The 230,686-nt window shown below is 45.9% G+C and carries 184 protein-coding genes, 6 tRNA genes and 1 riboswitch (2 of these 191 cut by a window edge); of the genes, 83 read left to right on the top strand and 107 right to left on the bottom strand.

The window, feature by feature from the left end; translation table 11 throughout:
- The 3 genes from purD to GJU87_RS17085 form a co-directional block, all read right to left on the bottom strand.
- Positions 1–14, bottom strand: the beginning of a protein-coding gene (gene purD, locus GJU87_RS17095) for a phosphoribosylamine--glycine ligase (RefSeq protein WP_153640595.1). The gene continues 1,255 nt to the left of window position 1, outside the view; only the first 14 of its 1,269 coding nucleotides appear in the window; the start codon lies at positions 12–14; its stop codon lies off the left edge, out of view.
- Between the two features lie 171 nt (positions 15–185).
- Complete coding sequence (locus GJU87_RS17090; RefSeq protein WP_153640594.1) at positions 186–899, bottom strand: polysaccharide deacetylase family protein; 714 nt, start codon at positions 897–899, stop codon at positions 186–188.
- 113 nt (positions 900–1,012) lie between these two features.
- Positions 1,013–4,078, bottom strand: a complete 3,066-nt coding sequence (locus GJU87_RS17085; protein WP_153640593.1) for a DUF2723 domain-containing protein — start codon at positions 4,076–4,078, stop codon at positions 1,013–1,015.
- Positions 4,079–4,349: 271 nt separating this feature from the next.
- Here GJU87_RS17085 and GJU87_RS17080 point away from each other — a divergent pair, with 271 nt between their 5' ends.
- Positions 4,350–5,237 carry a hypothetical protein gene (locus GJU87_RS17080; RefSeq protein ID WP_153640592.1) on the top strand — a complete coding sequence of 296 codons (888 nt, stop codon included), beginning with the start codon at positions 4,350–4,352 and terminating at the stop codon, positions 5,235–5,237.
- A 73-nt stretch (positions 5,238–5,310) separates the two neighbouring features.
- On the opposite strand, the gene GJU87_RS17075 is transcribed toward GJU87_RS17080, so the two are convergent.
- Positions 5,311–8,379 (bottom strand): DUF2723 domain-containing protein, encoded by a 3,069-nt coding sequence (locus GJU87_RS17075; protein WP_153640591.1) that lies wholly within the window; start codon positions 8,377–8,379, stop codon positions 5,311–5,313.
- A 123-nt stretch (positions 8,380–8,502) separates the two neighbouring features.
- Between GJU87_RS17075 and GJU87_RS17070 the strand changes: the two genes are divergently transcribed.
- Both GJU87_RS17070 and GJU87_RS17065 read left to right on the top strand, forming a co-directional pair.
- Positions 8,503–8,575, top strand: a tRNA-Gln gene (locus GJU87_RS17070).
- 9 nt (positions 8,576–8,584) lie between these two features.
- Positions 8,585–8,657, top strand: a tRNA-Gln gene (locus GJU87_RS17065).
- A gap of 121 nt (positions 8,658–8,778) precedes the next feature.
- Here GJU87_RS17065 and GJU87_RS17060 read toward each other — a convergent pair.
- Together GJU87_RS17060 and GJU87_RS17055 are read right to left on the bottom strand one after the other, a co-directional pair.
- Complete coding sequence (locus tag GJU87_RS17060) at positions 8,779–9,537, bottom strand: hypothetical protein (RefSeq protein WP_153640590.1); 759 nt, start codon at positions 9,535–9,537, stop codon at positions 8,779–8,781.
- A gap of 291 nt (positions 9,538–9,828) precedes the next feature.
- On the bottom strand, positions 9,829–11,022 hold the full coding sequence (locus GJU87_RS17055) for a carboxypeptidase-like regulatory domain-containing protein (RefSeq protein ID WP_194831569.1): 1,194 nt from the start codon (positions 11,020–11,022) through the stop codon (positions 9,829–9,831).
- Between the two features lie 182 nt (positions 11,023–11,204).
- Here GJU87_RS17055 and GJU87_RS17050 point away from each other — a divergent pair, with 182 nt between their 5' ends.
- The gene (locus GJU87_RS17050) at positions 11,205–11,867 is read left to right on the top strand and encodes a hypothetical protein (RefSeq protein WP_153640588.1); all 663 of its coding nucleotides are present in this window, start codon (positions 11,205–11,207) and stop codon (positions 11,865–11,867) included.
- Positions 11,868–11,952: 85 nt separating this feature from the next.
- Here GJU87_RS17050 and GJU87_RS17045 read toward each other — a convergent pair whose 3' ends face one another.
- From GJU87_RS17045 to GJU87_RS17030, 4 genes are all read right to left on the bottom strand, one after another.
- Complete coding sequence (locus GJU87_RS17045) at positions 11,953–12,582, bottom strand: hypothetical protein (RefSeq protein ID WP_153640587.1); 630 nt, start codon at positions 12,580–12,582, stop codon at positions 11,953–11,955.
- Between the two features lie 142 nt (positions 12,583–12,724).
- Positions 12,725–14,071 carry a deoxyguanosinetriphosphate triphosphohydrolase gene (locus tag GJU87_RS17040; protein ID WP_153640586.1) on the bottom strand — a complete coding sequence of 449 codons (1,347 nt, stop codon included), beginning with the start codon at positions 14,069–14,071 and terminating at the stop codon, positions 12,725–12,727.
- Positions 14,072–14,129: 58 nt separating this feature from the next.
- Positions 14,130–14,894: a M48 family metallopeptidase gene (locus GJU87_RS17035; protein ID WP_153640585.1), complete on the bottom strand. Its 765-nt coding sequence runs from the start codon at positions 14,892–14,894 to the stop codon at positions 14,130–14,132.
- A complete protein-coding gene (locus GJU87_RS17030; protein WP_153640584.1) occupies positions 14,869–15,978 on the bottom strand; it encodes a lysylphosphatidylglycerol synthase transmembrane domain-containing protein in 1,110 nt (369 codons plus the stop codon). Before GJU87_RS17030 ends, GJU87_RS17035 begins: the two co-directional genes overlap by 26 nt.
- Positions 15,979–16,125: 147 nt before the next feature.
- On the opposite strand from GJU87_RS17030, the gene GJU87_RS17025 reads away from it, so the two are divergent.
- Positions 16,126–16,830 (top strand): hypothetical protein, encoded by a 705-nt coding sequence (locus GJU87_RS17025; RefSeq protein WP_153640583.1) that lies wholly within the window; start codon positions 16,126–16,128, stop codon positions 16,828–16,830.
- Positions 16,831–16,885: 55 nt separating this feature from the next.
- Here GJU87_RS17025 and GJU87_RS17020 read toward each other — a convergent pair.
- Positions 16,886–16,962, bottom strand: a tRNA-Ala gene (locus GJU87_RS17020).
- A 235-nt stretch (positions 16,963–17,197) separates the two neighbouring features.
- On the opposite strand from GJU87_RS17020, the gene GJU87_RS17015 reads away from it, so the two are divergent.
- Together GJU87_RS17015 and hflX are read left to right on the top strand one after the other, a co-directional pair.
- Complete coding sequence (locus GJU87_RS17015; RefSeq protein WP_106540688.1) at positions 17,198–17,884, top strand: energy transducer TonB; 687 nt, start codon at positions 17,198–17,200, stop codon at positions 17,882–17,884.
- A 77-nt stretch (positions 17,885–17,961) separates the two neighbouring features.
- Complete coding sequence (hflX, locus tag GJU87_RS17010; protein WP_153640582.1) at positions 17,962–19,179, top strand: GTPase HflX; 1,218 nt, start codon at positions 17,962–17,964, stop codon at positions 19,177–19,179.
- Between the two features lie 155 nt (positions 19,180–19,334).
- Here hflX and GJU87_RS17005 read toward each other — a convergent pair whose 3' ends face one another.
- The 15 genes from GJU87_RS17005 to GJU87_RS16940 form a co-directional block, all read right to left on the bottom strand.
- A complete protein-coding gene (locus tag GJU87_RS17005) occupies positions 19,335–21,005 on the bottom strand; it encodes a glycoside hydrolase family 28 protein (RefSeq protein WP_153640581.1) in 1,671 nt (556 codons plus the stop codon).
- A gap of 74 nt (positions 21,006–21,079) precedes the next feature.
- Positions 21,080–22,528, bottom strand: coding sequence for a GDSL-type esterase/lipase family protein (locus tag GJU87_RS17000; protein ID WP_153640580.1), 1,449 nt, complete (start codon positions 22,526–22,528; stop codon positions 21,080–21,082).
- A gap of 27 nt (positions 22,529–22,555) precedes the next feature.
- The gene (locus GJU87_RS16995; protein ID WP_153640579.1) at positions 22,556–24,265 is read right to left on the bottom strand and encodes a glycoside hydrolase family 28 protein; all 1,710 of its coding nucleotides are present in this window, start codon (positions 24,263–24,265) and stop codon (positions 22,556–22,558) included.
- A 10-nt stretch (positions 24,266–24,275) separates the two neighbouring features.
- Complete coding sequence (locus GJU87_RS16990; protein ID WP_153640578.1) at positions 24,276–25,106, bottom strand: rhamnogalacturonan acetylesterase; 831 nt, start codon at positions 25,104–25,106, stop codon at positions 24,276–24,278.
- 1 nt (position 25,107) lies between these two features.
- The gene (locus GJU87_RS16985) at positions 25,108–26,760 is read right to left on the bottom strand and encodes a glycoside hydrolase 43 family protein (protein ID WP_153640577.1); all 1,653 of its coding nucleotides are present in this window, start codon (positions 26,758–26,760) and stop codon (positions 25,108–25,110) included.
- Between the two features lie 27 nt (positions 26,761–26,787).
- The gene (locus GJU87_RS16980) at positions 26,788–27,744 is read right to left on the bottom strand and encodes a pectinesterase family protein (protein ID WP_153640576.1); all 957 of its coding nucleotides are present in this window, start codon (positions 27,742–27,744) and stop codon (positions 26,788–26,790) included.
- 15 nt (positions 27,745–27,759) lie between these two features.
- Entirely contained in the window at positions 27,760–28,746 is a 987-nt protein-coding gene (locus GJU87_RS16975) for a pectinesterase family protein (RefSeq protein WP_153640575.1), read from the bottom strand.
- 16 nt (positions 28,747–28,762) lie between these two features.
- Positions 28,763–30,457: a T9SS type A sorting domain-containing protein gene (locus GJU87_RS16970; protein WP_194831568.1), complete on the bottom strand. Its 1,695-nt coding sequence runs from the start codon at positions 30,455–30,457 to the stop codon at positions 28,763–28,765.
- Between the two features lie 274 nt (positions 30,458–30,731).
- Positions 30,732–32,324, bottom strand: a complete 1,593-nt coding sequence (locus GJU87_RS16965; RefSeq protein ID WP_194831567.1) for a DUF5123 domain-containing protein — start codon at positions 32,322–32,324, stop codon at positions 30,732–30,734.
- A gap of 13 nt (positions 32,325–32,337) precedes the next feature.
- The gene (locus GJU87_RS16960) at positions 32,338–34,128 is read right to left on the bottom strand and encodes a RagB/SusD family nutrient uptake outer membrane protein (protein ID WP_153640572.1); all 1,791 of its coding nucleotides are present in this window, start codon (positions 34,126–34,128) and stop codon (positions 32,338–32,340) included.
- A 20-nt stretch (positions 34,129–34,148) separates the two neighbouring features.
- The gene (locus GJU87_RS16955; protein ID WP_153640571.1) at positions 34,149–37,406 is read right to left on the bottom strand and encodes a TonB-dependent receptor; all 3,258 of its coding nucleotides are present in this window, start codon (positions 37,404–37,406) and stop codon (positions 34,149–34,151) included.
- Between the two features lie 16 nt (positions 37,407–37,422).
- Positions 37,423–38,634 (bottom strand): glycoside hydrolase family 105 protein, encoded by a 1,212-nt coding sequence (locus GJU87_RS16950; RefSeq protein WP_228492032.1) that lies wholly within the window; start codon positions 38,632–38,634, stop codon positions 37,423–37,425.
- 39 nt (positions 38,635–38,673) lie between these two features.
- Positions 38,674–38,808, bottom strand: coding sequence for a hypothetical protein (locus tag GJU87_RS21625; protein ID WP_255454223.1), 135 nt, complete (start codon positions 38,806–38,808; stop codon positions 38,674–38,676).
- A 330-nt stretch (positions 38,809–39,138) separates the two neighbouring features.
- Positions 39,139–43,143 (bottom strand): two-component regulator propeller domain-containing protein, encoded by a 4,005-nt coding sequence (locus GJU87_RS16945; RefSeq protein WP_194831566.1) that lies wholly within the window; start codon positions 43,141–43,143, stop codon positions 39,139–39,141.
- Positions 43,144–43,768: 625 nt separating this feature from the next.
- Positions 43,769–44,779 (bottom strand): aspartate-semialdehyde dehydrogenase, encoded by a 1,011-nt coding sequence (locus GJU87_RS16940; RefSeq protein WP_153640569.1) that lies wholly within the window; start codon positions 44,777–44,779, stop codon positions 43,769–43,771.
- A 146-nt stretch (positions 44,780–44,925) separates the two neighbouring features.
- Between GJU87_RS16940 and GJU87_RS16935 the strand changes: the two genes are divergently transcribed.
- The 3 genes from GJU87_RS16935 (at position 44,926) to GJU87_RS21690 (ending at position 50,185) form a co-directional block, all read left to right on the top strand.
- Positions 44,926–47,478 (top strand): lamin tail domain-containing protein, encoded by a 2,553-nt coding sequence (locus GJU87_RS16935; RefSeq protein ID WP_194831565.1) that lies wholly within the window; start codon positions 44,926–44,928, stop codon positions 47,476–47,478.
- Positions 47,479–47,599: 121 nt separating this feature from the next.
- Positions 47,600–48,514: a DUF362 domain-containing protein gene (locus tag GJU87_RS16930; RefSeq protein WP_153640567.1), complete on the top strand. Its 915-nt coding sequence runs from the start codon at positions 47,600–47,602 to the stop codon at positions 48,512–48,514.
- 36 nt (positions 48,515–48,550) lie between these two features.
- Positions 48,551–50,185 carry a 4Fe-4S binding protein gene (locus GJU87_RS21690; protein ID WP_153640566.1) on the top strand — a complete coding sequence of 545 codons (1,635 nt, stop codon included), beginning with the start codon at positions 48,551–48,553 and terminating at the stop codon, positions 50,183–50,185.
- A gap of 60 nt (positions 50,186–50,245) precedes the next feature.
- On the opposite strand, the gene GJU87_RS16920 is transcribed toward GJU87_RS21690, so the two are convergent.
- On the bottom strand, positions 50,246–51,619 hold the full coding sequence (locus GJU87_RS16920) for a citrate synthase (RefSeq protein ID WP_153640565.1): 1,374 nt from the start codon (positions 51,617–51,619) through the stop codon (positions 50,246–50,248).
- Between the two features lie 327 nt (positions 51,620–51,946).
- On the opposite strand from GJU87_RS16920, the gene GJU87_RS16915 reads away from it, so the two are divergent.
- Positions 51,947–52,843 (top strand): EamA family transporter, encoded by an 897-nt coding sequence (locus tag GJU87_RS16915; protein ID WP_153640564.1) that lies wholly within the window; start codon positions 51,947–51,949, stop codon positions 52,841–52,843.
- 240 nt (positions 52,844–53,083) lie between these two features.
- Here the strand turns inward: GJU87_RS16915 and GJU87_RS16910 are convergent, their stop codons facing one another.
- The 3 genes from GJU87_RS16910 to sppA all read right to left on the bottom strand — a co-directional run bounded on the left by GJU87_RS16910 (position 53,084) and on the right by sppA (position 56,862).
- Positions 53,084–53,896 (bottom strand): purine-nucleoside phosphorylase, encoded by an 813-nt coding sequence (locus tag GJU87_RS16910; RefSeq protein ID WP_153640563.1) that lies wholly within the window; start codon positions 53,894–53,896, stop codon positions 53,084–53,086.
- Positions 53,841–54,935, bottom strand: coding sequence for a tetraacyldisaccharide 4'-kinase (gene lpxK, locus GJU87_RS16905; protein ID WP_228492031.1), 1,095 nt, complete (start codon positions 54,933–54,935; stop codon positions 53,841–53,843). Before lpxK ends, GJU87_RS16910 begins: the two co-directional genes overlap by 56 nt.
- Before the next feature lie 142 nt (positions 54,936–55,077).
- Positions 55,078–56,862: a signal peptide peptidase SppA gene (gene sppA, locus GJU87_RS16900; protein WP_153640561.1), complete on the bottom strand. Its 1,785-nt coding sequence runs from the start codon at positions 56,860–56,862 to the stop codon at positions 55,078–55,080.
- 172 nt (positions 56,863–57,034) lie between these two features.
- On the opposite strand from sppA, the gene folK reads away from it, so the two are divergent.
- Positions 57,035–57,514: a 2-amino-4-hydroxy-6-hydroxymethyldihydropteridine diphosphokinase gene (folK, locus tag GJU87_RS16895; protein WP_228492030.1), complete on the top strand. Its 480-nt coding sequence runs from the start codon at positions 57,035–57,037 to the stop codon at positions 57,512–57,514.
- Positions 57,515–57,593: 79 nt separating this feature from the next.
- On the opposite strand, the gene upp is transcribed toward folK, so the two are convergent.
- The 9 genes from upp to GJU87_RS16850 form a co-directional block, all read right to left on the bottom strand.
- On the bottom strand, positions 57,594–58,271 hold the full coding sequence (upp, locus tag GJU87_RS16890; protein WP_153640559.1) for a uracil phosphoribosyltransferase: 678 nt from the start codon (positions 58,269–58,271) through the stop codon (positions 57,594–57,596).
- A gap of 50 nt (positions 58,272–58,321) precedes the next feature.
- The gene (locus GJU87_RS16885; protein ID WP_153640558.1) at positions 58,322–59,257 is read right to left on the bottom strand and encodes a hypothetical protein; all 936 of its coding nucleotides are present in this window, start codon (positions 59,255–59,257) and stop codon (positions 58,322–58,324) included.
- Entirely contained in the window at positions 59,247–60,575 is a 1,329-nt protein-coding gene (locus GJU87_RS16880) for a polysaccharide deacetylase family protein (protein ID WP_373921491.1), read from the bottom strand. Before GJU87_RS16880 ends, GJU87_RS16885 begins: the two co-directional genes overlap by 11 nt.
- A 49-nt stretch (positions 60,576–60,624) precedes the next feature.
- Complete coding sequence (radC, locus tag GJU87_RS16875) at positions 60,625–61,320, bottom strand: DNA repair protein RadC (protein WP_153640556.1); 696 nt, start codon at positions 61,318–61,320, stop codon at positions 60,625–60,627.
- Between the two features lie 120 nt (positions 61,321–61,440).
- Positions 61,441–61,692 carry a 30S ribosomal protein S20 gene (gene rpsT / locus GJU87_RS16870; protein WP_153640555.1) on the bottom strand — a complete coding sequence of 84 codons (252 nt, stop codon included), beginning with the start codon at positions 61,690–61,692 and terminating at the stop codon, positions 61,441–61,443.
- Positions 61,693–61,721: 29 nt separating this feature from the next.
- A tRNA-Glu gene (locus GJU87_RS16865) sits at positions 61,722–61,793 on the bottom strand.
- 98 nt (positions 61,794–61,891) lie between these two features.
- Positions 61,892–61,963: transfer RNA gene (locus tag GJU87_RS16860), tRNA-Glu, on the bottom strand.
- Positions 61,964–62,143: 180 nt separating this feature from the next.
- Positions 62,144–63,085 carry a hydrogen peroxide-inducible genes activator gene (locus tag GJU87_RS16855; protein ID WP_153640554.1) on the bottom strand — a complete coding sequence of 314 codons (942 nt, stop codon included), beginning with the start codon at positions 63,083–63,085 and terminating at the stop codon, positions 62,144–62,146.
- 98 nt (positions 63,086–63,183) lie between these two features.
- Positions 63,184–63,939 carry a DUF3298 and DUF4163 domain-containing protein gene (locus GJU87_RS16850; RefSeq protein WP_153640553.1) on the bottom strand — a complete coding sequence of 252 codons (756 nt, stop codon included), beginning with the start codon at positions 63,937–63,939 and terminating at the stop codon, positions 63,184–63,186.
- 176 nt (positions 63,940–64,115) lie between these two features.
- Between GJU87_RS16850 and GJU87_RS16845 the strand changes: the two genes are divergently transcribed.
- On the top strand, positions 64,116–64,922 hold the full coding sequence (locus GJU87_RS16845; RefSeq protein ID WP_153640552.1) for a hypothetical protein: 807 nt from the start codon (positions 64,116–64,118) through the stop codon (positions 64,920–64,922).
- A 33-nt stretch (positions 64,923–64,955) separates the two neighbouring features.
- On the opposite strand, the gene murC is transcribed toward GJU87_RS16845, so the two are convergent.
- Positions 64,956–66,320: a UDP-N-acetylmuramate--L-alanine ligase gene (gene murC / locus GJU87_RS16840; protein ID WP_153640551.1), complete on the bottom strand. Its 1,365-nt coding sequence runs from the start codon at positions 66,318–66,320 to the stop codon at positions 64,956–64,958.
- 68 nt (positions 66,321–66,388) lie between these two features.
- Between murC and GJU87_RS16835 the strand changes: the two genes are divergently transcribed.
- On the top strand, positions 66,389–67,228 hold the full coding sequence (locus tag GJU87_RS16835) for an MBL fold metallo-hydrolase (protein ID WP_153640550.1): 840 nt from the start codon (positions 66,389–66,391) through the stop codon (positions 67,226–67,228).
- 57 nt (positions 67,229–67,285) lie between these two features.
- Here GJU87_RS16835 and GJU87_RS16830 read toward each other — a convergent pair whose 3' ends face one another.
- The 8 genes from GJU87_RS16830 to GJU87_RS16795 all read right to left on the bottom strand — a co-directional run bounded on the left by GJU87_RS16830 (position 67,286) and on the right by GJU87_RS16795 (position 76,932).
- Positions 67,286–68,293 carry a sugar phosphate isomerase/epimerase gene (locus GJU87_RS16830; protein ID WP_194831564.1) on the bottom strand — a complete coding sequence of 336 codons (1,008 nt, stop codon included), beginning with the start codon at positions 68,291–68,293 and terminating at the stop codon, positions 67,286–67,288.
- An 854-nt stretch (positions 68,294–69,147) separates the two neighbouring features.
- The gene (locus GJU87_RS16825) at positions 69,148–69,771 is read right to left on the bottom strand and encodes a lipopolysaccharide assembly protein LapB (protein WP_153640549.1); all 624 of its coding nucleotides are present in this window, start codon (positions 69,769–69,771) and stop codon (positions 69,148–69,150) included.
- Positions 69,759–71,096, bottom strand: a complete 1,338-nt coding sequence (locus tag GJU87_RS16820; protein ID WP_153640548.1) for a hypothetical protein — start codon at positions 71,094–71,096, stop codon at positions 69,759–69,761. Before GJU87_RS16820 ends, GJU87_RS16825 begins: the two co-directional genes overlap by 13 nt.
- The gene (locus GJU87_RS16815) at positions 71,078–73,288 is read right to left on the bottom strand and encodes an urea transporter (RefSeq protein WP_153640547.1); all 2,211 of its coding nucleotides are present in this window, start codon (positions 73,286–73,288) and stop codon (positions 71,078–71,080) included. The genes GJU87_RS16820 and GJU87_RS16815 overlap by 19 nt, the downstream gene beginning before the upstream one ends.
- Before the next feature lies 1 nt (position 73,289).
- A complete protein-coding gene (locus GJU87_RS16810) occupies positions 73,290–74,636 on the bottom strand; it encodes an alanine racemase (RefSeq protein WP_153640546.1) in 1,347 nt (448 codons plus the stop codon).
- A 31-nt stretch (positions 74,637–74,667) separates the two neighbouring features.
- A complete protein-coding gene (locus GJU87_RS16805; protein WP_153640545.1) occupies positions 74,668–75,714 on the bottom strand; it encodes an ATP-grasp domain-containing protein in 1,047 nt (348 codons plus the stop codon).
- Positions 75,715–75,747: 33 nt separating this feature from the next.
- Positions 75,748–75,990: a PqqD family protein gene (locus tag GJU87_RS16800; RefSeq protein WP_153640544.1), complete on the bottom strand. Its 243-nt coding sequence runs from the start codon at positions 75,988–75,990 to the stop codon at positions 75,748–75,750.
- Between the two features lie 258 nt (positions 75,991–76,248).
- Positions 76,249–76,932 carry a response regulator transcription factor gene (locus GJU87_RS16795; RefSeq protein WP_153640543.1) on the bottom strand — a complete coding sequence of 228 codons (684 nt, stop codon included), beginning with the start codon at positions 76,930–76,932 and terminating at the stop codon, positions 76,249–76,251.
- Positions 76,933–77,206: 274 nt separating this feature from the next.
- Between GJU87_RS16795 and GJU87_RS16790 the strand changes: the two genes are divergently transcribed.
- Together GJU87_RS16790 and GJU87_RS16785 are read left to right on the top strand one after the other, a co-directional pair.
- Complete coding sequence (locus tag GJU87_RS16790) at positions 77,207–78,643, top strand: hypothetical protein (protein ID WP_153640542.1); 1,437 nt, start codon at positions 77,207–77,209, stop codon at positions 78,641–78,643.
- A 184-nt stretch (positions 78,644–78,827) separates the two neighbouring features.
- Complete coding sequence (locus GJU87_RS16785; RefSeq protein WP_153640541.1) at positions 78,828–80,003, top strand: S8 family serine peptidase; 1,176 nt, start codon at positions 78,828–78,830, stop codon at positions 80,001–80,003.
- 68 nt (positions 80,004–80,071) lie between these two features.
- Here GJU87_RS16785 and GJU87_RS16780 read toward each other — a convergent pair whose 3' ends face one another.
- The 5 genes from GJU87_RS16780 to arsC form a co-directional block, all read right to left on the bottom strand.
- Positions 80,072–80,461, bottom strand: a complete 390-nt coding sequence (locus tag GJU87_RS16780; protein WP_153640540.1) for a DUF302 domain-containing protein — start codon at positions 80,459–80,461, stop codon at positions 80,072–80,074.
- 209 nt (positions 80,462–80,670) lie between these two features.
- Positions 80,671–81,957 carry a DUF2202 domain-containing protein gene (locus GJU87_RS16775; protein ID WP_194831563.1) on the bottom strand — a complete coding sequence of 429 codons (1,287 nt, stop codon included), beginning with the start codon at positions 81,955–81,957 and terminating at the stop codon, positions 80,671–80,673.
- 353 nt (positions 81,958–82,310) lie between these two features.
- A complete protein-coding gene (gene scpA / locus GJU87_RS16770) occupies positions 82,311–84,467 on the bottom strand; it encodes a methylmalonyl-CoA mutase (protein ID WP_153640538.1) in 2,157 nt (718 codons plus the stop codon).
- Positions 84,468–84,538: 71 nt separating this feature from the next.
- Positions 84,539–86,467 carry a methylmalonyl-CoA mutase family protein gene (locus GJU87_RS16765; protein ID WP_153640537.1) on the bottom strand — a complete coding sequence of 643 codons (1,929 nt, stop codon included), beginning with the start codon at positions 86,465–86,467 and terminating at the stop codon, positions 84,539–84,541.
- A gap of 535 nt (positions 86,468–87,002) precedes the next feature.
- Positions 87,003–87,344 (bottom strand): arsenate reductase (glutaredoxin), encoded by a 342-nt coding sequence (gene arsC / locus GJU87_RS16760; protein WP_153640536.1) that lies wholly within the window; start codon positions 87,342–87,344, stop codon positions 87,003–87,005.
- 125 nt (positions 87,345–87,469) lie between these two features.
- Between arsC and GJU87_RS16755 the strand changes: the two genes are divergently transcribed.
- Positions 87,470–88,114, top strand: coding sequence for an HAD-IA family hydrolase (locus GJU87_RS16755; protein ID WP_153640535.1), 645 nt, complete (start codon positions 87,470–87,472; stop codon positions 88,112–88,114).
- 34 nt (positions 88,115–88,148) lie between these two features.
- Here GJU87_RS16755 and prfB read toward each other — a convergent pair.
- A protein-coding gene (prfB, locus tag GJU87_RS16750; protein WP_153640534.1) for a peptide chain release factor 2 occupies positions 88,149–89,244 on the bottom strand; the annotation gives its coding sequence in 2 pieces (ribosomal slippage) (positions 88,149–89,180 and positions 89,182–89,244; 1,095 coding nt in all).
- A gap of 71 nt (positions 89,245–89,315) precedes the next feature.
- Positions 89,316–89,792: a regulatory protein RecX gene (locus GJU87_RS16745; protein ID WP_153640533.1), complete on the bottom strand. Its 477-nt coding sequence runs from the start codon at positions 89,790–89,792 to the stop codon at positions 89,316–89,318.
- Positions 89,793–89,904: 112 nt separating this feature from the next.
- Here GJU87_RS16745 and GJU87_RS16740 point away from each other — a divergent pair, with 112 nt between their 5' ends.
- The 12 genes from GJU87_RS16740 to GJU87_RS16685 all read left to right on the top strand — a co-directional run bounded on the left by GJU87_RS16740 (position 89,905) and on the right by GJU87_RS16685 (position 100,598).
- On the top strand, positions 89,905–90,477 hold the full coding sequence (locus GJU87_RS16740; protein WP_153640532.1) for a molybdenum cofactor guanylyltransferase: 573 nt from the start codon (positions 89,905–89,907) through the stop codon (positions 90,475–90,477).
- 357 nt (positions 90,478–90,834) lie between these two features.
- A complete protein-coding gene (locus GJU87_RS16735) occupies positions 90,835–93,075 on the top strand; it encodes a molybdopterin-dependent oxidoreductase (RefSeq protein ID WP_153640531.1) in 2,241 nt (746 codons plus the stop codon).
- Between the two features lie 2 nt (positions 93,076–93,077).
- Complete coding sequence (locus GJU87_RS16730) at positions 93,078–93,611, top strand: 4Fe-4S dicluster domain-containing protein (RefSeq protein WP_051538500.1); 534 nt, start codon at positions 93,078–93,080, stop codon at positions 93,609–93,611.
- 20 nt (positions 93,612–93,631) lie between these two features.
- On the top strand, positions 93,632–94,576 hold the full coding sequence (nrfD, locus tag GJU87_RS16725; RefSeq protein WP_153640530.1) for an NrfD/PsrC family molybdoenzyme membrane anchor subunit: 945 nt from the start codon (positions 93,632–93,634) through the stop codon (positions 94,574–94,576).
- A gap of 28 nt (positions 94,577–94,604) precedes the next feature.
- A complete protein-coding gene (locus tag GJU87_RS16720; RefSeq protein WP_228492029.1) occupies positions 94,605–95,132 on the top strand; it encodes a YeeE/YedE thiosulfate transporter family protein in 528 nt (175 codons plus the stop codon).
- Positions 95,133–95,143: 11 nt separating this feature from the next.
- Positions 95,144–95,734, top strand: a complete 591-nt coding sequence (locus GJU87_RS16715; protein ID WP_106540639.1) for a YeeE/YedE thiosulfate transporter family protein — start codon at positions 95,144–95,146, stop codon at positions 95,732–95,734.
- Positions 95,735–95,772: 38 nt separating this feature from the next.
- A complete protein-coding gene (locus tag GJU87_RS16710; RefSeq protein ID WP_194831562.1) occupies positions 95,773–96,393 on the top strand; it encodes a rhodanese-like domain-containing protein in 621 nt (206 codons plus the stop codon).
- Between the two features lie 43 nt (positions 96,394–96,436).
- Positions 96,437–96,572, top strand: a riboswitch (molybdenum cofactor riboswitch).
- A gap of 75 nt (positions 96,573–96,647) precedes the next feature.
- On the top strand, positions 96,648–97,175 hold the full coding sequence (locus GJU87_RS16705; RefSeq protein ID WP_153640528.1) for a hypothetical protein: 528 nt from the start codon (positions 96,648–96,650) through the stop codon (positions 97,173–97,175).
- Positions 97,172–98,347 (top strand): gephyrin-like molybdotransferase Glp, encoded by a 1,176-nt coding sequence (gene glp, locus GJU87_RS16700; protein ID WP_194831561.1) that lies wholly within the window; start codon positions 97,172–97,174, stop codon positions 98,345–98,347. The genes GJU87_RS16705 and glp overlap by 4 nt, the downstream gene beginning before the upstream one ends.
- The gene (locus GJU87_RS16695) at positions 98,331–99,131 is read left to right on the top strand and encodes a GTP 3',8-cyclase MoaA (protein ID WP_153640526.1); all 801 of its coding nucleotides are present in this window, start codon (positions 98,331–98,333) and stop codon (positions 99,129–99,131) included. Before glp ends, GJU87_RS16695 begins: the two co-directional genes overlap by 17 nt.
- Before the next feature lie 77 nt (positions 99,132–99,208).
- Positions 99,209–99,661, top strand: coding sequence for a cyclic pyranopterin monophosphate synthase MoaC (gene moaC / locus GJU87_RS16690; protein WP_153640525.1), 453 nt, complete (start codon positions 99,209–99,211; stop codon positions 99,659–99,661).
- Positions 99,662–99,665: 4 nt separating this feature from the next.
- The gene (locus GJU87_RS16685; protein ID WP_153640524.1) at positions 99,666–100,598 is read left to right on the top strand and encodes an MOSC domain-containing protein; all 933 of its coding nucleotides are present in this window, start codon (positions 99,666–99,668) and stop codon (positions 100,596–100,598) included.
- Here the strand turns inward: GJU87_RS16685 and prmC are convergent, their stop codons facing one another.
- Positions 100,599–101,441 carry a peptide chain release factor N(5)-glutamine methyltransferase gene (gene prmC, locus GJU87_RS16680; protein WP_153640523.1) on the bottom strand — a complete coding sequence of 281 codons (843 nt, stop codon included), beginning with the start codon at positions 101,439–101,441 and terminating at the stop codon, positions 100,599–100,601.
- A gap of 25 nt (positions 101,442–101,466) precedes the next feature.
- Here prmC and ribD point away from each other — a divergent pair, with 25 nt between their 5' ends.
- Positions 101,467–102,522, top strand: a complete 1,056-nt coding sequence (gene ribD / locus GJU87_RS16675; protein ID WP_228492028.1) for a bifunctional diaminohydroxyphosphoribosylaminopyrimidine deaminase/5-amino-6-(5-phosphoribosylamino)uracil reductase RibD — start codon at positions 101,467–101,469, stop codon at positions 102,520–102,522.
- Here the strand turns inward: ribD and GJU87_RS16670 are convergent.
- The gene (locus tag GJU87_RS16670; RefSeq protein ID WP_153640522.1) at positions 102,519–102,935 is read right to left on the bottom strand and encodes a DUF6146 family protein; all 417 of its coding nucleotides are present in this window, start codon (positions 102,933–102,935) and stop codon (positions 102,519–102,521) included. The two genes, ribD and GJU87_RS16670, sit on opposite strands and share 4 nt — an antisense overlap.
- A gap of 854 nt (positions 102,936–103,789) precedes the next feature.
- Between GJU87_RS16670 and GJU87_RS16665 the strand changes: the two genes are divergently transcribed.
- Both GJU87_RS16665 and GJU87_RS16660 read left to right on the top strand, forming a co-directional pair.
- Entirely contained in the window at positions 103,790–114,424 is a 10,635-nt protein-coding gene (locus GJU87_RS16665; RefSeq protein ID WP_153640521.1) for a PKD domain-containing protein, read from the top strand.
- A gap of 8 nt (positions 114,425–114,432) precedes the next feature.
- Positions 114,433–115,497, top strand: a complete 1,065-nt coding sequence (locus GJU87_RS16660; protein ID WP_106540629.1) for a PorP/SprF family type IX secretion system membrane protein — start codon at positions 114,433–114,435, stop codon at positions 115,495–115,497.
- Here GJU87_RS16660 and GJU87_RS16655 read toward each other — a convergent pair.
- Complete coding sequence (locus tag GJU87_RS16655) at positions 115,494–116,438, bottom strand: pyridoxal-phosphate dependent enzyme (RefSeq protein ID WP_153640520.1); 945 nt, start codon at positions 116,436–116,438, stop codon at positions 115,494–115,496. The genes GJU87_RS16660 and GJU87_RS16655 overlap by 4 nt on opposite strands.
- Positions 116,439–116,512: 74 nt before the next feature.
- Positions 116,513–117,331, bottom strand: coding sequence for a carboxypeptidase-like regulatory domain-containing protein (locus GJU87_RS16650; RefSeq protein ID WP_153640519.1), 819 nt, complete (start codon positions 117,329–117,331; stop codon positions 116,513–116,515).
- 199 nt (positions 117,332–117,530) lie between these two features.
- On the opposite strand from GJU87_RS16650, the gene GJU87_RS16645 reads away from it, so the two are divergent.
- Positions 117,531–118,349 (top strand): 2,3,4,5-tetrahydropyridine-2,6-dicarboxylate N-succinyltransferase, encoded by an 819-nt coding sequence (locus GJU87_RS16645; protein WP_153640518.1) that lies wholly within the window; start codon positions 117,531–117,533, stop codon positions 118,347–118,349.
- Between the two features lie 20 nt (positions 118,350–118,369).
- The gene (locus tag GJU87_RS16640; protein WP_153640517.1) at positions 118,370–118,945 is read left to right on the top strand and encodes an L-threonylcarbamoyladenylate synthase; all 576 of its coding nucleotides are present in this window, start codon (positions 118,370–118,372) and stop codon (positions 118,943–118,945) included.
- 357 nt (positions 118,946–119,302) lie between these two features.
- Here the strand turns inward: GJU87_RS16640 and GJU87_RS16635 are convergent, their stop codons facing one another.
- From GJU87_RS16635 to GJU87_RS16625, 3 genes are all read right to left on the bottom strand, one after another.
- Positions 119,303–120,013 (bottom strand): head GIN domain-containing protein, encoded by a 711-nt coding sequence (locus tag GJU87_RS16635; protein ID WP_153640516.1) that lies wholly within the window; start codon positions 120,011–120,013, stop codon positions 119,303–119,305.
- A gap of 72 nt (positions 120,014–120,085) precedes the next feature.
- Complete coding sequence (gene rimM, locus GJU87_RS16630) at positions 120,086–120,628, bottom strand: ribosome maturation factor RimM (RefSeq protein ID WP_153640515.1); 543 nt, start codon at positions 120,626–120,628, stop codon at positions 120,086–120,088.
- A 116-nt stretch (positions 120,629–120,744) separates the two neighbouring features.
- Positions 120,745–121,326 carry a 30S ribosomal protein S16 gene (locus tag GJU87_RS16625; RefSeq protein ID WP_106540622.1) on the bottom strand — a complete coding sequence of 194 codons (582 nt, stop codon included), beginning with the start codon at positions 121,324–121,326 and terminating at the stop codon, positions 120,745–120,747.
- Positions 121,327–121,559: 233 nt separating this feature from the next.
- On the opposite strand from GJU87_RS16625, the gene GJU87_RS16620 reads away from it, so the two are divergent.
- The 4 genes from GJU87_RS16620 to GJU87_RS16605 all read left to right on the top strand — a co-directional run bounded on the left by GJU87_RS16620 (position 121,560) and on the right by GJU87_RS16605 (position 127,499).
- Positions 121,560–122,249 carry a hypothetical protein gene (locus tag GJU87_RS16620; RefSeq protein WP_153640514.1) on the top strand — a complete coding sequence of 230 codons (690 nt, stop codon included), beginning with the start codon at positions 121,560–121,562 and terminating at the stop codon, positions 122,247–122,249.
- Positions 122,250–122,496: 247 nt separating this feature from the next.
- Positions 122,497–126,129: a DNA polymerase III subunit alpha gene (gene dnaE, locus GJU87_RS16615; RefSeq protein ID WP_153640513.1), complete on the top strand. Its 3,633-nt coding sequence runs from the start codon at positions 122,497–122,499 to the stop codon at positions 126,127–126,129.
- 54 nt (positions 126,130–126,183) lie between these two features.
- Positions 126,184–126,501 (top strand): thioredoxin, encoded by a 318-nt coding sequence (gene trxA, locus GJU87_RS16610; RefSeq protein ID WP_153632900.1) that lies wholly within the window; start codon positions 126,184–126,186, stop codon positions 126,499–126,501.
- 41 nt (positions 126,502–126,542) lie between these two features.
- Positions 126,543–127,499 (top strand): DUF58 domain-containing protein, encoded by a 957-nt coding sequence (locus GJU87_RS16605; RefSeq protein WP_153640512.1) that lies wholly within the window; start codon positions 126,543–126,545, stop codon positions 127,497–127,499.
- Here GJU87_RS16605 and GJU87_RS16600 read toward each other — a convergent pair.
- The 5 genes from GJU87_RS16600 to GJU87_RS16580 are packed head-to-tail and all read right to left on the bottom strand — an operon-like array spanning position 127,491 to position 132,554.
- Entirely contained in the window at positions 127,491–128,576 is a 1,086-nt protein-coding gene (locus GJU87_RS16600) for an endonuclease/exonuclease/phosphatase family protein (protein WP_153640511.1), read from the bottom strand. The two genes, GJU87_RS16605 and GJU87_RS16600, sit on opposite strands and share 9 nt — an antisense overlap.
- Before the next feature lie 12 nt (positions 128,577–128,588).
- Positions 128,589–129,467, bottom strand: coding sequence for a rhomboid family intramembrane serine protease (locus tag GJU87_RS16595; RefSeq protein WP_153640510.1), 879 nt, complete (start codon positions 129,465–129,467; stop codon positions 128,589–128,591).
- 6 nt (positions 129,468–129,473) lie between these two features.
- Positions 129,474–130,292, bottom strand: a complete 819-nt coding sequence (locus tag GJU87_RS16590; RefSeq protein WP_153640509.1) for a rhomboid family intramembrane serine protease — start codon at positions 130,290–130,292, stop codon at positions 129,474–129,476.
- 60 nt (positions 130,293–130,352) lie between these two features.
- Positions 130,353–132,236, bottom strand: a complete 1,884-nt coding sequence (mutL, locus tag GJU87_RS16585) for a DNA mismatch repair endonuclease MutL (RefSeq protein WP_153640508.1) — start codon at positions 132,234–132,236, stop codon at positions 130,353–130,355.
- A 15-nt stretch (positions 132,237–132,251) separates the two neighbouring features.
- Positions 132,252–132,554, bottom strand: coding sequence for a hypothetical protein (locus tag GJU87_RS16580; protein WP_153640507.1), 303 nt, complete (start codon positions 132,552–132,554; stop codon positions 132,252–132,254).
- A 208-nt stretch (positions 132,555–132,762) separates the two neighbouring features.
- On the opposite strand from GJU87_RS16580, the gene GJU87_RS16575 reads away from it, so the two are divergent.
- Entirely contained in the window at positions 132,763–134,298 is a 1,536-nt protein-coding gene (locus GJU87_RS16575; protein ID WP_153640506.1) for a YifB family Mg chelatase-like AAA ATPase, read from the top strand.
- A 118-nt stretch (positions 134,299–134,416) separates the two neighbouring features.
- Here GJU87_RS16575 and GJU87_RS16570 read toward each other — a convergent pair whose 3' ends face one another.
- A complete protein-coding gene (locus GJU87_RS16570; RefSeq protein WP_153640505.1) occupies positions 134,417–134,683 on the bottom strand; it encodes a hypothetical protein in 267 nt (88 codons plus the stop codon).
- Between the two features lie 113 nt (positions 134,684–134,796).
- Here GJU87_RS16570 and GJU87_RS16565 point away from each other — a divergent pair, with 113 nt between their 5' ends.
- From GJU87_RS16565 to GJU87_RS16550, 4 genes are all read left to right on the top strand, one after another.
- On the top strand, positions 134,797–140,352 hold the full coding sequence (locus GJU87_RS16565) for an alpha-2-macroglobulin (protein ID WP_153640504.1): 5,556 nt from the start codon (positions 134,797–134,799) through the stop codon (positions 140,350–140,352).
- A 20-nt stretch (positions 140,353–140,372) separates the two neighbouring features.
- Positions 140,373–142,745 carry a penicillin-binding protein 1C gene (gene pbpC / locus GJU87_RS16560; protein WP_153640503.1) on the top strand — a complete coding sequence of 791 codons (2,373 nt, stop codon included), beginning with the start codon at positions 140,373–140,375 and terminating at the stop codon, positions 142,743–142,745.
- A gap of 91 nt (positions 142,746–142,836) precedes the next feature.
- The gene (locus GJU87_RS16555) at positions 142,837–143,511 is read left to right on the top strand and encodes an inorganic pyrophosphatase (RefSeq protein ID WP_106540611.1); all 675 of its coding nucleotides are present in this window, start codon (positions 142,837–142,839) and stop codon (positions 143,509–143,511) included.
- A gap of 185 nt (positions 143,512–143,696) precedes the next feature.
- On the top strand, positions 143,697–144,494 hold the full coding sequence (locus GJU87_RS16550; RefSeq protein ID WP_153640502.1) for a CPBP family intramembrane glutamic endopeptidase: 798 nt from the start codon (positions 143,697–143,699) through the stop codon (positions 144,492–144,494).
- A gap of 27 nt (positions 144,495–144,521) precedes the next feature.
- Here the strand turns inward: GJU87_RS16550 and GJU87_RS16545 are convergent, their stop codons facing one another.
- From GJU87_RS16545 to GJU87_RS16530, 4 genes are read right to left on the bottom strand one after another with little or no spacing between them, the layout of a single operon-like run.
- Complete coding sequence (locus tag GJU87_RS16545) at positions 144,522–145,010, bottom strand: dihydrofolate reductase (protein WP_153640501.1); 489 nt, start codon at positions 145,008–145,010, stop codon at positions 144,522–144,524.
- Entirely contained in the window at positions 145,007–145,837 is an 831-nt protein-coding gene (locus tag GJU87_RS16540; protein WP_194831560.1) for a thymidylate synthase, read from the bottom strand. The genes GJU87_RS16545 and GJU87_RS16540 overlap by 4 nt, the downstream gene beginning before the upstream one ends.
- Positions 145,838–147,094 (bottom strand): MFS transporter, encoded by a 1,257-nt coding sequence (locus tag GJU87_RS16535; protein WP_228492101.1) that lies wholly within the window; start codon positions 147,092–147,094, stop codon positions 145,838–145,840.
- 33 nt (positions 147,095–147,127) lie between these two features.
- Positions 147,128–147,733: a bifunctional nuclease family protein gene (locus tag GJU87_RS16530; RefSeq protein WP_153640498.1), complete on the bottom strand. Its 606-nt coding sequence runs from the start codon at positions 147,731–147,733 to the stop codon at positions 147,128–147,130.
- Positions 147,734–147,989: 256 nt separating this feature from the next.
- Here GJU87_RS16530 and rplU point away from each other — a divergent pair, with 256 nt between their 5' ends.
- From rplU to serS, 3 genes are all read left to right on the top strand, one after another.
- Complete coding sequence (gene rplU, locus GJU87_RS16525; RefSeq protein ID WP_106540606.1) at positions 147,990–148,301, top strand: 50S ribosomal protein L21; 312 nt, start codon at positions 147,990–147,992, stop codon at positions 148,299–148,301.
- 19 nt (positions 148,302–148,320) lie between these two features.
- Entirely contained in the window at positions 148,321–148,587 is a 267-nt protein-coding gene (gene rpmA, locus GJU87_RS16520) for a 50S ribosomal protein L27 (RefSeq protein WP_106540605.1), read from the top strand.
- A 131-nt stretch (positions 148,588–148,718) separates the two neighbouring features.
- Positions 148,719–149,993: a serine--tRNA ligase gene (serS, locus tag GJU87_RS16515; RefSeq protein WP_153640497.1), complete on the top strand. Its 1,275-nt coding sequence runs from the start codon at positions 148,719–148,721 to the stop codon at positions 149,991–149,993.
- A gap of 710 nt (positions 149,994–150,703) precedes the next feature.
- On the opposite strand, the gene GJU87_RS16510 is transcribed toward serS, so the two are convergent.
- Genes GJU87_RS16510 through rlmH form a run of 3 tightly spaced genes read right to left on the bottom strand, consistent with a single transcriptional unit; the run spans position 150,704 to position 155,638 of the window.
- Positions 150,704–151,480: an MBL fold metallo-hydrolase gene (locus tag GJU87_RS16510; protein ID WP_153640496.1), complete on the bottom strand. Its 777-nt coding sequence runs from the start codon at positions 151,478–151,480 to the stop codon at positions 150,704–150,706.
- On the bottom strand, positions 151,458–155,159 hold the full coding sequence (locus GJU87_RS16505; protein WP_153640495.1) for an ATP-binding protein: 3,702 nt from the start codon (positions 155,157–155,159) through the stop codon (positions 151,458–151,460). Before GJU87_RS16505 ends, GJU87_RS16510 begins: the two co-directional genes overlap by 23 nt.
- A 5-nt stretch (positions 155,160–155,164) precedes the next feature.
- Positions 155,165–155,638 carry a 23S rRNA (pseudouridine(1915)-N(3))-methyltransferase RlmH gene (gene rlmH / locus GJU87_RS16500; RefSeq protein ID WP_153640494.1) on the bottom strand — a complete coding sequence of 158 codons (474 nt, stop codon included), beginning with the start codon at positions 155,636–155,638 and terminating at the stop codon, positions 155,165–155,167.
- Between the two features lie 153 nt (positions 155,639–155,791).
- Here rlmH and GJU87_RS16495 point away from each other — a divergent pair, with 153 nt between their 5' ends.
- Genes GJU87_RS16495 through GJU87_RS16485 form a run of 3 tightly spaced genes read left to right on the top strand, consistent with a single transcriptional unit; the run spans position 155,792 to position 159,024 of the window.
- Positions 155,792–156,184, top strand: coding sequence for a DUF4783 domain-containing protein (locus GJU87_RS16495; protein WP_194831559.1), 393 nt, complete (start codon positions 155,792–155,794; stop codon positions 156,182–156,184).
- Between the two features lie 24 nt (positions 156,185–156,208).
- Positions 156,209–157,180 (top strand): YihY/virulence factor BrkB family protein, encoded by a 972-nt coding sequence (locus GJU87_RS16490; protein ID WP_153640492.1) that lies wholly within the window; start codon positions 156,209–156,211, stop codon positions 157,178–157,180.
- Positions 157,177–159,024, top strand: coding sequence for a tetratricopeptide repeat protein (locus GJU87_RS16485; protein ID WP_153640491.1), 1,848 nt, complete (start codon positions 157,177–157,179; stop codon positions 159,022–159,024). The genes GJU87_RS16490 and GJU87_RS16485 overlap by 4 nt, the downstream gene beginning before the upstream one ends.
- Positions 159,025–159,027: 3 nt before the next feature.
- Here the strand turns inward: GJU87_RS16485 and GJU87_RS16480 are convergent, their stop codons facing one another.
- Positions 159,028–159,216, bottom strand: coding sequence for a hypothetical protein (locus GJU87_RS16480; RefSeq protein ID WP_153640490.1), 189 nt, complete (start codon positions 159,214–159,216; stop codon positions 159,028–159,030).
- Between the two features lie 212 nt (positions 159,217–159,428).
- On the opposite strand from GJU87_RS16480, the gene ruvC reads away from it, so the two are divergent.
- Positions 159,429–159,980, top strand: a complete 552-nt coding sequence (gene ruvC / locus GJU87_RS16475) for a crossover junction endodeoxyribonuclease RuvC (RefSeq protein WP_153640489.1) — start codon at positions 159,429–159,431, stop codon at positions 159,978–159,980.
- A gap of 52 nt (positions 159,981–160,032) precedes the next feature.
- Here ruvC and GJU87_RS16470 read toward each other — a convergent pair whose 3' ends face one another.
- The 3 genes from GJU87_RS16470 to GJU87_RS16460 form a co-directional block, all read right to left on the bottom strand.
- Positions 160,033–160,425, bottom strand: coding sequence for an HIT family protein (locus GJU87_RS16470; protein WP_153640488.1), 393 nt, complete (start codon positions 160,423–160,425; stop codon positions 160,033–160,035).
- 21 nt (positions 160,426–160,446) lie between these two features.
- Positions 160,447–160,926, bottom strand: coding sequence for a transcription elongation factor GreA (gene greA, locus GJU87_RS16465; protein ID WP_106540593.1), 480 nt, complete (start codon positions 160,924–160,926; stop codon positions 160,447–160,449).
- 162 nt (positions 160,927–161,088) lie between these two features.
- Positions 161,089–161,592, bottom strand: coding sequence for a hypothetical protein (locus tag GJU87_RS16460; RefSeq protein ID WP_153640487.1), 504 nt, complete (start codon positions 161,590–161,592; stop codon positions 161,089–161,091).
- 51 nt (positions 161,593–161,643) lie between these two features.
- On the opposite strand from GJU87_RS16460, the gene GJU87_RS16455 reads away from it, so the two are divergent.
- Positions 161,644–162,072, top strand: coding sequence for a hypothetical protein (locus GJU87_RS16455; protein ID WP_153640486.1), 429 nt, complete (start codon positions 161,644–161,646; stop codon positions 162,070–162,072).
- 68 nt (positions 162,073–162,140) lie between these two features.
- Here the strand turns inward: GJU87_RS16455 and ahcY are convergent, their stop codons facing one another.
- Both ahcY and GJU87_RS16445 read right to left on the bottom strand, forming a co-directional pair.
- Positions 162,141–163,562, bottom strand: a complete 1,422-nt coding sequence (gene ahcY, locus GJU87_RS16450; protein WP_373921490.1) for an adenosylhomocysteinase — start codon at positions 163,560–163,562, stop codon at positions 162,141–162,143.
- Positions 163,563–163,650: 88 nt separating this feature from the next.
- Positions 163,651–164,586, bottom strand: coding sequence for a bifunctional riboflavin kinase/FAD synthetase (locus GJU87_RS16445; RefSeq protein ID WP_153640484.1), 936 nt, complete (start codon positions 164,584–164,586; stop codon positions 163,651–163,653).
- A gap of 305 nt (positions 164,587–164,891) precedes the next feature.
- On the opposite strand from GJU87_RS16445, the gene GJU87_RS16440 reads away from it, so the two are divergent.
- The 4 genes from GJU87_RS16440 (at position 164,892) to rmuC (ending at position 169,531) form a co-directional block, all read left to right on the top strand.
- Complete coding sequence (locus GJU87_RS16440) at positions 164,892–166,037, top strand: TlpA disulfide reductase family protein (RefSeq protein ID WP_194831558.1); 1,146 nt, start codon at positions 164,892–164,894, stop codon at positions 166,035–166,037.
- A gap of 170 nt (positions 166,038–166,207) precedes the next feature.
- Entirely contained in the window at positions 166,208–166,984 is a 777-nt protein-coding gene (locus GJU87_RS16435) for a UDP-2,3-diacylglucosamine diphosphatase (RefSeq protein WP_153640482.1), read from the top strand.
- Between the two features lie 5 nt (positions 166,985–166,989).
- Entirely contained in the window at positions 166,990–168,075 is a 1,086-nt protein-coding gene (locus GJU87_RS16430; protein WP_153640481.1) for a 3-oxoacyl-ACP synthase III family protein, read from the top strand.
- Positions 168,076–168,169: 94 nt separating this feature from the next.
- Positions 168,170–169,531, top strand: coding sequence for a DNA recombination protein RmuC (rmuC, locus tag GJU87_RS16425; protein WP_153640480.1), 1,362 nt, complete (start codon positions 168,170–168,172; stop codon positions 169,529–169,531).
- 59 nt (positions 169,532–169,590) lie between these two features.
- On the opposite strand, the gene clpX is transcribed toward rmuC, so the two are convergent.
- From clpX to tatC, 6 genes are all read right to left on the bottom strand, one after another.
- On the bottom strand, positions 169,591–170,811 hold the full coding sequence (clpX, locus tag GJU87_RS16420; RefSeq protein ID WP_153640479.1) for an ATP-dependent Clp protease ATP-binding subunit ClpX: 1,221 nt from the start codon (positions 170,809–170,811) through the stop codon (positions 169,591–169,593).
- Positions 170,812–170,888: 77 nt separating this feature from the next.
- Complete coding sequence (clpP, locus tag GJU87_RS16415) at positions 170,889–171,575, bottom strand: ATP-dependent Clp endopeptidase proteolytic subunit ClpP (protein ID WP_153640478.1); 687 nt, start codon at positions 171,573–171,575, stop codon at positions 170,889–170,891.
- A 121-nt stretch (positions 171,576–171,696) separates the two neighbouring features.
- Positions 171,697–173,052, bottom strand: a complete 1,356-nt coding sequence (gene tig, locus GJU87_RS16410; protein ID WP_153640477.1) for a trigger factor — start codon at positions 173,050–173,052, stop codon at positions 171,697–171,699.
- A gap of 128 nt (positions 173,053–173,180) precedes the next feature.
- Positions 173,181–173,265 (bottom strand) — tRNA-Leu (locus GJU87_RS16405).
- Between the two features lie 92 nt (positions 173,266–173,357).
- Positions 173,358–174,107 (bottom strand): LPS export ABC transporter ATP-binding protein, encoded by a 750-nt coding sequence (gene lptB, locus GJU87_RS16400; RefSeq protein WP_153640476.1) that lies wholly within the window; start codon positions 174,105–174,107, stop codon positions 173,358–173,360.
- Between the two features lie 52 nt (positions 174,108–174,159).
- Complete coding sequence (gene tatC, locus GJU87_RS16395; RefSeq protein WP_153640475.1) at positions 174,160–175,023, bottom strand: twin-arginine translocase subunit TatC; 864 nt, start codon at positions 175,021–175,023, stop codon at positions 174,160–174,162.
- A 226-nt stretch (positions 175,024–175,249) separates the two neighbouring features.
- Here tatC and recQ point away from each other — a divergent pair, with 226 nt between their 5' ends.
- Complete coding sequence (recQ, locus tag GJU87_RS16390) at positions 175,250–177,427, top strand: DNA helicase RecQ (protein ID WP_153640474.1); 2,178 nt, start codon at positions 175,250–175,252, stop codon at positions 177,425–177,427.
- A gap of 112 nt (positions 177,428–177,539) precedes the next feature.
- A complete protein-coding gene (locus GJU87_RS16385) occupies positions 177,540–178,406 on the top strand; it encodes a CPBP family intramembrane glutamic endopeptidase (RefSeq protein WP_153640473.1) in 867 nt (288 codons plus the stop codon).
- A 4-nt stretch (positions 178,407–178,410) separates the two neighbouring features.
- Here GJU87_RS16385 and GJU87_RS16380 read toward each other — a convergent pair whose 3' ends face one another.
- Positions 178,411–179,622 carry a pyridoxal phosphate-dependent aminotransferase gene (locus tag GJU87_RS16380; RefSeq protein ID WP_153640472.1) on the bottom strand — a complete coding sequence of 404 codons (1,212 nt, stop codon included), beginning with the start codon at positions 179,620–179,622 and terminating at the stop codon, positions 178,411–178,413.
- A 254-nt stretch (positions 179,623–179,876) separates the two neighbouring features.
- Between GJU87_RS16380 and ald the strand changes: the two genes are divergently transcribed.
- The 8 genes from ald to GJU87_RS16340 all read left to right on the top strand — a co-directional run bounded on the left by ald (position 179,877) and on the right by GJU87_RS16340 (position 191,855).
- Positions 179,877–180,989, top strand: coding sequence for an alanine dehydrogenase (gene ald, locus GJU87_RS16375; RefSeq protein WP_153640471.1), 1,113 nt, complete (start codon positions 179,877–179,879; stop codon positions 180,987–180,989).
- 396 nt (positions 180,990–181,385) lie between these two features.
- Complete coding sequence (locus GJU87_RS16370) at positions 181,386–182,117, top strand: hypothetical protein (protein WP_153640470.1); 732 nt, start codon at positions 181,386–181,388, stop codon at positions 182,115–182,117.
- Positions 182,118–182,848: 731 nt separating this feature from the next.
- The gene (locus tag GJU87_RS16365; RefSeq protein ID WP_153640469.1) at positions 182,849–184,246 is read left to right on the top strand and encodes a CPBP family intramembrane glutamic endopeptidase; all 1,398 of its coding nucleotides are present in this window, start codon (positions 182,849–182,851) and stop codon (positions 184,244–184,246) included.
- 78 nt (positions 184,247–184,324) lie between these two features.
- A complete protein-coding gene (locus GJU87_RS16360) occupies positions 184,325–185,428 on the top strand; it encodes a hypothetical protein (RefSeq protein ID WP_153640468.1) in 1,104 nt (367 codons plus the stop codon).
- 316 nt (positions 185,429–185,744) lie between these two features.
- On the top strand, positions 185,745–188,021 hold the full coding sequence (bglX, locus tag GJU87_RS16355; RefSeq protein ID WP_153640467.1) for a beta-glucosidase BglX: 2,277 nt from the start codon (positions 185,745–185,747) through the stop codon (positions 188,019–188,021).
- 229 nt (positions 188,022–188,250) lie between these two features.
- Positions 188,251–189,765 carry an acetyl-CoA carboxylase biotin carboxylase subunit gene (gene accC, locus GJU87_RS16350; RefSeq protein ID WP_153640466.1) on the top strand — a complete coding sequence of 505 codons (1,515 nt, stop codon included), beginning with the start codon at positions 188,251–188,253 and terminating at the stop codon, positions 189,763–189,765.
- Positions 189,766–189,779: 14 nt separating this feature from the next.
- Positions 189,780–190,298 (top strand): biotin/lipoyl-containing protein, encoded by a 519-nt coding sequence (locus GJU87_RS16345; protein ID WP_153640465.1) that lies wholly within the window; start codon positions 189,780–189,782, stop codon positions 190,296–190,298.
- Between the two features lie 18 nt (positions 190,299–190,316).
- A complete protein-coding gene (locus tag GJU87_RS16340) occupies positions 190,317–191,855 on the top strand; it encodes an acyl-CoA carboxylase subunit beta (protein WP_153640464.1) in 1,539 nt (512 codons plus the stop codon).
- Between the two features lie 50 nt (positions 191,856–191,905).
- Here GJU87_RS16340 and GJU87_RS16335 read toward each other — a convergent pair whose 3' ends face one another.
- The 5 genes from GJU87_RS16335 to GJU87_RS16315 form a co-directional block, all read right to left on the bottom strand.
- Positions 191,906–192,430, bottom strand: coding sequence for a GNAT family N-acetyltransferase (locus GJU87_RS16335; protein WP_153640463.1), 525 nt, complete (start codon positions 192,428–192,430; stop codon positions 191,906–191,908).
- A gap of 149 nt (positions 192,431–192,579) precedes the next feature.
- On the bottom strand, positions 192,580–193,737 hold the full coding sequence (locus tag GJU87_RS16330) for an AraC family transcriptional regulator (RefSeq protein ID WP_153640462.1): 1,158 nt from the start codon (positions 193,735–193,737) through the stop codon (positions 192,580–192,582).
- 163 nt (positions 193,738–193,900) lie between these two features.
- On the bottom strand, positions 193,901–194,125 hold the full coding sequence (locus GJU87_RS16325) for a DUF2892 domain-containing protein (RefSeq protein WP_153640461.1): 225 nt from the start codon (positions 194,123–194,125) through the stop codon (positions 193,901–193,903).
- 85 nt (positions 194,126–194,210) lie between these two features.
- On the bottom strand, positions 194,211–194,768 hold the full coding sequence (locus tag GJU87_RS16320) for a lipocalin family protein (RefSeq protein ID WP_153640460.1): 558 nt from the start codon (positions 194,766–194,768) through the stop codon (positions 194,211–194,213).
- A 75-nt stretch (positions 194,769–194,843) separates the two neighbouring features.
- Positions 194,844–195,086, bottom strand: coding sequence for a hypothetical protein (locus tag GJU87_RS16315; protein WP_153640459.1), 243 nt, complete (start codon positions 195,084–195,086; stop codon positions 194,844–194,846).
- 419 nt (positions 195,087–195,505) lie between these two features.
- Here GJU87_RS16315 and GJU87_RS16310 point away from each other — a divergent pair, with 419 nt between their 5' ends.
- The gene (locus GJU87_RS16310; protein ID WP_153640458.1) at positions 195,506–198,136 is read left to right on the top strand and encodes a valine--tRNA ligase; all 2,631 of its coding nucleotides are present in this window, start codon (positions 195,506–195,508) and stop codon (positions 198,134–198,136) included.
- A gap of 306 nt (positions 198,137–198,442) precedes the next feature.
- Here GJU87_RS16310 and GJU87_RS16305 read toward each other — a convergent pair whose 3' ends face one another.
- The 5 genes from GJU87_RS16305 to GJU87_RS16285 form a co-directional block, all read right to left on the bottom strand.
- Positions 198,443–198,841 (bottom strand): endonuclease domain-containing protein, encoded by a 399-nt coding sequence (locus GJU87_RS16305; RefSeq protein WP_153640457.1) that lies wholly within the window; start codon positions 198,839–198,841, stop codon positions 198,443–198,445.
- 325 nt (positions 198,842–199,166) lie between these two features.
- A complete protein-coding gene (locus tag GJU87_RS16300; RefSeq protein ID WP_153640456.1) occupies positions 199,167–199,943 on the bottom strand; it encodes a 4Fe-4S binding protein in 777 nt (258 codons plus the stop codon).
- Between the two features lie 275 nt (positions 199,944–200,218).
- Entirely contained in the window at positions 200,219–200,368 is a 150-nt protein-coding gene (locus GJU87_RS16295; protein WP_153640455.1) for a hypothetical protein, read from the bottom strand.
- A 93-nt stretch (positions 200,369–200,461) separates the two neighbouring features.
- The gene (locus tag GJU87_RS16290; protein WP_153640454.1) at positions 200,462–200,722 is read right to left on the bottom strand and encodes a hypothetical protein; all 261 of its coding nucleotides are present in this window, start codon (positions 200,720–200,722) and stop codon (positions 200,462–200,464) included.
- A gap of 653 nt (positions 200,723–201,375) precedes the next feature.
- Complete coding sequence (locus tag GJU87_RS16285; protein ID WP_153640453.1) at positions 201,376–201,858, bottom strand: hypothetical protein; 483 nt, start codon at positions 201,856–201,858, stop codon at positions 201,376–201,378.
- 159 nt (positions 201,859–202,017) lie between these two features.
- On the opposite strand from GJU87_RS16285, the gene GJU87_RS16280 reads away from it, so the two are divergent.
- The 10 genes from GJU87_RS16280 (at position 202,018) to GJU87_RS16235 (ending at position 211,314) form a co-directional block, all read left to right on the top strand.
- Positions 202,018–202,215: a hypothetical protein gene (locus GJU87_RS16280; protein ID WP_153640452.1), complete on the top strand. Its 198-nt coding sequence runs from the start codon at positions 202,018–202,020 to the stop codon at positions 202,213–202,215.
- 1,194 nt (positions 202,216–203,409) lie between these two features.
- Positions 203,410–204,141 (top strand): hypothetical protein, encoded by a 732-nt coding sequence (locus tag GJU87_RS16275; protein ID WP_153640451.1) that lies wholly within the window; start codon positions 203,410–203,412, stop codon positions 204,139–204,141.
- A complete protein-coding gene (locus GJU87_RS16270) occupies positions 204,138–204,737 on the top strand; it encodes a response regulator transcription factor (RefSeq protein ID WP_153640450.1) in 600 nt (199 codons plus the stop codon). Before GJU87_RS16275 ends, GJU87_RS16270 begins: the two co-directional genes overlap by 4 nt.
- Before the next feature lie 108 nt (positions 204,738–204,845).
- Positions 204,846–205,997, top strand: a complete 1,152-nt coding sequence (locus tag GJU87_RS16265) for a carbohydrate porin (protein ID WP_153640449.1) — start codon at positions 204,846–204,848, stop codon at positions 205,995–205,997.
- Between the two features lie 14 nt (positions 205,998–206,011).
- Complete coding sequence (gene feoB, locus GJU87_RS16260; RefSeq protein WP_228492027.1) at positions 206,012–208,498, top strand: ferrous iron transport protein B; 2,487 nt, start codon at positions 206,012–206,014, stop codon at positions 208,496–208,498.
- 19 nt (positions 208,499–208,517) lie between these two features.
- Positions 208,518–208,730: a FeoB-associated Cys-rich membrane protein gene (locus GJU87_RS16255; RefSeq protein WP_153640448.1), complete on the top strand. Its 213-nt coding sequence runs from the start codon at positions 208,518–208,520 to the stop codon at positions 208,728–208,730.
- Positions 208,731–208,980: 250 nt separating this feature from the next.
- Positions 208,981–209,526, top strand: coding sequence for a DUF4252 domain-containing protein (locus GJU87_RS16250; RefSeq protein ID WP_153640447.1), 546 nt, complete (start codon positions 208,981–208,983; stop codon positions 209,524–209,526).
- Between the two features lie 66 nt (positions 209,527–209,592).
- Entirely contained in the window at positions 209,593–210,138 is a 546-nt protein-coding gene (locus GJU87_RS16245; RefSeq protein WP_194831557.1) for an RNA polymerase sigma factor, read from the top strand.
- Entirely contained in the window at positions 210,095–210,655 is a 561-nt protein-coding gene (locus tag GJU87_RS16240; protein WP_153640445.1) for a hypothetical protein, read from the top strand. The genes GJU87_RS16245 and GJU87_RS16240 overlap by 44 nt, the downstream gene beginning before the upstream one ends.
- A 92-nt stretch (positions 210,656–210,747) precedes the next feature.
- Positions 210,748–211,314, top strand: coding sequence for a DUF4252 domain-containing protein (locus GJU87_RS16235; protein WP_194831556.1), 567 nt, complete (start codon positions 210,748–210,750; stop codon positions 211,312–211,314).
- A 117-nt stretch (positions 211,315–211,431) separates the two neighbouring features.
- On the opposite strand, the gene GJU87_RS16230 is transcribed toward GJU87_RS16235, so the two are convergent.
- The 9 genes from GJU87_RS16230 to GJU87_RS16190 all read right to left on the bottom strand — a co-directional run bounded on the left by GJU87_RS16230 (position 211,432) and on the right by GJU87_RS16190 (position 222,321).
- Complete coding sequence (locus tag GJU87_RS16230; RefSeq protein WP_153640443.1) at positions 211,432–213,165, bottom strand: DEAD/DEAH box helicase; 1,734 nt, start codon at positions 213,163–213,165, stop codon at positions 211,432–211,434.
- Positions 213,166–213,432: 267 nt separating this feature from the next.
- On the bottom strand, positions 213,433–214,266 hold the full coding sequence (locus tag GJU87_RS16225) for an aldo/keto reductase (RefSeq protein WP_153640442.1): 834 nt from the start codon (positions 214,264–214,266) through the stop codon (positions 213,433–213,435).
- A 108-nt stretch (positions 214,267–214,374) separates the two neighbouring features.
- Positions 214,375–214,974: an HNH endonuclease gene (locus GJU87_RS16220; RefSeq protein ID WP_153640441.1), complete on the bottom strand. Its 600-nt coding sequence runs from the start codon at positions 214,972–214,974 to the stop codon at positions 214,375–214,377.
- 9 nt (positions 214,975–214,983) lie between these two features.
- Complete coding sequence (gene der, locus GJU87_RS16215; protein ID WP_153640440.1) at positions 214,984–216,291, bottom strand: ribosome biogenesis GTPase Der; 1,308 nt, start codon at positions 216,289–216,291, stop codon at positions 214,984–214,986.
- Positions 216,292–216,307: 16 nt separating this feature from the next.
- Positions 216,308–217,192: a GTPase Era gene (gene era / locus GJU87_RS16210; protein WP_153640439.1), complete on the bottom strand. Its 885-nt coding sequence runs from the start codon at positions 217,190–217,192 to the stop codon at positions 216,308–216,310.
- Between the two features lie 109 nt (positions 217,193–217,301).
- A complete protein-coding gene (locus GJU87_RS16205; protein WP_153640438.1) occupies positions 217,302–219,749 on the bottom strand; it encodes a DUF5686 and carboxypeptidase-like regulatory domain-containing protein in 2,448 nt (815 codons plus the stop codon).
- Positions 219,724–220,404 carry a hypothetical protein gene (locus tag GJU87_RS16200; RefSeq protein ID WP_153640437.1) on the bottom strand — a complete coding sequence of 227 codons (681 nt, stop codon included), beginning with the start codon at positions 220,402–220,404 and terminating at the stop codon, positions 219,724–219,726. The genes GJU87_RS16205 and GJU87_RS16200 overlap by 26 nt, the downstream gene beginning before the upstream one ends.
- On the bottom strand, positions 220,404–220,892 hold the full coding sequence (locus GJU87_RS16195; protein WP_153640436.1) for an RNA polymerase sigma factor: 489 nt from the start codon (positions 220,890–220,892) through the stop codon (positions 220,404–220,406). The genes GJU87_RS16200 and GJU87_RS16195 overlap by 1 nt, the downstream gene beginning before the upstream one ends.
- A gap of 70 nt (positions 220,893–220,962) precedes the next feature.
- Positions 220,963–222,321, bottom strand: coding sequence for a pseudouridine synthase (locus GJU87_RS16190; RefSeq protein ID WP_194831555.1), 1,359 nt, complete (start codon positions 222,319–222,321; stop codon positions 220,963–220,965).
- 286 nt (positions 222,322–222,607) lie between these two features.
- Between GJU87_RS16190 and glmM the strand changes: the two genes are divergently transcribed.
- The 7 genes from glmM to GJU87_RS16155 form a co-directional block, all read left to right on the top strand.
- Positions 222,608–223,999, top strand: coding sequence for a phosphoglucosamine mutase (gene glmM, locus GJU87_RS16185; RefSeq protein ID WP_153640434.1), 1,392 nt, complete (start codon positions 222,608–222,610; stop codon positions 223,997–223,999).
- 296 nt (positions 224,000–224,295) lie between these two features.
- Entirely contained in the window at positions 224,296–225,231 is a 936-nt protein-coding gene (mdh, locus tag GJU87_RS16180; protein ID WP_153640433.1) for a malate dehydrogenase, read from the top strand.
- Between the two features lie 61 nt (positions 225,232–225,292).
- Positions 225,293–225,733, top strand: coding sequence for a retropepsin-like aspartic protease (locus GJU87_RS16175; protein ID WP_153640432.1), 441 nt, complete (start codon positions 225,293–225,295; stop codon positions 225,731–225,733).
- A 151-nt stretch (positions 225,734–225,884) separates the two neighbouring features.
- Complete coding sequence (secDF, locus tag GJU87_RS16170; protein WP_153640431.1) at positions 225,885–228,899, top strand: protein translocase subunit SecDF; 3,015 nt, start codon at positions 225,885–225,887, stop codon at positions 228,897–228,899.
- A gap of 138 nt (positions 228,900–229,037) precedes the next feature.
- Positions 229,038–229,316, top strand: coding sequence for a twin-arginine translocase TatA/TatE family subunit (locus GJU87_RS16165; protein WP_106540541.1), 279 nt, complete (start codon positions 229,038–229,040; stop codon positions 229,314–229,316).
- Between the two features lie 129 nt (positions 229,317–229,445).
- Positions 229,446–230,432 carry a calcium/sodium antiporter gene (locus GJU87_RS16160; protein WP_153640430.1) on the top strand — a complete coding sequence of 329 codons (987 nt, stop codon included), beginning with the start codon at positions 229,446–229,448 and terminating at the stop codon, positions 230,430–230,432.
- 53 nt (positions 230,433–230,485) lie between these two features.
- A protein-coding gene (locus GJU87_RS16155) for an ABC transporter ATP-binding protein (RefSeq protein WP_228492026.1) crosses the window boundary here: on the top strand, positions 230,486–230,686 show its start. 471 nt of this gene lie beyond the right edge of the window; the window shows 201 of its 672 coding nt (coding positions 1–201); it begins with the start codon at positions 230,486–230,488; its stop codon lies off the right edge, out of view.

Below are 230,686 nucleotides of genomic sequence, written 5' to 3'. Positions count from 1 at the left end.
AGTAAAATCTTCATGTGATTGGTTCTTTTTTGTTCAGGATGATTGTGCTCTTTCAGTTGTCGGCAAATATACTCAATTATTGCACGGTAGCGAAACAAATCGACGGTGTGGGGCACAGTTATCCTGCGTCAGTCATGCGAAGACGTTGATAAAATAATATGTATGCAGATTGTGGAAAAAGGGGATTATGCCCAGCGCCGTACCTGGCGAATGGTTTGCCGCAATTTCTGCAAACGCTGGCGATGAACCGGGTTGAACAGACGGCGTTCTTTCGGGAATTCAATCTTGCGGAATTCGTATCCACGTGCTTTCAATTCAGCAATTGCTTTGGGCAAGGCATAACGCAGATGGCCTTCAGCTTTCAGTGAATCGTGGAACGTGATGATACTTCCGGGACGCGAATACTTCAGCACATTGTTCAGAACCTCTTCTTTGGGGATATTCCGGTTATAATCACACGAAATCACATCCCACATGATGATTCTGTATTTCTGCGAGATGAAGTGGTATTGCGAGCGTTTTAGCCAGCCGTGCGGTGGGCGGAAAAGATTCGAGCCGATGAGGTGATTGGCCTGTTCGATGTCTTTGAAATAGGAGACATTCTCGCTTTTCAATCCCTGAATGTGATGATAGGTGTGATTTCCAACGGCATGACCGTCTTCTACTATTTGTTCGAAAATTTCGGGATAACGGAACACATTTTCTCCAACACAGAAGAAGGTAGCCTTGATATCATTTTCCTTCAGGAGTTTCAAAACCCATGGAGTAACACCGGGAATCGGGCCGTCGTCAAAGGTCAGATAAACAACTTTTTTGTCCTCTTCCGGAATACGCCAGATGGCGGCCGGAAACCATTTTGTAATATGTCGAGGTAAGTGTACCTGAGGTTTCAGTCTCATTTTGTTGGATTAAAGGTAATGCGTCGCAACACCTCAATACGGCGCAAAGGTAAAATAATTTATGCCGTAAAAACAAATTTAGCATAAATTACTTTACCTGTAGCCGTTATTTATCAGTTAGTTGATGAATAGATCTGAACATAAGTAGTGAATTTATCACTCAGTGTTTTGGCCAGATCTTTCTCTCCGTACTTATCAGCCGTTTTGGCCATTTCCCGGATAATAAACAGTGGTCGTTGAATATCATCCTGGATGGTTTTCTGGAATTTTGGCTGCAGCGAGAAGAAATAATTCAATTCATCGTCGTAGTTGCTGAGCATGATGTTCAGTACGTTTTTCGCGTTATCGTTGGCTCCGGCTTTGAAATAGTCTTCAGCCATCAGCAAGTTAAAGTAGTTGTATTCAACTTTGCTGTTGGGGACAATCTCTTCGCATTTGTTGAGCACGGTGATGGCTGAATCTTTTCTGCCTTTGGCTATCAGCGCATCAGCCAGGCGGACAAAGTTGTTACGCACATTCATGGCCATGCGGGTATTGTTCTCGTCGAGGTAAACATTCGGGTCGTTCATGTTGCCCCACTTGAACTTGTGCATCATGTTGTTATACATGGTATCAGCGTCCACACCACCAATTTGTCCGTTTGCCGATTTGAAATCCATTGGAACAACGCGGTAAGCGAATCCTTCTGACATAAAATGGTTCTGCAGGTTGAGATACTTGTCACTTCCTACCGTGATGGCGAAGTACATTGGTCGCTTCCAGTTGTTGTTAGCAATCATGTCCAGGATCATCAATTCATCTTTCGTGATGTAATGACCTTTCAGTTTAATATTGAGTTGTTTCACCATGTGCCTGGCTTGCTCAGGCGTAATCACATGGTTTTTCATCACCTCGGCTGAATCAACCGGATAGAATAATTCATTTGTAGGAATATATGACGAATTATCCGCTTGCCGCAGTTTGGTCCGTGGGTCGTCCGAGCGCACAAAATCGATAGCCTCTTTCAGGTTGACCGGACGTTTCAATTGATTGATTACATAAATCAGATCTCTTGTTCCCTCCAAATATTGGTCGTGCGTAAAGTTGATTGGCAGCGGCTCGGACTTGTAAGCCTTCTGTCGCATTTGATCAATATACCAGTCGGTCTGTAGATAACTCAGGTTACATACACGCACATCGGTACGAATACCCTCTACCTCCTGGGCGTACCACAACGGGAAGGTGTCGTTATCACCGTTGGTGAAGAGAATGGCATTCGGAGCACATGACTCCAGGTAATCGGCGCCGAAGTCCCGCGCTGTGTATCGGTTCGAGCGGTCATGGTCGTCCCAGTTCTGACTGGCCATTAATACAGGCACTGCAAAGAGACTGATAACTGTAGCCAGAATAGAACCTAATACCGGCGGCGTCACTTTCTTCAATATGTCGATAAGCGCCAGTACTCCTAATCCTATCCAGATGGCAAACGCATAGAACGAACCAGCGTAAGCATAATCCCGCTCACGCGGTTGGTGTGGCGTCTGGTTCAGGTAGAGAACAATGGCTATACCTGTCATGAAAAAGAGCAGGAAGACCACCCAGAAGTCGCGCTTTCCTCGCTTCCCGGAATTTAGCTGGAAGAAAATTCCAAGTAACCCGAGAAGCAACGGCAACATGAAGTAGGTATTCCGACCTTTGTTATTGGCATAAACTTTCGGAATATTATTCTGATTCCCCAGACGTGCTGCATCGAGGAATTTAATTCCGGTAATCCAGTTACCACGAAGAATATCGCCGTGCCCCTGAATATCGTTTTGTCTTCCTGAGAAATTCCACATAAAATATCGCCAATACATCCAGCCTACCTGGTATCGGAAGAAGAAGGCGAGGTTATCGGCGAATGACGGTTTGACCAGAACCTTCGGGTTCCCGTTTCGGTCCGTCGTTCGGATTTTGGTCCCTGTTATGTGTACCCACGATTTGTAATCGGATATATGCTGCGGATCGGAACTGTACATCCGGGGGAAGAAAGTCTCAAAACGACTGTCAAAGTTCGGATGCTGTTTATAATTCGATATGATGTATTTACCGTGATCTTCTACATAATCGGGTTTGCCCTGTGTGTATGGATCCTGGCTATCAAGCGGTGCATCGTAGTACTGACCGTAAAGCAGAGGCCGGTCGCCGTATTGTTCGCGATTCAGGTAAGCCAGCAAACCGAAAACGTTGTCCGGGTTGTTCTGGTCCATGGGCGGGTTGGCCGACGAACGAATCACCACAATGGCATAAGAAGAGTACCCGATGACAATAACGGTAAAGGCCAGCAAAATGGTGTTGGCCAAAATCTTCTTCTTTTTGATGGTATACCGTAATCCCCAGATAACCGCAGTAATTAGCAAGGCGGCATAGATGACAACACCTGTGTTGTAGGGTGCTCCGAATGAATTAACAAAAAGCAATTCAAACCACGAAGCCACTTTCACAACTCCCGGAATAACGCCGTACATGATAAATGCCAAAAGAACGATGGCAGTAACAAGCGCTATAGCCAGACCCGGCTTGGTGACTTTGTATTTTCGGAAGTAGTATACAAATACAATGGCTGGAATGGCCAGCAGGTTCAGCAAGTGAACGCCGATGGACAAGCCGATCATATAGGCAATAAATATTAACCAACGCTTGGAGCCCGGCGAATCAGCTTCGTTTTCCCATTTTAATATAGCCCAGAAAACGAGCGCGGTAAACAACGAGGAGGTTGCATAAACCTCGGCTTCCACGGCCGAAAACCAGAAGGTATCGGAAAATGTATAAGCTAAAGCACCGACGGTACTGGCTCCCAGAATAGCAATCAGTTGCGCAGTCGTCGGTTCTTCACCATTCTTCAGTACAATTTTACGTGCCAGGTGCGAAATAGTCCAAAAGAGGAATAGAATCGTCAATCCACTGGCGATAGCCGACCATGAATTCATCATGATGGCTACATGGGAAGGAGAGCTGGCAAAAAGCGAAAAGAAACGCTGGATGAGCATAAAAAATGGCGCACCCGGTGGGTGTCCGATTTCCATCCGGTAGGCCGTTGTTATAAATTCAGGACAGTCCCAATAACTTGCAGTGGGCTCCATCGTCAACAGGTAAGTCGTGGCGGCCACGATGAATACCAGCCAACCGGTAATGTTGTTGTAAAGATTGTATTTTTTCATGTTTGTCACGTTGATTCGCTAACTGTCTTGTTCTTCACTGGAAGTGCGAAGATATAAAACCTTCCTTCACAGGACAACTCGAAACGTAATGCTTAATTTATCTGGTACAATGCTTTTTTTTTGATTAATCTAATTTAACAAAAATAAAAGTTGCAGCCGGATATGTATCAAATATTTACAATTTTTAAGAAAATCGTTTTTGGAATGCTTGTTTGGGTTGGTGAAACAAAATGACTTACCTTTGATGCTTTTAATTTCTAAAACTGTAGATGTGAGATTGAAGGGATATATTCTTATCGGACTTGTTGCCCTTTTGATGGCGTCTTGTTCCGTTTCAAAAAACTTCACTGCGTTAACCAATAACGCCGAATCGTATTACAACAAGGGTGAATATGCCAAAGCAACCGCTGCCTGGCAGCAAATTATTGCCAACTATGGAAAAGTTGGATCTGTTTTCACAGCGGATAATTATTTGAAAGCAGCCAAATCTGCTGCTAAGGCCGGTAATGATGAACTGGCTTTTCAATGGTATGATAAAGCGAGATTGAAAGGGCAGAGTTCTCCGGAAATGTGGTTGTACCTGGCACACCATTACCATAAAATCGATAACCTGTCGAAAGAGCTCGATGCACTGGGCTATTATTTTTCATTTGATGTGAAAGGTACAGAGGCATTGAAGGCACGGGAACGTTATTTCGAAGCGCTTGTAGAAAGTGAAAACTACGAGCAGGCTATTAAAGAATGGCCTTATATCGAAAGCGACGTGAAAAACAACAAGGACTACGTGGAAATGTACTTCGAGGTTTGTCAGTCGTTGAACCGAGAACCGGAATTGAATAAGGCACAGGAGATGTTGCTGAAATTGGATCCTACGAATGAAGATGCTCTTTTCCGGAAAGCCCGGTTGTTATACAGTTCGGTAGAAAAGCGGTATAAAAATCAGATGGCTGCTTACGAAAAGAATCACACCCGTAGTCAGTACAGCAAATTACTGAAGGCGCTGAAGGGAATTTCGGCAGATTATCGTACGGCCCGCGATTTATTTAAGAAGCTCTATGTGGCTCATCCCTCGAAACGATACGCGGCTTACCTGGCCAATATTTACGCACGGTTAGACAGCAAGTCAAAATCGGACTACTGGCGGCAAAAATCGGAGTAAGTTTTACTGAAAGAATTAAGAAAGAACCTTTTCCCGGGAAACAGCTCATACTGCCTACCGGGAAAAGGTTTTTTCATTTTGCGGAAAGACTGTAACGGTTGATCAGTTTGCTCAACCGGTCATCGAGTTCTTTGCTCAAATCGTCCTGTTTGTATTGCTTGGCAATATGCACACAGTTAGAGAGGATCGCCATTTGCCGCTGTCTTTCCCGGTCGAGTCCGTCGGAAAGGTAAGTGGGCAACTTGACGTAATAGTCCAGCCGCTCGATGGTCAGGTCGGCCAGTTTCCGGATGATGGCATTCGCTTTTTCCGGAGCATTGGCTTCGTAATACGTTGCGGCAATATCAAAATCTTCGTAGTCATACGGGATATTCCGGTTGGGGAATGTAGCCACACAACGGTCCAGAACATGAAGTGCCGAATCCCGTCTCCCTTCGTCCAGCAATGCTTGCGCTAACCGCGTGAAGGTGGGTTTGGCATCGATGATTCTCACTTCTTTCACGTTGTTGTCATCCACCCAGATTGTTGTATCACTGATGTTGCCCCAGGTAAATTTGTCCATCACGTTGTGATACAAAATGCGGCTGTTGACACGCCCAAGCGACATTCCGTTTGACGGCGTTTTAATAGGTACCAACCGGTAGGCCAAACCTTCCAGCTGTAAATAGTCCTTAAAGCCCAGGTGCAACGACTGTATTGCGCTAAGATCGAAATAAACGGGCCGGTTCCAGTTGTTGTTGGCAATCATGTCGAGTATGGCAAAATCACTTTTCGATAAGCTGTTGGCCCCGATATGAAAGGTAACCGTATCCGCAATATCGGAAGCATCTTCCGGAGCTACGGTTCCGTTTTTCAACACCTGTTGTTTATTAATGGGCATATAAAGTGTTGTCGCCGGAAGGAAATCGATTTTATCGCCACTCTGCATTTCAACTTTAGAACGGGGATCATCGCTGGCAACAATATCAACAGCGTCTTTCAGCGGAATGGGTTTTCTGAATTTCGGGATGACCGGAATGTAATCCCGTTTGCCCATGCGATAAGTATCCTCCTTCAGTTTTACAGGCAGTGGCGCGGACTTATAGTTCCTCGATTTCATTTGCGTGATGTACCAGTCCATTCCCAGTAAACTGAGGTTGCAAATGCGCACGTCTGTACGGATGCCCTCTACTTCCTGCACATACCACAGCGGGAATGTATCGTTATCGCCGTATGTAAACAGGATAGCGTTAGGAGCGCACGATTCCAGGTAGTCGCGGGCATAATCGCGGGCCATGTACCGGTCCGACCGATCGTGGTCATTGTAATTCTGTGCAATCAGAATCACCGGTACGACCATCGCTACAGCAGTCACCAACCACGGCAATGCTTTTTTCATCCGGATACGTTTGGCCAGCAACTCATACAAGCCCAGCACGCCCATTCCAATCCAAATCGCAAACGCATAGAACGAGCCCACATAGGCGTAGTCCCGCTCACGCGGCTGGAAAGGTGTCTGGTTAAGGTAGACCACAATCGCTAGCCCGGTAAAGATGAACAGCAGAAAAACAACCCACCAATCCTGCCGGCCACGCTTGCCGCGTGAATACTGGAAGACAAAACCGAGTAACCCAAGTATAAGCGGCAGGAAGTAATACCGGTTTCGGGCCTTGTTATTTTTTAAATCCGAAGGCAGGTCTTCCTGCGGCCCTAGGCGCATATCATCGAGGAAGTTAATACCACTAATCCAGTTTCCGTGGACAACTCCTCCGTAACCTTGAATATCGTTTTGTCGCCCTGCGAAATTCCACATGAAATACCGGAAATACATAAACCCGGTCTGGTAACTGAAAAAGAACCGCAGGTTGTCACCAAACGAAGGCTTTTTACGCATCTGTGTCTGCCCGCTACCATCATCTACAGGCAGAGAAGTTCCGTTGGTTCCGCCCCAACTTTTGTATGCCTGCACATGCTGGGGCATATTGCTGTACATCCGTGGGAACAAAGTCTTAAACCGACTATCATATTCGTAAGCGGGGAAGGGGATTTCCTTTTTGTATTTTCCGTTGTCCTGAACAACAACCGTGTTTCCCTTTTTTTGACCTACAACCGGTGCATCGTAGTAGCGGCCATAAACCAACGGGCGTTCGCCGTATTGTGTACGGTTCAGGTAACTTTCCAGTGAGAACACATTGTCGGGATTATTTTCGTCCATGGGCGGATTGGCACCCGAGCGGATGATGATGAGGGAGTACGACGAGTAACCGATGATGAGCATCAGGACGCTCAGCAGGATGGTGTTGCCCAGGTATTTCTTTTCCCGGTAGGTATAATAAATACCGTAAAACAGGGCGGCAATAATAATCGCCACAAAAATCAATAAACCGGAGTTGTACGGAAGATTCATACCATTCACGGCGACAAGTTCAAACCAGCCGGCAATTTTGGGTACGCCCGGAATAATTCCCCACATAATGGTTCCCAGGATAGCCATTGCCACGAGCAGTGTGATGATGAATCCCTTCCGGGAAGTTTGATATTTTTTGAAGTAGAAGATGAAGACCATTGCCGGAATTGCTAACAGGTTCAGCAAATGGACACCAATCGAAAGCCCCATCAGGTAAGCGATTAAAACAATCCAACGGTTGGCCCGTGGTTGATCCGCTTGTTCTTCCCATTTAAGAATAGCCCAGAAAACAACCGCCGTAAAGAATGACGAGAAGGCATATACCTCAGCTTCGACGGCAGAGAACCAGAACGTATCAGTGAATGCGTAAGCCAGTGCACCAACGAGACCTGAACCCAGTACCAAAATTTGCTCATGGTTTTTCAACTCTTTGGGGTTGGGCATCAACATGCGGGCCAGGTGAGTGATGGTCCAGAAGAGAAACATAATGGTAGCTCCGCTGATGAGTCCGGAAAAACTGTTGACAATGTGTGCTACTTTGGCCGGGTCGGAGGTTAGCAACGAAAAAATTCGTGCCACCATCAGGTAAAGCGGTGCTCCCGGCGGATGGCCGATTTGGAGTTTGTACGAGGCGGCTAAGAATTCGCCGCAGTCCCAAAAACTAACGGTGGGCTCTAATGTGAGAAGGTAAACTGTGGCGGACAAACCAAATACAATCCAGCCCAGTACAACGTTTTTTTTATGGAAATCGGACATGTTATCTATTTGCTTTGCAGCAAATATAAGCTTTTCGGGAGCAAAAATTTAAATGAAAAGATTTGCAGAAAGAAAAATCTTTATAATTTTGCACCCGTCCTAAGAGATAGGACACTGAATGATTGACCCGTGGTGTAATTGGCAACACGTCTGATTTTGGTTCAGAAGAGTCCAGGTTCGAGCCCTGGCGGGTCAACAATTTTATTGTCCTGTGGTGTAATTGGCAACACGTCTGATTCTGGATCAGAAGAGTCCAGGTTCGAGCCCTGGCAGGACAACAGGAAACAGGAGGGATGCTTTGAGGCAAGCCCTTTTTTTGTGTCCGGATTTTCCGTTTTAGTTCCTTTTCTCAGACTTTTCTTGTGAAGTTGACGCCCGTATCAGGAGCGAAACGTTCGCTTACATGTAAGAATAACGTGTCACTGTTGATTGTGGTTTTCCCGACAACAAACCATTTTGGTGTTCTACCAGTCGCAACTCACCGTCGGAGTTATAGTGAAAGAACTCCTGCTTGTAAACAGCACCGGTGTGGTCGAAATATTTCATTACCGACTTGAGATTATTACTGCCGTATTCGTATTCAATCCACGACATGATATATTCCGACGGAGTATACCGGGTGACATTATCCAGCTTGCCGTCTTTCTTGTAGTCGTAAGCATCGTAATACAACACTTCACCTGCCCGGTAAAATTCTTTTCTTTCCAACCGGTCGCGTCCGTAAATGTATTTTGCATCTAATGACCGTTGTCCTCCGGGAAGTACTACGTATTCAGCCTGCAGTTTGTTATCGGCATATTCGTATTCACGGGTTGAAATCAGCTGAACCTCGGACGTATTGATGGTGTCGTGCTGATAGTTGAGGGCTTTCAGTTTCCGTCCCTCACCATCTGTCTGAAAAATAGTTTCCCTGTCCAGTATGCCGGTTTTTGCATCGTAATACAATTTCTTACTGATGAACCCCTGGTTGTCGTATTCGTAAGCAATTACTTCGTTAGGAAGCAGGGCATCCATGTTGGGATATATTTCTTCCGATACAATGAGTGAGTTGTTAGGTGCCGGAGTCAGCAGGTCATTATCATTCATGGTACAACTTCCAATCGTCAACAGCAGAATGACGCCGGGAAGCAGCGATATATATGCAAGTATTTTTTTCATTTGATTAGCACACCTATTTCTTTTAGACGAATCTGTTTTACCAAAGGTTTACAAAACTCCCGAAGATATTCGGCCCCATTGAGTCAAGCCTTTTATTCTTAAACAGATACGAAACTAAAATTTACAGATGCCATTAAGGCTAACTGTTTGTTTACGTTATGATTAGTTTTAATTCTAAAAATCAGCCGCAAAGTAAACGCATAATTTCGATTTCTCAGTATTGAAACGAATAAAATTTGCTTAAAGTATCCTCCAGCTCAGCGAGATGGAGAACTTATGTACAATTGATTTTTATTGAACCATTGAGTTAAAAGAGTCCCAAAAAGCCTTGTTGTAGGGCTTGTTGACGAAATATTCCCGCTGGGTCAGCATATTCGGGTGAACTGTTTCGATTACCGATGGCAACAAATAAGTTTGATATACAATGGTTTGCTTGTTGCCGGTTTGGTTGTTCTGCCAAACATTCTGGCGGGTGGCCTTTGTAAATCCCAGCGTATACTTGTTTCCTTTTTTCCGGTAGGAGGTGGTGAAATTATAATGAATCTCGACTGGTTTTAAATTAGACTTTCCGGTGACGGCGAACGAGCGTCCCTGGCGGCTGTAATTGGAAGCTGTTACCCAGGTTTCGTTTTTCACCACCGCATAATTCTTCTTGCTGATGTAAATTTTTCCTTTGTAGGCGGTGACATAAAAGTCGCCGGTGTGACTAATGTCCGGATGATTCAGCGTGTAATTGATTACCCAGATGGAGTCGCCGTCAAGTTGAGTTACCTGGTCGAGCGTCAAATCGTAGTCATGAAGAAATTTGTTGTTCAGAATTCCCGAGCTGTTCCGGACAATGTCGTAGCTCAGCAATTCATCCATTTGAGTCATTCCGTCGGCCAGTGAAGAAACCGGGAAGTTCGTCCGGACTTCCATGAACCGGTAGTTGATGTCTTTTTGTTCCTGGGCCGGCGTTTCTTTTACATAGCCGGTTTTGTCGGAGATTTCCACTGCCGCTTCGCGGTGATGAATTAACTTTCCGTTTTCGGTGATGTCGTTCCGGTAGTATGCCTGCGAACTCAAAGGCCCCAGCAGGTAGTTGTCGCTGATTTTCTGGGAAGCTTCGCGCAGAATGCGATAGAGAACCAGCGACTGTGCGCTGATGTCGACATCCTCGATTTTGTATGATTGAGGTTCCATTTTCAGGACAATGGATTCGCCTGAATTGATGGAGCTGACAGCTTTCTTTACCGTTTCGTAGCCTACTGCCGAAGCGTACAGGTAACCGCTTTTCTCCGATGCCGGAACATTGAACTCGAACTGTCCGGAGGCATTACTGGCCGAACCAAGGAACGTTCCTTCAATTCCAATATTGGCATACTGAACCGGTTTGCCGGTGGCATTGTCAATCACAATACCTTTAATGGTCTCGGTTTTATTCTGTGCAAACAATATTCCCGGAAGGAAAAAGGCAATAACAAGGGCGGCTATTTTGTGTCTCATTCTGTCGGTATTTAAATATTCTGTTGGTGCAATCGTCTTTCTTTTTGTCATATTATGCTTCTCAGCCGGAGGCATCGTACCTCGTAAAGATAAACATTTCGGTATGCTTACGGTTTAATTTTGAAAAGGAAAGCATCTTTAATTTCCTATATTTGTTAGGTCATAAACATTAATGCTGAGACATGAAATACCGCCAACTTAGTCTTTTCACCGGTCTGGCAGTGGTAATGCTGCTGGGACATTCGTGTGTGTCGAAAAAGAAATACCTCGAAATGGAACAGGGCAAAATCAGGGCTGCCAACCGCGTAATTGCCTTAACGGCCACCGTCGATTCGCTCAATCATCTGACCAGCGATATTCGCGCCGAGTTCAATATCATGCAGAATAAGCTGCGAATGAGCAATGCCGTGAAAGATACCTACATCGATTCGCTGAATGTCGCCATTGACAAATTATCGTCGAATGTGGCGAAAACCAATGCCGATATGTCGGATAAAATCTATGCGTTTGAAACGGAGAAGCGGCAGTTGAAAGCAGCCGTCGCTCAACGCGATAAGCAGATTGATGAGTTGAACGATGAAATTAAGTCGGGAGAGGCGCGGATTAAAGAGTTGAACAAAGAATTGAGCGATTTACGGTTTGATTTGAGCAACCAGAAAGACGCTACTACGGCGAAGGCAAATCAGATGGAAGTGGTGCAGAATCAGTTAAATGAAGCAAAAGCTGAGCTGAAGAAGGCGCAGGAGAAAATTGCCTCAATGCAAAATGAGATGGATAAGAAAGATGCCGAATTACATAAGTTGCACAACAACGTGAAGTTGTTGAAAAGCGAACTGGCAAAATAATATTCCCGGTTACCCGGAAAAACAGAGCCCCTTTTGCGAGGGGCTTTTTTATTGCCTGATTGGTAGCGGCGAAGTGTTCGTCCGGCTACAGACCGAAATAATGGTCGGGCGAATAGCGGGTCCGGTCAGCTGAAGCGAAGAACAGATAAAGATTCAGGGGGGATGTTGATTCCCATTCAGACACATCGAAAAGGCAGTTTCCGTCCTTTCGTAAGCAACCTGTTTCGATGGGGCCAAATGACTGGAAATTGTTTCTAACGGCAATCAGAAGTTCATCGTCGGGTTGCTCAATCCGGGTAATAATTTCGGTATGCCAGCTTATCTCTACAGTAGCAGGACTTTCCACATCGCGCCATGCGGAAAGATACCGGGGAAGTGGCAACGGACCGGTAGAAAAATGCAACAAAGCCGGATCGATATGTCCTCCATCCGAATTAAAAGCCGGCAGGTTTGCTTTCATGAACAGGTTATACCCGGTCAGATTTTTCGTAGCGGACAAATTCCAGATGGGTTTAACAACGGTTTCGCGCAAAGACCGGTAAAACCCGGTGAAAGATTTAAAACGTGTCCGGTGCTGTTGTTGCTTTTGGCTCCAGCTGTCTTTCTTGCGGGTGGGAGCTCTTCGAACATAGGTTTGGTCGCCGACTTGTACAAAAACAAGTCCGCCAATATTCCCCGACAGTTTCATCCCGGGCATTCCTTTAAATTTCGCCATATCTATTCATTAGATTAGTGTCAGTAAGAAAGTTAGTTGCTCTATATAAATATACAAAAAGTATACAGAAACCTTACAGAAACGATTCTTAAAGAATAAGATTTGAGCGAAACGAAACTAATACATCTTAATAGATTGGGAACTACCCGATTTGCGGCAGGCTGATGCCGGTAATTTTCCGGTACAGGTCAAGAGCAAACGGGTCGGTCATGCCGGAAACGAAGTCGACTACCGATTGGATTTTCCCATAGGTCGAGTGCTCATCGTTGCGGTATTGTTCGGGAATGATGGAGAGTAATTTCTTCGACAGTGGATTCTTTTCGTGCATAATCGCCTGGGTGAATTCGTCCATCAATGTTCCGAGGATTTTGTAACCGGCAATCTCAATCTGTACGACCGAACGCTCACTGTAAATCCGGCTCACCGATACTTTTTTAATGTGGTCCATCGCTTTCGCGGAAGTGCCGGTCAGACGTTTGAAAAGCGAACCTTCAAAATTTCCGGCTAAAATCGTATCGTGGTTTTCCATGAAAATGGTGGCACATTCCCGAACCAATCGTCCGATGACGGTTGCCCGGAGATACGCTATACGTTCGTTGCGGTCGGTTACCGTTTTGAAGTTTCGCTGAATGGATTCCCGCGTCTTTTTATCTTCTTCGGAAGAAAAGAACGCCATCAACAAATCTTCCGTCTCTTCATACGTCAGAATTTTCAACTTGTGCGCATCTTCCACATCCATTACCTGGTAGCAAATATCATCGGCTGCTTCAACGAGGTACACCAACGGATGGCGTGCATATTTTCCCGGCGTATCCTGACTTTCGGGTAATCCTAATTCGCCAATGATTTTTTGGAAGGTCTCCTTCTCGCTCTGGAAAAAACCGAACTTCTGTTTTCCCCTGGCCATATGCGAAGGGTAGGGATATTTGATAATGGATGCCAGCGTGGTGTATGTGAGGGCGAAACCTCCGGCACGGCGGCCTTTAAACTGGTGACTCAGAATACGAAAAGCGTTGGCATTTCCTTCGAAAAGTGTCAGGTCGTTCCACTCTTCCGATGTCATCTCTTCACGGTAGTTGATGCCCTGTCCGTCGGTGAAATAGTTGGCAATGGCCGATTCGCCCGAATGCCCGAAAGGCGGATTACCCAAGTCGTGTGCCAGGCAGGCCGACGATACGATGGAACCAATCTCCGGGAGCAGCTCCTTATGGTCGATGTCCGGCCGTTTTTCCAATTCGGTGGCCACCATGTTTCCCAGCGAGCGGCCTACGCTGGCTACTTCCAGCGAGTGCGTCAGCCGGTTGTGCACAAAGATGCTTCCCGGTAGGGGAAAGACCTGTGTTTTATCCTGAAGACGGCGAAAAGGAGAGGAGAAGATAATGCGGTCGTAATCGCGCTGAAATTGTGAACGGGCATCGTGAATTTCGTTGGTATGTCTTTCTTCTAGTCCCAGGCGTTTCGCCGAAAGTAACTGGTTCCACTGCATCATTTGGCTGACTGTTTAAAATTAAGACGATAAAGTTCTCTGTTTTTTCGTAAACCCCCAATCAATTGTTAAAAAAACGGGGATGATACTTTTTCAGCTCCTTTTCCATGGCTTTTGCATCGGGGAAGAAGCGCTGCATCGCTGCTTTGAATTCCGGTCCGTGATTGGGAATGACAGTATGCACTAACTCATGCACAATTACTAAATCGATGAACGGATCGGGCAGGCGCATCAGGTGGAGGTTCAGATTGATGTTGCCTAAACTCGAGCAGCTGCCCCAGTTGCTTTTATTGTTTTTGATGAAAACCTGTTTGTAACGGAAGTTCAGTTGCTCAGCCAACTCTTTGGTTCGCATGGGCAGGTATTGTTTGGCTTCCTTGCGTAACTGCTCGGTCAGAACTCTGACAATGGTTTGCTGCAGCGCCGGCTTCTCAGGCGATCGGTTTTCCGGAAGTTCGAGAATACAACGGTTTCCCGGAAAGGAAATAATCAATCGGTCGTCGGTTCGTTTCGACACAGCCAGCTCGTAGGTCCGGTTTCGGGTTTGGAATAAAACACCCGGTTGAAACGAATTTTGTCGTGGAGGATTGTCCTGATAATGTGTCAGCGTATCGAGAATCCACTCTTTTCGGTTCAGTAAAAAGGAGATGCCTGATTCGTATGTTGTGTACCAGGGCATACTCACCTGCACTTCGCCGGAAGGTTTCACGGTAATGCGCATCTGCTTCGACCGTTTGTTCTTCACCAGTTTTACCTGTCCGATTCCTTCAACCGAAATCCATTTCTCTCTCATATTCGTCTTACGCTTCAGCTTTTTTCGGAGCATGCCGGCGTTTGAAACTGCGTCGAATCCATCCCGGTAAAATCACCGCTCCGATGAAAAGATACGGATAGTAGCTCACAAACCGCCAGATAATGGTCATGAGACTCGCGAACCCCTGTGGAATAAATACATCCATGTATTGCAGGAAAACCACTTCGGAGAAACCGGTTCCGCCGGGAGTTGGCATTACCATCATCATAATCCACATAATAAGCTGGCGGGCAAAGATGTGAATTTGCTCTCCGATGGAAACGATATCCTGGTTGAGCTGTCCTTTTAATCCGAAGAACAGAGCCAGAAAGAGGAAGTTGGCCACCCAATAACGTGATGTCCAGGAGAAGAAAGTAGCCGTGAAGCTTTTTACCCAAAATGAAAATGGCTTGGCTGTCAGCTCTTTTGAGGCCATGGCAATTTCATCACCCGAATCCATCGCATCTTGTTGCCAGCGTTTCAGGAAAGGCAAACGAAACACGACAGCAATCAGTTTTTTAATGGCTCTGGGGTTGATAAACAAACCGTAGCTGACTAATGAAATAATCGTCAGCTTAACACCGTAACCGGCGATGGCAAACCAGAAAAACTGGTTGTGAAAAATCGAAGATGGATCGCCGGGAGTTGTTTCAAAAAGCTGCTGCCATCCACCCAGCCAGATAACCAGCGGGAACATCAGAATAAAATAAAGCTCATCGAGGAAGAATGTTGCCAACACAATGGCCGAGCCTTTCCCAATGGAAAGTCCTTCTTTATATAAAAATAGCAGGGCGACTGAGGTTCCACCAATGGCTGATGGAGTAACAGCTGATGCAAATTCCCAAAGGAAAGTGATTCGTATGGATTGAATAATAGATAGTTGTTTGTCAGAGAGAATGCGTAGCCTGATGATGTATCCAATGTCCCGCATGAGCACCATGGCCAGAACTGCCAGCAGCCAACCTAACATCTGACGGTTGAAATGCAGATCAGATAAGGATGGAGGAGTTTCTTCCACCGCCACGATATAAATTCCCACCGCCACACTAATGATGAGTGGAATGATAACTCTCGATGGATGAACCTCTTTTAATATTTTATGCTGGTCTTTTCTCATGAAATGTCAGGCGAGGTTTTAGTTTTGGAAAGGTTTAAATGTTAAATAAAATATAGGTCTGCAGTAGGTTTTTACTAACAAAAGCTCTAAATTATTGTTTAGGAATACAGGATTATAATTTTATAACCTGCAAAAACCTTCTAAATTATGGGCAAAAATAAGAAAATTGAAGTTTTCGGAACGTTGTCGAAGAGCGAAACTTTATTTACGATCTCCGACAAAACGATTCCAGGAACGCTGGTTTTTGAGTCATTCCAACCTTTTCCCGGCTACTACAATGAAGTTCCTAACGAAGTCAAACCTGTGTATCTATACATTGGCTTGGAGAAAGATTACGAAGTCTTTGAAGTGTCAAGAGCATTTCAACATATTAAAAAGACGAAAGGCTGGAATTTTGAAGCTGCCTGCGCATCCGTAAAAATTTACAACAAAACGTTTCACACGCTGCGTTTACGTCACCTCGACAGCTACGACGATATTAAACCGATTCAGGAAGCGTTCGCCGAACTGGGAATTAAACCCAAAACAATCACCGGAAAGTGGAAACAGGAGGAGGGCATCATTACCCTGAAAAAAACCTTCTGTATTCAGAAAGTGGCTAAAGGAATTTTCATGGACTGCTCGGAAGACTACCATGCCTATATCCTTTTACCAAAGTATATGACATCTGAAGAGTTTAATGAATATAACCAGCAGGTGATCTACAATTGGTTTGGCAGCAAGTTTGACTCGGCCAAAGGAGCGTTTTACTACAAATTCAAACTGCGTGAGATGGTTCGGATTTATTCGAAGAAACTGGACTTAAACTACCTGGAGGATCTTCAGAAACTATATTTATCGAAGATCAAATAGGTAGTGAGTTGGGGGAAACAAAAAGCCTGGCTCACTGAACCAAGCTTTTTATGTTTGGTGGAGACGGCGGGGCTCGAACCCGCGACCTCTTGACTGCCAGTCAAACGCTCTAGCCAACTGAGCTACGCCCCCAAATGATGCGGAGCAAAAATACAATTTTTTTAAAAGAAACAAATATTAACGTGCAAAATTGGAACTTTTTTGTGTTTCTTTCGAAAAAATAGGTAGAAAGTCGAGTTTAAAGAGAAAAAGGAGGTGTTTGAAACATTTCAAAATTGAGATTAAAAAACTTTGAATTGTAGATTATTTTTTATCTTTAAACCCTCGAAAAAAGAAGAAAAATTTAACTCGGAAATAACTTAAAACTATGGAACCGAAGAAATCACCCAAAGCGGATCTTGAAAACAAGAGGGGTATCTTCGTTCAACTTGGGCTGGTAATTTCTCTGGGTTTGGTACTCCTGGCTTTCAATTGGAACAGCCAAATTAAGGAGGCTGACAATCTGGGACAGGTACAGGCTCAAGATGTAGAAGACGAAATGATCCCGATTACGCGGCCGGAAGAAGTTAAACCGCCGCCACCACCTCCACCACCACAGGTTGTAGAGGTACTTAATATCGTGGATAACAACACGGATATTGACGACGAGTTGCAGATTGAAGATACGGAAGCCGACGATAACACGGTGGTAAACGTAGCTCCGATTCAGCAGCAGGAAGAAGAAAAAACCGACGAACAGCAGGTATTCTTCATCGTGGAAGATATGCCGGAGTTCCCGGGCGGCGATTTGGCACTGCGTAAGTACATTGCCAACGCTATCAAATATCCGGTTATCGCACAGGAAAACGGTATTCAGGGTAAAGTGTATGTGAACTTTGTTGTTAACACGGATGGTTCAGTAACCGATGCAAAAATTGCACGTGGTGTTGACCCGTCACTTGACAAAGAAGCGTTACGCGTGATTAACTCACTTCCGAAATGGAAGCCGGGTAAACAGCGTGGTAAGCCGGTTCGCGTATCATTTACTGTACCGATTAACTTTGTATTGCAGTAAAAACTTTGCAAACGAAATAAAAAGATCCCGGCCGTTGCGCCGGGATTTTTTTTGTCTGAATTATTTACTTTTGCACCATGGCAGAACCCTATATTACAGCACAAGAGAAAGAAAAAGCAGTGCTCGTCGGGCTGATACACTCGAAGCAGGACGAAAGGCAGGCGAAAGAATATCTTGATGAATTGGATTTTCTGGCCGATACAGCCGGCGCGGAAGTTCTGGGACAATTTTTTCAACGTCTGGAGGTACCCAATCCGGCAACGTTTGTAGGACCTGGAAAATTGCAGGAGATTATCGACTTTGTGAAAGTTCACGATATCGATGTCGTCATTTTTGATGATGAATTGTCGCCAACCCAGCTGAGAAATATTGAGCGGGCGATCAACCGGAAGATTCTCGATCGCACGAACCTGATTCTGGACATTTTTGCCCGCAGAGCGCAGACAGCACACGCCAAAACGCAGGTGGAACTGGCGCAATATCAATATATGCTACCCCGGTTGACCCGGATGTGGACTCACCTTGAACGTCAGCGCGGTGGTATTGGGTTACGTGGTCCAGGTGAAACGCAGATTGAGACCGACCGTCGTATCATTCTGGACAAGATTGCCCGGCTGAAAGCACAGCTGGAGCGTATCGACAAGCAGAAAGCCACACAGCGGAAGAACCGTGGGAAAATGGTTCGTGTCGCGCTGGTTGGGTATACCAACGTAGGAAAATCGACCATCATGAATATGCTTAGCAAATCGGATGTGTTTGCCGAGAACAAACTGTTTGCCACCCTCGACACAACTGTGCGGAAAGTGGTAGTTGGCAATCTGCCGTTCCTGCTGGCCGACACGGTTGGCTTTATCCGGAAGTTACCGCACAATCTGGTCGAATCGTTTAAATCGACGTTAGACGAGACCCGTGAGGCGGATATTCTTTTGCATGTAGTCGACATTTCGCATCCCGGTTTTGAAGAGCAAATCGAAGTGGTGGACGAGACACTGGCGGAGATTGGCGCTGCCGATAAGACCAAATTTTATGTTTTCAATAAAATTGATGCCTTTTCTTACGTCGAGAAAGAAGAAGATGATTTGAGCCCGGTTACCCGCGAAAACCTGACATTAGAAGACTGGCAGCATTCGTGGATGGCGAAACACCAGGGAGGCTCTATTTTTATTTCCGCCAAGGAGCGGGAAAATGTGGAAGAGTTTAAGAAATTACTCTACGAAGAGGTGAGGAAAATTCACGTTACCCGCTTTCCGTACAACGATTTTCTTTACGATTACTACCCGGAAGAGGACGAATAGTAGTCAATTCAACAAAAGCATAAAAAAGAGGATAATCTCACCGGAACAGAATGGGTGAGTTATCCTCATTTTCATTAACTAAAACTAAGCTTAATGCCGTCAGAAACCCTGTAAAATACATGGTCCCTCCGGTCATAGCCGACTCGCTAACTAAACTATTTGAACTGAACTGCTTTTGAAGAAGCTCCGTCCGTCGTTTTCACCAGTTCTTTCAGGTTGGGAATCGATGTATTCACGACAGAAATATCTTTTGTGTCGCCTGAAGCTTCGATGAAAACCTTCGCTGCTTTGGGCATATATCCGTTGTCGATGGTGACATCTCTTCCATCGGTGATTTTGTAAACCGGGCCTTTCTGAATATCAGTTTTTACATTTTTTAGTGTAATCCGGTCCACATTGGTCATATCAGCACCATATTTTGCCTTGATCCAAACATTCTCGAGGTGAATATCCTGAAGTGGTGAATGAGGCAACGCTGAAACGTAAATGGACTGTTTTGCGTCAAGGCAATAAACATTCGAGATGTAATAATTCCGGAAAATAGGGATATCATGCTCAGCGAGATCATTACTGTCGTCACGCTTGGTTCCGGCCGGAACATTCTGGTAAAAGGTATTGAATGAGATGGCGGGACCTTTAATCCCGGTCATGTAAACATCTTTGATGTAGATATTTTCCACGATACCACCTTTACCTGCGGTGCTTTTCATCCGGATACCGATATCGGTTCCAACAAAGTTGCAGTCGTTGACAAACACGTTGCGTACGTTACCGTTGGTATTGCTTCCTACTACAAAACCTCCGTGAGCATGGTAAACATTACAGCCGGCAATTAGCACATTTTCGACATTGTAGGTTCCCGATTCGGGGCCGTCGCCACTGGATTTCATGCAAATACCATCGTCGCCCACGTTGACGTTACATTGGTAAATCACCACATTCTTGCTGGCGCTGATATCGATTCCGTCACCGTTTTGCGACCACCAGTCGTTGAAGACATTGGCGTGGCGGATGGTAACGTTTTCGCAATTGTTCGGGTAAAGCACAAATTTAGGAGAGTTCCTCAGGGTAATGTCCTCGATAAGTAGATTCTCGCAACCCACCAGGTAAACCATGTACGGACGCATGTAATCGCGTGCCGGCAGGTAATCCATTGGGCCGGGATTGTCGACTTTCTTTTTCATTTCTTTCAGGTACTTTTTCCCATCAATGGCTTCCTTGCTTGGCCACCATAGTTTTCCATCTTCGCTGACCACTCCGCCCGACTTAACCAGATCTTTCCACTGGTCATCTGTCATCTTGGCTCTTTTCACCGGACGCCAGGTTTCGCCGGCTCCGTCGATGATTCCTTTACCAGTGATGGCGATATTATTCAGCTTGTAGCCATAAATAGGCGAAGCGGTGACATACCGGCTGCTGCTGGCTGACGCTTTCACCATGGGGTATTGCGTATGGTCCGAAGTAAATTGTACCAGAGCTCCGCGTTCCACGTGCAGGTTCACGTTGCTTTTCATCTGAATGGGACCGGTAATCCAAAGTCCCGGAGGAACAACGACTTTTCCGCCACCGGCTGCATTACAGGCATTAATGGCAGCGGCAAAAGCTTGTGTGTTGAGGGTTTGTCCATCGCCAACAGCTCCAAATTCCGTGACATCGAAAATCTTGTTGGGAAACTTAGGAACTGTTACCTCGGGCATGATAAAAGGAGTCTTCTTCATGTAATAATCCAGTGATCGCTCCTGGGCCTGACTATTGACATGGGAAAACAGTACAATGATTACCAAAGTCAAAAACTTGGTGATGATATTGTTATGCATTTTTCTCATCGTTTTGATATTTTTAGGTTAATACTCTTCGTCTTGTTTAGCAAAGCTTGAAACATGCAACTCTCCGCTTTAATTTATTGATTTACTTCATCCAACAGGTAATTCACCAGGTTATGGGCTGCCTTCCTGTTTTCGAACGATTTGGGCAATCGGCTGTTCCCGATGTATTCGTTGTACAACCAGGGATCGCCAACAGCTAATACCTTTCCTTTTCCAAAGGTTGTTTTGGCCATTAAAATATCCTTTCCATCGGTTAAAACCGGATGGGCAGATTGACTCACACGAATACCGGCGACTTCTTTCATATAAATCTTCTTTACCCCCTTAAATAAAGGATGGTCCGGCAGGTTGGTCTCGGCGCCCATTTCCCATTTGTGGTTAATAACCGGATTGAGTGTTTCAGGAATGAAATGAATGCCAAATGCGCCAGCCAACTGGTCCATGTGTGTGAACTCACAGTTAGGACCATCGTTGGCCAGAAGAAGCAATACTCCTCCGTTTTTCACCCAATTGGTAATCGATTGAATGTCTTCTTTCGAGATATAATTGGGCTGCGGATTTTCGGATGTAGTATCCGGATCGACGATGATATACACATCCAGATAGCCAAGTTCAGCCGCGGTAGGGGCCTGACCAATCGTTCTCAGTTCAGCCCCTTTGGCTTTGAAGATATCGCCCAGTTGTGAATATCCACTATTCAGCGTGTCGTTCCATGTGTAGTGGTAAAGCTTGCCGGCTTTGTTGTGCTCGCGGTTGAACCAGTTGTCGAGTCCGACTACCGGACGCTGTGCAACCACGTGCTTAGACAATCCTAGCGGAAGTTTTTTCAATGCTTGTGCTGCCAGCGAAGCCACCGCCTGCGCACCTTTCACCTTCAGGTGTGTATCGTCGTGTCGCCCCTCGGGGTAACGTTTCGTCGGAGGTGTACACACATACAGTTCTTTGGCTTTTTCCGGGCCCATCGATTGAATCATCTTCCGCGTCAGCTTCTCCATGTCGATTAATGGAACATCCAGCTGTTTGGCCCCTTTTCGCACAGCAACAGGGTAGTCTTTGTGCGTATCGAGTAACTTTCCTTTCGCATCGAATTTTCGGCGAACGATGGGCGTCAGTAAAATAGGTGTCGCTCCTTTTTCTCGGCTTTCGGTAACGAATCTTTTCAGATTATCGGAATAGCTGCCAAATGGCACGGTATAACGGGTACTGTCCTTTATTTTTTCATCGTTGTGTCCAAACTGGATGAAGACGTAGTCACCCGGTTTCAGACTGTCGAGGACGACCTTCCATCGGCCTTCGTCGATGAAACTCTTGGTGCTTCTTCCGTTCCTTGCATGGTTATGGATTTTCACTCCGTCGTCGAAAAACTGGTGCAAAACTTGTCCCCATCCGGTTTCCGGAAATACTTCCGCTTTCTTGTTGGCCATAGTTGAATCGCCGATGGTCCAAAGCTGAATGGTGTCCTTTCGGGCAGAATTACCCATCCAAATCAGGGAGATTAATATCGCTATGATTTTAATGTTCATAACATTCGGATTTTTCTGTGCTGATGTTTACTCGGCAATTTTCACCTTGGCTGCATCCACTTTTTTACCAAGAACATACAAATTACTTGCCTTGGTTCCGTGAACCAGCTGAATATCTGTCTTTCCTGTTCTTTTGCCGTCGACAGTAATCAGCGGTTTATCAGACGAAGACAACTGCAGGCTGGAGACGGTAATATTTTTCGAGTTATAGAACGACGCAGCCGGGAAGCGGGTTGTTTTCAATTTCAGATTTTTGATCTTCACGTTATCGGCATCCATGCAGAATAAACCATTTTTGGCTTCCATGGTCAGGTTTTCCATCGTTACATTCTCCAGGTTCATTTCCGGAAGACCTTGCAGATAAATTGCCTGTTGTGCGCCACGGCAGTTGATATTTTTAATGCTGATATCCTTGAACTGCGGTGTTTCAACCGTCACTTTCGGAATCACCTCATCGATTTTGGAGGCGTCCTTTTTGTTCTTCATGATTTCAGAAACCGACATTCCGTTGTAGTAGAGGTTGAAAGAGATGGCGTTGCTAGGGATATCAATCATGTTGATGTTGGAGATGTAGATTTTTTCCACTACGCCGCCACGTCCGCGATTACTTTTGAAGCGCAGTCCGGCATCGGTACCAATGAAGGTACAGTCGGAAACATGCATATTCTTTACTCCACCCGACATTTCGCTACCAACGGTTACGCCACCGTGGCCGTGAAAAACGGTACAGTTCTTCACGATCAGGTTCTCGGTGGGCATGTTGCGTTTCCGTCCGTCGGCGCCTTTACCCGACTTGATGCAGATGGCATCGTCACCGACATCGAAAGTACAGTTGTATACTGCGCTGTTTTTGCAGGACTCGATATCGATACCGTCTCCGTTTTGTGAATACCAGGGATTGCGTACATCCACATTTCGAACGGTCAGATTTTCACACATCAGCGGGTGGAGACACCACGCAGGTGAATTCTGGAACACCGGACCGTCGAGCAATACGTTTTTGCAGCTGACCAGGCTCACCATTACCGGACGCAGGAAGTCCCGGATGGATTCGAATTGTGCCATGGTAGTGAAGTTCCGAGGAACGTTCATATCGCTCAACTCAGCGCCTTTTTCAAAGCTTTTGGATGGATACCAGGTTTCTCCGTCTTTGCTGACGATACCACCCGAAGCGACCAGTTTTTTCCATTGCGAGCTGGTAAGCTTGCTTTTTTTCACCTGGCGCCACGCATCGCCCGAGCCATCGAAAACGCCTTCGCCGGTGAAAGCGATGTTTTCCAGGTTTTTCCCATAAATGGGGGAGAGGCATCTGACGGTATTGAGGCCTTCGAAACTGGTTTTGATGAGCGGGTACAAGTCTTTGTTATCGCTGAAGATCACCAATGCACCAGCCTCGGCGTGAATGTTGATATTGCTTTTCAACCGAATGGGGCCTGTCAGCCAGATTCCTTCCGGGATAACCACCGTACCTCCTCCGTTTTTGGCTACATCCTTAATTGCATCGGCGAAAGCCTTCGTATTCAATTTCTGACCATCGCCAACGGCTCCAAAATCGGTTATCGAAACCTTGTAATCGGGAAATGTAGGAACCGTAATATGCGGCATCTGGAATTCCAGCCCATCATAAATGTTGTCTGACTCCACCTTAGGTGCTGGTTTTTCGCTACAGGCAAAAAGTCCTGCCAAAACCAGTAGTAAACTCGCTCTCATAAAACCAGCAATCATTCGCTTCTTCATCGTTTTTATCTTAGTTCAGTTTGTTACTATTCAATTGTTTCAGGCCTTCAAACACCATTCGGGCCACTTCTCGTGCTCCGGCCGGCTGAAAATGGGTGTTATCGTGTTGTCCGTCAGGATAAGCTTCATAAACCAAGGCCGGGAGATTCATGAAATAGTTTTCAGTCACATAATCCTTACCCTTCCGGGAAAAGAAATCCATGGAACGTTGATTCAGATCAATCAGGTCGACGTGAAGTTCTTTTGCCACCTCTTTCATCGCATCCGGATAACCACCATGCACGTTTTCCAAATGCCCGTCGACCCACGGATAATTCCGGGCCACCGGAGTAATCAGAATCGGTGTTCCTCCTTTTTCGCGGGTTTGATTTACGAAGAGGCGCAGGAATTCGGCATACCCCTGAAGGTTGACATATCGTGCGGGTTTGTTTTTCGAAGCATCGTTATGTCCGAACTGCATCAAAACCAGGTCGCCCGGTTGAATTTGGTTATAGACTTCGCGCCAGCGTCCTTCCTGGAAGAAAGTCCGTGTGCTGCGTCCGCCTTTGGCCCGGTCGTCAACGAGCACGCTATCGGCATCGATTAAATGGTCAACCATTTTCAGGCTGTCCTTTGCCAGGAAAGGTTGAAAGACCTGTCCCCAGCCGGTAATCGGAAATCGCTTACTCGGATAATCTTTTTCCAGAGCGTAATTGGCCACAGTGGAATCACCAATGATCCAGACCTTACAGACTTTCTGCTGCTTTTCCTCTTTCTTTTCCCCGGAACACGCATTGGTTACCGGTAGCAGCACAAGGAGCAGCAGAAGGATTTCAAATTTCAGTTTTCTTCTTCCTGACATATTATTTCTCAATTTTTTCAATTCGGAACCAGTCAATATCGGCGTTGCCGGCATCGTTTATTTTCCCGTTTCGTAAGGCGAAAAGGCCAACTTTGGCGCCAATCCATCTTCCGGGAACGGCATGGAACTTTTCCCCTGCCTCGGTGAATTTCTTTCCGTCGGCGCTAAAGCTGAAACTACAGACAGCCCCTTCGCGTACTTTTACCCTGAAGTACGCCGTTGGGCCGGTAAATTTCTGTTGGAAAATTTCCTTTTCGGGATTCCCTTTTCGTGCATCGTGGCAGGAGACCGTTTTCACCATCAGTTGCTTGTTTTCCTGCTCAAGTTTGATGTATTGGTAATCTTCACCCATGACAACGAGTCCCACCTCTTCACCATCGAAGCGGTTATGGAAAGTCAATTTGGTAGTGACCATAAATTCTTCAGCAGGAAATTTCTGTAACAGTAGATTGGGAACTGACCAGAGATTCACAAAGCCATCCGGTTTGGGAATACAGTTCAACCGATAGAAGCCCAGTCTTCCGGAAGGAAAGCCCCAGGTAACTTGTGGATTGGCATGCCATTGCCATTGCAATCCGAGTTTCGGTTTATTGAATTCGTCACTTTCCGGCGGCGTTACGATTGGATAAGCACGAACAACGTCCGGCTGTTTCCATGTCAGCACCGGTTCGCCAACTCCGTCTCCGTTTTTATCGACACCAATTACCGGCCAGTCGTTCTTCCAGATCATCGGTTCCAGCAACACATCACGGCCGTAAGCCTCTTTATCCTGAAAATGGAGGAACCAACTTTGCTCGTCCGGGGTGTCCACCCAGGCACCCTGATGTGGCCCGTTGATTGGCGTTGAACCTTGTGCCATAACCTTTTTTCGCTCGTAAGGGCCAAATACATTTTTCGAACGCAGAACAATCTGCCAGCCGGTGGGTACGCCTCCAGCCGGAGCGAAGATGTAATAATAACCATGGCGTTTATAGAATTTCGGCCCTTCAACCGTCGGATCGTTTTGGTGACCGTCATAAACCATCATTTCATTGCCAATCAATTCGGTTCCGTCAGGCTTCATCCGGCTGACCATCAATACACTTTTCACGCCGGCGCGACTTCCCGCGAAAGCGTGAACCAGGTAAGCGTTGCCATCGTTATCCCACAGAGGTGACGGATCGATCAGTCCTTTCCCGGCTTTGATTAGCAGCGGTTCCGACCAGGGCCCTTTCGGATTTTGGGCCTTGATCATATAAATTCCGTAGTCCGGATCGGGGTAGAAGATGTAGTATTCGCCATCGTGATAACGGATGCAGGGAGCCCACACGCCGTTGCCATGTTGCGGTTTATCGTAAACATCGAAAGGAGGTTGCTTAGGCAGCGCATAGCCAATCAAATTCCAGTTGACCAAATCCTTTGAATGGAGAATGGGCAGGCCGGGAATGCAATTGAACGACGAAGCCGTCATGTAGAAATCCGTTCCAACGCGAATCGCATCCGGGTCGGAATAATCGGCATGCAAGACCGGATTTTTGTATGTGCCGTCGCCATTATCGGCTACCCACACTTTAGACACATAAAGACTGTCGGTCTTTTGTTGAGCCACGGACCGATTGATGTTTCCGGCTATGAGTAACAACCCCAGGAGATATATTTTATTTCTTTTTTTCATGGTTGATGTCTGGTTCGTAGCCTCCTATCATTTCAGTTTCCAACTGTTCAATCCGAGGATGTTTTCCACGGTATACTTTTGAGCCTGTTCATCGGTTAACTGATGCGACCATGAAACGCGTTGCGTTGTATCCGCTCCTGCGCCGGTGTTGTGATGCTCGGCGTAGAAAGCCGTTTTGTAACGATCGGTGTCGTGCCAGTTGCTCCAGCCTTCGGGGCGAATAAAATCACCCAGTTGGCAATTCATGAAAACGACGTTGGCATAAGCCCTCCAGGGACGGCCCAGGTAAACCTGTCCGATACCGGGAGCTGCTTTTATTTTGCAATTCATGAAAACATAACCGAATGGCTGCCCTTGCGGAGTCCGGGCTGCTGTAATGAAAGACTGCTTTTTACACTGGATATCACAATCCTGAAATACAGCCGTGGACGAACCGAAGATGAAATCGGTAGTTCCTTCAATGTGGCAGTTTTTGAAATACTGACGGGCATTATCGCCTGCTGCGTATAGTGTATCCTGATTGCCAACAATCCGACAGTTTTTAAACACACACTGGTCACCTTCCACATCGAGGGCTACAGCTTGTCCACGCAAACCTTCGGAATTCTCGATAGTGAGATTTTCCATCAGGATATGGTTACCCATGATTTTCATGGTGTAGGAAGTGAATGTGTTGATATCGCCTTTCCCGGAATAATCGTCCCAGGTGATGATGGTATTTTTAGCGTCTTCACCGATGAAGTGAATATTTTGCTTGTTTGCGGGAACAACGACTTTCTCCTTATAAACTCCGGATTTGATATAGATAACCGTTGTTTCTTTCGAAGAAGAAGGCGCTGCATTGATGGCTTCCTGCACGGTGGTATAGTCACCCGAGCCGTCTGCAGCGACAATAATCCGCTTGTTGTTGTTTCTGGAGCACGACCAGGCGATTGTGCCAAGCATCAAGACAATAATTCCGAATAGTTGTATTTTCTTCTTCATGGTTGTCCCCTGTTTTTACCGGTGTTTTTCCTTGAATGGTTGCCCCGGAGTCCATCCCCGAAAAATATTCTCCAGCGTATATTTTTGTCTCTCTTTTGCCGTCAGCTGATGCGACCATGACACTCGTTTGTCCGGAGTTGCACCTGCTCCGGTGTTTTTGTATTCCACGTAAGTGACCGTTTTTTCAGCCTCTTTTTTATTCCAGTTGAACCAGCCTTCCGGTTTGATGACATCACTTAGTTTGCACTCGATGAAAGCGGTTTTTGCATAAGGTCTCCAGGGACGCCCGAGGTAGACGGAGTGAGCCGGAGCGCTTCCAGAAATATCGCAGTGCAGGAATACAAATCCGAACGGCGTATCTTTCATCGTACTGGCTGCCGTTACGTAACCCGGACTTTTGCAAAAAATGTGGCAGTGATCAAATACAGCGGTCGACCAGCCAAAAATGAAATCTACGGTTCCCTCAATGTAGCAGTTCTTATAGTACTGGCGACTGTTTTCCCCGTAAGGATAAAGTGTATCCTGAAATCCGAGAAAGCGGCAATTCTCGAAAAAGACGCGGTCGCCTAAAATGCGGACAGCAACCGCTTGTCCCACTGGACCAGCTGTGTTCCGGAAGGTGATATTCTTAGCGGTAAAATCGTTTCCGAAAATGTAGAAGCCGGATGACCCGGTCGTTCCCATCTCCTCACCAAAACGGTTTTTCTTCGATGCATAATCGTCGTACGTGATGATGGTGCTGTCTGCGCTTTCGCCGATAAACGTGACGTTGTTTTTGGACGCCGGAAGAACCAATTTTTCCTTGTATACACCATTCTCAATGTAGATGGTGGTGGTTTGCTTGCGAAAATCGGGTACCGCATTGATAGCGGCCTGTACCGTAGTGAAATCGCCGTCTCCTTTTTTCGAAACCACAAAATCATAGCTGTCATTTGTCCTGGCGAATGACCATTGACAAACAACGCTGAAGAAGATGAGTATGAGAAGGCTTTTCCGGTTCATGTGCAACGTTTTGCTTTCAGTAATTCAATATTTTCTGTGAATAAGCGCGATTTAGATCATCCCAAACCCGCACGATATAGACCCCTTTTGCCAGGTCCGGCAACTGAATGCTCAGTGTTTGTTGATCGGTATTGAATGTCTTGACTTGTATCCCGGTGACTGAATACAGCTGTACTTTGACAATCGTACGGGTGTGGCGGATATCAAGCTGTTTCGTCCGTTGGTTGTAAACTACCTTCAGCGGATCGATATTTTTTTTTAGCCCGTCTACAGCTGTCGCTACACTTCCTTCGTTTTGCATAATGCCGGCCACCAAACTGTTGAGGTAGACTTCCAGGTTCGGATACTGACCATCCACCGTAGTTTGTTGTGCATCATTCGGATTGTTGGGATCGAGATTGTTGGCCTTTTCCCACTCGTCGGGCATGCCATCGCCATCGGAATCGGCCGGTGCAGTGGTTGATTTTAGTTCAGGCCATCCGCCAACAGCTGTTTGCGTATCGATAATTCCTCCCGTGCTGCCGTTGCCTCCATCGTTGTAGGTGGGAGTTCCGGTTTGCGTGTCGTGAACAATGCGTTTGTCTACAGTATCACGAACCAGGGAAGCTCCGGCGTAATTCAAAACATCCTGGTAAGCCTCCTGTGCGGTGGTCGTTTTTACCGGTTCTACCGAGAATTCGTTTGCCGCTCTCACGTCACTGAGCGTAACATTGGGCGCATAAGTCGTAAATGAAGAATGCAGCGAAACGCCGGTCCAGTTGTTATTGGTTACGTTCGAGCTGTTTTCGACATAGTTGCCGGCGATATAAAAGTGTCCGTACGTACCGGATGGTTGCTGGTTGGAACCATCGTCAGCGTAGGGTTGCAGTATTCTGAACCGAACAGAAGAGGAAGTAGCTGGTCCCGATTTATAATAGTTGTTCACCATGTTGTAGCTGCCGCCTTCGCCCGCGTAGGCACTGTTATGTCCCCAGTTGTAAATAACGTTGTTGCGGTAGTCAACCAATTCCTCATCGGGTTGGTTGGTGTACCGGCTTCCGCAGAAACGGGGATTGCGGCTGTCGTGATCGGCCAGCAGGTTGTGGTGAAAGGTGGCTTTCTCTCCACCCCAGATACCTCCATAGCCGTGGGAGCCTTTTTCATGGATGGAATTGCGAAGGCTCTCGGAAATAATGCACCACTGAAGGGTGAAATTTTGGTTGTCGTAAAACGAAACACATTCGTCGGTCGACCAGCTTGCCGAGCAATGGTCGATGATAATATTTTTATGGTTGCGACCGCCCAGGGCATCATTCTGCTGTTTGGCAGCATCACCCATGCGGAAACGCATAAAACGGATAATGACGTTGTCGGCTTCAACGATTACGGGATAATCGCGCAGACAGATTCCATCACCTGGCGCTGTTTGTCCGGCAATGGTTACATTGGGTTGGGTAATCTTCAGGTCCGATTTTAGCTGGATGGTACCTGAAACTTTGAATTCGATGATTCTGGGGCCCGATTGGTACAGGGCATAGCGAAGTGTGCCGGGCGCGTAATCATCGCTGAGGCTGGTAACATAAATAACCTGACCACCGCGTCCTCCGGTGGTGTATTTCCCGTAGCCTTCAGCTCCCGGGAAGGCGGGCAGATCATTTCCCTGGGCAAATGCCGATATCGTCAGCAACGAAATCAGAGAAAATATAAATATGGATGGAATCCGCTTCTTCATTTGTATCATTTGCCTCATTTCAGTGGCAGAGCCTTCATGTTCCGAAATAAGAGCCACTGCAATGCATTGAAAAGAGATGGTTGAACATCTTATTCACCTGGAAGCCGGAGCATCTGTATTGCTCGAATTGGCTTTGTTTGTCAGGTGTGTGATGAGATTCCGAAGCCCTGTACATGGGACATGTACAGGAGCTTCGGTTTTATCTCATTACAGCATTTATCCTGGATTACTCAAAGAGAGGTAAATCCATGATTCGGATTGGAGTTCCGCAGGTCTAATACCAACGCGGATCGCCGACCTGATTATCAATCAATGCTGGATTACTGATGGTAAAGTCTCCGGTCGCCGGATTTTTAAAACCAGGATCTTCAGTAGTGTACGTGTTTGAGTTATCACTCAGGTTATCGCCTGAAATATATCCGTCGGCATTGAAATAGTTGTTATAGTCGCAAACAGGTTGTGTAGTCGCCGATTGATTGGAGTAAACTGAGTTACCCATATCCGACAGGATGTTATGGCTTGACGTGATTTCGTTCATCGACCAACGCACATAGAACATCCGTTTAGTTGAGGAGCTGCTGTTCATTACGTCGTATAATGTACAGTGGCTGACCACGATAACCGGAGTGTTCGTTCCGTCATCATAAGAATTGCCCTTGGTTCCTCCGTCCATACGGATGAAATCACGTGTATTCACCGTAGCACAGTTGTTGAATGTACTGTTGGTAACCGTCAGATTTTGGATAAACGATTTACGGGAATCGATGAAATCACCGCCGCTGTTGTATACATTACTGACCACGCAGTTGTCAACCAGGATGGAGGATGTTTCAAACTGAGAGCCTCCATCCGAAATGAACGATTTATTATAGGTGTCAACCGTTACATTTCTCAGGGTCAGTGTACCTAATGTGGCAAAATCGGTGGTGTTGTATTGAACCGGCTCATCGAGCGTAACAGGCATGTCAGTTGCATCGGTATACGCACCATTCATATCAAGTGCTTCCAGCACAACATCCTGTGCCCCGTCGGCGATAACAAACTGGTTGTGGAGAAGTGGCTTATTAAATGGGTAAACCCCTACAATGGTTATCGACTTATCGATGGTAATATTACCGGCAGAAGCTGAATAATCACCCGGATAGAGGGCCAGTACATCACCGGAACCGGCATTGGCAATAACGGTTGCCAGGTCGTCGCCTGGATGGACAGGTGTAGCGTTGGCTACATCGACATAAGTCGTAAATGAAGCTGTACCACGAACGATCGTATCCTTATAGAGTTTAACGGTGTAGGTGGTTCTTCCTGTCAGTCCTGAAATGGTAGCTGCACCATTGGCGATCTCCTGAGCGGTTAGCGAAACTTTTGTATCACCCGGATTTACCACCAGGTCAGTCACTTTGCTTTTGGCCGGCCACCTTAATGTAGCGCTGGTTGCATGAATATCTGTATCGGCTACTGCATAGAAGATATTCTCCGGCAGGGTTTTAAAAGTCACCCCATCGCTCCATTTGGAATTGGACAGACTGTCGCTGATACCCACCATCCTGACAGAGTAACGCAGGTTACCAATCAAATCGACACTGTAGGGATTATCGGAAGAGGTAATCGTATCCGTCTCCACAATATCGCTAAAATCCAGACTGTCCTGACTGACTTGAAGAATATAGGATGATGCGTCACCGCGCTCGTCCCAACTGATTTCAGCGGTTGTTTTATCCCGGACTTTTACCTGAAGATTAAGAGGAGTAAATACCCGCTCAAATGTCAACTGATCGATTACCGCCGGAATGTTATCCTGACACGACATGAAGATCGTGGACAACAATCCGAAGATAAGTGCTAATGTGATATACTTGTTTTTCATAAAGTTCAAATTATTAGTAAGCATACTCGTTTTTCAATTGTCCGTTGCTGGCATCGATAAATACCTGCCAGATGGGCCAGAATTGATATTGATCCGGATCCTGGGCATAGATGGAGTTTATCTTGGTATCGGTCAATTGGGTCGGGTCAGCCCAGGTGGTGCTGTAAGCATAATCAGATGATTTATCAGCCGTTTCACCTCGATTCAGACCGTACATTTTGAGCGTAACGCCGTCAGATTCGTAACCGTAATAGAGTTTCGAAGGAACATCAGCATATTCACCGGTCCGGTTGGCGAGCTCGTTCATTTTTATTTTTGCCGAATCCAACTCCGTTTTAAGCAGATTCCAGCGAATCAGTTGTTCTTTTCGCAGCATTTCACCACAGAACTCCAGTTTATTCTCTTTTACGATGGCATTAAACATGGTCTCCTTCGTCGTCAGGTTATTGATGTAATCATCCACCTCGGTTGACCAGTCACTTTCCGGAAATGCACGTTCACGAATCATTTTCAGGTAGGGTGCAGCAGCTGAAGGACCATCTAATTCGTTGGCGGCCTCAGCAGCCATCAGAACAACTTCAGCATAACGCATGTAGATTTTGTTGACCCCATCGTCGTTGGTTGAGGTGACGATTCGGTTCATCCACTCGTAGCGGTATTTTCCGAAGTACCAGGTGTCGATTCCTGAGGGCTCCTGCTGAGCAATACCCTCTTTGTTGGCTACTCCCCAGTAATAAGGAACACAGCTTACATCCCGACGGGTATCCTGGGAATTGTAATCATAGTACATGTATGGAAGGGGGCCGGCCTGTCCGCCTCGAGCCTGACTGGTAAACTGGTCAACACTCTTGTGTGGAACAGCAAAGGTGAAGAGCATGCGGCCACGACCGTCGGCAAACGGAATCTCCCACAACGATTCGCCACCCGCGTTGATATTATCCTGGCAATTCTTTTTGAAAACGGTTTCAAAAGAAGGCTCCAGTTGGCAGGTTCCGCTGTTGATCACATCCTGGCATTCCTGTAGGGCGATGGGATACATTTTATCGACCGATAAGTCCGGGTCGGAACTGCGACCAACCGAACCATCAGCATGTTCGTAATAACCTGCTGCTTCCATGCAGAGACGCGCCCGGAAACCTTTTACAAAGGCTTTGTTGATGTGCTCCACATCGCTGGTTGCACTAGTCGCATTCGGCCATGCCACCAGGGTTTCTGCTTCGCCCAGGTCGGCGATCAGATGCTTCAGGATGGAATCACGGCTGACTCTGGGTAAGTAGAGGGTTGCCGTGGTGATGGGTTCAAAACGTGCCGGAACATCACCCCAGGCTTTCACCAGGTCGGAATAGTAAACAGCCCGCAGGGTCAGTGCTTCACCCAGCAGTTGTCCCATATCGTTTCCGGGCTGTGGATTTCCATAAGCCCTGATCCCTTTGATACACATGTTGGCCCGTTCAATCCCTTCATACATTTTGGCCCAGGCATTTTTTGTATCATTCATCTGACTGTTGGTCGGAGTTGCTGCATAAACACACAGGTCGGCCTTTCCGTCAGGATATTTATCTGAGTTGTTGTACCATTCAATATCCGTATTCATGCCGTACCAGGGCAGGAACCGGCCACGGTAGGAGTTGGTTTCCCCAAAATCGATTTTGATTCCGTCTACCGCACTTTTTGCCAGGTCGACATTTGCGAAGATGACGGATTCATCCAGTGAGGATTTTGTAGGCGCATCGAGGTAGTCCTTGCTACAGGAGGTTACCGCGCCTGCAAAAAAGATGGCTATGATATATATTAAATTTTTCATATTCAATGTCATGAGTCGGATTAAAAATTAAGATTCAAACCAAATACGATTTGCCGGCTTCTCGGGTATGCAGAGTAATCGACACCGGGAGTGAGCGGAGTTTTACGACGGGTTGAAACTTCAGGGTCAAATCCTGAGTAATTGGTCAACAGGAAGACATTATAACCGGTTGCGTAAAATCTCAGGCTGTTGATTTTTAGTCTGTTTGTCAGGCTGGAAGGCAGCGTGTAACCCAAGGTCAGGGTGCTCAGACGAAGGAATGAACCATCTTCCACTGCCCAACTACTGAATACAAATTGCTTCATGTAGGGAGACCACATGGAGGTATTGGCATTCATACTTTCGAGGGTCGACGGGTCGGTTACCTGCTCTCCGGTCGACTTATCAATGTTGGTCCAGCGTTTGCCGTCCGCCATGATGTCAATCATATTGCGGTACTGGTAACGCTGCGTAGATGTGGTGTACTCAATTTTATTGGCATTGTAGATGTTATTCCCGTAACTCCAGTTGAATACGGCTGAAAGGTCGAAGTTGTAAAGACGTCCGTTCAGGGTAAAACCACCGGTGTGTTTCGGATTGGCATCCCCAATGATGGTACGGTCATTCGCGTTGACAACATTATCACCCTGGGTCAGATTTTTCAGTTTCATTACACCCGGAGCCAGTGTACCCACTACCTCGGAGTCATCAACCACACCATCTTTTAATGTCCAGGTTCCGGTTGTTGCATCATAGCCTGAGAAGTCAGACACCTGATAGCGACCGTCGGATACATAGCCATACATCTTCCCAACCGATCCACCTACGGCAATCCAGTAGTCGTCGCCAATGTCGGTAGAGGCCCATCCGGAAGAGGCACCAAAATCGTTCATAACGCCGAGTGATTTGATTTTACTCCGGTTGAAACTGATGTTGAAGTTGAAATTCAGACCATAGTTTTTCTTGTTCAGCGCCACCCAGTTCAGGGAGAGTTCCAAACCCTTGTTCTGCGTTTCACCCATATTCCGGTACTGATAATCATACCCGGTACCGGCTACCGGAAATTGAATCAACAGGTCTTTGGTTGTGTTCAGGTAAGTCTCGAACGATCCGTTCAAACGACTGTCAAACAGGGCAAAATCCAAACCAATATTCCGGGTATAGGTGGTTTCCCATTTCAGGTCGGGATTGGCCATGGTTTTCGAGGGTGACCAGTAGCTCAGCACGCCATCAATCCAGGAACTTTGATTTGAAGCATACGATTGTACCATTTGCCCCGAAGGAATGTTGTTGTTTCCGGCCGTACCATAGCTGAAACGCAGTTTCAGGTCATCGAGCCATGACTGGGTATTCTCCATGAAACCTTCCTGCGAAATTCTCCAGGCAACTGCGGCTGACGGGAAATAGCCCCACCGGTTGGCTTTGGAAAATTTACTGGAACCATCGGCCCGGAAGGTTGCCGATGCAATGTATTTGTTTTTGTAGGAGTAGTTCACACGACCAAAGAAGGAAAGCATCTTGTCATCGGGACTGTAATAATTATCGGTTGACAAGGGGATTCCCTGAGAAGTCAGTTTGAAAGCATCCGACGACGTAAACTGTTTCGGGAAGCCCTGGATGGTATTGGTCAAATCAACACTTTGGGTATTCAGGGTTTCTTCACCCACGAGGAGTTTCAGTGAATGATCGGCACCGATTAAATTCTTGAAATCGTAGTCCAGCGTGTTGGTATTACGGAAGCGCTGACGCTTCAGGTTCTCCAGGATGGCTGCCGGGTATCCCTGGTAGTCAGCTGCCGGAATGTTGGATACATAATAAGTCGTTAATCCGTAAAAACGATCGCGGCTGTAATCATAGATATCAAAACCAACAGCCGATTTAAAGGTGAGGTTATCGATTGGTTTCCAGGTAAAACTACCGGCCATATTATACTGTTTCCGGTATTTCTTCTGATCGTTATCGTTCGTAGCTGTGATTGGGTTAATCAGGTAACTGTAAACCGATTCATCGGTTGAGGCTGAAGCGAGTCCCTTCAAGGGAATCGGTGTATAGAGTACACTATGCTTCAAGCGGGAGTCTGCCGATGAAACTTCATTTTGTTCGTTGGTTCCGCTACCATCGATTTTGGTATCGGAATAACGGAATGAGTAGGAGAGTTCAACTTTTTTGTTGGGATTATGATTCAGTTTCAAGGCCAGGTAGTCGCGGTTGAAACCCGAATTCATCATAATCGCTTTCGTGTTAACATGAGCGTAGTTAAAGGCATAGTTGAATTTTTCGGAACCTCCGCGTATGCTCACGTCATGATGGAATGTCTGACCGATACGGCCGAAGATCTGCTTTTGCCAGTTGTTACCTACCTGGCCTTTGTATTGGTCGATATCCTTGTAAGCGCCGAAATACTTGGTGTACGAGTTCAAATCCTCTGCAGTGGTCCCACCGTATCGAAGGACAGCATATTCATACTGCCAGTTAACATAGTCTTCGGGACTAAGGGTTTTCAGTGTTTTTTCAATTTGACTGAATCCCATGTAAGCGTTATAGGAAACCGAAACTTTTCCAACTTTACCACTTTTGGTGGTGATGATGATTACACCGTTTGCACCACGGGAACCATAAATAGCGGTAGAAGAAGCATCTTTCAGTACATCGATTGACTGGATGTCGGAAGGAGCAATGTCGGAAATGCTGTTCACCGGAAATCCGTCAACGATGAAGAGAGGAGAGTTGTCCTGAGTGATCGAACCGCCTCCACGAACGCGGATATTAACTGTTGCATCAGGTGAGCCTTCTGTCGAGGTAACCTGAACACCTGCCAATTTACCGCTGATGGCCTCTGCTGCGCTGGCAACCGGAATGTTTTGGAGGTCTGATCCCTGAACAGAAGAGACGGAACCGGTAATATCTTTCTTTTTCACCGTACCGTAACCGATGGCAACGACCTCGTCTAACTCAGTTGAGCTGGTAATGAGTTTTACATCAATGACCTTTTTTCCGCTTACAGGAATTTCCTGCGTTTTGTAGCCAATGAAAGAGAATTGGAGTGTAGCATTAGCTGGAACACTCAGTGAGTACTTTCCATCCGGATCAGTGATGGTTCCATTTGCCGTTCCTTTTACTACAACATTAGCGCCAGGAATACTTTCATGGGATTTAGCATCGGTTACTTTACCAGTAACGGTAATATTCTGGGCGTATGCACCAGAAGCAACCAGTAAAAATAGACCTAACACAAGAATTCCTACGCGGGATATATGCCAGCGCAGGCTTTTCTGTTTTTCTTTTTTAAAGTCTGTCATACTAATAAGAATTGATTTAGTTTTTTATTTCAAGGCATGCAAGAATGAAGGGACCCACGCCTTTGGGATCATTGTCCCGTACAGGTTCCTTTATATAATATTCATAGGTTCCGTCACGATACGGATGGCCACCCAGACCGGCCACTGCACAAACATTGGTCAGTCTAATGGTGCCATCCTGGTTTTCCCTGATGAAATTTTTCAGTATTCCATCAAAGCCTTTCACCGCTACGGCTTTGTAATTTGAATCGATGTAATGCAACCGGGTAGCCTTGAGAAGGGTGTAAACAAACATGCAGGATGCCGATGCTTCGAGGTAGTTTCCTTCCCGGTTTCCCTGGTCAAGTACCTGGTACCAAACGCCCGATTTGGGATCTTGCCATTTGGCAATTCCTGCTGCTACCTGGTTTAAAATGTCGATGAGTTTATCCCGGTTCGGATAATCTTCCGGAATGAAATCGAGTGCATCGACGAGAGCCATCGAATACCATCCCATTGCCCGTCCCCAGAATTGAGAAGAACAGCCTGTTGTCGGGTTGGCCCAGCGTTGCTCTTTGCTCTCATCCCAGCCGTGGTAATTCAGACCGACTTCCGGGTTGTAGGTATGTTTATTGACGATGAGGAATTGATTGATGACGTCTTCGAAATCTTTTGGCTGGTTGAATACTTTTGCAAATTGAGCATAGAACGGGGCTCCCATGTAGAGTCCGTCGAGCCACATTTGATTGGTGTACCTCTTTTTATGCCAAAAACCACCCTCGGGAGTCCGGGGTTGGTCCTTCAATTGGTCACGAAGTATAAAGATGGCTTTCTTGTATTTTTTCTCATGGGTTTGTTCGTAAAGCGGGAATAAAAACTTGCCGGAATTCAGCCGGTCGAGGTTAAAGTCACTTCGTTTGTAGCCTTTAATGGTACCATCTTCCGCAATAAACTGGTCGGCATAGGATTTCGCATAGTTGAAATACTTTTGGTCGCCGGTCACCTTCCAAAGCTTCATCATCGACGAAGCAATCAATCCGCCGGTGTAGTCCCACTTCCCTTTAGGTTTGAAGTCAACCGAGGCTGCATTGGGGAAGTGTGCTATCTCCGAATCGGCCATGCGAACGGCCATTTTCAGCCCTCGATTGTCAGACGAACTGTCTTTCTTTTTCGAAGGCGCACATTGTGTAATGGTAAGTCCCAGTAAAAACAAGGTCAGAACTTTCCCCTTGAACATCGTCAGTTTCATAATGATTCGTTAGTTGATACGCTTATTACTCTCTTCTTTTCAGAAAAGAATATTCACCAGAATGGTTAATGCGATGAGCAGAACAACCAAAATGATGGTGATCCCCCAGGATGATTTTTTCAAATCATGTCGCATTTGATCCATAAAAGTGTTGCCCATTGTTAAGCGTGCCATTTTATCCGATTTCGAAATTAGAAGTAAGTATCTGCTTGATGTGGTTTATTATTCCCAAAGAGGAGGTTGTATATTCTCCCGGCGGGAAATTCTTCCCAAATCAGGGGGATTATTTTCCCACCGATAGCATGAAAAGTAACTGTTCGTATGGATAATTGTCTAATCCTATGCTTGTTATGGAAGCGTTGGGCTTTGCGAAAAAATCTTACGAAAAGTGAACATCAAAATGGTCTTTTGGATAACCTGCCAGAGAGGTTTTGACAGATTTTGTTCGTATACGAATGAGGTTACTTATCACTTTTTGTTCTTCTGTACTGGATATCGCCTCGGCTAATTGCTAACATCGGATTCATGTTTGTGCTTGAATTCGGTCGCATTCATACCGTATTGCTGTCGGAAGCATTTTCGGAAGTGCGACAAATCTTTAAAGCCGACTGCGTAAGCAATTTCACTAACGGTCATCCCATTCTGCAACAACAGTTGTGAAGCCCGTTTCAGGCGGATGCTGCGAATAAATTCTTTGACCGTCATATCGGTCAGAGCATGTAATTTTCGGTAGAGCTGCATACGACTAACGCCTACTTCCTGGGCAAACCGTTCGATATCGAGCTCCGCATCCGATATGTTGTTTTCAACCGCTTCCACTGCTCTCTGCAGGAATTTCTCATCGGGAGAAGAGATGACGATGTTCCTCGGCTGCAGCGTAATTTCACCCGAGTATTTTTCCTTCAGCGAATTCCTTATCGACAGCATGTTCTCCACTTTGGTTTGAAGAATACCCAAATCGAAAGGTTTGGTGATATAGTCATCTGCGCCTGCCGACAAGCCTTTCATTTCGTGCTCTTTGGAATGGAGAGCCGTTAGGAGCAGAACGGGGATATGCGAGGTTCGCTCATCGAATTTTACCTTTTTGCAGAACTCGAAACCGTCCGTGTCGGGCATCAGCACGTCACTAACAATGACGTCCGGAACCGTATCCAGTGTGATTCTCCAGCCTTCTTTGCCGTCCTTAGCCTGAATAACCCGGTATCTTTCGGCAAAATGGCTCGCGATGAGATTCCGCACATCGGGATTATCTTCGACCACGAGCATAATATTGGAATGAACCGGATCAGGGTTCTGTTCAGGAAGTCCTGCTGTTGATTTTATGGCTGTTTCTCCTTTCGGAGTAATTTCTTCGGTATGTTCAGTTGTCGGAAGTTCTTTTTCATAAGGTACGCGCACGGTAAATTTGCTGCCTTTGCCCGGCTTGCTTACCAGAAATATTTTTCCCTTGTGCAGTTGCACCAGCTCTTTCACGTAAGCCAGGCCAATGCCTGTTCCGGTTTGTTCGGCTTTGTCGTTGCTCGACTGAAAGAAGCGATCGAAAATCTTGGCCGCATTAGACTGAGAAATGCCTTGTCCTGTGTCGCGAACCGAAATTTCGATGTATTCCTTATCAGGAGTTTCGTTGGTCAAATCGTCTTCATTTGAGTCGAAGAGGAGCGAAAGATTGACCGTTATTTTGCCTCCTTTGTTCGTGAATTTGAAGGCGTTGGTAAGCAGGTTGTTCAGTATCTTTTCTATTTTGTCGGCATCGAAACGGGCAATTAGTCTTTTTTTCAGTGCATTGTAACGCAGGTGGATGTCTTTATCTTCTGCTAATCCGTCGAATGAATGGACAATGTCAGCAACAAACCGGACAATGTCTCCCTGCGAAAGTTCCAGCTTTAGATTTCCCGATTCCAGTTTCCTGAAGTCGAGCAATTGATTGATAAGCCGGTTCAGCTGATTGGTGTTCCGGTACATCACGTCCAGGTAGTTTCTCAATTCCTGTTGTGGAACCTTTTCGTTCTTCAACTTTTCCAGCGGGGCCATGATTAACGTTAAAGGCGTTCGGATTTCGTGGGAAATATTGGTGAAGAATTTCAGTTTCATGTTATCCAGTTCCCTGATTTTACGCGCCTTCATTCGCTCGATAACCAGCTCGTTCTTAATCTTTTCCCGATAGATAAAAAAGCGGATGAGGAAGTAGATCAACAAACCGATAACCACTAGAATCAAACTGCGGAACCAAACGGTTTTCCAATAGGGTGGAAGAACCGTTAATTGCAGGTTCAAGCGGCTTTCGTCGCTTTTCACTCCCGGCACCACGCGTTTGATGTGCAATGTATAATCACCCGGATCGAGGTTGGTATAAGTAGCGGTCCGGTTTGTACTCGGATCGCTCCAGTTTTTGTCGAATCCTTCGAGATAATAACTATAAAGATTGCTTTTGCTGTTGATGTAATTCAGGGCGGCAAACTCCAGCGTGAACACATTCTGGTTATAATGCAGTGTCAGGTGTTTGGTCTCCGAAATGCTTTTTTTCAGAATAGCCTTTTTACCGGTTTCTATTTTGACATTTTTATTGAAAACCTTCAGCGAAGTCAGCACCAGCGGAACATTTTTATCGTCAATTTTCACGTTAGACGGATTAAACATATTGAAACCGGAAATGCCTCCGAACAATAAGTTCCCGTTGGGTGCTTTATAGGCTGCTCCGTACGAAAACTGGTTGTTGATTAAGCCGTCTTTGCTCGTGTAGTTATGAAATACACCGGTCTCCGGGTTAAATTTGGAAAGGCCGTTTGATGTACTGATCCAGAGTTTGTGGTTGTTATCTTCCAGAATGCACAATGCCTGGTTGTTGGTTAGCCCGTCTTTCACTCCATAATACCGAATGGGTCCGCTCAGGCGGGAATATTGTGCAAGCCCGCGGTCGAGGGTTGCAAGCCAGCATCGGCCTTTCGAGTCTTCGAGAAAAGCCTGGGTGTTGTCACTGAAACGTTTTATCTTTTTACTTTCGGGATTATAAATCACCACTTCATCTTCGGTGCCCAGCCATATATTATTGGAAGAATCCATGCTGACCCAGCGAACGAATTTGTTGTACGCCAGCTGCGGATAATGGACAAAGACCTTTCTTTTCGGGTCGAACCGGTCGATGCCACTCATGGTTCCTACCCATATGTTCCCTTTGTTGTCGAGTAACAGGGAGAAGACTTTATTGTTCGTCAGACTTCGTGAATCGGATGGCTCATGCTGGTAATGCTGAATAACTTTTCCGGTTTTCTTATCGAGAACATCAATTCCGCCTAAGAAAGTACCAATCCATAAATGACCTTTCTCATCGTCCAGAAAAGCTTTTATACAATTCCGGGAAATGCTTTGCGGGTCTCCCGGCTTAGTCATCAAATAGCTGTACCGCCCGGTTTTCGGGTGGTAGATATTTACACCACCATCTTCTGTTCCAATCCAGATATTTTTCAAAGAGTCCATCCATAAAGCATACACAATTCCACTGTTCAGGAATTTATGGCTTTTGTCGGAAGGGTGCGCACTAAAATTCCGGAATACCTGTTTGCTTTTCGCCAGAAGGTTGAGACCGCCCCGTGTGCCAATCCAGGTCTCCCCCCGCTTGTCATTGAAAATGTCCAGAATAGAGTTGTTAATCAGACTAGTATACTCCCGGTCGTCGTGGCGGTAAAATGCTTTGGTTCCGTTTCTCTTGTTGTAGACATAAATTCCCCCCCGGGTTCCGATCCAGTAGTTGCCAAAAGCGTCGACAGAAATGGTCCGTACAGTTTCCGTCCGCTCGTACGCCGGCTTCAACTCCAACGGTTTGATGGCCCATGTTTTTGGATTGACAATGAAGGCACCGTTGGAGTAAGTTCCAATCCACATCGTTCCGTCTTTGTCGCGGAATATTTCCCAAATTTCGTCGGTGTTGCCTTTTGTCAGCGGCAACTTCAGCGGTGTAATGGTGTGGTTCTGCGGGTTGACGATAAACATGCCTTTATTGGTTCCCGCCCAAATGTTCCCTTCCTGATCGAACTGAACAATCCGGACATGCTCTCCGGTCAGGTTGTACGTTTTACCATTGGTTCGCCAGTTCAGGGCGTTCAGATGACCATCCTTATCAATGATGTAGATGTTATTGTTGGTTCCCAGCCAAATGTTTCCAGCTTTATCTTCCTGGATATCATTGATGGAAACGTCTCGTCCTTTGAAAAGCGGATTGTTCTCGTACGGATGATAGAAGCATTCCTTCTGCCGGTCGAAATAGTTTAAGCCGCCGTTTTCAGTTCCAACCCAGAGATTCCCCTTTTTATCCTCGAAAATGGCACGCACCAGGATGCCTTTCAGACTTAAACTATCGGAGTGCGCATGCTGATAGTTGGTAAACTCATAGCCGTCGAAACGACTTAGTCCCTGGCTGGTACCAAACCACATCCAACCTTCGTGGTCCTGGTAAATGATTTGAATATGATTATCGGGCAGACCATCCTCTTGCGAGAAATAATCAAAACTCATTTCATTTTGCACGGCAAATGCCGGGACGGTATGCCCAAAGAATATGAATCCTAAGGATAATAGTAAAAGTGCAAGCGATTTCATTTTCATCTTTCGAGAATAGGGGTCTCCTTCACCACTCAATCGTAACTGCTTACAAGGTTTATTTTGGTTTAATGAGGATGAAAATATCAATAATTATCAAGAATATAAAAATGGGTGACGGTACAATTGCTCTATTATCAAAGATGTTGTGTTGGCATGTATTGTTTTAAGAGGGATATTGGATGATAAATATACGGCGCTTTTCATTTTTAGTAAAATTATGAAGCCGGTTGCTTTCGAACAGTTGTCATTAAAAAAGCGACTATTTGGAAAAGGAAAAAATTAGCGGCCGGGACCTTTCATCGATAAAAACAAAAAAGAGACTGTCGCCGGGAAGTAAATGGCTCATGGACTTTTGATCACGGCTTCCCCGGGAAGTAAACGGCTCGTGTACTTTTGATCACGGCTTCCCCGGGAAGTAAACGGCTCATGGACTTTTGATCACGGCTTCCCCGGGAAGTAAATGGCTCGTGGACTTTTGATCATGGCGTCCCCGGGAGTTAGATAGCGTCTTTCGTATTTGATAATCGAATTTCGATTGTCATTTAACAATGCCTTCTTGAACCAAATATTCAGCAATTTGAACTGCATTCAGTGCTGCACCCTTTAGAATCTGGTCGGAAACCGTCCAGAAGGTAAGGCCTTTCGGGTTGCTGATATCCTTCCGGATACGGCCCACAAATACTTCGTCTTTTCCCGAAAGGTATAAAGGCATTGGGTATTTCTTCTCCGCCGGATTGTCGATAACAACAATTCCTTCAGCTTCTTCGAAAGCTCTGTGTGCGGCATCAACTGAAATTTCCTTTTCGGTTTCCACCCAGATCGCTTCGGAGTGAGAACGCATAACCGGCACACGGACAGCGGTGGCGCTAACCTGCACGTCGGAGTGCATAATCTTCCGCGTTTCGTTGTACATCTTCATCTCTTCCTTGGTGTAGTCATTGTCGAGGAAAACGTCGATGTGCGGAATCACGTTGTTGACCAGTTGGTACTGGAATTTCTCCACCGTTGGATCCTGGTTATTGGCCACCTCTTTGGTCTGCTCTTCCAGTTCGGCCATGCCCGATGCACCCGCACCACTGGCGCTCTGGTAAGTGGCAATGTGAACCCGGGTAATATGCGACAGTTTTTCAATCGCTTTCAGCGCTACCACCATCTGAATAGTCGTACAGTTCGGGTTGGCGATAATCCGGCGAGGCATATTTTTACAATCTTCCGGATTGACTTCCGGAACAACTAACGGTACGTCAATATCCATACGGAACGCGCTGGAGTTGTCAATCATCACCGTTCCGTGCTTGGTAATCGTTTCTTCGAAAGCCTTGGAAGTGCTGGCCCCGGCAGATGTAAGCGCAATATCGATGTCTTTAAAATCGTCGCCTTCTTTCAGTTCCTTTACCACCAGTTTCTTGCCCTTAAATTCATAGGTCCGGCCTGCACTCCGGGCAGAGCCAAATAACACCAGTTCATCCATCGGAAAATTCCGCTCGGCAAGTACTCGAAGGAACTCCTGTCCAACAGCACCACTAACACCAACAATTGCTACTTTCATAATACTACTGAATTTACTAACTTGAATATAACATTGTCTGATTTACTTGATCGAGACACAGCTACAACGCCAAAATTAATTTTTTTCCTAACGATAACCTTACCATGCGATCAACGTTTACGATTATTTTACTTACAATTTGTAAGTTGACCAATCTATTCTCTGCAACTTTATTTTTCGAAAACTTCGAAAGCGGGCAGCTTGATAGCTGGAGAACCTGTCAAAGCTGGGCACTGGATAGTCAGCAAGTGGTCGACGGAGACTACTCGTTGCGCCATTTTGTGTTTGGTCGGGGTGGAGAAAGTTATGTCAGTCATCCCCTTGAGCCGATCGATCTAAATGCCGGAAATTTCAGCTGGGAGGTAACGCTTTCGAATGGCGACTGGGCTCCTGCTGGCGATGAAGCTTTCGGCTTTTGGCTTTGCGCCGACACGACAGAACTGTCAGTGGCTTCAGGCTATATGGCTGGTGTTAACCTGATGACCAAAGACAACCGCCTGACGCTGGTTCGGTTTCAAAACGGGAAGCCGGTTGAGGAAATTCTAAAAACACGGATGGTCTGGGACGAGGGAAAGACGGTAACGCTGAAAATTTCTCATTCACCACAAGGTATCTGGCATTTATCCTACCGGGATAAAAGTCGCAGTAGCGGGTCGGCAGAATATGAAGAAGTGGAAGAAACTCCCTCGTTAACCATGCAGGCGACCGGTGCTTATTTCCGGTTCACCGCGGCACACAGCGGGCAATTCTGGCTGGACGATATCTCCATCGATTTTGAGAATACATCTCCGTATGTTCGGAGTGTCACGGCTGTCTCACCACAGGAAATCAAGGTACAGTTTTCCGAGAAGATGATGGATGAAGCGCTTTCTCTGCAAAAGTACACGTTAACTAGCAATCAGGGAAGCCTGATGAATATCCGGCACATCCGGTCGGAGCGGTTTTATCCGGCCTCCGTTTTTCTGGAAATGGAACTGCCGACGGATTGGAACCTGAAATTAGCGGTTGGTTCTCTTTCTGATGAGCAAGGTACGCTTACGAATGATACCACTATCGTTTTTCCGTTCGCCTTGCCAGCCCAGGTTGGTGCCGTCGTTTTCACGGAAGTAATGGCCGATCCGTCGCCGTCGCAGGGATTGCCGGAGGCAGAGTTTATTGAACTATTCAATAATAGTGGATTTCCTGCAAAAATGGAAGGTTGGAAGCTTCACATCGATGACTCGAAAAAAGAGTTGCCTCCATTCATCATGGCTCCCCAAAGCTATATTTTGTTGGTTGGAACCGGCGACAGCACGTTGTTGAGTGATTATGGAACGGTGTATGAAATTCCCGGCCTGTCGTTGCGAAATAGTGAATTCGGGTTATCTCTTGTATCGGATAAAGGAGTTCTGATGGATTCGATGTATTACGACCATAATTTTTTTGAGGCGGAAAAGCAGGATGGTGGTTGGTCGCTGGAAAGAATCGATCTCAACCGGTTGTGTGGTCCCTCCGGAAACTGGCTGGCTTCGTTGGCCGTGGCAGGCGGAACGCCGGGATTAGTTAATTCAATGCAGCAGGCCAACCCGGATGAAATTCCGCCTCAGGTGTTGGGCATTCGGGTAGAATCCGGTCAACAACTTTCGGTCTGGTTCAGTGAGTCGCTTTCGGCTTTGCCGAATATTTCTTTTCCCGGAAAGGATTTTCACGTTGACAGTTTGCAAGTTTCAAATAATAAACTCATAGAATTTTTCTTCCCGGAAGAAACATTTCAGGAGGGGAATTCCTATACACTTCATCTTTCTGCTTTCGCAGATGAATGCGGAAATCAAACGACGGGCGGTGATTATGATTTTGCCTACCGGTTTCTGCAGCCTGGAGAACTTATGTTGAGTGAAGTTTTATTCAATCCGTTCCCGGAAGAGGTTGATTTTGTAGAACTGTACAATCCCGGCCCGAACGTGGTCGATTTGGGAGGGCTCAGTTTAGCAACCCGGGATGATTCATTGGCTTTAAAGCAGGTTTCGTTGATCTCGGATGCACCACGAAATCTGGAGGCCGGGGAGTATGTTGCTCTTGCGATCAATGCGGATGTAGTAAAGAGCCAATACTTCACCGAGTGTCCGGATTGTTTTCTCACAATGAACGAGTTCCCTTCTCTTCCGGATGATGCCGGGAGAGTGGTGTTGCTGAACCGAAGAATGGAGATTCTGGAGGAATTCAGTTATGATCATGCGATGCATCATCCCCTGATTGCAGATGAATCGGGTGTTTCGCTGGAGCGGAAAAGTTTTTCACGGGACGTAAACGAAAGAGAGAACTGGCATTCAGCGGCGGCAACAGCCGGGTTCGCTACACCGGGATATGCCAATTCATCGATGGTAAAGGATGAGTCGGTTGCTGAATGGCTGAAGATTGAACCCAAAATCTTCTCCCCAAACGATGATGGATATAACGATCGGTTGATCATTCACCTTTCTCCGGGAGAATCGGGATGGCTGGCCAATATCCGGATATTTGATACCGCCGGTCGCGAAATCCGCCGACTAAGTAATAATGAACTACTGGCTTCTGCCAGTGAATTGGTTTGGGATGGGCGAAAGGATAACCAGCAACTGGCTGAACTGGGGATATACATCATTGCCATCGAAGCGTTCAATAATTCCGGGCAAACCAGATACTTCCGAAAAACCTGTGTACTAACCGATCGCATCGAATGATTTGCATGAAGGGTTATATATATTTAAACTAGTTCTAAATCAATGGCTAATAGAACTTAATGTATGATCGACATAATCTTTTTCGCTAGTTTTAAGTCTGATTTAAAAAAAGAGCCAAACTATGAAGCGCAGAGATTTCATTCGATCAAGTGTGGGCGCCGGCGTAGCAACCGGGGCGGCCCTGAGTTTAGGCGGAGCCAACAGCTTGCTGGCGGCTGAGGCTGAGACTGATGTTGACCTTGTGGCCATTCGTGGGGGAGAGCCTGACGTGATGTTCGACAAGGGAATTGCTGCACTGGGAGGAATGTCCCGTTTTGTAAAACCCGGACAACGTGTACTGGTGAAACCAAATATTGGCTGGGACCGGACACCGGAAAGAGCCGGAAACACCAACCCAAAACTGGTGAAGCGTATCATTGAACACTGTCTGGAAGCCGGTGCAAAGGAGGTATTGGTATTCGACCATACCTGTCACGAATGGTCTAAGTGTTATCAACACTCCGGAATTGAGCAGGCAGTAGCTGAAGCCGGAGGAAAAATGGTTCCCGGAAACAGCGAGAAATACTATAAGCAGGTAAATGTCAAAGGTGGGGTGAAGTTGAAGCAGACCGATGTTCACGAGTTGATGCTTGATACCGATGTGTTTATCAATGTTCCAATCTTGAAAAATCACAGTTCGTCCAGGGCGACAATCGCCATGAAGAACCTCATGGGATGCGTTTGGGATCGGGGGTATTACCACAAGAACGATCTGCACCAATGCATCGCTGACTTCCTGCATTTCCGTAAACCCGATTTGAATGTGGTGGATGCCTACCGCATGATGAAGCAGAATGGACCTGTAGGTGTTTCGCTGGATGATGTGGTGACATTGAAGAGTCAGTTAATTTCCACAGACATTGTAGCAGCCGATGCAGCTGCCGCGAAATTTCTGGGCATGGATCCGGCTAAAATTAATCACATTAAAATTGCTGCCGAAGCGGGTTTCGGAACCATGGACCTGAGTAAGCTGAATATTAAACGCATTGTCGTGTGACATTTTCTTGCTGATTTTCCTAACGAATAAGATTCGATGAAACTATCTATATTAAAAAAAATCAGGGTCGTGCTGGCCCTGTTCTTTTTTCTGTTACTCTCGGCTGTATTCATTGATTTCCGGGGCACTTTCGGTGAAACCTTTTATCAATGGGCAGTGTCGCTACAATTTGTGCCGGCTTTAATGAAGACGATTACCGTTGCCGGTGTGGTTGCCTGGGGATTGATTGCTGTGTTGGCTTTGACTCTCCTGTTCGGCCGGGTGTACTGTTCCGCGATTTGTCCCCTGGGAATTATGCAGGATGTGGTTTCCTGGTTTTCCCGGAAGGTAAAGAAAAAACACCGCTACAAATTTCGAAAGGCATGGACCATTACACGGTACTCCATCCTGGGAGTGTTGTTGTTGGTCGTTCTCTTCGGAGGAATCACCTTGCTGACGGTGCTCGATCCGTATAGTCTGTTCGGACGGATTGCATCCTACCTGTTCAAGCCCATTGTCGTTTGGCTGAATAACCTGGGCGCAGCCGCACTTTCGTCCGCCGATGTGTATTCGATTCTGTATCAGTACGACCTGGCGCCGGTACAGTTGACTGTCCTCGGAACTACCTTGCTGTTCTTCATCCTGGTGATTGTGATGTCATTTAACCGGGGGCGTCTTTATTGTAATAGCGTTTGTCCCGTGGGGACCGTGTTGGGTTTTCTGTCGAAATATTCCCTTTTCAAGATTGAGTTGGATCACGATACTTGTACGAAATGCGGCAAGTGCATGCGTGTTTGCAAAGCAGAATGCATCAGTATCAAAACGCAAACAATTGACTACAGTCGCTGTGTTGCCTGTTATAACTGTATCGATACCTGTCCGGAAGATGCAGCCGTTTACCGGATTTCCCGGAAGGGGAGAAAAGAAAAGCCGGTTGAATTGAAACCGGTGGATATGATGGTTGCCCAACCGAAAGGACCGCAAATGAGTAAGCGGAGTTTCCTCTTCACGGCCGGAGCCGGAATGGCTGCTGTAGCTGGGTTGGCTTCGGTGGAGAAGGTGCAGGCAGCAGCCGTCGCTCAGAAAGATTCAACTACCGTTCATACCAGCAACGGAGGGAAGATTCCGGAAAACAAGCAATTTGCTGTTTCACCTCCCGGCTCGGAAAGTATTGAACGTTTTAACGACATTTGTACCGGCTGCTCGCTTTGTGTAAGTGCTTGTCCCAGCAAGGTGTTGCAGCCATCGTTCTTGGAATATGGTCTGGCTGGTATGTTGCAGCCGCACATGGATTTCCAGGCCGGTTTGTGCAACTTCGATTGTACGACGTGTGGCGAGGTTTGCCCAACAGGTGCCATCAAGCCACTGACGGTGGAGCAAAAACACGTGACTCAAATCGGGAAAGCGCATTTCATCAAGGCGAATTGCATCGTAGAAACCGACGGAACTGACTGCGGTGCTTGTTCGGAGCATTGTCCTACCAAAGCGGTGCACATGGTTCCTTATGGCGATTTGGTTATTCCCGAAGTAACGGAAGATATTTGTGTGGGATGTGGTGCCTGCGAACATGCCTGTCCGGTTACCCCACATAAAGCCATTTATGTGGATGGAAATCCGGAGCATCTGGAGGCGAAGAAGCCGGAAACCGAAAAAGCAAAATCGGATTTGAAGGAGGACGAATTCCCCTTCTAAGGATATAATGATAGGTGACTAAAAAGAGAGCTAACCAGGCTCTCTTTTTGTTTTAGCAGGTTATTTCCGTTCCAGCAAAGGTTGATAGGTTCTGGGGTCCATGACATTTTTGTAAGCCGGGCGGATAATACGCCGCTGTTCGAAGTTCAGCTCCTCTATGCGATGAGCAGTCCAACCAGCCATACGCGACATGGCGAACAACGGAGTGTAGATTTCCTTTGGTAGTCCAATCATTGAGTAAACAAATCCCGAGTAAAAGTCTACATTGGCACATACGGTTTTGTTGACTTTGGCTCCTTTATACTCCATAAAAGTCTGAATTCCCAAGAGCTCTATACGTTCGTAGAAGTCAAACTCTTCAGTCAAACCTTTCTCTATAGCCAGCTCCCTGGCTTTTTCTTTAAGTAGTACGGCCCGGGGGTCCGAAACAGTATAAACAGCATGTCCGATACCATAAATCTTACCAGTGCCATTGTATGCTTCTTTTCTCAGGATACGCATCAGGTAACTCTTAATCTCTTCCTCGTCTTTCCAATCATGTATCTCCTTCTTTAAGTGATCCATCATTTTCATAACTTCGAGATTAGCACCTCCGTGTAAAGGGCCTTTTAAGGATGCAATTGCCGATGCAACTGATGAGTATGTATCTGTTCCCGAGGAACTGGTCACCCTTATGGTAAAGGTCGAGTTATTACCACCGCCGTGTTCGGCGTGCAGCACCAATGCCAGGTCAAGCACATCAGCATCGAGAGCGGTATAATTTCCGGAGCCTTTCAATAGGTATAGCAGATTCTCAGCTGTAGTCAATTCTCGCTTTGGGTGACGAATGGAAAGTGTGGCTCCTTTAAACTGGTGGACATAATTATGGTATGCATAAGCAATAACCGTCGGGAACTTGGCAATGAGACTGAGAGACTGTTTAATTAATTGTGGTGTAGTGGTATCTTCAGCATCATCATCGTAATTATAAAGGACTAGTACCGAACGAGCGAGAATGTTCATGATGTTTTTCCCGTGCAGGCTGAGTAGCGAATTTTTCAGTTTTTCAGGCAAGGTGCGTTTTGCCGCCATGTAGGCTGAGAACTCAGTCAATTCGGGTTTGTTAGGAAGGTCGCCAGTAAGCAACAGGTAAATAGTTTCGTCAAAACCATGCCTGCCTTCAGCCTGGAACCCTTTAACCAGGTCGTAAATGTTAATTCCCCGGTAAAACAGATGGCCATCAACCGCTACCAATGTTCCCTCATTGCTTTTCCGATAGCCCACAACATCGCCAATGCGGGTCAGTCCGACCAGTACGCCGGTATGGTCAGCATTCCGCAGGCCCCGTTTTACATTAAATTTCTCAAACAATTGAGTCTCGATATGACTGTTTTGCTCGATAGAGGACGAAAGTTTGTCGGTGAATCCTTTAAATTTTAAGTCATCAGTGTTCATATTATGATTTTTAGGTCTGTTTGCTTCATCCAAAGTAGCTTGTGCTAAGGTTTATTTATTGTTGAATGTGAATTTAGCAGATAAACTTCAAATGTATAAACGAATGTTCTCCTTTGATTGGTTTGTAATATCAAATTATTATAAAATATGTATGTTTAATTTCAGAAGATAATTTATACCGGTCTTTGTGCTGGAGTGATGTGGTTTGATTACGTTCGTCGGATCAGTATCCTGTAAGCGGATGTATTTATTAACTATTCCGTAAAACCCGGATGATACTCAACTAAGTGATACCCGCTACTTTTGTTGATTCGAATTGAAAAAGATATGTGGGCAATCTTTGGGGCGATATCGTCGCTTTTTCTGGGTACATACGATGTGTTTAAGAAGTGGTCGTTGAGAGACAATGCCGTTATTCCGGTGCTCTTCTTTTCGACCGTTACTTCGGCATTGCTGTTTGTCCCTTTGTTGCTGCTATCTCATTTCGCGCCCGAAGGTTTTAATGAATCGCTCTTTTTCATTCCGTCCATTCCGATTGAGCAGCATGGCTATATTTTTCTCAAAGCTGTGATTGTGACTTCGTCGTGGTTGTTTGCCTATTTTGCCATGAAGCATTTGCCCATTACCATTGTGACGCCTATCCGGGCAACCGGACCGGTTTGGACATTGATTGGTGCCATTCTGGTTTTCTCGGAACATCTTTCTCCTATGCAGTGGATTGGACTTTCGGTAACGCTGGTTTTCTTTTACCTGTTTTCCCTGGCGGGGAAAACGGAAGGAATTCACTTTCGAACCAATAAATGGGTACTGTTCATTATTGCCGGAACATTGCTCGGGGCGGTAAGTGGTTTGTACGATAAATTTCTCATTCGTCATTTCGACCGGATGGCCGTACAGGCGTGGTTCTCCATTTACCAGGTCGTGCTGTTATTGCCCATCCTGTTGTTCATTTGGTATCCGCGCCGGAAGAGGAATACGCCGTTTCAATGGCGTTGGAGCATTCCGTTCATCGGGTTGTTCCTGGTTACCGCCGATTTTCTCTATTTCTATGCGCTTTCGTTGGATGGCTCTCTGATTTCGGTCATTTCCGCTTTGCGAAGGGGAGGGGTAGTTATCACTTTTGCATTGGGAGCAGTTCTTTTCCGGGAGAAAAACATCCGCCGAAAATTTATGCTGCTGTTCGGTATACTGGCAGGTATCCTGCTTTTGTTACTGGGAAGCTGATGTTCTGCTGAAAACATCTGCACATCTTATGTTAGATGTACTTACCTTTCCTAATTCTAATCATGATTATTTTTAGTTTTAATCGGGATTAAAAAATAATTTAACCATGATTAAAACTTATTTTAATCAGCATTAGAATAACAAAAGGTGAGCAAAAAGATATCCGAAGGTGCTTACCCCCGGATAAGTTGGTGCGGTTGTTTGTATAATTTTCTCCGTTCCGGTTTCCCGGAAGGGTATTTACATCTGTCGTATCAGTTCACGGATGATGAGTGAAAGCTTCGGTTCGGCTTTCATGGCTACTTCCTGAACTTCTTCGTGCGATATCTCGACGATTTCGCCGGGTACGCCGCTGTCGGTCACAATGGAAATACCGAAAACGTCGATGTCCATATGGCGGGCCACAATTACTTCGGGCACGGTCGACATACCAACAGCATCGCCTCCCAACACCCGGAACATCTTGTATTCAGCTGGTGTTTCGAAAGTTGGGCCAGCTACGCCAACGTACACCCCTTCTTCAAGACTGATGTCATTCTTCAGCGCAATTTTCCGCGCCAGGTTGCGGAGGTGCAGATTGTAAGCCTCACTCATATCGGGAAAGCGCGGTCCCAGTTCTTCCAGGTTGGGGCCAATTAATGGGTTGCCCGGAAACATATTGATGTGGTCGGTGAGCATCATGATATCGCCCACTTTGTATTCGGGATTCAATCCGCCACTGGCATTGGAGACGATGAGTTTACGAACACCCAGTTGTCGTAATACACGGACAGGGAAAGTGACATCCTGCAATGAGTATCCTTCGTAGAAATGAAAACGTCCCTGCATGGCGATGATTTTCTTCCCGCCCAGGTGTCCGAAAATCAGCCTTCCGGCATGTCCTTCAACGGTCGAAACCGGAAAGTTGGGGATATCAGAATAATTCAGCGAATGCTCAATGTCGATTTCCTTCGCCAAGCCTCCCAATCCTGTGCCCAGGATGATTCCTACTTCCGCCTCATACCCGGTTTGCTCTTGAATATAGGTCGAAGTTGCTTTTATTTTCTCTAACATAGTTCAGTATTTTTCGGTCAAAATTCTTTTTGCCGTCATTCAGGAATTTAATTTCCAGTGGAATATAATGTAAACTCTCTTTGACAATATCAGGGACGTGGTTCAGGCCTTTTATCCGAATCATGTCCTTTTCTGTTGTAATGATGATCTTGTGTGATGACTGAATCTCAATGAAGCGTTCTTCCACGCGTTCCATGTCTTTTGGGGTAAAATTACGATGATCGCTAAAAGCAATCTCGTGGATTTCGACTGTCCGGTGCCGCAAATATTCCTTCAAAGGCTCGGGGTTGGCAATACCGGTGACCAATAAAACAGCCGAATCGATGTGGGAATAAGCTTCTCTTACCTTACCGGGGAAAACAGGGACTGGTGCACCATATTCCAGTGTTGTGAAATAAAGGTTTTGGAAAGGTTTTATATCCAGCTCTTTCGTAATAATACGCTCGTCGATGGGCTTGAGTTCGCCCGGGCATTTGGTTACAATAATCATATTCGCACGAATGCGGTTCGAGGCTTTTTCACGAAGTCTGCCGTAAGGCAACAGATGATCCTGTGTAACCAAACGACTGTATTCGGTCAGCAGGATATTCACACCCGGATTGATGTAGCGGTGCTGAAAGGCATCGTCGAGCAGGATGATTTCAGGTCGGTGATGCTTTTCCGATTTGAGTAATTCTTCTACGCCGTGCACTCTTTTTTCATCGACGGCGACGGTTATCTCCGGAAATTTCTGTTTGATTTGCAGGGGCTCATCACCCACCTCATTTACCGTTGAATCGACCCGGGCAATATGAAATCCTTTGGTTTTTCGTTTGTAACCGCGGCTGAGGGTGGCGACTTTGAACTCCTTATGAAGTAACCGGACCAGGTATTCGGTATGTGGTGTTTTTCCGGTTCCGCCAACTGCAATATTGCCGACCGAGATCGTGGGTATGGAAAACTCCTTCGAATGGAGGATGTCCATTTCGAAGAGTCGGTTCCGAATGGCGACAACAAGGCCATACAACCACGAAAGAGGTATGAATATCAATTTTTTCACAATCGTTTTTGTATCCGAAGCAACAGTGAAATCTTATCGCTTTTGTTGTTTCGCGAAGAAGACTAAGTTACTACTTTATCAAGACAGAAAAAAAGGAGAACAACCTGTGTTCTCCTTTTTATATGGCAAAATTAATTGAATTTTATCGGATTTCAAGTGTGTATGGCAACATTGTGTACAAACCATTCATGTGCGAAACACGGTTGATGTTTTCCCATGTTTGATACGAGTCACCCAACACATATTCAGACATTTTCACTTTGGCGGCTGTCGAGAAACTCTTCAGGATTTCCTCGAACGGGTCTTTTTCTTTCGGCAATTCCTTGATGCGGTAATTTTCAACACCAGCCTGGTTGGCTGCCAGCTTAATGGCATCGTTCAATCCACCGAACTTGTCGACCAAACCAATTTGTTTTCCATTCTCACCGGTCCAAACGCGTCCCTGGCCAATACCATCGATATACGTACTGGTTGTGTCACGTCCGGTAGCTACTCTTTTCAGGAACAGTTCGTAACCCTTTTCTACATAGTTCTGCATGAGGTCATGTTCGAAAGGAGTCATGGCCCTGCTGACAGTCGGCATATCGGAGTGGGTATTGGTATTTACCTCGTCAAAGGTGATACCGATTTTGTTGGACAAAAGATCGTGGAAGTTCGGAATCATTCCGAAAATACCTATCGAACCGGTAATGGTGGTAGGCTCGGCCAAAATAGTACCGGCTGCGCACGAGATGTAGTAACCTCCCGATGCTGCCAAATCACCCATGGAAACAACCACCGGCTTCACTTTTTGGGTTAATTCCACTTCGCGCCAGATAACTTCCGAACCATAGGCACTTCCTCCGGGGGAATTCACACGGAAGACAACTGCCTTGATGGTTGAATCTTGTCTTGCCTGGCGGATGGTTTGTGATATTTTCTTCGAATCGATGTAGTAGGAACCGTCACTTCCGGGGTCAATTTCACCCTGCGCGTAAATAACGGCGATTTTGTTTTTCGCCAAACCTTTGCCATCGAGCTTCTCTGGTACCTTGTCGTATTTACCCGGACCGATGCTTGGAATGTCTTTGTCTTTTCCAACGCCGGTCAGTTCGCGCAAATCATTTAACACCTGGTCTTTGTATTTCAGGTTATCGAAGAATCCTTCACCCAACGCTTTTTGAGGCATGCGGAAGGTTTGTACTTCGTTGGCAAATGCCTGAAGTGAATCAACCGGAATGTTTCTCGTTTCGGAGATTCCCTGAAGGAGATGGTCCCAGATGCTATTGAGGTAAACCTTCGTTTGTTCCCGGTTCGCTTCACTCATCTTTTCGTACATGAACGGTTCAACCGCCGACTTGAACTTGTTGTTCCGGCCGCGAATGATTTGCATATCGATGCCGAACTTGTCCATGGCTTTTTTGTAGAAAGTTCGTTGCGCGCTCAGTCCCCTGAAATCGAACATGCCGCGGGGATTCATGATAAGGCTGTCGGCTACCGTCGCCAGGTAGTAAGCTTTTTGCGAAATGTTGTCAGAGTAAGCGTAAATAAATTTGTCAGATGTTTTAAAATCCTTGAGCGCATCACGGATTTCTTCCACGGTAGCATAACCGGCACCAATGTCCGAAAGATTCAGGTAGATACCTTTGATGTGGTCATCAGTTTTCGCTTTCTTAATCGATCGCAAAATCTGATTGAGCCCGGTGGTCGGAGTTGAGCTGATACCAGGTACCGGAATGTCCATATCCTCAAACGGATTATTCGATTTCCGGTCAACAATGCGGTTATCCAACTTGAGGGTCAATACTGAGTTATTGGCAACCTGCACGGTGGGCTCGGCAAATGAAGCCAGCGATGACAGAAAGCCGATGGAAATGAAAAAGAAGAGGATAACTCCAATGAACATGGCCAGTAAAGTGGCCAAAAAAACTTTCCAAAAACTATTCATATTACTGAATTTAGGTGTACTGTAATTGCTTAAAAAAGAAATGTTTTCGATAACGGTGAAATGTTGGCTACCAGCATTTCCCTATGTACTATAACCGAAAACTGAAATTAAAATTAATCGTCTTAAAATAGGTATTATTGTACAGCTTTTTATTACAGAAAAAATGAACGGAATGCTTCAGGTTGATATTTTACTGGGAGGAAATGTGGGCGACACGCTGGAAATATTCAGCAAAGCCAAAGGCCAACTCATCGATAAAGCCGGGGCCATCGTGCGGGAGTCATCGCTTTACCGGACCGAGGCCTGGGGCTTTGATTCCGATCCGTTTTTGAACCAGGTTGTCACCCTGAAAACAAAACTGCTTCCGCATGAATTGTTGCAAATACTCCTTTCGGTAGAAGCATTTTTCGGTCGCGAACGCAAAGGGGAAGGGTATGCTGCCCGGACGCTTGATCTTGACATTCTTTTCGTGGAGGAACAAATCATTAACACATCGGATCTGGTGGTTCCGCATCCGCGAATGGGAGAGCGGCGTTTTGTTCTGGAACCATTGAGTGAGCTCTATCCTGACCTGATTCATCCGGTTACCGGAAAAACTATCAGCCGGATGCTTGCTGAATGTGACGATACTTCTTCGGTTGAAAAACTGTAGGGCACAAAAAAGCCGCTGAGCAGGAGCGTTAATTACTCTTGCACAACGGCATTATTAAATCTTTCCGGTGTAAAAATAATTACCGGTTATGTGTCTTTTTCTTCGAATCCATTTTCACTCCGTAGGCCAAATCGCCTGCATCACCTAATCCGGGTACGATATATGATTTGGGTGTCATTTCCTGGTCGATAGCTCCAATCCAAAGTGTATAATTATTTTCCGGCATGTGTTTCCTTAGGTAATCAACGCCTTCCTGGCTGGCAATTACTGAAACCATGTGCACGTGTTTGGGAGTACCTTTTTCAAGCAAAGCCCGGTAACCGATTTCCATCGAAGCACCGGTTGCCAGCATTGGGTCAGAGAGGATGACGATTTTGTCGTCGACCGATGGAGATGAAATATATTCAAACTCGATGTGGAATTCGCCGCTTTCGTCGTATTTGCGATAAGCTGAAATGAAACAGTTTTCGCCCTGGTCGAAATAGTTGAGCAATCCCTGGTGGAGCGGAAGTCCGGCACGTAGAATAGTTGCCAAAACCGGCTGTTGCGCTAATGTGGGAACTTTGGCCACTCCAAGGGGAGTTGTCACATCCGCTGTTTTAAATTCGAGCTGTTTGCTGATTTCGTAAGCAAAAATCTCTCCTACACGTTCTAAATTCCGGCGGAACCGGAGTGAATCTTTCTGTACAACTTCGTCCCTGATTTCAGCTATGAATTGATTAAAGAGGGAATTGTTTTCGCCAAGTATGTGAATCATGGAATTTTTATGCGAAAATAATAAAAAATGATTTTTCGGAAGAACCAGATTCACTGTTTAAACCATTTCAAAAAAAGAGGCAGGTTATTTCGACGAATAAACGAGTACTCTGTTGGAGTTGCACCAAAGCCCGCGTAAAAGCGAGCTACCGATTCAATGGTCGAGCCTTCGAAATCGAAGGTATACGGATTGCCCGAATATTTCTGAATAAACTGATCAATCATAAAGAACATGGCGCTTTGCCTTTTCCCTTCTTCCGAGCTGGCCGATACCAGCATGATTGGCTTATGGTGCGACCATACGAAGAAAGCAGTTGCCAACAGTTCGTTGTGATCGGAGTACACGGCGCTGATGCGTCCCCGTCCGTAGCGAACGCAGTAGCTGACCAGTTTTTGTAGACGGAGAAAGTCGGCATCTTTTAACTCCGGGACTTTTTTCTGCAGGTGTTCCTTTGTAAAACGCATAAAAAGCCCCGGGTCGATATTCTCGTCGATAAAAACGTTGTTTTTCTGCGCCTTCCGAATATTCCGGATGGTATTGATTTTATAGGCGGAGCACAGCTGTTGATACGGCTGGATTAAATCGAGCTGGTACGTCACGCGACGTTCGTTTTCGAAATGAGCGAGGCGGTTATGTGTATTGAACGCGTTGAGGGAGATTTCGATCAATTTGTATTTGGCCGGAATCGCATTGAGAAACTTGTCGACCACATCGGCATTCAGGAGGTTGGCTGAAAAAATACCGGATTGTTGCGTAAAATAGGGCTGGTACAGATACCATATCCCATATTTGCGCCGCGGAACCAACGGCATCACATACTCGTAGTCGCCCATCACCAGCGCATCCCATTTGCCCGCCATGATATCGAGATACCATGAATAGGCATATATGATCCCGTTCACGGCGTTGTCAATACACGTGTCCCATTTTTTGACATCCAGCTTGTCGTACGAAATATAGTCGATTGTCTGATTTTTATTCATCACGAAGTTCAGCCGCCTTTTTCAACATCGATTGGAAGACTTTCTTCCATCCTTTCCATTCGTCCAAATCGCTCAACGATTCGTTGTGGAATAATGAAACAAAGGTACCATTCACATTTTTCACCTCCATCATTAAGCGGTGAATTGTTTCTGCCGCTTGTTCGGGATTTTGTTCCTGGTACTGTTTCAACGATACCTCCATTACCGTTGTAGGAATTATCCTCAGGTTGGTTTCGCTTTCCGTCGACAAATCGTAAAAGCGGAACGGTGTGCAGGTTCCTGCCCTGAATCCGGGATGTGAATGATACGTGAGCGTATAATCCTCTTTAATTCCTGCGCCGATAAGCCACTGGTACGATTGTGGAAATTTAAGACGGAGGTAATGAAACCGGCTTCGGAACGGAGGTTCGCCAATGATTTTACTGAGCCTTTTGACTTCGGTTTCCAGTTTTTTCGGGGAACCGGAAGCTTTGTAGGACGGATGAATTCCAACCGGGACCTTCTTCGAGGTATCGCGAATAAGCACGCGGTAGTTGACATTCCGGTAAGAAAGATTTTTATCAAACTTTCCGTAATCACCTAACAGGAAGAAAAAAACGGCCTCGACGTTGTACGTTTCATGGAGCTTTTCCATCTCGGAATAAGTGTCGTATGGATCCGGTGTGCGCCCTTTCAAAACCTCCTTCCTAACCGGGAAGGGACTGTTTCTTTTTGGGTTCATCACCGAACGAAACGATGCAGTGACCCGGCGCAACATATTTTTGTGCAGGATTGCATACGCATTGTCCACATCGATTGTTGAGATGTAGCGAAAACGACGTGCCGGTTTTTCCCAATGAGACCATCGGGCTGCAATCGCATCGGCCAACAGTTGTGCCCACAAGTCAACAACGGGAAGTTGGAGAAAACTTTGCTGGAAAGCGAAAGATTCCTCCGCTCTGAACCGGCCGTGAATATCTGTTTTTCCTTTCGGGAAATATTCTTCATACCTGGAAATCATCCAAAACACGGCGGAGAATATGTCGAATGCGAGAATATCTTTGCTTCCGTTTGAAACCGGGAAAAGCAGTGGAATGTCACCGGATTTATCTACTTGCGGAACAAAATCAACGAGCTTTTCGGAAAAAAGCAAACCGTGGGGAAGAATATGCAAACCCGGCAATTCATTGTTATCAGAGTAATTGACAACGGGACCGTCAAAGCTTTTGATCGTATCCAAATCATCTGTCAGTTGAAATGTGGTTGGGAGCAGATCATTGAAGACATATCTGGCTGTATAAGTCAGACGAGGACTCAGATTATTGCAATAGATAATTATCACAGTCAAAGGCTGGGTTTATCACAAATGTAAAAAAATACTACTATGTTTTTCAGATGGCACCGTCATCGGCGAAGCTATAGTAACCGTTTTGAGTGATGATGAGGTGATCGAGCAGCGGGATTTCCATCAGTTTAGCGGCCTCTTTCATTTGTTTGGTTATTTTACGGTCGGACTCGCTGGCCAGCAGATTCCCTGATGGATGATTATGTGCGATAATAATGGATGTAGCCAGTTTTTCGAGCGCTTTTTTCAGAATGAGACGAACGTCGATGACGGTACCGGTCAGGCCTCCCTGGCTGATTCGTTCGTAGTGAATAATCTTGTTGTGGCGGTTGAGGAGAATAAGCCAAAACTCTTCGTGAGACAAATCGCCCATCACAGGTTGCAGGAATTCGGCAGCATCGCGACTGCTGGTTACTTGTTTCGCTTTTAGAGCTTCAGACTGGTTACGTCGCCGTCCCAGTTCTAATGCAGCGATTACTGTAATTGCTTTCGCTTCCCCGATACCTTTGAATTTCTTCAGGGCTTCCACATCAAGCTTGCCCAAAGCATTCAGGTTATTTTTAACAGTCCCCAAAATTCGGCGTGATAATTCGACGGCAGTTTCTTCGCTGTTACCCGATCCAATGAGGATGGCGATTAATTCGGCGTCGGAAAGGGAGGCAAGTCCCCGGTAGAGGAGTTTTTCGCGGGGGCGGTCTTCTACTGCCCAGTCCTTGATACTGAGTTTTCGGTATTCTTCCATTCAGGTTTAGCTTTTAACTAATTTACAAAATGTAATCCAAACCGGGAACGGAGAAATTGGTCAAAACAAAAAAAGCCCACCCTTTCTGAAGGATGAGCTGAAATATAGATTATAAATATCTTACAGGCTGTTCACGTGCAAAGACAGGCTTGACTTGAGGTTAGCCGCTTTGTTTTTGTGAATGACATTTTTCTTAGCCAGTTTGTCGAGCATAGCAGAAACCTTCGGGTACATCTCCGACGCGGCTTCTTTTTCGCTGGTATCACGCAGTTTACGAACTGCATTACGCATCGTTTTCGCGTAATAGCGGTTTTCCAAACGACGCTTTTCTGATTGTCTTGCTCTCTTTGCTGCTGATTTATGATTTGCCATTTCCCTAAATAATTAATGTCTTTAAAAAGTAGCCCGTAGGGGAATCGAACCCCTGTTACCAGGATGAAAACCTGGCGTCCTAACCCCTAGACGAACGGGCCTCCTTGTTCAATGTCCCTTCAATTGGGACTGTAAAATTAACGTTTTTTACTGATTTGGAAAGCATTCGACCGGTTTTTCCGAAGATGCATTCCTGTCGTAGCCCGTAGGGGAATCGAACCCCTGTTACCAGGATGAAAACCTGGCGTCCTAACCCCTAGACGAACGGGCCTCCTATTGCTTGCCTTTTATTTGGCGCTGCAAAAATAACGAGATTTTTTTAAGCTCCAAACGAAGGACTGTTAATCATTCAAAATTTTGAACGGCTCATCAGGGCTTGTTTGCCCTTTTGTTTTGAGCGATGCAAAGAAATAACATATTTCTTAAACAACAAATAAAAAGATTAAAAAAATTAGCGCCATTCTACAATGGTTCCGCGCTCCTTGTTCCTGAGAGATTTAGGAACTTGTTGAATGATTTCCTCGCGGAGAACGCTGATCAGTTTATGCTTGGCAAAGTTCCGGGCATAAATCAGGCTGACTTCCCGTAAAGGGGTCAAATCCGAGAAGTTCCGGACAATGACCGGTGCGGTTAAGGGTACAAACCCGGCAGCGAGCTCCGGAATTAACGTATACCCACCTTCCCGTTCCACAATTTTCATAATGGTTTCCAGCGAACCGCCGTCAAAATGAAAAGGAAGCTTGGATTGCACCTGGTTTTTCATCCGGCATAGATTGATAACCTGCGTCCGGAAGCAGTGACCATCGTCGAGCAGCCAAATGTCCGGTGATGCAATATCTTTAACCGAGATGGTCTGTTTTTTAGCGATGGGATGTCCGCGGTGCGAAAAGATTTTCATCTCCTCGTAAAAAAGCGGATCTTCATGAATGTTTCTATCCTTGAGTGGAGTGACAACAATTCCCACATCCAGTTGATCCTTCTTCAGTTTATCTTCGATGATGTGTGTATAATATTCTTCCACATAGATATCGATGTTGGGATATTTCTTCGAGAATTCGCCAATGAAAAGAGGCAGAAGGTAGGGCGTTAATGTTGGAATGATCCCGATTTTCAACGTTCCGCTCACTTCGCCACGAAAATCATCGATGATGGTGTTGATTTTACTTGCCTCGAATAAAATTTGTCGGGCCTGTTCAATAATTTTACGCCCCACATCGGTCGGAATAATGGGCTGTTTACTCCGGTCGAAAATGATGACACCCAGCTCATCCTCCATTTTCTTGATTTGCATACTCAGCGTAGGCTGGGTAATGAACTTTTTTTCGGCTGCAGTCGCAAAATGACGATACGTATCGACGGCTACGATGTATTCGAGTTGTGTAAGTGTCACCATGGATAGGAGAGAATTTTCCCTGAAAGGTAGTAAACCTTTATGATATGGGCGTTAAACGTTTGCTACCTGAATCAGATAAAAGTATGAAATCGGGTATCTTATTCGTCGGGCTGAAGCATTTTTAAAAATTCAGGCTGTATCAAATCCTTCTTTTTCAACACCTCAATTGGTATATGAACAATAGCCGTTCCACAGGCATACGGCCCAATCTGATAGTTGGCAAACGAAAAAATAATGTCATCATTGGTGAAGTTGACATTCTGAAAATCGTTGTCCAAATCATCGGCTGTTACCGCAAAGCAATCTTCCGGATTATCGAGATATTGGGAAATAATCTCTGCCAGTTCCTGCAATTTTTCTGGTGTCGAACGGTCAATGATGTCGTCGATGGTAAGAAAACGATTATCGGAAGCTGAAAAGTTGTAGCAAATAAACCATGTATTTCCGTGAGCTCCCAACGCGTATTCGTATTTCTTGAAACGAAGACTGAGCATCCCATTGTAGATATTGAACCACTGATGGGTGAGCGACATTTCGTAACGATATCCAGGGCGGGGATTCGGACTTTCTTTTAACGCCTGATCGACAACCTGTTTCTTTTCCGCCAGTTCTTTACCCTGAAATTCAGCCAAAGTACTGTCGGCGAAGCTGATCATTTCGCGGTTAAACGTGTCTTCGAACCGACAATTCGACCAGTAACTTTCGATTAACGGATAGGCAATGTGAACTTTATAGTAGTAATCCTGCTGATGAATGTCTTTTAGCTTGAAGGAGATTTGAGCATCTCTCTGACGACTGGGATGACATGAAAACAACGTTATTGCAAGCGTTGCCAGCACAATAATCTTTTTCATTTCGAGTCAATTAAATTCAGAACACATTGAGAACCGGAATATTATCCGATAATGAATCCCAATTCGTTCTTTGTGCTTTCAAATGTAGCCAGAATTATTTGAGCTTGTCACATCGGATTTTGAAAATTTCATTTTGAGTCGAACAGAAATTGTATTTTTAGGAAAAATTTCGAGGTATGAAACGAGTATATAGCAGTGCAGTATTTTTTCTTGGGTTGATGTCGGTGTTATTTGTTTCATGTGGACCGACTCAGTCGGAGAAAGCGGCTCAACAGATAAACAGGGCGGAAACATTGCTCTCGCAGGGCGATACGGTGAAGGCTGTTCAAAGCCTTGATTCCATAGCCAAATCGTATCCCGAAGCGGTTGCCCAGATAAAACAGGCCGGTGAAATGAAGAAGCGCATCTTCGTTGCCAAGTTGGTGTCACTCAGGGCTCAGCGCGATTCGTTGAATGAGCGGATTAGCGCGTTGTCAAAGAATTTCACAACAAAAAAAGGCGAGTTCGATCGATACATGCAATATGTTCCGAAAAGACAATCTGTTAATCGGAGCTGGGACCGGTCATTTATCCAGGTGCACCTTGATGCCAGTGGACGGATTTACCTGTCGAGTAATTACTACGGAGATAAATGGCTTAATCATGTGGCAATCCGGGTTTATGACGGTAAATTAAATGCCCGAACCGATACTGTTCCTTTGGACGATGTCAACAATCATCACAGTGAATTTCTGGATAAAAAGTGGGAGCAGGTTTCGTATAAGAATGGGAAAAGCGACGATGTGATTAAATTTATTGCCGAGCATACTGACCTGAAGCTGAAAGCTGTTTTTCTGGGGAAACGATATTATTATATCGTCCTGGAGACCTTTGATAAAGAAGCTGTCAAAAAAGCATACGATTTATCGCTGGTGCTGAAAGCGAAGAATAAGCTGGATGAGCAAATCAAATCGCTTGAAGCAAAAGTGAAAGAGACCAACTAAAAGCAGAGACGGGGAATGAAAGTTCCCCGTTTTTTATTCTTCAATTAGCGATTGAGCAAATCCGGGTAGATCTTTTCCCGAAAAGGTCCCGGAACTCATCAGCAGCAGGTTTTGGTTGCAGTGTGGCAAACTCTCCAACACTGAAAACAGTGCATCCGAATCCGTAAATACATGCAGATCTTCGCGCCCGAAAGCTTCTCTCACCTGGTCTGTCGTGATAGGTTCAAGTTTTTTATGCTCGATGGTATGCGGACTAAAATAGACGAACGCTGTGTCTGCTTTCTCCATGGAATCTTTGTAAAGCGGAAGAAACTCTTTCTTCAGACTACTGAAAGTGTGCAATTCCATGACAGCTGTTAATTTCCTGTCGGGAAATTGTTGCTTCACCGCTTCCACGGTTGCCTTCAGCTTCGATGGCGAGTGGGCAAAATCGCGGAAGATGGTCATGCTATTGGTTTCAGCCAGTTTCTCTAAACGGCGGGCAGCGCCGCTGAAAGTGGAAATGGTCCGGTAAAAATCTTCATCTGATATGCCCAATTGCTGGCAAATAATGTGCGCACCGCTGATATTTTGCAAATTGTGTCGTCCGAAAACAGTCAGCCCCACGTGTTTTCCTTCAGTCGTAATCAATCGTGTTTCTCCGTTTTTTACATCTGCTGTGTGTTCGTTGTAGCCAGTTACCTTCAGACGGGATGCGTTTTTGTCAGCAATTTCCCTCAGGTTTTCGTCGCCATCGAAATAAATCAGGTGACCGTTGTCCGGCATCAGCCGCGCAAACTCCCTGAATTGCTCTACATAGTTATCGAAGGAAGGGAAGACGTTGATATGGTCCCAGGCAATCCCCGAAAGAAGACCGATCTGTGGTTGATACAAATGAAATTTCGGGCGCCGGTCGATGGGCGATGATAAGTATTCATCACCTTCGAATACGGCAATTTTTGCCGACTCACTGAGCCGAACCATCGTATCGAAGCCTTCAATTTGTGCACCAACCATATAATCAAAATCGACGTTATTCTCTTTCAGCACGTGCATAATCATCGACGTAATGGTGGTTTTCCCGTGGCTTCCGCCAATGACGACCCTGGTTTTGTTCTTGGTCTGTTCGTAAAGAAATTCCGGGTACGAATAGATTTTTACGCCCAGCACTTTTGCTTTTGCCAACTCCGGATTGTCTTCGCGGGCGTGCATTCCCAGGATGACAGCATCTAAATCAGATGTGATCCTGTTAACATCCCACCCAAATGCATCGGGTAACAAACCGTGTAGTTCCAAGCGGCTTTTCGAGGGCTCAAATATTTCGTCGTCTGAGCCGGTTACCCGGTAACCTTTTTGTTTTAGGGTAATAGCCAGGTTATGCATGGCAGCTCCGCCAATGGCGATGAAATGAATATTCATGGTTTCGGTAACTTTTTGCCAATTTTGCGGTTAAAAGTAACAAAATCCGAATCACAAAATTTCAGTATATGAAGCTTTATCCAATTCATGCAGGTTATTTCATGGCTGATGGCGGCGCCCTGTTTGGTGTTGTTCCGAAGGTGTTGTGGAGTAAGCATTACCCATCGGACGAAAATAATCTTTGCAAGGGAGCGATGAAATGTTTGCTGGTGGTTGACGGCGCTCGGAAGATTCTGATTGACGCCGGAGCCGGAGATAAATATGATGAAAAGTACAAGAAAAACAACGGCCTTCATGGCGATGAAACTCTGGTCGGCTCACTGAAAGCAGCCGGTTTTCATCCGGATGAGATTACCGACATGTTTTTCACCCATCTGCATTGGGACCATTGTGGAGGGGCTGTTCAATTTGGTGAAGATGGTACAACGCCGGAGCTGGTGTTTAAAAATGCGACACATTGGGTTTCGGAAAGTCAGTGGGAGAAAGCCTGGAATCCGAATATCCGTGACGGGAATGCTTACTTTTCGGCTGATTTGGAGACTTTGCGAGACAGTGGCAAGTTACAGTTGATTAAGGAAGAAGGCGAGCTGATTCCAGAATTCCGATACATTGTTGCAGATGGCCACACGCCCGGACAATTGATTCCTGTAATTGAATACAAAGGACGTAAGGTGGTTTTTACTGCTGATTTGATTCCTGTTACCGCCAACATCCCGGTAGGTTGGCTGGCCGGTTACGATTTATTCCCGGTAACGACCATGGAAGAGAAAGCCGAATTCATGAAAACAGCCCTGGAAGAAGATTATGTGTTGTTTTTCGAACACGACGCCTACAACGAATGTGCTGAACTGGAAGCCGGGAAAAAGGGGGCGGCATTGAAGCGAACCTTTCAGTTGAGTGAATTATAAAACTCCCCGAAACATAAAAGAAAAGAGGCCGCTTTGTAAGTGACCTCTTTTTTTATATCAGGCTTTGAAATCTTTTGCCAGTTCGTCATGACATTTTTCAAGCAGTCGCTTGGTGGCCAATACACCCTCCTTGGGGCTCAGTTGTTCACCTTCATATTCAATCCCGACAAATCCACGATAGCCGGCTTCCATCACGATGCGCATGACCCGGTGAAAGTCGGAATGAATCTCTTCACCATTTTCGTCAAATTCCTGCGACTTGGCTGAGACCCCTTTGGCATAAGGCATTAGTTCTTTCATTCCCAGATAGCGGTCGTACCATTCCTCCGGTTCATAGCTGGTACGGAAATTACCGAAATCGGGTAGGGTACCGACTCGAGGATGGTCGACCATTTCCATCACTTTGCTCAGCCATTTACCGTTGCTGGAAAAACCGCCGTGATTTTCTACCAGAATATTGATGCCAGCCTTGTCGCCGTATTCACAAAGTAGATGAAGTCCGTCGGCTGCCAGTTTCTGTTGTTCTTCGTAAGAACCTTGTGAACCAGCGTTCACCCTGATAGAATGACATCCCATCTGAGCTGCTGCATCGATCCATTTTTTATGATTTTCGAGGGTTTGTAGTCGATCCTTTTTCTCGGGGGCACCTACCAATCCTTCGGCATCAACCATGATGAGTACGTTGGTAATTCCTTCTCCTCTGCAAACATTGTTGAGTTCATTCAAATACTTTGTGTTCTTTGCTTTATCGTACATGCAGGTATTGACGTACTCGGCGCCTTCGCCTCCAACTTCTCTGATGAACTTCGGGAAATCGATATTTTTCATCGGAGCGGCTTTCTCAATAGCGCCAAAATCGTTTTTGAGTAGTTGCATGAACTTCTCCCAGCCATCTTTGCGTGCATCGCCAAAGATGAGGGGATTAACGGACCATTCGGCAACTGATAGCTTGAAAAGTCGTTTGTTTTCCGGTGCAGAAGCCAGGGATGCTCCGGCAATAACGACTCCGGCAGAAGCCAAAGCGGTGTTTTTTAAGAATAGTCTTCTGGAAATGTGATTTTGCATAGTCTGGTTATTAGTATAATTTCGTTTCAAGATATAAAATTGTCCGACGGAAAGGAAATTTACGTACTGATATTCAGTAGTTACGGTTGATTTTGCTTGAAAAAAGGCAGGAGATATGGATAGAAAAGTGAGAAAACCGAAACAGAATTTTAATAATTTGGCGTAAAGCCTCATATTATGGGGCTTTTAAGCAATCACTTGAAGAATATATGCTAAAAAATGGCGTTCTTTAAAAAGTTATGTCAACTATGTTGTTGAATTGTTTAACACAGCTTTGTAAAATAATTTGGCTTGAAAGCCCTGAAAATGTTGTAAAACCTGAATTTTAAACATTTTGATAAAAAAGTTAAAATTTAATTGACATTAAGAGCGATTAGTTCGTAAATTTATAATCAACTTAACTGTTCGAATGATAAAACCCCTTAAAGTGTATGACTTTCCTAACGTCTCCCCCGATACAGTGGTTCATCATTTGAAAACGGCGGTATGTGGAAGCACAGATATAAGACAGTTATGCTGGAGGGATAAATGGATTGAAAACAGTTAATTATTCATTTTTTTGATTTTGAATTTTTTACTCTCGTTTTGAGAGAACATTTATAGTTTGTTTGGTAGAATTATTTTTTTGCTCTTGGATTCAGGAGTAAGGTTTTAGGATTATTGTAGGAGATTTTTGAGAAAAAAAAACTTAAGTCCCATCACACGGAACTTAAGTAAAAGGTACCTCTGGGGGGAGGTTAGAAAGCCCATTTCCTGTTACGTGCTTGTTGGGGTTAGGAGCATAGGGGAATGGGCTCCTTTATGGAATAAAAACGGGTTACGGTTGAAATTATTGTCGTAACCCGTTATTTTTTTCACGGAATTCGCGATAAGCCGTCGCTGGCGGATTGATCGCCGGGTTTGAAGAGCAGACACTTTTGAAAAAGGACTTTTGCTTCGCGGGTTTGGGCCAGACTGAAGTGTGTCCATGCCAGCATCAGGAGACCGTCGTAATCGAACGGGTAGAGGTCGACCACCGTTTTAAAGTAGGGAAAAGCTTTCTCAAACTGCTTCCTGTTATAGTATATCAAGCCAAGTCGGTAGTTGACTTTTGTGTTCTTCGGATTATTCTCCAGTATTTTGTTGTACAAATCGACTACCTCATCCCATTTCCCGGAAGCTGAAAGTGGGAGAACCAGCCCCATTCTGGCTTCTTCAGAATAAGGTTTCAGTTCGACCGCATGGCGGTAATGCGCAGCCGATTCCGTGAAATTACCTTGCAGGTAATTCAACCAGCCCAGCCTCAGGCTGATCTCGTAAGAATCATCCGAATAAACTTTCTTTAGTGCCTGTATCGCCTGATTGAAGTCATTCTGCTTCTCGTAGGTATAACTTTTTTCAAATGCAGTCATCACTGTATTGAAATCCTGTTGAGCTTTCGCTATTTGAAATGACAGCAGGAAAGCTACTGCAATTGTTGTTTTTACTAGAAATTCCATGTCAGTCCTCCTGAGAAATTCTGATTTGTGAAATTGTATTCTTCATATTGATAATTTTCTGTGTCCTGGTAAGACAACAGGTAACCCTTTTCTTTCATTGAGTAGTAGCGGAATACAAGTTGTAACCGGTTTTGGTGAATTGGGATGATCAGATTGGCCCCCCACTTGGAATCGATGACGTAAGGAGTGTTCCAGATGAGATAGTTGGCTGCTTCGGAAAGAAACTCCATGGAACCGCTGGTATAATACCCTTCCAACCAGAACGGTCCGGTTTTGAAGCCGATTTTCTGGTTGAATACTAAATTGTTATCAGAATAATTGGCTGAAGCCAGCTTTTGTTGCTTTAAAGAAAGAGTGGAAACCAGGTAAAAGTTGAGGTTTGCCAAGGGATAGATAGCCAATTGCCCATTAAGCTGGGTGCAATCGATGCCTAAAAGATTGGCATAGCTTCCGCTGAGCCCGGTACTGAAATATGTAAAATTTTTGAACAGCCCCAGATAAAGAGAATAATCACTGAAATTACCGTTCACAAGGTCGTAAGTTGCTACATTGTTTGCGTTGTAGGATAAGGCGTTGTAACTGTATTTTCCCCACAATAAGTTGAGAGAGGGGACGAGATGAAATCCCTCTCCCAGATTAAAATCTAACGCACCGTAGTACTGATTCTGAACCGTTGTATGCATTGATTCATTGGATGTATTCCCCATTTCACGGATGTGCTGTGTTTCATTAATCCCAATATAAGTATAAGCCTGTGTGTAACGCACTCCCGGTCCCAGGTCGTGAGAAAAGCCAGTTGTGATGTAATATTGGTTCTTGGGATAGTAGTTCGCATCATAAACACTGGAATTTCTGTTTCGCGACATGGTGGTGATGTTGGTGTAATCCATGTTATTACCGATACCAGATTCAACGAAAAAACTTCTAATGGCCTTGGGATGTGCGTCGAGCCTTGTCTTCAGCGATTCAGGGAACTTCCGTGTCAGGAAAACTGCATCCTGGCCTCTTCCTGAGAAGAGGTAGGCGTAGTACAGGTATTCCAATAGGATGGTGTCACCTTTTATTTCCTGTAGCGCATTTTCAAAAAGTGGAACAGATTTGCGATAGTGTCCCAGATTGTAATAAGCAATAGCTGTTCGGGTATTCAGATAGAAGAAATCAATTCCTTCTTCTTTTGCCTCTTTTGATAGTTGAATCAGCTTTCTCCATTCGCCGTTTAAGTAAAAGGCATAGGTTTCCTTATCCACCCCTGCCGGGGTTAATTTCTTCTGTGCCATGGAAACGAAAGGCACAAGTAGCAGGATGATTAAGATGACTCTCCGCATAAGGCAATCAGTATTTTGTCGTTTTCTTCGACCGCGATTTTTTTAATTCCGGTTGGACTAATTTCTGTTTTGAATGTCATTCGACTAAGCTGCCGCTTGAATATTTTCTTGTCCACGATGGAGGTCAGCTCAATGTGGCCCGGCATTGTGGGGTTATCGATGTAAGAATACTGCAACGAAAAGTCGGCGTGAAGAAACCGGAAGAAGGGGGCAGTAAAGTCGTGCAAAAACATCCAGCTTTTAGGAAAAACAAGGTTGGGCGGTATGCTGTCCTGAATTTTTAAATCAGCATAGAAACCTGATTGAACCTTGAACAATCCCAGGAAAAACAGGTAAAGCAACGACTTGTTTTTCCCTTGAAAATGACTGAAATAATGCACTTGCCCGTCGTTGTAAATCCAGGCAGTCGCTTGTTCTGTTTCAGAAATCAATCGTGATTCATTCCGGGACGTGGTGTCTACTATCCACTCGGCCTTTTCGGGAAGTCGACGAAAAGCGGGGATTTCGTTTTTCAGGACTCGGAAATGAAGATGTTCTCCCGGTATGAAATGCATGGCCTCTTCAATCAGTTGGGTTTTCCTGATGCTGGCGATTTTTTCATTTTTACGGGGAATAGCGAACGATTTCAATTCTTTCGCATGACCGTTATTCAGAATATATTGACCGAATGGATACGAAAGTGTCGGAGCTCCAATATTCGGCAACACCTGGAACTGCATATGCAGGTGTGGATAAGGTGAACGTCCCGAATTGCCCGCTTCACCGATGGTCTGTCCCTGTTTGACAAATTCCCCTTTCTTTACCTTAATGCTGTCTTCCTTCAGGTGCGATAACTTGGAATAGAGATAATCGCTGTGTTTGATAACGATCGTATTTCCCCAGTTTTGATGGGTATTAACATCGCCAATTTTATTATCAGGAACGCCATCGACCAATTCGGCAACCGTGCCATCGCCCGGAGAGGCTACTGCTTTACCAAAGCAGAAATAGTCGGTAACCCAATCGCCGACCCCTTTATACTGTTTTCCTTCTTCATCCGTAATAACGAAGTCCCAGGCGTGCTTCCATTCGTCTTTGTGCGTGTATTCGCCCGAATGTCCTTGAGAAACGGTCCATTCGCCAAAGAATGGAAGAGAAACAGGAAGATAAAATCGGTTGGCGAACCGTTGTTTAGTGCCGATGTGGTGATATAGATTGCGTTCCGGCGAGTTTTCCTGCAAAGTAACTTCTACCGGGCCTTTTTCCGGCTCAAGCCGAAGTTTTAAGACATACACAAATGTGATGACGACAATATTGAACGGCAGTGAATAAACCGAAAGCCCAAATGACAGAAAAACTTTTCCGAGACTCAACGTCAACATGACCACTACCGGAAGCAAAATAGCCGTCCAGAGGTAGCTTTTGAATGAGGGAACCAGGAAAATTCCTCCGATGGCAATGGCCGTCAGGATGTAGTTGAATCCTATGTATGTGTATGTCAATTCGTGAATGTTGGCACCAGTAAGCTGGTAGAACGCCCAGGCAATGCTGAATCCCAATACCGAAAGTGTAAATGCAATTCGGGAGAAAAGCAATAGTCCAATGGTTATCAGAACTCCTGCCAGCAAATTGGATTGAAAAAATATAGCTCCCAATGACAACAAATAAGTGCGAATTGCTGGAGGCCAGTCGATGTGCGCAATCGAATAATAGACGTCGACCAATGGTTTCCCGCCAAGGGTGAACAACTCGTTGGCTGTATAAATTCCTCGTTCGCTAAGGCCCAGCGATTGAAAATCCCGCGAAGCCAGCATCACCATCCACATCCCAAACATGAACGGAAGGCTGAGGTAGGGAAGATTGTACTTAAACAAGATTCCTTCCAGAGCCAATGTAAGAAACAGGGTAAATACAGCGGCAAAAATGGTAATCGAAAAGAGTTCCCAGCCAGGCTGGAACCCAAGTCCGGTTCCCAGGCCCACCAGCAAAGCGTTGAAGCCGTACATTCCCTGGTTAATCATCTCGGAAGAATAGCCTAAAAGCCAGGCGATGGCATTGGCCACCACAACGGCAATCAGGCCACAGGTCCCGGCTACCCAATCGATAAAACTGATTCCGAGTAACAGCCATCCCAGGAATGAGTAATTAGAGAAAAAAACCTGGGCATAGCTTCGTGGAATGGAAGCCAGAACGATGTGCTCGTTTTCGGTCATATTATTTTAGATATTGCGGAATACGTTCGGATGTTTGGAATGTGTTTTGGTTCTCCTGTTCGCGAATGACATGTACGCGTTGTTCCGTGTCAATCAGGACGATATTGGGCCGATAAGTGATGAACTGCAGCCACTGGGTCATATTGTAGGCACCAACACGTGGGATAACAATTCGTTCTCCGGGTCTCAGCAGCGGAAACATAACGGCATCGCGCAGTATGTCGATATTCATGCAAAGAGGTCCGTAAATAGTCGTATTCTCGGTGTGTTGTGACGAAATGACCGCCGGTACAACCTGGTGATCGTACCAGAAGGAGGTGAACAGGAGATTAACACCGGCATCGACTACCGTTGCTCTGCGCCCGTCAGGAAGTCTTTTGTTGGCAATCACTGTTCCCAACAGATATCCCGCGTCATCAATTAACGCTCTCCCTGTTTCCAGGAAAAGGGTTGGCATATGGTCTGGTTCAATTTCTGAATTGATCAGAGCACTGGTGATGGCATCGGCGTATTCATCGAATGTAGGGCAGGTGTCCGTACCCGGAAGATACGCTCCTTTCAGGGTGTTCTTCGATGCAAATCCGCCTCCCATATCAATGTAATGAACGTGGTGGTTGTATTTTCGGGCCAGGTTGATGGCCAGTTGAGCGAGTTTGTTGGCTGCCATTCCATAGGCAGAAGGCGCCAGGATGTATGTTCCGATGTGGGTATGAAGTCCAACCAGGTCGAGTTTCCCACTCAGCATGATTCGGTTGAGTGCGTCCCATGCTTCGCCGTTTTCGTAGTTAAACCCAAACCGTTCCCAACGGGGAAAAATTCCGGTGTCCATGTTCACCCGAATAGCCACTTTGGGTTTGGTTGCCGATTTCCCGGCAATTTCCAGCAGGGTGTACAGTTCGTCGAAGTGGTCGATGTGAATCAGCGAGTCATTTTCAATCGCAATCTCCAAATCGTCCCGGGTTTTGTGCGGTCCGTTGAAGATGATTTGATTTCCCGGCACACCGTTGGCCAGCGCTTTTTCGTACTCAAAACGGGAAACGACTTCGGCCCATGAACCCTCCTGGTGAAAGATCCGACATACGCTGTCGAGGTAGTTGGTTTTATACGACCATGCAAATTGTACGGACGGATAACGCGTCTCGAACGCTTTCAGTGCACTACGATATGTGTCCCGAATGGTTTTTTCGGAAAGTACAAATAATGGTGAGCCGTATTTCTTCATTAATTCTTCGACAGACAAGCCTTCGATTTGTGGGATGGGGCGAATGCGACTTTGCATGCCAAATTTATCGGGGATACCGGCACTGATCCGGTTGATGATGGGTCTTTCGTAGGCTAACTTTGCCATAGCTTTATTGTTTTTCAGAAGTTATTCAATTTTATAATTCGCCTTTTACGGTAATGCTTTCGAAGAGAGAGATGTCTCCAATTAAATCGTATGAGTAGCGGATGAACATTTTTCCGGTTTTGAATGTATGAAACGGTTCTACTTTTTCATCTAATGCCAGTCGAACCATTACTTCCGGAAGATTTTGCCCTGCAGCTACCGCGAGATAGAGCCAGGCAGGAAGCCTCGGATTGATTTCGATGATGTAGTATTCGTTGTCTCTTGTTCGGATCATCTCCAGCTCCATTCCACCCCGCCATTTGGTTTTCCTGATGATATCGTAGGTGAGTGAAAGCATTTTCTCATCGTCGATAGTAATGCCCCCCCACGCCTTTCCTTTGTCGGTGATGTAGGTCTTTCGCATGGGCACAGCGCCAATCGTGTCTCCTTTGCCATCGCCCAGGGCAATTACGTTAACCTCAGTGCCTTCCACGAATTCTTGCACCATAACCGGAAGCCCCCATTTGGCACTTATTTTATGGAATAGTGTATTCACTTCGTGTTTGTCCCAGGCTTTGTAAGCATCATAAAATTTTCCTTTCACGAATACCGGAAAATCCAGTTCCTCGAAAAGTTGGTCAACCTGGTGACCCCCGGTTAACGGTAAGCTTTTCGGTACCTTTAAATCGTACCTTTTCCCAAACGAGCTCAGGTTGTCTTTTGAGCGCTCCATGAAGCTCTCCATTCCTGGAAGGAAGGTTTTGATTCCCCTTTCCCGCAGCCAACTCTCATTCTTGATAAAAGTGAATAGTTCAGCATCGAAATTCGGAATCAGGACATCAATAGGATTCTTCCGGTGTATCTGTTCAATGCGTGCCAGCAATTGTTCCGAACCGGATGATGGGTAGGGGATCAGGTAGGTTTTGTCGGTAATACCATTCATATAGATGCCCGGCTCCAGGTTTTCGTATGCCAGTCCAATGACTGTCGCATCAAACCGGTCGGATTCTCGGATGGCGCGGATGAATGGCACTCCAGGTCCCGGATTATCGGTATTGTTCAATCCGGTAATGGCGATTGTTATTTTTTTCTTAGGCATAGAAGACGTTTCTGAGGGTTAATAATGCAGAGGTTATTCTTCCAGCAGATTGAATTGTCTGAGCATGGATTGAAAATCCATCAGGTTTTGTTCAAAAATGACTGGTTCAACTTCGTAACGCTCAATAATTTTTTTGGTAATATCCGATTGCTCTAAACCATTTTTCATCATCTCCACAATTTCCCGTCCTATGCCATTTAGGTTGAAAGAATCACCGGTTGAGCTGTCGAAAACAAATCCGTTTTCACTAACAGCGACACTTCTTTTTATTCGCATATCATTTTGTTTAATATGAGGTTTGGAATCAGGAGTAGCAGTGGTAAAATCTGCATGCTATAATAAAGTTACGCTGAATCAGTTGATTATGCCAACATGTTAAATCAGATTTCTCCGGAACTCCTGTTTCTGTTTACATGAATACCGTTTAAAACCGGATTTACCCTAACGTGAATAATCAATTTTGTCTGCCGAAGGACTCAGGAAAAGAATAAGACTCACGAAATGAGGATAGTCCTTCTGTCTTCTGTAAAAAAATCAGGCAAGTGCAGGTGCACAATGAATGCGACAGTTGGTACAAATTGGATGTTTACTATCGGGGAGCAAACGTTCCCGGCAAGCATAAGTTAAAATTTGAATTTGATTGGATGTCCCGAACTTATGGCGAATATTTTTGCGATGTGTTCTTACGGTAGATTCACTAATGTTTAGCTTTTCCGCAATTTGATGGTTGTTCTCCATCATCAACATTAATACGAGAATTTCGCGCTCGCGTTCGGTGAGTATGATTTCATCTGAGGATTGTTGTTCTTGTTTAAAAAGAGAAGTGGCCACCTTCGAGCAAAGATATTTTTCTGATGCAGAAACTTTACGGATGGCGAAAATGAATTCTTCAGCAGAGCATGATTTCAACATATAGCCATCAATCTCGGGAAGCCACTTCTCCAACAGACGCCGTGAAACGAGGTCTGATAAAATGAGGATTTTTAAGTTGTGGTTTAACAGGCGTATCTTTTTGATGTAATCCAAATTCAAAAACGACAGAGAGTTAAACTCAAGGACGAGAATATCGGCTTCGTACACTCTGATTTTATCCAATAGCTCATCACTAATCGGAACAACACCTGCGAGCGCAAAATCTTTAATATTATTAAATACTGCGCTCAAGGCATCGGCTAGAATTCGTTGATGATATCCTATGAGCAAAATCTGCGTTTTCATAAGCAAATATTCATAATCTAATTTACAGCGATTTAAACAGAAAGGCAATAGAACTCAACAATTGTTTAAATCAAATCCTTATATGTTGAGTCTATGTAAATGGACGTGCACGAGAAGCTACACATTCAGGCAATATAAAATGCACATTAAGGCGATTGTCTTCAACGGGTGATAATCTCTAAATTTAATATAAACAAACTAGCAGTTGTGTCTGCGGTTTGAAACATCCCCCACCTAAATCCTCCGCAGACATTAATTTCTTAAAAATCTTGCTATGAAAAACCTAAAACGAATGAAATCGATGCTATTGTTGTCTCTTGCAATCTGCTTTTTGTTTGCAGGATGCCAACAATCATTTCTTGACGAACCACAAGATGAGACTGGGTTGGTTCTGAAAAAAGGCAAAAAGATTACTGTTGATCCTGCCGATTTGTATGGTGACTTGTGGGTTATCCAACGTGATAACAGAGGCGTACCGGTACTCTACCCGTTGCCATATTCCGTGGAGTTTCAAGATGAACTAAAAGAAGGATTCATCGATGTAACAATTCCTTATCTGACTGCCAGTATTACTACTCCAGAAGGTGATGTAATTGTTCCGGAAGGAGGCGGTTTCCCGGAATGGGATGATGTGCCTCTGCTTTACGATTCCGAAGGTGGAGTTTATGAAGTTGTTGGCGAAAACGTTCAGGAAATTGAAATGGGACGTCTCAACCTGATTCGTTCGGGTCCCGAAGTGCTTGATCGTAGGTTGGAAGAAGTGATTAAGAATTTCGGCGACGGAACAGTGTCCGAGGTAATTCGGGACTATTGCGGTCGTTTGTTCATGGTTCGAACTGATGCCGCTCTTGCTCAGGAAATTGAAGACAAGCCCATTGATTCTCCCCTTGAAAACTTAGCCATTTATAAAGAACTACTTACCAACGGTTTCCAAGGCAGGCTGAGTTTTCTGGTGGACAACTTCAAAATGAAAGGCCGGCTGGATAACATTAGCGATTGGAGCCAGAGTGAAAAAGGAGTTGAATTCATGACACTGGAAGAAAAGCAACTGTTCATTGCTAATGTATGTGCCGCTTGTGTTGGTGCTGGCTCTGATAAAACCGGATTCCTGACAATCGACGAAATTTGCTATTTGAACGAGTTTATGGGTATTCCAGGTGATGAATGTTTCTATCCGGTTATAACGAAAACCGTTAGAACATTGAACCAAACGAACAAGAATCAGGAAACTGTTGTGAAGAAGTATATTGACTTGTCCGCGTTCATGTATACCCGGCAAAAATTCTGGAAAACGTTCGTCACCATTCGTACCATTGACGATTCAACAGACCCGTGGACCTACAGAGACCTGGGAACCTATACTATTCACAAGATTCTGAAAGGCAACGCACCCGAACTGGATGTTCTGTTGGGCACTTATCGTTATACCATCGACAGTCCGGTTAAGATAAGAATGGTAGGATTTACCAATCAGGCTGATGACTATGTACAAGCACTTGAACTTGTTCATGGAAATGAAGAGTTTATGGTTTGGCAGATGCCGAGTGTCGATCGTTCTGCATCTCCGTTCTCTTATACAGCTGAGGAAGAGTCTCATGGCAATCGTCCTCCCGGAAAGGGTGACGATGAGGAATTGAGTACAGATGATTCTGGGTCAGGATCGACGGGTTCAACAGGCTCGAGAGGCGGAGGTCGCCGCGGTCGCCGATAAATATATAACGACTTTAATCACTTCTGTAACGGAAGCAGACTTAGCTTGAACTGACCTAATACTAGCCCCAAAGCAGGTAGCGTTAAGCCGAAAACGCTGCCTGCTTTTTTAATATAAATTTATTATATTTATAAGTGACCAAGAATGACTCTGCTGGATTAATTAACATTTAAAACCTCTATTTATGAAAATGATGAAATTAATCGTATCAGCGTTGCTGGTATTGCTTTGGGTTAGTTGTGAGAAAAATGAGAGCTCACTATCTCCAGAAGACAATCAAACAATTCAAAGCGGACAAGTAATTTCGGGACAATATATTGTTGTCCTTAAGTCCGGAGTTGTTAACTTAAAAACCGTCTCTTTAACGTACGAAGGTCGCCAGGCTGCCGTTAAAGAAACGGCCAAAGCCTTTCTTCCGGAAAGAGATTTAAATCAAAGACCTTTTTTGCAGGTTTATGGAACAGCGGTCAAGGGATTTGCAGCCGATTTAAGTAACAGTGAGTTAAACCAATTGCGGAATAACGCCAATGTAGATCGAATTTTCCCTGATCGAATGTTTATTTTACGTGGCAAACCACCGGTTGTCGATCCCACTCCTCCTGCTCAAACGGTACCTTATGGGATTGCGAGAGTTGGGACTGGTGACGGTACCGGGAAAACAGCCTGGGTAATCGATACGGGAATCGATTATGACCATCCGGACTTGTTGGTTGACGTAAGTAGAGCCCAGACTTTTGTTACTCGTACAACTACCGCTGATGATGACAACGGGCACGGAAGTCACTGTGCGGGAATTATTGCTGCGTTGAACAACGATATTGGTGTTGTTGGTGTAGCAGCCGGTGCGACAGTTGTTCCCGTTAAAGTGCTTGACAGGAGAGGCTCGGGAGCTTATTCCCAGATTATTGCCGGAATCGATTATGTTACCAGCAATGCTTCACCCGGTGACGCAGCTAATTTGAGCCTGGGAGGTTCCATCTACGAACCGATTGATTTGGCTGTTGAGGCATTGGGCGCCAGTGGAGTCTATGTTGCATTGGCAGCTGGAAACGAATCTGATGATGCAGAAAATCATTCACCAGCACGTGCGGAGGGGGTCAACCTGTTTACAATTTCAGCATGCGATGACCAGGATGCTTGGGCTTATTTCTCCAACTATGGTACGCACGTGGATTATTGCGAGCCAGGTGTTAATGTATTTTCAACATACAAAGGCGGAGGTTACACGACAATGAGCGGAACCTCAATGGCGGCGCCGCACATGGCCGGGATTCTGCTAATGACGGGGGGAAAGCCAGTTGCAGATGGAGTTGTTTCTGGTGACCCGGATGGAAATCCAGATCCGATAGGAATTCAGTAACTGAAAATTAATAAAGGCCGCAATTTGCGGCCTTTATTAATAATGGAAAGACTAAAGTTATTTATAGATTACAATACGTCCAATACCGATTGAAGGTGTTGTGTCACTTCATCGGCGAATTTCTCCAGTTCCGGTGTTGCAACAGGTTTCATCGCTTCCATCGGATTTACCGTCGAGACTTCGATTTTTCCTTCGGGAGTTTCCTGCACAACGACGTTGCAGGGAAGCATAATTCCAATCTTGTCGTTACTCTCGAGTGCCTGATGCGCTAAAGCCGGGTTGCAGGCCCCCAGAATTTTGTACTTTCTGAAGTCCACATCGATTTTCTTTTTCAGCGTATCTTTCACATCAATTTCGGTAATAACACCAAAACCCTGGTCCTTCAAGGCCGATGTGACTTTGTCTAAAGCATTTTCAAATGAGGTATCAGTTAATGTTTTTGCCAGATAAAATTCCATAATATATCTCCTTTTTGTTGTTACTAACAAGTAATTTGAAAAACTGTTCAGTTCCTGTTCTTTTAAAACAGTACCAAATCAAAAATATTGAAAAATGTAGATATATAAAATAGTGGCTTATTTGAATTTATTTTAAAAGAAACGAGGCAATGCCCTATGCATCGCCCCGTTTGCCATGGAAAGTTAATGTGAACCTTAGATATCAACGTTTAGTTTGTGTGTTTTTCAAACGCCGTCAGATGAGCTCCATCAGCATTGATGAAATTATTGTAGATGGTTGTTAAATCGGGAAGAACCGTTCTTCCTAGCGCATTATTGAGCGAATCAAGTTCGAGTTGCTCAATAATGGCTCCGGTTTCCATTGCCTGAAGTAGGGAAACTCCACCATAAGTGATGGCTTCATCGTAAGCGTCAGACATATCGTCATCGTTATATAAGCCGATACCAAGATCAACTTCTCCGTCTTTTGTCGGGTCAGTTTCACTATACTTGACAAATAGGTTCTGAAGAACTTTCCAGTGACGATATTCAGCTTCGGAAATATTCCCCAGAATGGGCATCGTCGAATAGGTTTGGCCTAAAGTAGTGTATACTTCGTAGGCCATTTTCTCCAATTTCACCAGGTAGATTAAATCATTCAACTCGGCTTCAGACAGTGTTGCTGTGGTTGTTCCGTCAGTGGTGCCGCAGGGACCGAGTCCGCATGGACAATCGTTGGTATAAGGTCCCAAGCCACATCCCGGACAGGTTCCACCTCCACCATTTCCAGGAGCGGTTTGATCTTCCAGGATATCCGTTACAACGGGATCCAGAATTGTTAAATCTTCTTCTGAAAAGAAGTCTCCAAAATCGTCAGCTATCAGCTCCCAATTATATTCGACTCCTACTTTCAGGAGGTTCCAGTTGTACGCTTTCAGGTGATGTGGCTCGGCAGTCTCCAAACAGCTGTAAACAGCCAACGCCTCGGAAATAGCAGCGTCAGTAGCAGAAGTTGTGGCCTTGGAGACATTCAGGATTTCGAGACACTCGATGAGATACCCCACCTTGAATGCCTTGGTCACATCGTCGCCTGCAAAGTCAAGCATACTACTATAAACCGTTGTGAAGTCATCATTTTCATCATCGAAGACACCGGGGCCATAGGCAACGCCATCACCATCGCGGGTTGGGTCATCGAGGTTGTCGTAGGTTGCAATCAGATCGCTGATACGTGTCCAGTGTACCAGTTCGCTCGCTGCAGTATGTTCAAAAACCGGATTGTCGGGAAACAACGCGCTTAATTCGCTGTACAGATCGTGAGCGAGCTTTTCCGTTTTGGCCAACGTAAGCAGATCCACCTCCCAAACTTCCAGATCTTCGTTCAACTGTGCGGTCATCATCGCTCCTTCCTTTGACTTCTCCGGGCCATCCGTTATTGAGTTGTCCTGTGTACAGGAAGGAATGAATAAGCCAAGCAACAGCAGGTAGCTGATGAAAGACAATACATACTTTTTCATGGAAACAGACTTTTTAAAGGTTAATTTTTTGTTGAGGAACAAGGTTGGGTCTGAAACATAGCGTAGATAAACAGTCAGCCGAATTGTAAAGACCATTTATCTGCAAATAGGAATACACGATTCTTCTCTCTTTTATCGGGATAAAAAAGAAATGAGAATCACTTTAAATAGTTGAGGAAGATGGATGGTGATACTTTAGTCTGGTTGGGGAAGCAGTTGTTTGCCGAAAAATCGTATGGTCTGGTTTAGACAACTAAATTACAATTTCTTATCGTAAAAAGGAATATGCTTATTGCAAAAAAAGAAAACCCCGGCCGTAGCCAGGGTCTTCAGTTATCGTAAATGAATGAATTCTATTCCTGTGCAGCCAGCAGGATTTCCATGATTTTCTTACCAGCTGTGGTAACAGAAGTTCCGGGGCCAAAGATGGCCACGACACCAGCATCGTAAAGGTACTGGTAGTCCTGTGAAGGAATTACTCCACCGGCAATCACCATGATGTCCTCGCGACCCAGTTTCTTCAGTTCCTCGATGACGGCAGGCACCAGTGTTTTATGCCCGGCAGCCAATGAAGATACTCCCAGCACATGCACGTCGTTTTCGACGGCTTGCTTGGCAGCTTCTTCCGGAGTCTGGAACAGCGGTCCCATATCCACGTCAAAACCGAGGTCGGCATAACCGGTCGCTACCACTTTGGCACCGCGGTCGTGTCCGTCCTGTCCCATTTTAGCAATCATGATACGCGGCTGACGTCCTTCTTTCTCTGCAAATTTTTCGACGAGACTGCGAGCCTCACCGAACTCTTTATCGTTTTTCGCTTCTGATGAATACACTCCTGAAATGGTTCTGATTACTGCTTTGTAACGTCCGACAACTTTTTCACAAGCATAGGAAATTTCTCCCAAAGTTGCACGCTTTTTCGCTGCATCGATGGCGAGTTCCAGCAAGTTCCCTTTTCCGGTTTCCGCGCAACGGGTAATGGCTTCCAGCGAAGCTTTCACCTCAGCTTCGTTTCGTTCGGCACGCAGTTTTTCCAAACGGGCAAGTTGCGATTTCCGCACAGCGGTATTGTCAATTTCCAGAATGTCAATCGGATCCTGCTTGTCGAGTTTGTAACGGTTCACACCAACAATGGTCTGACTTCCCGAGTCAATGCGTCCCTGTGCACGGGCAGCAGCCTCTTCTATACGCATTTTCGGAACGCCGGTTTCGATGGCTTTCGCCATACCGCCAAGCTCTTCTACCTCTTCAATCAGCTTCCACGCTTTGTCGGCCAATTCTTTGGTCAACGATTCCACGTAGTAAGAACCTGCCCAAGGATCGAGTGAACGACAAATTTCGGTTTCCTGCTGAATATAAAGCTGCGTGTTACGAGCAATACGTGCAGAAAAATCGGTTGGCAGCGCGATTGCTTCATCGAGTGCGTTGGTGTGCAGCGACTGGGTGTGTCCCAGTGCGGCAGCCATGGCTTCGATTGCTGTACGTCCAACGTTGTTAAACGGATCCTGCTCGGTCAACGACCAGCCGGAAGTTTGTGAGTGGGTACGCAGTGCCATCGATTTCGGGTTCTTCGGACCGAATTTCTTCACGATTTTGGCCCAGAGCATACGGGCTGCACGCATCTTGGCAATTTCCATGAAGTGGTTCATTCCGATTGCCCAGAAGAATGAAAGGCGAGGCGCAAATGCATCCACATCCAGACCCGCTTTTATTCCGGTTCGGATATAATCCAGTCCGTCGGCCAAAGTGTATGCCATTTCGATGTCGGCTGTAGCACCGGCTTCCTGCATATGGTATCCCGAAATGGAGATAGAGTTGAATTTCGGCATATTCTTCGAGGTAAACTCGAAAATGTCGGCGATGATTTTCATCGAGAATTCCGGCGGATAGATGTAAGTATTCCGCACCATGAACTCCTTCAGAATATCGTTTTGGATGGTTCCGGAAAGTTGCTCCAGTGTAGCACCCTGTTCCAGCCCAGTCACAATGTAGAAGGCCATAATCGGGAGAACGGCTCCGTTCATGGTCATCGAAACAGACATTTTGTCGAGCGGAATTTCGTCGAACAGGATTTTCATATCCAGAATCGAGTCGATGGCTACACCGGCTTTACCAACGTCACCTACTACGCGAGGATGGTCGGAGTCATAGCCACGGTGCGTTGCCAGATCGAATGCTACCGACAAACCTTTTTGTCCGGCAGCCAGGTTGCGGCGATAGAACGCATTCGATTCCTCTGCAGTCGAGAATCCGGCGTACTGGCGAATGGTCCAGGGGCGCATGGCGTACATGGCTGAGTAGGGACCCCGCAAAAATGGCGGCAGACCAGCGGCGTAATTCAGGTGTTCCATGCCTTCCAAATCGGCCTTGGTGTACACCGGTTTCACCGGAATTTGCTCCGGTGTTACCCAATCTTTTGAGATGTGGTTCTTTTCGGTCCACTCTTTCTCACTGTCTGTGCAGGTGGCTTTAGAACCTTTTATATTGATGTCTTTAAAATTCGGTTTCATTGCTTGAGTATTTTTTAGTGATGAATCATCGTTGCCTTCCGGGAAACCGGAAATCATCTTTTGCTCATCCCTTAATTAATTCCCAGTTTTTTATTGTAATCCTTCAGTGCTTCCAGTAAGTTGGTTTTCACATGAACGAAATTTTCGATGCCTTTGGCCTTGAGGTCGTCGGCGCAAGCCGGTGCTCCGGCAATTACGAAAATCGCATCATCTTTAATCAACTCGAAAGCCTGAGGTCCGAATTCGATGTATTCATCATCCGATGAGCAAAGCACGATAATATCGGCGTTGGCTTCTTTAGCGGCGTTCACACCAGCTTCAACACTGGCAAAGCCGTTGTTGTCGACAACTTCGTAACCGGCAATGGCGAAGAAATTGGACGAGAACTGCGCGCGGGCCTTGCGCATCGCCAGGTTACCGATGGTGAGCATAAATGCTTTTGGACGTTTTTTCGCTTTGGCGAAAACATCAGTTGCGTAACGCAGTTTTTCAAACTCGTCGGCACCACGGAACAGGCAAATAGGCTCTGCTTCTGCGCCGTCAATCTTTTGGCAAACAGGCTCGAAAAAGTGAGCGTTGAATTCAATCTTCGCTTGCTCGCTGAAGTTCGGGAATTGGTTAACACCCAACAGGCTTTCTTTCCGAATAGCAACTGCTTTGCGGCGTTTGTCTGCCATCTCGTTGACACGTTCCTGTACGAAGCCGGCACGGAAAGCAGCGAGGAAGCCACCTTTTTCCTGAACTTCCAGGAAGAGTTTCCAGGCCTCTTCAGCAATGGAATCGGTGAGTGACTCAATATAATAAGAACCAGCACCCGGGTCAACAATCTTATCGAGGTGTGATTCTTCTTTTAACAGAATCTGTTGGTTGCGGGCAATTCGTTCAGAAAACTCGCTGGTTTCTTCGAAAAACGAATTGAACGGAAGAACAGTCATTGAATCGGTTCCGCCCAGTGCAGCCGACATGGCTTCAGTCTGTGTCCGCAACATATTGACGTAGGCGTCATAAACGGTTTTGTTCCAGACAGAAGTTTCGGAGTGAACCTTCATCTTACCGGCACAACGGCAAATACCATCTTTGCATTCTCCTTCGCAATCACAGGTTTCGTCACATTGGCATTCGGGTTTGTAAGCCGAAACAATCTGAGCCCAAAGCAGGCGACCGGCACGCAGTTTGGCCAGCTCCATGAAATAGTTTCCGCCAATACCGAGATTGAAACGAATTTTCGGTGCTGCCACTCCTGCGTTCATTCCCAACTCAGTCAGCTGGCTCAGGTATTCAGCACCCATAGCCAGTGAGAAAGCCAGTTCCTGAACGCAGGAAGAACCTGCGTTGTTGAAGTTCTTTCCGTCGATTGCAATGACTTGCAGATTGGGCATTTCAGCCGCCGCGTCCACCGCTTTCTTCACGGTAGTGAAAGTATCAGTGTCCGATGCCGGCATTTTGCCTTTCAGCACCAGTTCGCTTAGCGCATCATAGTTGATAGAAGCATTGACCGTCTTCGGGTCATAACCTCTTTTTTTCGTATGAGCGATAAAAGCTTCAGCTAACTGTGGCACATGGCCCGAAACAACAAAGTTGATTTCAGCTGCTTCGAGACAAATATCTTTCAGTAAAACATCCAGATCGGAATCAGAGATGACCTTGCCATCAGCAATAACGAATCCGAGCGAATTCACTCCCTTATTCAGAATCGTCAATGCTTTAGCGTTGGCTGCAGCCAGGTCGGTTACCTGAATATCCTGTCGAATGAACCAGTCGTTATTTTGCTTTCTGTTTCCACGCACGTAAGGATAACTGCCGGGAAGCGCGTTGAGATATCCTTTGTCCTCCAGGTTTTCCTGGCGGTAGAACGGTTGAACGTTAAACCCTTCGTTGGTGCGCCAAACAAGGGCTCTCTCATAATCCTTCCCCTTCAGGTCGGTATTGATTTTCTCAACCCATTCTTTGGTTGATACAGGTGGAAAATCTTTAAACAGGTTTATATCTTTCTCTGCCATAACAATGTAACTGTTTAGAAAAATCGTGGCCAAAGTTAAAGGTTTTATACTAGTTGTTTCTAAAAAATCTACGCTTTTTTACTGAATTTGATAATAATCATGAGTTTGGATTTGGAAGAGGGAGAGGTTACTGAAGAGAAAATTATTTATGACACTGTAACCATCTTCTCCCGGCTCCGTATCAACTAATAACTTTGCGTATTTTTTAGTTTGTTTTTGGGGTTTATTTTGATCAAATGCAAAGTTAAATGGTTTTGGTTGTCAGTCGTATAGACTGACATATTAGGGTAATATTAGTTGTTTGATTAAAAGGTGACAGAAGCCATTCTGCCACCTTTTATTTTTTTGGGATGGTTCGATCAATGATCTTCAAAAAAGGATATTTCTATCTGAAAACAATAGCCTTTAGGGGAAGTGTGATAGAGTATAATTATAAAAATGATAATATGTGAATATTATAATATGTTATCACAGGATTACTCTTCCACGTGAAATTTCAGTTGTTCTCTCGATAAAAACTTATCAGCAGCTGGCCCTATTTTAGTTCATCAATTTTTTCCGGCGGTTGGGCTAGTACAGCTTTTTGCCCTTTCTGTACAATGGGGCGCTGCAACAACCTCGGGTTCTCTATCAGAATCTGAAGCCACTCTTCGGTTGAAAATTCTTTCCCTTTCAGCTCTTTTTTGTAATAATCTTCCTGTTTGCGAACGAGATCTTCAGCTTTTAAGCCGGTTTGTTTCAGCAGTGTGGTGAGCTCGTTAACCGAGAGATTATCCTTCAAATAGAGACGTACTTCGTGTTCGATGTTGTTTTCTTCGAGGTACTTAAGACCGGCACGCGATTTGGCACAGCGTGGATTGTGGTAAATGGTCATCATAGTTCAGCGAATTAAATTACTGTTATCAGTCATGAACAGTTTGCCGGGCATTCAGTTTAAGAGAAACAAAAAAGTATCTTACAGACCGTGTATTCACGGCAAACACCAACAAATACTGAGGACGCATGGACGCGGATGTTATCATATTTGATTTTGACGGAACACTGGCCGATTCGGCGCCGGTGATGGCTGATTGTGCCAATGAGCTGGCGGAGAAATATCGTTACCCAAAGACAGATGACTGGCGGAAAAACCGGAACAAAAGTACCAAAGAACTTCTGCGCGAATCGGGAATTTCATGGTACCGGCTTCCTTTTTTCATGCGTGACATGAAGCGAATGTTCCGAAGTAAGATGACATCGGTGAAGCCGTTCGAGGGAATTAAAGAAATGCTGGATGCCTTAAGTCGTGACAAGCGGCTGCTGGTGTTAACGAGTAACAAATTCGAAGTAGTAACCGAATTCCTGAAACGAAATGGCCTTGAATATTTTGATCGGATGGAATGCAATATTCCCCTTTTCGGGAAGAGTAAAGCGCTGGAGCGTTTGTTGAAAAGCGAATCGCTGTCGGCTGACGATGTGGTTTATGTGGGTGATGAAGTGCGCGACATTGAAGCATGTCATGAGGTTGCAGTACCAGTGGTTGCCGTTACCTGGGGAATGAATACCCGGCAGCGTTTGACGGAGCTAAATCCCGGCTGGCTGGCCGACTCGCCCAACGAGTTGGTTGGCATTCTTCAAAACAACAAAAGCCCGAACCATTCGGGATGAATGTCTCCAGGCTTTAATTGTATGTTTGAAGTTGTCAGGCTTCTTCCGATGAAAATTCCATCAGGTAAGCTTTGATAAAGCCATCCAGGTCGCCGTCCATTACTCCTTGAACATTGGAAGTCTCAAAGTTGGTACGCGTATCCTTCACCATTTTATACGGCTGCATAACGTAGGAACGAATTTGGGAACCCCATTCAATTTTTTTCTTGGTGGCTTCCAGCTTCATCTCTTCCTCGCGGCGTTTCCGAATCTCAATCTCATACAACTGAGATTTCAGCAGGCGCATGGCATTTTCTTTATTCTGCAATTGCGAACGTGACTCAGTGTTATCGATAACAATTCCACTCGGACCGTGTCGCAAACGAACTCCGGTTTCCACCTTGTTTACGTTCTGACCACCGGCTCCTCCCGAACGGAAAGTTTCCCAGGTAATGTCGCCTGGGTTGACTTCAATCTCAATGGTATCGTCAACCAGCGGCGAAACGAATACCGATGTGAATGAAGTCTGTCTTTTTCCTTGTGCGTTGAACGGAGAAATACGGACCAAACGGTGCACGCCATTTTCACTTTTCAGGTAACCGTAAGCATAGTCACCTTCAATCTCCAGCGTTACGTTCTTTATTCCGGCATCTTCACCAGGTACCAGGATCGATTCTCGAACCTTATAACCGTGCTGTTCTGCCCAGCGGATGTACATTCGCATCAGCATTTCAGCCCAGTCGTTGGCCTCAGTTCCGCCGGCACCGGCATTAATTTTCAACACAGCACCCAGTTTATCCTCTTCACGCCGCAGCATGTTTTTCGTCTCGAGGTTTTCGACCAGCTCCAGCGAATTAGCAAACTGTTCATCTACTTCTTCTTCAGAGGCTTCTCCGGCTTCCTGAAACTCGAAGAGTACCAGCAAGTCTTCAATCGACTGGTTCACTTCCTGGAAAGCATCGGTCCATTGTTTCAATCCACGGATGACTTTCATTTGCTGTTCAGCCTCCTTCGGATTGTCCCAAAAGCCCGGGTCCTGCGTCTTTAATTCTTCTTCTTCAATTTGGATCAATTTCTGATCCACGTCAAAGATACCTCCTCAGCGCATCCCGGCGCTCAGCAAGATCTCTGATCTGCTCCTTTTGTATCATGTTGTTTGTTTTTATTTCGTCGCGCAAAGGTAGAAAAATAAACATCTTGAGAGAAGCTTCGGTTCAATGCCTCACTCTTCCCTGGCCAGCACGTCATCAACTGCATTGAAAATGAGTTCGGGTTCAAAACCTCTTCCCTGAGCATACCGAACCAACTTACCCTTCTTTTCGTAATTCGATTCAGCTTTTATTTTTCCGGCTTTCGCCTGAATTAATTCTTTCAGGAAGTGACGGTAATCGTTTTCATCGATAGCTGCTACAGCCTTGTCAATGATGGAGGAAGCTACGTCCTTCTGCCGCAGGGTGTAACGGATTTTAATTCTTCCCCATCCATTGAATCGAAATTTGTCGCGGGCAAAAAAGTTGGCAAACCGCTCATCATCCAGGAACTTTTGGTCTTGAAGCCAAGCGATGGCTTTGTTGGCATCCTCGAGAGAAAGACTCCAGTCTAGTAATTTCTTCCGGATATCGCCGCTGCACTTTTCTGACTTACTGCAGAGAGCGGCTGCTTTGTTCAACGCGTCCTTGTAATTCAGGATTGGGTTCATAAACTGATTTTTTCAGAGATTAAAGGTAATGAAAAATGACGCTGTCGAAATAAGCGATCGGCAAGGGAAATGAGCTTTTGACGCTACAATAATTCTCTCTACTTTTAGCCCTATGAATCAGGAAAAAGCATTGGATTTGGGCGGAATTGTTCTCTCCGGAGGGAAAAGTATGCGAATGGGGCAGGACAAAGGTTTTGTTCTGTTCGATGGCAAGCCGCTGGTTCAATACGCAATTGATTTGCTGGGAAAGTTTACTTCCGATATCATTATCAGTGCGAATCATGAGGAATACCGGAAGCTAGGCTACCCGGTTGTGGAAGACGAATTTACAGATTGTGGTCCGGCGGCAGGTTTGTATTCTTCTCTGAAAGCTTCGTCCCATGATTGGAACCTGATTTTGAGCTGCGATGTTCCGTTGGTCAACGAAGAGGCCTTAACTCTGTTGCTGGATCAACGGAGAGGGAAAGGTGCTGTACCGGTTCATGAGGGAAAACTGGAACCTCTCGTAGCCCTTTATCATCGCGACCTATATAAGGTTTTTGAAAAGAGCATCATAAATGGGAATTTTCAGCTTCGAGGTATCATAAAACAGGCTGAAATACACCTCGTTTCTTTCGACGATTTAATGGCTCAAAATCCATCTCTGTTCGATAATTTCAATACTCCCGGCGATTTGAAAAGATAGCTTCTGGCAGACTATTATATTTATCCTATCTAAGTAAGAATAATTTTCACAATCTCGTTATTTTCGAGTTGTTTTTCCTACCTAAAAACGGTTTGAAATCGCATTTAATCTACAGTATTATAGTTGGTTATGCTTGTGTTGGTGAAGGCTTTGTTTTTCTGGATTAAAACTACTTCATAATCAATGAGAAAACCGCCTATTTAGATTAAAACCAAATATAACTTCACTATTCTGCTGAAAAATATACATCAGTAAATCAGCTGTTTAAGTTGAATTTTGATTGAGGGTGACTTTTTCATGTGCTAGCATGTTAATAAATGTATATTTTCGTATATAAATGTTTAAAAGTCTAAATTAATGGTTAAGAGCAGAAGGGATTTTATCAAAATCTCCGCGTTAAGTTCTGCTGGATTGTTTGTCGGTAATCAGGTAGTTAAAGCTGCCGCATCGGTTGCCGACTCCGAAAAGCAGAATAGCGATTATAAGCTGCCCTCTGATTTAAAACGTACTCCCACGTATTGCGAAGTTTGTTTTTGGAAATGCGCGGGTTGGGTTCATAAAGATGAGGACGGTCAGATAAAGAAAATTACCGGTAACGATCTGGACCCGAACAGCAATGGACGATTTTGTCCGCGTGGTACCGGAGGAGTCGGCATGTATTACGACGAGGATCGGTTGAAGTACCCCCTTATCAGAACCGAAGAGCGGGGTAAGCAAACCTTCCGTCGTGCCTCATGGGACGAAGCCTTTCAGTACATCGCTGACAAGATGGCCAAAATTAAAGAGGAGCATGGCCCCGAAGCCACAGCACTGTTTACCCACGGTTCAGGAGGTAAGTATTTCACCAATTTGCTAAAAGGATTTGGTTCGGCCAATATAGCTGCACCATCCTATGCTCAGTGTCGTGGTCCGCGCGAAGTAGGCTTTATCGCCACTTTTGGTCAGGGAATCAACTCTCCCGAGAATACCGACATCCGCGATACCCGTTGCATGGTGCTGATTGGTTCGCACATCGGTGAAAATATGCACAACGGCCATGTGCAGGAAATGTCGGATGCCATCGACAAAGGCGCTACCATAATTACGGTAGATCCTCGTTTCTCAACGGCTGCCAGTAAGTCTAAATATTGGTTGCCTATTAAGCCGGCAACTGACATTGCTTTGCTTTTGGCGTGGATTCATGTAATTATAAACGAAGATCTTTACGACAAAAAATATATTGAGCAGTATGCCTATGGTTTCGACCAGCTGAAGGCGCATGTTCAGAATATGACTCCGGAATGGGCGTATGGAATTACCACCATTAAGCCTGACGTTATTCGGAAAACGGCTCGCGAAATGGCGAAAGCAGCTCCGGCTACGATCGTTCATCCCGGTAGGCATGTGACCTGGTATGGTGACGATACGCAACGCTTGCGTGCAGTTGCTATTCTGAATGCACTGCTTGGTTCCTGGGGACGTCGTGGCGGATTCTACATGCCTGACAAGAAAAGCGTTCCGCATGCTAAACTTCCTCCGTTCCCAAAACCGGAGTTTACCTGGCGTGACGCCATGGACGGCAAATATCAGCTGGCTGACCTGGCTTTAGCCAACGGAATGTGTGATGCGACCATCCCAACTTCGGCTATGAGCCGTTCCATTAAAGGATGGATTGTCAATGGAACCAACCTGATTGAAACCCTTCCCAACCGGAAGAGAACGCTGGAAGCCATCCAGAACCTGGATCTGATGGTGGTAGTTGACACCATGCCGATGGAAATTACCGGCTGGGCAGATGTGGTCCTTCCGGAATGTACCTATCTCGAACGGTACGATTCCATTCGTGATTCGCAGCACCGCGAGCCAACGATTGCCTTGCGTATGCCAGCTGCCAAACCGAAATACGAAAGTCGCAGTGCCTGGTGGATGGCCAAAAATCTGAGCCGCTATATGGGGCTGGAACAGTACTTCCCGTTCGATACGCTGGAAGAAGAATTGGATCATGAGTTGAAGCAGATGGGCACTTCCCTCGCCGAAATGCAACAGGTCGGTGTGAAAAAATGGAAGCGTGCTTACGATGATATCTATTTCAAGGATGGTGAAGCAGTTGAATTCTTTACCAATACCGGAAAAGTCGAACTGTATTCAACTTCATTGGCTGAAGGAGGTTTCGATCCGATGCCGACTTACACAGCACATCCCGAGCCACCGCAGGGCTATTACCGCCTGATTTACGGACGGGCTCCGATGCACACCTTCACGCGTACAGCGAATAATCCGAACCTGACTGACCTCATGTCGGAAAACGCCGTTTGGGTAAACCCGAAAGTGGCCGGCGAATGGGGTCTGAAGAATGGTCAGGAAGTGTATCTGCAAAATCAGGACAGCGTAGTTTCCAGTTTTCCTGTGAAAGTCAGGGTGACTGAACGCATTCGCTGGGATTCGGTTTACATCGTTCACGGTTTTGGACATGCCAATAGGAAATTGTCCAGAGCTTTTGGTCGTGGTGCCAGCGATGCCGAATTGATTACCAACGTAATGGTTGACCCGATTATGGGGGGAACCGGAATGCGTGGAAACTTTGTAACCTTTAGATTTACGAAAGGAGAGGAGGCCTGATTATGAGATATGCAATGGCTGTTGACAGCAAAAAATGCGTGGGATGTAGCGACTGCGTGGTAGCTTGTCAGACTGAAAATAATGTGCCCATCGGCTATGCCCGTGATTGGGTGCGCGAAATCAACCATGGTATTTATCCGGAGTTACATACCGAATTGCGTTCGGAGCGTTGTAACCACTGTGATAATGCGCCATGTGTACGAAGTTGTCCGACCGGGGCAAGTCATTATGCCGAAGGTGGTATTGTGAAGGTAGCCGAAGAGAAATGTATTGGCTGTAGTGCCTGCATCATTTCGTGTCCTTACGACGCCCGGTATATTCACCCGAAAGGGTATGTCGACAAATGTACTTTCTGTGATCACCGCGTAAAAGACGGTGAAGATCCGGCTTGTGTGGCGGTTTGTCCTACCAAGTGTCTCTATTTCGGTGACCTCGATGATCCAAATTCCGAGATGTCGACACTTCTTCGTGTACGAAAGTATAAAACATTGATTCCGGAAGCGGGAACCGATCCGCAGCTTTATATCTTAGTCTAAACCTAAAAAATCATATAACAATGAACGAAGATCTCATTGTCAGTGGACGGATGAATCCGCTAATCGATCCGCATCTTGGTGTTTGGGAATGGCAAATTCCCAGTTACCTTTTTCTGGGTGGTTTGGCTGCCGGCATTTTATTCTTCGCCGGTCTGTTCACTGTGTGGAATAAAGAGGAGCAATATCCGACTGCCGTCAGAAAAGCGCCCATTTTGGTTCCGTTTATTTTGGCGTTAGGACTGTTATTTCTGTTCCTCGACCTGAAACACAAACTCTATTTCTGGAGATTGTATACAACCATCAAACTGGAATCACCCATGAGCTGGGGAGCCTGGACACTGATGGCCATCACTCCGCTGTCGATTATCTGGGCAGCACTGAATATCCGGGAATTTTTCCCCAACTGGGACTGGAAATTCGACTGGGTTAAGCAGTTGGAAAGCTGGTTCAGGAAATACAAAAAAGAAATGGCCTGGGCTATGATGACTCTCGCGTTAATACTGGGAGTTTATACTGGTATTCTGTTCTCCGCTTTCAATGCCCGCCCATTGTGGAATACCTCCATCCTGGGGCCGTTGTTCCTTATTTCCGGGTTATCAACAGGAGCAGCTTCAATCGTTCTGCTTTCGAAAGTGAAAACAGAAAGGCACATGTTCGCCAAAATTGATTTGGGACTGATTGCGATTGAGCTGTTTTTGATCATTCATATGTTCATGGGCTTCAATGCTGGTACACAAACCAAAATCAATGCCGCCGATCTCTTTATGGGAGGTGATTTCACCGCTTCATTCTGGGTGCTGGTGGTCGGAATGGGACTTGTTGTGCCTGCGGTGCTGGAAGTACTGGAAATGCGCGATAAGAAAGTTCCCTACCGGGCAGCTCCGGTGCTGGTATTGGTTGGTGGCCTCATTCTGCGTTTTATTCTGGCGCATGCCGGACAGATGAGCCATTGGGTAATGAATTAACTAATCAGAGAATATCTTAAACCAAAAAATGATGAATCTGGATAAAAGTAAAAAGTATTGGAATCCATACTTCGGAGGCGTGATGCTTGGTTTGGTTCTGCTGGCTGCTATCTATACAGCCGGGCGTGGACTTGGAGCCAGCGGCGCGGTAAAAAGTGTGCTCTTAACCGGAATGGAAGCGGTTGCTCCGTCACATGTCGAAAACACTCCGTTCTATAAGGAATATTTTGCGTCTCACTCGGGCAATCCGATGAAATCGTGGCTGGTATTTGAAATGCTGGGCCTCGTAGTCGGAGGTTTTGTTTCCGGAGCGATGGCGGGACGACTGAAGTTCAAAGTGGAACATAGTCCGAAAATTACCAGCCGTAAGCGTATCATCTTCGCCGTATTGGGCGGAATATTCTTCGGTCTGGGCTCGCAGCTCGGTCGCGGATGTACGAGTGGTGCTGCATTGAGCGGTATGGCGGTATTAAGCCTAGGTGGCTTCATTACCATGATATTCATTTTCGGAACAGCTTTCGCGCTGGCCTATTTTGTACGTAAACTCTGGATTTAAAACACGAAACTATGGGACCATTAACGGTATATGAAATTATATCAGCCAATACCAATCTGGTGTTAGCATTTGTCATCGGCATTGGTTTTGGCTTTGTACTCGAAAACAGTGGATTTTCTTCATCACGGAAACTGGCTGGTATGTTCTACGGCTACGACACCACTGTATTGAAAGTATTCTTTACAGCTGCCATCACAGCGATGGTGGGCACACTTATTTTCGCTCTTCTCGGCTGGCTCGATTTGAGCGTAATCTACATCAACCCTACTTACTTGTGGTCGGCCATTCTTGGTGGCGCGGTGATGGGAGCCGGATTTATTCTGGGCGGCTTTTGCCCTGGGACCGCTTTCTGCGCCCTGTCGATTGGTAAGCTGGATGCACTGGCCTTCATTGGCGGACTCTTCATTGGTGTGTTTCTTTTCACGGAAGCTTATCCCGTTTTCGAAGGAATATACAAGGCCGAGTTTATGGGAGCGCCGTTTGTTTACGATGCGCTCGGAATGTCACGTGGCGTATTTGCCGCTATCCTGATCATCGCTGCATTTGGAATGTTCTGGCTGGGAGAATGGTCGGAGCGGAAATTCCCGCGCGATGAGTATTGATCTGAGGATTTGAGTGAAAAACTGAAAAACAGATGAAAATGAACATGAGATTAAAACTGGCGATGGTGTTCATTCCGTTAGGACTGTTCATTGCTGCCATTCCCGAATCGAAAACCAAGGCTGTAAAATCCAGCCCGGATAAAATACTGAGTGAGGTGCGAACCAATTCTCATCTCATCACTACCGATGCGGTAGCAGATATGCTGATTCAAAAAGATCCGAGCATGGTTCTGATTGATGTACGCAGCAAAGGTGAGTTTGACGCTTATCACATTCCCGGCGCTATCAATATTCCGATTGACAATATTCTGGCTGATGAGTGGTCTGGCTATTTCGATCAATCGGCCAAAATGAATGTGCTGTATTCCAATGGCAACAGCAAAGCTACCGAAGCGTGGATGTTGTTGCGTCAAAAAGGGTACAAAAGCAACTATGTGATGCAGGGTGGAATGAACTACTGGGCCGAAACCATCATGAATCCCGAGAAGCCTGCATCAACCAGTCCGGATGATGAAATTGCCAAATACGATTTCCGGAAGGCTGCCGGCGGTGTATTAGGTGGTGGAGCGATTGCTCCTGCCAAAACACAAGCAGCTGCACCGGCTCCGGCACCGGTTCCCAAGCGTCCAAAGAAAAAGCGGGCTGCTGGTGGATGTTAACTGAACAGTGAGCACGTCCCGGTGACGTAAAACATATAATTGGTTTGATTTTGAACTCCGAGCCTGTTCTCCTAAAGCGAAAGCCATGGAGAACAGGACGCGGGTCAATCCGGAAACGGTTTGGCCTCCCGACGGAATCAGAGATTCCCGACTTGGAAAGGAGATATCGCATAGCCCTTTGAAAGGTGCTATGCGATATTTGCCTGATTTCCATGTGGGAGGTCAGGCAAATTTTTTTACAGAAGGTTCCAACGATGAAGGAGTTGACTACAATGAATAATGCTTTGCTAATTGCCGGTTGTGGAAGGAATGTCGGTAAAACCTCAGCCGGTTGTGCTTTGGTTAAAGAGCTTTCGCTGAAGACTCCCGTTTATGTTGTCAAAATTTCATCGCATTTTCATGTGCTGACAGATTCTCTGAACGTACTGACTTCTGAGGACAAACTAATGATTGCGGAAGAAACCGATGCCTTATCAGGAAAAGACAGTTCGCGTTACCTGGCGGCTGGAGCAACGCGCGTTTGGTACGTGCAGGCTCGTGAGGAAAGCCTCCCGGTTCTGGTCGAGTGGTTGAAACAAAATATTTCATCAAAACAACCCGTGGTTATTGAGTCGAGCGGTTTGGGGAGATACATCCATCCCGGAGCCGCAGTGTTGGTTTGCAATGGCAAGTATGATAAAAAAACAGATTGGTCTTTTGAGTATTACTGGATTGAGGAAAACGAACCTTCCAACGTTCGTTTACCGTTTAACTGGAATAAGAACGAATGGCAGAGAATATGATTTCAATTGAAGAAGCGCTGCAAATCGTGCAGGATAATGCGGTAGTGCTGGGCATTGAAAGTGTGGAGATGCCGGAAGCTACCGGTCGTGTTTTGGCCGAAGATGTTTTTTCGGATGTAAACATGCCACCCTTCAACAAGTCGGCGATGGATGGTTATGCTTGTCGTAAAGAAGACCTTCCGCGACCATTGAAAGTGCTGGGCGAAATCCCTGCCGGTAGTTTTCAGACTTTTACTATCGGTCAGGGAGAGTGCGTCAAAATCATGACCGGTGCGCCGGTTCCCGAAAGTGCAGACGTGGTAATTATGAAGGAGTTTGTGGAGATTTTGGACAATGACCACATTCGTTACACCAAAGAAGGCAGTGCAAGCAATATTTGTCTTCTGGGCGAAGATGTCCAAAAAGGTGACAGGGTATTGAGTGCCGGCACATTGATCCGTCCGGAACATATCGCTGTTTTGGCAGGCGTCGGGAAAACAACAGTTGAGGTGTATTGCAGACCGAAGGTAGCCGTGATGACGACTGGAAGCGAATTGGTTGAGCCAACAGAAAAGCCATCTGCCGGGCAAATCCGGAATAGTAACGGACCTCAAATGGTCGCTCAGCTTCGTTCGATGAATTTTCCGGTTGAATACTCCGGAATCGTTGAGGATACACCTGAGGCAACCCAATTGGCCATCCAAAATGCTTTGCTGGAAAACGATGTAATTCTTCTTTCCGGAGGAGTTTCGGTTGGCGATTACGATTTTGTTCCGCAAGTGTTGAAAGAACTTGGGTTTACCATTTTAACTACCGTGATGGCAGCCAAACCCGGCAAGCATACGTTATTCGCCCGAAAGGGGAAAAAGTATGTGCTCGGTTTGCCCGGAAATCCGGTTTCTTCGTATGTCCAGTTAGAGGTGATTGGAAAAGAGTTACTCTATAATCTGATGGGAACTTCTTTTACACCATTTCGAATCAAAGCTCAGCTCACGGTCGATTTCAGGAGGAAGAAAAGCAATCGCTACGAATTTTTGCCGGTGATTATTTCTCCTTCCGGGGAAGTGGAGCTGCTTCCGTATCACGGTTCAGCACACATACATGCACTTACTGGTGCCAATGCTTTGATGGAAATCCCGGTAGGAACAAGCGAAATCAATAAAGGAGAAAGCGTTTATGTTCGACCGTTATAACCGCGAAATAACGTATCTGCGCATTTCGGTCACTGACCGGTGTAACCTGCGATGCCGCTACTGCATGCCCGAAGAAGGTGTGGAGTCGATGCGACATGAGGATGTGCTCTCTTCCGAGGAAATTGCTGAATTCGTTAGAAGAGGAGCAGCACAGGGAATTACGAAAGTGCGTCTGACAGGTGGTGAGCCGTTGGTTCGCAAGGGAATTGTTGGCCTGGTGCATATGCTGGCACAGATTGACGGCATTGAAGAGGTGGCAATGACCACCAACGGAATTCTGCTGGAACAATTTGCTCCGAAGCTGAAAGAGGCCGGATTGAGCCGGGTGAACATCAGTCTTGATACGACCGATCCGGAAAAATACAGTTACATCACACGAGGCGGAGATATCGATGCGGTTTTTCGCGGTATAGATGCGGCTCTGAAATATGGATTGACACCGGTGAAAATCAACTGTGTGATTCGTCATTCTGAAGATGAAGAGGATGCACAATTGGTCACCGAATTTGCCAAAACGAAAGGACTGAAAGTGCAATACATCCATCAGATGGATTTGGAAACCGGAAGTTTTTCGAAGGTAAAAAACGGAGAAGGTGGGAACTGTCGCTCGTGTAATCGGATCCGATTGATGGCCAACGGCTGTGTAAAACCTTGTTTATTCAATCCGAAAGGATTCAATGTGCGGCAATACGGATTTGACGAGGCTTTGCAACTGGCGGTAGAGCAGAAACCCAAATCCGGAAGCAGGAACCAAACAGGTGCATTTTACAAAATTGGAGGTTAGATATAGAATGGATATAGGATAGATATAGGAGTGATATAGGAAAAGAGAAGGAATAACTCAGCTTAATCGGAGAAAAAATGGAAAAGGGAAAATTGTCACATACCGATGAACAGGGACGTGCCCGTATGGTCGATGTATCGGATAAGCCGGTTCAAAAAAGGAGAGCGGTTGCCTCGGGTAAAATTTTGCTACAGCCCGAAACGGTCCGGTTGGTAAAAGAAAACCAGATGAGGAAAGGAGATGTGATTACCGTTGCTGAAATTGCTGGCATCCAGGCGGCCAAACGAACGCATGAGCTCATTCCGCTTTGTCATCCATTGCAGCTTAGCAAAGTGAAAGTGACTTGTACACTCACCGAAGGAGGCGTGGAAGCCGTCGGCGAAGTGATTTGTAGTGGACAAACAGGTGTGGAGATGGAAGCGTTGACGGCCGTTCAGGTTGCGTTACTCACGGTTTATGATATGTGTAAAGCAGTTGACAAAAAAATGGTCATGCAGGATATCCGGTTGAACGAAAAGACAAAAGAGTAAAGAAATGGAACAGATTGTCGTAAAATCAGTCAATATTTCTGAAAAGAAGGGAACTATTAAACTTCCGGCCGACCGGATTAAGTTGGATTTTCATGGTGTACAGGGCGATGCTCATGCCGGAAGCTGGCACCGCCAGGTAAGTCTGCTCGGAACGGAGAGCATCGATAAGTTTTCGGAAGAAGCCGGAAGGAAGATTACTTTTGGCGAGTTTGCGGAAAATATTACCACGGAAGGAGCCTTGCTGTACGAGATGCGCCCATTCGATCGGTTGGTGGGAGAGCACGTTGAATTGGAGGTAACTCAGATTGGGAAAAAATGCCACGGCGATAATTGTTCCATCTTCCGCGAGGTTGGTAATTGCGTGATGCCCAAGGAAGGTATATTCGCCCGTGTATTGAAAAGTGGGCACGTACAGGAAGGTGACGTGCTGACATATCAACCACGCATTTTCAAGGCGTTGGTTATTACCCTCAGCGATAGGGCTTCGAAAGGAGAGTATGAAGACAAAAGCGGTCCGCTACTGGCAAAATTACTGACAGATTTTTTTACAGGCGAAAAGCGAATGGTGGAAGTGGAAATCATCGTCATTCCCGATGAAGCTCCGGTGTTGCAATATCGTTTACAAGAGGCACGGGAAACCGGTGTCGATATGGTTTTTACGACCGGTGGTACAGGAATCGGCCCACGCGATATGACACCAGACGTGGTTGCAGAGATGTTGGATAAAGAGCTGCCGGGCATTATGGAGATGATACGCATGAAATACGGAGCTGAAAAACCTAATGCATTGTTGAGCCGCGGTGTAGCTGGTGTGATGGGAAGAACACTGGTTTTTACCTTGCCGGGAAGTCCTAAAGCGGTGCATGAATACTGTACGGAGATCTTCCGGATTCTCAATCATGCGTTTTTAATGTTGGCCGGAATTGATGGGCATTGATTACCGGGTGGCGCAAATCATCCGGTCTTTCCCGTTGATGTCTTTTCTTAATGTCACTTTCGGAAATCCCTTTTCTCTTAATAGCAATGCGGTCTGTTTTCCTAATGCTTCATTGATTTCAAAATAAAGCTTCCCTTCCTGGGAAAGATGTTGTTGTGCAAATTCAGCAATACGGCTGTAAAAAATCAGCGGGTCATTATCGGAAACGAAAAGTGCCAAATGAGGCTCGTGGCTCAGCACATGCTCCAGCATTAGGGATTTTTCCTCATCTTTTACATAGGGTGGATTGCTTACGATGATGTCAAAAGTTTTGTCAACAGAAGCCGCTTCCCAGTAAAGTATGTCGACCTTTTGTGCGCGAATGTCTACATGATTATTATCTGCATTTTGATTCGCAACCTTTAAAGCTTCCGCAGAAATATCATAAGCAAAAACTTCAGCATCAGGAAGATTTTTAGCCAGGGCGACTGGAATGCAGCCGCTTCCGGTTCCAATGTCCAGAATCGTTGGTTCCGGGAGTTTGTTGTCATTGATGATCCAATCCACTAACTCTTCGGTTTCCTGCCGTGGAATCAACACATGAGGATTGACCGTGAACGTCAGGCCATAGAAATCAGCTTTTCCTAAAATGTACTGGATGGGCTCCCCGTCAACAAGGCGGTTCAGAATTTCTTCAATTTCCGTTACCTTAGCATCCGGAATGGTATCATCTTTTTTCAGGTGAACCTGAAGACGACTATATCCGAGAACATGCTCAAAAATCAGAAAAGAAATACTTTCACATTCGGTCGGTTCATAACGGCCGGAAAGCTTTTCCCGGATATGATCGAATAATCGTTTCATCGTGCAAAGATAAAGAAAGCCGGAAATGAATCAGTCATTCAGTTACGATAAGAAATATATGGAACGGGCCCTTGAACTGGCTCGTTTAGGCATGAGCAATGTAGCACCGAATCCGATGGTCGGTTGCGTGATTGTTCACGAAGACAAAATTATAGGTGAAGGTTTTCATCAAAAATATGGCGGACCGCATGCCGAAGTGAACGCCACTAATTCGGTGAAAAGAAAAGAGTTGTTAAAAGATTCGACACTTTATGTGACACTGGAGCCCTGCGCCCACCATGGGAAAACACCACCGTGTTCCGATTTAATCGTATCGAAAAAAATTCCCAGAGTGGTTATCGGCACGGTCGACCCATTTGCTCAGGTTGCCGGCAAAGGCATTGAAAAATTAAAGTCTGCCGGTTGTCGTGTTGTGCTGGGCGTTATGAGGGATGAATGTCAGGAACAAAACAGGCGATTCTTCACCTTTCATGAAAAGAAACGACCCTACATCATTTTGAAATGGGCGCAAACGCTGGACGGATTTATCGACATCGACCGCTCGCCGGAACATTACGGACAATCTACCTGGATTACCAATCAATTGTCGAAAACTGCGGTGCATAAAATGCGGACCGACGAGGCGGCGATCATGGTGGGTACAAACACAGCCGAAAAAGACAATCCATCATTAACCGTCAGAGAATGGCATGGCTGTCATCCGCTACGCATTATTCTCGATCGTACCCGGCGCCTGAGTAGCGATTTAGCTCTGTTTGATCAATCGACACCTACGCTGATATTCACAGAAAGTCCTGAGAACGATGAAAAGAACCTCGAATTTGTGAAGCTGGATCCCTTGCGGGATGCCGTGCAACAAATGCTGGATGAATTGTACCGGAGAGATATACAATCGTTGATTGTAGAAGGAGGTCGCAAATTGCTTGATAGTTTTGTGGAACGAAATCAATGGGATGAGGCGCGCGTATTTGTAGGTAACCGGTTATTTCGAAGTGGTGTTCCTGCTCCGAAAATACCGGGTAAACTGATAAAAGAAGATGAGCTGGACGGAAGCCGGCTGTTACTTTTCAGAAATATCTAAAAAACCGGCTGCGGTCGGGCTCCATCGGTTAAAATCGGAATCCCCAACTTGTGTTCTACAAACTGAAAGTACATGAATAATTTGTGCTCGACTTCGAGCGGATAATCTTCCGAGAAATCATAATTAATCTGTCCGTTAAACAGTTGAGCATGGGGATAAGTCGATGCTTTCAGGTTCCATTCCCTTACATAACGCACATTCCAATTGTGGTAGTATTGTTTACTTCTGTAGTTGGCTTTGTTGTCGTGCATGGCATACCAGCTTTCGAATCCGGGATCCAAAGCGACGACTTCAGTGGTGTCCTTTTGTGTCGAGTCATTTTCGGTTTTCAGCACCACACTCTTTGTACTGTTTTTGGGAGCGGCACATGATGCTGCAATAACGACCAGTACTAAAAACATCAAATGTTTCATGGGTTCATCATTTTAGTTTTAAATCGCCATCGTAACTTATTTATAACCATTCATCTACATGTATCAGATCTTTGCCATGGCTCGTTTCGTGATTGCCGACTGTCTTTTTCACATATAAATTCTGCCAAAATCATGCCAAAAAACAAGAAGAATGCTGTCTATCGCCCAGATAATGAGCTGATAAAGAGGGTTTGATTGTTAAAAAAGCATAAAAAGGGGAATGTGTTTGTTAAACGGGCGAGAATATGTTAAATATGAAAAATGAAGTAAATAATGGATAATTAGTTGATTCTGTGGTTGAAATGTTTACACTTTACCAGCTCTCCGAAAGGAAAAAATGTAAAAATTATAGACTAAAAGGGTTACCTTTTGCGTTCTTAAAGTATAAATAACTGCAAAGGTTGGAGCGGTTTTTCAATAATCAGCCATCTATTGTTCCGGCACAGAGGAGGTTAATAACAGGTAAGCATTTCAAACATTTCTTCTGACTTGAAACGTGTCGTGTTCATGTTAATTATTTAAACAGCTGACATGAAAAACCGGATTCCCCGAATTAAAGCAAATTTTATTGAGGGGATGATTAAGGCATAGAGCCCTTATTTTTCCGCCAGGCAACCAGGATAATGAGGATAGGAGCAGAATTCACTCCTACAAGTAATCTTCTGAATCTCACATTGAGAAAGAAGAAAAATGGAGCATTCGAAGTGATGTTGACTTTGCCGGTCGCAGTCCGCTGAAAGATGCCGGGTGACAACTTTGTCTGGTACGGTTTGCGATAGGCAAAGTCATTACTTCGTTTAGAAGCAGTAGGAGCAATTAGTTCAAAAGGAGTAATTAAAGTCGGGGCAAAATTAATGGGAGCGAGACAAATTAAATCTCACAAGGGCAAGTACACCTTTTTTTTACTGCTTATATCGTTGGTGCTTTTCGGACGAAACAGCGCAAACGCTCAGGTTTGTGATCTGATTTTCCAGAAGGGTAGTAATATTAAAGTTGACGGAATTTGCGCGCCGGTTGATGTTTACTCCTTCGATGCTCAATACACGCTTTTTAGTATTAGTGGCGCCTCTTCTTTCCAGGTCGAATTCGACTGGGGAGATGGAACGGTTGATTTAGTCAATGCAACAATTGATAAATCAGGTCCTTTCCCGGTCATTAGTGCAACCGACAACCACAACTATCCTTCCCAGGTAAATGGCAGTTGTACCTACAATGCCAGTTCAACATTAATTGTTGATGGAGTTCGTTGTACCGACTCTAAGGTGCCGCAGATTGTTACGGTCTGGGACAAGGACGATTCCAATGGCGGTAACATAAGTATTTATCCTTATGAGGTACAGGTTTGTGTAGGTGAGGATACAACCATTATGTTTCATGATCAGAGTACATGGAACTGTACCGCTCCCGCTGTTGACAAGCCAAACTATCAGGATCGGATCACACAATTTACCTATGGTATCGACGATCCGGCTAACCGTATTCCAGGAATTGAGCTGAACAGACCTGATGGCTCTATTATACATATCGGAAATGGTATGGTTGCCGGAGACACCACTCATTACGGTTATATTGCTGATGGACCATACGATCCGAAAAACCGCAGTTGGTCCATTTATGTACCAAAAACAGATTCGACGGATGTTGGAAAGGTGTTTGAGATTCGCCTTGACAACTGGAACTTCTGTAATCCATATCCTGATAATGCTCCGGTTTCAGGTACTGCCCGAATTATAATTATCGATAAACCCTGGCCCAAAATCACACCCGTAAGTCCGGTTTGTAGTGCTGATGCTCCCTTCAACCTGGTTGTAACAGGTCGAAATGTAACAGGAGCGGGTACCTGGTCGGGCCCAGGAGTGAGTAACACAGGACTTTTTGATCCTTCTAAAGCCAATATCGGAAACAACCAGATTATTTATACTGAAGTCAATAATGGCGGTTGTGAGGGAATTGATACTACCTATATCACGGTAAAGCAGTCACCCAATTTGAATTTCTCGTTGTCGGATACGGAAGGATGTGAACCTTTGGTAGTTTATATGACCAATAACTCGACCAATACTGATAATTATGAATGGAACTTTGGAGACGGAACGACCTACAATACAACGACCAATGAAACTGTAAGTAACATTTATACAGTCGGTAACGGTGATGAGACTTTTACCATCACATTGAATGGTGTGAATAATAATGGATGTATCTCAACTCAAAGCAAGCAGGTTCTTGTCCACGACACACAACAAATAGGTATTGCAGCTTCGGATAGTACCATTTGTGCTCCGCAGAAAATCAAATTTTGGGCCGTTGGAGGTGGAAGCGGTTCAGTAAGTACACATAAGCGCTATTGGGATTTTAATGAGGATGGCGTAACCGATGCTACTCAGACTAATCCGATGTGGCTGTTTGATAACGTTACCGGTGAAAACGATACAGTTACGGTCCGTTTGGTTACCGAATCTCAGTATGGATGTCGGGACACCAGTTATTTGAATATCATTGTTTTCCCGAACCTGGGTGCACACAGTACGCTTGGCGATCCAATCAATATGTGTTTGGGCTCAACTGTTGAACTGAACGGAAATCCGAATACATTGATCAGTGGATTGAAGCACGATTGGAGTGGAGATACAAAATACCTGCAGGAGAGTAATCCGAATGGTCCGATTGTTCATTTCGACGGGACCGACCCGGGACTCTTCAGTGTTCGTTACATTGTTAGCACGAAAGTGTGTGCGGACACGGTTGATTTTCATTTAGATGTAGCCGACCTCAATGTCACACTTCCGGATACGGTATTTGGATGTACCGGCGAACCGTTGCAAATGGTTCCAACCATAACCGGTGGTTCGGGGAATTATGTAAATCATTCGTGGACAGGACCTGATGCTGGCTATCTGGATGATCCCAATGTGCAAAATCCGAATTTTATAGCTGGAACTCCGGGAATCTACCATCTTGATTACTCCGTTTCGGATGATGCGGGTTGCAGCGATAATGCGTCAACAGTGGTAAAGATTTTAGAGATGCCCACATCTAACGCCGGAGCGGATCAGGATACCTGTGGATTGGTAGCAGATCTGCGCGCCAATCAATCTCCGATTTATCCAGCTCATTGGGTACAGATTTCAGGTCCGGGTACATCAACTTTTACCAATACCTCAGACCCGGCAGCCGGAGTAACGGTTTCTGCATACGGGTCATACGAATTTGGATGGACCGTTGTAAATAAAACCTGTGAAGCAGTCGATACAGCTATTGTTAATTTCATTCAGATTCCTACACCAAATGCCGGACCCGATGATTCTGTATGCGGATTGCAATATAACCTTTCAGGAAGTGCGGCACTGGGTAATGGATTCTGGACCCAGGTTTCAGGTCCCGGAACTGCAACTTTCGAATTTTCAGACAGAAATAATACGCTCGTTGATGTTAGTCAGCAGGGAAGCTATGTCTTCCGTTGGACAGACGACAATGGAAACGGTTGTTCGTCATATGATGATGTGACGATTGACTTTGTCGCTTATCCAGATCCGGTCATCTCAGTACCTGATACATCTGGCTGTTCACCATACACATTGCAAATGTCCGACGGAGGAACAATCGGTGGATCCACTTATATCTGGGATTATGGTGATGGAACGCGTGATACGGTTTATACGGCCGATCCTGTGACACATACGTACCACAACACTTCGTCAGGATTGATGAATTTTGTTATTACGCTGACCATTCAGAATGGAACTTGTGAAACGGCAACACAACAGGAAATTACAGTAAAGCCTGATTTCCTAGTCGGTTCGCCTGTGCACTTTGAAGGCTGTAATCCATCAACATTCGGATTTGTAAATGCAAATCCGGGAGCGACCTGGTGGAACTGGGACTTCGGAGATGGATCAGCCAACAGTAGTCTGCAAAGTCCGTCCCATACTTTTACCAGTCCTACCGGAAATGACACGACATTCGTGGTTCGGCTTACGGGTGAATCTTCATTTGGTTGTATCGATACCGTCGACAATACGGTAACCGTGTATCAGCGTGCAGTAGCTGCGTTCTCTGCTTCCGATACAGTGGGTTGTAATCCGTTGGCTGTTGATTTTACAAACCAATCTCAACATGCCGATCAGTATCTGTGGACTTTCGACGATGGTATGAGCAGTTTGGACACAGATCCATCACATACTTTTTCGAATGGAACGGATACAAATGCTTCTTTCAGAGTCCGTTTGATTGCAACGAACAGTAGTAGTTGTTCAGATACAGCTTTTCAGAACATTCTGGTACATCCGATTCCGGTGACCAGCTTTGATATGGATTACCTGCCGGGATGTAGTCCGGTTACGGCAACCTTTACAAACAAAACTACCGGAGCCATCAAGTATTTATGGGATTTTGACGATGGTCAGACGAGTACTGATTTTAACACGACACATGATTTCATCAACGATTCTACATACATTAGGTATTTCCGGGTACGCTTGATTGCAACCAATACGTATGGTTGTATTAATAGTCTGATGAGGGAAGTAACGGTTTACCCGACGCAACATTTCGATTTCAGTATCTTACCGGATACAGTCTGTTCACCTGCCAATGTAATAATGGTAGCCGATCCGGGAGCTTACACCTATACCTGGGACTTTGGTGACGGAACGGTGAATCCAAGCAATAAATACCTGGCATCCCATACGTATACGAATTCAACGGGAGCAGATGCAGTTTATACTGTTAAATTGAACAGCTCTTCCTTCTATGGTTGTAAGGACTCGACAACTCACCAGATGCTCGTAAAGCCGGAAGTGAAAGCGGATATCACATTGTCAGACAACTATGGATGCGATCCGTTAGTTGTTAATATTCAGAACAATTCACTGAATGGTGACTATTTCTATTGGGACTATGGTGATGGCAGAAAAGATACAACGGGTTATGCAGCCAACTACAGTGTCACGTATACGAATCCGAATTTAACTCCGGTAGTATATAACCTGAAACTTGTAGTTGAGTCAGCAGAAGGATGCCGTGACTCAGTGAGTTACCCAATTCAGGTGTTGCCAGGTGTAACCGCAGGTTTTTCTGTCGATACCGTTGGTTGTTCTCCATTGGTGGCTGACTTCATCAATACAGCCACCGGTGCTTACACGATGCACTGGGATTTTGGGGATGGGACAGTTGATGATACCAATTTCAATCCGCAGCATATTTACAACGCCACCGGTAATGCAGAAAGTCAGTTTACTGTCATGCAGGTTGCCCGCTCATCAGGCGGATGTCTCGATACCGCTTACGCTACCATGCATGTATATCCAGTTGACAAAGTGTACTTTAATATTAGCGATACAACTGGCTGTACCCCGTTGAATACGACATTACACAATACTTCGCCGGATGGTGTTTCGTATGAAGTGGACTACGGAGATGGAACGACAGAAACATTGACAACGACCACCGATCTAACGCACCAATATCTTAACACAGGGACATCGCCGCAGACCTATAACCTGGTGGTAAAATCGACCAACTCATTTGGTTGCCAGGATTCTGTGGTGAAGAGTATTGTGGTTTACCCGAATGTTACTGCTTCGTTTACCGCGGATACAGCTGGGTGTGCTCCGTTTGTGGTTGACTTTACCAATACATCAACTGGTGCATTCTCGTATGAATGGGATTTCGGTGACGGAGGATCAAAAGAATATGTGAAAGATCCTGTTAGGATATTTAACAATTATGGTCTCAGCGATACAATATATAATGTTTCGTTGGCAGCTACTTCATTGTATGGTTGTTCGGACACGGCGCACCAGGCATTCCTGGTAGCTCCGGCACCGGTTGCCGATCTGAATGCTCCAAATTATACGGGATGTTCGCCGTTTACTTTCGAAGGAACAAACGCATCGACAGGAGCGACCACTTATTACTGGGATTTTGGTGATGGAGCAACGCAAACAACCAACAGTTTGGGTAATATATCACATTTATATACGAACAATACAACGACACCGGTTACTTACAACCTGAAGTTGAAGGCAGTTAATTCGCTGGGCTGTAGTGATTCTCTTACGGTGTCGATTAGGGTACTTCCCAAAGTAACTGCAGATTTTGCACCGGATACAACCGGATGTTCCATTCTTGACGTACAGTTCAGGAACTTGTCAACAAATGCGCAGCAGTTCGAATGGGATTTCGGAGATGGTTCGGGGATAAACTACACAGCGGATCCATCGCATCGTTATGAAACTGCACCAGGAGTGGATGCGGTGAACCCTGTTCAGTTGGTTTCCAAGTCCTACTACGGTTGTTCCGATACAATCACAAAAAATGTAACTGTACTGGGAAGTCCGCAAGCCAACTTTTCGATGGCGGTAACCAATGTTTCTGGCAGTACTACTACAGTAGACTTTACCAATATGTCTGCTGGTGCAATTAGTTATGTTCTGGATTACGGGGATGGCAACACAGTAACGCTGGGAAGCGGCTGGACGACTGCTACACACGATTTTGTCTCACCGAATGCCACGACGAGCTATAATATTACTTTGACAGCAACCTCAGCCTCTGGTTGTACCGATGCTGTTACGCAGATATTGGATACGGATAGTCCGCCAATCATTGCCTTCGATCCTGATACGGCTGATTGTAGTCCGGTTGTAGTTCAGTTTAGAAATAGTTCAACTTACGCAACTTCTTACACCTGGAAGTTTGGAGACGGTACACCCGAAGTGCACCTGACCAATCCCAAGCATACGTTTGAAAATAACGGAACAACCGACCAAACGTATACTGTGTGGTTAATAGGAACTACGCCTTACGGAAGAACTGATTCTGTGTCACATACAGTTACAGTTTATGCGAATCCACAAGCCAGTTTTAATACGCCGATTGTTTCGGGGTGTTCTCCATTCGATGCCGTATTTGAGAACAATTCGACAGGAGCAGCTACATACGATTGGGACTTTGGAGATGGAAGTACCTCAAACGACGCTTCAGCAACAGTATCCCACACTTACGTGAATGGAACAACATATCCGGAAAGTTATCAGGTGACTTTGACTGTTACCAGCGCAAATGGCTGTACAAGTACAGCGAATGACAATGTACTGGCAACGCCGGGAGTGCAGGCTGCTTTTACATCTGCGACAGATGGTTGTGCCCCGTTGAATGTTCAGTTTGAGAATAATTCTGTGGGAGCATATTATTATTTGTGGGATTTTGGTGATGGCAGTTCACCATCTTCACAAATGAATCCAAGTCACACCTTCTATAACCTGACAGACAGGGATACGGTTTACACCGTTAAGATGGTGGCCTACACAGCAGGCGGTTGTAAAGATAGTCTGACGGAAAATATCACAGTTTACGGAACTCCGAATATCGATCTGACCTATTCAGCAACTAACGGATGTGCTCCTTTTAATGTCGAGATTACGGATAATTCGACTCCGGGAACTACCATGACCTGGGACTGGGGTGATGGTTCTCCTTTGCAGGTAACAACCGCTCCTACGAATATTACTCATACCTATGCGAATACCACGTTGCAATCAATAAGTCGGCGAATGAAGGTGACAGCCACTTCGCCATACGGTTGCGAATCAATCAGTGAGCACGTCTTTGTCGTTTATCCGCAGGTGACGGCTGGTTTTAATATGAATCCGACCGTAGGCTGTTCACCGTTGAGCGTTCAGTTTACCAATACTGCTTTGGCTGAATCATATCTCGATTGGGACTTTGGCGACGGGAGTAATGCTACCTCTGCCAATCCGCAGCATGTATTTGTGAATACCAGCAATCTGCTCGATCAGGTTTTCAATGTAAGACAGATTGCTACGTCGGTGAATGGTTGCGCGGACACATTGCAACAGGCTGTAACGGTTCACCCTGCTCCGGAAATTAAAGTAAGTGTGAGTGATACCGTGGGTTGTGCGCCATTGACGGTGCGTGTGGATAATCTGTCATTGTCCGGTCAGGCCTATACCGTGAAATATGGTGACGGAGTAACTGAGACTATTAACAGTGGAGGTTATGCTACTCATACCTATACCGCTTCACATGCGGCTGAGCAGTTCTATAAAATGGTTATTAAGGGAGATAATCCTTTCGGATGTACTGATTCTATTGTTAAAAATATTCATCTCTATCCGACGGTTACAGCTGATTTCGTTAGTGATACTCAAGGCTGTTCTCCGCTGCCTGTCCGGTTCCAGAACACATCACAAGGAGCTTTCAGTTATGAGTGGCGTTTTGATGATGGAAGCACTGATTATACAGAGAATCCGGTCCGGGTTTTTGAAAACACAACTCCAAATGATTCAATCAATACGGTACAGTTAGTAGCTTATAATAATTATGGCTGTTCCGATACGACTTCGCAAAACATAACAGTATCTCCATCGCCCGTTGCGGATATCACCGTTTCCTCTGCTGAAGGTTGTGCGCCTTTTACTGTGAACGTTACCAATAATTCGTATTTGGGATATACCTTCCACTGGGTTTACGGTGATGGTACCGATGAATACAAATCAGCCGGCGAATCGGCTACCCATACCTATGAGAACACAGGTGTAACGCCGGTATACTACGACCTGAAGCTTGTAGTGGAAACGCTGAATGGTTGCCGCGACTCGGTTATTCGGAAAATAACTGTTCTTCCGGAAGTGAAGACTGCCATGGTACTCGATACAATTGGATGTTCACCACTGTTTACTACTCTCCAGAACCTGACAACCGGTGCACAACAGTTTGTTTGGGATTATGGTGATGGCACACCAATTTCAACGGCATATAATCCTTCACATACATTTGTGAATATGTCAACGACCAATGATACCATCTATACCGTAAAACTGGTGGCCAAATCATTCTACGGATGTGAGGATTCCACTTACCAGGATGTTGCGGTTCTCGCTTCGCCGCATGCTGATTTCACTGTTGACAAGACGACCGGTTGCGGTCCGTTGGATATTCAGTTGGAAAACCAATCAGTTGGTGGTGTTACCTACACCGTTAAGTACGGCGATGGAACTGAGGAAAACATAGCAGAGGGCGCCATCGTAAATCATACCTATCACAATACGACCAGTCAGGCAATCAGTTACTCGTTGCGGGTGCTTGTTGAAAGTGCCACCGGATGTGTGGACTCAATGGCAACACGCATCGAGGTATTGCCCGAGCTCAACGCAGCTTTTAGCAGTGACTCGATCGGTTGTGCTCCTTTGGGAATCAGGTTTAACAATGAGTCCAGTGGTGCTACTGCTTATCAATGGGATTTTGATGATGGTTCGGCGGTAGAAAACTTTACCAGCCCGTATCACCTCTTTGATAATTCTTCTCTGGCAGATACAATATATAATGTAAAACTTCTGGCCTATTCACCCTACGGATGTGTGGATTCGACCATGAAAGACATTACAGTGCATCCAACACCTAACGCAGATATTTCGGCGATTGATGTTGAGGGTTGTACGCCGTTTGATGCGATGTTCTCGAACCATACAACCGGAGCAGACAGCTACGCGTGGGACTTTGGCGATGGAACAACCTCCACTACTTCAGATACATTGGTTAACCACACCTATGTGAATGCGAATCCAATGGTTCAGAGCTACCACATCTGGGTAAAAGCTTCCAATAACTTTGGTTGTTCGGATGATGCATATGAAAGCGTTCAGGTAAATCCATTTGTGAAGGCAGCATTCTCTGCCGATACTGTCGGTTGTTCGCCATTGACACTGGATTTTAAGAATTTGTCGGAAGGCGCTTACTCTTATGAGTGGTACTTTGGCGACGGTTCAGGCGTATACCGTTCTACCAACCCAAGTCACACGTTTGTTAATAGTTCGCAGGAAGATACCATCTTCCATGTGATGCTGATTTCTATGTCGAGGTATGGCTGTTCTGATACCGCCAGGATGGATATCCGGGTATATCCGACACCAGTAGCAAGTTTTAGCGTCAATTCATTGGGAGGTTGTGCCCCTTATACGTTGGAAATAACCAATCAGTCGGTTGGTGCTGAAAATTATCTCTGGAAATTCGGTGATGGTACAACTTCGACAGATGATGAAGAAAACTTCACACACGACTATCTTAATAGCGGACAGACAACCGTATCATATCCATTAACACTTCAGGTGGAAAATGAGATTGGTTGTAAATCTTCATATACCGCCGACATCGAGGTACACCCGATGGTTGCAGCCGACTTCCAGCCGGGTAAAAATGAAGGTTGTAGCCCGGTAACTGTAAGTTTCTCGAATTTGTCGACGGGTGGTGCAACGTATTACTGGGATTTCGCAGATGCTAGTTATTCAAGTGAATTCCAGCCAAGACATACTTTCGTGAATACGACATCGAAAGATTCCGTATTCATGGTGCAGTTGGTGGCAACTTCGGTGAATGGTTGTACTGATACCATTAGTAAATCGATACTTGTACACCCGACTCCACAAACGGCTTTCTCTGTCGATCCACAGGTGCAGACCTTCCCGGATAAAACGGTTCAAATAACAAACGAAACGCCAGGAGGTCCCTGGGATTATGTCTGGAACTTTGGGGATATGACCGAAGAAGTAGAAGGTGATGTAACATCTCACGATTTTGAAGAGCCAGGAAACTATGATATTACGCTTACCGCCAGCAGCGATTTCTGTTCGCAAAAAGTTGTTCAGCGCGTAACAGTATTGGCTGGACCACCATCAGCAGTGTTTGAACCTGATACAGCAGGATGTCCACCGCTGCGCGTGCAATTTAGAAACCGATCGGAAAATGGTTTCCGGTATGTCTGGGACTTTGGAGATGGAAACTACTCGACGCAAAAAACTCCCGATCATACATTCTTTGCTGAAGGTACTTATAATGTGCACCTGCAGGTATTTAATCAGGTTGGCGATGTTGCCGAATCAGAGAAGCAGATTGTTGTTTATCCTGCAGTAAGAGCCTATTTTAACTTGTATCCAAGCAGGGTGAAAATCCCGGGAGAGAAAGTAAGTTTTTCCAACTTCTCGGAGAATGCCGACAACTATTTATGGGATTTTGGTGATGGTGATACATCGACGGTGTACGAACCGGAGCATGAATATCAGAAAGAGGGAGTATTCCCGGTTACCTTGATTGCTACTTCTAAATTCGGTTGTGTCGACACGTTTACGGTATCACAGGGAGTTGAGACTTATAGTGACGCAAAGGTTTCGGTACCCAATGCCTTTATGCCAAGTAAAGATGGTCCAAACGGAGGTAAGTACACTCCGGGTGATCGATATAATCATGTGTTCTATCCTGTTGTTGCAAAGGGAGATATAGAACAGTACCAGATGCAGATTTTTAATCGTTGGGGTAACCTGATGTTCCTGTCTAATGATATCGATATTGGCTGGGATGGATACTACAACGGAGAGCTTGCTTCTCCCGGAGTTTACATCTGGCGTATAAAATGTACATTTAAAGATGGATCGCAAATAATTAAAGCGGGGGATGTTACGTTATTGCAGTAGTATATGGTATGCCAGGGATGATAAAACGCATTGTATTCATATTGCTACTGCAGGTGTTTCTGCTTGGAACAAAATCTTATGCACAGGATCCGCACTTTTCCCAATTCTATGCAGCGCCTACTTTTATGAGTCCGTCACTGGCGGGCTCGACAGGTGGAGTGCGTTTAGTCAGCAATTATCGAAACCAATGGCCGGGTATCAAACAGGCATACCACTCGTATGCCGTTTCAGCCGACATGTATGTAAATAAATACCGGAGTGGTTTTGGAGCTATTATGGTAACCGATCAGGCTGGATCTGCTGATTATAATACGACCTACCTTGGCTTGCAATATTCATATCGGATTCAGTTAGGAGAAAATCTACAGTTCATTCCGGGACTCCAATTCACGTTAGGACAGATGAGTTTGAACAGGAATAAACTGATTTTTCCTGATGGATTGGTAAATGGAGGACAGTCGAGTGGCGATGCTTATTTAGCTGCGACCAAGGCAAATTACCTCGACTTTAATACTTCACTTTTCCTCTATTCAAGAAAATACTGGATAGGAACAACGGTGGAACATATGATGCAACCCAGCTATTCCTTTTTGGATGATCAGGCCAGGACGCCGATGAAGATGGTGGTATTTGGAGGAATGAATGTCTGGAGGGAACGAGTCAGTCGTATTGAAGAACCACGGAGGGCTGCATTTTGCTATCGCTATGAGCGCCAACACAATTTTAATCAGCTTGATTTTGGTGCTTATTGGTATAGCCGTTCATTGGAGTTCGGTGCCTGGTGGCGGGGAATTCCGGTTTTTAAGAACGAAAATCTGGGAACACACTATCTCGATAACGATGCCATTGTGTTAAGTGCAGCACTGGTGACCGGCTCATTCCGATTTGGCTACAGTTACGATATCCAAACTTCTGACCTGGCCGGCTTTGGTGGTGGCGCCCATGAAATCTCCATCATCATCGAGTTTGGCGATATTTTTGGCTGTGGGGCAAAGTACCTCGATTGCTTTACCAAGCGTGCCGGCCTGCATTTCAACAAGGAGCAACCCCGTAACCTGAAGATTTATTACTAAAAAGGAAGTTTGCCTAAATCGACATTGCCTCCCGAAAGGATGATACCAATTTTTTGTCCGTCAGGTTGAATTTTCTTTTCCAGCAAGGCTGCTACCGGAACGGCGGAAGAGGGTTCGATGATAATCTTCATCCGTTCCCAAATCATGCGCATGGCTTCCACGATGGCTTCTTCCGAGACCGTGACAATGTCGTCGACGGATTGCTGAATAATAGCGAAATTCATCTCGCCCAGTGACGTCAGAAGTCCATCAGCAATAGTGTTTGGATTGGTCGAGGGAATGATGTGTCCCGCACGAAATGAGCGGTAAGCATCGTCGGCACCGGCCGGCTCAGCTGCAACAACACGGCAACCGGGCAATAAAGCTTTCGCGGAAAGTGCAGTTCCGGATAACAATCCGCCACCACCCACCGGCGTCATAATGATATCCAACTCCTCTACATCTTCAATTAACTCTTTGGCAGCTGTTCCCTGTCCTGAAATCACCCGGAAGTTATTGTACGGATGAATTTCAGTAATGCCATGTTCGTCAATGAGCTTCTGGAGGGTTGTTTCCCGTGCTTCAAGGGTGGGAGCGCAGTAAGTAATTTCGGCTCCGTAGCCCGCCACCGCTTTTTTCTTGATGTCGGGAGCAGTGACCGGCATGACAATCCGCGCTTTGATTCCACGTAAGCGTGATGCCAGAGCCACCGCTGCCGCGTGGTTCCCTGATGAATGCGTTCCAACGCCTTTTGATGCTTCTTCTTCCGTAAGGGAAAAAACAGCATTGCAGGCACCGCGAAATTTGAAGGCACCTACTTTCTGGAAGTTTTCACATTTGAAAAACAGTTCTGCCCCCAGCAAGCGATTAACACTCTCGCTAGTGAGAACTGGCGTGCGGTGAATGTATGGCTGAATGCGCTCGTGCGCTTCTTTTATGTCCTCAAAAGTTGGAAGAATCATAGCTGAACGGATTTTTCAATAAAAATAGGAATCCATTCCGGTTCTCAAAACGACATTACCGCTACTCTCTCAAATTAATTGCTAATGGAATCGTTGGACATTTTTTCGGTCTTGAATTGCTTGAACAGTTCCCGGATGCGTTGGTCTACTTCCAGGCTGGTGGCACTATAATACAAGTTCATGTTAACATTGCAGTAAACCATGAAATCGTCAAGCGTATCTCCCTCTAGACCGGTAATGTTGTGCACGATGTCGCGGTTGTAAACCAGCTTGAATTTATCCCACTGCTGCTCGGTAATAATGGCCGCCATGGCTTTTCGCTTGCTCTTTTCGCGTTTATTCAGCTTATAGTGAAGAAAAGAGAGTGGCGAAAAAATCGCAGAAGTCCAATGGGGCTTCTTGTTAAAATCATCACTGCGCAATTCTATCGGCACTTTCGATTTGTTTCCCTGGGGAACACCGTACAAGTCCAGTTTCTGGTTTTTACCGGTTACTTCCACTTCGCCGACGAGGTACCTGATAGGATTCATTTTATAAATGACCACCTGTTTGTTTTTCTTGAGATAATCGGCCACGATGATTTTCATGGTTTTAAAACCCATGGCGTTCACCGTAAGGGTATCGGACGGATCGGCCTGAAGGGAGAAAATACCGTTCTTATCGGAAATCGTTCCTCCATGCACACGCTGATTGATAATATGGGCATAAGGAACAATGTCTCCCGATTCTGCATCAATCAGTTTACCGGACACCTGTTTCATGTCTTCCGGAAAGTAGACTTGCGCCTTGACTTGTGATACCGAAATGAGTAATAATGCAAAGAACAAAACGAGTCGTTGCAACGTTCGGATGTATGGATTTTCAGTATGATATATAAATCTTGCCTTGTGCATAATTGCTTCCTGATAGCTTCCCAATCCTGCTTTCCTACTGCGAAGGGAACGTGTTATTTCAAATTGGACATTAACCAATAGATGCAGGCAAGATACAAAACGTTGGTTACGATTTGAAAGTTGCCGAAATCAAATAGGCAGGGAGGTTGGTTTTTTTCCGGAACCGGAATATGTATTTTTGTGATTTAAAACGAATATTATGTGGGATAAGTACATCGAAACGATTGAAGCAGCCTGGGAAGATCGCTCTTTGCTGCAGAAAGAAGATACGCAAAACTGCATCCGTGAGGTAATTGAGATGCTCGACAAGGGCAAGGTGCGGGTTGCCGAGAAAAATGGTGACGAGTGGGTTGTCAACCAGTGGGTGAAAAAAGCGGTGATTCTCTATTTCCCGATTCAGGGGATGGAAACCATCGAAGTGGGTTCGCTGGAGTTTCATGATAAAATTGCCACCAAGAAAAATTACAAGGAACTCGGCGTTCGCGTGGTTCCTCATGCGGTAGCCCGTTATGGTTCATTCCTGTCGAAAGGAGCGATCCTGATGCCATCATACGTGAATATTGGTGCTTGGGTAGGCGAGAACACGATGGTCGATACCTGGGCCACGGTAGGTAGTTGCGCGCAGATTGGTTCGAATGTCCATCTTTCCGGAGGTGTAGGCATCGGCGGCGTGTTGGAGCCGGTAGGTGCTACTCCTGTTATCATCGAGGACAATTGCTTCGTCGGTTCGCGTTGTATTGTGGTCGAAGGTGTTCGAGTGGAAGAAGGAGCGGTACTCGGAGCGAACGTGGTGCTGACTAAATCAACCAAAATTTACGACGTAACCGGTGAGGAGGAAGTGGAATATAAAGGTTACATTCCGGCAAATTCGGTAGTTATTCCGGGTACCCGGATGAAAAAATTCCCTGCCGGGGAATATGGAGTTCCCTGTGCACTGATCATCGGTAAACGCAAGCCATCTACCGATTTGAAAACATCGCTCAATGACGCACTCCGTGAGTATGGAGTTTCGGTTTAATATTGAAAATAGGACATTACATGGAATCTGATTTTCGGGAAGATATCCGGCAGGCCCTCGAGGTATTGAAAAAAGGTGGCATCATTCTTTACCCCACCGATACCATCTGGGGAATCGGTTGCGATGCGACCAACGCTGAAGCGGTTGCCCGGGTTAGCGAGTTGAAAAAACGGGAAAGTTCCAGAAGTATGTTGGTGCTGATGGAAAATCCCAATTTGCTGAATTCGTACATTGAGGAAGTGCCGGAAGTTGCCTGGGATTTGATTGACGTAGCGGACAAACCGTTGACGATTGTATATCCGGGAGCCAAAAATCTGGCGAAGAATCTGATTGCCGAAGACGGAAGCATTGGCATCCGAATAACAGAGGAGCCATTTACACAGCAACTGATTCAGCGCTTCCACAAGCCGCTTGTCTCAACCTCGGCAAATATCAGTGGCGAGCCGTCGCCGGCATTCTTCGATGAGGTGGCTCCGGAGATAATAGAAGGAGTTGATTACGTTGTGCAGTACCGGCAGGATGAGCGGATGCCCTCTTCTCCTTCCAGTGTCATCAAGCTGGGAGTCGGCGGAGAAGTTCAGATTCTTCGAAAATAGAATATTGATTGAGTGGGAAAAACAGGACATATAAGCCGGAACACTGAAGCATTTTCACCGAAAGGTTTTAATGTTTTTGAGAGGATATAGAGACGTAATTTTAGGCGGTCGGTATTTTTTTAAATAAAGTCCGGACTTTTTTAAAAAAGATAAGGACCCTCTTTCAATCAGATCGGGACCTTCTTTCAACAAAGTCCCGATCTCGTTGGAAAAAGATCGGGACCTCATTGCAAAAATATACGGACCTGTTTTAAACGAGGTCCGTATGTTATAAAAGAACAAGTGGTGATTCCGGGAAAAAACAAAGGCCGCCTCGTTTGAGACAGCCTCTTTTCTTTCGGTATTGTAGTGGTTTTATTAACGTCCTTTCTTGAATCCACCGGAACCGCTAACGTTAGAATCGATCTGCGGATTTCCATCGTAACGGACAGTTCCGGAACCAATCACTCTCACCTTGAGTTGGTCGGTAGCATACACATCGCAATCGCCCGAGCCGGAAATTTTCACATCCACATTCTTTGCCTTCAGTTCGGATGCTTTGATGTCGCCTGAACCGGAGATAGCTGCTTCGAATGAATCGGATGTATCGCTGCCTTCCAGGTAAATATCGCCAGAACCGGAAACAGCGGCCGATACTTTTTCAGCGCTTAAATCTGTCAGTTTGATATCGCCGCTACCGCTGACCACTAAATCCAGAATACGCGAAGTAATTTCATCATCCGATAGAATTGAACCAGAACCGGAAACCGAGAGTGCATCGATTTGGGGAATCGTAATGTAAATATCTATTTTACCGGGATTCCAGCTTTTGAACCAAGAGTCAGTGGTACTGAATCGAATCACCAGTTTGCGATCTTTTACTTCGGTTATGAGTTTATTGATGGTGGAAGCCTTGGCTTTTATTTCCACCGACTGGTTATCACCCTGCATGAGATGAACATCGCCGCTTACTCTTAGAGAAATTTCTGTAAATGGCGGGAGTGTACGTTTATCAGTTTCCTGGGCTTTGGCACTTATGTTCCAGGCGAAAGCCAGAACAACCATAAGCGAAAAAATCTTTGCTGTCATTGGATCTTTCTTTTTTGGTTATATAAGTATTGACGCGTAAGTTGGCCTAAAGTTGCACTTCTTCCGAAAAAATTATTCCAGGTAAAGCTCAATCAAACCTTCCGGGCAAATCAATTTGAGCTGACGGCTGGCTTCATCCATTTCGGTCAGCACATCATCAGAGAGCGGAATTAATACTTCGTTTTCACGGAAAATAACCGTAATAACCAGGTTTCCGGAATAATCGTCGACGTGTACAACTTTTCCCAACAAGCCATGTTTCTGATCGATTACTTCGTAACCCATCAGCATGGAAGGAGAAGCTTCCTCTTCGGGTTCAATAATTTCATCGGTAAATACAAAAACAGCACATCCGGTAAATTCACGTGCCTGTTCCTGCGAAGCAATTTCGTCGAAATGGATGATGGCGCTGTCGTTACCACGATAACGAAAGCCATCTTCACTGATAAAGAAAGGAACCAATCCTCCGTCGATTTCCAGGAAAAGATATTCCGCTTCTTCCAGGGTCAGGTCGAATTGTTCCTCGAAATGCATGGTAAAGCTACCATCCAATCCGTGTGTTTTCTGTAAATAACCAATCGATGTACAATCTTCTTTAACGATAGCCCTCATCATTTATTAAAAGTCGTTAGATGTCCGGATAAGTTACATAAAAAAAGCGACGGCCTAAAAGACCCTCGCTTTGTATTTCTTTTTCCCAACGTCGAAGTCGGAGCAAAGAAATGAAAACCTTATTCTTCGGTTTTCTCTTCGGCGCTGTCATCAGCGGCAGGCTCTTCCGGAGCAGCTTCTGCTTCTTCCGATGCTTCCTCTGCAGCTTCTTCAGCGTTGGCGGCTTCAGCTTCGGCAGCCATTTCTGCGTTGCGCTTGGCAATCTCTGCAGCGCGGGCTTCGCTAACTTTAGCTTCAGCTTCCAGCCTTGTTTTGTATGCTTCGTCAGATTCAGCAGCTAACCGATCAACTTTAGCCTGGATTTTGGCTTCTTTTTCCTTCATCCATGCTTCAAAACGTTTTTCAGCTTCTGCTTCGTCGAAAGCACCCTTTTTCACACCATCCAACAGGTGTTTCTTCATCAGTACACCGCGGTACGAAAGAATCGCACGAGCAGTATCGGTTGGTTGGGCGCCTTTTTGTAGCCAGTCAAGAGCTTTGTCAAAATCAAGCTCTACTGTAGCAGGATTTGTGTTCGGATTGTAAGAACCAATCCTTTCGATGTATCGACCATCCCGTGGCGCCCTGCTATTTGCTACCACAATGTGGTAGTAAGCATGTCTCTTACGACCATGCCTTGCTAAACGAATCTTTACTGGCATAAGAAATTACAATTAGTATTTGAAAATTTTAAATGCTCGGCAAAGTTACAACAATATTTTAATTCTGAAATACCCGTTCTGTGGTTTTCAAATGATTAGGAGAGAACAAATATCAATCGAGGTTCGACGAACGTTTTGAGAGAATTTCTGATAAAAAACGTAATTTTATTGCAACGTTTTCTCCCGAACATCATCTTATTCAATAGTACAATAGTAAAATCAAATACATATTTATGAAAAGATTGCATGTGTTATTAAGTGTTGGATTGATACTGATGGGATTAGCATCGTGTAATAAAAAGTCCAAGCCGGATTATACAACTACAGTAGATGTATTCTCACAGACAAAAGTATACAATAACGATACCGTCCACGGGATTGTCTATTCTGCGATAACCCTGGCATCGGCAGCCAGTGTTGAGGTGCAGACACCCGACGGGCAGACGGTTCCGCTTGACAGTTATGATGGCAGTGGTTATTCTTACTACCTGCAAACTCCCGATTCGGAAATGACTTCGACCGTTCCGGTTCCGGGAACTTACACCTTTTCGGTTAATTTCAGCGATGGGATGACGGCCACGGAAACCAATGATTTGACAAGTGAGTTCCTCTATCCTCCGCATATTACCATAGCCGAATATCAGGCAGATGCAAGCAGTGTACATCTGAAGTGGGATAAAGTGGCCAATGCCGATGGTTACCAGGTAAAGGTTTTTAGCGGTGATACGCAGGTATATAATATTGCACCTTTTGCAGGGGGAGCAGGACAGGATACCGTTGAGTTAAGTATCCCGACATCTTATTTATCGGGCTATGTACCGGGTACACTGAAATTCGAAGTTATTGCCCTGAAATTTGAAACATCGGCCTATACGAGTATTCAAACCATTTCGACCACCGACAGGGAAATTACGATTAACTAATAATTGTTTAACAGGATATATGAAGGGAGGCCGGTGGGTTCTCCCTTTTTTTATGCGTTGCTTTTTCCAAAGTAGAATTGTTGATATAATTTTGCGGCCCGGTTAAACCATATTTTTGAAAAGGTGTTGAAAAGTAAAATTCATCGGCGGGTAGCAATTTTCTATCTTTAGTCGTGAAAAAACAAGAAGCCGGAAACCTCTTCCGGAAGGAGAACGTATTGAGCAGAGGAATAATAAAAATTACCGTATGATCCCATTTACCCATTTGCACGTCCACAGTCAGTATTCCATATTGGATGGAGCTGCGAGTGTTCCCGATTTAGTTACAAAAGCAAAGAACGATGGTATGAAGGCAGTCGCGCTGACTGACCATGGTTCGATGTTCGGAATGAAAGAATTTCATGCCACGTGTAAAGCAAATGGGGTGAAGCCGATTTTAGGTTGTGAGACTTATGTAGCAGCCCGAAGCCTCGATGACAAATCGGATAAGGTGGATCGCTCGGGAAATCACCTGATCTTGTTAGCCAAGAATGAAAAAGGCTACAGAAACCTGCTGAAGCTGGTATCGATAGCTAATACGCGGGGAATGTACTATAAGCCACGTATCGACAAGACGATGCTGGAAAGGTACCACGAAGGGATTATTGTTTCTTCGGCTTGTTTGGGTGGAGAGATACCACAGCTGGTTATGCGTGGTGATATTCCCGGAGCCGAAAAAGCCATCGAGTGGTACAAAAGTGTATTCGGCGATGACTATTACCTGGAGCTTCAGCGGCATCGGACCGACGATCCAAGGATGAAAATGGATGTGTACGACAAGCAGGTAATGGTGAACGAAGTGCTGGTGGGATTAGCCCAAAAGCACAATGTAAAAATCATAGCTGCCAATGATGTGCACTTTACGAACGAGGAAGATGCCGAAGCACACGACTTGTTGATTTGCCTGAATACCGGAAAAGACATTGATGATCCGAACCGAATGCGTTACACCCGGCAAGAGTGGTTTAAGACCACTGCTGAGATGAACGAATTGTTTTCCGATGTTCCGGAAGCGTTAGCCAACACGCAGGAAATTGTCGATAAGGTTGAGTTTTTCGAGCTTGACTCCAGTCCGATTATGCCGGAATTCCCCATACCTGAATCTTTTGGCACGCTCGAAGAGTTTAGGGCCAATTTCAGCGAAGAAGAACTGAAAGAGGAATTTGGCGAAGCGTACGACCGGATGGGGGGGTACGACAAGGTGATTAGGGTGAAGTTTGAAGCCGATTATCTCAAGCACCTCGTTTACAAAGGAGCCGAATGGCGTTATGGCGAAGCGTTCTCCGGCGATAATAAGGAACGTATCGACTTTGAGCTGGAGACCATTAAAACCATGGGGTTCCCCGGATACTTCCTGATTGTTCAGGACTTTATCAACGCTGCCCGCGAAATGGGCGTGATTGTTGGCCCGGGACGTGGTTCAGCAGCGGGTTCTGCCGTTGCATACTGCACCGGAATTACCAACGTCGACCCAATCAAGTATGATTTGCTGTTCGAGCGTTTCCTGAATCCAGACCGTGTGTCGATGCCCGATATCGATATTGACTTCGATGATGACGGCCGCCAGCTCGTTTTGGATTGGGTGACGGCGAAGTATGGTCACGATAAGGTGGCACACATCTGTACATTTGGAACCATGGCGGCCAAGCTGGCCTTGCGGGATGTGGCCCGGGTGTTGAAGTTGCCGTTGCCCGAAGCCGATCGGTTGGCAAAGATGGTACCGGAAGCACCGAAAATGACATTGCAGAAGGCCTATAAGGAAAATCCGCAACTGGAGATGGAAAAGCAATCAGAAAACTTGCTGGTTGCCAAAACACTCCGGTTGGCAGAAACGCTGGAAGGTTCGGTCCGGCAAACGGGGGTACATGCCTGTGGTGTCCTTATCGGGAAGAATCCGTTGGATGAACACCTTCCGGTAATGCCTACCAAGGAAGAGGAGTTGCTCACCACCCAGTATGACGGACGGTTCGTGGAAGATATCGGCTTGCTGAAGATGGACTTCCTCGGGCTGAAAACACTGTCGATTATAAAAGAGTGTCTCGATAATATCAAACTTTCCCGGGGAATTGATATCGATATCGACGCGCTGCCGCCGGATGACCAGGAAACATTTGAATTGTTCGGTCGCGGTGATACGACTGCCATTTTCCAGTTCGAGTCGCCCGGAATGAAAAAATGGCTGCGCAAACTGAAGCCCAACCGGTTTGAAGACCTGGTGGCGATGAATGCCTTGTACCGTCCGGGACCGATGGAGTACATTCCCAATTTCGTTAACCGGAAACATGGTTATGAAGAAATTGTATACGATCATCCGATGATGGAACCTTTCCTGAATGACACGTACGGAATTACGGTCTTCCAGGAGCAGGTGATGTTGCAGTCGCGCGCGTTGGGACAGTTTACCCGGGGTGAATCCGATACCTTGCGAAAAGCCATGGGTAAGAAGAAGTTTGACCTCATGGCCAAACTGAAGGTGAAGTTCCACGATGGCTGTCTAAGCAACGAAAAGTTTGTTGAGGGATGTAAAGAGGTAGGCCAAAAGCCGGAAAAACTGATCGATAAAATCTGGAAGGACTGGGAAGCTTTTGCATCTTACGCTTTCAATAAGTCGCACTCGGTTTGCTACGCTTATATTGCCTATCAAACAGGATATCTCAAAGCGCATTACCCGGCCGAGTTTATGGCCGCAGTGTTGAGTCGTAACCTGTCCAATTCTGATAAGATTTCCATTTTCATGGACGAGTCGAACCACATGGGGCTGCCGGTTCTCGGACCCGATGTGAACGAGTCACGGGCCAAATTCTTCGTGAATAAGAAAGGTGACCTGCGTTTCGGAATGGCTGCTATAAAAGGCGTCGGAAATGCTGCCGTCGATGAAATTATCCGCGAACGCGAAGAAAACGGTGAATTCAAAGATCTATACGATTTCGTGGAACGTGTGAACTTGCAAACGGTTAATAAGAAGAACATTGAGTCGCTGGCGATGGCCGGTGCTTTTGATAGTTTCGGTGACATGAAGCGGGCCCAGTTTTTTGCCGAAAACAACGAGGGCGTTTCATTTATCGAGTCGCTTGTTCGCTATGGTGGGCGCATGCAAAGTGAAAAACAGAACGCGATGGCTTCGTTATTCGGCGGAGCAAACGCTGTTGAGGTCAAAAAACCGGACATTCCGAATGTTCCTGAATGGCCGCGTATTGTTTTGCTTGACAAGGAGAAGAACTTAATCGGAATTTATCTGTCGGCCCATCCGCTCGACGATTATAAACTGGAGATCGAAAGTTTCTGTACGAAAGGTGTCAACCTGGCCCAGTTAAAAGAGAACATCGACGCTTACCGCAACCGCGATATAACGTTTGCCGGAATGGTGACCGAAGCGCATGAAGGTATTTCGAAAAACGGAAAGCCGTTCTCAACACTGACGTTGACGGATTACAGCGAGTCGCATAAGATATATTTCTTCGGCAACGATTACGTTAATTTCGGGAAATACTGCCGGCAGGGATTGTTCCTGTTGGTGAAAGGAAAGGTTCAGCCTAGGTGGCGCGATAGCAACGACTGGGAATTCAAGGTAAATAAAATTGATTTGCTGAGTGAATTGCGTGGTCAGGTAAAAAGTGTCATGCTCGAAATTCCGGTTGAAACAGTAACCAATGAATTCCTAAAAGATTTGGGTGAGCGTTTGAATGGAAATAAGGGCAGCACTCTTTTGAAGTTTGCCGTTTTCGATGCCAAGAACAATCTTCGGGTTCAGATGTTTTCCCGGAACAAACGCATCGAACTGACTGATGAGTTGGTGGAGTATTTTCAAAATAATCCGGATATTGCGTTTACAATTAATTAATTTGTAACTTTGGGCTTTCCAAAGAAAATTCTAATAACTATAAAAAATATTGACATGGCAATTGAAGTTACTGATGCTAATTTCGAGGAGGTTGTATTGCAATCGGATAAACCTGTATTAGTTGATTTCTGGGCTGAATGGTGTGGCCCGTGCCGTATGGTTGGTCCACTGGTGGAAGAGCTGGCCCATGATTATGAAGGGAAAGTGGTAGTTACCAAAATGGATGTGGATAGCAATCCTGGAACAGCGGCTAAATTTGGTATTCGCAATATTCCTACCATCCTTTTCTTTAAAGGTGGTGATGTTGCAGATAAGCAGGTTGGAGCAGTACCGAAGACGATTCTTTCTTCGAAATTAGATGCTCTCTTGTAAGAAAATATTGAGTATACTTACAAGGCATAAGATTTTCTCTTATGCCTTTTTTTATTGCATTTCCGTTGAAAAATCTGTTCGACATAGAAGCCTTTCAGCAGTTCGATAATCTGGAACTGATTGCCCGCGAAGTTGTGGAGGGATTCATTACCGGTTTGCACCGGAGTCCGTTTCATGGTTTCTCGGTAGAGTTTGCCGAGCACCGGTTATACAATACGGGCGAATCGACCAAACACATCGATTGGAAGCTGTATGCGCGGACGGAGCGTTTATTCGTTAAGCAATACGAAGAAGAGACGAACCTGCGTTGCCAGTTGGTGGTCGATACCAGTTCGTCGATGTTGTTTCCCTACCGGAGAAGAGGAAAAGAACTGCTAAAAAGCAAGTTGGCTTTTTCGGTGTACAGCGCGGCTGCCCTAACCTACCTCATGCGAAGACAGCGCGACGCAGTGGGCTTGTCGATGTTCGACGAAGATTTGCACTTTCACAGCGAAGCGCGTTTATCATCCGTCCATTCCGATATGATTTACGGTAAGCTGGCGGAGTTAATCCATACCGGTTCCCCGGAAACAAATCGCGGGACACAGGCGGCCGATGTGTTACACCGGTTGGCTGAGAGCATGCCCAAACGTTCGCTGGTCGTCATTTTCAGTGATATGATTTCGGGTTCTGCACCCGATGATCTTTTTCAGGCATTGCAGCATTTGCGCTATAACAAACACGAGGTCATTCTTTTTCACGTGACCGATCACCAGCTGGAGAAAGAGTTGGGTTATAGCAATCGCCCTCATCGCTTTATTGATATTGAAACGGGGGAGCGTATTCACATGAATCCGGCCGAATACCGGAAAATGTACCAGGAAGAGCAGGAAAAGGTTTTCACCGAGCTAAAACTAAGGTGCGGACAATTTAATATCGATTTGGTTGAAGCAGACATTCGCGAAGATTTTCACGACGTTTTGTGGTCGTACCTGGTCAAGCGAAAAAAGCTATTCTGATTCAGAATTATTATCCCGGATGGTCAAAGTTGTCGTAACCGGGTAGTGATCGGAGTACCCAACTTTTATGCGTTTAAAGTTATGCGCTTCAAAAAGGCTGCTGTGCAGGATGTAATCAATCCGGAACGAAGGCAGCTGGCCGTTATACGAATTTCCGGTTCCAAATCCCGATTCGACAAAGGCATCTTTCAAATTGCCCCTCACTTTCCGGTAAGCATAAGAAACGGGCGTATCGTTAAAATCCCCGCAAACAATAACCGGGTAAGGAGATTTTGCAATGTGAGCCGATAAAATCCGTGCCTGGTTAGCCCTGATAACAAATGCTCTTTTCAGTTTTGCTAACACCAGGCGCGTTTCTTTCAGTTTTGGGTCGTTCCCCATGGTCAACGAATCTACAACTCCATATTCATTCGGAAGAATACGGTTGGACTGCAAGTGACAGTTATACACCCGGACCGTGTCATTTCCCGGTAGGACAATATCCGAGAAAAGCACCATATTATACGATTTCCTGAAACGGATTTCTCCCAGGTTGACAATCGGGTAACGCGAAAATGTAAGCGGTCCGGCATACGTGGTGGTATGCGCCAACTGGTAATAATGAATGGAAGGAATGAGATCGCGGATAGAGGAAGGGCTCAATTTCCCTTTTTTCAGCAGGCGGGTCTCCTGTAAACAGATAATATCCGGTGCTTCTTTTTTTAAGAATTCCACCAGTTCCGGTGAGTTACTCTTCTTCTTACTCAGATCGTACGTGAAGTGATGGACATTATAGCTGAGTATCTTGTAACCGTTTCCTTTAAAATCCTTTGTAGGAAGAAGCTGATAATAATCGTTGAAATGGTTGATTCCAAGAATGAAGACAAGAAGGGAAAGCCATATACGGCGTGGTTTGAACCAGAGCCAGAAGAAGATGAAAATGATGTTGACAAGGAGCAGGTACGGATAAGCCATTCCCAGAAAGGCCGGATACCAAAATCTGTCGGGCGGAATATGCACCGATAGATAAGATATGCCTAATGCCAGGGCAAAAAAGATGTTGACAAAGAATGCTATTTTGAGGATAAAGCTCTTCAAGGTAGCTTTTGGTTATTTTTTATTTCCCATTCGGAACAGTGTTTCCTTTTCTTCTTTGGTCAGACTGTCGTATCCCGATTTACCGATTTTTTCCAGTATTTGATTGATGTACTCCTGTTGCTCTTTCTTTTTGTTGTTGTACTCGTAGTCGATATTGACGGCTTCGCCGCGATGTTCTACCCGCAGCTTTTTTCGTGGTTTGAACCAGGTGAAGAATTTATCCAGAACCCGCTCGAACCCTCGTGAAACATTGCGACCTTTTACAAGCTGCGACATATAAAGCCAGCCCCACAGTGCTCCGCCGAGGTGGGCAAAATCGCCGCCGGCGTTGTTACCGCCCAATCCGATAATGTACATGATGATGGAAACGACAGCAATCCATTTGATTTTTACCGGCCCGATGAACATCAAATGAATAACATGGTTGGGCACATATACCGAGATGGCTATCACGATAGCAATAACGGCTGCCGATGCGCCCAGTAATTCAGACGGTTTTCCCTGGAAAGGGGGAAGGAAATTGTAAGCAAGCATGTAAACCAAACCACCGGCAACACCACCAATCAAATAGAGGCTAAGTAGTTTGCGCTGATCGTGGTACTCAAGAAAAATACGTCCGAACCAGTAGAGCCAGAGAATATTAAAGAGAATATGAAAGAACTGGAAATGGAGGAACATATAGGTAATAATCGTCCACGGACGGGTCAAAAAGACGTCGAATGACGAAGGCAGTGAAAGCCAACTCAACACCGGTGTGTCTTGTGCTCCGGAAAGAAAAAGGATCACATAAATGAGCCGGATGATGACCCAAACACCAATGTTCAGGTAAATCAACCGCGTCAGATATGAGCCGTTCTTAAACGATAATTTTATTTCCTCTAAAATTCCCATCGCTAATCAATAAAAACTGTTGGAGTTCCGGTTCCAGAACTTAATCAGAATAAAACCAAAAATCATACCACCCAGATGCGCAAAATGTGCCACGTCGCTTCCCGGATTCCGTACACCTAAAAATAACTCAATTACGCCATAACCAATCACAAAATACTTGGCTTTAATCGGAATCGGCGGAAATAATAACATCAGTTGGGTGTTGGGGAATAACATTCCGAAGGCCAGCAAAACCCCGAAAATGGCTCCCGAAGCACCCACCACCGGTATATTCATTTTCATTTCGAGTACGCGCTGTACCAGTTCGGTTCCTTGCTGAATATACGCCGGATTATTGGGTTTATCCATCCAGTTGTTGATCAGGTCATATACCCAGGGGCTCGCATGCTTCAAATGTTCTTTCACAAATGTGGAGAGAAGTTCGGGCGAAGGCGTATTGATAAACGCTGCGACAGAATCCCTCAGCGATGAAATCTCGATGTAGTTAACCAGTGTATAAAATGCGGCAGCGCCCAGTCCGGTAATGAAGTAAAAAATAAGAAAACGCTTCGGTCCCCAAACCATTTCCAGCACCCGCCCGAACATGTATAAAGCGAACATATTAAAGAACAGGTGCATAAATCCACCATGCATAAACATATGCGTTACAAACTGGTAGGGCCTGAAATGCGGCGAAGCCGGGTAATAAAGAGCCAGCTTCTGGGTCAGATCAATGCCGAAACTTTTCAACGCCCAGGTGGCAACCAACATCAACACGTTCAGCATGATGAGGTTTTTCACGACCGGGGGAATTGCGTTATATGAAGGCGGTCTGAATTGTGTCATAAATTATGCTTTGAAATGTTAAAATTAAAAATAACCATTCCTTCGCGGCAAACTGTTATTCTATTTTAACAATTTTTCAAATTCTTCAAGCGAAATGATGGTAATGATCTTCTTTCCCGTTGGGGAGTAATTCGGCGTTTTGCAGGCAAACAGGCTGTCAAACAACTCTCCGATTTCCTCGTATTTCAAAACCGAGCCGTAATTGATGGCTGAAGCGCGTGCCAACGATTGTGCCAGATTTGTTTTAATCTCTTCTTTCACATCAACTGGCCGGTTCTTTACATCTTCCAGCAATTTTTCAACCAGCTCCCTTGCATCCAGGTGACTGAGCATACTGGGAACTCCTTCTACGAAGAAAGCCTGCTCATCCGCTTTGCGAATTTCAAATCCCAGTGTTTTCAGTTCATCAAGAATACTGTCGAGCACTTCGGCATCGGCAGCGTGAAGTTCTAACCTTGGCGGGAAAAGCTGACGTTGACTGGTTCCCAGGTTTTTCTCCAGCACAGCCATGAAATGCTCAAACAATACCCGTTCGTGCGCTCTTCGCTGATCAATAACCATCAGTCCCGACTTAACAGGTGAAATGATGTATTTGTTTTTTACCTGCAGGAAGTTGTGGTTACGCATCCCGTTTTCCGTCTCGTCATGCAGGTTTTGCTGTGACGGTTGTTGAATGACCTCGTCCGTTTCATCGGAAAATATTTCTTCATCCGTTTCCGGGAAATCGTTGGAGCGTTCAAATCCCTGGTACAGTTTATCCCAGCTTTTTAGATTTGGGTCCTTGGTCCAGTTGGGACTTTGCTGAAACGGGTTGACCGGCGTTTTCTTTTCTTCCTCAAACGGATTATATGTGGGATTTACCTGAATTTCCGGTTCAGGCACAACGGCGCCGGGTTGTGGTGCAACGGGAATATCAATGGCCCCTGCCTGATCGAATTCGATGGACGGCATCACATTGAATTTTCCCAAAGCTTCCCGGATACAGGCGTGAATGATGTGCCAGGCCGAGCGTTCATCTTCAAATTTCACTTCCGTTTTTGTCGGGTGAATATTGATGTCGATGGTGCCTGGTTCAACTTCGAAATAGAGAAAATAGGCCGGAATGGTTTCGGGTGGAAGAATTTTCTCATACGCCCGCATCACCGCTTTGTGAAAATAGGGATGACGCATGAAGCGTCCATTCACGAAAAAGAACTGTTCCCCCATGGTTTTCCGGGCAAACCGGGGCTGTCCGATATAACCGGAAACCCGGATAATGGTGGTGTCAGTCTGAACGGGAACCAGACTTTGGTTAATATTCTTGCCGAAAATATTGACAATTCGCTTGCGCTGATTTTCGGAAGGTAAATCGTAAATAACCGAGTCGTTATGGATAAGCGAAAAACTCAGTTCCGGGTTGGCCAAAGCAACCCGCTGTATCTCCGTAATGATATGTTTTAACTCTGTGCTGTTGGCCTTCAGAAATTTCCGGCGGGCCGGCACGTTGAAGAAAAGGTTTTTGATAGAGAAATTGGAACCTTCGGGACAATTGTCCGGCTCCTGCGATTTGACTTCCGAACCAACAATGTGCAGCCGCGTTCCCAGCTCATCGCCTTCCTGTTTGGTACGCAACTCCACATCGGCAACAGCGGCAATCGAGGCCAGTGCTTCCCCGCGGAATCCCATCGTCCGGATGGAAAACAGATCGGCCGCCGCTTTAATTTTCGATGTAGCATGGCGCTCGAAGGCAAGCCGGGCATCACTCGGAGACATACCTTTCCCATTGTCGGTGACCTGAATAAGGGTACGACCGGCATCTTTCAGATTTATTTTTATTTGATTGGCTCCGGCATCAATCGCATTTTCCACCAATTCCTTAACAACCGATGCAGGACGCTGGATAACCTCTCCGGCTGCTATTTGATTGGCAACCGAGTCGGGTAAGAGCTGGATAATGTCTGACACTAAATAATCAGTTTGTTATTTCAACATATAAAAGGCCAGTAAGGCCAGAAGGACTAGAATAACGATTACCCGGATATTGGATTTCCGTCGCTGTTGTTCGGCAAACCGGCCTCGGCTTAGGCCTTGCCGGAATGAACCTTTTATCGACGTTTTGTAATTCTCCGGTGTAACTTTGTTTTTACCCCCTTCTTCCTTAATGCCTAATTCTGCCTTGATACGAGCTTCCCTTTCTGCCATTTCCTCCTTACGCGGATCGTAGAAACGGTAAGGCATGCGAAAATCTTTACTCCGGGGCACATGGAAGAACTTCATTCCCATAACCACAATTTTTGGTTCGAAATACAAAGATAACGGTAATTTTCGTTTCGTCATGAGATGGTGGAACGGTTTGTCCAATAACCAATAAAATAGCTTAATATGAGAAGCGTAGTTGGTTTGGTTTAAGAAAGAAAATTGGCACAGGGTGACAAAATAGTTAACAAAAAGTAGTAACTTAAGTAGAACAAGACCTAAAAATAACCTAACCATGCTCGTGAAAACCTATGGCAGCGCCGTTCACGGAATCGATGCCACCATTATTACTATAGAAACTGATGTCACTATTGGCCTTCGTTTTTTTCTGGTCGGCCTTCCCGACAACGCTGTGAAAGAGAGTCAGCAACGGATAGAGTCCGCTTTACGGATGAACGGATTTCAAATTCCCGGCAAAAAAATCGTTATCAACATGGCACCGGCCGATATCCGGAAGGAAGGCTCAGCTTACGATTTGCCCATTGCCATGGGAATACTGGCCGCTTCCAACCAAATTAACGATGCTGAGCTGGAACAGTACGTGATGATTGGTGAGCTTTCGCTTGATGGAGGACTGCAGCCGGCCAAGGGAATTCTGCCCATCGCTATCAAGGCGCGTGAAGAAGGATTTAAAGGATTCATCGTTCCGAAAGAAAATGCCCGCGAGGCAGCGGTTGTCGATAATCTGAAAATCTACGGTGTCGAAAACATTAGCGAGGTGATCGCCTTTTTCAATGGGAACGGAACGTTGGAAGAGACAGTGGTGAATACCCGTGAGGAATTTTTCACCAATATCAACCACAGCGATTTCGATTTCTCGGATGTAAAAGGACAGGAGAATGTGAAGCGCGCATTGGAGATAGCGGCCGCCGGTTCGCATAATATCCTGATGATAGGTCCTCCCGGTGCAGGGAAGACGATGTTGGCGAAAAGAATACCAACGGTACTTCCCCCGTTTACCCTGAAAGAAGCGCTCGAAACAACCAAAATACATTCTGTTGTCGGAAAAATAGACAAAGAAACCTCGCTAATGACGATGCGACCTTTCCGATCGCCTCACCACACAATATCGGATGTTGCACTAGTCGGTGGCGGTACTTTTCCACAGCCCGGTGAGATATCGCTGGCGCATAATGGCGTTCTTTTCCTTGATGAATTGCCGGAATTTAAACGTACTGTGCTGGAGGTGATGCGGCAACCGCTGGAGGATCGGGTTATCAGTATTTCGCGGGCACGTTTCGCGGTAGAATATCCAGCCAGTTTTATGCTGGTCGCTTCTATGAATCCGTGTCCGTGCGGTTATTATAATCATCCCACCAAGCCATGTGTCTGCGCACCTGGTATGGTGCAAAAATACCTGAACCGGATTTCGGGCCCGTTACTCGATCGCATCGATATTCATTTGGAAGTAGTTCCTGTTCCCTTTAATAAATTGTCGGAATTGCGGACAGGTGAGCCCAGCGAAAAGATTCGGGAACGCGTGATACAGGCACGGAATATTCAGGCGGAACGTTTCCGGGGAACCGAAATATATGCCAACGCACAGATGAGTTCCCGCATGCTCCGGAAATATTGCAATCCGGATGCAGCCGGCAACCAATTGCTGAAAAATGCCATGGAAAAAAGGGGGCTTTCAGCCCGCGCCTATGACCGGATTCTCAAGGTGGCTCGCACCATTGCCGATTTGGAAGGTTCGGACAATATTTCAGCTGAACATTTGGGGGAAGCCATCCAATACAGAAGTCTGGACAGTGAAAGCTGGGGGGAATGAGAGTGCAACAAATCAATCAGGGGACGGGTTTGAGCATAGCCATATAAAACGCTCCCCTTTCCGGGAGAATATGAACTCACTTGTCGACAAGATATCGCAGCCCCGGGAAGGGGTGAGTTCACTTGTTGACAGAATATCCCACGTTTGGGAAACCGTGAATCCGTTTGTCGGCATCATTTCCCGGCTTAGGGAAATCATGAATCCGGTTGTTGGCAACGTTTCCCCGCTTCGGGAAAACATAAATCCGGTCGTGGGCAGTGTTTCCCCATTTTAGAAAAGCAGGAATTCGCTTGCTATCATGGTTTTCCGGCGGTAAACCGGTAGTTTCGCGTTCGGATGAACCACTTCTTTCTCGATATTTTGGGATGGCAACTTGAGGAAGCATAAGATAATTTATCAAAAAAGTGACGCGAACTTATTCGCTACACTCCTTAAAGATGTTTATCTTGAGTCGATATTCCATTTCAAACAAAAGTTTATTCAAAACAGACCTGACAAATGAGACTTGCCTTTCGATTGGCAACAATTCTTGTTGCCTTATCCATTCTTGTATCATGTAATGATAAAGGGAAAAAACAATCATCGACACCGGATAGCGGATTCGGACAATATGTTAGTCGCTACACCAGCGGCGTTATCTCGGTAAAAGCACCGGTTATTGTCGAGCTGAATAAAGAACCGAAAAATCCGAAACAGCCCGGAACGGAGGCCGATGGCAGTTTGATAACACTATCTCCTGCCGTGAAGGGAACTGTTCAGTGGCTGGATGCTCATACGCTCTCGTTTACACCGTCGGAGCCGATGGAGTCGGATACCAAATACGAGGTGAAAGTGGCGTTGGGTAAAGTGCTCGATGTTCCTGCTCAGTTTAAGGTGATGAAGTTTCCGGTGACGACCATCCGGCAGTCGTTTACAGTGAATGACCTCGCCGTAAAGGCATTCGACGATCAGGATCTGAAGTGGCAGTACCTGTCGGGAATAGTCCGTACCGCGGATGTGGCGTCGGATGAAAAGGTGGAGCAGCTGATAAAGGTGACCCTGAATAATCAATCCGTTTCGCTGAAGTGGGAGCATAACGGCGATGGACGGAATCATCGCTTTACGACCGATAGCCTGCAGCGAACCAATTCGACCCAGGAATTGGATGTTAGCTGGAATGGTAAGCCACTGAGCGTGGATAAAGAAGGTTCGGAAAAGGTGGAGCTGCCCGCCCTCGATGAATTTAAGGTGACCGATGTTCGTGTGGTGCAACAGCCGCAGCAATATCTCTCGCTTCGGTTTTCCGATCCGTTGGATAAGGATCAGAATCTGGAAGGCCTGGTCACCATCGATAAGAGCAGCAATCTCCGGTTTGTGGTCGATAACAATGAGCTGCAAGTGTTCCCGCCGGAGCAATTGACCGGTGAGCATCAGGTTTATATCTCGGAAGGAATACGGAATGCGCTGGGTTATAAGCTCGGGCAAAGTTCCGATATAACCGTTCGTTTTCAGGATTTGAAGCCGGCGGTGAAGTTCCTCGGGAAAGGAACGATTATGCCGTCATCCGAAGGATTGATTTTGCCATTCGAAGCAGTCAACCTGCGGGCAATTGATTTGCGGGTCATAAAAATCTATACCAACAACATTCACCAGTTTTTCCAGGATAATCAATACGACGGAAATTCAGATATTAAACGAGTGGGGCGTCTTGTGTTGCAAAAGCAAATCAACCTGAATGTTTCCTCGTTTTCGAAGCTGAAGAACTGGAATACTTACAAAATCGATTTAGCTAAGCTGATAAAGATTGAGCCGGGAGCGATTTACCGCGTTCAGATTCGGTTTCATAAAGATTTTTCGGTGTATGGAATGAGCCAACTGCCCGACAATCAAACGTCGTCCATTGATGAACTGGAAGCATCCCGCAAACGCGAAAAGGAGATGGAGCAATGGGACGAACCGGGCTGGTACAGCGACTATTATTATCCGTCCGGATACGACTGGTCGCAGCGCGATAACCCGGAAAATGTCTCCTATTACAACTCTAATCGTTTTGTTGCTAAAAATCTGTTCGCGACCAATCTGGGCATCATTGCCAAAGGCGGCAACGACAAATCGATGAACTTTGCCGTGACCAATTTGAAGACAACCGAGCCGGAATCGGGCGTTCAGTTGAAGATATACAACTATCAGGACCAATTGATGGAAACATTGACCACTGATGCGGATGGTTTTGCGACGGTTCAGTTGAAAAACAAGCCGTTCTTGCTCGTAGCCGAGAAGGATGGTCAATATGCTTATCTGCGGTTGGATGACGGTTCATCCCTGTCGCTGAGCAATTTTGATATATCGGGCGGTGTGGTACAGAAAGGAATCAAAGGCTACATCTATGGTGAGCGGGGTGTTTGGCGACCCGGCGACCGCATTTACCTGACGTTTGTACTGGAAGATAAGAACCACCAGTTGCCGGAACAGCATCCAGTCATTTTCGAGTTTATCAATCCGAAAGGGCAGACGGTGAGTCGTCAGGTAAAAACGGCCGGAGAAAACGGATTTTACTGCTTCACAACGAAGACCGATGCTGATGCACCTACCGGGAATTGGCGCGCGGTGCTGAAAGTAGGAGGGCAAACCTTTACGAAACGTATTAAAGTAGAGACCGTGAAGCCGAACCGGCTGAAGATTAATCTCGACTTTCATACGAAGCAGCTGGTTTATTCTTCAGAGCCATTGCACGGTACATTGAAGGCGACCTGGTTGCATGGCGGCATTGCCAAAAACCTCAAGGCGCGAATCGCTGTCAATTTCTCAGCTATAAAAACGGCATTTCCGAAATATGCTAATTACCATTTCGACGATCCTTCGAAGGATTTGGTCTCGGAAGAACAAAATATTTTCGATGGCAGGCTCAACGAAAGAGGCGAGACGGGTGTCGATTTCAAACTGCCCAAACTGACGTCCGCTCCGGGAATGCTGAATGCCTTCTTTACGACGCGTGTTTTCGAAGAAACCGGTGATTTCAGCATCGACGTACAGAAAATCAAATATGCACCATATAGTTCCTTTGTGGGAATCAAGCTGCCGGCTTCTGAATCGGGCTGGTACAAAACCGAAACGACTTATCCGTTGGATATCGTCACGGTTGCTCCGGAAGGAAAACCGATTTCCCGGAAGGGATTAAAAATTAGTGTGTACAAAGTGGATTGGCGCTGGTGGTGGGATTCCGGCGAAGATCACCTGGCACGTTATGTGACGGGCCATTACCGTCGGCCGGTTCTGCAAGGGACAGTCAATACCGTGGACGGGAAAGGAAAAGTTTCGCTGAAGATTCCGTACAAAAACTGGGACGACAACGGCCGCTACCTGATTTATGTGAAAGATCCGGTGAGTGGGCATAGCACGGGAATTACAGCCTATTTCTCGAAATGGGGAGGCTGGGCCACCGAGGGAATGCAGGGCATGGCTACCATGCTGGCATTCAAAGCCGACAAGGATAAGTATCAGGTTGGCGACAAGGTGACGGTGACCATTCCTTCCGGGAAGAACGGCCGGGCACTGGTGAGTTTGGAGAACGGCTCAAAAGTGTTGAAAATGTTCTGGGTGAAAACGAAAGAGCAGAATACAACTTTCCAGTTTGATGTAACACCCGGCATGGCACCTAACATCTTTATCCACATCTCGCTGATTCAGCCGCACGCGCAAACCGAAAATGATGCGCCGATACGACTATATGGCGTTATTCCCATCATGGTGGAAGATCCAACAACGCACCTGAATCCGCAGATTGAGATGCCGGATGAACTGGCTCCTGAAAAACCGTACGAGGTAAAAGTATCGGAAAAGAACGGTCGCAAAATGACTTACACGCTGGCTGTGGTGGATGAAGGTCTGCTTGATCTGACCCGCTTCCAGACTCCCGATCCCTGGCCGGTATTTTATGCCCGGGAAGCATTGGGTGTGAAAACATGGGATTATTACGATGATGTGATTGGCGCTTACGGAGCCCGACTGGAAAAAGCATTTGCAGTAGGAGGCGACCAGAATCTGGCGGCTTCCAAACGGAAAAAGGTCAATCGCTTTGAACCGGTAGCGCAGTTCATTGGTCCGTTCACGTTAGGAAAAAATCAAACACAGACACATACGCTGAAAATGCCGAACTACATCGGCGCAGTCCGTGTAATGGTTGTTGCCGGCAATGACGGCGCTTACGGAAATGCCGATAAGTCGGTTAAAGTCATTAAGCCGCTGATGCTGCTGGGAACCTTACCGCGTGTCCTTGGTCCGGGCGAAGAAGTAAAACTTCCGGTTAACGTATTCGCCATGAAACCGGAGGTGAAGGATGTAACGGTGAAAGTTGAGACGAACAATCTCTTCACCACGGTTGGCAGTAATACGCAGGAAATCCATTTCGATGAAGTGGGCGATCAACTGGCTGGTTTCAATCTGAAAGTGGCTGATAAAACCGGTATCGGAGAGGTGAAAATTACCGCGCAAAGCGGAAAATATACCGCCAGTTATCAAATCAAGCTGAACGTCCGGCCGTCCAATCCGCGTGTGACCAATGTTTCAGACCAGCTCATCCAGCCCGGGAAAATATGGAAAACGCCGGTCAAAGCACCAGGAATGGAGGGAACCAACACCGCTAGTCTGGAACTTTCAGGAATTCCGCCGCTCGATTTGAGTCGACGGTTGGATTACCTGATTCATTATCCGCATGGCTGCATCGAGCAGGTAACATCCGCCGTTTTCCCGCAACTGATGCTGGATCGTTTGATTGAGATTCCGTCGGACAAAGAGCAGGAAATTGAGGATAACATCCGTGCTGCGCTGAATAAGTTGACCACCTTCCAGTTGAGTAACGGCGGGTTTGGTTACTGGCCGGGCTCGGCGTACGCTTCGCCATGGGGAAGCAATTATGCCGGGCACTTCATGCTCAAGGCAGAAGAAGCCGGTTATACGCTGCCTTACGGAATGAAGAGCAAATGGCTGAATTATCAGCAGAATATGGCCCGCAACTGGGAAAATGGTTCGAATCGGTACAGACAGTCGGCACTCATTCAGGCGTATCGGTTGTATACCCTGGCATTGGCGCAACATCCCGATATGGGGGCAATGAACCGCTTACGCGAAGAAAAAGATGTCAGCACCATAGCGAAATGGCGTTTGGCAGCCGCCTATGCGGTGGCCGGTCAGCCGGAAGTGGCGTCGCAAATTATCAGCGGGCTCAGCCGGGAGATAAAACCCTACCGGGAATTGTACGGAACGTATGGTTCGAACTGGCGCGATGAGGCGATGATCCTGGAAACCCTTTCGTTGATGAACCGGAAAACGGAGGCGTTCCCGCTGGTAACCGAACTGGCACATCAGCTCTCGACCGATGATTGGATGAGCACACAGACCACTGCGTATTCGTTGATTGCGATCGCCGAATTTGCCGGCAAACAAAAGCTGACAGACAAATTATTGAAGGCAAGTGTTGCTGTAAATCAATCTTCCGCGAAATCGGTGGAAACCAACAAACCGTTGTGGCAGCAATCCATTGCCCTGAAAAATAATCAATCGGCGGAGTTGAGTGTCAAGAACGAAACCGCTGATGTGATGTATGCCCGTGTTACAACCGAAGGTATTCCGTTAACGGGCGACACCACATCGGTTCAAAGTAATCTGTTCATGAACGTCCGGTACACCGATATGCAGGACAACAAGATCGATCCATCGAGGCTGGAACAGGGAACTGATTTTGTAGCCGTTGTTACGGTTCAAAACCCGGGACAACGTGGCATTTATCGTGAGATGGCATTGACAACCATTTTCCCGTCAGGATGGGAAATTATTAACCAACGGTTGAACGATGTGCCGAGCTCTTTAAAGAACGATGCATTCGATTACCAGGATATCCGTGACGACCGGGTGAATACCTATTTTGAGTTGAAACCGAATGAGCGAAAAACGTTCCGCGTGATGCTGAATGCGGCATATGAAGGAAAATTCTATCTGCCGTCAGTCCTCTGCCAGGCCATGTACGATAACCGTATTACGGCGCGGCGGCCGGGTGAATGGGTGGAAGTCGTAAAATAATGATTTCGGAAAGCGGACGAATGAGCATGAGGAAGTTGAGGGTTCGGATAAAGTGGAAAGTGTATGTCGGGGCAGGATTGCTGGCACTTATGGTGTTTTGGTGGTTCAGTTTGCCCAATCCGCTTTTTTCGGATCCTTGCTCTACCGTCATCGAAAGTCAAAACGGGGCATTGCTCGGTGCTCACATTGCCGATGACGGGCAGTGGCGTTTTCCCGAAATTAGACACGTTCCCGATAAATACAAGACGGCAGTTCTCACGTTCGAGGATGAGCATTTCTATCAACATCCCGGAATCAATCCGTTTGCCCTGGGCCGCGCCGTGATTCAGGATATTCGGAACGGGCGAATCGTGAGTGGTGGAAGTACCATCACCATGCAGCTTATTCGTCTTTCCCGGAAGGGGAAACCACGCAACCTTTGGCAAAAGTTGGTGGAGATGGCGCTGGCCGTTCGTGCCGAGGTGCGTTATTCCAAAGATGAGATTTTGCGTTTGTATGTTTCTCATGCCCCTTTCGGAGGAAATGTCGTCGGGCTGGATGCTGCGGCCTGGCGTTATTACGGTCGCAGTCCCGACCAGTTATCGTGGAGCGAAGCGGCGACGCTGGCTGTTTTGCCCAACGCTCCTTCGTTGATGTATCCCGGTAGGCAGAACAGATTATTATTGGCCAAACGGAACCGGTTGCTCGATCGGCTTCAGCAGCAGGGAAAGATCGACTCGATGACTTGCCGGCTGGCCAAGCTGGAAGAGCTTCCGCAGAAAATTTATGCTATTCCGCGAATTGCTCCGCAGTTGCTGAACCGGGTTTTGAAAGAGCATCCCGGAGAAAGAACTAAGACGACCGTAGAGAGGAATCTGCAGCAGCATGTAAATGATGTGGTCCGGCAACACTTGGTAGCATTGAAAGCCAATGGCGTTTTCAACGCGGCGGCGCTGGTGTTGAATGTGGAAAAAGGCGAGGTGCTTGCTTACGTAGGAAACGATCCGGATCGGGGGAACGGCGAACATGGCGAAGATGTGGATGTAGTTACTGCTCCCAGAAGTTCGGGAAGTATCCTGAAGCCCTTTCTTTATGCAGCCATGCAGGACGATGGTTTGATTCTTCCCAACACGTTAATTCCTGATATTCCGACCAACATAGGTGGTTTTAGTCCGCAGAATTTCGATCTGAAATTTGAAGGAGCTGTTCCCGCTTCCATGGCCTTATCGAAATCGCTGAATATACCGGCTGTGCGTATGTTGCGCGACTTCAGTGTCGATCGGTTCTACGGCTTAATGAAACGGCTGCATTTCTCTACATTGAATCATCCCGCTAATCACTACGGGCTTTCACTGATCCTGGGCGGTGGAGAAGTTGATTTGTGGGATTTGGCCGGCGCCTATTCGTCGCTTGGACGCATCCTGATACACTATGAAACGATAGACGGGAAAGCCCTGGCGAATGATTTCAGGGAACCGTCTTACCAGAAAAAAAACTATTCGAAACGGGAAGCGAAAGATATTCCGATTTCGGCCGGAGCCGTCTGGTTGACTTTTAAAGCCCTGCTAAAAGTGCATCGTCCGTCGGAAGAGGCCGGTTGGGAATCCTTTGCCTCTTCCCGGAAGGTTGCCTGGAAAACCGGAACCAGCTTTGGCTTCCGCGATGGCTGGGCCGTTGGACTCGACCGGAATTACCTCGTAGCTGTTTGGTGCGGAAATGCTGATGGCGAAGGTCGTCCGGGATTGGCCGGAACGACAGCAGCAGCGCCCATCATGTTCGATATTTTTCATTTGCTACCTGCCGGAAAGTGGTTTACGCAGCCGGTGGATGAGATGGTGAGAGTTCCCTTATGTCGCGAAAGCGGATACCGGATGGGACCCTATTGCACCGATGCCGATACGACGTGGATTATGCCGAAAGGCCTGCATACAAAAGCTTGTCCCTTTCATCGACTGGTACACCTTGATCCGACTGGGAAGTGGCAGGTGACAAGTCAGTGTGTACCGGTGGACAAGATGATTCACAAATCGTGGTTTGTGCTGCCGCCTGTGATGGAATGGTATTACAAACGAAGGAATCCGCTGTATAAACCACTGCCGCCTTTCCGGCCCGACTGTGCTGAAACACCTGCCTCGAAAGTGATGGAGATGATTTACCCGCGGGAAAACAACCAGGTGTTTGTACCGATACAATTAGATGGTTCGCCGGGCAAGGTCATTTTGGAGGCAGCCCATTCCAATCCGGATGCTGTGATTTACTGGCACCTCGATGATAAATATCTTGGTGAAACTACCGGGAAGCATCAGATGCCGGTGAGTCCGTCGGTAGGAAAACATGTCATTACACTGATCGACGATCAGGGAAATGAACTGCAAAAAACCATTGTGGTGGTGGCAGGAAAGAAGCTTGGATAGTGAATAATATGTTGTTCAACTGAATAACATAAGAGGTTTGAACCAGTCCTTCAATCTTTTGTTTAGTTTTGTGTCTTAAAATAAATGAGCTATGGCAGATAAGTTTTCGGATCCGATAGGCCGGCTGATGGGATTGAGGTACAAATCGCATCCCTGGCATGGAGTGCATATCGGTAGTGATGCTCCGGAAAAAGTGACCGCTTTTATCGAGGTGGTTCCAACAGATACCGTTAAATATGAAGTAGATAAAGATACGGGCTACCTGAAAATCGACCGCCCCCAGCGGTATTCCAACGTGGTTCCCGCACTGTATGGTTTTATCCCGCAGACTTATTGTGGCAAGTTGGTTGGTGACTATTGTAGTGAAAAAACCGGCCGAAACGGAATCAAGGGTGACGGTGATCCAATTGATATTGTGGTGCTGACCGAGAAAGCTATTCATCACGGCGATATCCTGGTAACGGCGCGTCCTATCGGTGGTTTCCGAATGATTGATAAGAGCGAGGCCGATGACAAAATCATTGCCGTGTTGGACAATGACTTTGTTTATGGTGGCTATGAATCGCTAAAAGATGTTCCGGAAAATATCATCATTCGCTTGAAGCACTATTTCCTTACCTACAAGGATATTCCGGACGAAGTCCGTAATTCTGAAATTACTCACATTTATGAGCACGATGAAGCCATTGAGGTGATTAAACGATCGATTTCGGATTACACACAACGGTTCGAAAATTTAGGCAAACTTCTATCGCTTGACGACTAGACAAGATACTTCCCCGGACCAAAAATCCGGGGATTTTTTTGCTTTCAAAATTCCGTTCGTCAGAAAGTTTACGGCGTTCACCATATAAAATCAGCTGTTCACGGAAAAAAGTTGATTGTTTCAATTTATGATCATAATTTCATCTTTACATCTTCTTAATTGATAGATGTGTAGAATTTAGGATCATGAGAAAAACATTTGGTTTTAATTCCGATTACCGACAATATCTGCCTCAGCTCAGATGGCTGTTTTCCGTCGGCTTCATTCTTGTTTTAGCCATTTGGATTCCGTTGAGCATATCTAAGCTTGTTCATTGGGAAGGCAATAATTTCTTTTTTCACGGAGGAATCTGGGCGGTAACCATCCTGATTTTAAATGCGGGGGTGAAATTTTGTGGAGCTCAAACAACCGATTTGGGAATTAGGCCGCTACCTACACTTGTTATCCCACTGATTCTGATTTTGACGGCTGTTTTTGCTTTTGGAATTGGGCCTTTGTATTTTCTTCAGCCTATCTCTCTCCGCGGAGTCAACCTTCATGCGTTTGGTTTAGAGCCCAGTCCGGTGACGTTCGTTTTGTTTGTCGTCCTGTTGCCGCTGATTGAGGAAATCTTTTTCAGGGGAATTTTACTGGGGCACATGTTGAATAAGCTGAGTGTTACCAAGGCGATTATCATCTCGTCGTTTCTTTACGCGCTGGCACAATGGGGGAATGAACACTTGCTTACAGCATTGTTGCTGGGGGCCGTATCGGGCTTATTATATGTTGTTACCCGCTCACTTCTTTCCAGCATTATTTTTCACATTGTCTGGAACTTTATCATCTTCTTTTCCTGGCTGGATGGTTCCCTGTTTTTATCGGTTGTGAAAGATGAGTTGCCCGATTTTAACGGTCGGATGCTGATGGAGGAATTGGGACTGGTTGTTCTTACAATTGGCATCTTCTACCTGATGCGACGCATGGTCTTCCGGCAGATGAGATAATCCTGAATGAAATGCGAATTGAGCGGGTTAACGCCGTAAGGTGAGGTACGTGTAATCGAAGTCGTTTTTCTTGTCGTGATGCTCTTCTCGTTCCAGCTCTTCCCATTCAGTATAATCTATTTCAGGAAAAAAGGTGTCAGCTTCGAATTTCTCATGAACCAGCGTGAGATATAACTTTCCCGCCACAGGGTAAAACTGTTCGTAAATCATTCCACCGCCGATAACAAATGCTTCTTCTTCGTTTTTCACCTTTTCAACAGCTTCTTCGATGCTCCGGACGATCTCAACGCCTTCGAATGATTCGAGTGATTTAGAAACCACGATATTTCTCCGGTTGGGAAGCGGACCGTTGGGCAGTGAGAGCAGTGTATTCTTTCCCATGATAATGGGATGGCCCGTCGTAATCTTCTTAAAACGTTTCAGATCGTCGGGAAGATAGAAGAGCAGATTGTTATTGCTGCCAATTGCATAGTTTTTGGCAATGGCCACGATGATGGAAATATTCTGATGAATCATACCGACACTTTTCCTTTAATATGGGGATGAGCCTGGTAGTTCACCAACTCGAAATCTTCGTATTTGAAATCGAAAATGCTTTTCACATCCGGGTTGATTTTCATCTGCGGAAGCGGATACGGTTCACGGGTCAACTGCAGTTTTACCTGCTCCATGTGGTTATTATAAATATGCGCATCACCCAACGTGTGCACAAAATCACCCGGTTTTAATCCCGTAACCTGTGCCATCATCATCGTTAGCAAAGCGTAAGAGGCAATATTAAAGGGCACCCCCAGGAAAATATCGGCACTTCGTTGATATAGTTGACACGACAATTTTCCGTCATTCACATAAAACTGAAAGAGAATATGGCATGGCGGTAGGTTCATTTCATCGAGCTGCCCAACATTCCAGGCACTCACAATAATCCGGCGCGAAAGCGGATTGTTTTTTATCTGGTCGATGGCCCTGGAAATTTGGTCGACATGTTCCCCTTTTGGTGTGGGCCACGAACGCCATTGATAACCGTAAATGGGGCCGAGTTCTCCCTTGTCATCTGCCCACTCATTCCAGATACGTACCCCGTTTTCCTGTAAATACTTCACGTTGGTTTCGCCCTGGAGGAACCAAAGCAGTTCATGGATAATGGACTTCAGGTGCAGCTTTTTGGTTGTTAATGCCGGAAAGCCTTCCGACAAATCGAAACGCATCTGGTGACCAAAAACACTTAATGTACCGGTTCCGGTGCGATCTTCGCGCGGAGCACCATTATCGAGAACATGTTGGAGTAAATCGAGGTATTGTTTCACGGGTGTAAATTTTAATGAGCTCAGCTCATTGTTCATTCATGATAGTTCCAATTTCTTTTTAGGAGTGTGTTTGTATTTAAACAAAACCATAAATAAAACAGCAACAATCAATGCATATATTGCGAATGTGTACCAGATAGATGGCCAATCCAGCGAACCATTGCTGCCGGTAAAGAATATTTTTATAGCATATCCTGCAGCAACATTCCCAAGTACAGCACCTACTCCGTTGGTCATCATCATAAACACTCCCTGGGCTGAATTCCTAATTTTCTCACCTGTCGATTCTTCAACAAACAGTGCTCCTGAAATGTTGAAGAAATCGAAAGCCATACCATACACAATACACGAAGCAAAAATTGCTACAATGCCCCACGCGGTTGGCCCCGCAATACCGAATAAGCCAAAACGCAACATCCATGCGAACATGCTCATTAACATTACTTTTTTAATGCCAAACCGGCTTAAAAAGAATGGAATGGTAAGAATGAACAGTGTTTCTGATACCTGGGAGACAGATAGAATGATGGTACTATATTCTTTGGTGAACGGATGATTTACACTACTAATGAATGCATCGCCATACGCATTGGTGAGTTGAAGTGCGGCTCCCAGCAAAATGCTAAATATAAAAAACACAGCCATTTTAGAATCTTTGAACAGGCTAAAAGCCTGCAATCCTAATTTATCGACCAGTTTCGTAGCTCCTTTTATTTTGTTTTCGGGCTTAATGGAAGGAATTTGAGTAAATGTAAAAATTGACAAAATAACCGCTCCGGCAGTTCCAATTAAAAAGCTGTAACCTGCAAAATATCCTCGTGTAAAAATATCCGGGATGGTCAGTTTAACGATATTGGTAATCCACATGGCGGCAATAAAACCAATCGTTCCCCAAACCCTGATAGGAGGAAACGCTATTTGCGGATCTTTTCCTTCACGGACAAGTAACTCAAATCCAATTGAATTATTGAGTGCAATGGTCGGCATATAAAAGCACATGGCTAACAGCATGACTGCGAAGAACACCCACGGATTATTTATCATCGGCAATATGGCAAGCGTAAGTCCAAACAGCAGATGCAGCAAGCCAAACAAAACATTTGATTTTATCCACTTGTCGGCGATAATACCAAATAGCGCTGGTGTAAACAGCGACGCAATTCCCATTGTAGAGAAGATAATACCAAATTCAGCACTATCCCAATGTTTCACGCCAAAAGCATAGGTGCCTAAGGTCATCATCCAAGCGCCCCATACGAAGAACTCTAAAAAGTTCATCATTATCAAGCGCATTTTAGTATTGCTCATAAATGCCTGTTAAAATGCTTACTTATTTTTTGTTCTTTTCTGGATTTCGTCCCTGATTTCGGAGGCTTTTTCGTAATCCTCTTCCGAGACGGCTTTGTCGAGCATGGTGTTGAGCTCTTCGGTAGAATAGACAGAGTAGTCTGAATCTTCGTCCTCTTCCGGGCCGACCATCTCTTTGTCTGAGCTTTCTTCATCCTCGTTTTCCTCTTCCTCGAAATCGAGAATGATGCCAGCTTTATCCAGAATCTCTTCGGTGGTATAAATAGGGCATTCAAACCGGAGGGCTAGGGCAACGGCATCCGAAGTCCGGGAATCGACAGTTATCTGATTGCTGTCTTGTTCGCAAACGAGCTCGGCGTAGAAAATTCCCTCTTCCAGTTTATGGATAAAAACTTCGACGACATTGATATTAAAAGCCAGCGCCGTGTTTAAAAACAGATCGTGGGTTAATGGTCGGGGAGGTTTTAAACCTTCAAGTTGTATCGCAATAGCTTGTGCTTCTACAGCACCGATTATGATTGGAATTCTCCTGTTACCATCATCTTCAGACAGCACGAGAGCGTAAGCTCCCGACTGGGTTTGGCTGTAGGATAATCCAAGAATATTAAGTTTAATTTTTCTCATCAGGTCTTAATGGTATCATAAAGACTATGTATGAGAACAAATATAAAAATAGTTTAGGGATTTTAAGGGCTAAAGCGATCAAACCGCATATCGGATTGATTTATAGCGTTGGTAAAATCAAAAATATTTTAGTTAATACTTTGGTAATCAAAACCAGAATGCATACTTTTGCAATCCAAATAAATCCGAGTTGGCTCTTCAAGTGGTATATTATTAATGTATCCGCCTTCCGGACATAACAGTTAAAAGAACAGAAATGTACGCTATTGTAGAAATTGCCGGACAGCAGTTCAAGGTTGAAAAAGACCAGAAGGTTTTTGTCCATCGTCTGCCTAATGAAGAAGGTGCAGATGTAGAGTTCGACAAAGTATTGCTGGTAGACAACGAAGGCGAAGTAAAAATTGGAACTCCCGTAGTGGAAGGGGCTAAGGTTACTGCCAAGGTGCTTGCACACGTAAAAGGTGACAAAGTAATTGTTTTCAAGAAGAAGCGCCGGAAAGGTTACCGGGTAAAAAACGGACACCGTCAGTCTTTTACTCAAATTCAAATTGCTGAAGTAGTTGCGTAAACGTTAAAAACATTTTACCATGGCACATAAAAAAGGAGTAGGTAGTTCCAAGAACGGTCGCGAATCGGAAAGTAAACGACTGGGAGTGAAAATTTATGGCGGCCAGGTTGCCAAAGCAGGTAACATTTTGGTACGTCAGCGTGGTACCGCTCATCATCCGGGTGCTAACGTAGGTATGGGTAAAGACCACACCTTGTTTGCCCTGATCGACGGAACCGTAAAATTCCAGAAAAGAAGGAACGATAGATCCTACGTATCGGTAGAACCGTATACAGAAGCTGAATAAACGACCGTATTCAGTTTAACGATATTTATCTCCTGTTTTGTTACCGCGGTAATGAGGCAGGAGATTTTTTTATGCTTAAATTTGTCAACTATTTACGATTAACCGTTAATTATTGAAATAACATACCGACCATGTTAAGTCTGAAATTTATCCAGGAAAACCCTGATTGGGTAGTCGAACGTTTAGCCGTAAAGGAGTTCGACGCGCGTGAGATTGTTGACCAGGTTCTAGAACTGTACAGGAAGCGAAACGAAACCCAGAATGAGGTGGATTCGCGCAAAGCGGAAATGAATAAACTCTCGAAGGAGATCGGCATGTTATTTAAATCGGGAAAAACCGATGAAGCTAATACCGCTAAAGCCCGTACCGCAGAACTGAAAGAGTCGATCAAGGAGATGGATCAGGAGTTCGACCGGATAGATGAAGAGTTGATGGAATTGCAGGTTCAGTTGCCGAATATTCCTTCGGAACTGGTTCCGGCCGGTAAAACAGCTGAAGATAATTTAGTCGTTGACGAAGGTGGTGTAAAACCGGAGCTTGGCGAAAATGCCAAACCACACTGGGAGTTGGCCGAACAATACGACCTCATCAACTTCGAGTTGGGTGTGAAAATTACCGGGGCCGGTTTCCCTGTATACAAAGGATGGGGAGCCCGTTTGCAGCGTGCGCTTATCAACTTTTTCCTCGATCAGGCCCGCGAAAACGGTTTTACCGAAGTGCAACCTCCTTATGTAGTGAACGAAGCCTCAGGATTTGGCACCGGCCAACTTCCCGATAAGGAAGGACAAATGTATCACGCGACGGTTGACAATCTTTATCTGATTCCGACGGCTGAGGTTCCGGTAACCAACATCTTTAGAGATGTGATTGTGGATGCGAAGGAGCTGCCTATTAAATATACAGCCTATTCGGCTTGTTTCCGTCGCGAGGCCGGTTCGTACGGAAAAGATGTTCGCGGACTGAACCGTTTGCACCAGTTCGACAAAGTAGAAATAGTACAAGTGGCCCATCCCGATAAATCGTACGAAGTGCTCGACGGAATGGTTAGCTACGTGAAATCGCTGGTCGAAAAGCTCGAGCTGCCGTTCCGCATTGTGCGTCTTTGCGGTGGCGATATGAGTTTCACTTCGGCGTTAACCTACGACTTTGAAGTATGGTCGGCAGCCCAGGAGCGCTGGCTCGAAGTTTCGTCGGTATCCAACTTCGAGGCTTTCCAGGCCAACCGGTTGAAATTGCGCTTCCGCGAAGAAGGACAAAAGAAACCGCAGATTGCGCATACGCTGAATGGTAGTGCCCTGGCATTGCCGCGTATTGTTGCCGCTCTGCTGGAAAACAACCAGACGCCCGAAGGTATTCGCGTACCGAAAGTGCTGGTGCCCTACATGGGAACTGAGATTATTAAGTAGTAAAAATATACCCCGAAAAGCCGGTTTTTTCCATGCATGATATGGAATTGACCGGCTTTTTTGTGTCTTTTCGTTAGCCCTGTCCCGAATTTTCGAGAGCATCCGAGCCTGTAGGGCTGGAAGTTGTTATTCTCTGGTTGGGATGATTGTTGAAGCCCTTCAGGCTTCCCTCATTTCTGTTGTCCATTTACCGGGGGTGTTGCCCCCGGCTCAGGAATCTCAGACTTTCAGTCTGTTTTGTTGTTCCTGTCGGGCAGGAATAACGTCCGGCGCGGGTTTTGGCTCTTCCGGTTCAACGGGGCATGCCTAAAATGCAACAGGACGAACAGTTATGTGAACAGGGGCATCAAAAAGGTAACAGGACGGCCCATATACCGGAATGGATTGACAAATAGTACAACAGGACGGTAATTATATTAACAGGAGGCGTAATATTTCAAATGGACTGACGGTTTGTATAACAGGGGCTGATTTTCATATCAGAGTGATATATTATTCCTTGCAGGGACGATACAAATCTCTGGAAAGACTGTTTCAATGCCTGGAAGAACCGGCCCCGAATCTGGAATGATACTCAATTTAGTTGGAATGACACTCGTTTTAGCTTGAAAAACGGGTTCCGGAGCTGGAAAGAGTGTGATTTCCCCTGGAAAGGTTTACAATTTGTCAGGAAATAGATTGTTTGATGGACAAATGGATAACGGAATAGTCTACAACTCGATGATATTTCCTGTCCGGACCTGCATGAACCCAAACTCCTGGTAAAAACGGGCCAATGCCGGCAATCCCGTACAATGCGAGGGAATCACGCGGGTAACCTTGCGCGCTTTCATAAATTCGATGGTTTTCTCAACGCGTTCCGTTTCATTGGTGAGATGAAAGCCGCCGATAACGGCATAAACCGGAAAGCCGGGAATCACTTTCTGCGCATGCAGTACCATGTTGCAGATGCCGGCATGAGCGCATCCCGAAATTACAATGAGCCCGTGATCGGTCAGTGCAACCATTCCCGAGTCGTCAGGAACAAAATCATCGCTTCCATCTTCCAGTTCAAACGGTGTTTCCTTCGCCTCAAAATCGGTGACGCGTGGAATTTCTCCTAAAAACCAAAGTTCATCTGAAATCGGGTAAGGCTCACGACTTTCGATAATCTCGAACCTGTTTGCTAGTTCATCACGACTTGCCGGCATACCCAGGGGGGAATGGTCTGCTTTCCGGTAACGGGAAAGAAAAGCATCGGGATGCAGAATGAGTGGCTTGTGCCCGAGGTGCATCAGGCCGTTGGCGTGGTCCCAGTGACCATGACTCAAAGCGATGGCATCAATTGTTTTCAGGTCGATCCCGAGAATGCGTGCATTGCGAACGATGATATCCGACGGGCCGGTATCGAACAAAATGGTTTGGTCGGCTTCAACCAAAAAGGAGAGACCGTGCTCTGCACCGCAAACCTTGCCGGCTGTATTGTCATTCAGAATCGTGATTTTCATGGAGCTCTTTACTGTAAAGTGGTAAACGGATAAAGAAACAGGTACCCTGATTGGGCGACGTTTCGAACCATATTTTTCCACTCAGGTTTTCAATGATGCTCTTGGTAATGGCCAGTCCCAGTCCCATACCGCTGGTTTTGGTTGTAAAGTTGGGCTCGAACAGTTTACTCCGAAGCTCTTCGGCAACCCCCATTCCATTGTCGGAAATCTCCACTTGGGCAAATTCCTTCTCGGTATTCAGCTTAATTTCAATGGTTCCTTTTCTGGTTTTAGGAATGGCCTGCATGCCGTTTTTCACCAGGTTAATAAAAGCGCGACTGAGTTGTTCCTTGTCAGCTAAAACAAATACGGGGCAAACGGCCGGTCGCTCAAAATAAACCGATGCACCCGGATTGTTATCGAATAAGTGGGTCACTTCCTGAAGGCGGTCGCAAAGGTCCAGTTTTTCGTAATGTGCTTTCGGCATCCGGGCAAAGTTGGAAAAAGCCGAAGCAATGGCTGATAATGTTTCAATCTGCTCGATGAGTGTTTTGGTCACTTGCCTGAAATACTCGTCGAAGTTTTCTTTTTCCTGTTTCCGCGCCCGTTGCAGGTACTGAATACTCAGCTTCATCGGGGTAAGCGGATTTTTTATCTCGTGGGCAATCTGCCGCGCCATTTCGCGCCAGGCGCTTTCACGTTCCGATCGGGCCAGCAGGTCGGCACTTTCGGCCAGTTCGTCCACCTTCAGGTTATATTCTTTCACCAACCTTCCGATTTCGTCATTCGCACGATATTCGATTTTGGCGTTGGCTTTTCCTAACTGAATACCGCGCAGGTTCTCCTCGATGGTGCGTAGTGGCGATGTGATGCGGCTGCTGATAAAAACCGCCACCATCACGCTGATGAGCGTAAGGAAAATGTAGACGTTGAGGAAAGCCACGATGAAGCCGGAAATCTGCTGCATCAGTTCGTTCTGTTTACTCAGGTACGGTATGTTGAGGTACCCCAGCAATTCATTGTTGTTATTGAAGACCGGCACATATGACGAGTAGAAAGTCATGTTTCCAAGTTTCTCGCGATGGAGATAGTTGGTCCGGTGTTCTACCGACATGGCGTAGAAAGCGCGTGGATTCATTTTCGGAGCGGTGAGGCCACGCTCATAAATCTCATCCCGCGAAGTAGCAATCAATGTTCCGATGGCATCGAAAAGGTTAACATCGACCCAGGAAATATCTGATAGTTGAATCAGTTCATAATCGAGATAATTCTCCATGTCAGGCGAAATCTGATCTTCCCGTCCCAACCGCATTTCCAGTTCGGCTGACACGGTCCTGATTTTTTCGTTCAGGTTTTCCTGAATGGAAGCCTTGAACTGTGTGTAGTTGTAGGCAATAATACCAAATCCGATGATCAGCAGTGTCCCCAATAGGATTGAAATAAGAGAGAACTGAATCTTTCGACGGAAGTCCCAGTGTCGTCGGAAGAAATACCAGCCTTTCGGATTATTCAGACCGATCACCAGAAGTCCTGCAATGTAAGTCAGCAGGAACAGGTAAGGAAATGATGCCAGTCGCTTGACAAAAGACATCTTCGGATAACTGACGACTGTATAGTTGTCACCACTAATGTGGTATGCACAATGCGAATAACCGTCGAGATCGTAGAAATGAAATTCACCTTTTCCGTGAAGGTATTCTTTGATAGACAGTGTATAAGCAAATTTTCCGCTTCGGTCGACCAGCTGGTCGTTGTAGTATTTTGCGTAACAGAAGCCGTCACGACGATTCTTGCGGGCTGCTCGTTCATCCAGCAACAATTCGGGGTAACCTTGTCCTTCCGGGATGAGCCGCGAATTCAGTTCTACAAAAACGGTCAGAGGTCGCCCGTCGACTGCACTCTTGAACGCCATTTGCCCGAAGTAGGAGATACGTCCGTTTAGTTTATCCATGAAATAGAAATCGCTGCCCGGGATTTCGACGCCGCTTTGCGAAACCATGTTTTCGAAAAAAGCATGACAAGGATGCAGGTCGTTGTCGGGTTTCACCAGCACGCTGTCCTGGTCACCACAAACGGTCACCTGCAAATCGTAATCACGCCAAAAGCCGGTGAAATAATTTTTTCTCAGATACTGCTCCAACACATCGTACGGAGGAACCATTAGCGTTTGCAATAGGGTATCTCGATGCAGACGAGGTTCCAAATCGGAGAGGAAAAGCTCTGCGGCCGGATCACGTTCTGAAGCCAGGTTGACAGCCAGTACTTTCTGAATGTTGGTATTGCGCGTTTTGACATGTACAAACAGCATGTGGTCGAAAAGCAAAGCCGCCAGCAGCGAATAAACCACCAGGAAGGTCGTACGGTATTTCAGCAGGGAATCGTAACGGATAAAATAAAGTGCGGTGATGACAATGATGTAGAAAGTAAACGGAAACCAGTTGACTGCATGTCCGCCGAGGATGAAAACTCCAAGGGCCAGAAGGGCAGAAATAACGGCGGTAACCAGGTATTGGTTCAGACTTAATATGTTTCTGGCGATGAACCGAAGACGAAGAGCAATGAGGAGGAATCCCAGGCACTGGAGTACCAGTGATATGAATCCCAAAACGTTGGGAAGAGAGATTCTCATTTCCTGGTAAAACTCAAAGTTGATAGAGGAGTTCAGGATAAGAATCTGGAATAGAAAAATGCTGAAAGTGAAGTAAAAGGCAGCAAAAAGAAAAGGAAGCAATAGCGAAATTTTTCCCCATTTGGGATGTTGAAAATCTTTGACGTCCAACGATCGGAAAAATACCAGCGCGACGTAAAGCAATAAGATGGAAAGCAGGAAAAACTCCCCCAGCGAAGGTAACCACGAACCGGCGGCGAAATAAACCGGCGAAAAGAGTCGCAGGTATTCGAAAATAGCGGGTCGGTCGAGTTGATTGACGAGGTAGTAAATCCCAAAAGCGATGACGATACTGAGCAGTATTTTTGCAGGCCCCCGGATGGGAAGGCGCAGGTTTAGAATTTGTACAGTGTAGATGAGGAAGAAAAGCAGCGCAATGAAATACAACCCAGAGGGAAAAAACAGGTCATGTTCCGGCGTGACCAATTCGCCGGTAGGCTCCAGCGAGAACAGGAACCGGTTGTTGCTGTCCTTAACATCGTAAACCGGATTAGAGGCCGGTTGAGGGTGGACCAGAAAATCGGGAGGCAGTTTGAAATCATTCGGAAAATGGTCGCGCAAATATTTATTATGGTACGGATAAACCTGTTTTATTAGTATATAACCTACCAGTGTAAGGCTATCGGTGTTCATCTGTTTAATCATATACCAGCCGGTAGGGAGCTTTTTAATCAGATTGTTGTCTGCCGAGACCTTGGGGAGTGAGTCATTGAAAGCAGTTTCCGAAGAGGTCCAGTAAATTAGCGAATCACCCTGAAAAATATTAAATGTAATTCCTTGTTTCGCAAGTTGGTCCCAGCGGTTGGCTGCGTCAATCGAATAGCGTTCCGAAGCGATTTTAGTTGGGGTACTGGCAATATTATTTAAAACTTGATCGAGGGATGCTTCCTTTTTTTCCATCACGTGGCTAACGCGATCTACTTCATGATGAAGCATCGCGTTGTCAAGAATGAGGTGTTCCCAAAACCAGGCAATGCCTAGAAAGACAATCGAGAAAAGCAGTAACCGGTGTTGATGCCAGAGTTTTCGCATAGGGATTATTCGTGATGATAGGGTTCGCCATTTAAGATGCTCATAGCGCGATATAGTTGTTCAATAAAAATCATTCGGACCATTTGATGTGAAAAAGTCATTTTCGAGAGCGACAACTTTCCATTCGCGCGTGCTTTAACCGCCGGCGAAAAACCGTAAGGCCCACCGATGGCAAAAACCAGATGTTTTGTTCCGGCCACCATTCGTTTTTCCATCCATTTTGAAAAATCGATCGAACTCATCTCTTCCCCTTTCTCGTCCAGTAAGATAAGCTGGTCCATGGCGGTTACCTGATTTAAAATAAGGACACCCTCTTTTTCTTTCTGTTGTTCAGTGTTCAGGTTTTTACTGTTCTTGATATCGGGGATAGTTTTTATCTCAAATGGCAGATAATGAAACAGTCGTTTACTGTAAATATCGATTCCCTTCTTCAAATAATCCTTGTCCGTTTTACCGATGACTACCAGTGTTACTTTCATGTTTCAATTTTGCTGAGTTGTTTTGTAAAGGTTAAATTTAATGATTTAAAAGGAGAGCCGTTGTTCGACCCTTTCTAATTACAATATTTTTGTATCTTGCTTGATGTTTTGCATGATTGTTGCATGACTGTTTCGGTAACTAAATATAGCGATATGAAGAAAAAGGCAGGAAAAATTTTGATCGCCTTGTTCCTGTTTATCCTTCCGGCCACCGCACTATATGCACAAATGCCGGACCAAATTATTATCGGGTTAAGCTCGGGAAACGCCAAAAAGTTGGCAGCTTACTTTAACGATAATGTTGAGCTTGTTATTTTAAACAGGGAAAACGTATGTTCGCAGGCTCAGGCAGAACAGATTCTGAAGGATTTCTTTGCAAAAAATAAACCCAATCAGTTCCGGGTCATTCACCAGGGCGGCAAGGAAGATGCCCGCTATGCCATTGGAAGTCTGGAAACTGATAAGGAAACATTCCGGGTATATTTCTTACTAAAGAATAAGGACAACAAACCGTTGATCCATCAGCTTCGCATCGAGAAAGAGTAACCAAAATTAAGCAATTGCCTGCTTATGCCTGTGACAGAACTCAAGGAATATGTCCGCAAGCGGCTGGAACACATTCGGGAGCGGGCAAAGAAGATTTCATTACCAATTTTTGAAGACGTCCCCCTTTACGATGTCGGTCTGTTTTTCTGGAAGGGAATTGAAAACGGATCCATCACGACGAGGGCGTCGGCGATTGCTTTCAACATTATACTGGCCATTTTCCCGGCCATTATTTTCATCTTTACCCTAATTCCGTATGTCCCGATTGAGAATTTCCAGTCGGAATTGCTGGGCTTGATCGAGAGCATCGTACCGCAAAATGCTTTCGAAGCCATTAACAGTACGGTGGAGGATATCATTACGCAACCACATGGTGGCTTGTTGTCCTTTGGTTTCTTTTTCGCTCTCATTTTTGCTACCAACGGAGTTGATTCCCTGATTTCGGCATTTAATGCCACTGTGCATGAGATGGATGCCCGCTCGTGGTGGAATCAACGTGTGGTTTCGCTGGCTTTGGTCATCATTCTTACGTTGCTGATGACGGTTGGGATCACTTTGATGACTCTCGGGCAACTAGCGCTTAACTTTCTGGTCGATAAACATATCCTGGTAAAGGACTTTACGTACTATTTGCTGTTGGTCGGTAAATGGGTAGTTATTTGCGCCCTCTTCTTTTTCACTTACGCGTTTTTGTTTTATTACGCACCTGCGAAGAAATCCAAGTTTCGTTTCATTTCTGCCGGTGTGAGTCTGGCAGCTATACTTTCGTTGATTACATCACTGGGATTTTCGTTCTACATCAATAATTTTGGGCGCTACAACAAATTGTATGGTTCAATTGGAACGCTGCTGGTGGTAATGATTTGGATTTACTTTAACGCGGTCATTTTGCTGGTCGGATTCGAGCTAAACGTGAGTATTGCCAATGCCCGGAAGAATAATAAAAAATTCTCAGCCGACGAAATCGACGAATTTTCTAACCTCGATTTAAAATGAAAAAAGGACCTAATTCCTTTACGATATATTTTTTCTTTTTTACGCTCATCTTCTTCTCTGCTGGTATTTCACAGAGCTTTGCCCAGAAGAAGAGTGAGAAAGTGATGATTCGCGATCAGGCCAACCGTTATTTTCAGGAGCAGAAGTACGACAAAGCGGCCGAACTTTTCAAATCGCTTTACGATGATTCCGGGGCTGACGCCTATTTCGAGTATTACCTGCGTTGTTTGATCGAATCGGGTGATTATAAGACAGCTTTGAAAACCATTCGGCAAAAGGTCAAGCAGAGCAAACAGTCAAAATACCTGGTATGGCAGGGGTATGTGTACAGTCGGGAGGGCGACACGAAACGTGCTGAGGAATATTATCAACAGGCGTTGGATGGTCTTCAGCCCGAGCGTTCGCGTATTATAGAGCTTGGAAATGCGTTTTATACGCTGGGCGAAATGGACTGGGCAGCGAAAGTATACCAGGAAGCACAGAAGAAGTTTCCATCCCAGGAATTTCATTATGAACTGGCCCAAATTTATTTCCGTACCCGGAATTACCCGTTGATGCTCGATGCTTACCTTGACTTGCTGAAATCGCAGCCAAAAGCTTTGACTACTGTGGAGGGCCGGTTGATGACGGCATTCTATTACGATATTGACGGAGAGTTGAAGGACCAGATGCAAAAAACAATCCTGACCCGCATACAGTCCGATCCGGGGAATGTGGTCTACAACAAATTATTTGTTTGGTTTCTCATTCAGCAAAAAAACTATTCAGCAGCATTAAGTCAGGCACTGGCGCTCGATCGAAGAACCGGCGATGAAGCTTCAACGCTTTTAAATCTGGCACAACTGGCTGCTAAAGGCGGTGCCTATTCCGAAGCACTTCGGACTTACGATTACCTGAAAAGCCGAAAAGGTGACAATCCCTACCGGGAAGAGGCTCAACTGCGGCAAACGCAGGTCGCTTATCAGCATTTTCTGGCCGATCAAACGTTAAGAAAAACAGCTATTGACAGCCTTGATCAGTTGTTTCAGGCTACATTTCATCATCTGGGCGAAAGTCGTCACACATTGTTTTTGATAGAAGACTACGCACAGTTTTTAGCATTTTACAATCATCAACCGGCCAAAGCCATCGAATTGCTTGAGAGAGCAGGAAAGATACAGGGATTGAACCCGACACAAAGAGGGAAGCTGAAAGTAGAGTTGGCCGATTGCAACGTTTGTACAGGCGACTATTGGGAAGCCGTTTTGTTGTACGCACAGGTTAGCAAAGAGATGAGGGAAACCAATTGGGCTGATGAGGCAAAGTTTAAGCGGGCCAGGTTGGCATATTACATGGGAGATTTCAATTGGGTGAAAGCCCAAATGGATATTTTGAAGGGGAGCACAGCTAAACTCACTGCCAACGACGCACTGGCGCTTTCGTTGTTGATTGAAAATCACGAGGCGCCCGATTCACTCAACAGCGATTTGCAGATGCTGGCCCGTGCCGATTTGGATCAGTTTTGTAACCGACCTCGGCAGGCACTTCTGCGACTCGATTCTCTGCAACAGAAATATCCTTACAGCGATTTAAATGAGGAGGTTTTTTCCCGCAAGGCAAAAATATTGGTCAAACTCCACAACTACCAGGAAGCGGCGAGCGCGTATAATGACTTATTGAAAAAATATCCTGATGGAAAAAACAGTGATGAGGCTCGTTTCAGGTTGGGAGAGTTGTATGAAAAAGAGCTAAATCTTCCCGATAAAGCAGAAGAGATTTACAAAGACATCGTTCTGCATCATCCCGGGAGTGTTTACATCGAAGATGCACGAAAAAATTACCGGGCGCTTAGGGATAAGAAGTAAAAGTCAGGATTCTTCGGTGCGTACCATAAAATGGACGACAGAGAAGAGAACAAAAACCAATACTACAAAATCGAATTTCTTCATGTACCAGAAAATGGAAATGATCGTTAGATAGACCATGGCAATGATGGCCACCAGTTTCCATGTTTTCAAAAATCGGGAATCATTTTTCCCGGGGATTAATTCTTTCATTTTGGCAAGACAATAAGATAAGACGTCTTAATCTTTATGCCGTTTTTGGTCGTAGGGTAACCCCGATTTTCCGTTTTTTTGATGAATGTATCGATCTGAGTGGTGAACGTACAGATCTGAGTGGTGAATGAACAACCGCGATTTTGAGTTTTTTCAAAATTATACCCCATTTCGCTAATAAACCGGTAAATTCGGAACGAAATTCAACTGTATTGGAAAAGGAAAAAACCATATTAGGAATTGACCCGGGCTCGAATGTGATGGGCTATGGCGTAGTAAAAGTCATCGGAACGAAAGCTCAAATCGTTACGTTGGGGGTCGTGAAAACGTCCGGATTTGGCGATCACTACCAGAAACTTCGTCATATTTTTGAGCGGACCCTTTATTTGGTCGATGCCTTCCAGCCGGACGAAGCCGCGTTGGAGGCACCGTTTTACGGAAAGAACGTGCAGTCGATGCTGAAGTTGGGGCGGGCGCAGGGAGTTGCTATGGCAGCAGCGCTTTATCGGGGGGTTCCGATATTCGAATATGCTCCCTTAAAGATCAAACAAGCCATTACCGGTACGGGCTCGGCATCGAAAGAGCAGGTAGCCTATTTTTTGAAACAGATGTTCAATATGGAGATTCGCCCGAAAGAGCTGGATGCGACAGACGGACTGGCGGCGGCAGTATGTCATTACCTGCAGGGAAGAAATCCTGCCAAAGGGAAATCGTACAATAGTTGGGAAGACTTTATCCGGAAAAATCCGGACCGGATCAAATAAAAAAAGGGACTGCCATCGCAATCCCTTCTTTTTTCAAAGCCAGTTGGCTGTATTATAATTCCTTTTTAATCTTTTCCGTAATTTCCTTGAACTCCTCTTCCGACAGTTTCAATTTCGGATTGGAGAAGTTGATGTCTTTCTCACTCTGCATAGGTACCAGGTGAATATGGGCATGCGGAACCTCGAGGCCCAGAACGGCAACTCCGACTTTTTTACACGGAATGGCTTTTTTCAGGGCGACAGCTACTCGCTTGGCAAACAGCTGCAAACCGGTGTACAACTCATCGTCCAAATCGAAAAGATAATCTACTTCTTTCTTCGGAATGACCAGTACATGCCCTTTTGCCAATGGGAAAATATCGAGGAACGCAAGATAGTTTTCGTCTTCCGCCACTTTGTATGCAGGAATTTCGCCTTCGACTATTTTCGTGAAAATACTTGCCATAAACTTTCGTTTTTACCGGTATTAAACACCCATTTCAATATTGACCACTTCGAAAGGAATCACACCTGACGGAACCTGAATTTCTACTTCGTCGCCAACTTTCTTGCCTAGCAAACCCTGTGCGATTGGTGTATTCACACTGATTTTACCAGCTTTTAGGTCAGCTTCGTGTTCCGAAACAATAGTGTAAGCCATGACGGCATTATTCTTTTTATTCTTGATAGTCACCTTGTTCAGAATCTGAACGGATGAACAGTCAATTTTCGATTGGTCGATAATACGGGCGTTGGCTACCTGTTCCTGAAGTTTGGCAATTTTTGCTTCGAGCATACCCTGGGCATCTTTGGCCGCATCGTACTCCGCATTTTCCGAAATATCGCCTTTTTCAATGGCTTCACCTATCTGCTTTGAAATTGCCGGACGTTCAACCGTCATCAGGCGTTCCAGATCAGCTTTCAATTTTTTTAGACCTTCAGCAGTTATATATGTAACCTTTGCCATTTAACTTAGATTTTTCGTTAACACATAAAAAAACAAGAAGAATCCCGAAAAAAACGGAACTCTTCCTTCGATGTAAAACACAAATTTAAGGTTTTTCCCGAATATCCCACGAAGGATGTTGTAAAAAATGTTTTTTCTGCGCGAAACGTAACTATTCCATTTTCAATACTTGCGGTTGATTATTTCGGAATAGATAACGGCTTTTCGCGGGTCAAAATCCCGTCGGATGCTTTTCTTGAGTGGTTCCTTTTTCCCTTTATGATAGACCGATGTAGCGGTAATGTCACCCGGCATTTTCGTCTGCCGACTTTTCGTTATAATCTCTTCAACTTTTTTATTGCTGATTTCCGGTTGCCCTACTTTATTGGTAGTTTCCATTTGTGGTTCGGGCTCGGGCGAAGGATACTGTACCGGATCGAACATCTCTTCCATGCGATCGAATAACGTTCCGAATGGATCTTCACGCTTTTCATCCATCGGATTGTACGGTTCTCTTTGCCGCTTTGGTTGTTCCCAACCGTTATTCCCGCCGTTGTCCTGCATCTGTTTCATCCGTTCCTTTTTGCGCTGCTTGTTAATTGCCTGCACAATGGAAATAACAATTATCAGAATGATAAAGACATAATCGCCAACGCCGGCTGTATTTATTTGTGTAAGTAAAACCATGTTGCTTAGCATTTTCCTAAATTTGCTGCTGTGTTGCTAAATATACTAAAAATGTTGAAGGGATTATCGAAGCCATGGCTGCAAATTAGTTTGGTCGTACTGTTTCTTCTGTCGGCCAACAGCTGTCAAAAGGATCAGCAATCCTTTTTCCCCGAGGTTCGAGTGGATTTTTATATCAATCTTGCCACGAACAATACGTTAACTGCTCCCGGTAATTACAAAGAGTTTCCGGCCGGGTATACAGGCGTCATTGTCATCAACAATGGCAATGGGTTTTATGCTTTCGACACTTGCTGTCCGTACGAAGCCAAGGCAAGTTGTACGGTAACACCTGATGCCGGCGGTATCGCTACCTGCTCCTGTTGTGGCTCACAATACACTTTGATGGGAGGTGGCTATCCGCTGAAGGGACCTTCGACTCAGAATTTACATTATTATAAAGTTGAAAATTTAGGCGGTCGACTTTGGGTACATGACTAAGATACTTCCCATAAAGAAAGGGATGATTGGACGCCAATCATCCCTTTCTTTATGTTTTGGGCTGCTGATTAATAGCGGTAATGTTCGGGTTTGAACGGTCCGTTTTCCGGAACACCGAGATATTCAGCCTGCTCTTTCGTCAATTTTGTCATCTTCACACCCAACTGTTCCAGGTGAAGGCGTGCTACTTCTTCGTCAAGATGTTTGGGCAAACGGTAAACATCAACTTTATAATCATTTTTCCAGAGATCGAGCTGAGCCAGTGTCTGGTTGGTAAATGAGTTACTCATTACGAACGATGGGTGGCCGGTGGCACATCCCAGGTTCACCAAACGGCCTTCCGCCAACAAGAAGATAGAGTGGCCATCAGGATACTCATACTTGTCAACCTGCGGTTTGATATTCTTTTTGCTGATTCCAGGCCATTTTTCCAGTTGAGCTACCTGAATTTCATTATCGAAGTGACCAATGTTGCAGACAATGGCCTGATCTTTCATGTTGGCCATGTGTTCAGCGGTGATAATATCTTTGTTTCCGGTAGTGGTCACGTAGATATTACCTTCGCTCAGCGCATCTTCCACTGTTTTCACTTCAAAACCTTCCATGGCAGCCTGAAGAGCGCAAATCGGGTCAATTTCGGTAACGACCACACGGGCACCATAACCACGCATCGAGCGGGCACAGCCTTTACCAACGTCGCCATAACCACAAACTACAACCACTTTACCGGCAATCATCACGTCGGTTGCACGTTTGATACCGTCGGCCAGCGATTCGCGGCAGCCATATGTATTATCGAATTTCGATTTGGTAACCGAATCGTTTACGTTGATGGCCGGGAACAGCAATTCGCCACGCTCCATCATTTGGTACAGGCGGTGAACTCCGGTTGTTGTTTCTTCCGAAACACCTTTCAGTTCCTTAACTGCATTTCCCCAACGATTGGGAGTTTCAGCCAGGATGCGTTTCAATGTCTTCTGCAGTTCAACTTCATCTTCACCTTCTGCTTCTTTCTCCAGAACGGAAGCATCTTTTTCGGCTTTGTAACCCAGATGAACCATCAGTGTTGCGTCGCCACCATCATCAACAATCAGGTGCGGGCCTTTTCCTTCACCGAAATCCAGGGCGCGCTCAGTGCACCACCAGTATTCTGCCAGTGTTTCACCTTTCCAGGCGAATACCGGAACATTGGCAGCGGCAATAGCAGCGGCAGCATGATCCTGCGTGGAAAAAATATTACACGAAGCCCAACGAACGTCGGCTCCCAGTTCTACCAATGTTTCAATCAACACGGCAGTTTGGATGGTCATATGGAGAGAACCCATAATGCGGGCACCCGCTAGCGGCTTTTCCTTTCCGTATTTTTCACGGATGGACATCAGTCCAGGCATTTCTTTTTCAGCAATCTCAATCTCTTTTCTTCCGAAATCGGCCAGCGAAATATCCCTGACTTTATAATCTGTTTTGGTATCAGTTACAACACTCATAATTTATTTAACTGTATTAATAATCTCACAAAATTAACAAAAATAGAACGAAACTGAAGACTGATAATCACCCATGTTTGAGGATGAAAGCCTATTGTCCCGAAAGTATTTCAAGTGCGCTCTCTTTGTCCTTTTTCAATTGATCCTGCAAAGCATCGATCGATTCGAATTTATGCTCATCGCGGATTTTGCCAACAAAATAGAGCGTTAGTTCATGCATGTAAATATCCTGATTGAAGTCGAAAATGTGGACTTCGATACTCCGATGATCGGCATTATGACTGATGGTCGGGCGAGTTCCGATATTGAGCATTCCCTCGTAATCGGAATTGTCAATTTTTACTCTGACAGCATAAACACCGTCATGAGGAATGAGTTTATGCTCATCCAACGTTTCGATGTTGGCGGTGGGAAAACCCAGTTTACGCCCCAGTTGGTTGCCGGCAATCACTTTTCCTGTTAGCGTATAATCGTACCCCAGATATCGGTTAGCCCTGGCTACATTTCCTGTTTCCAGCGACTGACGTATTTTCGTTGAGCTGATGTTGACATCTTCCATCAATAAAACGTCCAGTTGTTCAATGGTAAAATTGAGTTCCTTGGAAAGTGCTTTCAGAACAGTGTAATTTCCTTCCCGGTTTCGTCCCAGTTTATGGTCGTAGCCAACCACCAGGTGACTGATGTTCATTTTCCCAACCAAAATGGTTCTCACAAAATCTTCATAGGAGAGTTTGGAAAATTCCGCTGTAAACGGAAAAATCACCAAATGATCGATGCCAATTTCCCGAAACAGATCAATCTTTTCGTCACGGGTTGTTAACAAACGCAACGTATTCTCTTCAGGACTGACAATGAGACGGGGGTGTGGGTAGAAAGTAAAAATCACTGATTCACCATTAACGGAATCGGCGATTTCCTTTAGCCGGGAAATAACCTGTCGGTGCCCCAGATGGACACCGTCGAACGTTCCTATGGTAATTACCGGTTTATTGGCATTAAAATGTTCAAGTCCGTTATGAATCTCCACTTGTGGTAAAATTTTATTCGCGACAAAAGTAAAGAAAAATAAGCATGTCGACGGTTCAGAGAAACAGCTAATCGGCAGGGAATGTTTTACAAACCTTGCGGAAGATGCCAAGTTATCGGTGGAATTTATATTTTTGCTCCCTGCATAGCTCTTCTATTTTCAGAATACGGCCATGCAAACCGAAGCGCAAAACCGGGGTGTGAATATTCAGGATGTTGCGTGAGACTAAAACCACAGGTGAGACAAACCTTTTCGGTTTTTACAGGCGAAAAGACACCTTAACCTTTGAAGAAAAGAAACAGCACATGAAAAAATTGTTTTTTGCAGTAGCCATTCTTTTTCTGCTTTATTCATGCGGAGAGAAAACCAATTTTTCTGTTTCGGGAACCATCAATGGTGCCGGCGGAAAGATGGTGTATCTGAATGAGTTGAAAGTGAGTTCCCAGATTCCGGTCGATTCGGTACGAGTTAACAACAAAGGACAATTCGAGCTCAAAGGAAACGCTACTGAGCCGACATTTTACCTGTTGAAATTCAACGACCACAACTTCGTGACCTTGTTGCTCGATTCGACAGAACAAGCGACGGTTAACGGCAGTTACAAGAATTTGCCATCAGATTATACGGTGAAAGGTTCGCTCGGCTCGAAGTTGGTGAAGGAGTTGAATACTCATTACACCGATGTAAAGCAGCAACTTGATTCACTGAAGAGCCTGTTTAATACCCACAAAGGTGATGCTAATTACGAAAGTGAGCGTAAGCAGTGGAACGATGAGTATGTCGCACTGAAAAACAAGCATGCAGCATACCTCAAGAAATTTGTGATGGCTCACCCGTTCTCTCTGTCAAGTGTAATGGCGCTTTACCAGAAATGGGACGACGGCAATTTCATTGTACAGGATTTGCATACTATGAAAGTGGCAGCTTCGGCGCTATCGGCCATGTACCCCAACAGTAGCCAGGTAAAGGCACTGCACTCCAACACGCTGGATATAATGCGTCAGCAGAATAACCAAAAAATGACGCAACTGATTAAGCAGGCCGGACAAAACAGCCCCGATATTACCTTACCCAATCCGGAAGGCAAAGACATTTCCCTTTCGTCGATGCGTGGCAAATATGTGCTGGTTCAGTTCTGGGCTGGTCAGGATCGCGATTCGCGTGTAATGAACCCGGTTTTGGTGGCGAACTACAAGAAGTACCATCCGAAGGGATTTGATATTTACCAGGTAAGTATCGATACAAGTCGTACCGCATGGCTCAATGCAATTCAGCAGGACCATCTTAGCTGGACCAATGTTGGCGATATGAAAGGAAGTGTACAGGCTGTTCGGAATTACAATATCCAGACCATTCCGTACAATTACCTGTTGGGCAAGGATGGTTCGATTCTGGCGAAAAACCTGATGGGACCGGCTCTGAATAATACGTTGCAAAAATATTTGAAGTGATATTTCAACTTAAATAATCCGGAAAAAGACGAGCTTTTGGCTGGTCTTTTTTCTTTTTATACCCGATGAAAACAGTGCTGCGAAGCATTTTTACTCTTGAATTCTTCGTTTTTACATCTATCTTTGCAGAGATTTTGAAATGAGAAATAGATTCGTATACAGGTAGTAGGGTGACGTCTCGTAATAAAATATATTTTGTATCGGATGTGCACCTTGGGGCTCCGGCTTTGAATGACAATCCCGAAAGGGAAAAGCTGTTTGTCTCATGGCTTGAGGAGATAAGTCACGACGCCGAGATGATTTTCCTGATGGGGGATATTTTCGACTTTTGGTTTGAATACAAAAGAGTCGCTCCCCGTGGATTCGTCAGGGTACTGGGAAAAATAGCAGAAATAACCGATAAAGGCATTCCCGTGCATTTCTTTACAGGAAATCACGATGTATGGGTATTTGATTATTTACCGTCCGAAACCGGAGTTATTGTCCACCGGGAACCGTTTGAAACCGAAATAAAGGGGAAACGTTTTTTCCTGGCGCATGGCGATGGACTGAATCCTTCCGATAAAGGCTACCTGTTTATCAAAGCTCTTTTTCATAATCGCGCAGCTCAGTGGTTATTTTCCAGACTTCACCCCAATTTTGCTTTTGGCCTGGCGCATCGCTGGTCGAAACACAGCCGGTTGTCCAACGGCGTTGATGGGGCAAGATTTATGGGTGAAGAAAACGAGGAGCAAATTTCGTTTGCCCGGAGAATGATTAATGAAGGAAAGCACTTTGATTATTTTGTTTTTGGACACCGTCACCTGGCGCTCGAATACGACCTGAATCAGGAGAGCAAATTGTTTTTACTGGGAGAGTGGATTAAGTCGTATTCTTACGGAGTATTTGACGGTGCTGATTTTCGACTGGAAAGAATTCATAATACTCCCCCGAGTGGGAAAAATTAAATTGTATGGATAAAAAGCTTTATACCGTTATTGTCGGTAGTGGTTCGTATATTCCTCCAGTAGTAATACCGAACGACCATTTCCTCGATTGGGAATTTCATGACCCGGCAACCGGAGAGAAGTTTGAGCGGGCTAATGCCGAGATCATTCAAAAATTCAACGAAATCACCAATATCGAAGAGCGCCGTTATGCCAATCCGGAGCATAAAACAAGCGATCTGGCTGCTTTCGCTGCGAAAGATGCTATCGAATCATCCGGTTACGATGCCGAATCATTTGATTTCCTGATTGTGGCCAACAACTTTGGCGACATGGATATCAATAATCCGCGTACCGACATCATGCCACCCATTTCTACGCGCGTGAAAAGGATACTGAACATCAAGAATCCGTCGTGTATGTGTCATGATGTAGTAGCTGGTTGTCCGGGATGGACAACTGCTATGATTGTTGCGAATGCATATATTAAGAGTGGCACTTTCAAGCGCGGCCTCGTTATCGGTTCGGATGTGAATTCCCGCGTACGCGATCCGCATGATAGGGATTCGATGATTTTTTCGGATGGTGCCGGAGCGGTGATTGTTGAAGCCCGCGAAAGCGATGTCCCGGTAGGCATTATTTCACACGCCAGTCGCGCCGATGCAATTGATGGCGGAGAGTGGCTGAAGATGGCCGAATCGGTTAATCCGGCTTTCGAAGGCAACGAACTGTACATCCGGATGATGGGAAACAAAGTGTATGTTTATGCTTTATCCGTTGTTCCTGGTGTGGTAAAACAAAGTTTGGAAGATGCGGGTCTTGGTTTGGAAGATGTGAGCAAAGTGCTGATTCATCAGGCCAACGAAAAAATGGACGATGCCATTCTCGGACGTTTGTTTAAGCTCTATGGCAAGCGCAGTTTTCCGAAAGATTTGATGCCGATGACCATCCGGAAATTCGGTAACTCATCGTCGGCAACGGTTCCCACGCTGTACGATTTAATCAGCAAGGGAAAAATGGAAGATCATGCTTTCAATTCAGGTGACAACATCGTGCTCACCTCGGTTGGAGCCGGTATGATTATCAATTCCATTATTTACCGGATGCCCTAAAAATAAGTGAAACGAAATACACAGCGCACCATCGGTTGAAACGATGCGTGCGCTTTTTTTATACCTTTAAGCAAACCTGAAATCTCAACGCAAGATGGAAATTGTTTTTTTAGTTATCGGAGTTGCTGTCGGTGTGGCCATTGGCTGGCTTATTCAACGTGGCATGTCGAAAGCTGCCGAAGTAACCGGTGCACAAAATCTGGCCAAAGCCGAGCAAGAGTTTATGACCCAACTGGCTTTCGCTGATAAGGAAAAATCGCTCGCGGAACAGCAAACCAATTCACTGAAGCTCGATTTGGAAGAATCGAAAAAGGTATTGAATGCAGAAAGAGACAAAAACGAAATATTGAACCGGAACCTGGCGGAAGCACAAACCGATTTGCGGAACATGCAGGAGCGGTTGGAAAATCAGGCCAAGGAACTGGAGCAACTGCAAAAGAAATTCACCACCGAATTTGAAAATATTGCCGGCAAGATTCTGAAAGAGAACTCGAAGGAATTTACGACGGTTAACCAGAAGAATATCTCGGACATTCTCAATCCGTTGAAAGAGAAAATTCAGCTATTCGAGAAGAAAGTGGAAGACACTTACGAGAAAGGATTGAAAGACCAGACCGACCTGAAAGCCGAATTGAAAAAGCTGCAGGATTTGAACCTAAAGATTTCCACGGATGCACAAAACCTAACTCAGGCGCTGAAAGGCGATGTGAAGAAACAGGGAAACTGGGGCGAGATTGTGTTGGAGCGTGTTCTTGAAAGATCGGGCCTGACGGAGGGACAGGAGTTCGAGCGTGAAGTAGTCGACACGAACATGGAAGGGAAAACCATCCGTCCCGACGTGATTGTCCATCTTCCTGATAAGAAGCACTTGATTATCGACTCGAAGGTTTCGCTCGTTGCCTACGAACGGCTCGTCAATGCGACAACTGATGAGGAACGCGAAAAAGCGATGAAAGAGCATTTGCTGTCGTTGCGCTCGCATGTAAAAACGCTGAGTGAAAAGCATTATCCTTCAGCGAAGAATCTGAATGCACCGGATTTTGTACTGCTCTTTTTGCCGATCGAATCATCATTTAGTATTGCTGTTCAGCAGGATCAGGATTTGTTTGGCTATGCCTGGGACAACAAAGTCGTGATAGTAAGTCCGTCAACGTTACTTGCTTCATTGCGGACCATTGCTTCCATCTGGCGGCAGGAGAACCAAACGCGGAATGCATTGGAAATTGCCCAGCAGAGTGGAGCCTTGTACGATAAGTTCGTCAACTTCATTGCTGATTTGGAAAAAATAGGTAAGGGACTTGACAGTGCCCGCGACAATTACGACAAGGCCATGAACAAACTACATACAGGGCGCGGAAACCTGGTTCGTACAGCAGAAAAAATCAGGGTGCTTGGCGCGAAAGCACAAAAGGAAATTCCGGATAAATTCATCACGGATGATGCACTACCCGAATAGTAAAAGAAAAGGGTGTCCGGAGAACGGGCACCCTTTCTTTATGATGTTTTCAAAAATTGTCAGCTTGCTTTGAGACGGCTGGCACCCAGTCGCTCAATTTTTTCACTGGCGTATTCTTTGCCAATCAACACTTCGGTTTCACCTTCGTCAGTCGATGGCATGTCAAACATGGCATCAATCATGATTGTCTCGCAGATGGAACGCAAACCGCGGGCACCCAATTTAAACTCGATGGCTTTGTCGACGATGAAATCGAGCGTTTCGTCAGCAAATTCGAGTTTGATATTATCCATCTCAAACAATTTAACGTATTGCTTAATGATAGAATTTTTGGGCTCGATAAGAATACGGCGCAACGCATCGCGATCCAATGGATTCAGATAAGTAAGTACGGGCAGACGGCCGATGATTTCCGGAATCAGTCCGTACGAACGTAAATCCTGCGGCGATACATATTGCAGCAGGTTCTCGCGGTCGATTTGGGCTGTATCCTTGCTGGCATTATAACCCACCACTTTGGTATTCAGTCGCTGACCGATTTTCCGATCGATGCCTTCGAATGCTCCTCCGCAGATGAACAGAATATTCTTGGTGTCCACCGGAATCATCTTTTGCTCGGGGTGTTTACGGCCACCTTGCGGCGGAACGTTTACTACCGAACCTTCGAGCAATTTCAGTAGACCTTGCTGAACTCCTTCACCCGAAACGTCACGGGTAATCGAAGGGTTATCGCCTTTGCGGGCAATCTTGTCAATCTCGTCAACGAAAACGATGCCACGCTCAGCCGCTTCGATGTTATAATCGGCAGCCTGAAGCAAACGGGTGAGAAGACTTTCGATGTCTTCGCCTACATAGCCGGCTTCGGTCAATACCGTTGCATCCACTATCGTGAACGGAACATGCAGCATCCGCGCAATGGTTTTGGCCAGCAATGTTTTACCCGTCCCGGTAGGACCCACCAGGATGATGTTCGATTTTTCAATTTCGGTTCCGTCATCCTCTACCTTCTGGTTCAACCGTTTATAGTGGTTGTAAACAGCTACCGAAAGTATTTTCTTGGCATCGTCCTGCCCGATGACGTACTGGTCGAGAAATTCCTTGATCTCCTTGGGCTTTTTCAACTCAATACCGGTCAGGTCGAATCCGTCGCTCTTTTTGAATTCTTCTTCAATAATGGCATGAGCCTGCTCGATACAGTTGTCACAGATGTGACCTTCCATACCGGCAATCAAAAGATTGACATCTTTCTTCTCTCTACCACAAAATGAACATCTATCCATATGCTGTTTTATCGAAAAAAGAGCTGAAAAGCCATTGGCTCTTCACCCCTTTATCTTATTCAAGAAATCTTTTTACGTTACTTCTTCTCTTTTCCTCTTATCAGGATGTCGTCAATCATGCCATAATCTTTGGCTTCCTGAGCGGTCATCCAGTAGTCGCGATCTGAATCCTGTTCAACTTTATCAAAAGGTTGATTACTGTGTTTGGCAATGATCTCGTACAGCTCTTTCTTCAGTTTCATGATTTCACGAGCCGTGATTTCAATATCAGAAGCCTGTCCCTGAGCACCACCCATGGGTTGGTGAATCATGATTCGGGAGTGGGGTAGTGCTGAACGTTTTCCATCAGCTCCGGCAGTCATTAACACAGCTGCCATCGATGCTGCCATACCGGTACAGATCGTTGCTACATCACATCCGATGTATTGCATCGTATCGTAAATTCCCAAACCGGCGTGAACCGAACCTCCAGGAGAATTGAAATAAATCTGGATGTCTTTTCCCGGATCGGATGATTCGAGGAACAGCAACTGCGCCTGGATGATATTGGCTACATAATCATCAATCGGAACGCCGAGGAAGATAATGCGGTCCATCATGAGACGGGAGAACACGTCCATCGAGGCAACGTTCATCTGACGTTCCTCAATAATGGTCGGGGAAATATAATTGGCGTAAACAGAATTATAGCGATCGAGGGTCAGACTGCTGATCCCCATGTGTTTGGTCGCATATTTACGAAACTCGTCACTATTTGAATTCATACTTGGTTGATTTAAATAAAAAAACTTTGTGATACCGGACAATCGTCTGTGCATTAACCGCACGGAAGATAGTCCGCTCCACAAAGTTATAAAAATATGGTATTAAAGGCGGTTGCCCTGTTTATTTTTCAAAGAGCTTGTCGAACTCTTCCTGGGTCACCTCTTTTTCTTCGATGTTTACTTTCTCTTTGATGACTTCCAGAATTTTGTCTTCCAGCTTTTTCTCTACCATTCTGCGACGCTCTTCTTCGTTCTGAAGAATCGAGTTGGCAAACTGGTCGAGGTGCTCATCCGGTACGTTCATCATACCATACTGACGGAACTGCATGAGTGCCATTTCGCGGGCCATGTCAAGAATTTCAGCTTCTTCCACTTTCAGTTCGCTCTCTTTGCCAAGCTTGTTTTTTATCAACTGCCATTCGAGATCGGTACGGAAATTTTCGAAATCAGTATCAATCTGATCGGCCGTCAGATTTTCGTTGGTAGCTACCAACCAGCGCTTCAGGAAAGCTTCCGGCAACTCGATTTTGGCACCTTTGGTCAGTGTTTCCTTGGCATCAACCAGGAAGCGGTAGTCGCTTGAGTACTTCAGGTTTTCCTTCAAGTCTTTAGCGATATTGTTGCGCATATCTTCAACGGTCTTCACTTCAGAATCTTCACCAAAGATTTTGGTGACCAGTTCTTCATTCACTTCAGCCGGAATGAAAGTGTTAATCACGTTGATGGTATAGTTGAATTCAGCATCCAGTTCGTGCGAAGCATCGTGATCGAGGTTCAGCATGTGACCTACTTCGTGGTCGTTCTGGAAAGCTGCTTTCGGATCGAAACGAATCACGTCGCCTACTTTGGCACCCAGGAATTTTTTCTTGATATCCTCGTCTTTGATGAGGTCGATAGAAACCAAAACATCGTTGGCTTCGATACCACCTTCTTTTACGTTTCCGTCAGCGTCCAGCTCAGCGAAATCACCGCGTACGGTTTCTTTTTCGCCTACCTCCTCAGCCGGCTCGTTGGTTCCGAAACGGTTGGTGTAACTTTCTACCTGTTTGTCAATCAAATCTTCATCAACCTTGATGACATAGTAAGGGAGTTTACGACGCTTATCGAGGGTAACGTTGATTTCCGGTGACATAGCGATATCGAAAACAAATTCGAAATTTTCGTCATTATCCCAGTCAATCGCCGGCTGCTTTTCTTCGTTCGGAAGCGGTTCGCCCAAAATATCCAGTTTTTCTTCGCTGATATATTTCATGAGCTCGCGGCTGAGAATCTTGTTTACTTCCTCGGCCAGCAGCGACTTTCCGTACATTTTTTTAATCAGCCCAGCAGGAACCTTCCCTTTCCGGAAGCCAGGCATATTAGCTTTCTTACGGTAATCTTTCAGTGTTTCGTTCACCGTTGCCTCATAATCGTTTTTTTCAACGGTCAGCCTGACAACGGCATTCAAATCATCGATGTTCTCTCTGGTGATGTTCATAACGTTTTTCTTGAGTGATTTAAAATGCCTGAGGGAAGAGTTCGTCGAGCGTCCCTTCCTGCTAAAAACATCCATTTAAAAAACCGCCTCGGCAATCCGGCACCCGGAAGCGAAGGCGGTTAAGGTAATGGTGCGGACGGAGGGACTCGAACCCACACGCCTTACGGCACCAGATCCTAAGTCTGGCGCGGCTACCAATTACGCCACGTCCGCTTTTTTTTGGCGGTGCAAATATAGTGTTATTTTTTAAAACAACTAAATTGTGAGCAATTAATTAAGCACTTTGGAATGACGGGAATGAGCATCTACTCTGGCGTATTTTCCCGTTTGCCTTTCCGCAGTTCGAAGTTTTTTCCGAGATAAACCCTTCGCACATCTTCGTCGGCTGCCAGTTCTTCTGCTGTTCCGCTTTTCAGAATGTTTCCGTCGAACAACAGGTACGATCGGTCGGTGATGGAGAGGGTTTCGTGTACGTTGTGGTCGGTAATAAGGATACCGATATTTTTGTCTTTCAGTCGGTAAACAATTTGCTGAATATCTTCTACCGCGATGGGGTCGACTCCCGCAAACGGTTCATCCAACAGGATGAATGCAGGATTGATAGCCAGTGCCCGGGCAATTTCGGTCCGACGACGTTCGCCTCCTGAGAGCTGAATACCTTTACTTTTCCGGATACGTTGCAAACCAAATTCATCCAGCAGCGATTCCAGCTTTTCTTTTTGGTACTCTGTCGAAAACTTGGTCATTTCCAGTACCGCCTTGATATTGTCTTCCACGCTTAGCTGACGGAAAACAGAAGCTTCCTGGGCCAGGTAACCAATGCCCAACTGGGCTCTTCGGTACACCGGATACGAAGTAATGTCTTTTTCATCGAGGAAGATACGGCCGCCATTGGCACGAATCAGTCCGACAATCATGTAAAATGAAGTGGTTTTTCCGGCACCGTTTGGTCCCAGCAGTCCAACAATTTCTCCCTGCTTCACATCAATCGACACCCCTTTTACTACGGTGCGTTTCCGGTATTTTTTTATAATATTTTCAGCCCTAAGCTTCATAATTCAATGGATTGAATTGCAAAGATAAAAATAATGAACAGACGGGGACACCTTACGCCTCGAGCAAATCTTCTTCGCGTTTCTTCGCCACACGTTTCGAAATAACAATTCCGATTTCATACAGGAAAACCAGTGGAAAACAAACCATTATCTGGCTGAATACGTCCGGCGGTGTGATGATGGCCGAAAGAAGCAAGAGCACAACGTATGCATGCCTCCGGTATCTCCTCATGAAAGCGGGTGTAACCAGACCTACTTTACTTAAGAAGTAGATAGCTACGGGGAGCTCAAAAACAATCCCTCCGGCCAGCACGATGGAACTGACCGTGCTGATGTAGCTGCTCAGGTTAATTTGGTTGGTAATTTGGTCACTAATATCGTATGAGCCAAGAAAGTTGACCGAAAGCGGTACAATCAGGTAATAACCAAACAGGATACCCAGAATAAAAAGAAGCGAACTATAGACCACGGCTCCGGTGGCATATTTTTGTTCTTTCTCGTACAGGGCCGGTTTGATAAAGCGCCAGAATTCCCAGAACAAATAAGGAAATCCAAGGATAACACCACCCAACAACGAAATCTTGATGTGTGTGGCAAACTGTCCGGCCATATTAATATTGATAATCTGTAGCGGCTTGTCATTAATGGCCAAAGCCGGAATGTTCAGCACCTGCGAAATCCAGTTGAAAAACTGGTTGGTAGCGAATTCCGGTGTCTTGGGCTTCAATATCAACGTATCGAAAATGAAGTGGTAATTGGCGAAAGCCAGGATAGCAAAAATCACCACGGCAACCACCGCACGAACCAAATGCCACCTTAAAACTTCCAGATGTTCAAGGAAAGACATCTCCTCATCCTTTTTTTTCCTATTTTCGTTCGTTGATTTTCCGCCAGGTAATTTTTCCTGTTCAGCCATCAGATTCAAATTAGCATGTTTGGGTTTAATTTGGAGAATGTTGCTCCATAAAATTCCAGACAAATATACAATCTTTGGCCTTTTTTTTAAGGTTTGGGTGCTGAAATCGAAAACCGTTTTTGCCTGAACTTCTGCTGGCTGGAGCGAATTTGTACTACTAATATTATTTAGATATCTTAGTGGAGGCCATGTCGGAGCGGCCTCAAGAGATAAAGGAGATTAGATTATGAATAAAGGTGTTTCTCTTTCTGCCCAATTACAGAAATTTTTCGGTTTCGACCGGTTTAAAGGGCAGCAGGAGGAGATTATTGAGAGTGTGCTGGATGGTAACGACACGTTTGTATTGATGCCCACCGGCGGTGGAAAGTCGTTGTGTTACCAGTTACCAGCCTTGTTGCAGGAAGGAACAGCCATTGTCATATCCCCCCTAATCGCATTAATGAAAAACCAGGTGGATGCCATCCGCAGTTTTAGTACGGAAGAAGGATCGGCCCACTTTCTCAACTCATCCCTGACTAAAACTGCTATTCAAAAGGTAAAGGACGATGTGTTGGCACAGCGGACCAAACTACTGTATGTAGCCCCTGAATCGCTGACCAAAGAGGAAAACATTGAGTTTCTGAAAAACGTCAATATTTCGTTTTACGCCATTGATGAAGCGCACTGTATTTCGGAGTGGGGACATGATTTCCGTCCGGAGTATCGTCGGATACGGCCCATCGTTAACGAGATTGGGCATGCACCGATTATTGCGCTTACTGCGACGGCTACCCCGAAGGTGCAGCACGATATTCAGAAGAATTTAGGGATGCTCGATGCGAAGGTCTTCAAGTCGTCGTTTAACCGGGCGAATCTTTTTTACGAAGTCCGGTCGAAAACGAAGCCTGTTGAGCAAATCATTAAGTATATCAAGGGAAATCCCGGCAAATCGGGTATTATATATTGTCTCAGCCGGAAAAAGGTAGAGGAGCTGGCTGCCACACTTCAGGTGAATGGCATCAGGGCACTTCCTTACCATGCTGGTATGGATTCGGCTACCCGTTCGGGAAATCAGGATAAGTTCCTGATGGAAGAGGCAGATGTCATTGTGGCAACCATCGCTTTTGGAATGGGAATCGACAAGCCGGATGTACGGTTTGTCATTCATTTCGATATTCCTAAATCTTTGGAAGGTTACTACCAGGAAACCGGTCGTGCCGGACGCGATGGTGGTGAAGGGCATTGCATTACGTTCTACAGTTACAAGGATATCCAGAAGCTGGAGAAGTTTATGCAGGGTAAACCCGTCGCCGAACAGGAAATTGGTCAACAGCTGTTACTCGACACTGTGGCTTACGCCGAAAGTGCTTTGTGCCGCCGGACCATCCTGTTGCATTATTTCGGCGAACATTATGAAACCGAAAACTGTGGTGCCTGCGACAACTGCATGAATCCGAAAGAGCAGATTGAAGGAAAAGAAATGGTGGTTCTGGCCTTGAATGCGGTTGAGGAGGTGAAAGAACAGTTCAAGGGCGAACACATTGTTAATATTCTGATTGGGAACGATACCGCAGCTGTAAAATCTTTTCGTCACCACGAAATGTCAATTTTCGGTTCGGGGAAAGAATACGACGTGCGATTGTGGAATGCCGTATTCCGTCAGTGTATTATAGCTGGTTTTCTCCGGAAGGATATTGAGAATTACGGTGTCCTGAAACTGACAGATGAGGGCCGTGATTTTGTGAAAAATCCGCAATCGTTTTTGGTGGTCAAGAATCACGATTACGAAGCAGCGGATGAGGAACCCGCACCACCACAGGGTGCATCGGCCGGCGATCCGGAACTGTTCAAAATGTTGAAAGAGCTACGTAAGAAAATGGCGCAGAAACTCAATTTGCCGCCGTTTGTGCTCTTCCAGGATCCGTCACTTTCCGATATGTCCATTCAGTATCCGACAAAATTGGATGAACTTCAGGGAATTGCCGGCGTTGGGCAGGGAAAAGCAAAGCGCTACGGGAAGGAATTTGTGGAGTTGATTGCCAAATATGTGGAAGAAAAAGGCATTGAGCGGGCGCAGGATATGGTGTACCGGTCGGTAGCCAATAAATCGAAGAATAAGGTATTCATTATCCAGAGTATCGACCGGAAGATTCCATTTGACGAAATAGCTTCCTCGAAAGATCAGGATATGGACGCGTTGCTGAGCGAGATAGAAGCCATCGTGAATTCGGGTACGAAGTTGAACATCGACTACTATTTACACGACGTACTCGATGATGACCAGGTAGATGATATTTTTGCGTACTTCAGGGAAGATGCCGAAAGTGATTCATTGGAAGAAGCGATGGCTGAACTGGGCGAGGAGTATAGCGAAGAAGAAGTCCGGCTGGTTCGGATAAAATTCATGAGTGAGATGGCAAATTAAATTTTAGACAAACAACTATAACCGAAATATAAAGAGAGCCTGAAGGCAGGTTCTCTTTTTTTACACTAACCGGAAAACCGGCCGTTAAATCGGCAAACTAACTAACCAACCGATGAAAAAAGTCTTACTTGTTCTCCTCAGGACTGTCCTGTTGCATGTAGTATTTGTAGCAGTGCTCCTGGGACTTACCGGATTGTATTACTTCCTGCGCGGAGAAATTGAAGGTACCGGATTTTCGCCGCGTTCGTACGCCGAAGTTCCCCACAACCAGATGATAATGGCCATCATAACTTTTCTGGCCGCTTTTCTGACCATTTTATTGCTAGTCCGCTTTATCGATAAGCGCCCGATGGTAGAGATGCTGAAAAGTCGTTTCAACTTAAAGCAATTCGGCTACGGTAGTTTGCTGGGCGCCGGAGTAATTGTTGTTGTCACCTTCATCCTTATGTCGATGAACCAGGTAGGGTTGGGGAAAGGCAATTTCCACGTGCAGAGCCTGTCATATCTGTTGTTGTACTACCTTTTTGTGGCACTGTATCAGGAATTCTTGTATCGTGGGTATCTGCTCGGTTATTACACGAAGCAGATGCCTGTCTATCTGGCAGTGATTTTATCGGCAGTGGTGTTTGCGCTGATGCACATGGCCAACCGAAATTTTAACGTCATCGCGTTGGTTAATGTTAGCCTTTTAGGTATTGTTCTGGGTTTGCTTCGCATTCGCGGAAGAAATCTTTGGGCACCAATTGGACTCCACTTCCTTTGGAACTTCGTTCAGGGACCGGTTTTCGGATTTTCCGTCAGCGGAAGTCCACGTTCTCACGGAATCTTCCTGATTTGGCTTCGCGGTAGTGAAAATATGACCGGAGGCTCTTTCGGACCGAATGCTTCTGTGGTGACATTGGTTATACTTCTCGCACTAGGCGGTTGGTTGAGTTACCGTCAGTTTTACCAACATCCGGTTACCGAATCAGCCGAATAGAACATCAGCCTTCTGCTTGCGGTGTACGCTGCGGATAAACTTTCAGCGCCTCACGAATGCACGCAACGGCCTCTTTCAGGTCTTCCACGTTGAGGACATAAGCTACGCGCACTTCGTTTTTCCCGCTGTCGTCGCTGCTGTAAAAGCCTGATGCCGGAGCCAGCATTACGGTGGAGCCGTTGTACTCGAAATCTTCCAGCAACCAGCGGCAGAAATGGTCACTATCCTTAACCGGCAGCTTTACCATGGAGTAAAAAGCTCCGCGGGGCATGGGTGAATAAACACCGGGAATTTCATTCAGGGCATTGATGAAGTAATTTCGTCGGCGAAGATATTCGTTGTACACCTCTTCCATATATTCGGGAGGGCTATCGACAGCGGCTTCGGCCACTTCCTGCCCAAGGATAGGCGGACAAAGCCGGGCCATTCCCAACTTCAGTATCGATGCGATGAGCTCTTTGTTACGCGAAACAACCGAACCTATCCGGATACCGCAGGCGCTGAATCGTTTCGATACGGAGTCAATCATGATAACGTGATCCTCGATATCAGGCAATTCCATGACCGAGTGATGTTGAAATCCGTCGTATACAAACTCTTTGTAAACCTCGTCGGAGATCAGGTAAAGGTCGTGCTTGAGCACCAACTCGCGCAATTGTTCCAACTCCTCCCGGGAATAGAGATAACCGGTGGGGTTGTTGGGATTGCAAATGAAGATGCCTTTTGTTTTGGGAGTGATGACCTTTTCAAATTCCGAAATGGAAGGTAACTGGTAACCGTCTTCGATGTGTGATGTGATGGGTTTGATAACCACATCGGTACCCACCGCATATGAGCGGTAGTTGGCATAAAAGGGTTCGGGAATAATGATCTCGTCGCCGGGGTTGAAACATATCATGAAGGTGAATGAAATGGCTTCCGAACCGCCGGTGGTAATCAGAATATCAGTGTATTCAACATCGATTTTCCGGTTACGGTAATATTGGGCCAGTTTTTTCCGGTACGAATCGTTTCCGTACGACTGCCCGTAAGGAATCAGTTCGAAATTAAAATTCCGGATACGCTCAATGGCATGTGGCGGGGTTTTGATATCGGGCTGACCAATATTTAATTGTATAACCTTCTTCCCCTGCTCCCTGGCCTTCTCTGCGTAAGGTACCAGCTTCCGTATCGATGATTCGGGTAATAAATCCCCGCGTTGTGAAATTTTAGGCATCCTGCAATCTTAAGCTTTCATGTTGGAAGAGGCAAAGTTAATATTATAAACTGTTAGTCAAATGGGCTGAATGTTTAATTATTGTAATATTAATATTGGAAAAACTATCAAACAATCATAAAAAATTGAGTTTTAAATTGGTCATACGAGTGATATGTTAATTTAAGCTGAATAGTTGAAAATTATGGGGGTTCGTCATATTAGAGTGTGATTATTTCCTCTATTTTTGGAACATACCCAAAAAATAATTAGTCATGATAATAGGAGTTCCAAAGGAAATTAAAAACAACGAAAACCGGGTTGCGTTAACGCCTGCCGGTGCTGCAGAGTTGACTAAGCGTGGTCACGAAGTATATATTCAGGCTACAGCAGGTATGGGAAGTGGTTTCACCGACGAGGAATATGTTTCGGCCGGTGCACAAATGCTCCCAACCATTGAGGATGTTTACGGCAAGGCCGAAATGATTATCAAGGTAAAAGAGCCGATTGAGCCTGAGTACGAATTGATTCGCGAAGGTCAGTTGCTTTACACTTACTTCCACTTTGCTTCTTCTGAAGCGTTGACCAACGCCATGCTTCGCAACAAGTCGGTATGTTTGGCTTACGAAACTGTTGAGTTGCCCGACCGTTCACTGCCGTTGCTGGTTCCGATGTCGGAAGTAGCCGGACGTATGTCGGTTCAGGAAGGTGCCAAGTACCTCGAAAAAACCTACGGTGGACGCGGAATGCTGTTGGGTGGTGTTCCCGGAGTACATCCTGCCAAAGTGTTGATCATTGGTGGTGGTATTGTAGGTACCGAAGCTGCTAAGATGGCTGCTGGCCTGGGTGCCGACGTAACCATTATGGACGTAAGCCTGAAGCGCATGCGTTACCTCGACGATATCATGCCAGCTAACGTGAAGACAATGATGTCGAACGAATTCAACATCCGTAAGATGGTTGAAGATCACGACCTGATTGTTGGTGCGGTATTGATTCCGGGTGCAAAAGCTCCGAACCTGATTACCCGCGACATGCTGAAAACCATGAAGCCGGGCACGGTGTTGGTTGACGTAGCTATCGACCAGGGTGGTTGTATCGAGACAACCCGTCCGACAACACACGATGATCCGACTTTCGTGATCGACGATGTGATTCACTATTCAGTAGCCAACATGCCGGGTGCTGTACCGCGTACTTCTACGCTGGCATTGACCAACGCTACGTTGCCTCACGCCATCGATTTGGCAGAGAAGGGATGGAAGCAAGCTTGCCGCGAAGACAATTCTTTGAAGAAAGGTCTGAACGTAGTAGACGGAAAAGTAGTATACAAAGGTGTTGCCGAAGCATTCGGACTTACTTATTACGATGTAGACAGCGTACTGTAAGCAGTCGCTTTCCGATAATAAACCGGGAGGTCGTCAATATTTATTGGCGGCCTCTTTTTTTTATGGCGATTTTCCAAACTTTATCAACATAAGAAAGTGTTTGATATTGAAAAAACTACTAGCAAAAACGAGGGTTTGTCAACAATGAGAATCTGAAGTTCATTTATTTTTTTCAATAAGGAGGGGTAACCTTTTTCAAAATCCGGGTATTAACCAACGAAGACCAAGACAGATATTGAGGGGTTCTCCACTCCACTTTTTGCTCCGAATAGCAAGTGTATTTTGAGGGAAAAAGAATTTAAAGACACAAGAACGACTGACACGCATCAATATTAAGATGGCGGTGTCGGTCGGGTTCTTTTTCAAAAAAAAGTATCAAACCTTAAAATGCACAACATGAGACGAAAATTCAATTACCGTGATTTATCGATGTTGGTAGCCGCCCTAACGCTGACCGACCATTTTGAACAGGAAAAAGAAGTCTTCACAGCAGAACAACCATCGTGGGCCGATCCATTTATCACCTCCTTCCGTGAAAATATTCAGCAGATACTCACTACAGTTCACGGTATCAACACCAGGAAGAATTTGCGAAGTGCCACCACGCAAGTGAACCAGTTGCTGGTTGATGCCCGTGATGATTTGGTGATGGTTAAAACCCAGGTTGGAAGAGGCTATCGAACCGATCCCAGTGGTCGCGATGATTTGCTGAAGTGGCTAGGTTATACCGATTTGTGGGCAAAAGCCGAAAGCAGTCAATCTCCGGCCATCGATTTAGTCATCACCTTCCGCAACAACCTCACCGAAGAGCTGCGCACCGATATGGAAGCCCACGGTGTGAATGCCGATCGCTTAACCCGGATTGTGGGGTATGCCGATACCCTTAGCCAGGCCAACATTACCCAGGAAGGCCTGAAGGGAAGTACCAAACTGGATACGGTGCAGCTGGTTACCGAACTGAATGCTGTTTACGCGCAGGCCATGGATATTTGTGCCATAGGCAAGCAACTGTTTAAGCACAATAAAACCAAGCGCGACCTCTTCGTTTTCAGCAAGCTGGTAAAAATGCAGGGCAGCAAAGGCGGCAGCAGTTCCGAAACAGGCGAAAGCGATACCCCGGAGGCCTGATTGGTGAGTGTAACAATCATTAGGTTTACTCCGCAGGAAGTACCGGGCATTTAGTTACCCGTTCCGACTAGTTCGCAGCCCATGCCGGCGACGTAGTTATTCATTCCGGCGAGTTAGAAGGAAATCTCACGAACGTAGTTACGTATTCCAATAAATTAGAATGACGTACCGACGAGTTAGTAGCCAGTACTTGCGAGTTAGTTACTCATTCCGACAAGTTGGAAGCCAATATATCAAACGTAGTTAAACATTCTGATGACTTAGAAGTGAATATCTTAAACGTAGTTACTAATTCTGTATAGTTAGAAGGTAGTATTCGACACATAGTCACTTATTCTGTCGGGTTAGAAGCGAATATTCGGAACATAGTTACTCATATGGTCGGTATAGAAGGGAATTCTGCGTACTTAGATGCTCATCCTGTTAAGCTGGAAACGAAAATTTGTGACGTAGTTACTTGTTCCGGCAAGCCGGAAGAGCGCGCCGGGGACTTGGTTGCTCATTGGGGTGAGTTTACCTGTTTTTATCGCCCACACCCGGCTCCGTCCCGAAGCGGATTGGGGAACTTGGTCAGACTGGCGGACTGAAGTTCTCTCCTGGAATACTGCAAAGTAAAATGGAGGGGACGAATGATTATTTTATAGGAAATATAAGGAAGAGAAAACTCATTTTTTCTCAATCATGTTTTTGTTGTCTGCGAGTGGCAATAGGATTTAGCTAATATTAAATGAATGAATTGGAATGAAACTTTTTTAAAGGCTTATTGGAATTTTCTGTTACATCCAACCTTTAACTATAAAGAGGAACGTTTTACTACGCAATTTGTGAATTTTGCAGTGGTATTGATTGTGGATATCGCTGTCACAGCTGCGTTGGTTTGGCCTGTTGATCATTTGAGACACATTGTTGCACCAGATGTTCAGGTGCACAAAATTCCGATTTCTCATCAGAGGTATGGCTTACTCACGTGGAGTCTGCTGGTAACCGTTTTCATTCCGTTACTGGAGGAATTGACATTCAGAACGCACTTGCGGCCCGGGAAGAAAAATTTTCTTTTATCGTTCATTGGCGTATTGGTGGTTGTCGGCACCTTAATTCTGTCTTACAGTCATGCTTCTGAGAAACAGATTGCTATTATAGTCGTGGTGGCCGGTTTGTTGCTGCTGGCGATTTATTTGGTCTTTCAGCGAAGAATATATATGCTCCTCGGAAAATTTTGGCGTCGAAATTTTGCACGGGTTTTTTATATCTCTACCATCTTGTTTGGATTCTATCATCTGCAGAATTACACGGTGACATTAACATTCCTGGTTTTATCTCCCATTTTTGTTTTTCCGCAGATTTTTGCGGGACTGAATATCGGTTATTTGCGGGTGCGTCAGGGGTTTTGGTGGGGATTTGTGTTACATGGATTGCACAATGTCGTTTTTCTGCTGCTTCCTGTCGTACTACTCAAACCAGCCATGAGTGAGGATAAGGTGTTTAAAGATGAAATGGTTATGGCATATCCGGGACATGTGTCCGCGCCTAAAAGTTATTCGCTGGAGATTTCAGCAGTCGGGAAACCTCGCTATAATTCCTGTAAAGTATCACCTTCCGGAATCAATTTCGATCATGCAACGGTACGTTTGGCTCTTGCTAAGATGGGAACATTTCGACCGGAAGAAGTTGTGTTTGAAGATACCGGTGTTGCGAACAGTGTTATCGACCTGCAATTTACCGATAGGAATCAAGAGAGCATGGATGATTTCAAGATGGCGAGACGGTTTGTCTTTCAGCAACTACTGAAGAAATATTACCTTAAAGCCCAACTCTTTTTTGTTCCTGCCGGGAACTGGGTGTTGTACCGAAGTCAGTTTGTGAAGACAGAAGAAGATACTTCAGCGTTGAATGAGGGAGAAAAAAGTTTTGTTTTGAAGGATGCAACGATAAGAGATTTGGCGGATAAAATAGAGGAACTCTATTCGATGAAAGTGAACTGTCTTTCAAAAAACCGAACGAAATATACCTGGGTTATCCCGAAAGACAGCACGGAACTGCTACAGCGGACGCTGATGGGAAAATATGGGGTCACTCTGTATCAGGCAAAGAACCGAACAGTAAAGTGTTACATCAGTTCGGCAGAATGAATATTAGAATATACCCATTGACCGTTTAGTGCATCTGCTATATAAGAGACGTAACGTTTGTCCCTTTATTTTACTCATATGAACTATCGAGAAAAACTCACCATCTTCATCTTGCTTTTATTTCTGGCGTCTTCATCCTACGCACAAATTCGTGTTATGGACGAAAAAGACCAGTCTCCCATTCCTTTTGCTCAGTTCATCGCTCCTGCCGGACGGTTGGTAGGTACCTCCAATACCGAAGGGATGATAGATACGACGTTGGTCAATCGTTTTGCGAAAAACAGCGACTCGCTGGTTGTACAGCATATTAGTTACGGAAATCGGATGATGATTTGGAAAGACATGAAACGTGCCGGCAATGTTTATTTGGTTTCCCGCGAGGTAAGAATTCCTGAGATTACGGTAACGAATAAGAAAGAGAAGATGGTGTTGGTACTCGAAGGGTATTTCCGGAGTTACCAGCTAAAGGACAGTGTTCCGGAATATTTTGCCGATGGGATGGTGAGATATTTTATATGGAATGATGGCAAACGGTTCAAATGTCAGAAAGACGCCTATCGTTCGTTCAGAAATCAAAAAGTAGTTGATGCTATCCAAAAACACACAGTAACCCTGTCTGAGGGAGGGTTAAGTGTTCCCTACATCGAATCCCAAACAATTCCCGGGCAATTTGATAAAGACTACATGACTACCGATAGTCTTGGAAAAACCTTTATTATGAAGGAGAACGCAGTGGTCGGGCTCATTAGGACAAACGAGGCACAAAAACAGGTACAAATGAGTATCGACTGGATTGCCCCTGCCAAAGTCAAAGAAAGAAGTTTATTTGGGTACCAGGTTAGGATCGCACATCACAACGTGACCGAAACATACCTGGCCAAAAGTCGGTCAATGGCGTCGAAAGCAAATTTGGAAAGCTGGCGAAAGTATTATCAATACTTTTTCAAGCAGAAAAATGAGAAGAGATTCAAAAATATTCAAAGAGTTAGTGAATTTTATGTTTTGAAGAGCTATTATATCCCCAAATCAGTAATGCAAAAAGAGAGGACTTCTTCAGGTTGGGGATTACCTTCATCTTACGCCTATACAACTGAATATTGGAAGCATTTGGATAAACGGATACCACCATTGAATTCGAACATTAAAAAATTGTTGGGTACCAGGCTGACGATGTACGATTAAATATCGTTTAAGCTGGTATTTTAATACCGATCCGTGTCGGTGATTTTTTTTCCTTTCTTATTCCTTCGAGAAAAGAGGATTGAACCATGTGTATTTTTCGTTCAAAAAATCGATATTGTTTTCCGTACAATTACTTCTGTTTTTTACAGAAAAGTCGTTCCTTTGTTTCGGATCAATTTGGTTGATTCAACTTGTCAGATATAACACAACTAAAGCAAATTAACATGAAACGAGCCCTGAGAATCAACTTTTCCTATCGGAGCAGGATGGTCGTGGCTAGTTCCATGTGGTAATTGAACAATTAAAAACAAAACACATGAAATTGTCTGCGATTCTGCTATTTGTATTTCTAACCTTGGGCAATAATTTGTACGCATTGAAGCCAAAAGCAAATGATGAAGTCATTGAGAAGAAAGTAAATGATCTTCTCAGTAAAATGACACTGGACGAAAAAATTGGTCAGTTAAATCAGTACACCAGCCAATGGGAAATGACCGGGCCCGCACCGCAGAGAGCATCGGCACAGCATCAGTTAGAGGAAATTAAATCCGGTGCCGTTGGTTCGATGTTGAATGTTGTAGGGGCCGAAGCTACCCGGAAAACACAGGAGCTGGCGGTGAAAAACTCCCGGTTGCACATTCCCCTGATTTTCGGTTACGACGTGATTCACGGGTTTAAAACCATGTTCCCGATTCCGTTGGGCGAAGCAGCCAGTTGGGAACCCGAACTGGCAAAACTTTCTGCTCATGTAGCTGCAGTTGAGGCATCGGCTTCCGGTTTACAGTGGACGTTTGCCCCGATGATGGACATCAGTCGTGATGCACGCTGGGGCCGCGTGATGGAAGGTTCGGGCGAAGATCCGTATCTGGGAGCAAAATTTGCTGCTGCCCGTGTTCATGGTTTCCAGGGCGACGACTTGTCGAGCGACAATACCGTGGCCGCCTGTGCCAAGCACTTCGCCGCTTATGGATTTGTAGAGTCGGGCCGTGATTACAATACAGTCGACATCAGCGAGCATACGCTGCGCAACACGGTGCTTCCACCATTCGAAGCAGCTGTTAAGGCCGGTGTCGCTACCGTGATGAACTCTTTCAACGAAATTGGCGGAACACCAGCGACTGCCAGTGCTCATTTGCAGCGCGATATCCTGAAAGGACAGTGGGGATTCAAAGGTTTTGTGGTTTCTGACTGGAATTCCATCGGCGAATTGATTCCTCACGGTGTAGCTGCCGATTCTGCGCAAGCAGCCGAGCTGGCCATCAAAGCCGGTAGCGATATGGACATGGAAGGTCACTGCTACATCACTTCTTTGAAGAAGTTAGTAGAGGAAGGAAAAGTGGACGAATCGCTGATTGATGATGCTGTTCGTCGCATTCTGCGCGTGAAATTCGAATTGGGTCTATTCGACGATCCATATAAGTATAGTAACGAGAATCGGGAGAAAACCGAAATTCTTACTCCGGAACATCTGGCGGCAGCCCGGAAAGTTGCCCGTCATTCCATTGTTCTGTTGAAAAACGATGAGCATCTGCTTCCGCTGAAAAAAGAAGGGCAAACCATTGCGGTGATTGGTCCGTTGGCAGCTGATAAGGATTCTCCCCTGGGAAGTTGGAGAGCTCAGGCGATTACCGGTTCTGCGGTATCATTGCTTGAAGGAGTAAAAGGAGCGGTTGCTGATCCCAATAAAATACTTTATGCCGAAGGTGCTCCGTTAACCATTGGTCAGCCCAGTTTTACCAAGGAGTTGAAATTCAATACCACTGATAGTTCCGGATTTGATGCTGCTCGTCAGATAGCAAAAAAAGCGGATGTGGTTGTTTTGGCTGTTGGCGAAAATTGTTTTCAAACCGGTGAAGGACGCAGTCAGACGGAAATTAGGATGAAAGGCTTGCAGGAACAGCTGATGAAAGCGATTTACGCTGCGAACCCCAATGTGGTTGTCGTTCTCACCAATGGTCGCCCGCTGGTCATTGACTGGATGGCGGAACACGTTCCGGCTATTGTAGAGGCCTGGCATCTTGGGTCCGAAGCCGGAAACGCTATTGCTGATGTATTGTTCGGTGATTACAATCCTTCCGGAAAATTGCCGGTTTCATTCCCGCGTGCCGTTGGACAATTACCTATTTATTATAATCACAAAAGTACAGGCCGTCCCGATCCGACAGGAACTGTCTTCTGGTCACATTATACCGATCAAAAGAAAACTCCGCTGTTTCCGTTTGGTTACGGTTTGAGTTACACTACATTTAAGTATTCGCCGGTTGAGCTCAGCTCGCACGAAATGAGCATGAACGGAAAACTGGATGTTTCGGTGAATGTGCAGAATACCGGAAAAGTAGCCGGTGAAGAAGTTGTACAATTGTATATCCGCGACCTGGTGGGTAGTGTATCGCGTCCGGTAAAAGAACTCAAAGGGTTCCGGAAGATTTCACTGAAACCGGGTGAATCGCAGAAGGTCACATTTACGTTAACGCCCGATGATTTGGCTTTCTACGGAGCCGATTTGAAGAAAAAAGCAGAACCCGGAGAATTCAAAGTATTTGTTGGAACCAACTCCGATGATGTACAAGAAAACTCCTTTGTTTTAAAATAGACTGAATTTAACATAGCCTGAACCCCGCAGAGTAATCTGTGGGGTTTTTTCGTTTATGCCGGAAAAATTCTTTTAAGCATTTTTCGGTTTTGATTGTTAACCCTGAAGGTTTGTCAATACGAAATTCAGATTTTATAACAAAATGTTCGAAAATATTAATTTATTAACATATTTTGAAAACTCAATGGCAAACTATAATTTAGTCCGAATTTAATAATCAAAAGTTCTTATGATCCGAAAAATTTTGGTTGCGAACCGTGGTGAAATTGCGGTGCGGGTGATGCGTTCCTGTCGCGAGATGGGAATTCAGAGTGTGGCAGTATTTTCAGAGGCCGACCGCAGTGCCATGCATGTTCGTTATGCCGACGAGGCCTGTTTTATCGGACCGTCTCCATCGTCTGAGAGTTATTTGAACATCGACAAGATTATGGATGCGGCAGTGAAATCAGGAGCCGACGCAATTCATCCGGGTTACGGATTTCTTTCCGAGAATGCGGAGTTTGCACGTCGGGTAGCAGAAGCCGGGCTGATTTTTATCGGTCCTTCTCCGGACGCCATTTTGGCAATGGGCGATAAGCTGACTGCACGGAAAATCATGATGGACGCGGGCGTTTCGGTTGTTCCCGGAACCCGTGATCTTATTGAAGACGAAGACAAATTAAAAGAGACAGCAGATTCGATTGGATATCCAATCATGATCAAAGCATCGGCTGGCGGTGGTGGTAAAGGTATGCGCCTCGTAAGGGAGGAAAGTGAACTGGTAAGTTCCTACCGGCGGGCTCGTTCCGAAGCCGGCAGCGCCTTTGGCAACGACGTGGTGTATATGGAAAAATACATCGAGTCGCCTCACCATATCGAGTTCCAGGTGATGGCTGATGAACACGGCAATACCGTTCATCTTTTCGAGCGCGAATGTTCCGTACAGCGCCGTCACCAGAAAGTAATTGAAGAAACACCGTCGCCATTGATGACACCTGAATTGCGTGCCCAAATGGGTGAACAGGCTGTTGCCGCAGCCCAGTCGGTGAATTACGTAGGAGCCGGTACGGTAGAGTTTTTGGTCGATAACGACCATAATTTCTATTTCCTGGAAATGAATACCCGTTTGCAGGTAGAACATCCCATTACCGAAAGGGTAACCGGTGTTGACCTGGTGAAAGTGCAGATTATGGTCGCCAATGGCGAAGAGCTGCCTTTCAAACAGGAAGAACTTACCCAAACCGGACATGCCATCGAATGCCGGATTTATGCAGAAGATCCGAAGAATAACTTCATGCCGAGTCCTGGTCTGATTAAGCACATCACTGAACCGCTTGGATTGGGCGTACGTACCGATGGTTATGTGTACGAAGGTTATGAAATCCCGATTTATTACGATCCGATGATCTCCAAGCTGATCGTGTGGGCGCAAACCCGCGGCGAGGCTATCGAACGGATGAAAAGGGCGTTGTACGAATACAAAATCAGCGGTGTGAAAAACACCATTCCATTCCTGAAAAGAATTATGGAAGCGGAAGATTTTGCGTCCGGTAATTACGACACTCATTTCATCGAGAAGAATCCGGAGGTAATGGAGATACCATCCGATTGTAACCAGGAGTGTGAGGATATGGCACTATTTATTGCCTATCTCGACTACACCGAGAAGATGAAGAAACTGGTTTCGGAACCGACCGAAAACGGTAAAAATGAATCATCTCCCTGGAAAGAATTTGCACGACGTAAAAGTGTACTCCGACTTTAATCAACCATTGAATTATGCAGAACGAAGTAAGAATCAATTCGCGTACAGCGAACGTAGAGCTGCTGGGTAAGGAAGGCTCCAAATACCGGGCACTCATCGACGGTCGCGAATATGAATTTGACGTGGTTCGTGTTGAGCCGGGGATTTATTCCGTGCTTCACAACGGCAAGTCGACCAACATGGAAATGATCGAGGTAGGCAAAGCCAACCACTACAGCGTAAAAACCCTTACCAGTCAGTACGAGGTAGAGGTGATTGATGCGCTCACCCGTTACAGAAACAATACGAAAGGTGATCTGGCATCAGCCGGTAATGTGATTACCACCCCCATGCCTGGGAAAGTGGTTCGTATTCCTGTGAAAGAAGGGGAAGAAGTGGAAGCTGGCCAAACGGTCATCACCATATCGGCCATGAAAATGGAAAGCGAATACAAGAGTGCTTTCCATGGAACCGTGAAAAAGATTTTGGTAAACGAAGGGGACACCATCGAGGGGCATCAACCGCTGGTTGAATTGGAATCCCTTGAAGATTGACCTTTAAATAGAGATTTCATGCAGAAACTTGAAGATAAGTACCGGATTTTTGAAGATAAAAACAAAGCGGCCGAAGCCGGTGGTGGCGAGGCTCGAATTGCCAAACAGCACGACGGCGGGAAACTGACCGCCCGTGAACGTATTGATGTTTTTCTCGACAAAGGAACATTTGTCGAACTGGATAAAATAGTCACACACAGCTGCACCAATTTTGGGATGGATGAGAATAAAATCCCGGGTGATGGTGTAGTGTCTGGTTACGGAAAAGTAGACGGACGTCTGGTGTATGTATTTGCGCAGGATTTCACCGTTTTTGGTGGTTCGCTGAGTCGGACCAATGCCGATAAAATCGTCAAGGTAACGCAACTGGCGATGAAAATGGGAGCTCCAATCATCGGGTTGAACGACTCGGGGGGTGCCCGTATTCAGGAAGGTGTACGAAGCCTGGCTGGTTATGCGGATATTTTCTGGTTGAACGTAAAAGCTTCGGGTGTTGTTCCGCAGATTTCATCCATCATGGGACCATGTGCCGGAGGGGCTGTATATTCACCCGCACTGACCGATTTTATCTTCATGGTAAAGGATACCAGTTACATGTTCGTAACCGGACCGGAAGTGGTGAAAACCGTGACTCATGAAGAGGTGACCAAAGAGCAGCTCGGTGGTGCAATGACGCACAACGCAAAAAGTGGTGTGGCTCATTTCCTCGGACAAGATGACGAGCAAACCCTGATGATGATTCGGGAATTGCTGAGTTATCTGCCATCAAATAACATGGAAGATCCGCCGGTCATCCCGTGTACCGACGATGTAGAGCGGGAGGACGAGCAGTTGCAGACTATTGTTCCGCCGGATCCGAACAAGCCGTACGATATGCACACTATTATTCGTTCGGTTGTCGACGATAACCACTTCTTCGAAGTGATGCCACATTTTGCGCAGAACATTACAGTCGGATTTGCCCGCATGGGTGGACGTACGGTAGGCGTTGTGGCTAATCAGCCCGATCACCTCGCAGGAGTGCTGGACATTGATTCGTCGGTGAAAGGTGCCCGTTTTGTTCGTTTCTGCGACTCGTTCAATATTCCGTTGGTTACTTTCGTGGATGTGCCGGGATTCCTTCCGGGAACAACCCAGGAGTTTGGCGGTATCATTCGTCACGGAGCCAAGTTGCTGTATGCCTATGCTGAGGCTACTGTTCCAAAAATTACGGTAATTACCCGGAAAGCTTATGGAGGTGCTTACGATGTGATGGCCAGCAAGCATTTGGCTGCTGACATGAACATGGCATGGCCTACTGCCGAGATTGCGGTAATGGGACCGGAAGGTGCCGTGAATATCATTTTCCGGAATGATAAGGATGATGAGTCGAAAGCGAAGCGCGTAGATGACTACCGTGACAATTTCGCTAATCCGTATCGTGCAGCCGAGCTCGGTTATATCGATGAGATCATCATGCCGAAAGACACCCGTAAGAAGGTGATTATGGCATTGGAGATGACCAAAAACAAGAGCGAAACCAATCCGCCCAAAAAGCACGGAAACATTCCGTTATAGATAGTGAAGTTAATTGATGAGAAAAGCCTGGCCACGTTGTCAGGCTTTTTTTACGACTGGCTGCGTAGCGACAGATAAAACCGCACATGCGGGAACACCAGGTTTCTTTCAATCTTTTCCGTTCCTTTCCAGGAAAGATCATAACCATACACCGGCGTATTATCATTTAGGTTACTGAAAACAGGGGAGTCAAATTCATAAAAGCCGGCTTCCATTAGTTCTCCCTGGTCTTCAAAAGTGACGATAGCTTTGTAGCCCAGTTCCCATGCGCACATTGAAGCTTCCTGTAGCAAAGCCTTACCTTCTTTCCCTACGGGAAGAACCATGTGACCGATTAGCAGAACATTTGATAATTGTTTCCCGGTTTCCTGCAGGGGAATAAGTTGAAGATGTCCGTTAACTTCTCCATCGGAGCGCGAGATGAAGGAAAGTTCGCCGGGGAATAATTCTTCGCTCAATTCAGGGACAATGCCGTCGGAATATTTATCGTGGTAGAGTTTTTTGATAGCTTTCCTATCGGCATCTGTCGTATGAGTGACGACTATTTTTTCTTTCGTTAATGTTTCGGATTTCATGGGTGTTTTTGTTTGCTGAAAACTGATGAAACAAAACTACCATGCGAGCGTAGAGTGAGCGTCTCATATTCCGAAATCGGGACATGAGCCGGGATGAGACGTGCTGGAAGGTGCTGATAAAGAGAAGAGCGAGGAAGTGAAGTCCCAGTTTATTGAGACACGGTTTCTGCTTCGGCTTGTTTTCGCACAGCACCTGGTGTGAGTCCCGTATGCTCTTTGAAAACCCGGTTGAAAGATGACTTGGAATTGAACCCGCATTCCAGCCCCAAGCCAAGCAGTGAGTAGTGCTGGTATTTGGGATCGACGGCCAACCGTTTGAAATATTCGATACGATACTGGTTCACATACTCGAAGAAATTCTTTCCGAAATGGCGGTTGATGACCCGTGACAACTGGTGGGGCGGCATGTCCATCATCCGCGAAAGGTCGTTAATAGTGAGCGAGCTTTCCAGGAATGGTTGTTCTTCTTTCATCAGCGCACTCAGTTTTTGGGCATCCGCTTCGTTGATTACAGGAATTTCTGCTTTCTGGTCATGCGATTCTTCCTTGGCATGACTCTCGTGAGCCTCCCGGGCGATATTAAGTGGTTCGAACCTGAAAATATTTCCTTGCTGATAACCAAAGTATCCTAACAGGAAGATGAAGATGGTCAGCATCGTATAGAAAAAGAAATCGGCAAAAGGCATTGGAACATTAATGAAAATGAAAAGGATGCCCAATGCCAGGTCAGATGCCAGAATAATGGCAAAGGAAACGGTCAGTCGTCGGAGCCAGAGTAGATCAACGTCATCCCGGTAGGAGTAAACCTGTAGAATTTGTTTTTTGTGTTTTTTCAGTACCCTGAAGGCTGCTACCATAAACCAGACGATAACTGTCATTGACAGAATAAAAGAAGGGAACACACTTAACGGCGGTAGTGTTTCTTTGGTCACCATGTTGAACTTCTCAGTAGAAGACATTTCGACAAACCCCACCATGGAGAGAGCAACCATCAGGGCCGGGATGAAACTGAGCAGGATGGATTTTAGCTTTCGCTTTTCGTTGGTCAGCGTTAGGGCGTAGTTGTACAGAAAAATAGGATGTAATGCAAGTAGCGTTGATTCGTAACCAATCATGTATCCCAACGCTTTGATGTTGCTCATGTAAATAAAGGGAATGACAAGCTGCAACGACAGGAATACCAGCCAGACTCCCAGAATGACATCAGAGCGTTTCCGGTTGCTCCGGGAAAAAATCAGAAACGCAAAGAAGAGTGCATTGACGGTTCCCAGTAAATAGAAAAACCGAAAGATGGAATAAAAAGGCATATGGTCTTTTTTCGGCAGAAATGAAACTTACTAATGCGAATATACACATCTGAAATAAAAACAACCGGCTCATTCGGAAAATGATTCCGATGAAGCCGGCTGTTCCGTGTGGATATTAACCTGTAAATTTTGTCGTCATCAAGGTATTGAAAAAGAATTCCCGTTACTCTTTGGGGGCATCCTCTTTCGGCGCACAGAATGTTTTGATGCCGAAAGGTGCGTAGAGCGGGCAGAAACTGACCAGGCTGGTGAGCACAAAGATAGCCGCCAGGATGAGCAGAATAATGCCAATTATTCCGGTAATAATGCCCGCATAATAAAGGGCAACAAATACAATGGCGAGAAGGACGCGGATGATCCGGTCAGTGTTTCCCATGTTTTTTTTCATAATGAAAGTTTTTAATTAAGGTTTGAACCTTCCCGAATAATTCTTCCGGGTGTGTAAACAAATAAAGCAAAAAATCGTTCGCAAATTACTGTTTGTCCGCCTGTTGTTCAGTAGCTTTCTGGGGAACCACGTACAACTTCGAGGTATCGAAACCCAACTGCTGTGCTTTTTGCAATAGTTTGTCGTATAGGTTTTTATCCAGTTGAGGTGTGCGCGATAAGATCCATAAATACTTATCGGAACTGGCGACCAGCGCATATTGGTAATGTTCTTTGTCCAACGCCACAATCACGTAGTCGGCATAGAAGGGACCGAAAAATGATACCCGCAGGTACCCTTCACCGGGGTTTCCGGCCAGCTTAGCTTTCCCGATGGCCATTTTGTGTTTTCCGTCCGGTTTGTCTCCTTCGTTCTGCACCCGCACCTTGCCATCGTCCCGCAAGGAATAGGTCGCGGTTACATTCACCAGGTCTTTCTCGAAACGGTTGGGTAGTCGGGCAATTTCGTACCACTTGCCCAGGTATTGCTGGAGTTCAAAGCCGGAGACCGGCGCATAAGGTGGTTCCTTTTTCCCGGTACAACCGGAAAGAAAAAACAATCCGGCGACAGCCGAAAGTCCGGTAATGGCAATCCATTTACGCATAGCTAAAAAAGATTGGTTTTAACTATAAAAGGAATGGGAGAGGAGAAAAGTTTAGTCGTGTTTAGTTATAAAGCGTTAACGAAAATACAAGTCTCTGAAAAACCGTCGCCGACCATAGAACGGAACGAAAAGCCGCAGGAGTTCCAGACCGATGCATCCACGAGCCTTTAGTCGGAAATAATCGGTTACTCCACGATAAATAGTGGAATAAAACAATAAAGTAATGACGAACGCGAGACTGTATTCGTTTTCAATCATCCAAAACATCAAAGCAAAGGGGGAAAGGATGAACAGATAATAAACCAGTAGATTTTTCATGGGTTAGTTGTGTTAGGTAAAATGTTAGGATATAAGTGCTGATCTATTAATGGATTAAGAAAGAAAATTACTTTCTGATTTTCAAAACTTTTTGACGAACATACGGATCTGGTATGTGAATGGTCGATTTTGTAAGGTGAACAAAAATTATGTTTTCTAAAAAGAGTATCAACTGTTTGATACTTAGTATTCGGTTTTGAAAATATTGTCATTCCAAAATCCGGGTTCAGGATATTTCTCATTGCTCCTTGTTCATTTCCAATTGTCCACTGAATTTCCCTCAGAATCCAACGGAAACCAGCGACGTTTTTTCTATTTTTGTACCCTTTAAAATCATATTCAGGGAATTCGCCCTGCGAACATCTTCCGGCGAAAGCTGGTTGACTATTAACGAGACATTAAAAAAGAAAAGATATACCATGGAAATCCCAAGCAAGTACAATCCTGTAGAAGTTGAAGACAAGTGGTACCAGTACTGGATGGAACAAGGTTTTTTCCATTCGGAGCCCGATGAGCGGGAGCCTTACACCATCGTCATCCCGCCGCCAAACGTGACCGGTGTGTTGCACATGGGCCACATGCTGAACAATACCATTCAGGATATTTTGGTACGCCGTGCACGGATGCAGGGCTACAACGCTTGCTGGGTGCCGGGAACCGACCATGCTTCCATTGCCACTGAAGCAAAAGTGGTGGGCAAGCTACGCGAAGAAGGTATCAAAAAGGATGACCTTACTCGGGACGCTTTTTTGGAACATGCCTGGGAATGGACGCACAAACATGGCGGCATCATCCTGGAGCAGTTGAAAAAGCTGGGCGCTTCGTGCGACTGGGAGCGTACCGCGTTTACCATGGATGAAAAACGTTCGGAGTCGGTTATCAAGGTATTTGTCGACTTGTACAACAAAGGCTATATCTACCGCGGAGTGCGGATGGTCAACTGGGACCCGTCGGCCAAAACTGCCCTTTCCGATGAGGAAGTAATTCACAAGGAAGAGCAATCGAAACTTTACTACGTTCGCTATAAAATTGAAGATGTTCCCGGTGAATTCGTTACGGTAGCTACCACCCGTCCGGAAACCATTCTGGGTGATACGGCGGTGTGTGTAAACCCGAACGATGGCCGTTTCAAACACCTCGCCGGAAAACGTGTGTTGGTGCCGCTGGTGAACCGCAGTGTTCCCATTATCCAGGACGAATACGTGGATATGGAGTTCGGTACCGGCTGTTTGAAGATTACCCCGGCACACGATGTGAATGACTATGAAATCGGGTTGCGCCACAACCTCGAAGTGATTGATACCTTCAACGATGACGGAACGCTGAGCAAAGAAGCCGGCTTCCTGATTGGTGTCGACCGTTTTGAAGCGCGTAAGCAAATTATCCCGATGCTGGAAGATGCCGGCAATCTGGTAAAGGTCGAAGACTACACCAACAAGGTTGGTTACTCCGAGCGTACTGACGTGGTGATTGAACCGAAGCTCTCGGCACAGTGGTTCCTGAAAATGGAAGAGCTGGGCAAACCGGCTTTAGACGCTGTGGAGAATGACGATGTGCAGTTCTTCCCGCCCAAGTTCAAAAACCTGTACCGTCACTGGATGGGGAACATCAAAGACTGGTGTATCTCACGCCAGCTGTGGTGGGGACATCGCATCCCGGTTTATTATCTGGCAGACGGAAGCTTTGTGGTAGCAGAAACCGATGAGAAGGCATTGCAATTGGCCCGCGAAACAACTGGTCGCATGGATTTGACCATTGACGACCTGCATCAGGACGAGGATGTGCTTGATACCTGGGCTTCATCGTGGCTGTGGCCAATATCCGTGTTTGACGGCATTAGCGACCCGGATAACAAAGAGATTAATTACTATTACCCGACGAACGATTTGGTAACGGCTCCCGAGATTATCTTCTTCTGGGTAGCCCGTATGATCATTGCCGGATATGAATATCGCGGGACTTTCCCGTTCAAAAATGTGTATTTCACCGGTATCGTGCGCGACAAGCTGCGCCGCAAGATGTCGAAGTCGTTGGGGAACTCGCCCGACCCGCTGGACCTGATTGCCAAATACGGCGCCGACGGTGTTCGTGTGGGTATGTTGCTCTGTTCACCGGCCGGAAACGATATCCTTTTCGAGGAATCGCTGACCGAGCAGGGAAGGAACTTCAGCTCGAAAATCTGGAACTCTTTCCGTCTGGTACATGGCTGGGAAGTGGATGCCTCGTTGCCACAACCGGAGCATGCGCGCCTGGGCCTCGACTGGTTCAACGCTCAGCTGAACGAAGTGATTGCTACTATGAACGATCATTTCAGCAAGTACCGACTGAGCGATGCACTCATGACCATCTACACGGCCATGCGCGACGACTTCTCGGGTTGGTTGCTCGAAATCGTGAAGCCGGCATATCAGCAGCCCATCGACAAGCAGACCTACGACGAGTTGGTAGCGTTGTTCGACAAGATGCTGCGCCTGTTGCACCCGTTCATGCCGTTTATCACCGAAGAAATCTGGCAGTTGCTGGGCGAGCGGAAAGAAGGCGAGTCCATCATGATGGCAGAATGGCCAACGGTTGCTGAAGCCGATGCTTCGCTGGTAGAGCAGTTCGTGAATATCGAAGAAGCGGTAACCGGCATTCGGAATGTGCGCAAAGAGAAGAATATCGCCAACAAGGAAGAACTGAAAGTAGCTGTTTATCCCGGTGAAAAAGGTTATTCTCCGGTGTTCGATGCGGTGCTTAGGAAGATGGGGAACCTCAGCGAGCTGGAGGTGGTGAACGAGAAAGTCGACGGCGCGCTGTCGTTCCGTGTGAAATCGACTGAATACTATATTCCGCTGGGCGACCTGGTGAATGTGGAAGAGGAGATAGCCAAGATTGAAGAAGAATTGAAATATACCCGCGGCTTCCTTACTTCGGTAATGAAGAAGCTGGGCAACGAGCGCTTTGTGAACGGAGCCCCAGAACAGGTGGTAGCCACCGAGCGCAAAAAGCAGGCCGATGCCGAGGAGAAAATCAAACTCCTGGAAGAGCGCCTTACCTCGTTGAAATAAAGAATTGATTTACCTCGTCCAAAGGTAACTTTCCAAAAACCTGACGAGTCTTCGTGGCTTGTCAGGTTTTTTTTTGATACACCTCGATTTCTTATAAACTCTGTTGTTTATGAAGATGAATGTTATTCGCTTTCAATCTTACACCCCTACTCCGAAGTATCGGAGCCCTAAAGGGGACTTAACTCTTCGATGAAGGTTTCTTCACGTCATCATTATTCGTTTTTCTGGCAATTTCAACGCTCCACAGCTAAAGCTTTCACTGCCCTCAAAGCCCCTTCAGGCCCCGAATTATCGGGGTGGGGTGAATTACTGAAGTTCCTTTTGCCTGTCTATACAAATTTTCTCAAGATTCATGAGTACCTGGTCCAGACTATTCAGCACTTCCTGGTTGGTAAAGCGTACTACTTTGAGTCCCCATCTTTCCAATTCTGCTTCTCTTCCGATATCATATGCTTTATTCGTTTCAGACAGATGAATTCCTCCATCGATTTCAATAATCAGTTTCAGTGGATGACAATAAAAATCAGCAATAAATATATCGATAGGATGTTGCGGTCTGAATCGTAGGTTAAGCAATTTCTTCTCTTTAAGGCACTCCCACAGTTTTAATTCTGCCTCGGTCATGTTTTCTCGTAACCGTTTCGCTCTTTCAAATATGATAGGGGGAGCATTATAAAACAAGGTGACTTTGTTGCTGATACCCATTGCGAAATGATTTAGTTAGTTTACTAGTCTTCACCCCTATTAAGGTAATAGCAAATTAGCAACTTTTGGTATTTGTGCCAACCATCCCATGAAAAGTACTGCTTCAACATCTGCTCACTGTCCCGAAAGCCCCTTCAGAGATCTGGGGTGAAATTATGGTTCAGACCATTACCCCTAAATCCCCTGAAGGGGACTTGGCTCCTCGATTATGGCAATAGTAAATTGGCAACTTTCGGTATTCTAATTAACCAAATGACTAAAGCACTGTCGCAGCAATTGCTCACTGTCTTAAAAGCCCCTTTAGGGGTTTGGGGTGGTTTATATTTTAGAGGTTTGTGACAAATACCTCCGGCTCCTTCCTTTCCGAATAGTTATCCACCAGCCACTGACTCTTTTCGTTGATAAAACCCGAATCATTTATGCGGGCACCGGTGGGGCACTCCTTGATGCAGGCACAGCAGAGAATACAGGCGCTGGCATCGGTTTCGGGGAGGTCGTAGAGTGTGATGGCGCCGGTGGGGCAGACGGACACACAAATACCGCACTGGTCACATTTCTCGGCAATGGTAACGGGTGCGATGGGCGGCTTTTGTCCCTGGGGTTTGTACGGAAAGTTCCCGGGAACCGCTATCGGGGAAAGTGTCTTTGCCTCCTGTAGTAGTTCGCTAATTTCTGTACCGAAGTCAGCTGCTTTCTGCAAATCGTTGGTATCCGGCCGGCCGGGAGCAATCGGGTAGTCGCCGGTGGTGTACGAATGTTCCCCGATGAAGGCAGCAGCAGCGATGGGGACAAAGCCCTGTTCGGTTACGATGTCGCGGAGTTCGAGCAATGCATCCTCGTAAGCGCGGTTGCCATACACCACCACGACCACGGCAGGTGTTTGATTTCCTTTGATTTGTTTCATTCGGCGGGTTGCTTCGGCAGGCACGCGACCGCCATACACCGGCACCCCAAAAAGGGTGATTTCATCGGGTGCAGCTTCCCATGCAGGAGAGCTGAGTGTAAGGTCGATGTGTTTGACCGGGTTGCTATTAAGGCCATTGGCAATTCCCTCCAGCACTTGCCGGGTGGTGTGCGTTGGTGAAAAATAGATTAATTGCATTGTTTCCTGGTTTGTTGGCAGCAAAGGTAGGAAATATCGATGGTCGTTAGGGCTGTTGCGGTCGAAAGCTCTTTCGTATTTCAAACGAAATCATCGCGCGACCGCTTTCCCTACAATCGTTGATACCCCGGGGCGTTGCCACCGGGCTGAATTGAATTGGGCTTTCAGCCCGGATGATATCGTAAAGTTATTTTCGTCCCGAAGGGACAGGTTATTTCAGCCCAACGGCGACGCCTTGGGTTCCCTTCAGGCCCCGAATTATCTGGGTGGGTGAATTAAAAAAACGCTTTGAATACATCAAGCGCTCCTTCGATGAGTCTGTCACGGTTTAAAACCAGATAGGTAAGTATGTACCCCAACGCAACAATGGTTATTATCACTTCTAACAGGTTTTGTTTTTTAATCGTGAATCCAAAAATTTTCATGCAGGTTGGCTTTAGAATAGTGTTGTATCTTTTTAGATTCAGCCTTTCTTTTTCGTCTATTGACTGAATGCATTGAGTCGCGACTTGATGTCTTCAGCCAATTTCAAGACTAGCGTCGTAATATCCTTTAGCATAGGCTGCATAGGGGCTTTTATGTCTAACGACCTTGGCCTGACTTTCAGGAAGCTTCGCTAAGTCAATACTTCGTAAAGGTTTTCTTGCTAATCCATCTTGATATCCTAATTCGTATGCACATCCGGCACATTTATGCCTTCCTACTCCTCCTTGGTCCTCAGGAAGGTCTGCAAACTGGTTATCGTTGCGATGTTCTTTCTTACAAATATTATCTTTCATTATGACTTAATTACTTAGTTAGTTTTCATCGATTTAATATTACAGTTGTTAACTGTCCGCCCCAATTCCTCCAATCATCCTAATTCTCTTTCCCGCCCACGCTTCAACTTTCTCCCTCACCGTTCTGCATTACACCATGGTTCCATCAAAATTACTGCGTCGGTTTGGTAAATTACACCGTCCATGGGGGCAATTGCAACCCTGCACGCTCTGCCGAACTCCGTCGCCGCTCTGTGGTACATGGTTGCCCGTCAGTATTACTGCGTGAGCGTTGTAAATTACGTTGAGTAGGGGTGTAACTTATCCCGTCCATGCTCTAACTTACCCCGTCGGCGCGGTAAATAACCCCGCTCACGGGGTTGAGGCACTGCTTCGTTGGGGTAGCAACACCCCTTTCACGCAGTAAAACACCCCGTCAACCCGGTACCATCACCCCGTTCACGGGGTGCAACCACCCCCTTCGCGCGGTGGAAGGACCCCGCCGACGCTATAATTCACCCCGTCGATGGGGTACCCGGACGGGGTAAACGGGGTTATGCCACCCCCCTGGTGAGGTTGCCGAACTGCCTAAAGACATTGGGAAAGATGAATTTCGATGAACGAAAAAACCCTGCCAGGGTTTCGAAACCTAACAGGGTGGGGATGGTCAGCCATTATTCAGCTTCTTCTTCCTCAGCATTCGATTCGGAATGCGTGAAGTATTGTTTCAGGTCGTTGTAGATGGGAATGGCGCTGGCCACCTTCTCCTGTGCATTGTAGCGCACCGACCGGTAAAATGCCAGGGCCGCCTGGTAGTTGTCGTGGTCGAGCAGAATTTTGATGTCGGTCAGTTTTCGCTGCAGGTCGGCCATGTTCATCATAAATGTCTCGATGTCGCTCCGGCTCTCATAGTCGTTCGTAAATTCGGCATTATCGAGTTTCACCGGCTTAAACTGCGGGAACTGCCCAAGGTATGTCTTCGCTTTATTAATCACCAACTTGTTCCGGTCGGCTACCGAGCCGTATTTACGGCGGTCGTCGTTCGACAATACCGGCGCTTTGGCGTTAATAATATCGGCCACTGCCTGCAATGACTGGTTAATGGCGTCCCGTTCTTCGGGAGTAAAAACTACTTTAATTAGATCGTTAGAAGACATGATAAATGATTTTTTAGTTTGAGTTTATTAGTACATGGATTTTCCATGAATTTCTGTCAATGGTTTCAACTGATATTTTGTAACTGATTGATTCGTTGTGCTTCTGATTTGTTCTGTCTGTATCTCTAAATTAATTTATGTTATTCTAAAAGACAAAAAATGGGCAAAAAACGGCTGGGAAAAGCAGGGGTAGTTACAAATTGTAAGTTTCGTTCACCACAAAATTCAGTCTGTTTAGCATATGGATTTGAACGTTCGGCTAAAATTTGGTTAGTCAATATGTTATGCGGCAGGCGGGGCGGTGATAAAATGAAAGCGATGGACAATGAACAATTAGAAATGAAAAATGAACAATGATTGGCTTCAGGGAGGCGGTGGTAGGGTCACGATACATCGTGACCGGTTATTGCTGTGACCGATTATGTGCCGTGTTGTGGTTCGACCTCAGCCTGAAGGGCTGAAAAGCCACAGCCCGGGGCAAGAAACCGGGAGGTTTCGCCACCCCGGGACCGGATGTTGCGACGAACCCAAGGCGCACATTCCAACCATGATTGAAACAGAAATGTTCCTGCGCCGCACGAGCAAACGTCGATTAAAAAACAGCTTCTATTTTCTACCTCAATTCTCTTCCGGTCGAAACAACCACCTGTTCCAATCAAAGCTATCGCGCGACCGCTTGCTGCTTCAATCAATGCATCTAACCCGGGGCGTTGCCAGACGAGTGTTCGAAACAATATTTTCTACTCATCCCAACCCTTCTCTAATCATAGAGAAGGACTCACGCCGCTGCATATTCGAAAGGTATCATTTCCAAAAACAACCTGGTATCCCGTCGGGGAGAATGCAAATACAAACTTCGATGCTATCACCGGCCCCCGCCCATCTTTACTTGTAGAGAGGGGTAATTCGGACGCAGTCCGGATGGGGTGAGTAGATAAAAATCCAACCAACGAGTACCGCTGCCAGGTGAGGGAAAACAGGCTGAAGGCTTGATATTTCAAATCTGCTTTCCCGATAACTTCCTACAAGGTTTCGAAGACTCCGGGGCGTTGCCACCGGGCTGAATTGAATTGGGCTTACAGCCCGAATGATATCGTAAAGTTATTTTCGTCCCGAAGGGGCAGGTTATTTGCCCGACCTCGGCGAGGTCGCATATTGTTAGCATTTGTCGGCGTGTTGTTTTATTCGACCCCGGCCGGGGTCGCACTTCTTTTTGTTGCGATGATTTTTAACAATATGTCGTCCCTCCGGGATGAGAATGATTCCGACTTGAAGCCCCTGAAAGGGTTTGCCTGGGTTTACCCCTAAATCCCCTAAAGGGGACTTGGTTCCCCGATAATGGTAGCTGTAAACTAGCAAATTCTGGTATTCCTTTCAACCGCCAATTAAAAGCACTGTTGCAACATCTACTCACTGTCATAAAGCCCCTTCAGGGGTTTGGGGTGAATTATTTGGGAGAGTATCAATTGAGAAGGTTGATAATTGCCTTCCCAAAACAATTCCCGCAAATCACTGTTTGTTTGGGAAACCATATTCTTTAACCGGAAAAACATGTATCAAACGGCAAATCTGTACCTGTCACCCGACATGAAGATGGCGGAGGTTGTGCTCAACAACCCGTATCTCATGTTATTGCTCGAGCATTTTGGCATCAGTGCGCCGTTGCAGGAGAAGACCATTCGGGAAATCTGCGACGAGCACAAGCTGCATCCCGAGGTATTCCTCACGTTTGCACACCTTTACAACGGAGTGGATTACAAACCGGCCGAGCGGTTTACCTACCGGGAAGTGCGATCCATTATCAATTACCTGAGCAATAGTCACAGTTATTACCTGGGCGAAATTTATCCCAACATTCTGAAACTGATCCAGGAGATGTTTCACGATAAAAGCCAACCCGAGCAGGCGATGGTTGAGAAGTTTTTCAACAACTACTTCAACGAGGTTCGGGAGCATCTCAATTACGAGAACGACACGGTTTTCCCGTACATCACCAAGCTGTACCAGAAAATCGAAGCACGCGGCAACGTCACCCTGCCCGATACCTATTCGGTTGCCGATTACCAGGAACATCACGACGACATCGAGGAGAAGCTCACCGACCTGACGAACCTGTTGGTGAAGTACCTCCCCAACAATGATGAGCCGCAGGTACGGCGCAAGTTGCTGTTTACGCTGTTCGAACTCGATTACGATTTGACCATCCACTCCAAAATTGAAGATCAGATACTCATCCCGCTGGTGCAGCAGATGGAGAACTACTTAAGCCGCAAAACGACGTGAATACACACGCTTATATCAATATCCTGATTGTCGAACCCTCTTCGATTATTTACGAAGGGCTGAACCGCATATTATCGGGTGGAGGCCTTCGGTTGCGGGTGTACCGTGCCGAAAATTTCGACGCCATAGAGCAGTGCATCCTCAGCAAGAAGGTCAACGTGGCGATTGTGAACCCGTTGTATGTGCAGAATAATGAGAAAGGGTTTCATTCGCTTCGCTCGGGGTATCCGGCCACCAGTTGGGTGGCGCTGGTGTACGCCTTCTTCGACCAGCGGTTGCTTTCGCTTTTCGATGGCAGTATCTCCATATCCGACTCCCCCGAATCGGTTATTCAGCTGGTCAAGCAAAACGCCAGTACCGAAAACAAGGAAAACGCTACCGAAGAGGTCCTCAGCGAACGCGAAACCGACGTACTGAAACTGCTGGCCACCGGACTAACCAACAAGGAAATTGCCGAAAAACTCAGCATCAGCATCAACACGGTAATTACCCACCGGAAGAACATCACCCAGAAAACCGGTATCAAATCGGTATCGGGACTAACCATCTACGCCGTAGTGAAAAAACTCGTTTCACTCGACTATCTCTCCGAATAGCCTCATTACATATTGTGACCCATGGCCGGGATATCCTAATAAGTAGGTATTCCACGGGCGACTTGTGTCTGGTATTTTTGTAGTGTTGATTTGAAATACCGGATAAAGATGAGTTTGCGATGGCGTACGGTTCTGTTATCGAATTTGGTTTTTTGTCTTCCCTTTATGGGAAGGGCAAAGGAGATAGAACGCAGAAGAGAAGAAGCCTTTAGTTTGGGAGCGGCTTATACAGCTGATAATCTTTACAATTTTAACGGAGGAATCGAAAGTGGCTATGCCTACCTGGGGATGGCGCAGTTTTGTGTGAATTTCGATACCGAAAAAGCCGGATGGTGGAATGGCGGAACTCTTTATCTGCATGCAACCTCTACACACGGCGATTCCCCCTCAGCCGATCTGATTGGCGATGTTCAGGTGGCTTCGAATATTGAAGCAGGCGATCACACCTTCTTCCAGGAATTCTGGTTTTCTCAGAAGTTGGGGCAATTTGAAATAACTGCCGGTTTGCAGGACCTGAACGTGGAATATGCCAACACCGAATACGGCGGTGAATACCTGAACAGCTCGTTTGGGATTATCCCAACCATTTCGTGCAATTTACCTGCCCCGATTTTCCCGCTGACAGCATTGGGCGCATCGGTCAAGTGGTCGGCCAATGACAAGTTCACCTTAATGGCGGCTTTGTACGAAGGCTGTTCTACCGGTTTCGATGCCAATCCCCATAACCTGAAATGGAATCTCGATAGCAAAGAAGGATTGCTCGCCATTTCGGAAGTGCAGTTGCCGGTCACTCTTTCGGGAGACCTGGACGGAACCTACAAGATGGGATTCTATCACTATTTCCCTTCTTCCGGAAACGGAAATGCCCCGGCCGAACAGTCGAAAAGCATCGGCTACTATTTCCTGGGCGACCAAACGCTTTACCATATGGAAGGGCACAACCGTTCGCTGGGATTCTTCACACAATTGGGAATCGCGCCAACGAAAGACAATCCGGTATCATTTTACATCGGAACCGGAATAAACTACTACGGGGTTTTCGACAAGGATGGTGGCGATGTGCTGGGGCTGGCGATTGCCCATGCGCACATGGGTGTTATCAAGCTCGATGAAACCGCTATTGAATTGACTTATAAATGCAATGTAACCAATAATATATACCTGCAACCCGATTTTCAGTACATCGTACATCCGGCGGGAACGGACGTTGAACTGCCGACAGCGAAAGTTGGGATGATCAGGCTGGGAATTACTCTTTAAGAAAGGGACGGAATATGGAGACGACAGAACTGATGGTTGACCGGTTGGCAAATTTGAGTACCGGTGAATCGGGCGTTATCACGAAAGTGTTGGGACACGGAGCCTTCCGGAAACGGATTACCGAGATGGGATTTGTGAAAGGGAAGAAGGTGCGTGTCATCAAGAATGCGCCGTTGCAGGACCCGGTGGAATACGAAATCATGGGCTATAATGTGTCGTTGCGCCGCAGCGAGGCCAACCTGATTGATGTATTGTCGGGCGCCGAAGCCGACAGTCAAAAGCTGAACGGCTTCAACGGTATTATTTCCGACAACGTACTGAAAAAGACAGCCCACGAAAAAAGCAAGACGATTAATATAGCGCTGGTGGGAAACCCGAACTGCGGAAAAACTTCGTTCTTCAACCAGGCTTCCGGCTCGCACGAACGCGTGGGAAACTACGGCGGTGTCACCATCGATGCGAAGATGGCCCGCATGCGCCAGGATGGTTACCTGATTAATATTACCGACCTGCCGGGAACCTATTCCATTACGGAATATACCCCTGAAGAATTATATGTCCGCTCGCACATCATGGAGCGCATGCCCGATGTGGTTGTCAACGTGGTCGACGCATCGAACCTGGAGCGGAACCTTTTCCTCACCACGCAGCTCATCGATATGAACATCAAGGTGGTGATTGCCCTGAACATGTACGACGAGCTGGAGAAGAAAGGCGCCCGTTTGAAATTTCGTGAATTAGGCGAAATGTTGGGCATTCCCATTATTCCTACCGTTGCCGTGAAGGGGCAGGGCATTAAAAACCTGATGCGGAAAGTAATTGATGTGTACGAAGACCGCGACCCGATTGTGCGATACGTAAACATCAACTACGGACACGATATTGAAAAATCCATCGATGTTCTCCGGAAGGAGCTGGATAAAGATGATCGGTTGGTCGATAAATATTCGTCGCGTTACCTTTCGGTGAAGTTGTTGGAGAACGACCGGACGACCCTTTCAATGCTGAAAAACCGCGATAATTTCGATCGCATCAATGAGTTGACCAATCGCGAAATTGCCCAGCTGGAGAAAGCGTTCGGCGAATCGTCGGAAACGGTGATTACCGATGCGAAATACGGTTTTGTTGCCGGTGCGCTGAATGAAACTTACGTCGAAAGTCGCGAACGCAAAAGACAGCGCAGCAAAGAGATTGACTACTTTATCACACATAAAATACTGGGCTTTCCCATTTTCCTTTTTGCCATGTGGCTAATGTTTCAGGCTACGTTTACGCTGGGAAATTACCCGATGGAATGGATTGATGCCGGCGTGGGATACATTGGCGACTTTGTGGGAAGCCACATGGCGGCCGGTCCTTTAAAAGATTTGCTGGTCGACGGTGTAATTGGCGGTGTTGGCGGTGTGATCGTCTTTCTGCCCAACATCCTCATTCTGTTCTTCTTCATCTCCTTTATGGAAGATACCGGTTACATGGCGCGTGTTTCGTTCATCATGGACCGGTTGATGCACAAAATCGGACTGCACGGAAAATCGTTCATCCCGCTCATCATGGGCTTCGGTTGTAACGTGCCGGCTGTGATGGCCACCCGTACCCTGGAAAACCGGAAGGACCGCATCCTGACGATGATGATTACGCCGTTCATGTCGTGTAGCGCTCGGTTACCCGTTTATGTGTTAATCATTTCGGCGTTCTTCCCCAAAAACCAGGGGCTGATGCTCTTTTCCATCTACATGATTGGTATTATTATGGCCATTGTGGTAGCGCTGGTGCTGAAGAATACGGTTTTCCGCAAAGCAGTCGTTCCGTTCGTTATGGAGCTGCCGCCCTACCGGATGCCAACCCTGCGGAATACATCCATTCACATGTGGCACAAAGGTGTTCAGTACTTGAAGAAAATGGGTGGTGTTATTCTGGTGGCTTCCATTTTGATTTGGGCGCTGAGTTACTTCCCCCGGCATGTCAACTATTCGCAGAACTACGATGCGAGCATTGCCCAGGTAGAAAACAGCACTTCGCTGGGTGAAGCACAGAAGCAGCATCAGGTATCGCAGCTGGAAATGGCCAAAGCTTCCGAGCATCAGGAGCAATCGTACATCGGCCGGATGGGACATGCATTGGCTCCGGTGTTGAAACCCCTGGGCTTCGACTGGAAAATCGGGGTAAGCATCCTGACTGGTCTGGCCGCCAAAGAGATTGTAGTGAGTACGATGGGCATTCTTTACCAGGCACAAGACGAAGGGAATTCGGGAACACTGGTTCAGAAACTGCAACAACAGACGCACACTTCCGGTAAATTAAAAGGGCAGAAGGTTTTCACACCTTTGGTTGCCTTCGGGTTCATGCTCTTTGTGTTGATTTATTTTCCGTGTGTGGCGGTCATTGCAGCTATTAAAAAAGAAGCGAACTGGAAATGGGCCGTGTTCATGATGGTTTATACAACAGCAATCGCCTGGGTAGTGTCTTTTGCCACCTACCAGATTGGAAGTTTATTTGTTTAACCCCCCAAAATCACAAGTAATGGTACAAAATATATTGGTTTACGTTATTATTTTTTCGGCTTTTGCCTACATGGTGTACAGCGTTGTCCGGAATCTTCGGTCAAAAGAAGCGTCAGGCGGTTGTGCGGGCTGCAGCGGTTGTGATTTGAAAAATGTGGCCGGCACCAGTGCCTGTCATCATCCGCCCCGTGCACCACGTGTGGTGAGCAAGAGTCATTCTTGCTGTTCCTGAAAAGAAAAATCAGCGATTTGTTTAGATATACCTGCCTGGCCAATCTGCTCTGCTGAATAGTCGGTCAACTGAAAGAGCAGACCTTAAATCGCCTCTCCGGAAACGGAGGGGCTTTTTTTATTAAAAAAAATGCGACTGTCCATGTAACATATTTCCGGCAATCGGGTCTTCTTGATAAAACACCTACATTAAGGTGGTGAAAAAATGAGAATTCTGAATCGTCGTTAATGAACCTAAAAATACGCTAGATATGAAAAAGCTTGTTATCCTGTTGTTCCTGTTGTTGCCATTCGCATCGATGGCGCAAAGCAACCCCACCGACTATTTGTTCAATAAATACGCCGGACGTGAGGGAGTGGAAAGTGTGAATGTTCCGCATATGCTTATTTGGTTTGCCCGTTGGTTTGTGGATGATAGCGACCAGGACGCCAAAGAAATTCTGAGTCAGGTAAATTCGGTCCGGGTGATAACCATCGAAGACAAGGATCTGAATAACCGCGTCGATTTTTACACCGAACTTCGGGCCAGCGGCGCTATTGACCAACTGAAGAAGAATTACGAACTGTTACTGGAAACGAATGATCATGGCGATCGTGTTCACATTTTTGCCCGGATGGACAAAATGAATTTCATCCGCGAGCTAATCATCATCGTGGGAGGCCAGGAAAATACGCTGGTTTCGATTACCGGGCGAATGGATTTGAAAAAGATTGCCGATCTCGATCGCTCGCTTCACGTGGGCGGAATGAACGAACTGAGCCGGCTTGACACTGCGAAGGTGAAAAAAGTGAACTAACTGATGTAACGATTTCCCGGAAGGGGAGTCATGATAGTGACTGAATCAACGAATCGCTCTCAAGCAATGGATTCCAAAACATTTAAAACAGAAGTTGTCCCGATGTCCGGCAAGTTGCTCCGGTTCGCCGTCCGGTTTCTCCGCGACGATGAGCAAGCCAGGGATGTGGTGCAGGAGGTGTTTATGAAGCTTTGGAGTCGGCGGACGGAGTTGGCAGGAGTCGATAACATTGAAGCTTACGCCATGCGGATGACGAGGAATCTGTGCATCGATGAGATACAGAAACACCGGAGTATCTCGCTGGACCAGATGAAGGCACGTACCGAATGGATTTCGGACATGAAGCAGGCCGATGAGGTGGCAGAACACAAGGATTCAGCGCGGCTGGCGAAAGAAATTATCGACCAGTTGCCGGAACAACAGCGCGCCGTGATTCACCTGCGGGATATTGAACATTACGAACTGAATGAAATCGCCCGGGTACTGGATATGCAGAACAGTGCGGTCAGGGCGAATCTTTCGAGAGCACGAAAAAAAGTGCGTGATGAAATGATAAAACGAATCAACCATGGAAACCCGAAGAGCAGAAATATTACTGGAAAAGTACTTTGAGGGGCTGAGCTCCTTACAGGAAGAGCAGGAGCTTCGGGACTTTTTCCGGGAGAACCGGGATTTGCCGGAAGCGTTGGAAATGAATCGCCCGTTCTTTGAAGGATTGGAGGAACCGGTAAATGAAATGGAAGAACTGGCTTTCGCCGAACGGATTACCGGTGCTATAGAAAAGCGCGAACGGATTATTCAGCGGAAGCGTTTTACACACCAGTTTACCTGGATGGCAGGTATTGCCGCAGCCATTATTGTGGTGCTTTTAGCTCTGAATATCTGGAATAATCAGCAAATGCAGCAAAATCAGCTGGCGATGAATACACCGGAAAATCCGAAGCAGGCATACGAGATGAGCATGGATGCACTGAAATATGTGTCGGTGAATTACAATAAGGGGATTCAGCAATTGAATAAAATTCCTGATTTGGAAAAAGATACGAAGCCGCTTTACCAGGCGCTGGAATTGTATGGTAAAGGGTATGCACAAATGAATGTAATCGTGAATCTGAAGATAAAACAATAAGCCATGAAATGAGCATAAGCAGGAGCGCTCTGTAAAGCGTCTATTTCTTTATGCGAATTCCATTTGACCTTAAAACGTTAAAAAATACTCAAATGAAAAAACTATTTATTATCCTGTTGATGTTACTGCCATTTCAGATGATGGCACAGGATGCAGTCGATAAGTTATTTGACAAATATTCTGGTAAGGATGGTTTCACTACCGTGAATATTTCAGGAAAATTACTGGGTATGGCGTCTCAGTTCGAGCAGGACGACAAGGAAGCCCAGAACATGTTGTCGAGCCTTACGGGAATTCGTATCCTTTCGGTGGACGACGAAGGCTTGAACAAATCGCTCAACTTCTATGATGAATTGAACAAAGACCATTTCTTCGACAAAATCAAAGGAGAGTATGAGTTGCTGATGGATGTGAAGGAGAAAGGTCAGGTTGTTAAGTTCTACATCAAAGAGAACAAAGAGAAACGAATATCCCATTTGCTGATGGTGGTTGGCGGCGACGATAATGCCCTTATCAGCATCACCGGAAACCTCGATATGAACGAGATTGCCAAAATCGGGCAGGGCGTTCACATCGGCGGACTGGAACACCTGAATGATATAGAGAAGGGGGAAAAGCCAGATAAGCCAGCAAAACCCGAAAAGCCTGCAAAAAATTAAGCCTTGATAAAATCATCAAACAGTAAGGAAAGGCCCTGCCATAATTGGTGGGGCCTTTCTTTTTGGCAAAAAGAAACCCGGAAAATATTTCCGGGTTTGGTATGATGATAAGACGATTTAACGTCTTCTTTTTCGGTCGTTTCTTTTGCGGAAATCACCTCCGCCTCCGCTTCTGCCACGCCGGTCACCATTGAAGCGTTGCTTCTGTTGGGGGCGCTCGTCCGATTCGGTAGCCACGACGGGAATGCCGTCGAACGTCAGCTTTTTAGCCTGCTGAACAAATGAACCGGCCTGTGTGCTGTCTATTTCCACGAATGAGAAATTGCGGAGCAAATCAATGCGGCCAACTTCCAGGTTACGTTTTCCGGTAGCTCGCACAGCGATGGCGATCAAATCTTTCGGACTCAATCCTTTTTTGCTTCCGATATTGATGTGGAAACGGGTCATCGGGATACCCTTTTCGTTATGGTTATCCCGCTTGTTGTGTTGCCTGCCGTCCCGACCTTCTCTTCCAGCCGAAGCTTCTACCGCATTCAGATCTTCTGTTTCACGGTAGTACTTTAACAGTTGATTGAACTCCATCGAAACGAAATGTTTGATAAGCTCTTCGCGGGTCAGGCCCTCCAGTTTCTCGTGAATGGCTGACATATAACCTTCAATCTGGGTATCGTCCACTTCCGTTTCGGCCACGCGATCGATGTAATGCAGCAGTTGTCGCTCACAAATGGCTTCACCAGCCGGAACAGGCATTTTTTCAAATTTCTTCCCGATGGTCTTTTCAATCATCCGGATTTTTCCTTGCTCCTTCATATTAATGATGGAGATGGAAGTTCCGGAGCGTCCGGCACGTCCGGTACGACCGCTTCGGTGCGTATAATTCTCGGTATCGTCGGGCAAATTGTAATTGATAACGTGGGTCAGATGATTCACATCCAGGCCGCGGGCAGCCACATCGGTAGCGACCAGCATTTGCACGCCACGGGTGCGGAATTTTTCCATCACGAAATCGCGCTGTGCCTGCGACAAATCTCCATGCAGAGCTTCGGCGCTGTAATTGTCCTGAATTAGCTTGGCAGCCACATCTTTAGTCTCCATCCGGGTACGACAAAATACGATGCCGTAAATATCAGGATGGAAATCCATGACCCGTTTGAGCGCCGCATAACGGTCGCGGGCATGCACCATATGATAGATGTGATTCACATTATCGGCGCCTGCATTCTTCTTTCCTACCGTGATCTCTACCGGCGAAGTCATGTATTTCTTCGCGATGGTTGCTACCTCTTTCGGCATCGTGGCAGAGAAGAGCAACGTGTGCTTGGTTGACGGTGTTCCAGCCAGAATGGCATCCAAATCTTCCTGGAAGCCCATGTTCAGCATTTCGTCTGCTTCGTCGAGAACCAGAATATCAATGCTTGACAGATCGACTTTTCTCCGGCGAACCATATCGTGCATACGTCCGGGGGTCGCTGTAATAATCTGCGGTCCCTTCTTCAACGCACGAATTTGCGGCTCGATGGCAGCACCACCATATACCGAAACAATATCTACCTTCGGAAGGAACTTCGCGTAAAGCTCCATTTCGCGGGCTATCTGTACGCACAACTCACGGGTTGGACTTAAAATCAGTACCTGGGGCACTTTTTTGCTGGTATCAATGCTCTGCAGTATTGGCAATCCAAATGCAGCGGTTTTACCGGTTCCGGTCTGTGCAAGACCGACCATATCGCCGGGTGACTGTAAATAGTGTGGAATAATTTTCTCCTGAATCGGAGAGGGTTCTTCAAATCCCAGTTCTTGGATCCCTTTAATAATCCGGGGGTCCAGGCCCATTTCTTCAAATTGTATCATGTAAAAAATTTAATTGGGCCTTCCCGCTTTAATCGAACCGTTAAACCAAGTCTGCCACAAATCATTATCGTTTTTCCAACCTATCGGGAAAAGTCGGGCAAATGTACAACGATTTTTTTATTAAATATGAGTGAATTGTCATTCATATTTGGGATGACGGCAAATCATAACAATTAAGATAGATTGAGGACGCTGTTATGTTTTATCAGGCGCAATGAAAAGAAAGAAAAAGGCCACTCTCCCGGGTGACCTTTTAAATTCTATGTTTTAGAAATCAAAATTGTTTGGGTCCGGGCCATTGCGTTCACCTTTGTCCAGGCTATCCAGTGTTTTCATCTCTTCATCGCTCAGTGAGAAATCGAAAATATCGGCATTGCTAACAATGCGTTCCTTGTGAACAGATTTCGGAATTGTGATTACTCCTTTCTGCAGGTCCCAGCGCAAAATCACCTGGGCTGTACTGTTCCCGTACTTCTTTGCGATGGCTTTAATTTCGGGCAGGTCCAGAACTTTTCCCTGCATCAGCGGACTCCACGCTTCGTGGCGGATATTATTCTTCAGGCAGAAATCAACCAGTTCCTGTTGTACTAACCGTGGGTGAAATTCCACTTGGTTGACCATCGGCATAATCTCTGCATCCTGCATCAAATCTTCGAGGTGATGTTGCATGAAGTTGGAGACGCCAATCGCGCGTACTTTCCCGTCCTTGTATAGTTTTTCGAGCGCTTTCCACGTGTCCTTGTATTTTCTGCTCACCGGCCAGTGAACCAGGTACAAATCGAGATAATCGAACCCCAGCTTGTTCAGGCTGGTATCGAAAGCTTTCAGGGTTTGATCATATCCCTGGTCGGAATTCCATACTTTGGAGGTAACGAATATTTCTTTCCGGTTGATGCCGCTTTCGCGGATGGCTTGTCCCACGCCTTTTTCGTTGCGGTACAATGCTGCCGTATCCACGTGACGATAACCAGCTTCGATAGCCCACTTCACCGCGTTCATTACTTCTTCACCTTCTTCCGACTGGAAAACTCCCAATCCGAAATAGGGCATTTCCACATCGTTACTCAACGTAACGGTTCCTTGTAAATCAGTAATCTTCATAATAAAATATTTTTGAAATGAATGCTCGGTTTTATTAAAACCAACAAGGCAGAATGGAAATTGTTAGACCAATTGTGGATCGAAAAAGAGCAGAAGGAGCAGAAAATCCTATGATTTGTCTTCTTTCTTTGAAGTCTCATCTTCTTTGATGTGGCTCCAGTTCTCGCCCGACTTGATACGATAGAGCTGCATCTCGCTGATGCCAAATTGTTTGGCAATCATCTTCATGCGGGTTTTTCGGTTCGGATCGAAAATCTTCTTTTTGATGAGTAGCACCTGGGTGGAAGTCAGTTTGTGCCCTTTCTGAGTTTTACGGGCTTTTTTCTTTTCCCGTCCTTCCAGCACGGCCGGATTGGCCTGTTGGTGAGCGATCATTTCGGATTTGGTCGCCCACCGCAGATTGTCGACGTGGTTATTCTGTTTATTGTAATCGAGATGGATAATGTGTGTTTTTCCATCACGAGTTTCTTCCAGGAAATATTCGCCAACCAGTTTATGGATGTAAAATGTTTTAGGTTTCCCGAAAGGGCGAAGAGGAAGTGATGGATAACCGCCAATCAGTCCGCCTTTTCGAAGTTCTCCATCGTTTTTCAGCGACTCAGTAAAACTGGCTATCCTGCCGTAACTGGAGATGGCATAACGCATGCGGAGGGCGCCCTCCTCCATGTTTATCTCTTTCCACTTTTCGCCAGGATAGTTTTTAATCATGATTCGCCGCTATTTTTTTCGCATAAATATCTGAATCGGGACTCCGGTGAAATCGAAGTTTTCCCTGATTTTATTTTCCAGGTACCTTTTATACGGGTCGCGAACATATTGCGGCAGGTTGCAGTAAAACGCGAACGCCGGTGAATACGTCGGGAGTTGAGTAACATATTTGATGCGAATGTATTTTCCTTTGTAAGCTGGCGGCGGATAAGCCTCGATGGCTTTCAGCATAACATCGTTCAATTTTGAAGTGGGAATGCGTTGCGTCCGGTTGTCGTATACGTGCAATGCCTCTTCGAGTGCCTTGAAGATACGCTGCTTGGTTACTGCCGACGTGAATACGATCGGGATGTCGGTATACGGCTCAAAGCGTTCCAGAACTTTCCGGCGGAATTGCTCCATCGTGTGGTTGTCCTTCTCAATCAGGTCCCATTTGTTTACAGCGACCACTACCCCTTTTTTATTCCGGGCAATCAGGTTGAAGATGTTTACATCCTGACCTTCCACACCCCGCGTAGCATCGAGCAGGAGAATACACACATCGGCATCTTCGATAGTCCGGACGGAACGAAGTACAGAATAGAACTCGAGGTCTTCCCGCACATTTTTCTTCTTTCGCAATCCGGCGGTATCAATCAGGATAAAGTTGTAGCCAAATTTGTTGTAACGCTGCGAAACGGAATCACGGGTGGTTCCGGCGATGTCGGTTACTATGTGGCGCTCTTCTTCCACAAGGGTATTAATAGTCGACGATTTTCCCACGTTGGGCCGTCCGACGATGGCAATTTTGGGAATGGTTTCCTCTTCCTCATCTTCTGTATCTTTCGGCAGGATATTCACTACTGCATCGAGCAGGTCTCCGGTTCCGGAACCATTCACGGAAGAAACAGTATATACTTCATCCAGACCGAGCGCATAGAACTCTGCCGCCTCGAGAGCACGTTGGTGATTATCGACTTTATTAGCCACCAGAACCACCTTTTTACTTACCCGGCGTAGCATTTGTGCGACCGACTCATCCAAATCGGTAATGCCACTCTCGACGTCTACCACAAACATGATGACATCGGCCTCTTCGATGGCCACATGCACCTGTTCGCGGATGCTCTCTTCAAAAATATCATCGGAGCCGGAAACATAACCTCCGGTGTCGATGATCGAAAACTCCACGCCGTTCCAAATCACTTTGCCGTAAAGGCGGTCGCGGGTTACGCCTGACTCATCATCCACAATGGCTTTCCGTGATTCGGTTAATCGGTTAAAAAGGGTCGATTTCCCCACGTTGGGCCGTCCAACTATCGCTACTATATTGCTCATTTAATGGTCTTCCTGTTTATTGAAACTCGTATCCGAAGTTTCTCAGCATATTCTCTTTATCGCGCCATTCTTTGGCGACTTTCACGTAAAGCTGCAAAAATACTTTTTTCCCGAAGAATTCTTCCATGTCCTTGCGGGCCTCGGTTCCCACTTTTTTCAGGGCTTTCCCCTGGTGCCCGATGATGATTCCCTTCTGACTGTCGCGGGCCACATAAATTACGGCATCAATGCGAAGAATTTTTTCTTCGTCCTTGAATGACTCTACTTCGATTTCCACCGAGTAAGGAACCTCTTTCTGATAGTTCAACAGGATTTTCTCACGAATAATCTCTTGCGTGAAGAAGCGTTCGTTCCGGTCAGTCAATTCATCTTTTGGAAAGAAGGGAGGTCCTTCAGGCAACAATTTCAAGATGCGATCGAAAACAACATCCATGTTGAAATTTTCAGTGGCTGAAATAGGAAAAACTTCAGCGTTGGGTAGCAATTCACGCCAGCGAGTCATCTTTTTTTCCACCTCTTCCTGATTCGAGAGATCGATTTTATTCACTAAAACCAGAATCGGAATATCGTTTTGTCGAATCTTTTCAATGTATTCAATATTTTTTTCGAAATCTTCCACAACGTCGGTGACATATAAGATGATATCCGCATCGACGAGAGCCGTCGATACAAATTTCATCATTGATTCCTGCAACTTATAATTTGGTTTCAGGATACCGGGCGTGTCGGAGTAGATGATCTGGAAATCCTCGCCATTCACAATTCCCTTGATGCGGTGACGCGTTGTCTGCATCTTCGACGTGATGATGGATAGCTTTTCACCTACCATCGCGTTCATTAGGGTTGATTTTCCTACATTCGGATTTCCGATAATGTTGACAAATCCGGATTTATGTCCCATACGTTTACTCTTCTTAAAATTTTGGTACAAAGATAATAATATCGCTTTATCCCGGCATCGGTTATCGGTAGCCGGAAGAATATTCATTTTGTCTTAACAATATATCTGATTACTGTTTTTGGAAATTCAGAAACAGCCCGATTTTGAATGCCCAGTTATCAGAAGAATTGGGCAATGCATAAGGACCATAACGGTAATAAACACCCAGACCATAACTCAGCAAGCCCGTTGGTAACAGGTTATCCAGTTCGAGTCCGGACTCCAGGTATCCTTTGCGAAAATCGACCGGGGACGGTTGGTAAGCATTTCGGTACTTGTCGTCCAGTTTTCCAATTCCGGCATTTTGAACCAGCAGGATTTCCGGGTGAAATCCCGTGTTGCTATGCATGAACAGTTTGCCCAGACTTTGCCGGATGAAAACAGCGGCATATTGGTTAGAGGTGAACTCATTCATGCGCATGGTCGCAAAAGAGTAGGGGGCCAGTAACGCAAAGTTAGATGTGTAACTTCCATTGCCGTTGAACAGTTCCGGGTAAGGAACATCGCCGGTTACGTCTCCAGCTTTAATTGTGAGATATGTTGTACCGGAAGGCGTCAGCATGAATTTCATCCGGCCTTTCAGCTCCAGTTTGGTATACGAATATTGCCCGTCGAGCCACGAAACACCACGATAAGCATTCATGAACCACTCACTTGCTGCCGGCTTGAAAGTATAGATGCCGTCGGGTGCTTTGTAGGTTTTTTCGCCCGGAGCAAACCTTAACTGAATACCAACGCGACTGAGTTTATATTTCTGAACGGAATCAGCTCCAATTACACTGAATCGGTTGTCGGAAGCGTCACCAGTCAGCTGAATTTTGAATGTTTGCAACGGCCGGAACAGGAATTTGGCCGAGTAGCGACGGGTGGCATACATGTGTCGTATGAGGAGGTCGCGAAAAAATTCCGGCTGAAACAAATCCCGTTTTTCCAGAAAATCATTGCTGCCGATTTCCATGTTTTCATCCTGGTAGCTGAACTGCAATCGCAAATCACGGTAGCCGGATGGAAACAAGTTCAGCAGCTCGCCATGGCGTATTTCTTTATCCTGAAAGCCGTACGTTCCGTATCCTCCAACGCTGAAATAGCGGGAAAGCCGGGAATTGGTTTCGAGCCCAAGGCCCAACTTGAGGCCTTCGTAACGGTTGTAACTCACCAGTCGTTTCCAGTCCCAGTCGATCGGTCCCAGCGGTACTTTTCCATTGATGACGGATTTGAAGGTTTGCAATTTTTGCTCCAAATGGCTCGCCCGTCCCAGGCTGTCGATTACCCGGTACGTTTCGACGTCGAGCGGACTGGTATGACTTTCCCGGAATTGCTGCAAATTGGCCGGCAGCGGTTGTTTGTCTCCTGAAAAGGTAACTGCATTTTTCGGAAAATCCTTCGCTGTAAACACGGGATTTGCCTCCCGCTGCATCAGGTATGTTCGGCTTTTTCCGACTAGCTGTACTTTGTTTAGCGTACTGTCCGACGATTTGGCGCCGGGCAATTCGTTCAGATGGAATTTCAGTTCAGTGTCCAGTTCCAGTGGGAACCAGTGTCCATCAGGCAGGCGGTTATATTTTTGGCGGATGTTGATTTCCGGCGTGCCTTTCTCTATATGCGCAGGTCGTGAAAGAAACGTCTCCACGGCGTAACCATTACTGTTGATGTGCAGTGTTCCGGTCATCCCGTTGAAATTTCTGTTTTTTCTCGGCTGAAAGGAAATTACGAAAAGCGAGTCACCTTCCGGTGAATAAAGTGTATCGCGCAGCAGGAACAGGTAATTCCGGATGGCATTCCGGCTAAGCGGTGATAGGAACTCCTGGTTGAGCAGTTGGAACTGATTCCGGTAAACGGAAAAGGATTGCAATTGTGTTGCCAGCAGCATGAACGACGGATTCTGAATTCCGGATACACGGGATTGCAAAATCTCTTCATGTTCGCGATTTGGCTTTTCAGCATTCTTTCGGCTAACGGTTTCTATCAAAAAAAGGTGTTGTTTCTTCGAGCGTTGAAGTAACCGAATGGCAGTTGTGTCAGTCGGGAACAGTGTTTTTTTCGTTCGTTCGGTAGTAATCCAGAAACGATTGTAAGCGGTGTAGCGATATCCATTCAATTCATCAGGATCGTTTTGTTTCCGGTTACGGAGAACTTTCTCCATAATGGTCTCAGCCGGATTCTTTCCGGGAAAGACATTTACAGCTTGTAGTTGGATTTCGGTTGGCAGCAAGCGAATAAGCAGAGGTTTTTGCAGCAAATGTTGTTTGTCGAGGTACTGCGTGCGGTAGCCCATGTAACTCACCCGAAGGTAGGCCGCTTTCGCAGAAGGGACAGTGAAGTAGCCGTCGATGTTGCTTACCGTTCCTTCCTGCCGGGAATTGTACACGATATTGACAAAAGGAAGGGGTTCACCCGTTTCTTCATCGAACACCCGTCCGGAGATAGTTTGGGCATGCAACGGTAGGGCAAGCAATAAGGTCCACCCGGTGATGACTAATCTAATAATTCGGTTAATCTTCGAGTTCGTTAAGCTCATGAAGGGTGTCCTTCAGTTGTTGGTGATATTTCCCGTAAAGGTTTTTGAATCCCAGGTGGAATATAAAGGTAAGAATAGCGACAAAAACGCCGAGGATGAATAGCATGATAATGATAACCAATGCGACCAGCATGAACGAATCTCCCAGCGTTTCACTCACAGAAGTATACCCATGATACATTCCGATGGCAAAGGAGAGGCCCGCCTCGAAGATGAACAGAAAAAGTGCCAGGTAGAACTGTTTTTTGAAGGTCCCCAAAACAATCAGCAACTTGTTGAGTGCTGTGGGTAAGTGGTCGGCAGCCAGGTGCGGGACGTTTACCCGGTAATATTTCCAGGCAAATGAGATAAAAGTAAAGGCAATGAAAATGCTGACAATCCATCCGGAGAACAATAACCAGGCTGGTGGTTGAGGTACCTCTTCGAACAGGCCATTGTTCAGTATCGAATTGGGTAGCAGCTTATCGATGAAAGTTAGTAATATGAAGAGTGCCAGCAGGCCAAAACCGATCTTTACATTCCGGTCGAGCCGGGAAATAATGCCTTTGCCCCGATTAGACAAAATTTCCCTGAGCTGGTCTTCTTCAAGCCTGTTTTCATCAGCCGAGCGATCGGCCACTTTCTTCCACGCTGTTTTCAGTTCGGATAGTTCCATCAGGCGTCCACGTTTAAAATCGCTTTCAGTTTTTTCTTGATACGGTTCATTTTCACCCGGACGTAATTCTGGGTAATTCCCGTAATTTCAGCTATCTCTTCGTATTTTTTGTCCTCCAGATAAAGCAAAATGATTGATTTTTCCACCCCTGTCAACTGTTCAATCGCTTTATGGAGCAATTTTAAATTTTCTTCAAATTCGTAGTCGTACTCTTCCGCAGTCAGTTGAAAATTAACTGACTCAACCTGGTTGCCCAACGGATGACGCGATGCCTTCTTAAAAGCCGTGATGGCCGTGTTCAGAGCAACGCGGTACATCCATGTGGAGAATTTCGATTCGTTACGGAAGGATTCGTACGACTTCCATAGCTGAATCAGGATTTCCTGAAAAAGATCTTTTCGATCCTCGGGATTATCACAGTAAATTCCTGTGACCTTATGAATGATCCCTTGATTATCAGATATTTTTCGCAGAAATTCCCGATCCAATTTGCTAAAGTATAAGTCTTACCTGTGAAGTTTGAATTACACTAAGATAGACGAAAAATGAAAATCTGCCTTAAAATGAGCCCATTTTTAGGAAGTTAACTTCGTCTTCAGATAGAAAGCGCCATTTGCCACGAGGTAGATTTTTCTTGGTCAATCCGCAGAAATAGACGCGATCAAGTTTCTCAACTTTATATCCCAGATGGGCGAAAATACGTCGTACTACGCGGTTTTTTCCCGAGTGAATCTCAATTCCTACCTGCTTTTTGTCTTCCGGTTCCACATAACTAACCGAATCAGCGGCCACAAATCCGTCTTCCAGGGTTACACCATCGACAATTTGCTGCAGGTCGTTTTTGCTGACGTTTTTGTCAAGATGAACGTGATAGATTTTTTTGCGGTTGTATTTCGGATGGGTCAACCGTTTGGTCATTTCGCCATCGTTGGTGAAAAGCAGCAGTCCCGTCGTTGTTTTGTCGAGTCGTCCTACCGGATAAACTCGTTCCGGGCAGGCACTTCTTACCAGGTCCATCACTGTTTTGTCCGCGTGCGGATCATCTACGGTTGTGACAAAACCTTTCGGCTTATTCAGTAATACGTAAACTTTTCGCTCAGCGGAAATGCGTTGACCGTTAAAGCGCACATCGTCGCCGGGTTTTACGCGAACACCCATCTCGGTCACCGGCTTCCCGTTAACGGTTACCACGCCCGAAGCGATAAAGGTATCGGCTTCTCTTCGTGAGCAAATGCCGGCATTGGCAATAAAACGGTTGAGGCGAATACTGCCGTCATCTTCCCGCTTGACACTCTGTATGCGGTCTGTCCGACCGGCGCGTGTGTTTCGCAGGTTTTTTTCACCAAACCGGCCGCGGATAACTTTTCCGTCCTTATTCAGGTAGCGATCGGAATCGGGGCGTTCGACACCTCTTCCACCGTCTCTTCTTTGGCGACGGTCTCCTCTTTCTTCATTTCTTCCTGAAAAACGATCGTTTTTGCGGTAACCGGAATTATCAGAGCGGCGGTTATCGCGTCCGAAGCGAGAATCTCTTCTATCGGAATATTCACTCCTGTCAGAACCTTCGTTCCTGGAAAAACGATTGGGACGTTCACCTCTTTCGGGGCGCTCAGTTCTTGAAAAATGCTTTGGATTTCCTCTTCTTTCCGGACCTTCAGTTCCTGAATGTCGGTTGGGTCTTTCGCTTCTTTCCGTGCTTCCCTGTCTTGAGAAACGACTGGGTCTTTCACTTCTTTCAGCATCTCTGGGGCCTGAGAATCGACCAGGTCTGTTGCTGTTTGTTGAGCCTGTTGCTCCTGCAATCCGTTTGCGCTTTCCAACTCGCTCGGTACCTTTGTTTGTGCCTATACGGTTACTGCTTCTTCCTCCGACGGTCCGCTTTTGTGGGCGGTCCTGTCCTCTTTCTTTTTTCATCATTTCAGTATGTTCTGTGAACTGTTTAAAAATCGGTGCAAAGTTCGAAAAAATTCGGATATCACGGTAATAACTATGGCGATTAAATGTATTTAACATGAAAATAATATGTAATGGAATAAAAAGTAAATCAATCAGTTAGGTTGTTGAACGTTCTTTCCCGGAAGATTCGTCTCTATTGAAGTAGGACCACTGTTCGGTGATATGGTGATATGGAAGCCCGTTTTTTCTTTGAAATGAAAGCCTTTTTCGGCAATTTTGCTCATTCAATCCAAAACAATCCACTTTTATGACACTGATTAAATCCATTTCAGGAATACGGGGCACCATTGGTGGAGTGCCCGGCGAGGGATTAAGTCCGCTCGATGTGGTGAAATTTACGGCTGCTTATTGTACGTGGGCGAAGAACAACCAAACAGGCAAAGGTAAACTGCGCATTGTTGTCGGTCGCGATGCCCGAATCTCGGGGAAGATGGTTGATTCGTTGGTGTCCGGAACTCTGCAGGGAATGGGAGCTGACATCATTAATATCGGTCTGGCGACAACTCCGACTACTGAATTGGCGGTTACCGCAGAAAATGCTGACGGTGGAATTATTCTGACAGCCAGCCATAATCCTAAGCAATGGAATGCGTTGAAATTGCTGAATAATAAAGGCGAATTTCTCGATGATGCAGCCGGTAAGTTGGTGTTGAGTATTGCTGAGGAAGAAGATTTTTATTTTGCTGAAGTGGATGATTTGGGAGTGGAGACGGTGAAGGATTACACCAAATATCATGTTCAGCACGTGCTGGATCTCGATTTGGTGGACGTGGAAGCCATCCGGGCAGCGAAATTCAAAGTAGCTGTCGATGCAGTCAACTCGGTTGGCGGCGTTGCTGTTCCGGCGATGTTGAAAGCTCTGGGCGTGGTCGACGTGGTTGAAATTAACTGCGAGCCACATGGACATTTTGCTCACACGCCCGAACCGATTCCGGAGAACCTGCAGGAGACCTCGGCGATTATTCGGGAAAAAGGTGTGGATATCGGTTTTGTGGTCGATCCGGATGTCGATCGCCTGGCCATCATCAACGAGGATGGGAGCATGTTTAACGAAGAATATACTTTGGTGGCGGTTGCCGACTATGTGCTGGGGCAAACACCCGGCAATACGGTTTCCAACTTGTCTTCTTCAAGGGCACTGCGCGATATCACCGAAAAACACAATGGTAAATATGCGCCTTCGGCTGTTGGCGAAGTGAATGTTACTACATTGATGAAAGAAACCGGAGCGGTTATCGGTGGTGAAGGAAATGGCGGAGTTATTTATCCGGCCAGTCATTACGGCCGCGATGCATTGGTGGGTATTGGTCTGTTCCTGACGCATCTGGCAAAATCAGGCAAGAAATGTTCGGAGTTGAGGGCGCAATATCCCAACTATTTCATATCAAAGAATAAGATTGAACTGACACCTGATATCGATGTGGATGCCGTACTGGTTGCTATGAAAGCAAAATACCAGCACGAGCAGGTGACTGATGTCGACGGTGTAAAAATAGATTTTGCCGACGAATGGGTGCATTTGCGCAAGTCGAACACCGAGCCGATTATCCGGGTTTATTCCGAAGGCAAAAGCATGGAAAAAGCGGAAGCGCTGGCAGAGAAAATTATGGATGAAATAAAAGCGATCGTGGCTAACTAGTCGCTTTAGTTATATTGAGATATAGGAGAGCTGATTCCGTTGTCATAAATGGAGTCGGCTTTTTTCTTTTGATAAAAGTCTTCAATCCGTCTCTTCTTATTTCTAATGAATAAAGATAAGCGCGGTGATGAATGAAACATGCGGATTTACCTGTAAGGCAGCGGTATTGCTATCTCACATCATTTCGAAAGCGTAGCAAAAATCCTTTTGATTACATCCTATTCTGGTTATATTTGTTTGCTTTTTAGAAAAAGTATAGAAACTGATTGATAACTGAATTCTTAATTGCAAGGTTTATGAAAGTTACTGTAGTAGGTGCAGGAAATGTTGGCGCAACTTGCGCCGATGTATTAGCTTACCGCGAAGTGGTAAACGAAGTAATTCTGGTCGATATTAAAGAGGGATTGGCAGAAGGAAAAGCCCTCGATATTTGGGAAAAAGCTCCCATCAATGTATATGATACCCGCACGGTAGGTGTATCGAACGATTATTCCAAGACCGCTGGTTCGGATGTAGTTGTGATTACGTCAGGACTTCCGCGTAAACCCGGAATGAGCCGCGATGATCTGATTGAAACTAACGCCGGTATTGTAAAATCGGTTACAGAGAATGTAATCAAGTATTCTCCGGAGGCAATTGTTATTATTGTATCCAACCCGTTGGACGTAATGACTTATCAGGCACATCTGACCTCCAAATTCCCGCGTTCCAGGGTGATGGGAATGGCTGGTATTCTGGATACTGCTCGTTATCGTGCGTTCCTGGCTGAAGCATTGAGTGTTTCACCGAAAGAAATTCAGGCCGTTCTGATGGGCGGTCACGGTGATACCATGGTTCCGCTGCCTCGTTATACTACCGTTGCCGGTATTCCGGTTACCGAATTGATTGACAGTGAAAAACTGGATGCTATCGTGCAGCGTACCAAAACAGGTGGTGGCGAATTGGTAAAACTGATGGGGACCTCAGCATGGTACGCACCGGGTGCAGCTGCCGCGCAAATGGTTGAAGCGATTGTAAAAGATCAGCGTCGCGTATTCCCGGTTTGTGTAAAGCTGGAAGGCGAGTATGGTATCGACAACTGCTACCTCGGAGTACCGGTTATTTTGGGTAAAAACGGTATCGAGAAAGTAATTGAACTCGAACTGAACAAAGATGAAATGGCTCTGCTGAAAGAGAGTGAAGGTCATGTTCGCGAAGTAATGAGTGTTCTCGACAAACTGAACAACAAGTAATCAATACATATTTATATGGAGAGGGGAACTGAAACAGGTTCCCCTTTTTTATGCCTCCATTATGGAAATAACTATTCCGATTGAACTGTGCGAACTGGAAGCCGGAACTTATCATCCGTTGGTACAGGCCCGCTTTAACGATGAATATGTCGGTTGGTGGGTGATTGATTCGGGTGCATCGAAATCAGTTTTCGATAAAAGCCTGGACTTGCACTACCAACCCGATGAACATCCGGTGAAACAAGCCACCGGGCTCGGGAAAGATCTGGTAGAGACCGCTTCGGGTGAAATCAGTGAACTGTGGTTAGGGCAGTTCAATTTTGGCTCGCTGACAATTGCATTGATCGACCTGACCCACATCAATCATGAATATGCCCGTTTCTCCGATAAGCAGATTGTCGGATTGTTGGGATCGGACTTCCTGATTCGGTACAAGGCAGTCATCGATTATGGTCAACAACAGCTCATATTAAATTTGCCCGATGAGGAGGAGTTTGCATGACATTCGCTTCCACCTATTGCGAGGCATCTGACATAACGGGCATTGCTCCCGTGAAAACCATTGTATTCAGAAAAAAATAAATATCTTTGCGTGCTAAGCTGAAAACGTATAAAATTGTCAAATTACATAGGAAAATTAAACTGATATCCCAATGCAGAATAAAGGATTGATAAGGCTTTTTGCAATCCTGCTAGCCTTAATTTGTGTTTACCAGCTAACCTTTACTTTCAAGGCCAAACAGGTCGAGAAGGATGCTCTGGAGTACGCAAACGGGAATCCTCAACGTGAAACGTATTATCTCGATTCAGTTGCCGGACAGCCCGTATTTAATTTCCTGGGAATTCGTAAATATACCTACCGTGAAGTGAAAGAATACGAGATGAACCTCGGTCTTGACCTGAAAGGTGGTATGAACGTAACCCTGGAGATTTCGGTTCCGGATCTGATTCGTTCGTTGGCTAATTACAGCAAAGATTCAACATTTGTTGCTGCGCTGAAAATGGCGGAAGAGCGCCAGAAAAACAGCCAGGAAGATTTCGTAACCCTTTTTGGGCAATCTTTCGAACAGATTGATCCCAATGGTCGTTTGGCGGCCATCTTTAATACGGTTGACCTGCGTGACAAGGTGAATTACAATTCGACCAACGCACAGGTATTGCAGGTTATCAGGAAAGAGACTGATAGTGCCATCGATAATGCCTTCAATATTCTGCGTAATCGTATCGACCGTTTTGGTGTTGCTCAGCCGAATATTCAGCAATTGCAAACCAAAGGCCGTATTCTTATCGAATTGCCGGGTGTAAAAGATGCTGATCGTGTCAGGAAGCTGTTGGAAGGAACTGCGAAGTTAGAGTTCTGGGAGACCTGGGAAAACAGTGAGGTATATCCTTACCTGCTGAAAGCCAACCAGCGTTTGCGCGAAATGAATGAGACCGGTGAAAACACGGTTGCTCAGGATACTACCCAGAAAACAGAAACTACTGAAGCAACACCAGCGAGCAAAACCGCGGAAGCGAAGAAAGATACCACGGGTACGGGGCTGTTGAATGAATTGGATAAAGCGCAAAGTAAAGATTCGCTTGCTGCCAGTTCAGCTGCTGATATTGCTAAAAACTTCCCGCTCTTCTCTGTTTTATCACCGAACACTTCCCGCGACGGACAGTTGTTCCGTGGTCCGGTTGTTGGTTATGCGCACTTTAAAGATACTGCCCGGGTTGACCAGTATCTGAAAATGCCGCAGATTCGTTCCATCTTCCCGCGTAACATGATGTTCCGCTGGACATCGAAGCCGATGGATAAGGAAGGCAATTTCTATCAGTTGGTTGCATTGAAGGTGACCAATCGTGATGGTAAAGCGCCACTCACCGGAGATGTGATTACGGATGCACGTCAGGAATTCGGTCAAAACCGCGCCACCAGCGAGGTAACCATGACCATGAACAGTGAAGGAGCCAAAACATGGGCTCGTTTGACCCGTGAAAATGTTGGTAAGTCCATTGCCATTGTTCTTGACGGCCTGGTTCAGTCGTTCCCGACGGTACAGGGTGAAATTACCGGAGGTCGTTCTTCCATTACCGGAAACTTCTCGGTAAATGAGGCGAAAGACCTTGCGAACATGCTGAAATCGGGTAAAATGCCCGCTCCGGCACATATTGTTCAGGAAGAAATTGTAGGACCGACACTGGGTAAAGAATCGATTCGCAGCGGTATGTGGTCGTTTGTGATTGCCTTCGTGCTCATCCTTATTTATATGTTGTTCTTCTACAGTGGTAGCGCTGGTATGGTAGCCAACGTCGCACTGATAGCGAACCTCTTCTATATTATTGGTATTCTGGCATCGTTGGGTGCTGTGCTTACCTTACCGGGAATCGCGGGTATCGTATTGACCATCGGTATGTCGGTGGATGCGAACGTGCTGATTTATGAACGTGTTCAGGAAGAACTGAAAGCCGGAAAGGGAATGAAGCTCGCCATCCAGGACGGTTACCGGAATGCTTATTCAGCGATTATCGACGGTCAGGTAACTACGTTGCTGACTGGTGTTGTACTTTACCTGTTCGGTTCTGGTCCGATTAAAGGTTTTGCTACCACGCTTATTATCGGTATCCTGACATCGATGTTTACTGCCATCTTCATTACCCGACTGGTATTCGAACGTTGGTTAGCGAAAGATCGCAAAATCAAATTCGTTGCATCGATGACCGCCGAATGGCTGAGGAATCCGACAATTAAATTCCTCGACAAGCGGAAGATTTTCTACGCGGTTTCCGGAACGATGATCGCCATCGCACTGTTTGCTTTAATATTCAAAGGACTGAATTATGGTATCGACTTCAAAGGAGGTCGTACATATGTAGTTCGCTTTGAACATCCGGTTCAGGTTGAAAAGGTCATGAATGCCCTGACACCTGAATTTGGTTCCGCTCCTGAGGTGAAAACCTTCGGTGGTGACAACCAGGTACGTATCACAACCGACTATCGTATCGATGAGGACGGAAACAATGTCGATGCCGATATTGAAGCCAAGTTGTACGATGGGGTGAAATCCTTCCTTCCGGCGAATACTTCGGAAAAGGACTTCCTGGCCAATTACCGGATGAGTTCGCAGAAGGTCGGACCAACCATTTCGGATGATATTAGAAAGGATGCGTTGATATCCATCTTCTTTGCGCTGGTTATCATCTTCCTCTACATCTTAATACGATTCCGTCAGTGGCAGTATTCTCTTGGTGCGATTGTCGCATTGGCGCACGATAGTTTCATTGTGTTGGGAATGTTTGCCCTGTTCGATGGATGGTTACCGTTCTCGCTGGAGGTCGACCAAGCCTTCATTGCCGCCATTCTAACGGTGCTTGGTTACTCCATAAACGATACAGTGGTTGTATTTGACCGTATCCGTGAGTACCTCCACCTCCATCCGAAGCACGATAGAAAAGATGTGATGGACTCTGCTATTAACAGTACGCTGCGTCGTACGTTTAGTACATCACTTTCTACCTTCGTGGTATTGCTGGCCATCTTCCTGTTCGGTGGTACTTCCATCAAAGGATTTACCTTCGCATTGATGATGGGTGTGGTTGTCGGTACCTATTCTTCGGTATTCATTGCAACTCCGATTGTATACGATACAGTGAAACGTATCGCTACCAAGACGGGGAAAAAGTAAGAATATAAAGAGACTTCTCTTTTAAGATATGCCCGGTCACATTGGTGATCGGGCTTTTTTTATAACGCTGATTTAAAATCTGATTTTGGGCGATGACAATTGGCAGATGAATGTTATATTTGTTCAAAATCAATTACTATGGGGAATGTGTTGCTCTTTGTTAGTGGTTCAGAGTTGGTTCTCGTCCTGTTGCTGGCGCTGCTGTTTTTCGGAGCGAACAGTATTCCTGAAATTGCACGGACGTTGGGCAAAGGTATGCGCGAATTCAAGAAAGCAACAAGTGATATTCAGCGTGAGTTTGAGAGCCATACCTCAGACATCAAGAAGGACGTCAATAATTTTACCGATTCGGTCAATAGTGAATCCAACAAGCTAAGCAGGAAAATAGAAGAAGAGCTTGAGGATAAGAAGAAATGATGTCCTGTCGGGTAAACCGTAAGGTATCGACATCTGTTGATTTTAATGTAGGAGATCTCTTTTCGCCACGGAGCGAAAGGAGGTTTTTATTTTATAGAAGAGAAACGAAATACTGCTTAAACATCCTTTGTGGAATATCTGAAGTTATTAGGTGGTTTCATTCTGTTGCTTACCGGCGGAGATTTGTTGGTGAGGGGAGGCGTAAGTCTGGCCCGTCATTTTAAAGTTTCTACGCTGGTTATTGGAATTACGGTTGTAGCGTTTGGAACGTCGGCTCCCGAGTTTATTGTGAGTTTGGATGCAGCTATTTCGGGGCACCCCGAAATCTCCATCGGAAATGTAGTCGGTTCAAATATTGCCAACATTGCTTTGGTGTTGGGACTTACCGGAACACTAATGGTGATGCCCGTGAAGAGGGAAACGATCCGGTTTGCGTGGCCGGTGATGTTTATTGCCAGCATTCTGTTTTATCTGTTCATCATGAACGGACAAGTTGGCCGCGTGGAGGGAATCTTCTTTTTTGTCGCTCTGCTCTGGTTCATCTGGAAAAGCTTTCAGCGTTCAAGGCGACAGAAAGAAGCACATGAGATCCTTCCGCCACGTTATTCCATCCTGGTAGGTTTTCTGATTATTGCGGCCTCGGTTGTGGCACTGGCTTTTGGCTCACGAATATTGATTGAAGGCGCGTCGACCATCGCCCGAAGTCTGGGTGTAACCGAACGGATCATTTCCATCACCATCGTGGCTTTTGGAACCAGTCTTCCGGAACTTGCTGCATCGGTCATGGCGGCCATTAAAAAGGAAGCCGACATATCCATTGGGAACATCATCGGGTCCAATATTTTCAATTTGCTCGGAGTAATTGGTTTGACTGCTGCCATTAATCCTATTCTCGTCGATTTTGCTTCGTTCAGAATCGATGTTATCTGGATGCTCGGATTTGCCTTGGCCCTGTTGTTATTTGTTATTCCCTTGCGGAAGAATTTAGCTGTATTGCGTGAATCCGGGTGGCACAATTTATCAGCGCTTCGGAATTTGGAAGGCGGACATCTGCTACGAATCGAAGGGTTTTTGCTTTTCATATTTTATGTTGTTTACGTCGTTTCCATTATCTAAGGTTTTTTTCGGTACTTTTAGCTAACGCGAAAAAGCGGTGATTAAAGACAAAAATGAGTAAGAAGAACATCATATTACAGGCAACCAATATCACCAAGTCGTTTGGCGATTTACAGGTGTTGAAAAAAGTATCGTTGGAAGTTTACCAGGGAGAAGTGGTGGCGATTGTTGGTGCCAGCGGTGCCGGAAAAACGACGTTGCTGCAAATTCTGGGTACCTTGGGAAAACCTGACGGAGGAAAAGTTCACATCAAT

It is taken from the genome of Prolixibacter sp. NT017 (genome assembly GCF_009617875.1).
In the GTDB taxonomy this organism is placed as follows: Bacteria; Bacteroidota; Bacteroidia; order Bacteroidales; family Prolixibacteraceae; genus Prolixibacter.
The sequence above is the reverse complement of the archived record's forward strand: the minus strand, read 5'-3'. Positions and strand labels throughout refer to the sequence as shown.

Excerpts from the sequence above, each read along its gene's own strand:
- bglX (WP_153640467.1), top strand. The coding sequence starts at position 185,745 with ATGAAATTGTCTGCGATTCTGCTATTTGTATTTCTAACCTTGGGCAAT.
- GJU87_RS16580 (WP_153640507.1), bottom strand. The coding sequence starts at position 132,554 with ATGGGAATGAAGTTCTTCCATGTGCCCCGGAGTAAAGATTTTCGCATG.
- GJU87_RS16530 (WP_153640498.1), bottom strand. The coding sequence starts at position 147,733 with ATGAGAAAAATTAAACTTAATATTCTTGGATTATCCTACAGCCAAACC.
- GJU87_RS16470 (WP_153640488.1), bottom strand. The coding sequence starts at position 160,425 with ATGGCAAGTATTTTCACGAAAATAGTCGAAGGCGAAATTCCTGCATAC.
- GJU87_RS16240 (WP_153640445.1), top strand. The coding sequence starts at position 210,095 with ATGGAAACCCGAAGAGCAGAAATATTACTGGAAAAGTACTTTGAGGGG.
- upp (WP_153640559.1), bottom strand. The coding sequence starts at position 58,271 with ATGATTCACATACTTGGCGAAAACAATTCCCTCTTTAATCAATTCATA.
- GJU87_RS16385 (WP_153640473.1), top strand. The coding sequence starts at position 177,540 with ATGAAAAAAGTCTTACTTGTTCTCCTCAGGACTGTCCTGTTGCATGTA.
- GJU87_RS16975 (WP_153640575.1), bottom strand. The coding sequence starts at position 28,746 with ATGAACCGGAAAAGCCTTCTCATACTCATCTTCTTCAGCGTTGTTTGT.
- feoB (WP_228492027.1), top strand. The coding sequence starts at position 206,012 with ATGGAGACGACAGAACTGATGGTTGACCGGTTGGCAAATTTGAGTACC.
- GJU87_RS17075 (WP_153640591.1), bottom strand. The coding sequence starts at position 8,379 with ATGTCCGATTTCCATAAAAAAAACGTTGTACTGGGCTGGATTGTATTT.
- GJU87_RS17000 (WP_153640580.1), bottom strand. The coding sequence starts at position 22,528 with ATGAACATTAAAATCATAGCGATATTAATCTCCCTGATTTGGATGGGT.
- GJU87_RS16655 (WP_153640520.1), bottom strand. The coding sequence starts at position 116,438 with ATGATTCTTCCAACTTTTGAGGACATAAAAGAAGCGCACGAGCGCATT.
- GJU87_RS16990 (WP_153640578.1), bottom strand. The coding sequence starts at position 25,106 with ATGTCAGGAAGAAGAAAACTGAAATTTGAAATCCTTCTGCTGCTCCTT.
- GJU87_RS16295 (WP_153640455.1), bottom strand. The coding sequence starts at position 200,368 with ATGAAAATTTTTGGATTCACGATTAAAAAACAAAACCTGTTAGAAGTG.
- GJU87_RS16370 (WP_153640470.1), top strand. The coding sequence starts at position 181,386 with ATGAGACGAAAATTCAATTACCGTGATTTATCGATGTTGGTAGCCGCC.
- GJU87_RS16670 (WP_153640522.1), bottom strand. The coding sequence starts at position 102,935 with ATGAAACATTTGATGTTTTTAGTACTGGTCGTTATTGCAGCATCATGT.
- dnaE (WP_153640513.1), top strand. The coding sequence starts at position 122,497 with ATGATCCCATTTACCCATTTGCACGTCCACAGTCAGTATTCCATATTG.
- GJU87_RS16625 (WP_106540622.1), bottom strand. The coding sequence starts at position 121,326 with ATGCCAGTAAAGATTCGTTTAGCAAGGCATGGTCGTAAGAGACATGCT.
- GJU87_RS16510 (WP_153640496.1), bottom strand. The coding sequence starts at position 151,480 with ATGAAAATCACGATTCTGAATGACAATACAGCCGGCAAGGTTTGCGGT.
- GJU87_RS16340 (WP_153640464.1), top strand. The coding sequence starts at position 190,317 with ATGCAGAAACTTGAAGATAAGTACCGGATTTTTGAAGATAAAAACAAA.
- GJU87_RS16950 (WP_228492032.1), bottom strand. The coding sequence starts at position 38,634 with ATGAAACTGACGATGTTCAAGGGGAAAGTTCTGACCTTGTTTTTACTG.
- GJU87_RS17025 (WP_153640583.1), top strand. The coding sequence starts at position 16,126 with ATGGGCAAAAATAAGAAAATTGAAGTTTTCGGAACGTTGTCGAAGAGC.
- GJU87_RS16735 (WP_153640531.1), top strand. The coding sequence starts at position 90,835 with ATGGTTAAGAGCAGAAGGGATTTTATCAAAATCTCCGCGTTAAGTTCT.
- GJU87_RS16310 (WP_153640458.1), top strand. The coding sequence starts at position 195,506 with ATGGAAATCCCAAGCAAGTACAATCCTGTAGAAGTTGAAGACAAGTGG.
- GJU87_RS16290 (WP_153640454.1), bottom strand. The coding sequence starts at position 200,722 with ATGAAAGATAATATTTGTAAGAAAGAACATCGCAACGATAACCAGTTT.
- arsC (WP_153640536.1), bottom strand. The coding sequence starts at position 87,344 with ATGATGACCATTTACCACAATCCACGCTGTGCCAAATCGCGTGCCGGT.
- GJU87_RS16220 (WP_153640441.1), bottom strand. The coding sequence starts at position 214,974 with ATGATTAAAAACTATCCTGGCGAAAAGTGGAAAGAGATAAACATGGAG.
- GJU87_RS16235 (WP_194831556.1), top strand. The coding sequence starts at position 210,748 with ATGAAAAAACTATTTATTATCCTGTTGATGTTACTGCCATTTCAGATG.
- GJU87_RS17090 (WP_153640594.1), bottom strand. The coding sequence starts at position 899 with ATGAGACTGAAACCTCAGGTACACTTACCTCGACATATTACAAAATGG.
- GJU87_RS16300 (WP_153640456.1), bottom strand. The coding sequence starts at position 199,943 with ATGCAATTAATCTATTTTTCACCAACGCACACCACCCGGCAAGTGCTG.
- GJU87_RS16365 (WP_153640469.1), top strand. The coding sequence starts at position 182,849 with ATGAATTGGAATGAAACTTTTTTAAAGGCTTATTGGAATTTTCTGTTA.
- rlmH (WP_153640494.1), bottom strand. The coding sequence starts at position 155,638 with ATGAAAGTAACACTGGTAGTCATCGGTAAAACGGACAAGGATTATTTG.
- GJU87_RS16285 (WP_153640453.1), bottom strand. The coding sequence starts at position 201,858 with ATGTCTTCTAACGATCTAATTAAAGTAGTTTTTACTCCCGAAGAACGG.
- GJU87_RS21690 (WP_153640566.1), top strand. The coding sequence starts at position 48,551 with ATGAAACTATCTATATTAAAAAAAATCAGGGTCGTGCTGGCCCTGTTC.
- GJU87_RS16810 (WP_153640546.1), bottom strand. The coding sequence starts at position 74,636 with ATGGCAAAGTTAGCCTACGAAAGACCCATCATCAACCGGATCAGTGCC.
- radC (WP_153640556.1), bottom strand. The coding sequence starts at position 61,320 with ATGGAAGAATACCGAAAACTCAGTATCAAGGACTGGGCAGTAGAAGAC.
- scpA (WP_153640538.1), bottom strand. The coding sequence starts at position 84,467 with ATGAAACCGAATTTTAAAGACATCAATATAAAAGGTTCTAAAGCCACC.
- GJU87_RS16645 (WP_153640518.1), top strand. The coding sequence starts at position 117,531 with ATGTGGGATAAGTACATCGAAACGATTGAAGCAGCCTGGGAAGATCGC.
- GJU87_RS16920 (WP_153640565.1), bottom strand. The coding sequence starts at position 51,619 with ATGAACACTGATGACTTAAAATTTAAAGGATTCACCGACAAACTTTCG.
- pbpC (WP_153640503.1), top strand. The coding sequence starts at position 140,373 with ATGAGCATGAGGAAGTTGAGGGTTCGGATAAAGTGGAAAGTGTATGTC.
- GJU87_RS16835 (WP_153640550.1), top strand. The coding sequence starts at position 66,389 with ATGAAGCTTTATCCAATTCATGCAGGTTATTTCATGGCTGATGGCGGC.
- GJU87_RS16315 (WP_153640459.1), bottom strand. The coding sequence starts at position 195,086 with ATGAAAAATCTACTGGTTTATTATCTGTTCATCCTTTCCCCCTTTGCT.
- GJU87_RS16320 (WP_153640460.1), bottom strand. The coding sequence starts at position 194,768 with ATGCGTAAATGGATTGCCATTACCGGACTTTCGGCTGTCGCCGGATTG.
- rmuC (WP_153640480.1), top strand. The coding sequence starts at position 168,170 with ATGGAAATTGTTTTTTTAGTTATCGGAGTTGCTGTCGGTGTGGCCATT.
- GJU87_RS16205 (WP_153640438.1), bottom strand. The coding sequence starts at position 219,749 with ATGAGCTTAACGAACTCGAAGATTAACCGAATTATTAGATTAGTCATC.
- mdh (WP_153640433.1), top strand. The coding sequence starts at position 224,296 with ATGAAAGTTACTGTAGTAGGTGCAGGAAATGTTGGCGCAACTTGCGCC.
- serS (WP_153640497.1), top strand. The coding sequence starts at position 148,719 with ATGTTAAGTCTGAAATTTATCCAGGAAAACCCTGATTGGGTAGTCGAA.
- rpsT (WP_153640555.1), bottom strand. The coding sequence starts at position 61,692 with ATGGCAAATCATAAATCAGCAGCAAAGAGAGCAAGACAATCAGAAAAG.
- GJU87_RS17060 (WP_153640590.1), bottom strand. The coding sequence starts at position 9,537 with ATGAAAAAAATACTTGCATATATATCGCTGCTTCCCGGCGTCATTCTG.
- GJU87_RS16360 (WP_153640468.1), top strand. The coding sequence starts at position 184,325 with ATGAACTATCGAGAAAAACTCACCATCTTCATCTTGCTTTTATTTCTG.
- GJU87_RS16505 (WP_153640495.1), bottom strand. The coding sequence starts at position 155,159 with ATGCGAAAACTCTGGCATCAACACCGGTTACTGCTTTTCTCGATTGTC.
- GJU87_RS17035 (WP_153640585.1), bottom strand. The coding sequence starts at position 14,894 with ATGCTCCGAAAAAAGCTGAAGCGTAAGACGAATATGAGAGAGAAATGG.
- GJU87_RS16605 (WP_153640512.1), top strand. The coding sequence starts at position 126,543 with ATGCCTTTTTTTATTGCATTTCCGTTGAAAAATCTGTTCGACATAGAA.
- GJU87_RS17055 (WP_194831569.1), bottom strand. The coding sequence starts at position 11,022 with ATGAGACACAAAATAGCCGCCCTTGTTATTGCCTTTTTCCTTCCGGGA.
- GJU87_RS16855 (WP_153640554.1), bottom strand. The coding sequence starts at position 63,085 with ATGGTGACACTTACACAACTCGAATACATCGTAGCCGTCGATACGTAT.
- GJU87_RS16815 (WP_153640547.1), bottom strand. The coding sequence starts at position 73,288 with ATGACCGAAAACGAGCACATCGTTCTGGCTTCCATTCCACGAAGCTAT.
- GJU87_RS16795 (WP_153640543.1), bottom strand. The coding sequence starts at position 76,932 with ATGAAAACGCAGATTTTGCTCATAGGATATCATCAACGAATTCTAGCC.
- era (WP_153640439.1), bottom strand. The coding sequence starts at position 217,192 with ATGGGACATAAATCCGGATTTGTCAACATTATCGGAAATCCGAATGTA.
- clpX (WP_153640479.1), bottom strand. The coding sequence starts at position 170,811 with ATGGATAGATGTTCATTTTGTGGTAGAGAGAAGAAAGATGTCAATCTT.
- GJU87_RS16970 (WP_194831568.1), bottom strand. The coding sequence starts at position 30,457 with ATGAAGAAGCGGATTCCATCCATATTTATATTTTCTCTGATTTCGTTG.
- GJU87_RS16490 (WP_153640492.1), top strand. The coding sequence starts at position 156,209 with ATGCCTGTGACAGAACTCAAGGAATATGTCCGCAAGCGGCTGGAACAC.
- tig (WP_153640477.1), bottom strand. The coding sequence starts at position 173,052 with ATGAACATCACCAGAGAGAACATCGATGATTTGAATGCCGTTGTCAGG.
- GJU87_RS16175 (WP_153640432.1), top strand. The coding sequence starts at position 225,293 with ATGGAAATAACTATTCCGATTGAACTGTGCGAACTGGAAGCCGGAACT.
- GJU87_RS16480 (WP_153640490.1), bottom strand. The coding sequence starts at position 159,216 with ATGAAAGAATTAATCCCCGGGAAAAATGATTCCCGATTTTTGAAAACA.
- GJU87_RS17050 (WP_153640588.1), top strand. The coding sequence starts at position 11,205 with ATGAAATACCGCCAACTTAGTCTTTTCACCGGTCTGGCAGTGGTAATG.
- GJU87_RS16710 (WP_194831562.1), top strand. The coding sequence starts at position 95,773 with ATGAACATGAGATTAAAACTGGCGATGGTGTTCATTCCGTTAGGACTG.
- GJU87_RS16570 (WP_153640505.1), bottom strand. The coding sequence starts at position 134,683 with ATGCTTCCTCAAGTTGCCATCCCAAAATATCGAGAAAGAAGTGGTTCA.
- GJU87_RS16775 (WP_194831563.1), bottom strand. The coding sequence starts at position 81,957 with ATGAAAAAGTATGTATTGTCTTTCATCAGCTACCTGCTGTTGCTTGGC.
- secDF (WP_153640431.1), top strand. The coding sequence starts at position 225,885 with ATGCAGAATAAAGGATTGATAAGGCTTTTTGCAATCCTGCTAGCCTTA.
- GJU87_RS16845 (WP_153640552.1), top strand. The coding sequence starts at position 64,116 with ATGAAACGAGTATATAGCAGTGCAGTATTTTTTCTTGGGTTGATGTCG.
- GJU87_RS16250 (WP_153640447.1), top strand. The coding sequence starts at position 208,981 with ATGAAAAAGCTTGTTATCCTGTTGTTCCTGTTGTTGCCATTCGCATCG.
- GJU87_RS16955 (WP_153640571.1), bottom strand. The coding sequence starts at position 37,406 with ATGACAGACTTTAAAAAAGAAAAACAGAAAAGCCTGCGCTGGCATATA.
- GJU87_RS16345 (WP_153640465.1), top strand. The coding sequence starts at position 189,780 with ATGCAGAACGAAGTAAGAATCAATTCGCGTACAGCGAACGTAGAGCTG.
- GJU87_RS17085 (WP_153640593.1), bottom strand. The coding sequence starts at position 4,078 with ATGAAAAAATACAATCTTTACAACAACATTACCGGTTGGCTGGTATTC.
- GJU87_RS16460 (WP_153640487.1), bottom strand. The coding sequence starts at position 161,592 with ATGGTTTTACTTACACAAATAAATACAGCCGGCGTTGGCGATTATGTC.
- GJU87_RS16720 (WP_228492029.1), top strand. The coding sequence starts at position 94,605 with ATGATGAATCTGGATAAAAGTAAAAAGTATTGGAATCCATACTTCGGA.
- trxA (WP_153632900.1), top strand. The coding sequence starts at position 126,184 with ATGGCAATTGAAGTTACTGATGCTAATTTCGAGGAGGTTGTATTGCAA.
- GJU87_RS16830 (WP_194831564.1), bottom strand. The coding sequence starts at position 68,293 with ATGCAAAATCACATTTCCAGAAGACTATTCTTAAAAAACACCGCTTTG.
- ribD (WP_228492028.1), top strand. The coding sequence starts at position 101,467 with ATGAATCAGTCATTCAGTTACGATAAGAAATATATGGAACGGGCCCTT.
- nrfD (WP_153640530.1), top strand. The coding sequence starts at position 93,632 with ATGAACGAAGATCTCATTGTCAGTGGACGGATGAATCCGCTAATCGAT.
- GJU87_RS16165 (WP_106540541.1), top strand. The coding sequence starts at position 229,038 with ATGGGGAATGTGTTGCTCTTTGTTAGTGGTTCAGAGTTGGTTCTCGTC.
- GJU87_RS16230 (WP_153640443.1), bottom strand. The coding sequence starts at position 213,165 with ATGATACAATTTGAAGAAATGGGCCTGGACCCCCGGATTATTAAAGGG.
- GJU87_RS16565 (WP_153640504.1), top strand. The coding sequence starts at position 134,797 with ATGAGACTTGCCTTTCGATTGGCAACAATTCTTGTTGCCTTATCCATT.
- greA (WP_106540593.1), bottom strand. The coding sequence starts at position 160,926 with ATGGCAAAGGTTACATATATAACTGCTGAAGGTCTAAAAAAATTGAAA.
- GJU87_RS16965 (WP_194831567.1), bottom strand. The coding sequence starts at position 32,324 with ATGAAAAACAAGTATATCACATTAGCACTTATCTTCGGATTGTTGTCC.
- GJU87_RS16785 (WP_153640541.1), top strand. The coding sequence starts at position 78,828 with ATGAAAATGATGAAATTAATCGTATCAGCGTTGCTGGTATTGCTTTGG.
- lptB (WP_153640476.1), bottom strand. The coding sequence starts at position 174,107 with ATGAAGCTTAGGGCTGAAAATATTATAAAAAAATACCGGAAACGCACC.
- GJU87_RS16330 (WP_153640462.1), bottom strand. The coding sequence starts at position 193,737 with ATGCCTTTTTATTCCATCTTTCGGTTTTTCTATTTACTGGGAACCGTC.
- GJU87_RS16745 (WP_153640533.1), bottom strand. The coding sequence starts at position 89,792 with ATGAACCCAATCCTGAATTACAAGGACGCGTTGAACAAAGCAGCCGCT.
- clpP (WP_153640478.1), bottom strand. The coding sequence starts at position 171,575 with ATGAATTCAAATAGTGACGAGTTTCGTAAATATGCGACCAAACACATG.
- GJU87_RS16495 (WP_194831559.1), top strand. The coding sequence starts at position 155,792 with ATGAAGAAAAAGGCAGGAAAAATTTTGATCGCCTTGTTCCTGTTTATC.
- GJU87_RS16255 (WP_153640448.1), top strand. The coding sequence starts at position 208,518 with ATGGTACAAAATATATTGGTTTACGTTATTATTTTTTCGGCTTTTGCC.
- der (WP_153640440.1), bottom strand. The coding sequence starts at position 216,291 with ATGAGCAATATAGTAGCGATAGTTGGACGGCCCAACGTGGGGAAATCG.
- GJU87_RS16275 (WP_153640451.1), top strand. The coding sequence starts at position 203,410 with ATGTATCAAACGGCAAATCTGTACCTGTCACCCGACATGAAGATGGCG.
- GJU87_RS16575 (WP_153640506.1), top strand. The coding sequence starts at position 132,763 with ATGCTCGTGAAAACCTATGGCAGCGCCGTTCACGGAATCGATGCCACC.
- GJU87_RS16380 (WP_153640472.1), bottom strand. The coding sequence starts at position 179,622 with ATGCCTAAAATTTCACAACGCGGGGATTTATTACCCGAATCATCGATA.
- recQ (WP_153640474.1), top strand. The coding sequence starts at position 175,250 with ATGAATAAAGGTGTTTCTCTTTCTGCCCAATTACAGAAATTTTTCGGT.
- GJU87_RS16535 (WP_228492101.1), bottom strand. The coding sequence starts at position 147,094 with ATGCGCTTGATAATGATGAACTTTTTAGAGTTCTTCGTATGGGGCGCT.
- prmC (WP_153640523.1), bottom strand. The coding sequence starts at position 101,441 with ATGAAACGATTATTCGATCATATCCGGGAAAAGCTTTCCGGCCGTTAT.
- GJU87_RS16705 (WP_153640528.1), top strand. The coding sequence starts at position 96,648 with ATGAAGGAGTTGACTACAATGAATAATGCTTTGCTAATTGCCGGTTGT.
- GJU87_RS16325 (WP_153640461.1), bottom strand. The coding sequence starts at position 194,125 with ATGAAAAAAAACATGGGAAACACTGACCGGATCATCCGCGTCCTTCTC.
- GJU87_RS16620 (WP_153640514.1), top strand. The coding sequence starts at position 121,560 with ATGAAAAGATTGCATGTGTTATTAAGTGTTGGATTGATACTGATGGGA.
- GJU87_RS16985 (WP_153640577.1), bottom strand. The coding sequence starts at position 26,760 with ATGAAAAAAAGAAATAAAATATATCTCCTGGGGTTGTTACTCATAGCC.
- GJU87_RS16305 (WP_153640457.1), bottom strand. The coding sequence starts at position 198,841 with ATGGGTATCAGCAACAAAGTCACCTTGTTTTATAATGCTCCCCCTATC.
- tatC (WP_153640475.1), bottom strand. The coding sequence starts at position 175,023 with ATGGCTGAACAGGAAAAATTACCTGGCGGAAAATCAACGAACGAAAAT.
- GJU87_RS16660 (WP_106540629.1), top strand. The coding sequence starts at position 114,433 with ATGCCAGGGATGATAAAACGCATTGTATTCATATTGCTACTGCAGGTG.
- GJU87_RS21625 (WP_255454223.1), bottom strand. The coding sequence starts at position 38,808 with ATGGCACGCTTAACAATGGGCAACACTTTTATGGATCAAATGCGACAT.
- moaC (WP_153640525.1), top strand. The coding sequence starts at position 99,209 with ATGGAAAAGGGAAAATTGTCACATACCGATGAACAGGGACGTGCCCGT.
- GJU87_RS16910 (WP_153640563.1), bottom strand. The coding sequence starts at position 53,896 with ATGTTAGAGAAAATAAAAGCAACTTCGACCTATATTCAAGAGCAAACC.
- folK (WP_228492030.1), top strand. The coding sequence starts at position 57,035 with ATGCTTCAGGTTGATATTTTACTGGGAGGAAATGTGGGCGACACGCTG.
- GJU87_RS16820 (WP_153640548.1), bottom strand. The coding sequence starts at position 71,096 with ATGCGGAGAGTCATCTTAATCATCCTGCTACTTGTGCCTTTCGTTTCC.
- murC (WP_153640551.1), bottom strand. The coding sequence starts at position 66,320 with ATGAATATTCATTTCATCGCCATTGGCGGAGCTGCCATGCATAACCTG.
- rplU (WP_106540606.1), top strand. The coding sequence starts at position 147,990 with ATGTACGCTATTGTAGAAATTGCCGGACAGCAGTTCAAGGTTGAAAAA.
- GJU87_RS16430 (WP_153640481.1), top strand. The coding sequence starts at position 166,990 with ATGGATAAAAAGCTTTATACCGTTATTGTCGGTAGTGGTTCGTATATT.
- GJU87_RS16765 (WP_153640537.1), bottom strand. The coding sequence starts at position 86,467 with ATGGCAGAGAAAGATATAAACCTGTTTAAAGATTTTCCACCTGTATCA.
- GJU87_RS16945 (WP_194831566.1), bottom strand. The coding sequence starts at position 43,143 with ATGAGTTTTGATTATTTCTCGCAAGAGGATGGTCTGCCCGATAATCAT.
- GJU87_RS16695 (WP_153640526.1), top strand. The coding sequence starts at position 98,331 with ATGTTCGACCGTTATAACCGCGAAATAACGTATCTGCGCATTTCGGTC.
- GJU87_RS16790 (WP_153640542.1), top strand. The coding sequence starts at position 77,207 with ATGAAAAACCTAAAACGAATGAAATCGATGCTATTGTTGTCTCTTGCA.
- GJU87_RS16245 (WP_194831557.1), top strand. The coding sequence starts at position 209,593 with ATGGATTCCAAAACATTTAAAACAGAAGTTGTCCCGATGTCCGGCAAG.
- GJU87_RS16225 (WP_153640442.1), bottom strand. The coding sequence starts at position 214,266 with ATGAAGATTACTGATTTACAAGGAACCGTTACGTTGAGTAACGATGTG.
- GJU87_RS17040 (WP_153640586.1), bottom strand. The coding sequence starts at position 14,071 with ATGATGCAGTGGAACCAGTTACTTTCGGCGAAACGCCTGGGACTAGAA.
- GJU87_RS16715 (WP_106540639.1), top strand. The coding sequence starts at position 95,144 with ATGGGACCATTAACGGTATATGAAATTATATCAGCCAATACCAATCTG.
- GJU87_RS16280 (WP_153640452.1), top strand. The coding sequence starts at position 202,018 with ATGGGCAAAAAACGGCTGGGAAAAGCAGGGGTAGTTACAAATTGTAAG.
- glp (WP_194831561.1), top strand. The coding sequence starts at position 97,172 with ATGATTTCAATTGAAGAAGCGCTGCAAATCGTGCAGGATAATGCGGTA.
- GJU87_RS16940 (WP_153640569.1), bottom strand. The coding sequence starts at position 44,779 with ATGAAAGTAGCAATTGTTGGTGTTAGTGGTGCTGTTGGACAGGAGTTC.
- rimM (WP_153640515.1), bottom strand. The coding sequence starts at position 120,628 with ATGATGAGGGCTATCGTTAAAGAAGATTGTACATCGATTGGTTATTTA.
- ald (WP_153640471.1), top strand. The coding sequence starts at position 179,877 with ATGATAATAGGAGTTCCAAAGGAAATTAAAAACAACGAAAACCGGGTT.
- GJU87_RS16440 (WP_194831558.1), top strand. The coding sequence starts at position 164,892 with ATGAAAAAATTGTTTTTTGCAGTAGCCATTCTTTTTCTGCTTTATTCA.
- GJU87_RS16590 (WP_153640509.1), bottom strand. The coding sequence starts at position 130,292 with ATGACACAATTCAGACCGCCTTCATATAACGCAATTCCCCCGGTCGTG.
- hflX (WP_153640582.1), top strand. The coding sequence starts at position 17,962 with ATGGCAGAACCCTATATTACAGCACAAGAGAAAGAAAAAGCAGTGCTC.
- GJU87_RS16650 (WP_153640519.1), bottom strand. The coding sequence starts at position 117,331 with ATGCACAAGGCAAGATTTATATATCATACTGAAAATCCATACATCCGA.
- GJU87_RS16805 (WP_153640545.1), bottom strand. The coding sequence starts at position 75,714 with ATGCCTAAGAAAAAAATAACAATCGCCATTACCGGATTGAACAATACC.
- GJU87_RS16635 (WP_153640516.1), bottom strand. The coding sequence starts at position 120,013 with ATGACAGCAAAGATTTTTTCGCTTATGGTTGTTCTGGCTTTCGCCTGG.
- GJU87_RS16825 (WP_153640549.1), bottom strand. The coding sequence starts at position 69,771 with ATGGAATTTCTAGTAAAAACAACAATTGCAGTAGCTTTCCTGCTGTCA.
- GJU87_RS16550 (WP_153640502.1), top strand. The coding sequence starts at position 143,697 with ATGAGAAAAACATTTGGTTTTAATTCCGATTACCGACAATATCTGCCT.
- GJU87_RS17005 (WP_153640581.1), bottom strand. The coding sequence starts at position 21,005 with ATGAGAAAAATGCATAACAATATCATCACCAAGTTTTTGACTTTGGTA.
- GJU87_RS16485 (WP_153640491.1), top strand. The coding sequence starts at position 157,177 with ATGAAAAAAGGACCTAATTCCTTTACGATATATTTTTTCTTTTTTACG.
- GJU87_RS16995 (WP_153640579.1), bottom strand. The coding sequence starts at position 24,265 with ATGAAGAAGCGAATGATTGCTGGTTTTATGAGAGCGAGTTTACTACTG.
- GJU87_RS16455 (WP_153640486.1), top strand. The coding sequence starts at position 161,644 with ATGTTGAAGGGATTATCGAAGCCATGGCTGCAAATTAGTTTGGTCGTA.
- GJU87_RS16980 (WP_153640576.1), bottom strand. The coding sequence starts at position 27,744 with ATGAAGAAGAAAATACAACTATTCGGAATTATTGTCTTGATGCTTGGC.
- glmM (WP_153640434.1), top strand. The coding sequence starts at position 222,608 with ATGACACTGATTAAATCCATTTCAGGAATACGGGGCACCATTGGTGGA.
- GJU87_RS16640 (WP_153640517.1), top strand. The coding sequence starts at position 118,370 with ATGGAATCTGATTTTCGGGAAGATATCCGGCAGGCCCTCGAGGTATTG.
- sppA (WP_153640561.1), bottom strand. The coding sequence starts at position 56,862 with ATGAATAGTTTTTGGAAAGTTTTTTTGGCCACTTTACTGGCCATGTTC.
- GJU87_RS16335 (WP_153640463.1), bottom strand. The coding sequence starts at position 192,430 with ATGAAATCCGAAACATTAACGAAAGAAAAAATAGTCGTCACTCATACG.
- GJU87_RS16850 (WP_153640553.1), bottom strand. The coding sequence starts at position 63,939 with ATGAAAAAGATTATTGTGCTGGCAACGCTTGCAATAACGTTGTTTTCA.
- GJU87_RS16545 (WP_153640501.1), bottom strand. The coding sequence starts at position 145,010 with ATGATTCATCAGAATATTTCCATCATCGTGGCCATTGCCAAAAACTAT.
- GJU87_RS16930 (WP_153640567.1), top strand. The coding sequence starts at position 47,600 with ATGAAGCGCAGAGATTTCATTCGATCAAGTGTGGGCGCCGGCGTAGCA.
- GJU87_RS16685 (WP_153640524.1), top strand. The coding sequence starts at position 99,666 with ATGGAACAGATTGTCGTAAAATCAGTCAATATTTCTGAAAAGAAGGGA.
- accC (WP_153640466.1), top strand. The coding sequence starts at position 188,251 with ATGATCCGAAAAATTTTGGTTGCGAACCGTGGTGAAATTGCGGTGCGG.
- GJU87_RS17045 (WP_153640587.1), bottom strand. The coding sequence starts at position 12,582 with ATGGCGAAATTTAAAGGAATGCCCGGGATGAAACTGTCGGGGAATATT.
- GJU87_RS17015 (WP_106540688.1), top strand. The coding sequence starts at position 17,198 with ATGGAACCGAAGAAATCACCCAAAGCGGATCTTGAAAACAAGAGGGGT.
- GJU87_RS16800 (WP_153640544.1), bottom strand. The coding sequence starts at position 75,990 with ATGCGAATAAAAAGAAGTGTCGCTGTTAGTGAAAACGGATTTGTTTTC.
- GJU87_RS16755 (WP_153640535.1), top strand. The coding sequence starts at position 87,470 with ATGGACGCGGATGTTATCATATTTGATTTTGACGGAACACTGGCCGAT.
- GJU87_RS16915 (WP_153640564.1), top strand. The coding sequence starts at position 51,947 with ATGTGGGCAATCTTTGGGGCGATATCGTCGCTTTTTCTGGGTACATAC.
- GJU87_RS16555 (WP_106540611.1), top strand. The coding sequence starts at position 142,837 with ATGGCAGATAAGTTTTCGGATCCGATAGGCCGGCTGATGGGATTGAGG.
- GJU87_RS17030 (WP_153640584.1), bottom strand. The coding sequence starts at position 15,978 with ATGAGAAAAGACCAGCATAAAATATTAAAAGAGGTTCATCCATCGAGA.
- rpmA (WP_106540605.1), top strand. The coding sequence starts at position 148,321 with ATGGCACATAAAAAAGGAGTAGGTAGTTCCAAGAACGGTCGCGAATCG.
- GJU87_RS16665 (WP_153640521.1), top strand. The coding sequence starts at position 103,790 with ATGGGAGCGAGACAAATTAAATCTCACAAGGGCAAGTACACCTTTTTT.
- GJU87_RS16780 (WP_153640540.1), bottom strand. The coding sequence starts at position 80,461 with ATGGAATTTTATCTGGCAAAAACATTAACTGATACCTCATTTGAAAAT.
- GJU87_RS16265 (WP_153640449.1), top strand. The coding sequence starts at position 204,846 with ATGAGTTTGCGATGGCGTACGGTTCTGTTATCGAATTTGGTTTTTTGT.
- GJU87_RS16190 (WP_194831555.1), bottom strand. The coding sequence starts at position 222,321 with ATGATGAAAAAAGAAAGAGGACAGGACCGCCCACAAAAGCGGACCGTC.
- GJU87_RS16540 (WP_194831560.1), bottom strand. The coding sequence starts at position 145,837 with ATGAACAATGAGCTGAGCTCATTAAAATTTACACCCGTGAAACAATAC.
- GJU87_RS16960 (WP_153640572.1), bottom strand. The coding sequence starts at position 34,128 with ATGAAAAATTTAATATATATCATAGCCATCTTTTTTGCAGGCGCGGTA.
- GJU87_RS16595 (WP_153640510.1), bottom strand. The coding sequence starts at position 129,467 with ATGGGAATTTTAGAGGAAATAAAATTATCGTTTAAGAACGGCTCATAT.
- GJU87_RS16730 (WP_051538500.1), top strand. The coding sequence starts at position 93,078 with ATGAGATATGCAATGGCTGTTGACAGCAAAAAATGCGTGGGATGTAGC.
- GJU87_RS16740 (WP_153640532.1), top strand. The coding sequence starts at position 89,905 with ATGAATCAGGAAAAAGCATTGGATTTGGGCGGAATTGTTCTCTCCGGA.
- GJU87_RS16200 (WP_153640437.1), bottom strand. The coding sequence starts at position 220,404 with ATGGAACTATCCGAACTGAAAACAGCGTGGAAGAAAGTGGCCGATCGC.